Origin of the sequence: Erythrobacter mangrovi (assembly GCF_013260645.1) — a bacterium.
In the GTDB taxonomy this organism is placed as follows: domain Bacteria; phylum Pseudomonadota; class Alphaproteobacteria; order Sphingomonadales; family Sphingomonadaceae; genus Qipengyuania; species Qipengyuania mangrovi.
In genome coordinates, this window is the sequence record NZ_CP053921.1 from 2,084,709 (window position 1) to 2,281,280 (window position 196,572).

A 196,572-nucleotide genomic window follows, 5' to 3' on the forward strand; every position below is an offset into this window, starting at 1 on the left:
GATTACCAACGCTGCTACCTGTCCATGGCTAAGCAAGATTGGTTAGTTTTACCCTAACAGACAGGCTTACCTGTCGCGAAAAAATGCCTTCCTACATCCCCTGCCGCCCGTGACGGCGCGACGCGCTTGGATCGATTTCGACGAAGGCCTTACCCTTCCCGCCTGCCCTCAGTTCGGCCTTGAGCAATTCATAGGGATCTTCCGGCAGGCTCGCGAGCGGCCGTCCGGCAGCCTCTATCTGGTACGGAGAGACCCGATGGCGCGTGCACAGCCCGTCAGCGCCATCACTGATCAGCGGCGTCTCGAACTCGACACCCTGCATATAGCCCTCAGAACGACGGACCGTTGCCACGGCGAGTTGCCCACCTCCCAAGTTGAGCACCATCGTCGTTTCCAACGGCACATCGAGCAGGCCTTCAATCATGGCTCCCGTCTTTGACAGGTTCCTCAGCGTAACGTTGTAGCTGTGATCCGCATGGATAACGGAGATCTTGCGATACACTGCGCGGCGCTCGGCACGGTACTTATCCGGACCGCGCGGTTCGTAGCTAAGTTGCCCGCTGGCAAGCCGTTCAAGCAGTTCTTCCTGCGGTATCGCGGGCGAGAAGATATAACCCTGGACAAGGCTGGCGCCGCGTTCCGCCACGAGGTTGAGTTCATCCTTCGTCTCGACCCCCTCGGCGACGGTTTCCATATTGAGGGATTGAGCCAATGAAACGATCGCGCTCATGATCGCCGGATTGTTGTTGCCCTTCTCCGTGGCGCCACGAACGAACGACTGGTCGATCTTGATCTTATCGAACGGCGCGTGTTGCAGGTAGCTGAGCGAACTGTAGCCGGTCCCGAAATCGTCTAGCGCGAGGCGGACGCCGGTTTGCTTGAGTTCTTCGAACATTGCCTGAGTCCGGTCGGTATCTCCCAGGAAGACACTCTCGGTGATCTCCAGTTCCAGCCTGTGCGCTTCGAAACCTGTCTCCATGAGGATTGACTTGACGATTTCGGGCAGATCGTCCCGCGCGAATTGCACGGCCGATACATTGACGGCCACGCGTAGCTCCACGGGCCATTCCTTCGCCTGGCGGCACACCTCGCGGATCGCCCATTCGCCAAGCCCGTTGATGATCCCCAGATCCTCGGCGACCGGGATGAACTGGGACGGCGGGATGAAGCCGCGATCAGGGTGCTCCCAACGCATTAGCGCTTCGAGGGATTTGAGCATATGCGTCTTCGAATCGACGATCGGCTGGAAGAACATCTTCAGCTCGCCATGCTCCAGGGCATCGCGAAGATCCTCTTCGATCTGGCGTCGGTGCTTCGCGCTGTCGGTCAGGTCGATATGGAAGAAGCGATACTGGCCCCGGCCACCCCCCTTTGCCGCATAGAGGGCGAGGTCGGCGGCTTTGACGAGCTCATCGACATCAACCCCGTCATAGGGCGAAACAGCGATGCCCACCGAAGTACCGATCACCGCGCGAGAACCATTGAGCTGATAGGGTTGCGAGATCATCTGGATCAGCTTCTGACCGATTTCGCCCAGGTCGCCACGATCATCCATGTCGGGCAGGATGATCTGGAATTCATCGCCACCCAATCGGCCGATCTCACCCTTTTCACCGATGACCTTTTCGATCCGGCGGGCGACCTGTTTGAGCAGTTCGTCCCCGGCAGGATGCCCAAGTGTGTCATTGACGGCCTTGAAGCGATCAAGATCCATCATGAGCAGCGCACAGCTGCGCTTTGAATTGCGGAACGCCTGGAGGATCGACGTCAAGCGCTTGTTCATCCGGTGGCGGTTGGCCAATCCGGTGAGTGAGTCATATTGCGCCATTCGTTCGGCATCGCGCCGAGACTGGAACGTTGTCGTGATGTCCTTCGCGCTGCCACGGTAACCAACGAAGTCCTGCCTCTCATCAAACTGGGGCTTACCGGCGATCTCCCACCAACATTCGCCCTTCCCCATCGCCAGGCGAACGGGAAGTTGCGAAATCGAATTGCGTGCGCCGAGCAGGAAGTTGAGAGGTCGCTCGGTACTCTGGCCGCATTCTTCGTCGGTCTCCGGCACAAACAGGGCTGTCAGTTGCTTGCCAATGACCTCTTCGACCGGACATCCGAGTTTCTTTGCGGCATTGTCCGACAGGTAGATTACGCGTCCCTGCTTGTCCGTCGCCCAGAACCAGCCGAGTCCGGCATTCTCGAAACTGTCGAGGAGCTCGACACGACGTCGCGTGTCGGCTGCACCAATCGGACGGAGCTCCGATTCCGCGGCATCGCCGTCCAGTCGTGCCTTGGCGCGCGCCCCACGCGCAAAGAACCCTACCATTGGCAGCCTCTATACTCCGACCTGGAGGGAATCCCTCAACCCACTCTGCGTTTGTCCTTAAGCGGTTAGTGGGAAAAACTTTCCAAACGCATAACCATGCCTCTCAAGCCTTTCGATGCGGCTTCCAGCAGGTCGTGCGTGCTTGTGACGTCTTGCGTAGGAGCTATGCTGCTTTACAGCGTCTTGCGGGGAGAAGTGCTGGATGCGCCATATCGCGATCGTGGGCTCAGGCCCTGCGGGTTACTACACTGCCGAGGCAGCGGTTAAGAAATGGGGTGACGACGTCAGGGTTGATGTATTCGACCGCTTGCCTGTGCCATACGGGCTCATCCGCACGGGTGTCGCGCCCGATCATCAGTCCATCAAGGGCGTTTCTCGTCGATACGAAAAGGTCGCCCTATCGGACAATGTCCGCTTCGTCGGCAACGTCGCGGTCGGGAGCGATGTTACGGTCGACGAGCTCAAGGACCTCTACGATGCGGTTATCTTCGCCACCGGCGCACCGAATGATCGGGAACTGGGCCTTCCTGGCGACGAATTGGGCAACGTCTTCGGCAGCGCCGCCTTCGTCGGATGGTACAACGGCCACCCACAGTTCGCGAAGCTGGATCCCGACCTGTCAGGCAAGCATGCGGTGGTCATCGGAATGGGCAACGTCGCGCTCGACGTAGCCCGCATCCTGTCCAAGGAGCGCTGCGAATTCGACGGATCGGACATCGTGCATCATGCACTCGAAGCCTTGTGCGCATCGAAGATCCACACGGTGACTATCCTCGGTCGCCGCGGACCTCACCAGATCATGATGACGCCCAAGGAGCTGGGCGAACTGATGCACCTCAACAAGGCAAGTCCAAGGGTCGAGAGCGCAGACTTGCCTCCGCTCGACGATGACGCGATCCTCGAACCGGGCCTGCGCAAGTCGGTTACCCTGCTGCGGGATTTCGCCGCGATTCCCGAAAGCATCCATGGCGAAAAGCCGATCACGATAGAATTTGACTTCTTTGCCAGTCCCGCTGCCCTGCATGGCCGGGACGGCAAGGTTGTGGAGATCGAGGTCGAGCGCACGCGGGTCGAAGCGGGCCGCGCCATCGGTATGGGCGAAACCTACCGGATGCCTGCTGATCTGGTGGTGAGCTGCATCGGCTATCGCAGCTCGCCGATCGAAGGCGTTCCATTCGACGAGCGCGCCGGGCGCTTTGCCAATGACGAAGGCCGCATACTTCCTGGTCTCTATTGTGTAGGTTGGGCCAAACGCGGTCCATCGGGCACCATCGGGACAAACCGACCTGACGGGTACTCGGTGGTCGATCTGGTCGATGAGGATCTCGTTGGCGGTGCGCCAAAGCGCGGGCGTGCCGGATTTGACGAACTGGCCGCCGCGCGTGGGATCGATGTGGTGACCTTTCGCGACTGGCAGAAGATCGAAGAGGCCGAGGAGGCTGCTGCTCGCGCAGGTGCCCCGCGCGAAAAATTTACCGATGTTGCCAGTATGATAGCGGCGCGGAGGACGTAGCAAGCGGCTTGCATTCGGCACGACAGACTCGCATGAATTCCCGGCCGGTCCAGCTCCACATAGACACCCGAAGGATACCCAACCGATGACCAAGCTCGCAGACGAAGCCGCCCAGTCCACCAGTGCGCTCGGTCCGCTTGTCGGCCTGACGCGAGAGGATATCTTCGGTGCCGTCGCGGTCATGCTGCGCGAAACCGCCTCGGACCCGCAGCGCTTGATGAAACACGGGCAGGCGATGGGCGAGGACATGATCAAGATCATGACCGGGAAGAGCGAGTTGGCGCCAAACCCCAAGGACAAGCGCTTCCAGGACCCGGCGTGGCAATACAACCCCTTCATGCGTGCCGGGATGCAGTACTACCTCGCGGTACAGAAGGGCGCCGCTCGCTGGCTGGAGGATCTCGAACTCGACGAACTCGAGAAGGATCGGGCAAGGTTCATCTCGAACATCATCATCGACGGCATCGCGCCCACCAATACGCTGGTCGGCAATCCGGCGGCGCAGAAGATGGCCATCACCAGCGGCGGACTCAGCCTGATCAAAGGCCTCAAGAACGCCTATGACGACATGGTCCACAACAAGGGCATGGTTAGCCAGGTCGACAAGAAGCCCTTCAAGTTGGGCGAAAACGTCGCCACCTCCAAGGGCTCGGTCGTGCTGCGCACCGACATGATGGAGCTGATACACTATGCGCCGACCACCGACGAAGTGTATGAAATCCCGCAGCTGACCATCCCGCCGCAGATCAACAAGATGTACATCAACGACCTCAGCCCAGAGAAGTCGGTGGTGAAGTACCAGCTCGACAACGGCATCCAGACCTTCGTCATCAGCTGGAAGAACCCCAGCAAGGACCAGGGTCACTGGGACATGACCGACTACGTCAACTCCTGCCGCGAGGCGATGGAGGCGGTCAGCAAGATCACCGGCTCGAAGAAGGTCAACGTCTCGGCCGGATGTTCGGGCGGCCAGACGGCGACGATGCTGGCAAGCAAGCTGGCTGCGGACGGGGACGACCTGCTCGGTACGCTGACGCTGATGGTATGCGTGCTCCACCCCAAGCAGAACGATATCGAAGCCGGATCGCTGATTTCCGACAATGGCCTTGCGCTGGCGCGTCGGCGCGCGGCGAAGAAGGGCATCATCAAGGGCGATGACCTCGCGCGTGGCTTTGCCTGGCTGCGGCCCAATGACCTGATCTGGAACTACGTCATCAACAACTACCTGCTTGGCCAGGATCCGCCCGCCTTCGACGTGCTGTTCTGGAATGCCGATGCGACCAACCTTTCAGCCGCATTGATGGGCGACTTCCTGACGATCTTCGAAACTCTCGCCTTCACCAGGAAGGGCGAGGTGGAGATGGTCGACCACAAGATCGACCTCAGCAAGGTTACCAGCGACCTGTTCATCCTTGGCGGGGTGACCGATCATATCACGCCGTGGAAGGCGACCTACCGCTCGACGCGGCTGTTTGGGTCGAAGGACATTACCTATGTCCTCAGCCAGTCGGGTCATATGCAGGCGATCCTCAACCCGCCGGGGAACCCCAAGGCCAAGTACTACATCCAGTCCGACGCCAAGAAGAAGCTGCCCGAAACCGCCGACGAATGGCTCAAGGGCACCGAGGAAATGGCCGGCAGCTGGTGGCCATACTGGATGGAATGGGTCCAGGCCCGTTCAGGTGGGAAAAAGGCAGCGCCTGCGAAACTGGGGAACAAGGCCTATCCCCCGCTGGACCCAGCCCCGGGTCTCTACGTTATGGAGCCTTGCTGAGCATTTCCGGCCAAGGAGCCACCGCGTGAGTAAACGAGACCAGTCCGAACTGACCGCGACCATCCAGATGATGGAGGCAGGCGGACGCACATTGCGTGTCGCCACGTGGCGCCTGGACGAACAGTCGGACCATCCGCCAATCCTGTTCTTCAACGGTATCGGCGCTAATATCGAGGCGGTTGCCCCGCTGGCGGAGCAACTGCCGGAACGTGGCTTCGTCATGTTCGACATGCCCGGGACCGGCGAGAGCCCCGACCCGACGGTGCCCTATAACCCCTTTACAATGAGCTGGGCTGCCAAGCAGATACTCGAGCAGCTGGGCCTTGAGGACGTCGACGTCATGGGCGTGTCCTGGGGCGGTGCGATGGCCCAGCACTTCGCGCTCCAGTATCCCAAAGCCACCCGCCGGCTCGTGCTCGTGGCGACGACCGCCGGCATGCTGATGGTCCCGGGCAATCCGGCGGCGCTGACCAAGATGGCCAACCCGCGGCGCTACATCGATCCCAATTTTATGAACGAGCATTTCCAGACGCTCTATGGCGGGATTGATCGCGACGGTGCCGAGCACCAGAAGGACAGCCACATCGGCCGGCTTAAGCCACCCAGTCCACGCGGCTATTTCTACCAGATTCTGGCCATGCTGGGCTGGACCAGCCTGCCCGCCCTGCCGTTCCTCGGCAAGGAGACGCTGGTGATGATGGGCGATGAAGATCAGATCGTGCCGCTGATCAATGGCCGTATCCTGGCTTCCGCCATTCCCAATGCACAGCTCGAGGTCTTCCGCGGGGGCGGGCACCTATTCCTTTTGACCCATGCGGACGAAGCAATCGCATCGCTGAGGAAATTCCTCGATGCGCCGGCCACCGACGCGGAGCTGGCGCGAGCTGCCTGAGGGCAAGGCCTCGGGTCCATCTAGCAGGAACAGCAAGACCATGGACCCGAATATTCTCGCTGCCCCCCCTTCGCGACAAGCATATGGCGAAGGCGGCGCATTGAGCCGAACGGGCTTCGCCTGGGCGGTGTTCGAATGGGCGCGCAATCCGTACTACATCCTCATCGTCATCTATATTTTTGCGCCCTATTTCGCGCGGGATATCATTGGGGCCGATCTTCTTGCAGGCGGGACGCTCGATCATCTCGATCCGGAGAAGGCGCGTGCGACCGCCAATGCCCAAGGCCAGGCGACCATCGCTTCGGTTACCAAATGGGCGGGTTTTATCGCCGCGCTGACCGCCCCCTTCCTTGGCGCGGCACTCGACCGCGGCGGACGGCTCAAGCCGCTGCTGTTTATCACGCTGCTGTCGATCACCATTTGCTCCGCAATGCTGTGGTTCGCGATGCCGGGCGGCGAAGGCTTGCCGATCCCGATGGTCATGGCGCTGCTGGTGATTGCCTATGTCAGCTACACCTATTCCGAGGTGACCCATAATGCGATGCTGAGCGTGGCCGGAGCGCCGAACCGGCTCGCGATGATTTCAGGCCTGGGGCTTGGTCTGGGCAATTTGGCTGCAACGCTGATCTTCATCGGGCTAGTACTGCTTTTTGTCCTCCCTTCGATGGTCGGCTGGCCCTTCGCCACCCCGCGTTTCGGGTTCGACATCGCAAAATTCGAACACATGCGCATCGCCGGCCCGATCTGTGCGGTCTGGCTCGCGCTCTTCTCCATCCCCTTCTTCCTTAACGCAAAGGATCCCGGCGTTCCGGGCGCGAGCTGGCGCAAGGCAGTGGGCGATGGGGCTCGCAGCGTGCTCAAGACCCTGCGCGAGGCATCCCATTATCGCGAGCTGATGAAGTTCCTGCTCGCACGCATGTTCTATGCCGACGCCATGGCCGCGTTGCTGGCATTGGGCGCCGTCTATGTCGCGCTGTTCCTCAACTGGGGCTTCCTCGAAATGCTGTGCTACGCGATCTTCGCGAGCGCCTGCGCCTTCGGCGGCGGCATTTTCGGTGGCTGGCTGGAACACAAGGTCGGCGTAAAGCGTGCCTTGGCGATTGAGATCATCGCCATGGTCGCAACCCTCGTCGTCCAGCTCAGCATTACCCGTGAAAGCCTGTTCTTCGGCCTGGTCCTCAATTCGCAGGTGTGGGATGGACTGGTTTTCAAGACCCTCTCGGATCTGACCTACCTTGGCTTGATCAGCATCATCGCCATCACCGCCACCGCCAGCATTTCGTCGAGCCGCACCATGCTTGTCGCCTTGGCCCCACCAGGCCGCAGCGGCGAGTTCTTCGGGCTCTTCGCCATCGCCGGGACGATTACGGTGTGGATGGGTCCGTTGCTGGTAGAACGCTTCACTCTGTGGTTTACCAGCCAGCGCGTCGGCATGGCGTCTATCTCAATCCTCTTCACGATCGGCCTGGTGACGTTGCTGACAGTGCGCATGCCGAAAAGCGCAAGCAACCCACGCACTGCCTAAAGGGCACTGGACTCATCGGTCCTTATGTGAAACCTTCTTCTCAAGAGAGAGGAGACCCCGCACCATGCCCGCATTCGATCTGATAATCCGCAATGGCACCATCGTGGATGGCACCGGCGCCCCACGCTTCACCGGCGACGTCGCCATCCGTGATGGCCTGATCGTGCAGGTCGGCGAAGTTCGTGGCGACGCAGCGGAAGAGATCGATGCTGGCGGCAAGCTCGTCACCCCCGGTTTCGTGGACGTCCACACGCACTATGACGGCCAGGCGACCTGGGACCAGGAAATGGCCCCATCGAGCTGGCACGGCGTGACGACGGTGGTGATGGGCAACTGCGGTGTCGGCTTCGCGCCTGCCGCCAAGGACAAGCACGAATGGCTTATCGGGCTGATGGAAGGGGTCGAGGATATTCCCGGCACTGCCCTTGCCGAAGGCCTGTCGTGGAATTGGGAGACCTTCCCCGAATATCTCGACGAACTCGAACGCCTGCCGCGCAGCATCGACGTGGGCACCCATGTCCCGCACGGCGCGGTGCGCGCCTATGTGTTGGGTGATCGCGAGCAGCCCGGTGCCATCCCCACCGAAGAGGACATCGCCAAGATGTCCGACATCGTCGAGGAAGGCGTGCGCGCCGGCGCGCTTGGTTTCTCCACGTCACGCACTGTGCTCCACCGCGATATCGACGGTGAAGTCGTGCCCGGCACTACCGCGACGGCAGAAGAGCTTGTCGCCATCGGCCGCGCCATGGGCCGCGCCGGTCACGGCGTGTTCGAAATGGCCAGCGACATGATGCGCGACTGGGACGAGTTCGGCTGGATGGGCAAGATGAGCCGCGAAACCGGGCTGCCCGTCACCTTCGCCGCGCTCCAGTCGATCGCCAAGGAAATGCCGCTCGACGAGCAGATCGCCTGCATGCGCGCCGAGAATGACAATGGCGCCAACATTGTCGCCCAGATTGCCCTGCGCGGCAACGGCATCGTCATGGCATGGCAGGGTACCGTGCACCCCTTCCGCTTCCGCCCGAGCTGGCAGGCGATCGAAGGCCTGCCGTGGGAAGAGCAGCGCGCCAAGCTGCTCGATCCCGCGTTCAAGGCCCAGCTCCTGTCCGAGCAGAACGATCTCAGCGAGGTCAATCAGGACATTATCGGCCTGATCATGGTCGTCTGCGGCGGCTGGGGCATGCAGTTCGAAATGGACCCTGATTTCAACTATGAGCCGACCGCCGAGGAGAGCATCCTCGCGCGTGCGGCAAAAGCTGGCGTCTCGGGCGACGAATATGCCTATGACCTGCTCTGCCGTGATGAGGGCAAGGGCTTCATCTACCTGCCGATCCTCAATTACGCAGACGGCAACCTCGACTTCCTGATGGATCTCCAGCAGTCGGACGACACGGTCAATTCACTGTCCGATGGCGGCGCACATTGCGGCACCATCTGTGACGCCGCTTCACCGACCTTCATGCTCCAGCACTGGGTCCGTGATCGCCAGCGTGGCACCATCACGTTGGAGAATGCGATCAAGCGCCAATGTTCCGACACCGCGCGCCTTTACGGACTGGAAGATCGCGGCGTGCTGGCCCCCGGATACCTCGCCGATCTTAACATCATCGACATGGACCGCCTCAAGCTGGGCAAGCCGTGGCTGGCCTTCGACCTGCCTGCAGGCGGCAAGCGGTTGCTGCAGAAGGCCGAGGGTTACGTCGCCACGATCAAGAACGGCACGGTGACCTTCCGCGACGGGGAGTGGACCGGAGCCACGCCCGGCGGCCTAATCCGAGGGCCGCAGCGCGTCGAAATGGCGGAGGCCGCAGAATGAAGGCTATCCGCATCGGGGCTAGCCCCGCTTCGCTGGATGCCCTCGAATATGTCGACCTGGACGACCCGGCCGCACCCGGACCGGGACAGATCAAGGTTGCGCTCAAGGCGAGCTCGCTGAACTTCCACGACTATGCGGTGGTCAAGGGAATGATCCCGTCCGCACTTGGACGCATTCCCATGTCGGACGGCGCGGGCGAGGTGGTGGCGATCGGCCCCGATGTCACCGAATACGCAGTCGGTGACGGGGTGGTCAGCACCTTCTTTCCCGACTGGCTCGATGGCACACCGCCGCGGACTGCATTCACCCGCGTGCCGGGCGACGGGATTGATGGCTATGCACGTGAGACAATCACGGCACCGACCACGTGGTTCACCCGCGCGCCCAAGGGCTACAGCCATGCCGAGGCAGCGACCCTGACCTGCGCAGGCCTCACGGCATGGCGGGCACTGTTCGTCGACAATGCGATCAAGCCAGGCGACACCGTGCTGGTGCAGGGAACCGGTGGTGTCTCGATCTTTGCCCTACAGTTCGCCAAGGCTGCGGGTGCAACCGTCATCGCCACCAGCTCCAGCGGTGCCAAGCTGGAGCGCCTCCGGGACATGGGCGCCGATCACCTGATCAACTATAAGGAAGAAACCGCCTGGGGCGCAAAGGTCCTGGCATTGACCGCTGGCGTTGGGGTCGACTGCGTGGTCGAAATCGGCGGTGCGGGGACGCTCGACCAGTCAATGATGGCAACGCGCGTCGGCGGCCACATTGCCTTGATCGGGGTGCTGGCGGGCTTTGCCGGGCCGGTCCAGACTGCGCTGCTGATGGCCAAGAACCTGCGTGTCCAGGGCCTCACAGTGGGCAGCCGCAAGCAGCAGCTCGACATGATCGCGGGCATCGAAGCGAACGACATCCGGCCGGTGATTTCGGACACTTTCGGGCTGGAGCATCTGGCCGACGCCTTCCGCCATCAGGAGAGCGGCGGACACTTCGGCAAGATCGCCGTAGAAATCTGACAGGAAGGACCGGACATGGGTTTTGCCGAGTATGATCGGTTCGATGCGCTTGGCCTGGCCGGGCTCGTCGCCAAGGGCGAGGTTACCCCGCTTGAGCTCGTCGATACCGCAATCGAGCGGATAGAGGAGCTCAATCCGCGTCTGAATGCGGTAGTCTTCACCGATTACGAAGGTGCCCGCGAGCGTGCCCGCGGTCCCCTTCCCGATGGTCCGTTCAGGGGTGTGCCCTTCCTGCTCAAGGACATCCTTGGCGATCTGGAAGGATGGCCTACGCGCAACGGCTCGCACATCTCGCCACCCGTGCCGATGCCATTCACGGCCACATTGGTGCAACGCTTCCTCGCAGGCGGCCTGGTCCCGCTGGGCAAGACCAATGTTCCCGAATTCGGGCTGGTGGCGACGACCGAAAGCAAGCTCTACGGCCCCGCAGGCAATCCCTGGAACCCGAACCACTCGACGGGTGGGTCATCGGGCGGCTCGGGCGCGGCAGTCGCGAGCGGGATGGTGCCGGTTGCGCACGCCAATGACGGTGGTGGCTCGATCCGTATCCCGGCGAGCTGCAATGGCCTCGTCGGCCTCAAGCCGACGCGTGCGCGCAATCCGTTGGGACCGATGCTCGGCGACGTGATGGGCGGGCTTGTGGCGGAACATGTGGTGAGCCGCAGCGTGCGCGACACCGCAGCCATGCTCGATGTCACCGCCGGTGCGGAACCGGGAGATCCCTATTTCGCTCCCCCCGGACCCGCAAACTGGCAAAGCGCCGCTGCGGAACCCTGCCCCAAGCTGCGTATCGGCTTCGCCCGCACCCGGCCCGGTGGCGGCGCGGCGCTCGATCCGCAAGCCGTCGCGGCAGTCGAACACGCCGCGAAGCTATGTGCGGATCTGGGTCACCAGGTCGAGGAAGCCTCACCGCCGATCACCAACGAAGACATGTTCGAAGCCTTCATCGCGATCTGGGCCAGCGGCGTCGCAATGCAGATCGACGGGATCTGTGCGCTCACCGGACAGAAGCCCGGGCCGGACAATCTCGAAGGCCTGACCCGCGGCCTCTATGCCATCGGCCAGGCGACCTCCGCGCCGCAGCTATGGGGCGCGATCTTCCAGTTGCAGCAAATCGGGCGGGCCGTCGCAGGCTGGCATGCGGACTATGACGTCTGGCTGACCCCGACCCTCGGGACACCGCCTCCGGCGAACGGAACATTCGTGCTCGACAGCGAAGACGTGGAAGCGGGCTTCGGCGCGATGACCGACTATGTGCCCTTCACCGCCATCCAGAACGCCACCGGCCAGCCTGCGATCAACGTGCCGCTGTGGTGGACGCCGGAAGGATTGCCGATGGGGACGCAATTCGTCGGCCGGGTCGGCGAAGAAGCGCTCTTGCTTCAGCTCGCCACCCAGCTCGAGACGGCCCAGCCCTGGTTCGACCGCCGACCGGCGCTCTGACGGGCAGAATCAGGGTTCGATCACGATCCCACGGGCCGGGTCGATCGATCCGGCGACCATTTCGACGAAGATCGCACGCGCGGCATCGAGGCCCGCGTGGCGCTCGATCGCGACCGAGCTACCCGCATCTTCAAGGAAACCGCGCCAGCTTTCCGCCATCTGCTTGCCGGCTTCTTGCGGCCCGACTTCCTTGAAGAGCGCCACCGCGTGATCGGGTGCGAAGAACAGGGTTGGCGTGGGTCCGGGCAGGTCCCCCGCCCCCATGCCGCGCGCATCGACGTGCGTTGCACCGACCAGGCAAGAATATTTCAGCGCACCGCCCAAGCGTTCATGGATTTCGCGCAACAGGTTGGAATTGCCCGCGAAGTCGACCGATACGCTATCGGCCTGCGGCAGTTCACCAACCGCATCGTAGGACAACACTGTGTCGTAGAGCCCGCTCGCCTCGACGAAGGCGACATTGCCGGCTGAGGTCAGCCCGATCCTGCGCACGTCCGGTGAGCGGCGCTTGGCCACGCTGGCGAGACCCATGGCCGTCTTCGATGAGGCGCTGGTGATCACCAGCTGGCCCGCTCCGAACCAACCTTCCGAGCGCATGAAGTACTCAATCAGGAAGCCCGTCTTGAACAGCGGGCCGAAGATCATCCGCTCGCCTTCACGGGCGGGATCGTGCTCCGGATCTGCTGCCAATCGTGAATACTGGTTGTAGATCGGGCTCATCGGCTGGCGGTGCTCGGCCGTGTCGACGAAGCCGCCGGGTGAGATTTTGCCTGGGACGACGTCGAGATGGCTGGCCATCGGGAGGTAGCCATAGACGCGCTCGCCCACTGCCAGCTCCGGACAATTGCTTTCGACCACGCGCGCATGGCCCCACATCGGCACGATCCCCTTGCCCTCTGGCGCGGGGAAGAAGTTCCAGTAACCGAAGCCGTCGCCGACCACCGCATAGGTCACATTGTTGGCGGTGACCGAGAAGCTTTCGATGGCAAGCCTTGCCGCTCCGGCGGCAAGCGGTCCAGCATCGAGCTCTACCACCTGCGCTTCGGTGAGTTTCGCCTTGTCGACATGGACTTGCTGCATCTTGGTTCTCCTTTGCAACTGAGGTTAGCGATATCGATCATAGCTGGCGAGGAGTTTGCATGAATTCATTGGCGTTTGGCCAAGCGGACCCATAGGCTCATCGTATGGGGGAAGCCTTGATCTCATCGCCGTGGGCGCTGCTCGTCACCCTTCTCGCATCCGTGGCTTTGGCCGACTGGCTGGGGCGCAAGGGCATGGCCAGGAAAATGGGTGCGGCGAGCCTGGTAATCCTGCTTGGCGCCCTGCTCGCCAACATCAGCCTGATTCCGAAGGCGGCCAATGGCGGCCCGATCTACGACCAGATCTTCGCGATCGTCACGCCCGCGTCGATCTTCCTGGTCCTGCTCGACGTAAACCTGCCCGCGCTGCGCCGTGCCGGGGGCATGATGGTGGCGACCTTCCTGGTCGGGGCGGTCGGGGTCATGGTGGGCGTGGTGCTGGCCTTCCAGCTGCTCCCCATGCGCGATGTGCTCGGCCCGCTCGCGGCCCCCTTTGCCGGCATGTACACGGGAACCTACACGGGCGGCGGCGCGAACTTCAACGCGATCGCCTTGGCCTATGGCGTGTTCGGCCAGGGCACCGAGTTCGTGACCGCCTTAGTGGTCGACAACGTTATGACCAACATCTGGCTGATGCTCTTGCTGGCAATGCCGTTGCTGCTGTCGCGCTTCAGCAGGTTCGAAACGCGCGAATATGCCGCGACCGATGCAGACGGGGCGGTTAGCGAAGAGAAAGCCCGGATCGACTCGTTAGGTGTGGCACTGCCCCTCGCGCTGGCTGCAGTGGCGGTCTTCGTGTCGGATGCGTTGGCAGCTGAATTGGCGGAACTGGGCCTACCCCTGCCCTCGATCCTCATCCTGACCACCCTGGCACTGATTGCGGCCCATATCCCCGGCGTGGACCGGTTGCGGCTCGCTCAGCCGATCGGCGTATGGGGCATGCTGCTGTTCCTCGCCTGCGTCGGTGCGAGTGCAGATCTTGCCGCGCTGATGCGTGCCCAATCGCTGGGCATGCTACTGTTCACCTTTGTGGGCGTGGTGTTCCTCGTCCACATTGCCGTGCTGCTGGCATGGGGATGGTGGCGCAGGGCCGACCCGGTGCTCCTGGCCATGGCATCGGTTACCAATATCGGCGGGGCCACGACCGCCTTCGTCATCGCCGAAGTCAACCGGCGCGAGGACCTGCTGCTCCCGGGCATCCTGGTGGGTGCCCTGGGCAACGCGATAGGAACCTACCTCGGCTTCATGGTCGCTGGAATGCTCGCGGCCTGACAGGCAGGCCCCGAGAACCAACTACACCCGCATCGGCATCAGTACGTAGAGCGCGGGCGCATTCTCATCCTTGCGGATCAGGGTCGGCGCACCGGCATCGGCAAGGTGGATCTCGACCGTATCGCTATCGATCTGGTTGAGGATATCCTTGAGATAGCCGGCGTTGAAGCCGATCTCGAACCCTTCCGAGCGGTATTCCGCGGACAGTTCTTCCGAAGCCACGCCATTGTCGGGGGAGGTAACGGTCAGCGTCACCTTGTCGGTATCGAGGCCCATCTTCACCGCGCGGGTCTTCTCGGTCGCAATGGTCGCGACGCGGTCGACACCTTCGAAGAAGCTCTTCGGGTCGACCTTGAGCAGCTTGTCGTTGCCGGTCGGGATCACGCGCGAGTAGTCGGGGAAGGTACCGTCAATCAGCTTGCTGGTCAGCACCACCCCGCCTTCGCCGCCCAGCGTGAAGCGAATCTTGCTAGCCGAAAGGTCGATCTGGACATTGCCGTCCATCGCTTCCTCAAGCAGCTTGCGCAATTCGGCCACGGCTTTGCGCGGCACGATGACATCGGGCATGCCTTCTGCCCCGGCAGGGCGCGGCAGGGTGAAGCGAGCGAGACGGTGACCGTCGGTCGCCGCCGCCTTCAGCACCGGCTGATCCTCATCCGAAACGTGGAGGAAGATACCGTTGAGATAATACCGCGTTTCTTCGGTCGAGATCGCAAAGCGCGTGCGGTCGATCAGATCGGCCAAGGTTCGGGCGGGCACTTCGAAACTGGTCGGCAGGTCACCCTCCACGATCACCGGGAAGTCATCGCGAGGCAGCGTGGGCAAAGAGAAGCGGCTGCGCCCGGCCTTCACCGCCATGCGGTTGTCTGCAGTCTCGAGGCTGACCTGGCTCCCTTCGGGCAGCTTGCGGGCGATATCGAACAGCAGGTGTGCCGACACGGTGATCGAACCCGGGCTTTCGACATTGGCGTCCATATGCTCGACCACCTGCAGGTCGAGGTCGGTCGCCATGACCTTGAGCGAGCTGTCGCCATCAGCCTCGATCAGCACGTTCGACAGGATCGGGATGGTATTGCGGCGCTCGACCACCGACTGGACGTGGGAGAGACAGCGCAGCAGGTTTGCGCGTTCGATGGTGGCCTTCATGGTCCTTCTTTCGTCCCTAGTAGGCGCGGAAGGGGCCGGAATCGCCCCCTGAGCGCCGGAATACGGATATCCACCCTAGCGGGGCTGCCATCCCCTTCAAGGTTCAAGGCGCAGGGCGCGGGATTCCTTGGGGATAAATGGCGGCGAGGCAGACTTGGACACTGCGAGGATCGAATGAGGGCCCGCGTGCGCGATTTTGCGCTGAGAACCGGACTGTCGGCTCACGACCCGATAGCAGACTCGGCGAAGTTGTGGCATCTCCAGAGGATGGGATTGAGCAAAGTAATCTCGGCGCTTCTTGCTATCAACACGACGACCGGTTGTGCGACGCTAGCCGCTGAACAGCAGCCTTCAGTCTTCGCAGACCCGGCACGTTTTGTGGGGCAAGAGGTATACATTTGTGGCCGATTGAGCGGCACTTCAAACATTTATTCCTCATACAACAAATCTTGGGGGCTCAGCATCTTGGCGACCGAGGTGACCGCCCCGCTCATCCTCCAAAAATCGCTCAATCAGCGATCCGCTTGCTTTAGAGGAACCATCGAAGATGTTGGATGCGACACCAGCAAAGAGATCATCTGCACCGATTGGGCCTTCGATCACGCTATCAACGTAGCCGAGGTCGAATAGCAGCTTGCCACCCAATAGTGGCCGTTCAGAGCGCCAATAACTCTGGGCGTAAGCGGACAGTATAGCCGGAACCCCAAGCCTCCTACGAGATCATCGCCATGCCACCGTTCACGTGCAGCGTCTGGCCGGTGACATAGGCCGCCTCGTCGCTGGCGAGGTAGGCTACCGCAGCGCCAATCTCGTCGCCCTCGCCCATCCGGCCCATCGGAATGCGCGCGTTGATCGCCGCCTTCTGGTCGTCGGTCAGCGCTTCGGTCATCGCGGTACGGATGAAGCCCGGCGCCACGCAGTTGACCGTGATCCCGCGACTGGCGAGTTCCTGCGCCAGGCTCTTCGACATGCCGGTGAGGCCTGCCTTGGCGGCCGTGTAGTTCATCTGTCCCGGATTACCCGTCGCCCCGACCACGCTGGTGATCGAGATGATGCGCCCATGGCGCGCCTTCATCATCGGGCGGGCGGCTGCGCGCATCAGGCGAAAGCTCGCCTCCAGATTGATGCGAATCACCTGATCCCATTCCTCGTCCTTCATCCGCATGGCGAGGTTGTCGCGTGTGATGCCGGCATTGTTTACGAGGATGTCGATCTTGCCGAACGTGTCGACCGTAGCAGGGATCAGCTCTTCGACCTGGGTCGTGTTCGACAGGTCGCAGGTAATCTCGACATGATCATGCCCGAACTCATCGTTCAACTGCTCGCGGAATGAGCGCAGCTTCGCCGCGTTGGATCCCGACAAGGCAAGGCGCGCGCCCTGTTTCGCCAAGGCATAGGCGATCGACGAGCCGATTCCGCCGCTGGCGCCGGTAACGAGGGCGGTCTTTCCTTCGAGGCTGAACATCACCCGTTCTCCTTCGCGAAATTCTCGAGGTCTTCCATTGTGATCAGGCTGGTTGCCTGCGCGTCCTTGTCGATCCGGCCAACCATCGGGCCGAGCACCTTGCCACCCAGCTCGACGAAACGCTCGATGCCCGCAGCGCGCATGGCAAGCACGCTTTCGCGCCAGCGGACGCGGCCGGTCACCTGCTCGACCAGCAGGCGTTGTTCTTCCGCCGGGTCGGTCACGCGCGCGGCAGTGACGTTGGCGAACAGGGGAACAGTGAATGCGTGTGGCGGGGTCGCGGCAAGCGCTTCTTCCATGCGCCGCGCGGCCGGTTCCATCAGCGAGCAATGGAACGGGGCCGAAACGGGCAGCTTGATGCCGCGCTTGATGCCATGCTCCTTAGCCAGCTCGATCGCGCGGTCGATCGCCTCTGCATGGCCGGAGATAACGACCTGCGTGGGATCATTGTCATTGGCGACTTCGCAGACCTGGCCCTGTGCGGCGGCTTCGGCGAGCGCGGTAGCCTTCTCGATATCCGCGCCAAGGAGCGCAGCCATCGCGCCGACTCCGACTGGTACCGCGTCCTGCATCGCCATGCCGCGCAGCCGCAGCAGGCGGGCCGCATCGGCCAGCGAAAAGGCGCCCGCAGCGCATAGTGCGCTATATTCGCCCAGCGAGTGGCCCGCGACGCAATCCGCGGCGCTGGCAAGGACGATACCAAACTCCTTCTCGAGCACGCGCGCGGTCGCGACCGAATTGGCCATGATCGCGGGCTGCGCATTGGCAGTCATCGTCAGCTCGTCTTCCGGCCCATCCTTCATCAGGCCGGAAAGGCTCTGCTCCAGCGCCTCGTCGACTTCCTGGAACACCTCGCGTGCATGCGCGCTGGCGGCGGCAAGCTCGACACCCATGCCGACCTTCTGGCTGCCCTGACCGGGGAAGATGAATGCAGTCATGTGAATCTCCTCAAGGTGGCGCGCTTAGGAGCGGGGCGCGCGGGCCTCAAGCCCGAAGGGGACAATCCTGTTGGCAGCGTCATGCCCGATATCGGCGCGACCGAGATAGGGAATGCCGCTGCGTCGGCACCAATCCTGCGCAATGGCGATCTCGTCGGAGCCGAAGGGGCGATCGTTTTCAGGCACTTCGCTAATCCGTCCGAGCCGCAGACCGGCAATCCCGGCAAGGTGCTGGGTAATGTGGAAGAACAGGCGATCCATGGCATAGAGATGCTCTGCCACTTCCTCGACCATCACGACGTGCCCGGTGAGGTCGGGCGCAAGCTCGGTTCCCACCAGCATCGCCAGCGTGGTGAGGTTGAACGCGACTGCGGGCCGTTCGTCGAGGTGTGGTTCGAGGCCAATGTTGCTGCCGCCAAGCCAGTCGAGCGCACGGCCGATCGTTTCGGCACCGCCCTCTCGTCGGATATCGCCGGCAAGCGGTCCGTGGGCCACGCGCCCGATGCCGTGGCGATACAGCGCACCGAGCAGGAAACCGGTATCGGAATAGCCAAGGTAAGACTTGGCCCGCGCGACTGGGTTCATCGCAGCCACGGCCTGTGCGGCAATGCGGTTCGAACCATAGCCACCCATGGCGAACCACACCGCGTCGAAGCCGGGATCGTTGGCGCAGTCGAGCAAGGCTGCGAGCCGCGTCGCGTCATTCCCGGCAAAATGCCCCTCTTCGAGGAAGCACTGATCGTGGAACTGTACCTCGACATCGCTGCGCGCAGCCGCCAGCGCCTTGACGGCTTCGGCCCTTTCGCGCTTGAGCGGCTTTCCCGGGGCGCAGATCGCAATTCTGACCATGTGCCCTGCTAGCGCGCTTGTGTTGGCGGGCACAACTCAATAGCTGCTCCGGCATGACGGATATGCCCACCCCCGAAGAGCTTTTCACGCGCCCGTTCTTCTTCTGCGGTATCGGTGGTTCGGGAATGCTGCCCCTAGCCCAGATCGTGCTGGGCCGCGGGGCGAAAGTCGAAGGATCCGACCGTAGCCACGACCAGGGTCGCACCCCGGAAAAATTCGCCGCAATGGAAAGTCAGGGGTTCGTGCTGCACCCGCAAGATGGCAGTGGCATAATCTCGCCGGACCAGGTGTTGGTGGCGAGCGCGGCGATCGAAGACACCGTGCCCGAAATCCAGCGCGCCAATGCGCTCGATTGCCTGCGCCTCTCGCGCGCCGAGCTCAACTCGATCCTGTTCAACACCAGTGGCGCGGGCCTCGCCGTCGCAGGCACCAGCGGCAAGTCGACCGTCACCGGAATGCTCGGCTGGATTCTTCATGCCGTCGGCCGCGATCCCACGATCATGAACGGCGCGGTGATGAAGAATTTCGTCTCGCCCGAACGCCCCTACGCCAGCGCGGTGATCGGCGGACGGGCGATCTATGTCAGCGAAGTCGACGAAAGCGATGGCTCGATCGCGCTCTACCGCCCGGCGGTGGGTGTGCTGCTCAACGTCAGCCTCGACCACAAGAGCATGGAAGAATTGCGCCAGCTCTTCGCTGATTACCTGGCGCGCAGCCGCATCTCGGTGATCAATGCCGACGACCCCGAAGCATTGGCACTGTTGCCGCATGCGAAGGAGGTAATCACCTTCGGCATCGAGCAGGAGAAGGCGCAGATCGGAATCCTCCCCGGAACGATCGCCGAAGGGCCGGTACGGCAGGCGGCGATGGTGATCGACCGCCATGACGGATCGGAACACGCCCTGCGCCTCAACCTGCCCGGGCGCCACAACCTTTCGAACGCGCTCGCTGCGATTGCAGGTGCCGCGGCCGCGGGGATCCCGGTGGCGAGGGCGGTTGAGGCATTGGGAAGCTTCGCAGGGCTGGCACGTCGTTTCGATATCGTCGGGACGACATCGTCCGGCATCACGGTAATCGACGATTTCGGCCACAATCCGGAAAAATGCGCTGCGACCCTGCGCACGCTCAAATCCCATCCCGGGCGGGTCATCGCGTTCTTCCAGCCCCACGGATATGGGCCATTGCACCAGATGGGCGACGAGCTGGCGGAAACCTTCGCGCGCGAACTGGGCCCCGACGACCTCACGATCCTGTGCGATCCGGTCTATTTCGGCGGAACGGTCGATCGAAGCGTCGGTAGCGAGCGGATCGTCGGGCTGATCGAACAGGCAGGGGGGCGCGCCGAGTACATCCCGGCTCGCGATGATGTCGCCGCCTTTATCGCCGAGCGCGCGCAACCGGGAGACCGGATAGTGGTCATGGGCGCACGCGACGACACGCTCAGCGAATTCGCCAAGGGCCTGCTGCGGCGTCTTTCCTAGATCGCGGCCGGTCCTGCGGCCTCACGTTCCCACGCACGCCTGAACCCATCCCTCGCCCTCAGGCGCTCACGATAGGCCTTCAGGTTTTCGGGCACGCCTTCGTCGAGCCCGACGCTTTCGGCGAGCACTAGCGCGTAACCGCAGCAAATATCGGCCACGGTAAAGCGGTCGGCGCACAGGAACTCGCGGCTTTCCAAGCGCTGTTCAAGCTTCACCAACCGCTTCCAGAACCACTTGGCGTAGGCTTCACCCGCTTCCTGCAGCCCCTTGTCCTTCTCGAACAGGACGAAGCGCATATAGACCGTCTGCGGGAAGGTGATCGTCGCATCGGCGTGGTAGGTGAAATCGCAATAGGCCGCATAGTCCGCCTCGCCAGCCGCAATCGCCAGGTCGGTATAGCCGTCCTTCGTCGCGAGATAATGGGCGATCGCGCAACTCTCGGTCATGCGCACATCGCCTTCGATTAGCAGCGGCACGGTGCCGAGCGGATTGAGCTCGAGGTATTCGGGTGCAAGGAAACGCGGTGGGAACGGCAGCATCCTGAGATCGATGTCGACCCCGGCCTCCTCCGCCGCCCAGGTCGCCCGGAAACCCCGCGATCGGGCACAGGTGTAGAGGGTCGGCCGCTCCGCCATGTCAGTGACTCGCCCCAATCTTCAGCACCTTGTGCAGCAGCACCGCGATCGCGTAGCCCAGCACCAGCCCGACACCCGCTGAGAGCGCGGCATAGGTAAGCCATCCCAGCACACCGCTCAGGGCTCCGGTGGCAAGTTCGACCGCATGCTGGATGCCATGCGCGAGTTCGGCCGGGCCATGAAGGCCGAGCTCTTCCAAACCGTGCAGGATGATGCCGCCGCCGACCCACAACATCGCCACCGTTCCAACGGTCGAGAGCACCGTCAACACCTTGGGCATCGCATTGACCAGCCAGCGCCCGAAGCGCCTGGTCGATTCCCGCTCACGCTCGGCAAGGTGCAGGCCGATATCGTCCATCTTCACGATCAGCGCGACCGCGCCATAGATGCATACTGTAATCGCCACTCCGACCAGCGCCAGCACGCCGGCTCGGACAAGCAGCGTCTCGTCGGCCACGGTCGACAGCGTGATCGCCATGATTTCCGCTGAAAGGATCAGGTCGGTACGGATCGCACCGGAAACGCGCTGTTTCTCGAACAGCGCCATGTCCTCGATCGGGTCCTCGAGCGTTTCGCCATGCTCCTCGCCGGTCAGCCACTCCATAACCTTTTCGGCGCCCTCATAGCTGAGATAGGCGCCGCCGAGCATGAGCAGCGGGGTGATCGACCAGGGTAGGAATGCACTGAGGAGAAGCGCCGCGGGCAGTAGGATCACCAGCTTGTTGAACAAGCTCCCACGCGTGATCTTTGCAATGATGGGTAGCTCACGGTCAGGCGTGAACCCGGTAATATAATTCGGCGTCACCGCGGCGTCGTCGATCACAACCCCGGCGGCCTTTGACCCCGCCTTGCTCGCGGCCACGCCAACGTCGTCGACCGAGGCCGCCGCAGCACGCGCAATCACTGCCACATCGTCGAGCAGTGCAACCAACCCACCTGGCACACATGTCTCCTTTGCATGAAGGCCCCCTGCGCCCCTGCCCTGCCTAATGCCCGGCCGCAAGCCTTGCATTCTCCGTCAATCCCGTTATGTGCGCGCATCCCTCGCTTCCGGGCCCACCGGAATCTAGGGATTCGAAGAAAGCCGGAGGGGCCCCGCAATCCCGCGGATCAGCCAGCGATCGGCCCGAAGTGAAAGGACAAGCACATGGCTCTGTACGAGCACGTGTTCCTTGCGCGCCAGGATCTGAGTCAGGCTCAGGTCGACGCCTTGGCGGCGCAGGCTACTGAGATTGTCGAGGCGAATAACGGCAAGGTCACCAAGACCGAGACCTGGGGCCTCAAGAACCTCGCCTACAAGATCGACCGCAACCGCAAAGCGCACTTTGTGCTGCTCAACATCGAGGGCCCCGGCTCCGTCGTTGCCGAGCTCGAGCGCCAGACCCGCATCAACGAAGACGTGATCCGTTATATGACGATCGCCGTCGACGAACATGAAACCGGCCCGTCGGTCATGATGCGCAAGAACGAACGCGACAAGAAGCGTCGCGAAACCCGTGAGGAGCGCGACTGATGGCCCGCCCGTTTTTCCGCCGCCGCAAGTCCTGCCCGTTCTCGGGCAAGAACGCACCCGTGATCGACTACAAGGACGTTCGTCTGCTCCAGGGCTTCATGTCCGAGCGTGGCAAGATCGTTCCCAGCCGCATCACCGCCGTCAGCGCCAAGAAGCAGCGTGAGCTCGCCAAGGCGATCAAGCGCGCACGCCAGATCGGCCTGCTGCCCTACATCGTGAAGTAAGAGGAGAAGGCACATGGATATCATCCTCCTCGAACGTATCGAGAAGCTCGGCACCATCGGTGACGTCGTCACCGTCAAGGACGGCTACGCCCGCAACTTCCTGCTCCCGCAGAAGAAGGCCCTTCGCGCCAACGAAGCCAACAAGAAGGTCTTCGAAGCCAACCGCGATCGCCTGGAAAAGGAAAACGCCGAACGTCGCGTTGTCGCCGAGAAGGCTGGCGAGAAGGTCGACGGCGTCGAGATCGTCCTGATCCGCTCTTCCTCGAACGCTGGCCAGCTTTACGGCTCGGTCAATGTGCGCGACATCGCGATTGCGCTGGCCGAACAGGGCCACGACATCGACAAGAAGCAGGTCATCATGGGCCACCCGATCAAGACCCTGGGCATGCACGACGTTCGCGTCGACTTGCACCCGGAAGTCTCGGTCACGATCAAGGCCAACGTGGCGCGTTCGGACGATGAAGCCGAACTGCAGCGCCAGGGCGTCGACGTGATGGCTCAGATGTTCGAAGACGACAAGGCAGCCGAAGGCGGCTCGGGCTTCACCGAAGCCGTCGACCCGACGCTTGAGCCCGGCGAAATTCCCGCCGACATGCTCGAAGGCGGGGACGAAGCCTGAGGCTTCCGCCCACCTTGACGCCAACAAAAAGGGGCGCGATCCGAAAGGGTCGCGCCCCTTTTGTAATACACCCCTGCCATGTGGCATGGGACAAAACCGATAAACACAAGAGGCAGGAGTAAACGCCCATGGAATCTATCGACCGCATTCTCGACCGGCTCGAGAAAGTCTACGACGCGGCCGTCAAGCGGCTGCGTGAGGATGTCATTGCCTTCGGTCGCACGCGCGACCTTCCCGCGCCCGAACGGCGCGCCGACGGCAGCTACGCCTATCCTGAGCTGCGCCTGCGCTTTCGCGGCGGCGACCAGCCAGAGGATCGCAACCGCGCCTTCGGGCGACTCAATGCGCCGGGGCTGTACACCACCACAGTTACCCGCCCCGCGCTGTTTCGCGACTATCTCAAGGAGCAGCTCGAGCTGATCTCCTCGAACTACGAGGTTGAGGTCGAGGTCGGCTCTTCGCAGCAGGAAATCCCTTTCCCCTATGTGCTCGACGGGGAGGCCAGCGCTGTCCTGGTTGGGGTCGACCCCAATGCCATCGCGCGGCACTTCCCCTCAACGGAGCTGGCTGACATCGGCGACGAACTTGCCGACGGCATCATCCTGGGCGGCGTGGACGATCCGATCCCGCTGTCACTCTTCGACGGACTACGAACCGACTTCAGCCTGGCGCGTCTCGCCCACTACACCGGCACCGCGCCCGAGCACTTCCAACGCTTCATCCTGTTCACGAACTATCATCGCTATGTCGATGAATTCGTTGATTGGGCTGGCTCGCAACTCGGCTCAAACGGTTACACCGCCCTGGCCGGCGCGGGTGGACTGTTGCTGACCGAGAAAACCGAGAATGCGCGCGCGCAGCTCTCCGACACCGCATGGCGGCGGCACCAGATGCCGGCCTACCACCTCGTTGGCCCCGACCATGAGGGCATCACGCTGGTCAACATCGGCGTCGGCCCGTCCAACGCCAAGACCATCTGCGATCACCTCGCTGTCCTGCGGCCCGAGGCGTGGTTGATGATCGGACACTGCGGCGGTCTGCGCCCAAGCCAGAAGATCGGCGACTACGTGCTCGCCCATGCCTATCTGCGCGACGATCATGTGCTCGATCCGGTACTTCCGCCCGAAATCCCCCTTCCCGCCATCGCCGAGGTCCAGCAGGCGCTGGCGAAGGCGGCGGAGATGGTCTCAGGCGAGCATGGCGCCGACCTCAAGAGGCGGATGCGTACGGGCACTGTCGTCACCACCGACGATCGCAACTGGGAGCTTCGTTACACGCAGTCGGCCCATCGCATGTCGCTGAGCCGTGCGGTTGGCGTCGATATGGAAAGCGCCACCATTGCCGGCCAGGGTTATCGCTTCCGCGTCCCCTATGGCACACTGCTGTGCGTATCCGACAAGCCGCTCCATGGCGAAATCAAGCTGCCGGGCCAGGCGAACAAGTTCTACGAGGAGGCGATTGCCGCCCACCTCGAGATTGGTGTTACCGCCTGCCGTCTCTTGCGTGACGAAGGGCCCCGCTTGCACAGCCGCAAACTGCGCGCTTTCAACGAACCGCCGTTCCGGTGATAAGGCTCCCCTGAAGAAGGGGAAATTCATGAGCAAGGCAGATAACCGTTCGCGCTCGATTGCGGGCCGCGTGGCCATCGTCACCGGCGCGGCGAGCGGCATGGGCCGTGCGACCGCGAAGCTCTTCGCAGCCGAAGGCGCCAGGGTCGCCGTGACCGATCTCGACTTCGCGGCCTGCCAGGCTGTGGCTCGCGAATGCGGAACGAACGCGCTGCCCTATGCGCTCGACGTGGCCGATGCCGAAGCAATCGCCAGGGTCGTGATTCAGGTGGCGGAGGATTTCGGAGGCATCGACATCCTCGTCAACAATGCCGGTGTGTCCAGCTTCTGCCCGCTCGACCAGGGTGACGCCTACGATGAAATCTGGGCAAGAGCGCTGGCAGTAATGCTGACCGCGCACCAGCGCATGGTCCGCGCGGCGCTGCCCTATCTTCGCAAGAGCGATGCCGCGCGCATCGTGAACATCGCCTCTACCGAGGGCCTCGGCGCGACCCCTGGCGACACTCCCTATGTCGCGGCCAAGACCGGGGTGACCGGATTAACGCGCGGCCTCGCGGTCGATCTCGGCCCGGAGGGAATCACGGTGAACTGTATCTGCCCCGGCCCGATCAGCACGGCGATGACGCAAGGCGTGCCCGACGAACACAAGATCATCTTTGCCAAGCGACGCACCGCCTTGAAACGCTACGGCGACCCCGAGGAAGTGGCCCACATGACCCTGTCACTGGTGCTGCCAGCTGCCAGCTACATCACCGGCGCGGTAATTCCTGTCGATGGCGGCCTGATGGCACGGAATGCTTAGACTTCAGTCGCAGCTTCCTCGGCTGCATCGGCGGCAGCGTCTTCGGGAAAAACCACACCGCCGGCGAACTGCAGTTCAGAACAGCCGCCGTGCGTCGTCTCGTCGCATCCGTAAAACGCGATGTCCGCTTCCCAGCCACCCAGCTCGATGTGGATGATCGGGTCGTTACAGGAGTCCTAGTCGAGCGTCGGTTCATGAACCGCGATTTCAAGCAACGAGACGATGCCTTGAGGATCGCTGGCGGTCACCATGGGATCTGTCGCCACGGCCGGACCGGAAAGAACAAGTCCGCAGGCGGCAACCAGCATCGATACTCGGCGCATCATCCCTTCCCTTTCGTCTTCGTCTTGCCTTGTTGGGCGTGGTCTTCGATGAACTTGATGATCATGCCGGCAATATCTTTGCCGGTTGCCTGCTCAATACCCTCGAGTCCGGGTGAGGAATTCACTTCCATGATCACCGGGCCGTGATTGCTCCGCAGCATGTCGACACCGCAGACGTTCAGGCCCATCCGCTTTGCCGCGCGCACCGCGGTCGAGCGTTCCTCGGGCGTGATCTTGATTAGTTTCGCACTGCCGCCGCGATGGAGGTTCGAGCGGAATTCATCCGGCGCGCCGGTGCGTTGCATCGCGGCGACCACCTTGCCACCGATCACCAGCGCACGGATGTCGGTGCCGCCGGCTTCCTTGATGAACTCCTGCACCAGGATGTTGACGTTGGCCCCGCGAAACGCCTCGATCACCGATTTGGCGCTGCTCATGGTTTCGGCCAGAACCACGCCGATACCCTGGGTTCCCTCGAGCAGCTTGATTACCACCGGTGGGCCGTTGACCGCGCGAATGATTTCCTCGGTCTGCTTGGGATCGTGGGCAAACGCAGTCAGCGGTAGCCCGAGCCCGTGCTTGGCGAGGATCTGCATGCTGCGTAGCTTGTCGCGACTGCGACCGATCGCGACGCTTTCGTTCAATGACCACACCCCGGCCATCTCGAACTGGCGCAAGATCGCAAGGCCGTAATTCGTAATCGACGCGCCAATGCGCGGGATGACCACGTCGTAACCGTTCACCTTCTCGCCATTGTAGCTGACGGTGGGGCGGTGACTGGCGATATGGACCGTGCAGCGCAAGGTGTTGAGCACGTCCATGGAATGCCCACACGCCTCGGCCGCTTCGACCAGCCTCCTGTGCGAATACAGGTCCGGGTTGCGCGCCAACATGGCGATCTTCATGTCTTGTAGCCTTTTTCCACGTCCCGACCGGGCGTCTGAAGCCACGAATGGCCCGAGTCGACGACGAAGCGGCGCCTTAGCGCAGATCGGCCGATGAGCATTGGAAATTTCATGTCGGATCGGTCGGCAAGGCTGATCTCCACCCGGAACTCAAGGCTACCGATCCTTAGTGGCGTTTTTATGATCATCCGGCGTTGCGTCTCGCCGTTCGAACTGGTGATGCCGCGCCAATCGACATGCACGGCCTCACACACTTGCCGGACGTGCTGACGTTCGAAATCGACCGCAAAGCGGACATACTGCTCCCCATCGCGCTCGAACTTCTCGAGCACGGTCGCATGGAGCGACGACGTGCGTGCCCCGGTGTCGATCTTGGCGGGCAGTTCATGAAGGCCAAGTTCCGGCAAGTGCACGAGTTCGCGCCATCCAACGACCGGCATGAGCTTCATTTCGGGGTTCACTCGATGATCGCCAGCCCGTCTCCGCCATCCCCACCATCGAGGCGGCGCAGTACCTTGCCCGAAGCGAAATCCACTTCAGCGATCGTGTCGGTGCCGGTTTCCGCAACGTAGATCCGCTGTCCGTCCGGCGACCACAGTATGGTCACCTGCTGGCGCTGCTCGGCCTCTTGCGGACTCGATACCGCAATCGTGCGCGCCACTTCGCCGGTTTGCGCATCGATCACCGTCAATGCCCCTGCTGCAAGGTCCGAAGTGACCGCAAAATCGCCTTGCGGCCGTACGGCGATACGCAAAGGAAATGGACCGACCGAGACCGATTTGCGGACCGTCAGGTCTTCAGGGGAAATCATATAGGCTTCGTTCGAGCCACGCGCGGAAACCCACAGAGTCTCACCGTCGGGCGCGAGAGAAATGCCCTCCGGCTCTATCCCCACTTCGATCGATTGTGGCGCACGGCGCGTCAGCAAGTCGACCCTCGTCACCGTCTTGGAGCTCAAATCGGTCGTCCAGGCATGCCGCGCATTGGGCGCGACTACCAGCATGTGCGTGCCACGCTGGCCCGTCCCGTATTCGAAGGTTTCGGCCTTGCCGAGCGGATCGCGAACCCAGAAAATCGACTGACGTCCTTCGGCGGTGGCATAGAGGTCGCCATTGTCTTGCCAGACGATGCCGTGCGGGCGGGCATTGTCGCCCAGTTCAATGCTCGCGACCTTTTCAAGGCCATCCGTGCGGAAGATGTCGACGCTCGTCCCGCCATAGCAGGCGAGCGCGACATGGCGGTCATCGGGCGAGGTCGCCAGTTCGTGCGGGTTGGCACAACTCGCCACCAGCGCCGTGCGCGCACCGGTCGCCAGATCGACCTTGGCCAGCGTGTTGCCGAATTTTCCCGCGACGAACAGCGCCCCGCTGACACCTTCCGCGGCAGGAGTTTCAGTGACCTCCGCCAGCGGTGCACAGGCAACCGCCAGCGGGATCAGGACCAGTGGGAAGACGCGGCTCACCATCCCTTGGGCTTGCCCTTGTTCTGCTGCTCAAGCCACTTCATCAGCGGCTTGAAATACTCGAGCATCGGTTTGGCGCTCATCTCGCGGGTCCCGGCGAAAACTTCGAGCGCGTCGGGCCATGGCTTGCTGGCCCCCATCTCGAGCATGGCGTTCAGCTTCTCGCCGACTTCCTTGTTGCCATAGAACGAGCAGCGATGCAGCGGTCCCTTCCAACCAGCCTGGTCACAGGCGGCCTTGTAGAACTGGAACTGCAGGATCCGCGCGAGGAAGTACCGCGTATAGGGCGTGTTACCCGGGATGTGGTACTTGGCACCGGGATCAAAGGCATCAAGCGGGCGATCGACCGGCGGGGTAATGCCCTGGTAATCGCGCTTCAGCCCAACCCATGCCGCATTATAGGCCTCGGGCGGGACGGTGCCGTCGAATACGCCCCAGCGCCATTTGTCGACCAGCAGGCCGAAGGGCAGGAATGCGACCTTGTCCATCGCCTGGCGCAGCAGCAGGCCGATGTCCTTGTCCGCGCTGGGCACGTCGTTGCGATCCAGCAGGCCGATCTGCACCAGGTACTCCGGCGTGATCGAGAGCGCGACGAAATCGCCGATCGCCTCATGGAAGCCGTCATTGGCGCCGTTGAGGTGCAGGTAGCTCTGATCCTGATAGGCGCGCTGGTAATAATTGTGGCCGAGCTCGTGGTGAATGGTGACGAAGTCGTCGGCATTCACCTTGATGCACATCTTGATGCGGATATCGTCCTTGTTGTCGATATCCCAGGCGCTGGCATGGCACACGACTTCGCGGTCGGCTGGCTTCAGGAACATCGAGCGCTTCCAGAAGGTCTCGGGCAGCGGCTTCATGCCCAGCGAGGAGTAGAAACCCTCGCCGATCTTGACCATGTCGATCGGGCCCTTGTCCTGCGCGGCCAGCAATTCGCCGATGTCATAGCCGATGTCGCCAGCCCCGGCGGGAGCTACCAATGGGTAAATATTGCCCCATTCCTGGGCCCACATGTTGCCGAGCAGATCAGCACGGATCGGGCCGGTCTTTGCCTGCACCTCATCGCCGTACTTCTCACTAAGCTTGCTGCGCACATAAGCGTGCAGTGCGACGTAGAGCGGCTTGGTCTCTTCCCACAACCTTTCGGTCATGGCGGTGAACTCCTCGGGACTCATGTCATAGCCCGAACGCCACATTGCACCGACATCGTCGAAACCGAGTTCCTTTGCGCCTAGGTTGGCGATCTCGACCATGCGGACATAGTCGCCCTTCATCGGACCGCCGACATTGTCGTGCCAGCTGGACCACATCTCGGCCAGTTCTTCCGGAGTCCGTTCGGGATTGCCCATTTCGGCTTCGATATCGGAGCCACTGATCTCCTTGCCGTTCAACATCCCCTTGCCCTTGCCGTACTGGCTGTTGAGGCGCGTCGCGATCTCGTTGAGTTCGGTCGCTGCACCTGGCATGGTCGGAGCGGGCAGGACGATGTTGTTGCGCAGGATGTCGAGCTTGCGCTTCACCACCGGGTCGAGGTTGGCAATTTCAGCGTATTTCGCGGCTTCGAGCGCATATTTCACGCTCTTCTCGGTACCCACGGCGCCGATCTTGGCCGCCAGCGCATCGGTGTCTTCGGTGATGTAGGTGTTGTTGACCCAGTAGACCTGGCTCGCCTCTACCGAATAGTCGAAGAGATCCTGTTCGACCGAGGCGACCCAGTCTGCAGCGCCTTGTGGCGTCATCGGGAAGGCGGCATTCTCGGCCGGCGCGACCTCGTGGTGTTCAGCCAATGCGGGGCTGGCAAGCGAAATGGCGAGCGCGGACAGCGCGACGGATGCGAATTTCATGAATGTCCTCTCTCGGGAACTTACGACTGGTTACACATGCTACCGGATTGCACCTGCAGCCCAGCTTAATCAAGCCGTCCGGGAGGAATTCCGGTCGAGCAACAATGCAGCCAGGATGACGAAGAAACTGGCCAGCCAGGCGGCCATCTTGATCGGCCGCACAGTCGCCGCGAGACCGGCGAGACCGTCATCACCCGCCCGTTGGACCAGTTGCACGAATTGGCTGATCGTCTCGACATAATCCGCCACAAGAAAGATCGCGCCTGCGGCCAGCGTCGTGGTGCCCAGCAGCCTGACGCGCTGCTTCGGCGACTGCATGAACCATCGCCCGCCGAGGATGCAGCCGACGCCGTAAATGCCGATGAAGACGAGATCGCCGATCATCGCGATGCGCGCCTGCCCATAGAGTGCCGCCGCATCCCACGCCGCCTGGATTCGGTCTATTTCCGCCGCGGTTCCGGCGGACTGGTGATCGGAAATCCCGCCCGGAACCTCGGTCAGCATCAACGGCAGGCTCAGCATGATGACGATCGCAAAGGCCACGAGCCCCCCGATCCAGCTCCACAGGAAAGCGCGCTTGAGCGTCATCTTGTATCTCCCAACCAATCGGCGATCGCCTGTCCCATTTCAGGCTTGGTGCAGCTGCTCATGTGAGTGCCGGGTACTTCGACATAGGTCGCATTGGGCAGCAGTGCGGCGAGCTCGGGCGCCGAACCGTTATCGCGGTCCTCGTCACCGCAGACAACCAGCGCTGGCATGGTGACATTGTCGAGCAGGGCCAGATCGAGATCGGGCATGGTGTCGAGCAGCATGCGCGCGGCAGTTCGGTCGATTCCCTGTGACTTGAGGAACATCTTCGAGAAATAAGCCGGATCGCCCTGCTCGATGCTGTCGAATTCGTCGATCACGCGACGAAAGAACCCGGACCGCTTTCGCCATTCGCCAAGACCGGCCGTGCCCATCCCGCCGAGCACGACGCGCGCAGGCGCAAGCACTCTGGTAGCGACCGCGTGCAAGGTGGTGCGTGCGCCAAGCGAGAAGCCGCCGAGATCGTAGTCGTCCAGGCCAAGATGTTCGACCAGAGCAACGAGGTCGCGCACTAGAACCCTGCTTGGGTACGCGGCCGGATCCTGCGGCACCGCGCTTTCGCCATGGATGCGGAAATCGAGCATCAGGACTTCATATCCGCGCGCAGCGATCGTCTCGTGATGCCCCCACTTGATCCAGTTCATCTCCGCACTTGAGAACAAGCCGTGAAGCAGCACGAAGGGTCGCCCCTCCCCGTGCCGGTGAAGCGCCAGGTCGGTCCCGTCGAAGCTTGCGAAATGTTCGGTCTTCATTCGGGAACGTCCAGTCCTTCTTTCTTCCAGCGGGCTGTAATGCTTGGCGTTCCGTCACTGCGCTGCCGCGGCAATCCGCTCGTGTCGATCCACGCTTCGTGGAGGCTCTCGGCACCATAATGCCCCGACGGTACAAAGCCCGATGGGTCATCGAAACTCCCGATGGTCAGGTCATCGCGCCCCTTGTTGTCCTTGTAGTGGAAACCGAGGGGCGTGCCGCAATGCGAGCAGAACGGGCGATCAGCGATCGGGCTACTTTCGTACCTGTCGGGCTCGCTCTCCCAAGTCAGCGCTTCGCGAGGCACCTGGACGAAGGCGGCGGCGAAACCGCCGGTGGCCTTCTGGCACATCCGGCAGTGGCACAGGTAAGCCTCTGCATCCTCGACATCGACCCGATAACGGACCCGTCCGCACTGGCAGCCGCCTGTCTTGATCGTGCTCATCGGGCCGAAAGCCCCTTTTGCTCCATCCGCCATTTGGCCATTTCGATACGGTCCTGGCCGAAGAAGGGTTCACCTTCGAAGACTAGCGTCGGCACGCCCCAATGGCCGGCAGCTTCCAACGCATCCTGATTGGCGGCGATTTCGGCATCGAGTGCCTCGGGCTCGGCCGTGACCTCGGCTTCGATCTCGGCCGCATCCAGCCCGGCGCGTTCGAGTGCGGAAGCAAGGTGGTCGCCCTCGTGCCAGTTCTCCTGCCCACCCCAGATCATCTGACCCGCCTCATGGGCGAATACGAGGCCCTTGCCCCGACGCGCGGCAGCCTGCCCCATGCGCGTGACACGGCGGATATAGGGCTGCTCTTCCGCGATCTTGCGTGTGGCGACGTCCTGCACGATCGGATCCGGCCGCGGCGCACCGAAGGGAATGCCGTGGAACTGTGCCACGCGGATCATGTCGCGGAAGGTATAGGCCAGCCAGTTGGGATGGTTGCGCTCGAAGAAATCGGGCTGGCGGATCGCCAGCGGATAGACCGGGCGCAGGGTGATATCGAGGTCATACTCCTCCGCCATGGCACGATAACGGCCCACCGACAGGTAGCTGTAGGGCGAGCGGAAGCTGAAATAGAGGTCTGCGATCAGTGTCATGGCACGGGTTCTATCGCGCAGTTGCACGATGCGCCACTACGGTTTCAAAATTTGCACGTTGCAATAATAAGCCCTGTTATTATATGTGCCGCCATGGAAACCAACGTCGGATATCTCCTCTCGGATAGCGGCCGCCTGCTGCGCAAGACTTTCGACGAGCGGGTGCGCAGCCTTGGCCTCACCGCGGTGCAGGCCCGGCTACTGCTCAGCCTCGTCAAGTTCCCCGACAACAACCAGGCCTTCTATGCCGAACGGATCGAGGTCGAACCGATCACCCTCACCCGCATCGTCGACCGGCTCGAAGAATCGGGCTGGGTCGAGCGCGTGGCCGATCCCTCTGATCGACGCGCACGCCTGCTGCACCTGACCGACAAGAGCCGCGAGATCGTCGAACCGTTGCGCACGATCATCGACGGCCTCGTCGCCGACATGGTCGAAGGCCTGAGCCAGGAAGATCAGGATGGGCTGGCCGCCTTGCTTGCGAAAGTATCCGACAACCTTTCGGCAGATCGAACCATGAAGGACGTGGCAAATGGCTGAGGCTGATCCCCAGATCCCCGCCGAAGCCGGGGTCGTGATCAAGGAAACCGTCGCGCCGAAGAAGCGCAATTGGGGCCGGCTCGCGCTGATGCTCAGCGTGCCGCTGGCGCTGCTTATCGCGGGAGCGATCTATTGGCTGACGCTGCAAGGCAAGGTCTCGACCGACAATGCCTATGTCCAGCAGGACCAGGTCGCGGTGAGCGCACAGGTCGGCGGCGAGATCGTCGAGGCGCTGGTTGGCGATGGAGACACTGTAAAGGCCGGGGACGTATTGTTCCGCCTCGACCCCGAACCCTACCGCCTGCAGATCGCACAGGCCGACGCGGCTATTGCGACCGCGCAGGCGAATATCACCGCGCTGGCGAATGCGGCCGACCTGTCCGGCGCCGACATTTCTGCTGCGCGCGAGGATATCGCCTTTGCGGAGGCGAATTTCCGCCGCAAGGACGAGCTCTACAAGCGTGGCTTCCTGAACAAGGCAGAGCATGATGCAGCCGCGCATGCGGTCAGCCAGGCCCGCGAAGCGCTGCGCCAGGCCGAAGCCAAGCGGCAGGCTGCCAGCGCCAAGCTGGCCACCGGCCCCGCGGTTCCCGGCGAAAATCCGCAAGTGGCCACGGCAAAGGCGCAGCGCGCGGTTGCCGAGCTGCAGCTCAGCCGCACCGTGGTGCGCGCGCCCAGCGCCGGTCGTATCGCTCAGGCCGATCGGTTGCAGGTCGGCCAGCAAGTCGTCCAGGGCCTGCCGGTGCTGACGCTGGTGGCCGACGGCAGCAGCTACGTCGAAGCCAACTTCAAGGAAACCGATCTCGCAGACATGAAAGTCGGCCAGCCTGCCGAAATCCACTTCGATGCCTATCCCGACCTCGTGCTCAAGGGGCATGTCGAATCGATCGGGGCCGGCACGGGCAGCGAATTTTCGGTGATCCCCGCGCAGAATGCGACCGGTAACTGGGTAAAAGTGACGCAACGCGTGCCGGTCAACATCGCGATCGACCAAGAAAGCCCCCGCAGCCTGATCGCGGGCCTGTCGACCGAGGTCACCGTCTTTACCGACGGTCGCAAGCGCTAGGTCCATGGCCAGTCGCGCAGCCCCCGCTGCCGCTTCTGACGCGCCCTTCCCCGCGCGCGACGAGGCACTGCTCCCGGTCGAGAACCCCGGCCTGCTGGTCGTCGGGATCATGGGCGCATCGCTACTGCAGATTCTCGATACGACCATCGCCAACGTCGCAATCCCGCATATGCGCACCAGCCTTGGCGCGACGACCGAGACGATTACGTGGGTCCTGACCAGCTATATCGTTGCCAGCGCGGTCGCCCTGCCCATTACCGGCTGGCTGGCAGACCGCGTCGGCGGGCGGCGCCTGTTCATCTGGTCGGTGATCGCCTTCATCATTACCTCCATGTTGTGCGGCCTTGCGCAGACCCTGGAAGAAATGGTGCTTTTCCGGGCCCTGCAGGGGGTCTCTGGCGCTTTCATCGCGCCGCTGAGCCAATCCTTCATGCTCGATACCAACAAGCCCAGCCGCCAGGCGCAGATGATGGCGCTGTGGGGCATGGGCATCATGATCGGCCCGATCCTTGGCCCGGTTCTAGGCGGTTGGTTGACCGAACAGGCCAACTGGCGTTGGGTCTTCTATGTCAACCTGCCGATCGGCATCATCAGCCTTGCGATCCTGCTGGCACAATTGCCCCATCGCGAGATCAACCGCCGCCGTTTCGACCTGATCGGCTTCGCCCTCCTTGGCCTCGCACTAGCCAGCTTCCAGATGTTGCTCGACCGTGGCCAGACACTCGACTGGTTCGACAGCATGGAGATCTGGCTGTGGACATTCCTGTTCCTGTCGTCGACGTGGATGGCGGTGATCCACCTCGCCACGGCTCGAAACCCGCTGTTTGACAGGGCGCTCTTCGCCGACCGCAACTTCGCCATTGCGATGGGCTTCATGCTCGCGATCGGCGTAGTCATGTTCGCGACGATGGCGCTGCTTCCACCGATGCTGCAGCAGTTGATGGGCTACGACGTGATCGACACGGGGCTGGTGCTGATGCCGCGCGGCATCGGCGTGTTGTTCTCTATGCAGGTCGCCGGAATGCTGATGCGGCGCAACATCGATGCACGACCCGTGGTGGCGGCCGGCTTCCTTATCTGCGCCTTGTCGCTATGGGAGATGTCGCAATGGTCGCTCGGCGTCGACCGCTTCCACATTGTCAGTTCGGGCCTCATCCAGGGGCTCGGCATGGGGCTGGTGTTCATCCCCTTGAACGTCACGGCGTTCGGTACGCTGCCTCCTCACTTGCGAACGGACGGCTCAAGTTTGCTGAACCTGTTCCGTTCGCTGGGCGCATCGGCTGGGATATCGCTGACGACTGTGATGTTTGCCCGCAATCTCCAGACCAGCCATGAAGACATTGCGGGCCAGATTACCGGCGCGACCGTCTCCAGCGTCATCGATGTGAGCACGGTCGACCGATTCCAGAACCTTGGCGAAGTCGTGCTACGCCTGTTCGATGCAGAGGCAAACCGCCAGGCCGCGATGGTCGCCTATGTCGACGATTTCTGGATGATGATGTGGGTCACCCTCGCGGCGATCCCGTTGGCCTTCGTGATGCGCAAGCCCAAGGCGCCTTCAGGACGCATGCCGCCGCCGGGCGAATAGTCAGCCAAAGAAGCGGACCGCGCCAGGTCCATGCCTACACATCCCACTGGGATATGAAGAATCCCGGCGGTTAGGCGGCCCGCCAGCGGAGCGACATGCAAGACAGGCCGGCGTCGATCTTGCCGATCTCAGCGATCGGGAGCGTGCGGGTCGATACGCCACACGCTTCAACCAGGTCGCGCAGTTGAGGAAAACCCGTTCCCAAGAGCACAGTGTCGCGTACCCGCAGCAAATTCGCGCCAGCTGCTTCCTCCGCCGGGACGACGATGCGTCGCAGCGAACCAAAGATCGCGGCGTCATCGAGTTCGGCGACCACCGCAACAGTCTCTTCGTCGATCAGCCCGCAGCCGGTCTTGAAGTGGAGCACGTTTGCAGGCGTTACGACGATCCTGCCCTTGCGACCAAGCCTGTCCAGCACAGCGATGAGCGCTTCGGCTCCCGCCCGATCCGTCCGCGCAGAAAGACCGATCAGGACTTCTCCCGGCGTCACGAGTACGTCGCCGCCATCGACAAATCCCTCGGCCAGCCTGAGCACTTGCGGGAAGCGTTGCTCCAGCGCGGGCAAGATTGCGGCAGCCTCGCCCGCGCGTGTTGATGCGCCGGGATTGAGCAGGATCGCGCTTTCGCCGAATACTAGGGCCGGATCCTCGACGAAAATCGAGTCAGGAAAGGCCTCGAGCGGCTCGAGTATCTCAATCGTCAAGCCAAGCGCACGAAGCGCTTCGGCGTAGGCCGTATGTTCGGTCAGAACATCGTCATAGGCCGGGTCATCGTGGTCGCCGTCCCGCAAGCCCTGCGTTACGCTCCGTGCAGGAGCGCGCAGCAGGGCATGGGTGAAGTCATAGACGGCCAGCGGTTCAGCCCTTTTTGAGGCACTCGCGACCGAGCAGTTCGGCGATCTGCACCGCGTTGAGCGCCGCGCCCTTGCGCAAATTATCGGACACGCACCACAGGTTGAGGCCGTTCTCGACGGTCGGGTCCTCGCGCACGCGGCTAACGTAGGTCGCGCTGTCGCCCGCCGCCTCGATCGGGGTAACGTATCCGCCATCTTCGCGCTTATCGACGAGCATGATGCCCGGCGCCTCGCGCAGGATGTCCATCGCCTGCTCGGCCGACATCTCGTTCTCGAACTCGATGCTGACGGCTTCCGAGTGGCCGACGAACACCGGCACGCGGACGCAGGTGGCGGTAAGCTTGATCTTGGGATCGAGGATCTTCTTGGTCTCGACCACCATCTTCCACTCTTCCTTGGTCGACCCATCGTCGAGGAAGACATCGATGTGCGGAATGACGTTGAAGGCTATCTGCTTGGTGAACTTCACCGGTACGACCGGATCACCCACGAAGATGTTGCGGCTCTGCTCGAACAGCTCATCCATGCCCTGCTTGCCCGCGCCCGAAACCGACTGGTAGGTCGACACGACCACGCGCTTGATCGTCGCGGCATCATGCAGCGGCTTGAGCGCCACCACCAGCTGGGCAGTCGAGCAGTTGGGATTGGCGATGATGTTGCGCTTCGAATATTCATGGATCGCGTGCGGATTCACCTCGGGCACGATCAGCGGCACGTCCGGATCCATGCGGTAGAGCGAGCTGTTGTCGATCACCACGCAGCCGGCGGCCGCCGCCTTGGGCGCATATTCCTTCGCCGGGCCGCTGCCCGCCGCGAACAATGCAATGTCCCAGCCAGAAAAGTCAAAATGCTCGATGTTATGGCACTTGAGCATCTTGCCGGTGTCGCCGAACTCAACCTCGGTGCCGACCGAACGGCTCGAGGCGACGGCAGCCACTTCGTCGCAGGGGAACTCGCGCTCGGCGAGCACCATCATCATCTCGCGCCCGACATTCCCGGTCGCGCCGACTACGGCAACACGATAACCCAATTCATTTCTCCGAAATCAACGAGCCGCCGAGATAGCGATTGCGGGGGCCACCGCAAGCGCACATTCGATTGCGCGGGCTAAAGAGCTACTCCGGCGGCGTGACCCCGTGCGCCGCAAGGAAGCGGAAGACGGAGTTGAAGAAGTGTGGCGAGATCTTCTCGCCCGATACACGGTGCGTGTAGCCGGGATAGAGCATCATCTCAAACGGCACGTTGGCGCCCTGCAATTCCGCAATCAGCGCGGTCGAATTTTCGAACACCACATTGTCGTCAGCCATGCCGTGAACCAGCAGCAGCGGATCGCTGAGTTTTGTCGCATCGGGCAAGGCGGAGGAGGCATCGTAGGCCGGCCCATCCTTCTGCGGCGTACCCATGTAGCGTTCAGTGTAGAAGGTGTCGTAAAGCTCCCACTTCGTTACCGGCGCGCCCGCAATCCCCGCCGCGTAGTAGCCCGGATCGGCCTGTAGCTGCTTGAGGGTCATGTAGCCGCCATAGGACCAGCCCGAGATCGCGATCTTGCCCGGGTCAACGAACGGCAGTGATTTGAGGTATTCGGTCCCTGCTTTCTGGTCGCGCACCTCGACCCCGCCCATGGCGTGATAGATCGGCTGCTCGAATTTGACCCCGCGGTTCGCGCTGCCGCGATTGTCGATGGCGAACCAGATATAGCCCTTGTCGACAATGGCCTGCCGCAGCGCACCGTCCCAGCCCTTGCTGACCACCTGCGCGTGCGGCCCGCCATAGTGATAGAAATAGACCGGATAGCGCTTGCCCGGCTCAAGTTCGGGCGTGACCATTTCCCAATAGAGTGGCGTGCCATCTTCTGCGGCAATCGTACCGTATTGCGTCGGCCGGTGGCTTGCGACGAAGGGCGTATAGGGATGCGACGCGTCGAGCGCGTTCTCTTCGATCCAGGTAATGCGCACGCCGCCCTGGTCCGCAAGATAGCTTTGCGGTGGGGTGCTGTCGTTCGAACGCGTGACGAGCAACGTCTGGCCCTTCGCGTCCATGGTCGCCGCATTGGAATACTCGGGATCGGTCAGCCGTACCAGTTCGCCTCCGCTCAGGGGAAGCGCATAGACCTGCGGGGCAAGCACCGAATCTCTGGTGCCGCGAATGAATATCCGCCCCGCCTCCTGGTCGATCCCGACGAGATCAGTGACAACCCATTCGCCCTTGGTCAGTTGGGTCCACTGGCCACCGGCATAGCGATAGAGATGGCCGTAGCCATCGCGCTCCGACCACCAGACGAGCGAGCCGTCTTCGAGCCATTTGTAGTTGTTGGTGAGGTTGACCCAGTAATCCTCCACCACTGCATGTTCGGTGAACAACAGGCTGCTCGCGCCCGTAGCAGGGTCGACCTTGAGGACGTCGATGACGGTCTGGTCGCGGTTTACGCGCTGGACGTACAGCGCACTGGCATCGGGCGCCCAGTCAACCCGCGCCAGGTAGATGTCGGGATCGCTGCCCAGATCGACCCGAACCCGGTTCTGCCCATCCGGGTCCATAACGTAGAGATCGATCAGGACATTGGCGCTGCCAGCGACAGGGTAGCGTTGCTCATAAACCCTCGTTCCGGTCGCGCCGATTGCCGCACGGGTAACGATGCCAACCCCGCTTTCATCGAAGCGTTCGACCGCGATCCGCCTGTCGTCCGGGCTCCACCAGTAACCCGTTAGCCGGTCCATTTCCTCCTGTGCGACGAACTCGGCTTCGCCCCAGCGGATATCGGCGCCTTCCTTGGGCGTCACCGGTGCAGCTGATTGGCCGACCTCTCCGATCCACAGCTGCCGGTCGCGCACGAAACTGAGGTAGCGGCCAGTCTCGCTCAAGGCGGGGTTGAGCTCGCTCTCCTCGGTATCGGTCAGGCGCTGCACCTCGCCACCCGGGCGCGCGAGGTAGATGTCGCCGTCGATCGGCACCAGCAGCCCCGCACCATCCGCGGTCCACTGGTAGTCAATGATGCCCTTGAGGCTGCCGACGCGCGCCCGCTCGCGCTGCATCTTCTCGTCTTCGGACAGTTCGCGACCCGAACCCAGCTTCTTGCTGTCGACCAGCATCGACCATTCCCCGCTCTCGCGGTCGTATCCCCACAGGTCATAGCGGTTCTTGTCTTCCGCCCGGTTGCGCAGGAGCGTCAACCACCGTCCGTCGGGAGATAGTTTCGCCTTGCGCGGCGCCGGCCCGTCGAGCGAGGGCGAGGCGAAGACGCGTTCGAAGGTCAGCTCCATGGGGGCGGTTTCCTCAGTCGATGGGGCATTTGGGGGGGTATTCTGGGCAGCAAGCGGCGCGACAAGGCATGTGCCCAGCGCAAGCGCAGCAGCAAGGGTAATGAAGCGCAATCTGTCTCTCCCGGCAATCCGCCGGCGGTGATGGCGAGCGCTCGGGCACGAGGCAAGCCCGCAACCGTGAATTCATGCCTAATTTCGGCTTAATTGCGATTGCTTAAATCGCGTTAACGCGTGCTTGCCACAAGGGCGGAGACGTCACGGGGTCTATCCGGCTCACAAGCTCCGTGGCGGCACATCGAAGGGAGGCCACTTCCGTCCTCCCACGATACCCACGCGAAAAGGGCGGCTCCCGCAAGGGAGCCGCCCTTTATTTTCTCGCAGCTTCGCGAAGTGCGCTTACGCCTTGGGGGCGTTGTCGCGACGTTCGGCGATGCGGGCGCGCTTGCCGGTACGGCCGCGCAGGTAATAGAGCTTGGCGCGACGCACCACGCCGCGGCGAACCACGGTGATGCTGTCGACGATCGGCGAGTAGAGCGGGAACACGCGCTCAACGCCTTCACCGAAGCTGATCTTGCGAACGGTGAAATTGCTGTTGATCGAGCGGTTCGAGCGGGCGATCACGACGCCTTCGAACATCTGCACACGCTCGCGGTTACCTTCGATGACCTTCACGCCGACGCGCACGGTGTCACCGGCGCGGAATTCGGGGATGTCCTTGCCAGCCTTGGAGATTTCCTCGGCTTCGATCTGCTGGATCAGGTTCACTGGTCCAAGTCCTTCTTCTTTCGCCGCGCGCCAGAGGCAGGCTGGGCCCGAGCACCACTGTAGCGCTCCCAAAGGTCCGGCCTGCGTAACCGTGTGTCGTCTTCGCTCCTCGCCTTGCGCCAAGCAGCGATCTTCGCATGATCCCCCGATCGCAGCACTTCAGGGATCGTGCGCCCTTCCCATTCCTGAGGTCGGGTATATTGCGGGTACTCCAGCAAGCCGTCCTCGAACGACTCCTCGGTCCCGCTTGAAGGCGCGCCCATTACTCCGGGAAGCAGGCGAATGCAAGCGTCGAGAATAGCCAGGGCGGCAGGCTCCCCGCCCGAAAGGACGATGTCAGCCAGGCTAACCTGTTCGATCTGCGGGAAGGCTTCGAAAATACGCTCGTCGAAGCCCTCGAAGCGGCCGCACAGAATGGTGACTCCGGGGCCCACTGCAATCTCGCGAACACGGTCCTGCGTGATCGGCTTGCCGCGCGGCGTCATGGCCAGGATCGGCCGCCCATCGGCCACGCTGGCGAGCGCGGCACCGATGACGTCAGGCTTGAGCACCATGCCCGCCCCGCCGCCCGCTGGCGTATCGTCGACCGTGCGGTGCCTGTCGGTGGCGAAGTCACGAATCTGCACCGCCTCGCACGACCAATCGCCCCGCTCGAGCGCGCGCCCGGCGAGCGACACGCCCAGCGGCCCGGGAAACATCTCGGGGTAAAGCGTCAGGACAGTGGCGGCAAAACTCATTCAGGTCGTTCCCATATTTCCCGCAAAGGTCCGTTCCGTTCTGCCTCGAACTCGTGCTGCACCCATTCGCGGAAACGCTCGATCTTGCGCACGCCGACGCGGTTGGCCGGATGCACGACCCATTGCGATGCGTCCGGCAGGTAGAGCGTTTCGAACGGCTGCACCAGCCGTCCGCTTTCAAGGTCTGCTCGCCAATAGAGCGGAGACAGCAAGGCGATCCCATAGCCGGCCAACACGGCGTTGGCTTCCTGCAACTGGCCATCGAGCACGATTCCGCGGCGCGGCGGCGGCGGCTCGCCGATACCCGCCTTGGCAAACCAACCGGCCCACATCGGATCATTGGGTGTATGCCGTTCGACGCGCAGCAGGTCTTCCGGCTTCCTGATATCATTGGCTGCGATAAACTCGGGTGAGCAGATAGGGGTGAAGTGCTGGCGAAACAGGAAATCGCTGCGCATCCCGTCCCACTTGCCCAGGCCGACCCTGATCGTGACGTCGACCTTGCCCAGGCCGAATTCGACCAGGTCGTTCGATAGCGTCAGCTTTACCGCAAGGTCAGGATGACGCAGCTGGAATCGACCGATCCGCGCGCTCAGCCACGTTGCACCGGCCGCTACCGGTGCATCGATCGCCAACACATCTTGCTCGTCTTCGGCAAGCGCCGCGAAGGCGTCGGCAATCGCGGACAGGCCGCTCGATACGGCCGGCAGCAAGCGTCGACCCGTGTCGGAAAGCTGGACCCGACCCTTCGCGCGAACGAACAGGGGCGTACCCACGCGGTCCTCAAGTTGGCGGATCTGGTAGCTGACCGCAGCCTGGGTCATGCCCAGCTCCTCGGCTGCGCGGGAGAAATTCTCGTGCCTGCCCGCTGCTTCGAAGGCGCGAACGGCAGCAAGAGGCGGCATGCGATTCATGCCTCACTTCATAAGCCTACCTTATGGTATCTGCTAGTCGTTTTGTTGGAAAGAATGCGATCGCAGGAGCAAACAGGGCTTATCGAGAAACCCGGAGACCTACCATGTTCCTGGAAACCCTGACCCAGCAACGGGCCTATGCAGCACCAGCCGCGGAGGCCCGCAACAATGAAGCCCTGCTTGCCTATCTGAGGGAGCACCTGACCCCGCGCGAAGTCCACATGTTCGGCCTCGAACCCGCGGAAACCAGCGAAGAGACGCCACCGCTACCCGCCACGCGGCTACTCAGTGGCTTGGGCGCAAGCTTCGCAACGACCCTGCTTTTCGTCCTCGTCGGCTTCCTTGCGACGCTCGGACTCCCCGACGGCGGCCTAGTTACAGCCGCCGGAACCGCCGTGATTGCCTGACCCCCCGGCAATTCGGTCTCGAAGGGGGCGGAGCCATCCTGTCGGCGCCATAATGGGCCAGACGGAATGCGCTCCGCCCTCAAACCGTTTCCTAGTCTGAGACCCCGTTATGCCAGTTCACGCCAAGGTGGCTGCGTGTATCCACCGACAATTCGAACACATCAGGTCTTGAATAGTGGCCGTCGGTGTCGAGTGAAGCCAGCGCGGCACCGATCTCATCCAGATCTAGTTCGGCAACCAACGTCTCCTCGCCCTCCCCTGCTTGCGCGATGATGCGCGCGTCGGGTCCCGCGATGAGCGAGTTGCCACTATTGAGAACCTCAGGCTCGATCGTCTCGAGCAGCTCGCGTGCTGCCCCGTCGCCGCCGATGCGTTCCAGTCCGTCGAACAGGTCGTCGCGGTGCTGAACCAGACCCGCCGCCAAGACAAAGCAGCGACCCTCCATCGCGTAGTGACGGCTAGCAATGGCATAGCTTTCGCGCACCGTCGGCCAGGCGGCGACATGCACGCTCTCGCCCAGATTGTGCATTGCCGCGCGAGCCAGCGGCATCCAGTGTTCCCAGCAGATCAGCGAACCGACACGGCCCCATTCGGCCTGGTGCACGCCGAGCGTCGAGCCATCGCCGCGCGTCCACACCAACCGCTCGCCATGCGTGGGCACCAGCTTGCGATGGTCGAGTACTGGCTGGCCGGGGCGAAAGGTCATTTGGTTGTTGTAGAGGCTCTGGCGGACCCGCTCATGCGCGCCGATCGAAATCACCGCGCCGCTCCCGTCGGCCAGTTCCTGCAACGGCAGCAGTCGCTCGTCATCGGGTCCCACCGCCTGTTCGAGCAGAATACGATGCAGCGCGCGCGTGCCCGGATGGTCCCACAGTGCGGCGCCCGGCGCCTCGTCGAGCCACAGCGGATAGCCGCCGAGAAAGGTCTCGCCGAAGGCCACCACCCTGGCGCCGCCATCGATCGCCTCACGCGCTAGTCGCAACGCCTTGTCGATCCCGTCTGCAACTGCCAGCGGGACGGGCGCAGCCTGCACAATGGCAACGGAAAGCTTAGTCATGCGTGGCACTTACGCGCGCCGGTCAGCCGCCGCAACCACCGCCGCACTGCCACTTTTCTCAGGCAATGATCTTCCTATCATCGCTGCGCCTCACTCCGAGCATTCTTCCCCGTTGGCTCTCGAGCTTGTGACCAAAGCTCACTCATATTCGCTCCGATGAACTCTTGCGGATAGGAGGGGGCTACTTCTTCGACACCCTCTTCGCGCGCCACTTCACGCTTCACCACTTCAAAGGCCTCTGCCAGCGATGCGCCTTCGGCCAGTGGGCTTTCGATTACCGCTTTCCCGAATACCGTATACTCGCGACCGTCGCTGCAACCGAAGGAGGTGCGATCGGCGGCGGCGGCCGTCAGTACGATCGTATCGGCGCTACGCAAGGGAGCGATCCAGCTACCGGAGTAGCAGGCCGAAACGATGACGACCCGCCGAGATATACCGACATCATCAAGGAAGCGGCGGATCGAACGCGCCGAGACAGGTGCGATGGCCGTGTAATCGGGCGGCATGCTGGAAAGCTCTGCGTCGCGTGAGCCATGCGAGGTCAAATAGATGACAATGAGATCGCGCTGGGGGTCGACGAAGCTCTTCATCCCGGTTGCAAGAGCAGCAAAATTTGCCTGGATTGCCGCCGGGAAGCGGCCAACTGCGCTTGCCGCATTTGACATGACGACTAGCGGTGCTCCCGGGTCGAAGCGCCGTTGCAGGACCTTACCCGCCTCTACTGCTTCCCGTTCGAACAGGGCCTGCGTGCCGTCCGGAGCAATGGCGAGCACATAGGTGCGCGGCGATCCACCAGAGGATCGCAGGCGATCGAGCGTACGGTCGATCTCGGCAGGCTGGGAGGTCCAGAAACGCTCGGCATCGAAATCGAACGCGCCCTCATCCGCGAATTCATCCTGCCAGACATAGCGGATGCCGAGTGAGGTGACTATACTGTCGAGTGCACCAACGGCAGCGCCACCCAGCACGGCAACCACTGCGCAAAGCAGAATCGGCAAGCGGCGCAGCTCGGGTAGGTCATGCACATTTCCCGACAGGAAGCGGGCACCGGCGAGGATCGACCAGACCATCGGGAGGATGGTCAACAGCCCACCCTGTCGACTGTCTGGAAACACCAAGGTCAAGGCAAGGCTCGCTGCGGCATTCGCGACCGCCAGAAGAAGCAGCACTGTGGCGGTCGGGACCAGTGCCTCCCTGCGCCAGAGGGCGGCAACGATCAATGCACCGAGCAGTGGAGCTGTCGTGCCTGCGAGGACACTACCATATCCGCTCCATCCCTCGCCAAGACTAAGGAAAAAGTGGGCAAGCCCGACAAGGGCCATGACCAGCCAAAGAAACAGCGTCGGCCATGGGCTCGTGGGAACCTGCTCCAGCGAGACGCGCCGGAAGGCAAGCAAACGCCCCAAAAGGATCGCCAATTCTGGAATCGAGGCCGAAGTTCCCATTTCCCCACACTTAGCCGTGCCGGAACAAGGAAGGCAAAGAGTCCCGCCTAACTATCGACAAAGGCGGCTGTCACGACCAGCCGCTTCCCATCCCATTCGGGCACTGCCTGCTCTGTTAGCGGGACCATGAATTTCTTGCCGTCGGGCTTTTCGATCTCGATGATATCGGTCGCGCCGAAGTTCTCTACTGCGCAGACCCGGCCGATTGCCTCGCCGGAATCGGTGACCACGGGCAGGTCGAGGAGGTCGGAATGATAGAATTCACCCTCTTCCAATTCGGGCAGGGCCTCGCGCGGGACAGTTAAGGCGGTGCCCCGCAGCTGCTCGGCCGAGGTGCGATCCTTCACCTCGGCGAAGCGCGCGATGGCACCGCCCTTGTTGTCGCTGCGAATGGTGACGAGGGTCAGCACCCTCCCCGAGTTCGCGGCGTTGAAGCTCTTGTGCGGCTTCAGGGCATCGACCCCTTCGCCGAACAGCTTCAGGCGGACTTCGCCCGCCACGCCATGCGCGCCGGTGACGGCCGCGAGCGTGACGGACTGGTCCGACATCCGAGAGGCTTAGCCTTCAGCCTGCTCTTCGGTGGCTTCGGCAGCCGGAGCTTCCTCAGCGGCAGCTTCTTCGGCCGGAGCCTCTTCAGCCGCAGCTTCCTCGGCGGGAGCTTCTTCTGCAGCGGCTTCTTCAACCGGAGCTTCTTCAGCCGGAGCTTCGGCAGCGGCCTTGGCGGCTTCCTCAGCCTCGGCCAGCTTGGCGGCCTTTTCTTCAGCGCGTTCCTTGGCGGCGTCGCCCGGTTCGCCCTTCTTCGGGTTGTTGCGCGGTGCACGCTCGAGGATGCCCGCGGCATCAAAGAAGCGGTGGACGCGATCGGTGGGCTTGGCGCCAACCGACAACCAGTGGCGCGCACGGTCTTCGTCGAGCTTCACGCGCTCACCCGAATCCTTCGGCATCATCGGGTTGTAGGTGCCGATCTGCTCGAGATACTTGCCGTCACGCGGGCTGCGCGTGTCCGACACGACGATGCGGTAATACGGACGCTTCTTGGCGCCACCGCGCGAAAGACGGATTGCAACTGCCATTTTAACTTACCTTTCAAATGTAAACGTCTGAAATCTATTTCTTCTTCAAAAGCTCTTGCAGGTCAGGCGGGAGCGTGTTCGGATCCACGCCGGGTCCACCAAGGCCGGGCATTCCGCCCATTCCCTTGGGGCCGCCCAGCCCAGGCATAGCGGCGCCGAGGCCACCGCCGCCGAACAGCGCGCCGAGACCCTTAAGCCCGCCCATCTTCTTGATCTGCTTCATCGCGCGGGCCATCTCCTGGTGCATCTTGAGCACCTTGTTGACGTCCTGCACCTGAGTGCCCGAACCGGCAGCCACGCGCTTCTTGCGCTTGGCATTCATCAGTTCGGGACGCTTGCGTTCCTTGGGCGTCATCGAGCCGATGATCGCATCCATGTGCAACAGCACGCGATCGTCCATCCCGCTTGCCGCCATCGCCGCCTTGGCCTTCTTCATGCCAGGCATCATGCCCGCGAGCATGCCAAGGCCGCCCATCTGCTGCATCTGGCGCAGCTGCATGCGCAGGTCGTCGAGGTCGAACTTGCCCTGCGCCATCTTCTTGGCGAGCGCTTCGGCCTCGTCCTGCTTGATCGTCGCCGCGGCCTTTTCGACCAGCGAAACGACATCGCCCATGCCAAGAATGCGGCCGGCCACGCGGCCGGGATCGAAAGCCTCGATCGCATCGAGCTTTTCACCCGTGCCGGCGAACTTGATCGGCTTGCCGGTGACGTAACGCATCGACAACGCCGCACCGCCGCGGGCATCGCCGTCCATGCGGGTCAGCACCACACCGGTCAGCGGCACTTCGCCGGTAAAGCTCTGCGCCACGTTGACCGCGTCCTGACCGGTCAGGCTGTCGACCACCAACAGCACCTCGGTCGGCGCGGAGACGTTGGCGATTGCCTTCATTTCGGCCATCAGCGCTTCGTCGACATGCAGGCGGCCCGCAGTATCGAGCAGCAGAACGTCGGCGGCCTGCAGCTTGGCGCTTTCCATCGCGCGGCGAGCGATGTCGACCGGCTGTTGGCCTGGCACGATCGGCAGGGTCGCAACCTGCACCTGCTCGCCGAGCACCTTGAGCTGTTCCTGCGCAGCGGGGCGATTGACGTCGAGCGACGCCATGATCGCCTTCTTGCCGTGCTTTTCCTTGATCAGCTTGCCGAGCTTGGCAGTCGTGGTGGTCTTACCCGAACCCTGCAGGCCGACCATCATGATCACGACCGGCGGCTTGGCCGCAAAATTCAGTTCGGCCGGCTCGTCACCGCCCAGCATCTCGGTCAGTTCGTCGCTGACGATCTTGACCACTTGCTGGCCAGGGGTGACCGACTTGAGGACTTCGGAACCGATCGCCTTTTCGGTCACCGCATCGATGAAGCGGCGCACGACGGGCAGGGCCACATCGGCTTCGAGCAAGGCGATACGCACTTCGCGCATGGCATCGCGCACGTCCTGTTCGCTAAGCGATCCGCGCCCGCGCAGGCGATCGAACACAGTGCCGAGGCGATCGGACAGATTGTCGAACACGTGCCTACTCCAAACCCCGATTTCGCGAACGAAACCGGATAAACGCGAAAAACGCCGGCGGACGAAAACTCGTCGGCCAGCGTGGGGACAAGCCCCTGTAATCCCAAACTAATGCCCGGGTGTGGTGGAAGCAAGCCGCAGCCGTCGCCACGGCTCACTACCATCAAATCCGGGTGAAATGGTGGAGCCTAGCGGGATCGAACCGCTGACCTCTACAATGCCATTGTAGCGCTCTCCCAGCTGAGCTAAGGCCCCGAGCCATTTCCGAAAGACGCGTCCTGGGAGGCGCGTCACCCTTGCGGGAGGCGCCCAATATAAGGGCCCTCACCGCAATGCAACAGCAAATTTACGTGTCGTCGGAATCGTCGTCGTCGCCCTTGGAGACGGTCTCGACGCCAAGGTCGTCGTCGCCGCCCAGGTCGACTTCGTTGTCCGGCGAATCGTCATCTTCATCGATGTCGATGTCCAGATCGTCATCGTCGTCGCCACCCAGATCGGTGTCGGCTTCGATCTCTTTCTTCTTCTTCTCGTCCTCGAACGGAATCGGCTGCTTCGACTTGAGCACCGGCTCGGGGAACCATTCCTCGGCGCATTCGATGCACGTGACGGGCTCGTCCTTCGTCAGATCGTAGAAGCGGGTGCCGCATTTCGGGCAAGTCCGCTTCGTGCCCCATTCAGGTTTGACCATGTGTAATCCTTGGATTTGCTGCCCCGTCCGGTACGGTGCGGAGCGATGAATTCGTATTGTTCGTGATGGTTTCCCGATGCCCGGGAATCAACTGCGCGCGCGCCTTGCCAGAAGGTATTCGCGCTGTCAAAGCGCCGCACACATCACGACACTTCAGACGCGCGAGATTGTGTGACCGCCCACCGTTTTCAACCCTCCAAACCATTGACCGGCCGCATTCGCGTGCCGGGCGACAAGTCGATCAGTCATCGTTCGCTGATGTTCGGGGCATTGGCAGTCGGCCACAGTCGCATATCGGGTCTGCTGGAAGGTGAAGACGTGCTTGCAACCGCCGCCGCCTTGCGCGCGATGGGCGCATCGATCGCCAAGGACGGCGATGACTGGATCGTCGATGGCGTGGGTGTGGGTGGACTGCTGCAGCCCGGCCAGGCGCTCGACATGGGCAATTCGGGGACTTCGACCCGCCTGCTGATGGGCCTCGTCGCCAGTCATGGGATAACGGCCGCCTTCACCGGCGATGCCAGCCTGTCGAAGCGTCCTATGAACCGCGTGATCGATCCACTTTCGACTATGGGGGCGAGCTTCACGCCCTCCCCCGGTGGCACCTTGCCTCTGATGATGGAAGGAATGCAGCCAGCCGTCCCAATCACCTATCGCCTGCCTGTCGCATCCGCACAGGTGAAGAGCGCGGTGCTGCTCGCAGGGCTCAACACGCCCGGGATCACCACGGTGATCGAACCCGTGCCCACCCGCGATCATACCGAACGCATGCTGCGCGGCTTCGGTGCCGAGCTGACTGTCGAGGAAGACAACGGCGAGCGGATCATCCGCATCCATGGCCCTGCGGACCTGCACCCCTGCGACATTGTCGTTCCAGGCGATCCTTCCTCCGCCGCCTTCTTCGCGGTCGCGGCGAGCATCGTACCCGGCAGCGACCTGGTCATCGAAAACGTCGGCCTCAACCCCACCCGCGACGGCATCTTCCGCGTGCTGACACAGATGGGCGCCAGCATCGACAAGCTGGACGAACGTGAGGTCGGCGGAGAACCGGTTGCGGACCTGCGCGTGCGCCACGCTTCGCTCAAGGGCATCGAAATCGATCCGACTGTCGTCCCTAGCATGGTCGACGAGTTCCCGGTGCTGTTCGTCGCCGCCGCGATGGCAGAAGGCACGACCGTCACCCGCGGGCTCGAAGAACTGCGGGTCAAGGAAAGCGACCGGATCAGCGCCATGGCTGACGCGCTCACGGGTGCCGGCGTCGAACTCGAGGAAGCCGAAGACGGCCTGATCATCGAGGGTAGTGGCGGAGCCCCGCTGCGCGGAACCGCAAACAGCCGGACCAAGACGCACCTCGACCACCGCATTGCGATGAGCATGGCAATTGCCGGCCTCGCCAGCCGCGACGGTGTGGAAATCGACAGCATCGACCCGATTGCGACGAGCTTCCCGAACTTCATCGCCCTGCTGGAAGAGGCGGCAGCATGACGACCGACTGGGCAACCCTCATCGGCTTCGTCGGCATGGCCTGCATCATCGGTGCCTATGCCTATATGACCGCCAAGAGCGAACCGAACCCCTACGTGCTGCACGGCACCAACCTCGCAGGCGCCGCCTTCCTGACGGTTTCGCTGCTGGTGCACACCAACTGGCCAAGCCTCGTGCTCGAAGGCTTTTGGGCTGCGATTGCGTTATGGGGCCTGGGCAAAGCGCTGCGAGCGCGGAGTAGGTCCGTATGATCATCGCCGTCGACGGACCGACCGCCTCGGGCAAGGGTACAATCGCCAAGGCTCTTTCGGCACATTTCGGATTGCCGCACCTCGATACCGGCCTGCTCTACCGCGCCGTCGGGCGGCAGGTCTTTCTCGATGGCGGGGATCCCGACGATGCCGCGGATGCGGCGGCGGCAACGGGTTTTCCCGACAGCCTGCTCGACGATCCGGCGCTGCGCACCGAAGAGGCCGGAGGGCTGGCCAGCCGCGTTTCCGTCCATCCCGAGGTCCGCCGGGCGCTGTTCGATCGCCAGCGCGCCTTTGCCCTGCAGCCCGGCGGGGCGGTGCTCGACGGTCGCGATATCGGGACGGTCATTGCACCGGAGGCCGAAGCCAAGCTGTTCGTCACCGCCAGCGTCGCCGCCCGCGCCCAGCGGCGCTTTCGCGAGATGCACGAGCGCGGCGTACAGGTTACACTGCTCGAGATCGAGGACGACCTGCGCCGCCGAGACGAACGCGACAGCACCCGTGCGACAGCCCCTCTGGTTCCGGCCCCTGACGCGAAAATCATCGATACCAGCGCCCTGAGCCGCGAAGAGGCAATTGCAGCAGCCATCGCGGCGGTCACCGAAGCGGCGAGCTAGGCCGCGCAGCTCACAATCGACATTCGCGTCCCGGTTGTGGGCGCGGTGCCCTTGCATAGATCCATTTGCCTTTCTATAACGCGTTATATAACGTGGTATAGGATATGTGACATGGTCGACGTCGTCGCGCAGATGGGACCTGCTTTCCTGGGCAGTCGATTGAAACGGCTTGGCGAGCGGATGCAGGCAAGCGCCGCCACGGTTATCGCCGAGGCGGGGCTCCCGCTGCAGCCCGGGCATATGGCAATCATGGCTGCCCTGCGCACAGGTGCAAAATCCATCGGGCAGCTGGCCGAAGCGAGCGGCACCAGCCAGCCTGGCATTACTCGCACCGTAGGTCAGCTTCGAAAACTGGGCGTCGTCGCCGATACCGCCTGCGCCGACCAGCGGAGCCGGACGGTCGCATTGACGCCCACGGGCGAGCAAATGGCGCGGACTATCGCGTCGGAGGTCTGGCCCCGCGTCGGCATGGCGGCCGAGGAAATCCTCGCGCAGCTTGACGGCGACTTCCTGCGCCAGCTGGCCGTGATCGAAGCTGCCCTTGCCGAAGCCTCGATCGCCGAACGCGCCGCGCGTGCGACCCCCGGCAAGCTTTCGCTGCGTGAATTCGACGATGACCTCGCGGGGGAGTTCCACGACATCAATGCCGAGTGGATCGAGGCCATGTTCACGCTGGAAGATACCGATCGCGAAGTGCTCGAAAACCCGCGGGCGAAGATCGTCGATCCGGGCGGCGACGTCCTTTTCGTCGAAGCGGCCGGCCTCGGTGTCGTCGGCACCTGCGCGCTCCAGAAGACCGGGCCGGGCGCCTTTGAGCTGACCAAGATGGGCGTCCGCGAAAGCGCGAGGGGCCTGAAGGCGGGCGAGTTCCTGCTCGGAGGCATGATCGAGCGTGCCAGGCAGCTTGGTGCCGAAGAGCTGTACCTCCTCACCAACAGCAAATGCGCCCCGGCCATCCATCTCTACGAGAAGCTCGGCTTCGCGCATGATGCGGACATCATGGCCAAATACGGTGCCCGCTATGAACGCTGCAATGTGGCGATGCGCTACGTCGGTGACTGGCCCTTGCCCACCTGTCACAGCTGCGGATAAGCCCTGTGCCATCGGTCGCGATGACGGGGGTATGACGGCATGCAAGGCTATCGTTCGCGACTGATCGCGCTGACCGCAGTCTGGTTCGCGGCGTTCGTCGCGTCTGGCTGGGCGCCATATGACCGCGGAACCTGGCTGATGGAGGTGGCCCCGGCACTGATCGCGCTGCCGATCCTGTGGGTCAGTGCCAAGCGCTTCCCGCTGACTACGCTGGCGCTTGCGCTGATCGGCTTCCACGGACTCGTGCTGATGCTTGGTGGCGCCTATACCTATGCCCGCGTTCCGCTTGGCTTCGCGGTGCAGGATTGGCTCGATCTCGCCCGCAATCCCTATGATCGCTTCGGGCATTTCATCCAGGGCTTCGTCCCGGCCATTGTGCTGCGCGAATTGCTGGTGCGGTTCGGTGGGCTACGCCGTGGCCTTTTGCTTACCGTGCTGGTGCTCGCCTGCGCTCTCGCAGTAAGCGCCACTTACGAACTGATCGAATTCGGGGCGGCGATGGCGCTGGGTCAGGGCGCCGACGAATTCCTCGGCACACAAGGCGATCCCTGGGATACGCAGTGGGACATGCTGATGTGCGTAATTGGTGCCGCCATTGCCCTGTTGTTGCTCACAAAACTGCATGACCGGCAGCTCGACGCACAGGCCGCCTAGCAAACCGTTTTCCTACTTGCGTCCAACAGTGGCAGACCGGTCCGCATGGCGCATCCGGCAGGTCGAAACACAAGCAATTCCGCCATTCCTGCGGCTTGTGCCTGCCCAGCGAGATTGTCGTTCCGGACCCTGTTCCATGTGTTCCATCCTGTAGGGCTCGCACCCCGCAATTTGCTTGCCTTCCACCCTCGTTTCGCCTAGGCGCGCGCCCGTTCTCGCAATCTTTGGATTGGAAGGACCTTCGCGGCGGCATGCGGCCTCGCGGAGACAACGGCCCTCTTGCCCCGTTAGCCCCGCAATGGTGCGGGAGACGGAGAAAGACCCCGGACAAACCGGTGGCCGGTAGCAAAACGATCGAAGGACTATTCACATGGCAACCTCTGCCAACCCTACCCGCGATGATTTCGCGAAGATGCTCGACGAGCAGCTCGGTGGCGCCGATGACGGCGGCTTCGAGGGTCGCGTCGTCAAGGGCACCGTTACCGCCGTCGAGAACGGCTATGCAATGATCGACGTCGGCCTGAAGAGCGAAGGCCGCATCGACATCAAGGAATTCCTCCGTGGCGAAGGCGACGCGGCACCGGCAGTCGGTGACGAAGTCGAAGTCTTCGTCGACCGCGTCGAGAACGCCGACGGCGAAGCCATGCTGTCGCGCGACCGCGCCCGCCGCGAAGCCGCCTGGGACAAGCTTGAAAGCGAGTTCGGCGAAGGCAAGCGCGTCGACGGCCGCATCTTCGGCCGCGTCAAGGGCGGCTTCACCGTCGACCTCGATGGCGCCGTGGCCTTCCTGCCCGGTTCGCAGGTCGATATCCGTCCGGTGCGCGACGTCGCCCCGCTGATGGACATGACCCAGCCCTTCCAGATCCTCAAGATGGACCGTCGCCGCGGCAATATCGTCGTTTCGCGCCGCGCCGTGCTTGAAGAAACCCGCGCCGAACAGCGCAGCGAGCTGATCGACAAGCTGACCGAAGGCCAGGTGATCGACGGCGTCGTCAAGAACATCACCGATTACGGCGCCTTCGTCGACCTCGGCGGCATCGACGGCCTGCTGCATGTCACCGACATGAGCTACAAGCGCGTCAACCACCCGAGCGAGATGATCGAGATCGGCCAGTCGGTCACCGTCCAGATCATCCGCATCAACGAAGACACGCAGCGCATCAGCCTCGGCATGAAGCAGCTCGAGAGCGATCCGTGGGATGGCGTCGCCGCCAAGTATCCGGTCGGCCTGAAGATGTCGGGTACCGTCACCAACATCACCGAATACGGCGCCTTCGTCGAAATCGAGCCGGGCATCGAAGGCCTGGTCCACGTTTCGGAAATGAGCTGGACCAAGAAGAACGTCCACCCGGGCAAGATCGTTTCGACCTCGCAGGAAGTCGAAGTGATGGTGCTGGAAGTCGACAGCGACAAGCGCCGCATCTCGCTCGGCCTCAAGCAGGCCCAGCGCAACCCGTGGGAAGAGTTCGCCGAGAAGCACCCGGTTGGCTCGAAGGTCACCGGCGAAGTCAAGAACGCGACCGAGTTCGGCCTGTTCATCGGCCTCGATGGCGACGTCGACGGCATGGTCCACATGTCGGACATCGCCTGGGGCATCTCGGGCGAAGACGCGCTGGCCCTGCACCGCAAGGGTGAGCAGGTCGATGCCGTCGTTCTCGACGTCGATGTCGAGAAGGAACGCATCAGCCTCGGCATGAAGCAGCTCGAAAAGGGTGCTCCGACCGAAGCCGGCGCTGGCAGCAGCCTGCGCAAGAACGAGGTGGTCACTGTGACCGTGCTCGAAGTGCGCGACGGCGGCCTCGAAGTGCAGGTTGGCGAAGACGGTGCGACCGGCTTCATCAAGCGTTCGGACCTCGGCCGCGACCGCGACGAGCAGCGCCCTGACCGCTTCCAGCCCGGCCAGAAGGTCGACGCCATGGTCACCGGCTTCGACCGTTCCAAGAAGCCCAACTTCTCGATCAAGGCTCGCCAGATCCACGAAGAGAAGGAAGCCGTGGCACAGTTCGGCTCGTCCGATTCGGGTGCGTCGCTGGGCGACATCCTCGGCGAAGCGCTGAAGGCGAAGAAGGACTAAGCTCCTTCCGACCCATCCAGGGTAATCGGAAAGGCCCGCTTGCGAGACCCGCAGGCGGGCCTTTCCTACATGTAGGATCGCGCCTAGGCTGCCGCCCCCACGAAGCAACGCGATAGGGCAACACGACTGCCATGCTAGAGATCCACCAGTTCCCCTGCCTGTCCGACAATTACGGCTACCTCGTCCACGATCCCGCAAGCGGCGAAACCGCGGCGATCGACACGCCCGACGGAGCAGAATATCTGCGCCAGGCCGAAGCCAAGGGCTGGACGATCACCCAGATCTGGAACACCCACTGGCACCCCGACCATGCGGGCGGGAACCAGGCCATCGTCGATGCAACCGGCGCGACCGTGATCGCTCCGCAGGAAGTCGAGCGAATTTCCCCGATCGACCGTGTCGTCGGCAATGGAGACGCGGTCATGCTGGGGGACTGGCAGGCACGCGTGATCGACGTGTCGGGCCACACCAACGGCCACATCGCCTACCACATCGCCAAGGCCGACGTGGCTTTCGTGGGCGACAGCGTGTTTGCTCTGGGTTGCGGGCGCATGTTCGAAGGCCAGCCCGAACAATTCTGGCACAGCCTCGACCGCATCCGGCAGCTGCCTGACAACACGCTGCTCTATTGCGCACACGAATACACCGCGTCGAACGCAAGGTTCGCGGTTCATGCCGATCCCGATAATGCCGAGCTGCGGCTCTATGCCGCACAGGTGGAGGAAAAGCGCGCCAAGGGACTTCCGACCGTACCCACCGTGCTGTCGCGCGAACTGATCACCAATCCCTTCCTGCGCGCCGACAGCGCCGATCTGCGCGATCGCTGGGGCGGCACCAGCCCGGCGGAAACCTTTGCCGCCTTGCGCGCCGCCAAGGACAATTTTTGACCGTGCCGATCAAAGGATATCACGCGCACATCTACTTCGATCCCGCCGAGATCGAGGCCGCCCGCGCCTTCGCCAAGGCCGCGCAGAACGCATTTGGGATGCCAGTGGGGCATTTTCACACCTCACCGGTCGGCCCACATCCGCGCGGCTCATGCCAATTGTCGCTGCGGCCTGAGCAGTTCGCGCAGTTCGCCGTCTGGGCACCGGAGGCGCGTGGCGACCTGACGATCTTTGCGCATGGAGTGAGCGGAAACGATCTGGTCGACCACACGCGCTACGTCATCTGGTTCGGCCAGTCGGAAGCGCTCGATATGTCGGTGTTCGATTGATATGCGGGCACTGCAGGTAGGCCGTCTATCCCCCGACCTTTCGGGCGCGGAACTCGTCGAGATCGATATTCCGTCACCGAAGATCGGCGAAGTGCTCGTCCAGGTGCGAGCGGCGTCGCTCAACTATCCCGACCTGCTGATGACGCAGGGCAAGTATCAGTTCAAACCCGAGCTACCCTTCGTCTCGGGCCTGGAGATGGCCGGAGAAGTGGTCAAGGCGGGCCCAGAGACAGGGTTCGCCGTCGGTGACCGTGTCATGGGCGGCGCGAAGACCGGCGCCTTCGCCGAATACGTCGCATTACCCGCCGCATCGGTCCGGCCAATTCCCGCCGGACTCGATTTCACCGCCGCCGCTTCGATGGGGGCGGCCTATCACACCGCCTATGTCGCACTGGTCGAACTGGGGCAATTGCAGGCAGGCCAGACTGTGCTGGTGCATGGGGCCAGTGGCGGTGTTGGGCTTGCCGCCTGCGACCTGGCCAAGGCCCTGGGCGCCACGGTGATTGCCGCCACACGGCGTGGCGACAAGCTCTACCCATTGGCACGGACCGCAAAGTCCGACGCCGCGATCCTCAACACCGGTCGCTTCCGCGAACAGGTCGCCGAACTGACCGACGGGCGGCTGTGCGACCTCGTGTTTGACCCGGTGGGTGGCAACGTGTTCGACGAAAGCACGCGTTGTGTGACGTTTGGCGGCAAGCTGCTGGTGATCGGTTTCGTCGCCGGCAGGATTCCGGAGATCGCGGTCAATATTCCGCTGATTAAGGGCTTCTCTGTCGTCGGCGTACGCGCAGGTGAATATGCGCGGCGCTTCCCCGAACGCGGCAAGCGCATCGCGGAAGAGCTGGCTGTCCTGGTGAACGAAGGCCGCATCACCCCGCATGTCGACCGTGTCCTCCCCCTCGACCGCTGGCGCGAGGCTTTCGAGGCGATGCGCCAAGGCGAAGTCATCGGGAAAATCGTAATCGAGCCCTGATACGGACCGGAGAATCGAAAAGGGCGGCCCCGCAGGACCGCCCCCTCAAATGCTCTTTGACAAGCGACTTCAGATGTCGGCAATGACCTTGTCGGCCAGCGCCTTGTCGGCAGCGGCATCATGCTTGTCGGCAATCAGCTTGCGGCTCGCGGCGGTCGCGGCGCTAACGGCACGGTTGCGCACATCCTCGATGGCTTCGCGCTCGGCGGCGGCGATCTTGTCCTCGGCCATGCGCTTGCGGCGCTCGACCATCGCCTTGCTGTCGCTCTCTGCCTTGGCGAGGATTGCGTCAGCTTCGTGCTGCGCGTTGGCCAGCATCGCTTCGGCGTCCTTCTCGGCCCCGGCAATCTTCGCGGCGTATTCGTCACGCAGCGTCTCTGCCTCGGCGCGCAGCGCCTTGGCTTCGTCGAGCTGCTGCTTGATCGCCGCGATCTTGTTGTCGAGACCGCCGCCGATCGACTTGTGTACCTTCGCACCGAAGATCGCGATCAGCAGGAAGACTGCCATCGCCACCGACACGACCTGGAAGGGCGCGAGTCCCCACAGTTCCGGTTCGACGTGCTGCACTTCGGCACCATGCCCTTCCTGGACTAGGGCCTCGGCGCTTTCGGTGGCGAGGATTTCAGGGGCTTGCTCAGCCATTGCTCATCGCCTCCTTGACCGCCTTCGCAGCAGCGGGTTTCGTGACCTTCACGCCAGCCAGGCGCGACACGATGTCCTGAGCTGCCTCAACCGCCACCGATTCCACCTCGGTCAGCGCAGCAGCGCGCGCCTCGGCAATACGGGTTTCGGCATCAGCCAGCTTGGTGTCGAGACGCTTCTGCGCCGCAGCGATGGTCTTTTCAGACTTCGCCGCAGCATTGGCCTTGGCCTTGGCCACAAGTGCCTGAGCAGCGGCGCGGTTTTCGTTCTCGCGTACCCGCCAGGCTTCTTCCTGCGCGTCGGCGGCGTCGCGCGCAGCGCGGGCCGCGGCGAGGTCGCCTGCGATCTGCTCGTCGCGCTGGGCCACCGTCGCCATAACCTTGGGCACCATGCCCCGGCCAATGACGAAAAAGGTGAAGCCGAAGAACACGAACAACCAGAACAGTTGGCTGGACCAGGTTTCGGCAAGCTGTGCTATCTGTGGCATTGCAGCTCTCGAAAGGCGGATACGGGAAACTGGAAGGTCGGCCGGAGATAATCCCCGGCCGACCGCAAGTCGTGATCTGTCTTAGGCGACGAAGATCAGGATCATCGCAACGACGAACGCCAGCAGGCCGAGAAGTTCGGCAGCGGCGAAGCCGATGAACAGACGACCCTGCTGGCCATCAGCGGCACCCGGGTTGCGCAGCGCGCTCTCAAGGAACGAACCGAAGACGTTACCCACGCCGATAGCGGCCATGCCGGCACCGATCGCGGCGAGGCCCGCACCAACCAGCTTTGCAGCTTCTACTTCCATGACAAACTCCTTTGGGAAAACAGATGTATTGAGACGAAACTTAGTGAAGGTTCTCGGCGTCGTTGATGTACAGCGAGGTCAACAGCGCGAAGACATAGGCCTGGATGCCCGACACCAGCAGCTCAAGCGCGCAGATACCGATCATCAGGAGGAAACTGGGCAAGCCCACGACCCCGCCCCACAGCACGCCGGCGTTGGTACCGTCGATGACGAAGCTCGACAGCACTTCAAGCAGCACGTGACCGGCCATCATTGCGACGAACAGTCGCAGGCCGAGGCTGAAGGGACGGATCATAAACGAGATGAATTCGATCGCCGCGATGGCAGGGATCATCGGCAGCGGCGTGCCGTGGGGCACGAACAGGCTGAAGAAGTGCAAGCCGTGCTTCCAGAAACCGACGATCAGCACAATCGAGAAAGAAAGGATCGCCAGCGCACCGGTGATCGTGAAATGGCTGGTGAAGGTGAACGGATGGAGGCCGATCACGCCAAGCGGCAGCAGGCCCAGCAGGTTCGCGAACAGGATGAACATGAACAGGCTGAAGACGTAGGGCACGTACTTGCGCCCTTCCTTGCCAATATTGGCTTCCAGCATGGAGTCGATGAAACCGGTGAAGGTCTCCACTGTCATCTGCCAGCGCCCGGGAACGAGTTCGCGCTTCATCCCGCCAAGCACGAAGAGGAACAGCACCACGGTAGTGATGAGCATCCACAGCGCGCTGTTGGTGAAGGCGATATTGTAGCCCGCAATCTCCCAGTTCGCCGAACCCAGCATGGGCTCGATCGTAAACTGGTGCATCGGGTCGACTTTGGCCTGTTCGGCTGCCACGTCCGGTAAGTCCCTAATCCATGTAAACAGCGCCCCGCAAATCCCGGAAATCCGGTCTTATTCGTCGGGACGCTGATTTGCCGCGCGGATAATGTTCCTGAAAGCCACCCCGATCCCAAGGAACAGGCCGACTAACAGACCCCAGGGATTGGTGCCGGTAAAATAGCCAATGGCATACCCGATCACCGTTCCGCCGAGGAGCCCCCCTAGCAGGTCCGCCAGCACCTTGTTGCCACTGCGATAGTTCGCGTCTGGCCCCGATACCTGCGGGCGGTTGCGCTCCTCTTCACGCTGCTGTGCGGCCTTGAGCCGCGCCTCCAGCGCATCGATCCGCGCATCCTCCTGGATGGGCTCCCGTGCAGGTTTGTCGTCGCTCATGCCTTGCTCCTTTTGAGGGGGTTGCGCGGCACGGGCACGGACTTGCCCGCCGAGGGCGCCGCCCCCTTAGAAGGGGGGCATGGGCGAGTCAACACGCCAGACCCCCTTCTCGGTCGCTATTGTCCAAAAGCAAGGTCCTGCGGCCTCGCTGCCATGGCGGCGCTACTCGATCGGATCAAGGACAGCGCGAATCGCGCATCGGCGCGCCAGCACCGCGCGTAGCCCAGGTGCCATCAGGCGCCTGGTACTTTTCGCCCGGCACCGTCGCCAGGATTGCCTGGCAGCCAGCGGTGAGAGCATATTCCTCAAGCGTGGCGTTGGTGGCCTTGGCACGCTCCGAATAGACTGCGCGGCGCTTGATGTTGATGTCGTTGACGATCCGACGCAGCTCAGGGGTCTCTGCCCCGACGATGCCGAGGTAGCCGTCCATCTTCTCACCCACCTGGCCGGCGGAACGCGCGGCGGCGTAGGCAGGATCACGCTGGGCATAGGCCGGGACGGCGATGCCGCTCAGGGCGGTCGCAAGCAAGGTGCCGGTCAGCATCGCTTTGGTCAGTCGCTTGGTCATTCGATCACCCATCAGAAGATATCCGCATTTTCCTCGATCGTGTTCCCCGCATCCTCGGCGAGGCGGTAGATCACTTCCTGGCGGATGTTGACGTTGAGCTCGATCACAATCGGCTCTTCGGGGGCATTGATAGTTATGCACCCGGCAAGCGCGAACGGGATCAGGCCCGCAGCTCCCATCCATTTCGTACCGCGTCTGCTCCGGATCCCCTGCATGACAGGGAATGTCGCAGCGCCGACGCGGTCCGTCAATTCAAGCGGATTCATAAGCCTCACTCGCTTTCCTGCGGCTGAATGGGTGATTCATCCGGAATCAGGTCTTCCGGCTCGATTTTCGGGGTTGCATCCTCGCCAGACACCTCGCGGCGGATGAAGCGCTTGCCGTCATCGGACAGCAAGCCCAGTTCGCGTGGGTCGCGCACTGCGGCGGGATCGTAGAGCGACTTCAGGCTGGTGAGCAGCTGGTAGAATTGCGCCTTGATATTGACGCGGAACTGCAGCGGCAGCCCGGCCAGGCGCCTGGTAACGAAATTGGATTTGGCCCCTTCACCCTGGTTCACACCGTCGAAGCGCACGCGGGTCACAATTTCACCAATCAACGGACCTTCCATGATGACCCGCATCTGGCGATAGTCGAGGCTCCTCAACGCATCGAATGCGAAATTCGCGATCGGCGAAAGGTCTTCGTAGGTGAGTTCCCCGACATAGGAGAGGTTCCCTCCGGGCGGGCGTGAGATCAGCACACCGGTTTCGATCTGCCCATTTCCATTGGCGTCGAATACGATCGGTACCGTACCGTCGAACACACCGGTTGCAGAGATGTTCTCCAGCTCCATCTGCTGGACGAACTGAGCGGCTTCGAGCCCGACGATCTCAAAGATATAACGCCGCTCTTCGCTGACCCCAAAATTGAAATCGACGCTGCGCAGGATCAGACGCCCACCCATGAACGGCCAGCTCCCGCCAGCAACGGTCAACACCTTGCCGTCGCGCAGCTCGAAATCAACCTCGCCGTCCAGCACCTCGACGCCGGGATTGATCGACGCGACGTAGAGTTTCTGGCCCGGCTTGGTGGTCAGGCTGAGGAGATCGGTAAATTCAATCTGTCCGCTCGCGCCATTGACCGGACCGAAGGCCGCAGCGAAGTCCAGACCCTCACTGCCAAATGTGCCTGAGCTGGTAATTCCACCCTCGGCATCCCAGTCGATACGTCCCTTCCCGCTTACGATACCATCAGCATTGGCGATGACGCCAAGCGCAAGGTGAGACAACTCATCCGGCTGCAAACCTTCATCGAATTTGAGGTTCGGCACCAGCAAGTCGGCATGGCCCGCTGCACTTGCAAGATTGTGGCGGATATCCGCCACCCCAACCAGGCGATCGCTCGCCGGGTGACGCATTTCCGCATTGGCATCGATCACGTTATCTCGCAGTGCCAGCGTCGCACCGCGCGCTACCAGCGCTTCGAACCGCGCCGACCGCTGGCGATCGGTAAGTCGAAACGACGCGTCGAAAATCGACAGCTGGCCATCCGCGTAATCCCACGTCCCCGCGCCATCGCTGATATCGAGGGGGACAGCCGCGAGCTTCACTTCGGCCTCGCTGAAGGTTCCCGCGATTCCTTTATCCAGGAACGCATCGATGTTCGAAATGCGGAACCGGCTTGCGGTGTCGATCGGCCCGAGCGTTACATCGATTGCCCGCGCCGTCATCGCGCCAGGATAGGCAAAGCCGATCGGGCCCGAGGCCAGGCGGATCGGTGTTTCACCGAGGAACCCTTCGAGATCGATCGAGGGCAGGCCAGCGGCAATCCGCAGGCCCCCTGCACCACTGGAAAGGATCGGTTTGCCACGCGGTGGGCAGAGCTGGAGGCTGCGTCGCTCAAAACGCAGGTTGGCCATCTCGAGGCGGTCGAAGTCGACATCGGTGCAGGCGCTCCAGAGTGCCAGCGTCCCTCCCGGGGACCAACTGCCATCGACCGGGATCCTCAGGTTTGAAGCCGCCCCGCCCGGCAAGGGACCGCTCGCCACGACCTGCCCGGCGAAGCGCAAGGCACCGGCGGCAGACTGCCGCATGACCATTCGTGGTACGGCGAGCGACGCCTCACCGGCCGCATAACGCTCCATCGCCAGACTGAACTCAACGGCGCCACCGGGAGCACGCTCCATCCGTCCGGCAATGCGAGGAAGGTTCGCACCACCCATCGCGATATTGCCGGCGATCCGGGGAGGAGACTTGCCATCGCTGGCAATCTCGACGCGCGACAGGGATACGATCCGCCCACCGCTGCCACCGCGAAGTTCGGCACTGGGGATCAGCACAGCCAGCCGTTCAACACCCTTCCGCACGCGGATATCGGCGGCCAGGGCACTGCCCCTCGTCTCGGCCTGGAGGGCGCGGCCGATCTGGCTGGCGAGCGGTGCCAACAGTGTGCCCTCACCCGACGCGACCATGTCATTGATCACCCCAATCAGTTTTGGACCAAGCCGCAGGCCATTGCCTTCGACCTGGCTGTCGATCTCAAGCTTGCGCAAATCGGCGCTACCGCGCGCCTGACCCTCTGCGGTCAAAACCGCCGCCGCTACCTGCGGCGAAGACGCCCCACGCCCTGCCAGTGAGAACCGGCCCGATGCTGCACCTTCCCGCAGCTGCGCGTGGATCGATCCGGTCAATCCGCTGATGACATAGTCGGCATGGCGGGTCTCCCCACCGTCCAGCCGTGCATCCAGCGTTGGATTGGCCAGCTCCTTGTCCAGGCTCACTTCGAGCGCGGCAGCGTAGTTGGCGATCGTCAAACCACTCTCCACGCAGTCTAGCGAAGACAGCCGAAGAGGGCCCGAAAAGGATGGAGCGCCGGCGCTGGTGGTGACCTTGCCGAAAACAGTCGCGTTGCGCCCGGTGCATCCCGGCAAGGCCAAGCGGGGGGCCGTCGCGGCGAAGATTCCCGCGAAACCGCTTCTTAGCGTGCCCTGCCCCTCCGACTTGAACCCGATTGGCCCCCAATCGGTTTCGATCAGCCCGCGCCCGTCACGGATCGCAAGCGAGAAGTCAGGCAAGGTTGGCGGCTGATCGCTTTCAGCGAAGATTACCCTGTCGAGCGTACCGAAGGTCAGCCGGCCGTCGCGGAAACTGCCATAAATGCGCGGTTCGGCCAGCGTAACCGAGCCGACCGTGGGAAGCCCCATCCCGTATTTCAGCGTCACCACCACACGCTTCGCAGTGAAGTCCGGTGCCGCCGGATCACCGATCACGAGATTGGACAGCACCTGCCGCCTGCCGGCGATACTGTCGATCTTGTAGCTAGCCGGGAGATCGTAGGCTTCGAGCTGATCGGCAATGATGTTGTCGGCGATACGCTCGCGCGAAAGCCAGGCAACGGCCAGGCCGACAAACAGGACCGCAATGAGCATTCCGGGGATCGCCCAGCGCTTCTTGCGCCACGGCGAACGGGAATCGCGTCGCATTACCTCGTCATGGAGCTGATCGTCGCTCGCGCCGCTTTCCATCGATCCCACACTTGCGCGCAAGCCGCGCCAAAGGCAATGCAAGTCACTGAAACGCAGAGGCTGGGGGTTTGGTTGCCGGATAGTGCGAATAATTCCTCGGCTCATGATGGCAGTGGCCATCGCGAGCGCTTGCGACAGCGCCTGTTGCAGGGTGGCGCCGAGGCGCTGGCCGATTACGAGTTGCTAGAGTTCCTGCTTTTCGCCGCCTTCAAGCGGGGCGATACAAAGGCGCTGGCAAAGTCCCTGATCGCGCAATTCGGTTCGCTTTCTGCCGTGCTGAACGCAGCACCTGCGAACTTGGCCCAAGTGAAGGGCATGGGCGAAACGAGTGCCGCTTCACTTTATGCGGTGGCGCTCGCTGCACGGCGCATGGCCCGTGGCGAGGTGGAGAACAAGACGGTCCTGGGAAGTTGGCAAGCCTTGCTCGACTATCTCGCGATCGACATGGCCCATCTGACCGTTGAGCGTGTCCGCGTGCTCTATCTCAACGCCCAGAACCGCCTGATCCTCGACCACCATGTCGGCGACGGATCAATCGACGAAGCCGCCATCCACCCGCGCGAAGTGATCCGCAAGGCATTCGATATCGGCGCGACCGCGCTGATCCTGGTCCACAACCATCCTAGCGGAAACCCGGAACCCAGCCGCGCCGACATCCAGATCACCCAACGCATCGCCGAAGCCGGGCGGTTGCTGGGCGTGACTGTCCACGATCACATCATTGTCGGGCGCCATGGCCACGTCTCACTGCGCGGCAAGGGCCTGATCTGACCGCGCCTCAGCGTTTCGGCGCGGTAATGCCGTAGCGTCGATAGCGGGTGGCAATGTCAGGCGAGAGCCGCAGCGCGTGCTCGATGTCCTTCTTGCCGTCTGGTTCCCCACGCCCAAGCCTGATGATCCCACGCAGGTACAGGCTCGCGGCCTGCCCCGGAGCCTTCTTGAGCGCCGCTTCCAGGTCCTCCAGCGCATCGTCCTCGCGCCCCAGCCGATGAAACACCAGCGCACGACTATCGAGGACCGCAGCAGAATAGTTGCCTGCCTTGACTGCCTTGTCGCAAAGCTGTTCGCCATCGTCGATGCGAAAGTTCCAGGTTCCGACGAACCAACATTGCGAATTGAGCAGCAGTTCGTCGCCCGGCCGTTCCGCAAGCGCATCTTCCAGCTTCTTCCAGGCTTCCTCGTTCCGGTCCGTGGATCCTGCGATCTCGGCGAAAACCTGGGCAATCTCGGACAACTCGTCGCCACTCACGTCGATAGCGTCGAGCACCGCGAGGCCTTCCTCGTCTCGACCCGCCAGTGCCAGCGCCCCTGCATAAGATGCGGCGCTCGCCAGATCACCCTTGAGTTCGTAGGCCATTCGGGCCGCTTCCGCAGCCTCGTCGAGCCGCCCTGCCTGCCGCAGTACTTCGGCCCGCGAGTCATAGGCATCAGCATCGCCAGCAATGGCAATCGCCTTGTCGATATCGGCCAGGGCCGACTTGTAGTCCCGGCCCAGCGAGTAGAGCGCACTGCGGAACTGGTAGTAACCTGCCTCATCGGGCAAGAGCTTGACCAAGGTATCCGTCGGCTCAATCAGCCCTTTCATGCGCTGGGCCAGCTCTGCGTCATCCAGTTCCCAATAGCGCCGAGGGTCCGTGATGCGGATCGACGGATCGGCGCTCGAAAGCGTACGCATCGCCGCCTTGGCCGCAGGGATATCCGCCGCGGCGATCTCCGATGGCACATAGCTCGACCAATCTTTGACCATCACACTGCTACCGTCGAAGACGAGATCGCGCTTGAAGCGGGTGCCGGCGACGACCTGTTCTTCGAGATTGCCGGTGCCCGTCAGCCCCGCCCCCTTCCCGCCATCGGGAAGCATGAAGATCACTTCCTCGGCGGAGGTCATCGGGCCACCGGTGCGGTAGGGAATGTCGCGCCACGCCGCGCGTCCCCGGTCGGGGTCGAACACCCAATTTGTGGTCGCGGTGTAAATTGTATGCGTCGCGACATCGCGTTCGATCCCGAACGGTTCCACCAAAATGCCTTTTGCGTTCAGCTTAGCGATGCCGGTTTCGGGGTCGTAGCTGTAGGCTGCGTCGTAGACGACGCTCTCGAAGACATCCTCGAGGTACTTTTGGGCATGGCCCAGGATCGTCTTGCGATCAGTTTCGGTAGCGCGCGCCGCCATGCGCGCGGCCAACACACCGCGGGTCTCCACCTCGATGTCGTAGAGCGCCGGCAGATCAACCCCGCGCGAGAAGTCATAGACGATACGGTAGGTACGATCGGCAACCTTCGGCCAGCGCTGTTCCAGCTTGATCAACTGCGAACCGCTCTCGCGGATCGGCAAGGCATATGCGAAATTGGGTACTTCCCACATCGTCTCGATCCGCGTCCCGGCGCTGGTCCCGTCAAGCCAGTAATCGGTGCCGTCGATGGTGGCCTTCACGAGGACGTGATCGAACGCACCCGGCAGCGGCTGCCATACGGATACGGCATCGCCATCCTGCGAGTTGACCATCGCCGCTTCCGCCTCGATATCGAGCGCGCGAAGCATGGCGAGCAGCAACAGCGTCTTGGCCTTGCAGTCGCCGTAACGCAGGGTCCATGTCTCGACCGGCGATTGCGGGAGGTAATTGCCCCCATCCATGCCGTTCATGAGGTAGTTGATCTCGTCCTGCACAGAGCGCAGCGCCAGCGCCGCGCGTTCCAGCGGATCGTCGGTCGCGTCCCGAATGCGCTCGACCTCAGCGGCAAGCGGAGTTCCGGCGGGGATGCTGCCTTCCGTCACATAGTGGGGCGCCATGACCGAAGCGACGTCGGACCAGGTCGCAAAGGTACCGGTCATGACCGCAGGCCGCACCCGGAACCGCGCCGGAGCGTCCTCCGGCATCTCCTCGACCTTGTCGATCGGCAGGATCAATTCGACTGTGCGGTAGCCATTGCGGTCCACCACCGTCGGATCCGGTGCTTGGCCCAGCATGGCATAGTGCACACCTGAATCGCTGGGCCAGGACATGCGCAGGCGCCCGAAGCCAAGCCGCGTGGGCTTCGGAGTGAGTCCCTCGGTCGCCTGCATCGCCCCCGCCAGTGCCTGGTCGCGGCTGGTCGTGCTGCTGGAGAAGCGCAGTATGTCGCCCACCTTGATGCCGGGAACCTTGAACAAGGCCGTCAGCGCGCCATTCACCGTGCGTCGTTCAAGCTCGGTCTCGCGGCGGATGACCTCCGGTTGAACCCCTTCAGCGATCAGGTCGATCGCCTTACCGTCACGCACGATTTCAAGGCGATGAAGAATAAGATCGCCCTTGTCGGGCAACCAACCGAACTGGAGCGTGCCAAGCTTTGACAGGACATCGGCATTGCGGATGTCATAAGCCACATCGGTGTAGCGCTGGACCACGCCGTCTTCGAGACGCAGCTGTCGGTCGAAGATGACGATTTCTTCTTTCTTGGCGACTGCCGTGTCGAAATCGACCGGCACGACCCATTCCGGCGCCTTTTCGAACCGCACCGTTTCGCCTGCGATGGCGGGGCCGGCAATTACTATAGACGCGGCCGTCGCAAGAAAGAATCCAACCCTCACAGACATTTCTCCCCTTGTATTTTTTTCGGAGACTATACTTCGCCAATCGAATTGCAATCGGACTATCGCCGTCCAGGCACGTTTCGTCAGCGGGTGACGGTTGAACGATGGCACCGCCACCGACCCCGCAGGGTTGCGATTTCGTCGCTTCGCGCCTAGCGGCAGCGCCAAGTTTCCCGCCGACAGTCCAGCCGGAGTCCTTCTGCCCATGGTCCCTCGTTATGCCCGCCCCGAAATGACCGCGCTTTGGGAACCGGAAGCCAAGTATCGCATCTGGTTCGAGATCGAGGCGCATGCGACAGAAAAGCTGGGCGAACTGGGTGTGGTGCCGAAGAGCGCGGCCAAGGCGCTGTGGGACTGGTGGGCCACCAACCCGGTCATCGATGTCGACGCCATCGATGCGATCGAAGCCGTGACCAAGCACGATGTCATCGCCTTCCTCACCTGGGTGGCGGAGAATGTCGGCGACGAGGCCCGCTTCATGCATCAGGGCATGACCAGCAGCGACGTGCTCGATACGACACTGGCCGTACAACTGGCCCGCGCGTCGGACATCCTGCTGGCCGATCTCGACGCGCTGCTCGCCGCCATTCGGCGCCGCGCCGAAGAGCACAAATACACGTCGACCATCGGCCGCAGCCACGGCATCCATGCCGAGCCCGTGACCTTCGGCCTCAAACTGGCGCAGGCCTATGCCGAGTTCGATCGCTGCAAGACGCGGCTCCTTGCTGCCCGCGCCGAAATCGCGACCTGCGCGATCAGCGGCGCAGTCGGCACCTTCGCCAACATCGACCCATCGGTGGAAGAATACGTGGCCGAGAAGATGGGGCTGACGGTTGAGCCCGTTTCGACCCAGGTGATACCGCGCGACCGGCACGCCATGTATTTCTCCACCCTTGCGGTGATCGCTGGCTCGATCGAGCGGCTCGCGGTGGAGATCCGCCATCTGCAGCGCACCGAAGTGCTCGAAGCGGAGGAATATTTCTCGCCCGGCCAGAAGGGCTCGTCGGCGATGCCCCACAAGCGCAACCCGATCCTCACCGAGAACCTTACTGGCCAGGCGCGCATGATCCGCGCCTATGCCCTGCCCGCACTGGAGAACGTGGCGCTGTGGCACGAGCGAGACATCTCGCACTCGTCGGTTGAGCGCTTCATCGGTCCCGACGCCACGATCACCCTCGACTTTGCGCTCGCCCGCCTCACCGGAGTGGTCGACAAGCTGCTCGTCTATCCCGAGCGGATGCAGGCCAATATGGACCGCATGGGCGGCCTGATCCACTCGCAGCGCGTCCTGCTTGCCCTGACCCAGGCCGGGGTCAGCCGCGAAGACGCCTATCGCCTGGTGCAGCGCAACGCGATGAAGGTGTGGGAATCGGACGGCCGCCTGATGCTGCTCGACCTGCTCAAGCAGGATGGGGAAGTGACGGCTGCACTCTCAGCTCAGGAGCTCGAAGAGAAGTTCGACCTCGAATACCATTTCAAGCATGTCGACACGATCTTCGCGCGGGTGTTTGGCTAGACCTTTGTGTCTCCCCAGCCTAGCAAGGCTGCAAAGGCAAATTGGGGAGCTGATCGAATGCAGATAGTGCGCACTGTCGTCTGGACCCTGGTGCTGTTCGCGCTGCTTGCGTTCAGCTTCTTCAACTGGAGCCCGGTAGAGGTGCACCTGTGGTCCAACCTGGTGCTGGAAACCAAACTACCCGTGCTGGTCGTGGTATCGTTCCTGTTCGGGCTGCTGCCGATGTGGCTGATCCATCGCACCCAGAAATGGCGCATGAACCGCCGGGTGAGCGCGCTCGAGGCGGTCACCACCAAACTGGCAACCGCACAATCGCCCGCCAGCACGCCATCCGTGGCGAAGGCCGACCTGCCCCCCGAACCCACCAATCCTGTCGATCCGGAAAAATAAGCCCCACATGAGCAACCCGATCTACCTCGCACTTGACGTCCCCCGCCTGCGTGAGGGCATGGACCTTGCCCAGAAGGTCAAGGGTCACGTCGGTGGCATCAAGCTGGGGCTGGAATTCTTCTGCGCACATGGGGCGCACGGAGTTCACATGATCGGCCAGCTCGGCTTGCCGATCTTCCTCGACCTCAAGCTCCACGACATTCCCAACACAGTTGCCGGCGCGATGCAGGCAATCCACATGCTGGAACCTTCGATCGTCACCGTCCACGCCAGCGGCGGGCGGGCCATGCTGGAAGATGCCAAGGCCGCCGCCGGCGAACATACCCGCGTGGTCGGCGTGACCATGCTCACCAGCATGGACGAACGCGATCTCCAGCGAACCGGTATCGGCGGCACCGCGCATGACCACGTGATGCGCCTTGCCGAACTGGCACATGACGCGGGTCTCGACGGCATCGTCTGCTCGGGTCACGAGGTGAAGGCAGTCCACAACCAGTGGAAAGACGGCTTCTTCGTCGTCCCCGGCCTGCGCCCGGCGGGCGGCGCCGCGGGCGACCAGAAGCGGGTCGTCACTCCGCGTCAGGCTCGCGATGACGGGGCGAGCGTGTTGGTGATCGGTCGCCCGATCAGCCGCGCAGCCGATCCGGCACAAGCCGCGCGGGAGATCGAGGCGACACTTTGATCGCGATCGTCACGGCATCGCTCGAGGATGCCCCAGCCCTGAAAGAGCTTCTCGAAGCGGCGTACCGCGGGGACTCGGCGCGTCGCGGATGGAATCACGAGGCCGATATCCTCGACGACGAGCGGGTCGCACCCGGCGAAGTCGAACGATTGCTGGCCGATCCCGAAGTGACCATGCTGGTCGCGCGCGATGGCGACAAACTTGTCGGCTGCGTTGCAGTGACCCGGCGCGATCCGTCCTTGGCGTATCTCGGCATGTTGTGCGTGCTGCCCGACCTCCAATCTGCCGGCCTCGGGCGGCGATTGCTCGATGCGGCCGAAGACCATGCCCGCGCGAGCGGCATCCAGATCATGGAGATGACCGTAATCGACAGCCGCGACGTGCTGATCGCATGGTACGAGCGGCGCGGCTATGCCCGCACCGGCGAGACGCGTCCCTTCCCCGTGCCGCGCGATCCACCCATCACCTTCGTGGTGCTGGAAAAAACGCTCGCTGCAGCCTAGGTGCGCGCCATGGCGGGCTCCAGGATCAAGATCTGCGGCATTTCGACGCTCGAGACGCTCGAGGCTGCGATCTTGGCGCGAGCCGACTATGTCGGGCTCAACTTCTACCCGCCCAGCCCGCGCCACGTCCCTGCGGCACGGGCGGCGGAGCTGGCCGGGCAATCGCAGTCCAGGATCGCGCGCGTGGGGGTGTTCGTCGATGCCGACGATGCCCTGTTGGGCGAAGCGATTGAAGCGGGTCGCCTCGACGCCATCCAGCTGCATGGCAATGAATCCCCTCAACGTGCGGCACAGTTGCGCAACCGCTTTGGCCTGCCAGTGTGGAAGGTGCTGAGCGTAGCCAGTGCCGCCGATATCCAGCGCGCAGGGGACTATGCGGCGGCGGTCGACTTCATCCTGTTCGATGCCAAGACACCGAAGGGCGCCGCGCTGCCGGGAGGCATGGGCTTGCGCTTCGACTGGACCTTGTTGCAGGCCTATCGTGGGGCATTGCCATGGGGCCTGGCGGGCGGCCTGACCCCGGACAATGTCGGCGATGCCGTTCGCCTCACCAACGCGCCACTGGTCGATACCTCGAGTGGAGTCGAAAGTGCCCCCGGCCTCAAGGACGTGGACAAGATCGCCGCCTTCTGCAAAGCGGCTCGCCAGTCATGACCAACCAGCCCAACACCTTCCGCAACCAGCCCGACGAGCGCGGGCATTTCGGCGATTATGGCGGCCGCTATGTCGCCGAAACGCTGATGCCGCTGATCCTCGATCTCGAGCGTGAGTATCGCAAGGCGCAGGCCGATCCGGCGTTCCAGGAGCAGTTCGACGACCTGCTCGAACATTACGTCGGCCGCCCCAGCCCGCTCTATTACGCGGAGCGGCTGACCGAGGAACTGCGCAGGGACGCTCCAGCGGGCAACGGCGCGCAGGTCTGGTTCAAGCGCGACGAGCTCAACCACACGGGCGCGCACAAGATCAACAACTGCATCGGGCAGATCCTGCTGGCGATGCGCATGGGTAAGACCCGCATCATCGCAGAGACTGGCGCGGGTCAGCACGGCGTCGCCACGGCTACGGTCTGCGCGCGTTTCGGCCTGCCTTGCACCATCTTCATGGGCGCGACCGACGTCGCGCGGCAGGCGCCCAATGTGTTCCGCATGAAGCTGCTGGGCGCGGAGGTGGTGCCGGTGACCGCCGGAGCCGCAACGCTCAAGGACGCGATGAACGAGGCGCTGCGCTATTGGGTCGCGAACGTCCACGACACCTTCTACATCATCGGCACCGCGGCTGGCCCGCATCCCTATCCGGAGCTGGTGCGCGACTTCCAGTCGGTCATCGGCAAGGAAGCGCGCGCGCAGATGCTCAGCCGTATCGACCGCCTGCCCGACCTGCTGGTCGCGGCCATCGGCGGCGGCTCGAACGCGCTTGGCCTGTTTCACCCCTTCCTCGACGATCCCGATGTGAAGATGCTCGGCGTAGAAGCGGCAGGCTATGGCCTCGATGGCGACCAGCACGCGGCGAGCCTGCTTGGCGGCTTCCCCGGCATCCTCCACGGCAACAAGACCTACCTGCTGCAGGACGAGGACGGCCAGATCACCGAAGGTCATTCGATCAGCGCGGGTCTCGATTATCCTGGCATTGGTCCCGAACACGCCTGGCTCAAGGACATGGGACGCGTCGAATATACGGCGGTCACCGACGACGAGGCGCTGGACGCCTTCCAATTGCTGTGCCGCACCGAGGGCATCATCCCCGCGCTCGAACCCAGCCACGCCATCGCGGCAGTGGCCAAGGTCGCGCCGACCATGCCGAAGGACAGCATCATCCTCTGCAATCTCTGCGGGCGCGGCGACAAAGACATCTTCACCGTGGCCGACAAGCTGGGAGTGGAGATGTGAGACGTGGTTTTCTGAGTTCGCTCGTCTTTGGGGCGATCCTGAGCGCCATCGCCGTTGGTAGCATATGGTTGCTCAACACGATTTTGCGCGAGAACTCCTGGACGCTGAATGCGCCTCGGGTCGTCATCGATTTCGCGTTTGTAACCATCATTATGACACTTACGCGTTGGAAGTCTGACCTAGTTAAATGACCCGCTTCTCCGCTGCCTTTTCCAAGCCTCACCCCGCCCTCGTCTGCTTCATCACCGCAGGCGACGGAGATACCGCGGCCAATCTCGACGCATTGGTCGAGGGTGGTGCCGATGTGATCGAACTCGGCATACCTTTCACCGATCCCATGGCTGATGGCCCGGCGATCCAGGCAGCAAACCTACGTTCGCTCGGTGCCGGTACGAGGACCGCCGATGTATTCCGCCTCGCCACCGAGTTCCGCCAGCACCACCCCGACGTGCCGCTGGTGCTGATGGGCTATGCCAACCCCATGGTTCGGCGCGGGGCGGAGTGGTTCGCCGCCGCTGCCCGGAACGCAGGCGTCGATGGTGTGATCTGCGTCGATATCCCGCCCGAAGAGGACGAGGAACTCGGCCCGGCTTTGCGCGCGGCCGGCATTTCCCCAATCCGGCTTGCCACCCCGACCACCGATGCCAAGCGCCTGCCGCAGGTGCTCGAAGGGTCATCGGGCTTTCTCTACTATGTCTCGGTCGCCGGGATCACCGGCCTCCAGCAGGCCGCGCAGGCAAGCATCGAGGATGCGGTGGCCAAGCTGAAGGCGGCGACCGACCTGCCCGTAGCAGTCGGTTTCGGCGTGCGCACGCCCGAACAGGCTGGCGCAATCGCCAAGGTCGCGGACGGCGTCGTCGTCGGCAGTGCGCTGGTCGAACTGGTCGGCGAACACGGAACCGAGGCTCCAGAAAAGCTGCGCGAACTGACCTCCGCGCTCAAGCAAGCCATCGTGGACGCGCGCTGACGGGGCTTTCGTTACGGTTCGGAGACGACTAAGGCGCAGCCATGAACTGGTTCACCCGCGTCCGCAATTCGCTGAGCTTCGGCTCGAAGCGCAGCACCGACAAGGATCTCTGGGTCAAGTGCCCGGGATGCCAGCAGATGGTCTTCGCGCAGGAGTACGAAGAGAACGCCTTTGTCTGCCCGCGCTGCGACCATCACGGCCGCATCGGCGCCGACGAGCGGCTCAGCCAGCTGCTCGACGAAGGCTTCGATGTCCTGCCGATCCCGCAGGTCAAGGAAGACCCGCTCAAGTTCCGCGATTCGCAGAAATATACCGACCGTCTGAAGAAGGCACGCGCCAACAGCCCGCATGAGGATGCCTTCCTCGTGGGTTCGGGTGCCATCGAGGGCAAGCCGGCGGTGGTCGGCGTACAGGACTTCGGCTTCATGGGCGGCAGCATGGGTATGGCCGTGGGCACCGCCTTCTGCCAGGGCGCCGAACGCGCATTGACCCGCAAGTGCGCCTATATCGTGGTGACCGCTGCGGGCGGCGCGCGGATGCAGGAAGGCATCCTTTCGCTGATGCAGATGCCCAAGGCGACGGTGATGACCCGCCGCCTCAAGGAAGCTGGCCTGCCCTATATCGTGGTGCTGACCGACCCGACCACTGGCGGCGTGACCGCGAGCTACGCCATGCTGGGCGACGTCCACATTGCCGAGCCGGGCGCGCTGATCGGCTTCGCTGGCCAGCGGGTGATCCAGGATACGATCCGCGAACAACTGCCCGAAGGCTTCCAGCGCGCCGAATACCTGCGCAAGCATGGTATGGTTGACCTGGTCGTCCACCGGCACGAGCTCAAGGACATGCTGGCGACGCTGCTCGACTACCTGGCGCCCGCCAAGGCGGCCTGAGCCCCAAGATGCGGGATTTCGCCCGCTCAGACAGTGCGGCGGTGCAGGCGCAGCTCGACCGGCTGGACGCGCTCAGCGTGCCGCAGGGACGCCTGGGGCTGGATACGATCCGTGCCCTGCTTGCGCGACTGGGCGATCCGCACAAGCGCCTGCCGCCGGTGTTCCATGTCGCGGGGACCAATGGCAAGGGTTCGACTTGCGCCTTCCTGCGCGCCATGCTCGAGGCAGAGGGGTACAGGGTCCACGCCACCACCAGTCCCCATCTGGTGCGCTACAATGAACGGATCCGGATCGCCGGCGAGCTTATCTCGGACGCTCGGCTCGCGGAGCTACTGGCCGAGGTGCTTGACGCGGGCGAGGATCTCAACCCGAGCTTCTTCGAAGTCACCATCGCCGCCGCTTTCACCGAACTTGCGCGCGTCCCGGCGGATGCCTGCGTGGTCGAAGTCGGCCTCGGCGGGCGCTTCGATGCGACCAATGTGCTGGAACCCGGCGTTCTCGCGGCATGCGGCATTGCCACGCTGGGAATCGACCACGAACGCTTCCTCCTCGCACCCGAGGAAGGCGTGCCAACCGAGCCGATAGCGCGCATCGCCTTCGAAAAGGCGGGCATCGCCAAGCCCGGCATACCGCTGGTGACGATGGCCTACACGCCAGCCGCAGAGACCGAGATCAAGCACGTCTCGGACCGCGTCGGGGCACCGCTCTTCATAATGGGGCCCCAATGGTTCGCCGGGGTTGCGGACACCTGCCTACTCTACGGCGATGAGAAGGGGAGATTTGACCTCCCGCTTCCCCCGCTGCGGGGGCTTCACCAAGGTTGGAACGCGGCACTGGCGGTGGCGATGTTGCGGCATCAGAGTGCCATCGAGGTTTCCACCGCCTCCATGGCTCAGGGCATCCGCGCCACCCGCTGGCCAGCCCGCCTGCAAGTACTCGGACCCGGTCCGCTGTCCGCGCGGCTACCCGATTGCCGCTGGCTGCTGGACGGCGGGCACAATGCGCAGGCGGCGAATACACTGGCCAACCATTTCTCGAGCGCTGCGCCAATCCCTCGCCACGCGATCATCGGCATGCTCGAAGCGAAAGACTGGCGCACGCTGATCGACCGCATGGCGCCGCACCTCAGCACGCTGATCGCGATCCCGGTCCCCGGTCACGAATCCGCCCCGCCGGCGGAAATGGCAGCCTATGCCGAAACACGAGGCATCGCCGTCACCGGAACAGCCGGTTCGATCGAGGAAGCGATCGATTGGTTGGACCGATCACAGCGCGACGTCGAACCGCTCTACGGTGAAATCTTCATTGGCGGCTCGCTCTACCTCGCGGGCGAGGTCCTGCGCCTCAACGAGGAGTTGCCGGACTAGGTGGGATTGATCCCTGGGGCGCCCACAGGCGCCCGAAGGGCGTCTCAGTCTGGCTCCACCTCGCCTGCCGTCCCCATGGCTGCATCAACGAGCCCCGCCCGCATCATCCACCAGAACAGCACGATCCCCGGCACGGCGGCTACCGTAGTAAGCAGGTAGAAATTGACGTAGCCCATCGTCTCGATCAGCCCGCCCGCGGTGGTGCCGGTCAGGAAGCGTCCCACAATGCTCGCAGCCGCACTGATCAGGGCATATTGTGCCGCGGTAAAGCGCAGGTCGCACAATGCCGAGAAATAGGCCACAACCACCACGCCGCCATATCCGCTGGCGATATTCTCGAAGCCGATCGCACCAGCCATGCCCCAATTCGAGTGGCCGGCGGCCGCCAGCATGGCGAAGCTGAGGTTCGAAATGCACATCAGCACAAGTGCAATTAGGACAGAACGCTTGAGCCCCAGCCGGGCATAGATCACCCCGCCGATGAACACGCCGATGAGATAGGCCCAGAAGCCGACACCGACGTCGTAGATCGCGATCTCGTCATTGGTGAAGCCAAGGTCGTCGAACAGCAGGCGGAAGGTCAAATTGGCCAAGGTATCGCCGATCTTGTGGACCAGGATGAACAGCAGGACCAGCCATGCCCCGTGACGCTTGAAGAACTCGATGAAAGGCCCGGCGATCGACCGCCAGACTTCACCGACACCCTTGCGCGCAATCTCGATCTTGCGACGCGGCGGCTCCCCAAGGATCAGCGCGGTCAGCATGGCGGGCAGCACCAGGGCTGCACAGGCGAGATAGGCGACGCTCCAGCCAGAACGGGCGGCGATCACCAGCGCAAGCGCACCGGAACCCGCCGCGCCGATCCGCCAGCCATACTGGCTCATCCCCGAACCGACGCCCAACTGGTAGGGCTTGAGCGTTTCGATACGATAGGCGTCGATCACGACGTCGAAGGTCGCGCCGGCTGCGCCGACCAGCACCGCCGAGGTCGCCATCCACGCAATATCCGTCGGATCCGCCAGCGCCAGATTGATCACCGACGCAGCAACCAGCAGGCCGGTGACAACCATCCAGGAAACGCGCTGTCCCAAGCGACCGATGATCGGCAGCCGCACGCCATCGGGTATCCATGCCCAGAAGATCTTGAAGTTGTAGACCAGGAAGGCGAGCGTGAAGGCCGTCACGGTCGCCTTGTCGATATTGTCCTGCGCCAACCGTGTCGTCAGCGTCGCGCCGATCATCGCATAGGGAAAGCCCGATGAAATCCCGAGGAAGAAGGCGGCGAGCGACTCCTTCTCCAGATACGGTTTGATGGAAGCCCATATGGAACGCTGCGACTCGGGCGCGACGCCGACTGATTCATGCATTCCCTAGCGTCCTTCCGTTTTCGCCGGTTTTTTGCGACACTAGCTACGAGTGAGAGCGAGAGGAACAGCCCAGATGAGCGCTGTCGACACCAAACATTCCGCGCGCCGCCCCACCGAGGGCATGATCGCGCTGGCCCGCGATATTGCCGATGGGCACAAGCGCGACGCAACGGGCGCGACGAGTGTCCCGGCGCATGTCTATACCGACCCGTCCTATTGGGCGCGCGAGAAGGCGGCGATCTACGACCGGCTGCCGCAGATCCTGTGCCCGTCGGCCCTGCTGCCCGATCCCGGCATGGCGGTGCCGCACGACGCGACCGGCCGCCCGCTGCTGATCACCCGCGATGCCCAAGGCAAGGCGCATGTCTTCCTCAATGTCTGTCGCCACCGCGGTACGCGACTGGTCGAAGGCGGCGAGGTGCAATGCACCAAGAAGCTCGTCTGCCCCTATCACGCCTGGACCTATTCGGTTGACGGGCGACTACTCGCCCTGCCCCGGCCCGACACGTTCCCGGAACTCGACAAGGGCGATTATGGCCTCGTCGAGCTTCCGTCGAAGGAGACCGGCGGGCTGATCTGGTTCTGCCCGCAACTGGATACCGCAGACTTCAGCTTCGCAGACCGGCTTGGCGAGGATTTCGACGCCCTGGGCATGGGCGAACAGGTGCTGTTCCGCCGCAAGACGCACGAGGTGGCGGGCAATTGGAAGCTGATCATGGATGCCTTCCTCGAAAGCTACCATGTCACGCGCCTCCACGCGAAGACCATCGGGCCCTTCTTCAAGGACGGTGCCACCAGCGGCGACATGATCGGCCCGCACTCGCGCAGCGCGGTGGGTCGGCTGGAGGAGATGGAAGGCGTCGACCTGACCGACATGGCCGCCCTGCGCCGCGTGGTGACCTTCGCCTACCAAATGTTGCCCGGGGCGCTGGTCATTCCCAGTCCCGACTACATCAACCTGATGGTGATGATGCCGCAGTCGCACGATCGCACGCTGGTCGAGGACTTCATGCTGATCCCCGAGCACCCCGCGACCGACAAGGCGCGCGACCATTGGGAACGCAGCTGGGCCCTGCTCGATGGCGGGGTCTTCGCATCCGAGGATTTCCGCGCAGCAGAGCTTGGCCAGCAGGGACTGGCAACGGGCGCGGTACCCTTTCTGACGCTGGGAACGCTCGAAGGCGGCATCCACCGCTACCACGATACAGTCGAGGAAGCCTTGCGCGCAGCCAACTGAGCGCCTAACCGCGCAGCCATGTCCGACAATCGACTTCCCGAAGACGGCGACCGCATCGCCAAGCTGCTCGCGCGCGCGGGTGTCGCCAGCCGCCGTGAAATCGAGCGCATGATCGCCGACGGGCGCGTGGCGCTCGATGGCAAGGTGCTGAACACGCCTGCGGTGAAGCTTGCGAATTTGCGTGGCGTGGCGGTCGACGGCAAGCCGGTCGGCAACGCCGAGGACACGCGCCTGTTTGCCTTCCACAAGCCTGCGGGAATGCTCACCACCGAGTACGACCCCAAGGGGCGGACGACTATCTATGCCGCGCTCCGCAACACGCTGCCGAAGGATGTAGGGCGCGTGATGCCGGTGGGCAGGCTGGACTACAATACGGAAGGGCTGTTGCTGCTTACCAACGACGGAGAACTGAAGCGGGCGATGGAACTGCCGTCGAGCGGCGTACCGCGTACCTACCGCGCCCGGGCTTTCGGCGATGTGACGCAGGCGCAGCTTGACGATCTGATCGAGGGGATCGAAGTCGACGGGGTGCGCTACGGCCAGATCGAGGCGAACCTCGAGCGCGGCTCAGGTCGAAATCGCTGGATCGAGCTGACCCTGCGCGAAGGCAAGAACCGCGAGGTGCGCCGCGTACTCGAACATCTCGGGCTTGAAGTGAACCGGCTGCTTCGTATCGGCTATGGCCCCTTCCACATCGGCGACCTGCCCCGCGGACAAGCGACCGAGATCAAGCGCGGCGAGGTGGAGGCATTCAAGCGCGAACTCGCGCGCGGCGGGCGAAAGTGAGGATCGTCGCCGGCGAATGGCGCGGGCGCAAGCTGGCCGCGCCGCCGGGCGACCTGACTCGCCCGACCGCGGACCGCACGCGCGAGACGCTGTTCAACATGCTTACCAGCCGCCTCGGCAGTTTCGAAGACCTGCACGTGCTCGACCTGTTCGCAGGTTCCGGCGCACTGGGGCTGGAGGCTCTTTCGCGCGGAGCCGCCTCCTGCCTGTTCGTCGAACAGGATGCGACGGCGGTAAAGGCGATCAGGGCCAATATCGAAACGCTGGGCGCTCGCAGCCGGGCAACCGTGCAGCAGTCTTCGGTGCTGACGCTCGGGCCCGCCAAGGTGGCACAGGAACTGATCCTGCTCGACCCGCCCTATGATACCGGTGCGGGGCAAGTGGCACTCGACCGGATGCTGCGGCTCGGCTGGATAGACGGCTCAAGCTGGATCGCGCTGGAGACCGGCGCGAAGGAAGCGGTGGCAGTCAAGGGGCTTCGCATCGATGCGGAACGCAAGGTGGGCAAGGCAAAGCTCACCCTCCTGCGCCTCGACGCCTGACAGGAAAATGGGGCGAGACCGCCGCAGCAGCCCCGCCCCCTCCAAGCCTCGCGCCAGCCTCACAGTGGGGCGCGAGAGAAAGACGCCATGCCTATTCGTCGGGCCGGGTCGCAGGCAACGGCTCTTCGATCTCGCTCGCAGGGAGACCCGGCCAATATTCGAGCGGACGATTGCCGGTTCGGTTTTTCTCCCAGCCATTGATGCAATTGTCCTGCTGGTCCGGCTTGCAGATCGGCAGGTCGCCCGTCGCTGGAACGTCGGAAGCTCCGGTCGCCTGGACGACCGGCTTGCTGACGAAGCGCGGAGCCATTGTGCTGGCGGGTGCATTTGCCGGAGGCGCGGTTTCGGCGGGTTCGGTGGTGCCTGGTTGCTCAGCCACCTGCGCGAAGGTGGGAGCGACGGCAAAGGCAATCGCTGCCGCGCCTGCCAGGATAAGCTTGGTCATGTCGGCTCTCCAAAACTGTTGTCACCCGAACTACGCAGCACCAATGCCTGCGGTTCCGGGCACCATTCGGGGAGCAGCCTTGCCTTGATGCCATTCGTTCCCTAGCTGTTCCGGTGACCATGGCCGACCTTCCAGCTGACTCACAGAATGGCGAAAATGCCCGGATTCCCGCCTATGCGGCAGTCCTGAACGAACCGCAGCGACAGGCCGTCCTGACCACCGAAGGACCAGTACTGATGCTGGCAGGAGCGGGCACCGGCAAGACCGCAGCGCTTACCGCACGACTGGCACATCTCATCGCGACGCGGCGGGCGTGGCCCTCCGAAATCCTCTGCGTGACCTTCACCAACAAGGCGGCCCGCGAGATGCGCGAGCGTGTCGGGCGGCATATCGGGGACGCGGTCGAAGGCATGCCCTGGCTCGGCACCTTCCATTCGATTGGGGCGCGGATGTTGCGCCGGCATGCCGAGCTGGCCGGGTTGCAACCGAACTATACGATCATCGACACCGACGATCAGTTGCGCCTGCTCAAGCAGCTGATCCAGGAAAACGATCTTGATGAGAAACGCTGGCCCGCACGCCAGCTTGCCGGATTGATCGATCGCTGGAAGAACCGTGGGCTCAACCCGGACGATCTCGATGCGGTCGAGAACGAGGCTTATGCCAATGGGCGCGGGGCGCAGTTCTATCGGCTCTATCAGGACCGGCTGAAGGCGCTCAATGCGTGCGACTTCGGCGACTTGCTGCTCCATGTGGTCAACGTGCTGCGCAATCACCGCGATGTGCTGGAACATTACCAGCAGCGCTTCAAATACATCCTCGTCGACGAATACCAGGACACAAACCAGGTCCAGTACCTGTGGCTGCGGCTGCTGGCGCAGGCACGCAAGAACATCTGCGTGGTGGGTGACGACGACCAGTCGATCTATTCATGGCGTGGGGCAGAAGTCGCCAATATCTTGCGGTTTGAAAAGGACTTCCCTGGTGCAGCTGTGATCAAGCTGGAGCAGAACTATCGCTCCACCCCGCAAATCCTTGCGGCCGCCTCGGGCCTGATCGATGCCAACAGCGAAAGGCTTGGCAAGACGTTGTGGACCGAATTGCCGCAGGGTGAGAAAGTCCGCGTGATCGGCATCTGGGATGGACCCGAGGAAGCGCGACGGGTCGGTGAGGAGATCGAGCGGCTCGAGGCGGAGGGCGCTCCGCTCGATCAGGTCGCTATCCTCGTCCGCGCGCAATACCAGACCCGCGAGTTCGAAGATCGCTTCATACAGATTGGCCTCAATTACCGGATTGTCGGCGGGTTTCGTTTCTACGAGCGCGCCGAGATACGCGATGCGCTCGCCTACCTGCGCGTGATCGAACAGCCTGCCGACGACCTGGCCTTCGAGCGAATCTATAACCAGCCCAAGCGTGGCCTTGGCGCCAAGACCCTTGAGGCCATGCGCCGGCACGCCCGCCGCATCGAGGCCCCACTTGCCGCGGCAAGCCTCGACCTGGCCGACACCGACGAACTCCCTGCCCGCGCCCGCAACACGCTGGTGGGCCTGCTCGGCCAGTTCGTCCATTGGCGCGAACAGGCCGAGAAGACCACACCTGCCGAATTGCTGCGCATGGTGATCGCCGAGAGCGGCTACGAGGAAATGCTGCAGACGGACCGCAGCGCCGAGAGCGCTGGACGCCTTGAGAACCTGACCGAACTCGCCCGCGCGATGGAGGATTACGACACGCTGACCGACTTCCTCGAACACGTCAGCCTGATCATGGACAATGATGCGCGCGACGATGGCGAGAAGGTCACCATCATGACCATGCACGCCGCCAAGGGGCTGGAATTCGATCATGTGTTCCTGCCCGGCTGGGAGGAAGGCGTCTTCCCAAGCCAACGCGCGCTCGACGAAGGGGGGTTGGCGAGCCTCGAGGAAGAGCGCCGACTGGCCTATGTCGCGATAACCCGGGCGCGGCGGCGCTGCACCATCCTGCACGCGGCAAACCGGCGCATCTACGGCCAATGGACCAGCAGCATCCCCAGCCGCTTCATCGACGAACTACCCGAAGACACCGTCGCCCGCGAGACCACCTTGACCGGTGGGGCATCGCTATGGCGCGCCAATTGGACCGAGACCGAAGACCCCTTCGCCCATGTCTCCACCAGTCGTCCGGATCGCTCCACCGCGCGCGGCCCTGGCTGGCAGAGGGCCCTTACTACGGGTTACGACCCGGTCCCCAAACGCCTCGCAGAACCGGGACGCAGCGCGGCGAGTTTCGCCGCGAAACCGCGAAGCGATATCGCCATCGGGGCACGCGTGTTCCACGACAAGTTCGGATACGGCAATGTTACCGGCCAGGAAGGCAACAAGCTGACGATCGATTTCGAGAAAGCGGGTGAGAAGCGAGTGATCGACAGCTTCGTCAAGCTGGCCGACTAGGCTCCTCAGGCCTTCGCTTCGGCTTCTACCACATCTGTCCCGCCGTCACGATAACGCTTCTCCCACGGCCTTGCGAGTTCGCCCAGGAAACCGCGTGTACCTTCCTCGATGCCCGTCTCGCAGCCAAGATAAGGCTTGGGATTGAGATAGGTGCCGAAGAGCTTGTCCCACAACGTGATGGTATTGCCGTAATTGGTACCCATCAGCTTTTCGTCGCGAATGTGGTGCAGGCGGTGCGCGGCGGGCGACATCAGTACCTCGCCGAAGCCGCCGAGAGTCCAGTTGACGTCGGCGTGGATGAAGTAGCCCCACCAGCTGCGCAGGATGCCTGCCCCCGCAATGGCCCAGGCCGGAAAGCCAAGGGCAAGGACCAGCAGCGTGTCGAACAACAGGCTGATGATCTTGCCCACGGGATGCTTCCGCTGAACCGAAAGGAAATGGATGGCCGTGTCTGCGTGGTGTGTCGCATGGAAGCGCCAGATGCCTTGCATATGCTCCACCCGGTGGCGCCAATAGGCGACAAAGTCGATCAGGACCAAGGCAAGGAGCAAGGTCAGCCCTTCAGGCAGGCGCTGCCACAGCTGTGGGAACAGGCCGTAGTCCCCCAACGTCTCGCTGAGCACCAGGGCCGGAACGATGAAGATCGGTCCGATCAACAGCGTGTTGAACGCAAACAGCAGAACATTGGTAATCGCCTCGCGTCGACAGCGGCGTAGCGCATCGAGCAAGGCGGCGCGCTTCGTGACCAGTGCCAACAGGGAAAATACAGCTACGACCGGACCGAACTGAAAAAGGACGTCGTTGAGCGAGACAAAGTGATCTTCCATGCCCGACCACGTGCCAGATCAAGACTAACAAATGCTGAAAAACGCCCCTCTGGGCGATCGGATCAGAGCGCCGATACGTTAAGGAAGCCCGGCATTGGCCCATTCCATTCACCGGGCTTGATCGGGGCGTCGTCCTCGTCGCGTTCGCGACGCGAGGGGCGCGATTTCTCCGCCTTCTCATCCCTTTCGCGACGCGCGCGCGGGGCGCGTTCAGGTCGCTCGGCGCGATCCTTGCGAGCGCGCGCTGGGCGGCGTTCCTCGCGGACCTCGTCTTCCTGCTCCGCTTCGGGCTCAGGCTTCGGCTCGGGCGCTTTCAATTCGACCCGCACGTCCTTCTTGCCGAACACCGGGATCGCCGATCCGGTCAGCTTCTCGACATTGGCGATCGCTTCAGCGTCTTCCTCGGCGACGAAGGTGAAGGCTCGGCCCTTGGCGCCCGCTCGACCGGTGCGGCCGATGCGATGGACGTAATCGTCCGGATGCCAGGGAGTATCAAAATTGAAGACGTGGCTGACGCCCTTGATGTCGAGCCCGCGCGCCGCAACGTCGGATGCGACCAGGATGTTGACCTCACCCTTCTTGAAGCGATCGAGTTCCTTGATCCGGCTCGCCTGGTCCATATCGCCGTGGATCTCGCTTGAAGCGAAGCCGTGGTTTTGCAGGCTCTTGTTGATCTCGCGCACGGTGGTCTTGCGATTGGCGAATATGATCGCGGTTTCGACAAGGTCGTTGCGCAGGAACCAGCGCAGCGTGTCACGCTTTTCGCGGCTCTTCACCTTCACCTTGAAGGCGGTGATATCCGCGTTCGTCGAGGCGGCGCGACTCACTTCTATCCGTTTGGGGTTGCTAAGAAACTTCTTGGCCAGTTTCTCGATCGGCGGCGGCATGGTCGCCGAAAAGAGCATGGTTTGCCGCGTCTCGGGCAGCTTGTCGCAAATGAACTCGATGTCGGGAATGAAACCCATATCGAGCATGCGGTCGGCTTCGTCGATCACCAGCAACTCGCAGCCGTTGAGCAGGATCTTGCCACGCTCGAACAGATCCATGAGTCGCCCGGGCGTTGCGATCAGCACGTCGACGCCTTCGTTCAGTGCCTTGACCTGGTCGCCCATTTGCACACCGCCGATAAGCAGCGCCATCTTGAGATCGTGGTTCTTGCCGTACTTCTCGAAATTCTCGGCAACCTGCGCCGCAAGTTCACGGGTCGGTTCGAGGATCAGCGAACGCGGCATCAGAGCACGGCGCCGACCGTGATGCAGGATGTCGATCATCGGCAGCACGAAGCTGGCGGTCTTGCCGGTACCGGTCTGGGCGATGCCGATGATGTCCTTCATCATCAGCACCGGCGGTATCGCCTCGCGTTGGATCGCCGTCGGCTCGGTGTAGCCGGCTTCTTCGACTGCTTTAAGCAGGTCTGGTGAAAGGCCGAGATCGGCGAAAGTCATTAGCGTCGAAAGATTCCCTGGGACTTGTGCCGACACAAACCCGCGCGTCCGCAGGATCGGCTGGCCGCGCCCTTTGCCGTTTTGCGGCCAAAAGTCAAGGTTTGCGCCGGCGGCCCGTGCGCCGGGATATCAGCCGTCGTCCGATACTAGGACCAGCCGGTTCATCTCCGAAATCTGACACTTGGCGCCAGCGCGGCTCATCAATCGATCGCGCCCGCTGCACAACTGCCCGTCCTCGTTGCGCTCCATATAGAAGCCAAGGTAGAAATCGCGCGGACTGCATGCCTTTTCGAGTTTCGCCGATATCATGCTTCGATCGCGCATGTAGATGATCAGGCGGCTGCCCCGGTCGGACACGCCAACGATGCCATTGGCGGCAATGCAGCGGCCGAAGGGTCGCTCAACCAATCTCGGTGGCACCGCCTGGCGGGGAAGGTCAGCCAATAGTTCGTTGCGCACCGCGCTGGGTTGGGGACTGATGCGAACGATCACCCTTCCCTCGATTCGAACCTGGTTTGCCACCGGCACCGCGGCCCCATCCACGAAGGCAGTCCAATCAGGCGCACGACGCGACATCGGCCCTTCAGGGACCGTCCGTTCCTGCACTCGCGCCTGGCGTGCCACGTCATCATCTGCGCTATCATTGCCCGGAACAGCAAACGGCATCAGGAGGGTCAGGAGGGCGGTTATGAAGGACATTGACGCGGCTTGCTGCTCCCTTGTCGCATCGAATCTGCGTGGTACGGCCTACGATCCGGGGGGTCCTGCCCCCCTCCGCTTGAATATCGGCTTAATTGATCGCCGAGCGAAGGCAAGGTGTGGCGCTATCCTGCCTAGCTGTGGCAAGGAGACCAAATGTCTTCACCCACCGACTTTCTGGACGCAGCCCGCGCGCTTCTTGGTCCGCGCGGCTTTACAGACGACCCCGAGCTGATTGACCCTTGGCTGACCGATTGGAGGGGACGCTTTTCCGGACGCGCCTTGGGCTTGGCCTCCCCTGCCACCACTACTGAGGTAGCCGCGCTGGTCCGCTTGTGCGCAGAACATGGCGTGCCGATCGTCCCCCAGGGTGGCAATAGCGGCATGTCCGGTGGCGCGACGCCCGACCCCAGCGGAACCGCGATAATCCTTTCGCTGCGACGGATGGATATGATCCGTGAGATAGATCCGCTTGCCCGGCAGGTCACCTGTGAAGCGGGAGTGGTACTTCAACGCCTTCATGAGGAAGCCGAAAAGTATCGGTTACGATTCCCACTCACGTTGGGCGGCAAGGGCTCGGCGACAATCGGCGGGCTGATTTCCACCAATGCCGGCGGCACACAGGTACTGCGTCATGGGACCATGCGCGCTCAGGTACTTGGGCTCGAGGCGGTGCTGGCCGACGGTTCGGTGCTCGATTCACTCACACCGCTCAAGAAGGACAATCGCGGCTTCGACCTCAAGCAGCTCCTGATCGGGTCAGAAGGAACCTTGGGAATTGTCACCGCGGCGAATTTGAGATTGCTACCTGAAATTGGTGGGCGAGTCGTTGCCTGGGCTGGTTTGCCTTCGATTTCGGCCGCCCGCCAACTGCTGCTGCACTTCGAGAAAGTCGCGGGCGACAGCTTGGAAGGGTTCGAAGTCCTCCCCGCCCATTGCCTGGCCTCCGTACTTGCCCACTTGCCCGACGCCCGGCCCCCGCTGGCAGGCCAACATGCGTGGCATGCCTTGATCGAACTGGTTGCGCCTGCTGATGGCGCAGAGCAGCTTGCCACAAACGCCGAAACTATGCTGGCCACGGCCCTTGAACAGGAATTGCTTGAAGACGCGGTGATCGCGTCGAATGAGGGACAGGCTGAGGCCTTTTGGCAATTGCGCGATGCCATCGCCCCGGCGGAGCGGGCCATCGGCCCGGCCATGCAGCACGACATCTCCGTGCCGGTGGCCAAGATGGCCCGCTTCGTCGAGGAGGCTGCGCCCGACATTGAACAGAAGTTCCCCGGGACTACCGCCGTCGGGTTCGGGCATCTTGGCGACGGAAATATCCATTTCCATGTCCTCGCGCCCAAAGGCGCCGTGCGCGGCGAGTGGGAAGCCAGCGAGGGCAAGGTGATCAGCGCCTACGTTCACGATCTTGTCACGCAATTTGGCGGTTCGATCAGCGCAGAGCATGGAATTGGCCAGATGAAGCGCGACGAACTGGGCCGTTTAGGCGACCCCGTAGCGCTCGCGCTGATGCGCAGCATCAAGCAAGCGCTGGACCCGAATGGCCTGCTCAATCCGGGCAAGCTGGTGCCGCTTGCGCAAGAAGGCGCAAGTCCCTAAAGCGCCGGGCTTCACGCGCGCGTGCCTTGGGTGCGCCGTCCAATCCAATGTTCTCGGAGAGTTTCCATGGCCAGCGCGCCGCAGCCAAACCTGCCCCTGTTTTACAACGACCTGATGCCGCTCAACAGCAACGATCACGCGAACTATCGCACACGGTCGGTCGAAGTTGCTCCCTGGCTTTCGAAGCAGCATGCCGTTCCGGTGACGGTGGATGAATTCATCCAGGCGCAACGCCAGCTTCCGATTGTTTTCACTGCAGGTGAAAGCCCGCTGCCGATCGCACTCATGGCGCTCAACGAAGGCGTAAACACCTTTGTTGACGCGGAAGGCAAGGTATCCGAGCCTGTGTACCTACCGGCCTACATTCGGCGCTATCCGTTCATGCTCGCCCGCCTGCGTCCTGATGCCGACGAGCTTTCGCTGTGCTTCGATCCGACCGCTGAATCGATCGGCGAATTCGCGGAAGGCGATGCGCTTTTCGACGGCAAGGAGCCTTCGCAGGCAACCAAGAACATCCTCGAGTTCTGCGAAAGCTTTGAGCAGGCAGGCCAGCGTACGCAGGCGTTCATGGACGAGCTCAAGCAGCACGACCTTTTGATGGACGGCGAGGTCGCCATTCAGCTGCCTGGCGAAGCCAACCCGTACATCTATCGCGGCTTCCGCATGGTCAACATGGACAAGCTGAAGGAAATGCGGGGCGACCAACTGCGCAAGTGGAACGAGAACGGCCTGCTCCAGCTGATTTATGCCCACATCTTCTCGCTCGAGCAGATGCGGATCATATTCGGTCGCCAGGTCCAGCAGGGCACTGCGCCGCTCCAGAATTCGCCCGCCGCGGGTGTGCCGACCAACTAAGGAACGCAGCGAGGGCGTGCGCGAGATGAAGCCGCGCCCGCCCTCGTTCAAGTCTTCAACGCTGCTAAACCATGCACGGCCCGTGGGATGATCGGGCACAGCGAATACCAGGGCGCAGGCCTTGCGATCCCCTTCTCGGGCACGATTTCGATCGCTCGTGTACGATGGGCGAATGTGCGCTTGTGGAAGACCTCGCAACAGCGAGCGTCTCAGGGCACGGCGTCGTGCTCTTTGGGGTACCCAACCGAGCCTAAACCAAGCGGCCTACTTCCGGCTTGAAATTTTCCGGACCGATATCCACCTAGCGGTCATCGGGCGGCGCTCCCCTCATGGCCCGCTCGATGGATGCGCGCGAGCGCATCTACCTCCCTGAACCTTGGCCACCTCGTGTGTTTCACACGAGGTGGTTTTTTCCCTGGCGGCTCACTCGGCCGCGTTCGGCAGCATTCGCTCGCGCCCGAAGAAGGCGACCTCGTCGGCCAGGGCCCGCATGAGGCCGGCGAGAAGCTTTACGACGGACTGAAAACGCGCACTCGGCTCCTCGAGATTCGCGCACAGGTAGGTCGAACGGCACACTTCGACCTGCATCGCATGAATGCCTCGAGCGGGGAAACCGTGGCGGTCGAGCACGTAACCGCCAGAATATGGACGGTTGTGCGCGACGCCTCGTCCTCGCTCGCCCAGGTGACGCAGGGCGTTCGCAATGAGATGATGGCCGCAGGATGCGCCAAATCGGTCGCCTATTACGAACTCCGCGGGAACCTCGTCCGCAATCCTTTTGCGCAGCGGCGGCATCGAATGAAGGTCGACAAGCAGTGCCGCCCCCCAACGATCCCGCATCGCTTCGAGCGTAGCGGCGACATGGGCGTGATAGGGGCGGTGGACTGTCGCGATCCGCCTTTCCAGATCCTCAACCGCAACCGGACCGCGCCATATCTCCCCGCTTCCCGGCAGGCGGCGAGGGATGATTCCAAGCCCGCTTCGTGCCCTGCGATTGGACAGTGAATGGCGGGCCGACTTTGGCCGCGATCCCGAAATCATACCCCAATCGACATCATCCGGGGCACGATTCAGGTCGATAACAGCCCGAGGAACGCGCGCCACTATGACGGCGGCGCCGCATTGCTCGGCGACCGCCTCAGCGAGGAGATCGACATAGCGATCCTCAAGACGAAGCCGTGTACCGTCGGGATCACGCATTGCCGCAAGGACGTCAGGTCCGTAGTCGCGTCCGCCGTGCGGTGCCGCAATCACGATAGGGCTGGCACTGTCTTCAAGTCCCGACGCCTTGAAAGGCTGGAAGCCATGCTCGCGCGCTATCAGCACGCCGCTTCCATGACCTTCCGTATCGCGTTCAACCATCCGGGGATCGTGGCCCGCTAGGCTCACGGAGTCAAAGGCGTATGTGCCATTGCGCGACGATCTTGCCTTAGCCAAGGACTTGTTAAGCGAGCCATGCTAAGGAGATGCGCATGAGCCACTCCAATGCACCGCGGATTCTTCTCGCCGAGGACGACGAGGCCATGCGCACCTATATTGCCAGGGCGCTCGAGAATGCCGGCTATGACGTTGATTCCGTCGATCGCGGTACTGCTGCAATCCCGCTGCTCGAACAGACACGCTACGACCTCCTGCTTTCGGATATCGTCATGCCCGAAATGGACGGGATCGAGCTCGCGCAGCGATGCAACGAGCTGCAACCGACCACGAAGGTCATGTTTATAACGGGTTTTGCTGCCGTGACGCTCAAGGCGAACCGCGAGCAGCCGCACGCCAAGGTGCTGTCCAAGCCGTTCCATCTCCGTGACTTGGCGCTCGAAGTTGAGCGTGTTCTCGAAGATCGGGTTCCAGTCCGCCAGTAAGTGCCGGTGAGGCGGAAAATGCCTCTTGCACCATGGGATTCGGGCCGCTAGAGGGCCCGTCTGCCTAACGGGCTGTAATCGATAGTGTGGGCGTATAGCTCAGTGGTAGAGCACTGTGTTGACATCGCAGGGGTCCCAAGTTCGAACCTTGGTACGCCCACCATCGTTTCCTAGATCGATAGAATTACCCTAGTACGCGTCGGCGCGAAGCAAGACTCGTACCGTTGATAATAGGATTCTCAGGTCCTTCATCACCGACCAGCTGCGAATATACTCAAGATCCGCTTCTAGCCGCGCGATGAGATCGGCTTCAGTCTCGACTGCACCGCGATGTCCACGTACTTGCGCCAAACCGGTCAGACCCGGCTTTAGCGAATGACGTTGCCAGTAGGCGCCATCGACTTCCCAAAACAACTTGTCAGCCGCCTGAGAACCGAGTGCATGAGGGCGCGGTCCAACGAGGCTCATTTCGGAGCGAATGACGTTTATCAGCTGGGGCAATTCGTCGATCGAAGTCCTCCTTATGAACCTCCCAACTTTTGTGACGCGATCATCGTCTCGTGAGGTTGAAAGCTCGCCATCCGGGTCACATCGAAAAGGATCCATCGACCGAAACTTGAACATCTCAAACATGCGGTTGTGCTGCCCCACTCGTCGCTGGACAAAAAGCACTGGCCCGCCGTCTTCCAGCTTTATCGCTAACGCGACAACGAACAGCAATGGGCTCAGGAGAAGCAGCAGCGGTATTGAAATCGCCAAGTCTATCGCACGCTTGGCAATCAGCGCATGCGCAGCGAGTGGGCCGTTTACGACCGCCTGGAAAGCCTGATCCTCAGATCGTCCGACAAAGTAGTCGCCGGAGTCACCGTGCGGATCGCAAACGATTTCCCCCCGGACGCCAGCATTGCGAAGAAGTGGCACCCACAAACTTCGCCTTTCGGCCAAGCAGCTGACGACCACCCTGTCCATGCCACGCATCAATTTGCCCAAATGGTCCAGGCTGGCGGGACTGTTGAACACATTTCGCGGGCCGCAGTCGCTTGTATCGAAGACCCGCGCTCCAGGGATTTCGACGCTGGGGCCTCCATCCATCACAAGCAGGATTGGCCTGCTTTGGGACCCAGAAGGAATTTGCGACAGCTTGTTCATTTCCGCTCGGAACCAACCCGAATCGGATAGAACAAGTACCAGCGGCCCATAATTTTGCGGTACACCATTGGCTTCCAAAGAGCTTTGCAACGAGGTCGAGTGGCAGCTCTAACCAGCCGCGCCAATGCCCGGAAGGCAGACTCCCGACTGATTGTGGATATTGTCGGATTCGATGCTGATCGAGCAACTTTCCGATGATCGACACCCAACAGTGTCCGCGAAGGTCTCACCGAGTCGGCCCGCGTCTGTACTAGCCCCTCCCTTGCCCTCTCGCTTCCCTCTGCTAAAGCGCCCGCAACCTCATTCGAACTGACAGGAAAACGATGGCCAAGATCAAGGTTGCCAACCCGATCGTCGAACTCGACGGCGACGAAATGACCCGCATCATCTGGCAGTGGATCCGCGAGCAGCTGATCCTGCCCTATCTCGATGTCGATCTGAAGTACTACGACCTCTCGGTCGAGAAGCGCGACGAGACGGACGATCAGATCACCGTCGATGCCGCCAATGCCATCAAGCAGTACGGCGTTGGCGTGAAGTGCGCTACGATCACGCCTGACGAAGCGCGCGTTGAAGAGTTCAAGCTCAAGAAGATGTGGAAGTCGCCCAACGGCACGATCCGCAACATCCTGGGCGGCGTGGTGTTCCGCGAACCGATCGTGATCGACAACGTGCCGCGCCTGGTTCCGGGCTGGACCGACCCGATCGTCGTCGGCCGTCACGCTTTTGGCGACCAGTACCGCGCCACCGACACGCTGATCCCCGGACCCGGCAAGCTGCGCCTGGTGTTCGATGGAGAGGACGGCACCAAGATCGAACTCGACGTGTTCGATTTCCCCAGCGCGGGTGTCGCCATGGCGATGTACAATCTCGACGATTCGATCCGCGATTTCGCGCGCGCCAGCTTCAACTACGGGCTCAACCTCGGCTGGCCGGTTTACCTCAGCACCAAGAACACCATCCTGAAGGCCTATGACGGGCGCTTCAAGGACCTGTTCCAGGAAGTGTTCGACACCGAAGGCTTCGCCGAGAAGTTCAAGGCCGCCGGCATCACCTATGAGCACCGCCTGATCGACGACATGGTTGCCAGCGCGCTCAAGTGGTCAGGCAAGTTTGTCTGGGCCTGCAAGAACTATGACGGTGACGTGCAGTCGGACACCGTCGCACAGGGCTTCGGCTCGCTCGGCCTGATGACTTCGGTGCTGATGACTCCGGACGGCAAGACGGTCGAGGCGGAGGCCGCGCACGGCACCGTTACGCGCCACTATCGCCAGCACCAGCAGGGCAAGGCGACGTCGACCAACCCGATCGCATCGATCTTCGCCTGGACCCGCGGCCTGATGTATCGCGGCAAGTTCGACAATACGCCCGACGTCGTCCGCTTTGCCGAAACGCTTGAGAAGGTCTGCATCAAGACCGTCGAGAGCGGCAAGATGACGAAGGACCTGGCATTGCTGATTGGCCCTGAGCAGAGCTGGATGACCACCGAGCAGTTCTTCGAGGCGATCGTCGAGAACCTCGAGAAGGAAATGGCCAACTGGGCCTGAGCAACGGCTGCGCCGATTCGGTATCCACCGAGAAAGATTGAGGAATCCGGGATCGACCTAGCGTTGGTTCCGGATTTTTCATGTCCGGTCGATGGTTTTGCCGGGACGGCGAGTTGACCGAAGGATGCGAAGCTGCGGGCATTACGTCCGCCTAGTGGGTGACAGGCTAACTGGCGCTGACTAGACCACTTCCATGGCCTCTGCCGATTTTGCTTCTCCCGCCCTGTCCGATGCGCTGGTGATCCTCGGCGCGGCCGGGTTGGTCATCCCGGTCTTTACTCGCTTCCGCATCACGCCGGTTATCGGCTTCATCCTGATCGGGATAGCAGTCGGCCCCTACGGACTCGGTCGGCTCGTGTTCGAGCATCCCTGGCTCGAGTACATCACCATATCCGACCCAGACGCGCTCGATATCTTCGCAGAATTCGGGATCATCCTGCTGCTGTTCTCGATCGGGCTGGAACTCAGCTTCAACCGCCTGTGGCAGATGCGCCGGCTGGTCTTCGGCCTCGGCGCGCTCGAGTTGCTCGTCATCGGCAGTTGTGCGGCCATAGTGCTGGCGATGATGGGCCAGTACTGGACCGGGGCGCTCGCGCTCGGGTTCGCCCTCGCCTTTTCCTCGACCGCAATCGTTCTGCCAATCTCCGGCACCAGCTCGCCGGTCGGCCGGGCGGCGCTGTCGATGCTGCTGTTCGAAGACATCATGATCGTCCCGATCATCTTCATCCTCGGTGCCATGGCCCCCAATGCCGAGGCCGAAGGCTGGGAGGGCATGCTTACCACCCTGTGGCAGGGTGCGCTGGTCATCGCGGCGATGATGGTCCTGGGCAGGATCGCCCTGCCCCGACTTTTCGGACAGGCGGCGCGGACCAAGAGCCCGGAGCTGTTTCTCGCGGCGTCGTTGCTTGTGGTTATCGGATCGAGCCTCGCCACCGCAGCAGTCGGCCTATCGCCCATCGTCGGGGCCTTGATCGCGGGGCTGTTGATCGCCGAGACGGAATATCACGGCGAAATCGAAACGATCATGGAGCCGTTCAAGGGACTGGCTCTGGGCATCTTCCTGATCACGGTCGGCATGAGCATCGATATCGCCACCATCTGGGCCTATCTCGGCAGCATTGTGACGGCCGTGGTGGTCGTGCTGCTGTTCAAGGCCATGGTCACGGGCGTGCTGCTGCGAGTGATGGGGGCACGGCGCAGCACGGCTGCCGAAACCGGCATCCTGATGGCCAGCCCTTCGGAAACGACCCTGATCGTGCTCGCCGCAGCGAGCTCGGCATTGCTGATCCAGCCAGGCACGGCGCAATTCTGGCAGATCGTGACCGCTATTGGCCTTACCGTGACGCCGCTGCTTGCGCGGCTCGGTCGGGTGATCGCCCGGCGGGTTGAGCCGGTCCCCGAAATGCCTGACACGCAGGAGGACAAGGCGCGGGTGATTATCGTGGGTGCGGGGCGCGTAGGGCTGCTCGTCGCCGAGCTTCTCGACGCCCATGGCAAACCTTATGTCGCGCTAGATTCGGATCCCGACCTGATCGAACAGGCGAAGCGCAACGGCTTTCGCGCGACATTCGGCGATGCCGCGCGCGGCGACGCCATGTCGCGCCTCGGGATCGATCGGGCTGCAGCTGTCGTGCTGACCATGGATGAGCCCGTGCTGGTCCAGCGCCTGGTCGCCAAACTGCGCAAGGAACACCCAAACCTGCTTATCGTCTGCCGCGCGCGCGACGTGAAGCATGCGGCGGAGCTGTATCGGGTCGGCGCCAGCCACGCTGTTCCGGAAACGCTCGAAAGCTCCCTCCAGCTATCGGAAGCCGTGCTGGTCGACATTGGCGTGGCGATGGGCCCGGTGATCGCCTCGATCCACGAGAAGCGCGACGAATTCCGTGCCCAGATCGAGCAGGAAGGTGCGCTCAGCTACAAGCCGAAGCTGCGCACCAGCACAACCGAAGCAGGTTAGGCGAAGCGGGTAAGGTCAGGCCGAAACCTTCGCCAGCGCTTCACGAACCGCGGCGATCGCGTCGGCCGCCTTCGATCCGTCCGGCCCGCCACCCTGCGCCATGTCCGGACGGCCACCGCCGCCCTTCCCGCCGAGTGCTTCCACACCCAGTCGGACGAAGTCCACGGCGCTGAAGCGTCCAGTCAGATCATCCGTAACAGCGACCGCGAAGGCGCCCTTGCCGTCGTTGACTGCGCATACTGCGGCAACGCCGGAACCCATGCGCTTCTTGGCATCGTCGAGCAGCGGACGCAGTTCCTTGGGATCGAGCCCCTCGATCACCTGGCCCGAGAATGCCACGCCGCCGATGTCCTCGTCAGCTGGCCCCGCATCGCCGGCTCCACCGCCCAGCGCCAACGCGCGTTTGGCGTCAGCCAGCTCTTTTTCGAGCCGCTTGCGTTCCTCGACCAGCGAGGCGACCCGCGCCGGGGCTTCGTCGGGTGAGGTCTTGAGCGCATTTGCGATGGCGCGCACCGCTTCGTCGCGCGCGACCAGCCACTGGCGCGCGCCTTCGCCGGTGAGCGCCTCGATGCGGCGCACGCCCGAACTGACCGCGCTTTCGGAAACGATCTTGAAAAGCCCGATATCGCCCGTCGCGCGTACGTGGGTCCCACCGCACAGCTCGACCGAGTAGCAGCGGCCCTCACCGCCCTTGCGCCCCATGGAGAGCACGCGGACTTCGTCACCGTACTTCTCGCCGAACAGCGCCAGCGCGCCCGCGGCAACGGCATCGTCGGGTGTCATCAGCCGCGTGCCGACCGCTTCATTGGCGCGGATCTCGGCATTCACCTCGGCTTCGACCGCCGCAATGTCTTCCTCGGTCAGCGGCTTCGGGTGCGAGAAGTCGAAACGGAAGCGATCGTCGGCAACCAGCGAGCCCTTTTGCGTCACATGACCGCCAAGCCGGTTGCGCAGCGCCGCGTGGACCAGATGCGTGGCGGAGTGGTTGGCGCGAATGCGGTCGCGCCGATCGGCATCGATCACCAGGTGAACGGCGTCGCCAACCTTCACCGATCCCTTCGCCACCGTTCCGACATGCGCATGCAGGCGGCCCAGCGGCTTGTTTGTGGTCGTAACCGTGAACTCGAGGCCCTCGGGCGTCCAGATGCGACCCGCATCACCCGTCTGGCCACCGCTTTCGCCATAAAAAGGTGTTTGGTTGGTCAGGATGACGACTGCATCGCCTTCACCTGCGGATTGGACTTCGACACCGTCCTTGACGATGGCCACCACTGCTGCCTCGCCGGTGGTCGACGTATAGCCGGTGAATTCGGTCGACCCTTCGCGTTCGGCGATGTCGAACCAGATTTCCTCGCTTGCGGCCTCGCCCGAACCCTTCCAGGCGGCACGTGCGGCAGCCTTCTGCTGTGCCATGGCGGCATCGAAGCCGTCCTTGTCGACCCCGATCCCGCGGCTGCGCAAGGCATCTTCGGTTAGGTCGTAGGGAAAACCGTAGGTGTCATAGAGCTTGAACGCGGTTTCACCCGGAAGCGTGCCGCCTTCGCCCATGTCGCCGGTCGCTTCGTCGAGCAGCTTGAGGCCCTTGTCGAGGGTCCGCCGGAACTGCGCTTCCTCACGCTCAAGCACTTCCTGGATCAGCGCCTGCCCACGGACCAGCTCCGGATAGGCTTGACCCATCTCGGTCACCAGCGCGGGGACCAGTCGGTGCATCAGCGGTTCCGACGCGCCCAGCAGATGGGCATGGCGCATTGCCCGGCGCATGATGCGGCGCAGCACGTAGCCCCGACCCTCATTGCTTGGCAGCACGCCGTCGGCCAGCAGGAAGCTGGTTGAACGCAGGTGATCGGCGATCACGCGGTGGCTTGCCCGCTGGTCGCCCTCCGCCTTGACCCCGGTCAGGCTCACGCTCGCACCGATCAGCGCCTTGAACGTATCGGTGTCATAGTTGTCGTGAACGCCCTGCATCACCGCGGCGATGCGTTCGATCCCCATGCCGGTATCAATGCTTGGCTTGGGCAGGTCGGCGACGATCTCGTCGGCGGCCTGCTCGTATTGCATGAAGACGAGATTCCAGATTTCGACGAAGCGGTCGCCTTCTTCCTCGGGCGATCCCGGAGGGCCGCCCCAAATATGGTCGCCGTGATCGTAGAAGATCTCTGAGCACGGACCGCACGGACCATCCGAACCCATGGCCCAGAAATTGTCCTTGGTCGGAATGCGGATGATCTTCTCGTCAGCGAAGCCGGTGAGCTTCTTCCACAGATCGAAAGCCTCATCATCGGTATGATAGACGGTGACCGTCAGGCGCGCGGGATTGAGGCCCCATTCCTTCGTCAGCAGCGTCCAGGCATGGTGGATCGCCTGTTCCTTGAAATAGTCGCCGAAGGAGAAATTCCCCAGCATTTCGAAGAATGTGTGATGCCGCGCGGTGTAGCCGACATTGTCGAGATCGTTGTGCTTGCCTCCGGCGCGAACGCATTTCTGCGAGCTGGTCGCCCGCGGCGCCGGCGGGGTTTCGAGCCCGGTGAAGGCGTTCTTGAACGGAACCATGCCCGCGTTGACGAACATCAGTGTGGGATCGCTGAATGGCACCAGCGGCGCGCTCGCAATCTCGGCGTGCCCATTGGACGCGAAATAGTCGAGGAAACTGCGGCGAATGTCGTTGGTCGAGGTCATGGAGGCGCAGTTAGGCAATCGCCGCGCGGGCGACAAGCACGAAAGGTCGGTCAAACAGTTCGCAGGAAGCGATCAGGCGGGTGCCCGGGCAGTCACGATCCAGGCTGCAGAGGGCAAGGCGACGATGCCGTCCGCGTGATGGCGTTCGATCACGCCGCGCAACCGATCGATGGTTTGCTCCCTCTCGGCACCTTCGAGCATGGCTACAGCCCGCGCGGCGGGACCGATCCGCAGGAAGTAGGACAGGCCGTCCTCGACCGCCTGATCTCCAGCCCCGCCGACCATCGGATAATTGAATGCCTCGAAACCGATGTCGCGCCACCCGGCGGCATTAAGGATGCCCTCTACCCGTTCCCGGTTTCCAAACGCAAAGGGACCCGGTGCATTCGGATCGCCCGCGGGGGCCGCACCGGGCGGCAGTGCCGTGGCGAGTTCACGGACCCAACCGTTCTCTCCGACAGTGCGGAAGCAGGAGAACACCAATCGCGCCGCGGGCGCCGCCTGTGAAGCAATATGGCTGAATGCACCGACGGGATCATCGAAGAACATCACCCCGTGGCGCGAAACCAGCAAGTCGGGCGCCTCACCCTTCGGCGGGTTCCATCGGGCGGCATCCGCCTGTTCGATCCGGACGTTGGCAAGGCCACTGCAGCGCTCGCGCGCAACCGCCACAAGATCCTCGCTGATGTCCACGCCCGTCACTCGTGTCTTAGCACGGGCCTGTCCGAGCTGCAGGGTCAGTTCCCCCGCGCCGCAACCGATGTCGAGCGCTCGCGCGAAACTGCTGCTATCGGCAACGTCGAACAACCTCTGGGTCAGGGGTGCGAAACTGCGGTCGGTCCGTTCCCATTCATAGGCCCAACTCTTGCCGACCCTACTGATCCAGTCCGATGCATCGGTCATGGTCTAAACCTCGTAATAATCGCGATACCACTCGACAAAGCGCTGCACGCCCTGGCGAATATCGGTTTGCGGAACATAGCCGGTCAGCGAACGCAGCAGTTCGGCGTCGGCCCAGGTCGCGGGTACGTCGCCCGGCTGCATCGGCATGAGGTTGCGTTGCGCCGTCACCCCCAGCGCATCCTCGACCGCCGCGATCATGTCGCCCAGTTGCACAGGCTGCGAATTGCCAATGTTCACCACGCGCCACGGTGCGACCGGCGAAAGACTGTCGCCTTCCGCAATCGCTTCGGCACTATCGGGTCGCACTGGCGGCGTATCGACCAGGCGACGGATCGCTTCGACCAGATCATCGATATAGGTGAAGTCGCGCATCATCTCGCCGTGGTTGTACACGTCAATCGGCTCGCCGTTCAGCATCGCACGCGTGAACTTGAACAGTGCCATGTCTGGCCGCCCCCAGGGGCCATAGACGGTGAAGAAGCGGAACATCGTCACCGGAAGGTCGAACAGATGCGCGTAGGAATGCGCCATCGCCTCTGTCGCCTTCTTGGTCGCGGCGTAGAAGGACATCTGGTGGTCCGCCCTCATCGTCTCGCGATAGGGCATCTCGGTATTCGCGCCATAGGCCGAGGAGGTCGAAGCAAGTAACATATGCTGCGGAGGATGCGCTCGCGCGGCCTCGAGCAATTCGAAGGTCCCGACAAGATTGCTCTCGAGATAGCTGCGGGGATTGTCGATCGAATAGCGCACACCCGCCTGGGCCGCGAGATGGATTACTACATCCGGCTTGGAGCTCGCGAAGAGTTCGGCGAGCAGTCCAGGTGACTCAATCGGTTCGTTGACCGCGCGGAAACCGGGGCTCTGCAAAAGTCCGGCCTGCCGGCGCAGCTTCAGCTGCGGATCGTAGTAATCGGAGAGTGAGTCGACACCGATGACCGTGAAGCCGTCAGCCAGCAGGCGTCGGCAAGTAAAATAACCGATGAAGCCTGCCGAGCCGGTAACGAGTGCTGTCCGCGTTTCCCCCATTAGTCGGCGCCGAACAGATCGCGGGTGAAAACCTTGTCCGCCACGTCCTCAAGATCGGCATCGAGCCGGTTGGCGACGATCACATCGGCTTTCGCTTTGAAGTCGGCAAGGTCGCGCACCACGCGACTACCGAAGAACTCACCATCTTCCATCACCGGTTCGTAAACGATGACCTCGATGCCCTTCGCCTTGACCCGTTTCATAATCCCCTGAATCGATGATTGGCGGAAGTTGTCCGAACCTGCCTTCATCACCAGGCGGAAAATCCCGACCTTGCGTGGCTGCATCGCGATGATCCGGTCGGCGAGGTAGTCCTTGCGGGTTCGGTTGGCATCGACGATCGCGCGGATGAGGTTCTGCGGCACCTCGGAGTAATTGGCGAGCAACTGCTTGGTGTCTTTCGGCAGGCAGTAGCCGCCATATCCGAACGAGGGATTGTTGTAATGCGAGCCGATGCGCGGATCGAGTCCGACTCCCTCGATGATCTGGCGCGTATCGAGCCCGCGTGAGAGCGCGTAACTGTCGAGCTCGTTGAAGAAGGCTACGCGCATGGCGAGGTAGGTATTGGCGAAGAGCTTGATCGCCTCGGCCTCGTCCGCGTCTGTCAGGAGAACCGGCACATCCCCGTCAAGTGTCGGCTCGAGCAGCAGGTCCGCAAAGCGCTGGGCGCGTTCCGAGCGCTCGCCGACTATGATGCGCGACGGGTGCAAATTATCGTAGAGCGCCTTGCCCTCACGCAGGAATTCGGGGCTGAACAGGATGCGATCGCTCGCAAAGCGCTGACGGGCCTGCGTAACATAACCCACCGGTACCGTCGACTTGATCACGACCGTCGTCAGGTCGTTGCTGGCGAGGACCTGTCCGATCACGCTATCGACGGCGGACGTGTCGAAGAAATTGCTCTCGACATCGTAATTGGTCGGGACAGCGACTATCGCAAACTCGGCGCCTTCGATCGCGGTGGCGAAGTCGGTGGTGAACGTCAGGTCCAGATCGTCGCGGCGCAGGTACTCCTCGATCAGATCGTCCTTGATGGGCGAGACCCTGTCCGCCAGCAACGCAACCCGCGCCGACGAAACATCACAACCAACCACTGTGTTGTGCTGCGAAAGCATGATGGCGTTGGATAGGCCGACATAGCCCAGGCCGAAAACTGCAATCTTCATCAAACTTTCCGTATTGTTCGCCTTCTTGCCCTGGCGGGTCAAGGCGCGGCCTTGTGTCGACCTGTCCCCTTAAATGCAAGCCCGGTTTACCAGACAAAGTACGGTCCACCTCGTTCGCGAGCCCTCTGCCAGGCGGGGCGCGCGTGGATCGCTTCGACGAAGCCCACGGTCTTGGGGCAACGCTCGGCGAAGCCCTGCATCACCGCAATCTCAGCCGGGAAGCTCATCAGCACATCGGCGGCGGTCCAGCTGTCGCCAACGAAGTGGCCACCGTCGTTCAGGCCACCCTCCATGAATGCGACATGCGCGGCGAACTGTTCGTCGATCCGCGGCGTAATGGGTGCTGCTGCTTCACCGAGGCGTGCGGTCATGAGCTTGAGCATGACCGGCACGAAAAAGCTGCTCTCGCCGAACTGCATCCATTCAAGATGGCGCACATGATCTTCGCTGTCGGCGGCGGGAAGCCAGTCGCCTCCACCATGACGTTCGCAGAGATATTGGATGATCGCCCCGCTCTCGGCGACACGCAGGCCTGCATCCTCGATCAGGGGTGACTTGCCCAGCGGGTGGGGGCCTTTCAAGTCGGCTGGTGCAAGGTTGGTCTCAGCATCCCGCTGGTAGTGGACGATCTCATAATCGGCACCGAGCTCCTCAAGCAGCCATAGGATGCGCTGCGATCGGCTGTTGTTGAGGTGGTGCACGGTGATCGTCATAGATTCTCTCCTGCGTCCGGAACGAATGGCCGGACGATTCGGGAAAGAGACTTAGGCGAGAGGCCCGGCCGCGGCCAGCGCCAGCACAAACGGAAAAGCCGGTGCGTTCCATTCGGAGCGCACCGGCTTTCCGTTCGTTCGGGAGCGCCGGGGGACAGTTCCGGCCATGTCGCCGTCCGGGGGGTGGTCGGCGCGCTCCCGCTTGAGGGGAATCAGTCCTCGTCCGCGTCCGGACCGGCCATCATCTCCTCGGCCACCTCGTCGGTGCGGCCGCGGATTGCGGCTTCCAACTTGGCGCACATCTCGGGATTTTCCTTGAGGAAGGTCTTGGCGTTCTCGCGTCCCTGGCCAATCCGGACACTGTCATAGCTGAACCAGCTTCCCGACTTCTCGACCACGCCGGCCTTCACGCCAAGGTCGAGGATTTCGCCGATCTTCGAAATGCCTTCACCATACATGATGTCGAATTCGACCTGCTTGAATGGCGGGGCGACCTTGTTCTTGACCACTTTCACGCGGGTAGTGTTGCCGATGATGTCGTCGCGGTCCTTGATCTGCCCGGTGCGGCGAATGTCGAGGCGCACCGAGGCGTAAAACTTGAGCGCGTTGCCGCCGGTGGTGGTTTCCGGATTACCGTACATCACACCAATCTTCATGCGCAGCTGGTTGATGAAGATCACCATGCACTTGCTGCGATTAATCGAGCCGGTCAGCTTGCGCAGCGACTGCGACATCAGGCGCGCCTGCAGGCCGACGTGGCTGTCGCCCATCTCGCCTTCGATCTCGGCGCGCGGCACCAGTGCGGCAACCGAGTCGACCACCAGCACGTCGATCGCGTTCGAACGGACCAGTGTGTCGGTGATTTCCAGCGCCTGCTCGCCCGTATCGGGCTGCGAAACGATCAGTTCATCGATGTCGACACCGAGCTTCTTGGCATAGACAGGATCGAGCGCATGCTCGGCATCGACGAATGCCGCCGTACCACCGTTCTTCTGGGCTTCGGCAATCACATGCAACGCCAGGGTGGTCTTGCCCGAACTTTCGGGGCCATAGACCTCGATCACGCGACCCTTGGGAAGGCCACCCACGCCCAGCGCAATATCGAGCCCGAGCGAGCCGGTCGAAATCGTTTCGACCTGCATCGTTTGCTTCTGGCCCAGCTTCATCGCCGAACCCTTGCCGAATGCACGGTCGATCTGCGCGAGTGCGGCGTCGAGCGCCTTCTGACGGTCTGCGTCCACTTGTTTTCCTTCTACGAGCTTCAGACTGGCCGCCATGGCACCACCTCCTGCACTTGCAAAGAGCCCCCTTTGACTCTTCAACTGTAGATGTGTGTATCGGCTTTGTTCCACGAGAACAAGAGCGGAACGAAATTTTTTTCCCGTTTTGTTCCAGTCACTATTGATATGCGAACGAGAGACGCCGTCAGCCGCGCTGTTCAGCAAGCACTTCGGCAACCTTCGCGTTGATCTGTTGTACGCTGAACGGCTTCGGGATGAAGTGCATGTTCTCGATATCGATTTCATTGCGAAGCTGTTCTTCGGCATAGCCCGACATGAACAGGATAGGCAGCTTGGGCTTCACCTTGCGGATAGCCCTGACCATGGCAGGGCCATCCATTGCCGGCATCACGACGTCCGAGACAATCAGGTCGAACTCGGTCTTGCCATTGGCGATTGCGGCAAGCCCTTCCTCGCCATCGCACGCCGTGGTCACCGAATAACCTGCTCGGACGAGTGCCCGTTCGGCCACCGCACGCACCGTATCCTCGTCTTCGACCAGCAGCAACTTGCCGCCAGCCGACCAGTCGCTTGCCTTCTGCTCTTCCGGTTCTTCGGGTCGCACCGCGATCGGCATCTCGCCCTTGTGCACGGGCAGGTAGACGGTGAAGCGGGCCCCCGCCGGCGCGCCGTCCGGACCGCGGACGTTGTCGGCGAAGATGAAGCCGTTCGATTGCTTGACGATACCATAGACCGTCGACAGCCCCAGCCCGGTCCCCTTGCCCTGCTCCTTGGTGGTAAAGAAGGGCTCGAAGATCTTGTTGAGGTTCTCTTCGGGGATGCCGCCGCCGGTATCCTGGATGATGAGTACCGTGTAGTCGTCGGCAGGCATGATATCGATGCCCATCTTGCGCACGTCGCGCGCCGAGACGCGGCGCGTCGCGAGCATCAGGCGGCCCTTCCAGTCCTGCTTCCCAGTCTTCGCCGCGTGGGCCTGCATCGCATCGCGCGCATTCACGGCCAGATTGATGATCACCTGTTCGAGCTGCTGCGGATCCGCCCGGACTGGCCCCAGCTCGCGGTCGTGACGGACCGAGAACTCGATCTTGTCGCCCATCAGTCGCTTAAGCAGCTGGCTGACTTCGCTGACCACGTCGGGCAGCTGCAGCACAACCGGGCGCAGGGTCTGCTGGCGGCTGAAGGCCAGCAGTTGCCGTGTCAGCGATGCCGCGCGGTTCGAGTTCGCCCTGATTTGCTGGATGTCGTCGTAATCGCTGTCGCCCGGCGTGTGGCGCAGCAGCATGAGATCGCAATAGCCGATGATCGCGGTCAGCACGTTGTTGAAGTCGTGCGCGACACCGCCCGCAAGCTGGCCGACCGCCTGCATCTTGGTGGCTTGCGCAACCTGGCGGCGCAGGCGCTTCTCCTCGGTCGAGTCCGAGATCGAGAGCAGGACGGCCGCATCGCCCAGGCCGCGAATCCCGGCGAGCCCGATCGAGACAGGTTCCTCCTTGTCGCCGGCCAGGCGGACCGCCATATCGCCGCTGGAGGTTGCGCCCTTGGCAAAGCGCCGCACGGTATCCGCCATCGCCGCCTTGTCTTCGCGCACGACAAGGTCGGACGGAAACTGCGGCAGCCCTGCCCCTTCGCGCTCCACCGCACGCAGGAACGCCTTGTTGGCGAAGAGAAAACGGCCGTCGCGATCGGTTAGCGCCAGCCCCAGCGGTAGTGCCGAAAGCAGGGCCTCGAGCTGTGGAATTGCCGCCTTTCCGCCGCTGTCGCGCCCCCCGCCGATACCCACCGTGCTGTCGATCAGCATCATCAGCGATGGCGCTTCGTCGGCATCCCTGGTGCGCGGAACACCCGGCTGGTCCAGCGGCACATGGACCAGTGTTTGCGGAGAGCCATGCTGCCCCTCCCGGGCGAAGAAGATGCGATCGCGATCGTCGGTCCGCAGCAGCTGGACGAACTCCATCCCGGTGAGCGAGTTCTCCTTGCTCCCGGTGGCCCGTTCCGAAAGGCCCGGACTACCGGCCTGCACAATCCCGTCGGGCGCAACCAGCGCCAACTCGATCCCGGCGCGCGACATGACCTCACCCAGCGAGCCGGCGATGCGCTCTGCCAGACCGTCATAGCTGCGCTGATGGACGATCTCGGAAAAACGCCAGACGAGGTAGTCTTCGCCCCGCCCCGCCCGATCGACCGTCAGACTGAAGTTCCGATCACCCTCCTCTGTGGACAGCATCGCAACCTCGGCGGCACCGTCGCGCCAGGCCTCGCGCGCCGAGGTGGCCATCAGTTCGCGCGACGCAGTGTCGAACGGCAGTTCGAGCGGCGGACGCGCACCGTGGAACCAATCTTCGTAACTTGTATTGGCGCAGGCCAGCCGATTGGCGCGATCGGTAACGGCAATCGCGCGACGTCGATTCTCGATCGCCGCAGCGGTGACCGTCCAGTCGGGCTGGGCCAGTTCGGCTTCCTCTGGTGCTGCACGCAAGCGAGCCATCAGCAGCAGCATCAGCAAGACCGCGATCAGCGCCCCGCCATAGGCCAACGCAACAACGGTTTCCTGCCCGACTAGCCAGACGATCCCGATCGATGCGAGGCAGGCGATGGCAATCCCGAGGACCAGCGGCAACGGCGGCAACCGCCCGACCGGATTATCCTCATGCGCGTTCATTCCATCTCCCCGGCGAGGCGCGCATCCAGGCGCCGCTCCATCGCCTTGAGGCGCCTGCGCCGCTTCGCCGCGACGAGAAAGCGCCAGATGACGCCCGAAAGCAAGTAGCCCAGGGCCGCCCCGATGATGGCAAGTACGATAAACCCGAAGACGGTCACCAACAGCGTGATGCCAACGCCTTCGAACATGCCGACGAACCAGGCCCAGCGACCGCTGGCGATCTCATTTTGCGCCGCGCCCCCAGTCATTCCCATATCGACCTTGAGAATGAACGCGCCGACGCGGTTCGCCACATAGGCCCAGAATGGCAGGGTGAAGGGGTTCGTGATAAAGGTCACCAACGCCGCCAAGGGCACGTTTGCACGCGCCGGCAAGGCCATGAAGGCGGCCAGGAAAATCTGCCCCACCGGAATGATGAAGCCAGCGAACACGCCGAGTGCCACCCCGCGAGGTACGGAACGGCGCGTGAAGCGCCACAGTTCCGGAGTGAGGAATCGGTGCGCGATCGGTCGCAAATAGCGATTTTCAGCCATTTCTTCGCGCGTCGGCATGCGCACGCGGAACCAGTCCGCAAGAAAGGTCTTGGATCTGCGCTTGCTCATTGCCACAACCTTGAAATGCGCCGCCTCCTTGGCGAGTGCAAGGGGCGCGCGATAGGCCTGTGCGACGAATTCACCATAGCTGTCGACCGGATCCGCGTTGAATGTCAGCCGCGTTCGCGCATCAGACGCGCCTTGTCGCGCTGCCAGTCGCGATCCTTGATCGTCTGGCGCTTGTCCTGCGCCTGCTTGCCCTTGGCCAGGCCGAGCTCAACCTTGGCTCGACCGGTCGCGTTGAAATAGATCGACAGCGGGATCAGCGTCATGCCCTTGCGCTCGACGGCGCCGAACAGCTTCTCGATCTCGCGCGCATGGAGCAACAGTTTGCGCGGCCGGCGCGGTTCGTGGTTGAGCCGGTTTCCGTGCGTATACTCCGGTATGTTGGCGTTGATCAGCCAGACTTCGCCATTGCGCACTTCGGCGTAGCTTTCGGCAATGCTCGCCTCGCCCGCACGCAGTGCCTTTACCTCGGTGCCTTGCAAGGCAAGGCCGGCCTCGAACTTGTCTTCGATGAAATAATCGTACCGCGCGCGCCGATTCTCGGCGACGGTCTTCTGCTTGTCGAAAGTGGCGGGTTTCGGACGGGCCATAAGGTGGGCGCATGTAGGCGTTGGCGAATGGGATTGAAAGCCGCCCACGCAAATTCGCTTGCCATTCTCCCTACGGCGCGCAGATAGGCCGGGAAGCCGAGGGACCGAGGCCATGGACGAAGGCCGATCGAACGCGGAAGCGTTTGCGATTCAGGACATAGTGATCGCACCCGGCACCACGGCCGACCTTGCGATCCCGGTCAGCCAGCAGGTCGGGGGCTTTTCGGCGAAGCTTTCGTTGCGCGTCCTGCACGGCAAGGAGCCCGGACCGGCCATCTTCGTTTCCGCCGCAGTACATGGCGACGAGATCGTCGGTACGGCGATCATCCAGCAGCTGGCGCAAACGATCGACCCGCTTCGCCTGGCGGGCACCGTCATCCTCGCCCCGGCGGTGAACATCTTCGGTTTCCTGGCCCATACGCGCTACCTGCCCGACCGGCGCGACCTCAATCGCAGCTTCCCGGGCAGCAAGCGCGGTTCGCTTGCCGCGCAGCTTGCCAATTGTTTCCTCGAGAACGTGATCGAACGATGCTCGCTCGGCATCGATATCCACTCGGCAGCAGTTCATCGCTACAACCTGCCGCAAGTCCGCATCGCTTCTGGCGACCCCTATCTGGTCGAACTGGCCATGGCCTTCGGGGCGCCGGTCATCATCGAGAGCCCCTTGCGCGACGGTTCGATGCGCGAACTGGCGGCCGAACGCGACACGCCGATCCTGCTGCTGGAGGCTGGCGAAGCGCTGCGGTTCGATCGCCTGTCGATCGACATCGGAGTCAGCGGGGTCACCCGCGTACTAGCCCATATCGGGATGATCGAGGCAGACGATGGCCTGACCAGCGTCGGCATTCCTGCGCGCGCCAACAAGTCGAGCTGGGTGCGTGCCCCACGCGGCGGGGTGACGCATCGCCACCGCAAGTCGGGCGACGTGGTCCACAAGGGCGATCTGCTCGGTACGGTTGGCGGGTTATTTGGCGAAGAGGCGATGGACATGGTCAGCCCAATCGACGGGATCGTGATCGGCCACGCAACCCTGCCGGTGGTGAACCAGGGCGACGCGCTGTTTCACATCGCCGAAGTTGCCAACCTCGAACACGCCGGCGATCGGATCGGCACGATCACCGAAGCGATCCTCGCCAGCCAGCCCAAGGGCCCGGCCCAGCCGCTGCTCGACGAGGATGAGGTGATCTAGAGCAGGCCCGCGCTCGCCTGCGCCTCGTCCACAGCCTTGCGGGCCTTGTCCGAGGCTTTCACGATCGGTAGGCGAACCTCGTCGGTCATCCAGTCATGCACCCGGCTCAGCGCATATTTGACCGGCGCCGGGCTGGCGTCGGAGAACATCGCGTAATGCAGCGGGAACAGCCGGTCGTTGAGCTGGCGCGCTTTCTGCAGCTCGTTCGCGGCGATAGCTTCGTGGAACTCGGCACACAGCGCCGGGGCGACATTGGCGGTGACCGAGATGCAGCCCCGCCCGCCGGCCGCGGCATGCGGCAACCACAGCTCGTCATTGCCCGACAGCTGGCAGAAATCGCGCCCGATGCCCATGCGGTGGTCGGCAACGCGCGAAAGGTCGCCGCTGGCATCCTTGATTGCGACGATTCGGTCGGGGTACTTGCGCACCAGCGCCACCACGGTTTCGTCCTCGATGTCGGTCACGGTCCGCGCGGGGACGTTATAGAGCACGATCGGCAGGTCGCTGTTTTCGGCAAGGAAGCTGAAATGCGCGATCAACCCGGCCTGGCTGGGCCGGTTGTAATAAGGCGCGACGCACAGGCCCGCAGCCGCGCCCGCCTTCTTGGAAAAGGTCATGTGCAAGAGCGCGTTGCGCGTGTCGTTCGATCCGCAACCGGCGATCACCGGCACCCGTCCGGCCGCCTGTTCGATGCAGATCTCGATCACGCGATGATGCTCGGCATTGGACAGGGTCGAAGCTTCGCCCGTGGTCCCGCAAGCGACCAGCGCAGAGCTGCCGTTGTCGATCTGCCAGTCGATCAGGCGCCTAAAAGCGGCCTCGTCAATCGATCCGTCGCGAAAAGGAGTCACCAGAGCCGGAATCGAGCCTGAGAACATTTGCACATTGCCTCATGTTGGTTGCATGAAGTTCCGCGTGAATTCGCGGATCGAAAACACTCATTCATCACCTGATAAGGAGCCGGGGGGCAATATGTCCATCATGGGCAAGAGGACAGCATTTTCTTTCGCGTTCGCCCTTGGCGGAACCATTCTCGGGGCATCCCCTGCGCTCGCCCAGGACGGCGCAGCGTGGGACAAGGCCCGCAACGACCTGGTGGCGCAATCACCCGGCCCGATGGCGCAGGCAATATCGCGCTGGGAATACCTCACATCCCGCGACGGGCTGCCGTTCTCCGAATATGCCGGGTTCATCATCACCTATCCGGGTTTCCCGAAACAGGCGCTGCTGCAGTCGCGGGCGGAGGACGCTCTCGACAGTGACGCGGTCTCACCCGAATCATTGGTCTCGTTCTTCGATCGCTATCCGCCGATCTCGAACGCCGCCCGCGCGCGCTATGCGCTGGCCCTGGCCACGCTCCAGCGCCCCGAAGCATTCGCGGTAGCGCGGCAGGCCTGGCGCGGCGGCAAGATGAGCGGCCCGGCCGAAGCCTATATGCAGGGCCTGTTCGGGGCGCGGCTCACTGCCGATGACCACGCCGCGCGAATGGATGCGTTGCTGTGGCAAGGCGACAAGGAAGCTGCAGCCCGTCACGTGGTAAATCTTGGCACCAGTGAGCGCGCGACGGCCATGGCGCGGCTCGCCCTGCTGCAGGGCAGCACCCCCCAGCAGGCCGGCCTTGAAGTTCCCGCCAATGCCCAGGGCGATGCTGGCTACGTCTACAATCTGGCCCGCTATTACCGCACCAGCGGCCAGCTGCCGCTCGCGGTGAACACGCTCGCCAACCGCGCGCCCTTTGCCAAGCCGGCCTTCGACCCCGAGGATTTCATCGGCGAGGCGCTGCGCATCGCCAAGTCAGCGGGTTCAGACCCGGCCGCCCGCATCGCATCGCGGGTGGACGACCTCTTCGTTCCCGGTGCCGACGTCAGCAAGATGGCCTACCGCCTGCGCGACGATTACACCACGCTGATGTGGCTCGGCGGGACGAGCGCGCTGTGGAACCTGGGTGACGGCAACCGCGCCGCGCCGCTGTTCTACCGTTATGGCGCCGCGGCCCAGACACCGCAGACACGATCCAAGGGCTTCTATTGGGCCGGCTATGCCAGCAAGCGCGCCGGCAATACCGCCGAAGCCAGCCGCTATTTCGAAATGGCGGCGCAGTACCCTGAACGTTTCTACGGCCAGCTGGCGCTGCGCGAGCTTGGGCGTTCCTTCCCGCCGCTCGCCAATGCCGCCCTCGTGAACCCGACGACGGACCAGCGCGCGGCCTTCAACCGCCAGCCGCTGACCGCTGCCGTGCGCGAAGTGGCGCGCGACGCGCCATGGCGCACGGGCATCCAGTTCTACAAGGCGATTGCCGAGCAGGCCGAAACGCCCGAGGAACACGCCCTGGTCGCGGAACTGGCGCGCGAGATCGGCCGCCGCGACCTCGCCGTGATCCTGTCCGATGCGGCGGGCGCCGATGGTCATCACGAGTTCGTGGTCCAGGGCTTCCCAACCATGCCCGTCCCTCCGGGATCGAACTGGACCATGGTCCACGCGATCACCCGCCAGGAAAGCCAGTTCGCCCAGAATGCGATCAGCCACGCCGGTGCGCGCGGGTTGATGCAACTGATGCCGGGCACAGCGCGCGAACAGGCGGGCAAGCTCGGCATGAATTACATGTCGGCCGACCTGATCGAATCGCCGAGCTATAATATCCAGCTCGGCAACGGCTATTTCGCGCGAATGATGGACTACTACGGCGGGGCGTACCCCCTCGCCATCGCGGCCTATAATGCCGGTCCGGGCAATGTGAACAAATGGCTCGCGGCCAACGGCGATCCGCGCAAAGGCAGTGTCCCTTGGATCGAATGGATCGAGCGTATCCCGATCTATGAGACCAAGAACTACGTCCAGCGCGTGATCGAGAATGCAGCAGTCTACGAACAGCTCCACCCGGACAAGGTTCTCTACGGCAAACCGAAGCTGGTGAGTGACTTCCTGCGCTGATGTCGACTAACGGTGGTGCGATGTCCGCACCCAGCAATCCCATCACCCCGGCCGGCTACGTCGCGCTGAAGGCACGCTACGATCATCTGCTGGGAACCGAGCGTCCCGCGATCGTCGAGATCGTCAGCTGGGCAGCAGGCAATGGCGACCGCAGCGAGAACGGCGATTACCTCTATGGTCGCAAGCGCATGCGCGAGATCGATCGTGAACTGGCGCATCTGGCACGCAGGATGAAGGCCGCCAGGGTCATCGACCCCGGTGAGCAGCCGGACAAATCGCGCGCCTTCTTCGGGGCGACCGTGACCCTGGCCGACGAAGACGACAACGAGATGATCGTGACGTTGGTCGGCGACGATGAGCAGGATGCGAGCGCTGGCAGGATCGGCTGGTCGAGCCCGATCGCCCGTGCGATCAAGGGTGCGGCAATCGGGGATTTGCGCAGCGTGAGGCTTCCCGGGGGCGTCAAGGAATGGGAAGTTGTCGCCATTGCCTATGCGTAAACTTATCGCCCTGACAGTACTCGCGCTTGCCGCGCCGCTGGCCGCGAAGGACGATCTGGGCGTATTCTCGGATTGGGGCGCGTTCCGCGATCCTTCGGTGCCGCGCTGCTATGCGATCGCCGTTCCTGAAGCGAGCAGGCTGAGCCGCGACTTCAGCCCGTTCGCAACCATCGCCACCTGGCCACGCCGCAACCTGCGTGGGCAGGTTCATTTCCGCCTCTCGCGCCGACTGGCAACCAATGGTGCGATCACGCTTCAAATCGGGAATCGTAGCTTTCGCCTGACCGGCGGTGGTGGCGATGCCTGGGCGCGGGATCGCACGATGGACGCGACCATCGTCGCCGCCATGCGCTCGGCGTCACGCATGACAATTCGGGCCAGCGACACACGCGGTCGACGCTTCTCGAACACCTATTCGCTAAGCGGGGCAGCGACCGCGATGGACGCAGCCACGCTCGCTTGCGCAAGGTTGGGACGATGAGCAAGCGCGCGCGAATCCTCGATTTCAACTTTGTCCTCGCGGTGCCCGATGCCATGGCGACCGCACGTTGGTGGGTCGATGAAATGGGTTTCGGCGGTCTCCAGGACCTTGACGGATGGGTCTTCGTTGCACGCGAACGCTTTATGATCATGCTTGGCAGTTGCCCTGATGCGATCCCGGTCTCCAACCTCGGCGACCACCAGTATTTCGGCTACATCAGGCTCGATGATCTCGACGCCTACTTCGCAGAGATTTCCGGAAATGCGGTCGACTTCATCAAGCACCCAATCGATGAACCTTGGGGCATGCGCGAATTCGCGGTCCGCACCCCAGATGGCCACCGGGTGATGTTCGGTCAGGAGATCGCGACCGACTAGCTTTCGCGGCAAGGCGCGACTATATGCGCGCCTCCCATGGCCGATACGCAACTCATGAGCATCCCCGGGCAGATCGACCCGGTTCCCGTCGCGCGTGACATCACGCCGCGTGCCGACGGCCGCATCGACCTGATCGGCCTACCCAAGGATCGCATCCGCGAACTGTTCGAAGAGGCCGGGCTCGAGCCGAAGCAGGCCAAGTTGCGCGCCAAGCAGGTGTTCCACTGGCTCTACCATCGCGGCGTGACCGATTTCGAGGCGATGACCGACATCGCCAAGACCATGCGCCCCTGGCTGGCCGAACGTTTCGTCATCGAGCGTCCCGATGTGGTCGAAGCCCAGCATTCGGTCGATGGTACGCGCAAGTGGTTGCTGCGCACCGCGGACGGCCACGAATTCGAGATGGTGTTCATCCCGGACGCTGATCGCGGAACCTTGTGCGTCTCATCACAGGTCGGTTGCACGCTCAACTGCCGCTTCTGCCATACCGGGACGATGAAGCTGGTGCGCAACCTGACGCCCGGCGAAATCGTCGGCCAGGTCATGCTGGCGCGCGATGCGCTGGGTGAATGGCCCAAGGGCAGCATGGCGGGTCTCGACGAGGAAGAGGACAGCGCGCACTACACTTCCGACGGGCGCCTGCTGACCAACATCGTGATGATGGGCATGGGCGAGCCGCTCTATAACTTCGACAACGTCAAGGGGGCGCTCAAGCTGGTGATGGACGGCGACGGGCTGGCCCTGTCGAAGCGCCGCATCACCCTCTCCACCAGCGGCGTGGTGCCGATGATGGATCGCTGCGGCGAAGAGATCGGGGTCAACCTTGCGGTTTCGCTCCACGCGGTGACCAAGGAAATTCGCGACGAGATCGTTCCGCTCAACAAGAAATACGGTATCGAGGAACTGCTCGAAGCCTGCGCCGCCTATCCCGGCGCGTCGAATGCGCGGCGGATCACCTTCGAATACGTCATGCTCAAGGACAAGAACGACAGCGACGAGCATGCGCTCGAACTGGTCCGGCTGATCAAGCACTACAAGCTGCCCGCCAAGGTGAACCTGATCCCGTTCAACCCCTGGCCCGGTGCGCCCTATGAGTGCTCGACGCCCGAGCGGGTGAGGCGTTTCTCCGAAATCGTCTTCGAACACGGCATCAGTGCCCCGGTGCGCACCCCGCGCGGGCGCGACATCGATGCAGCTTGCGGCCAGCTCAAGACCGCTGCCGAAAAGAAGAGCCGCGCGCAACGCGACCGTGAGGCCGCCGAAGCCGCTCAGGCGTGAATTTTGGGCTGGCGAAGACCGCTAACGCGCGCCCCTTTCCTACAAATTGGCCCTGTGCTGAATAGCGTGCATGACTAACGCCAATCAGGTTGAAACCACGCAATTGCACCGCCTTCCGCGGGGTTGTTCCTTAAACTTCAGGACAGTGTTCCATGTGTTCCATCCTGTAGGAACCGGAGTGTTCAAATGAAGGTGGTGGTGGACGCTCTCTGCATCGGTCAGCCCAAGCCATTCAACGGTGTCGAGCTTAGCGCAATCGACAAGCAGCCCGTGGCGGGGCCAGTTGCGATCCGCAGTTTCGGGATCGAAGGCGACATGGTCGCCGATACCAAGCACCATGGTGGCCCGGACATGGCCGTGCACCACTATCCGCGGGACCATTATGCCGCATGGGGCGAATGGCTCGGTGGCCATGACCTGCTGGCCCGTCCCGCTGCCTTCGGCGAGAACGTCCATGCCGCCGGGATCACCGAGGCCGATGTCCACATCGGGGACCACTTCCGGCTGGGAACGGTACTGCTCGAAGTCAGCCAGCCGCGCCAACCGTGCTGGAAGATCGAACATCGCTTCGGCGCCAAGGGCATGGTCAAACGGATCATCAAGCAGCACAATTGCGGCTGGTATTATCGCGTCATCGAAGAAGGCATGGCCAGCGCGGGAGATCGGCTGGAGCAAGTCGAGACCGGCCACGACGAGTGGAGCGTCGCGCGGCTATTCGCCAAGCTCTATGACCCGGCTCACAAGGCAAGTCGCGAGGAACTGGAGGAAATTGCCGGGCTCGAGAGGTTGTGCGAACTGTGGCGATCCAAAGTTCGGACGACGCTCGACACGTAACGTACCGACCGCTCAATTCCCTCATTTCATCGCTAAATTCGAGTTAACGTCACTTGTTCATGGACGGTTCTGGACCCTGTGGCGATGAACTGCGTTGAGACGAGATAGCAGTCGCAATGAGGAACCTTAGATGAAGAAGCTCGCCCTTGCATTTGCAGCCGGCACCATGACCCTGGCCGGCCTTGCCATGTCCGCTCCGGCCGCCGCCGATCCGCCACCATGGGCGCCCGCGCACGGCAAGCGCGCCAAGGATCGCGCGATCTATGACAGCCGCGGTTACTACCTCGAACCGCGCCGGATCACGCGCGACAGCTATATGTGGCGTGGCAGCGATGGCCGGTACTATTGCCGCCGCGACAATGGCACGACGGGCCTGGTGATCGGTGCCGGTGTCGGTGCGCTGGCCGGCCATGAACTCGCGGGGCGCGGCGACAAGACGCTCGGTGCGATCCTCGGCGGCGCGATTGGCGCGATCCTTGGTCGCGAGATCGATCGCGGTAGCCTGCAGTGCCGCTGATCGCCTGAGGATATCGAGCAATGGGGCGCCCGCAGCGACGGGCGCCCTTTTTGCCTATGGCAGGCCGAGGCGCGCCTGACTCGCGATGGTGTAGCAGCGTCCGCCGATCCAGGTGCTGCCGTCCACCTCGCGTGTGCAGTCGACCAGGCCGTCGGCGCCGGTCATGCGGCCTTGTGCAGCCCGGTAATGGCCGCTTGCCAGTCCGGTATCGAACAGGTGCTGGGCAACCCCGGCGTTGAAACTGCCGGTCACCGGGTCTTCGCGAAACCGGCCTTGATGATCGCCGAAAAATGCTCGCAACTCCCAATCGGCGGCAGCACCCGGCTCACAAGGCCCAGCGAGGCCGATATCAGTCCCTGTCGGCGCCGTCGGCATTGGCTTCGCGGCAAGCACATCGGCCGCGCTGCGCAGGCGCAACACCTGCCATCCAGGGCCGTTCTGCGCATGCACGGCCTCAACCACCGCTTCCGGATCGACACCGGTCTTGGCAATCGCCGCAAGACGCTCTTCCTCGCTCAACGGGCCGCTGCGGGTCAGCGGCGGTGCCCGGAAGGCGTAGGCCCCGTCCTTCACGCGGATCTCGATCAGCCCCGCACCGCATTCCTGCACCACGACCCCATCGCGCTTCGGCTTGCCTCCGGCAGCAAGCCATGCATGGCAACTTCCCAGCGTTGGATGGCCGGCAAAGGGCAGTTCGCCGCCGGGATAGAAGATGCGCAGGCGATAGTCCGCGGCAGGATCGGTCGGCGGACACAGGAATGTGGCTTCCGAAAAACCAAGCCAGCAGGTCAGCCGGTGCATGGTTTCCGTGTCCAACCCTTCCCCATCGTGTACGACCCCCAGCGGATTGCCAGACAGCGGCGCGGACGCGAACACATCGACCAAATCAAGCATCATATCCATGACTCCTTCGCATGGCCTGTGCCCTAGCCAATACCGGCATGATATGCTGAATTGCTACGCATGCTGAAAGCGTCTCTCCATGAGTGATTTTACACGCCCTTCCGTGCTGGTAACCGGTGGTGCCAAGCGCCTTGGCGGCTTCATATCGCGAGCATTTGGCAAGGCGGGATGGCACGTGGTCATCCACTATCACACATCGGAGAATGCGGCCGAGCAATTGGCCCTGTCGCTCCCCAGCGCAGAGACCGTCAGGTGCGACCTGTGCGACGACACGGCCGCGGTCGCAATGATCGGGGAACTAGCCGCGCAACTGCCCGATTTCCGCGCACTGGTGAACTGCGCATCGCTGTTCGAATTCGATAGTGTAACCGCACTCGACCGCGAGGCGAACCGACGGGCTATGACGGTCAACGCGCGCACCCCTGCCTGCATGGCACAGGCCTACCTTGCGCAGGCCAAAGCGCGTGAGGGCCGCCGCGTGATCCAGGTCACTGACCAGAAGATCGCCAATCCAAATCCCGACTTCTTCAGCTACACGATGAGCAAGCACGCGCTTGCAGCGACCGTACCCATGCTCGCAATGGGATCGCAGCACGCCAATGACCGCGTGTATGGGCTTGCCCCCGGTGCCATTCTTGCAAGCCACGACCAGGATGAGGCGGAGACCGAAGTGTCACACCGCCTGAACCTGCTCGGCCGCAAGACTGCACCCGAAGAAGTGGCCGAGGCCGCCCTGTTCCTTGCCAGCGGCACGCTTGCCAGCGGGCAGACCCTGTTTGTCGATAGCGGCCAGCACCTGCTGAATCAGCCGCGCGACGTCATCTATCTTGCCCGTGAGGGAACCACCGCATGACCAAACACGCCCTGTCCACGCGCCTGTGGCACTGGCTCAACGTGATCTGCGTCGTCACCCTGTTCATGTCAGGCCTGACGATCTCCAACGCTCACCGCTATCTTTACTGGGGTGACTGGGGCTTCTCACCCAGCATGGCATGGTACGCCGTTCCGCGCTTCCCCAACTGGATGACCATTCCGGGCCGCTACAATCTGGCTGTAGCGCGCGACTGGCATATTCTGATGGCCTGGCCGTTCGCGGTCGGCCTGCTGTTCATGTGGGTGGCCATGCTGGCCAACCGACATTTCCAGCGTGACATCACCACTACCCGCGACGAATGGCGACCGAAGGCGATCTGGAAGGACATCGTCGAGCACCTCAAGCTCAACTTCGAGCACGCGGGCGGTAAGTACAATTTTCTCCAGAAGCTTGCCTATGGCACCGTGCTCGGCGTGTTCCTACCGATGATGATCTTCACCGGCATCTCTATCAGTCCCGGTATGGAACCAAGCTTCGGATGGCTGGTCGACCTGCTCGGCGGGCGTCAATCGGCGCGCAGCCTGCACTTCATCTTCGCCTGGCTGCTCTTCGCCTTTTTCGTCGTCCATCTCGTACTCGTTCTGCTGTCGGGACCGATCGGGCAGATCCGCAGCATGATCACCGGAGGCAAGACTCATGAAGCGTAGGGGTTTCATCGCCGGACTCGGCGCCCTGTGGGTCGCCGGCTGCAACAAGGTCGCCGATAGCGAGACCGGCTCGAAGCTGCTGTCGGCGGCGCAGGACTGGCACCAGGGCGCGCACCGGCTGCTCAACAACCGCGAGGCGCTGGCACCGGAGTACCCGCGCAGTGCGATCTCGCCTACGTTCCGCGGCAACGGCTCGACCGATCCGCAGAATGGCGATTACCCGCGACATGCCGCCGAAGGCTTCGCCAACTGGCAACTCGAAGTGCGCGGGTTGGTCGAAACGCCGATGACCTACTCGCTCGAGAATATCCGCAAGCTTCCGCAGCGCACCCAGGTCACACGCCACGATTGCGTCGAGGGCTGGAGCGCGATCGGCGAATGGACCGGACCGCAACTCTCCTTGCTGCTCGATGCGGCCAAGCTGAAGCCCGAAGCGAAGTTCATCGTGTTCCGCTGCGCGGACGACTACAAGGGACTTCGGTACTACGAGAGCATCGACCTCATCGACGCGTATCATCCGCAGACCATCCTCGCGCACCAGTTGAACGGCGAACCCCTCCCGATCAAGAACGGGGCGCCCTATCGCATGCGCATCGAACGCCAACTCGGCTACAAGCATGCCAAATACGTCACGGCGATCGAGGCTGTCGCTAGCCTTGAAGGCATCGGCGATGGCAAGGGCGGCTATTGGGAGGACCGCTCAGGCTACCAATGGTACGGCGGCATCTGAGGTTTAGCTCACAGCATCACCACCTTCCCCCAAGCCGTTGCGATTGACTCCCGGCGCGCTGCTGTCACATTGATTTCATCGGCTTACTTGGGAAAGGAGGCCGCGAATGTGGCTGCTCGACAGGTTTCTCGCACGTGCGATCACGCACGGTCACATGATCGTGACCGACTATGACGGTAAGACCTACGAATACGGTATAGCAGGTGACGGGCAGCCGCCGCTGTGCATTCGGCTAACCAACAAGAAGGCCGCCAATCATATCGCCCGCTATCCGCAAGTCGGCGCCGGCGAGGCTTTCATGTGGGGCTGGCTCGAGATCGAGGAGCCGCATGATATCCGCGACTTGATCCTGTTCGTCACCGCGAACACCAAGCGGATCGGCGACAGCGCAATCAATGCACAGAGCCCACTGCGCAAGGCGGTGCAGAAGCTGGCGGCGAAGGCCGACGGCATCAACCTGCGCGGCAAGGCACGCCGCAATGCCGAGCACACCTACAACCTCACCCGCCGCCTCTACGAGCTGTTCCTCGACGAGGACCGGCAATATACCATGGCCTATTATCGCGACGCCGACCCCGCGCAGACCAGCCTCGAGCAGGCGCAACGCGACAAGAAGGCGCATCTCGCGGCGAAGATGTTCATCCAGCCGGGCCAGCGTATCCTCGATATCGGCTGCGGCTGGGGCGGCCTCGCGCTCTATTTCGCACGGCACTACGACGTCGAGGTGCTCGGCGTGGCGCTTGCCCCCGACCAGATCGAGTTCTGCCGCGAGCGCGCCGAAGAGGCGGGTGTCGCCGACAAGGTCAAGTTCGAGCTGATGGACTATCGCGACGTCACCGGCAGCTTCGACCGGATCAGCTCCGTTGGCCTGCTCGAACACGTCGGAACGCCGCACTACCCGCAGTTCTACGAGCACACGGCGCGGCTCTTGACGCCCAAGGGAGTGATGCTGAGTCACTGTTGCGGACGTGCCGGCCCGCCGGGGCACACCGACGCCTGGACGCGCAAGTACATCTTTCCTGGCGGCTATATCCCGGCACTCTCCGAACTGGTCACGCAGAGCGAGAAGTTCGGTTGGCAGGTCATGGACGTCGAGGCGATGCGCTTCCATTACAGCTACACGCTGGAGGAGTGGTACAAACGCACGGTCATGCACCGCGAGGAAATCGAGCGGCTCTACGATCCGCAGTTCTACCGCATGTGGCTCTACTACCTCGCCGGTGCCGAGCAGAGCTTCCGCCATGGCGGAATGGTCAACTGGCAGTTGCTTTATGTGAAGGACCGCGAGGCGATCCCCATGACCCGCGAATACATGGAGGCCGAAGAAGCCCGCCTGCGTGCCGCGGAAGACCCGCCGGTGTGGCATCTAGATCCGGCAATCCGCGAGGCGGCCGAGTAACGGTTTGTTAGACCGTTGGAGGAATTGCCTCCGCGTAGCCCGTCAGGATGGAACACATGGAACAGGGTCTTTAAAGAAAGGCCGCACCTGACACCAAAGCAAGCCAGCTAACGCAGGACATGCACAATGCTCTGCCGTTACGTGAAATTACTAAGTGAAAGAACATCCACGCCCCTAACCAATTCCTTTGGCGTAGGAAAATTCTGCTGAGGTACAGATTCTCCTGAGTCCATCAAAGGATCGATCTCTGTTGAGATTGATCTTTGGTAAATAAAGGGCGGGAATTTCCAATACACAAAATCCGGTTTCTCTATGGTGCCCGCCACTCAATTCGAACTCATTCAGATGAGTGGAAAAATCGGGAAACGTGTCGCGCCACTCTAAATGATGGAGGGAGTCGACATGTTCGAAGCAAACCGGCGTTCCGTACTGGCGGGGGGCACTTCGCTTATTTTCCTTGCAACCTTGGGCGGCTGCGAAGATCTCAAGAAGAAGATTGCCAACAGGCCGGTCCGCAAGGACATCGCCAATTTGGCGATCAACGACCCCATCCTCAATACCTATCGGGACGCGATAGCCCAAATGCAGGCATTGCCGCAGAGCGACCCGCGCAACTGGACCCGACAGGCCCAAATCCACCTCAACACCTGCCCGCACGGCAATTGGTTCTTCCTGCCCTGGCATCGCGCCTACCTGATGGCTCTCGACGACATTGTTCGCAAGCTAACGGGCAACAAGGACTTCTCGATGCCCTATTGGAACTGGACCTGCCAGCGCGCGATACCTGCGCCGTTCTGGCAGGCCGGAAGCGTGCTCAACTACAGCCCGCGAAGCGCGACCTCTTCGAGCATGGCGAACGAGTCGATCGTCGGCGTGTCCGCCATGAATACCATTCTTGCCCAGACCGATTTCCAGCTGTTTGGCAGCGGCAAGGCAACCGCACTGCGCGGTGCGGGTGGCTTCCAAGGGCAGCTCGAACAGGGACCGCACAACTACATCCACGGTTTCGTTGGCGGAACGATGGGCTCCTATATGTCCCCTCTCGATCCGATCTTCTGGCTCCACCACTGCAATATCGATCGGGTGTGGTTCGACTGGAACAGCTCAGGCAAGGCCAATACGAACGATCCTGTCTACACGAATTTCAGGCTCGACATGTTCGTCGACGGCAACCAGCAACCGATGGACTTCCTGGTCGGGGTGATGGGCTTGGCGCCCTTGCTGACCTATCGCTACGAAGATCCGAAAGGGTGCGGGATCAACATCCGGCGGCTCGACGAAGCATCGTTGAAGGCGGTGCTCGAGCGAGGATCCGCGCAGCAACTGAAGATAAGCGAGCAGTTCCAGCCCCTAGGTCGCAACGTAACTATCTCCGGGCGTGCGCCAGAACGCGCCCGCCTCACGCTTCCGCCCGATACGCTGGGGCCGGCAATGGAGAGATCGACCGAGAACGACCGGCTGGTGTTACGCCTCGAGGACGTCCGGCTGGACACGGATCAGGAGAACTTCTTCGTGCGGGTCTACGTCAACAAGCCGGACAATGAAACGCCCTCGCCCGACTCTCCATCTTACGCCGGGGCATTTGCCTTCTTCGTCGACAACGAACACAATCACGGTCCGCTGAACTATGTTGTCGACCTTTCCGGCGCGGTGAACCGGATGAGGAACGAAAGGCAGTCGGACATGGCCAATGGCGCGCAAATCTCCTTCGAGCTCGTTCCCATTCGGGATGATGAGCAAGCGCTGGCGGCAGCCCAGCGTTCCGCCGTCAACATCGGTGCCGTGGTTCCCCAACTGGTCTCCACCATCGAAGCAGAGGGCACCAAGCCTGCCGATGGCGAGCGGTGACGCTGTCGGTGGCCTGCGGCCTTGCGACGGCATTGACCATCGGCATGGCCACAGGCTGTTCGGCACCCGCACCACCGGAGAACCATACCGAGCTGACCGAGATCGAAAGTTCGGGGGGCGGCAGCGTGCAGATTGAACTTGGTGAGCACATGTCAGGCGAAATCACTGCCGACATTGGGGTCGCCGCCCGGTTCGCGACAGGTTCGATTACCATCCGAATCTATGCCGATAGCAGCGATACGCCCTTCGCCGCGCCCACGCTATTCCCGGTGGGCGCGACCGGAACCTTTGCGCTGTCCGTTCCGCATGGTGCGCGCAGCTTAACCTTCGTGGCGGTTGATACAGAGACCGGGAAGCCGCTACCGCAAAACGAAGCCCAGCTATCCGTGGTCCTGCGCGAACGGCAGCAACGGTAGCGGGCCGCCACCGACGCGCCATTCCCTGTCAGAGGGGTGCACCCCTATTTCGCCAGCCAGCGATGGACCGGGCCGAACTCGACCAGCGCCGCGCCGACGAAGGGCAAGGCCACAACCCAAATGCGTACCCCCGTCACGCTCAACGGGCTGGCGATGCTGATCGCGGCGGTCATGGCCAGGCCCAGGCAGATCAACAGCACGCCGACGACCAGCCGCAAGCGCGGTATGGGTCGTTCGCGGGCGCCGGCACCCATGCCGCGCTCATGGCGCGCGAACACGGCGATCAGCGGCAACAGGGCCGCGACGTAGAGCGCGAACCAGATCGGGCGGGAGGCCCACCAGGTGCCGGTCCCTGGAAAGACATGCAAGCCGATGCCACCCGCAAGCCACGCGGCGACCATGACCAATACATAAGCGGTCAGGTGCCACAAATAGACGGTCATGATCATGCCGTTCATCAGCACTGTGGCAGTCCACAGCGTCAGATTGTCAAGCAACCTGCGGCCCCAGGGTTCAAGCGCCAGCACCAGCCCCGCCTGCATCGTGCCGAGCGCCAGCAGCGCCAGCGTGGGCGGCATGGAATTGGTGATTTCCGCACCGGGCACCCCGATCATCGCAATCGGGTAGCGACCATAGACGGTCAGCCCCAGCAGCGCGGCCGCCCCAGCAAGGAACAGGGCTAGTGCCTTCATCCCACCCAACCGCCCCTGCTGCCAGGCGAATCCCAGCTGGTGGATGGCCAGCCAGACGAACAGGAAGTTGGTGAAGTTGAGATAGGGGACGGCACGATCGAAGGTCAGCCAATCGACCAGCACCGCGCCCGCGATCAGCGCGGCGATGCTGCCAAAGCCGAACCGCTCCCACGCCTTCCATGTCAGCGGCGCGAGCGCGGTCACAAGCAGGTAGACCGCGAGGAACCACACCGGGATGAGCGCCAGCGACACGGCCATTTTCACCGTCTCGCGCGCCATCCCCAACTGCGTTGCCGCGAAGGCGAATGCGGCCCAGACCAACAACACTGGAAAGACGGGGTTGACCAACCGCTCGATCCGGCTGGCGAACCAGTCCGAATAATGGCCTTCCTTCGCGCGGGTCGAGGCCCAGCTCACGCCGTTCGAATAGCCGCCGACGAGGAAGAAGATGGGCATCACCTGGAACAACCAGGTGAGCCACTGGGTCCATGGCACAATGCCGAGAAGGTGCCCTCCGACAACCTCACCATCCGCGCCGATGTAGGGTGCGGCAACCAACCAGTGGCCAACCACCACGGCCATGATCGACAGGGCGCGCAGGAAGTCGACATAGCGATTGCGCTCGGGTGGCGCCTTCTCGGCAAGCGATCGTGCCTTGTCCCACAAACCCATTCTGCCCCCTACCCCGCCAGCGAATCATCGCCTCGCGGCTCTATAGTGTTTTAGAAACCGTGGCTTATCACAGTCCTAGTCCCTAAAGCGGCATATTTTCATCAGCCCGAAGCACCGGGCCTGAATTCGGATTGACGCGAGACCTTGCATCTCGTGTATCACCATCGAACTGCGCACGAAGTGAGTAACATGAGCAAAGCCTTACTGACCAAATTCCTTGAACGCGGCGTGACCCGCGGGCGGCTCGAAGTCATCTTCGCGGACGGCAACCGCAAGGCCTTTGGCACGCCGTCGCCGGGATTCCCGGAGATCGTGCTGCGCCTGGCCGATGATCGCGTGTCGCGCGATATCCTGCTCGATCCACGCTTGGGCGCGGCCGAAACATTCATGGACGGAAGGCTGGTCATCGAGGAAGGCGACATCCTCGGGCTCGTCACCCTGCTGCGCGCCAACAACGCATGGGACAAGGGTGGCGATATTGGCCGGCCGCGACCCTGGCGTCGATTGCTCAACCGCATTTCGGCCGCCGCCGAGAAGGTCAACAATGCCGTTCGCTCAAAGCGCAACGTCGCGCATCACTACGACATCGGGAACGACTTCTACGCACTGATGCTCGACAATGAGCACTGGCAGTACAGCTGTGCCTACTGGCCCTCCGACGACATCACGCTGGCGGAAGCGCAGACCGCCAAGCTCGCGCATATTGCAGCCAAGCTCGCGCTGCGGCCCGGCGATACCGTGCTCGACATCGGCTGCGGGTGGGGTGGCATGGCGATCTACCTCGCGCAGCACTACGATGTACGGGTCGTGGGCATTACGCTCTCCGAAGAGCAGGTTGCGCTCGCGCGGCAGAGGGTGGTTGAAGCAGGGGTTGCCGACAAGGTCTCCATCGAGCTCGTCGACTATCGCGACTTCGCCGCCGCTGGGCGCAAGTTCAACCGGATCGTATCGGTCGGCATGTTCGAGCACGTCGGCCAGCCGCAGTTCGAGGACTTCTTCCACGCCTGTGCCAACCTGCTGACCGACGATGGCACCATGCTGCTGCATACCATCGGCCGGATGGGATCGCCTGGCGCGACCGACGCCTTCACCCGCAAGTACATCTTCCCGGGCGGCTATATCCCGGCGCTATCGGAGACTGTCCGCGCATCGGAGAAGTTCCGGTTGATTGCCACCGACGTCGAGACGCTGCGGGTCCACTACGGCAAGACCATCCGCAAATGGTACGCCAACTGCATCGACAACCGCGAGGCGATCGTCGCACTTTATGACGAGCGATTTTTCCGGATGTGGATGTTCTACCTCGCCGGTGCGGCCACGGTCTTCGAGTATGGCGGTATGTGCAACTATCAGATCCAGTTCGCGCGAAGCCGCTATGCCCTGCCCCTTACGCGCGGCTATATCGAAGCGGAAGAGCTGCGCCTGCTGGCCGGTTAGGCCTCGGTGCGCTCCATCCGTTCGAATACATCTAGCGCGGTTTCACTGGGGAGAGGCGCTGCACCCGCCAGTTGAGGATTTCACCGACCAGGATATCGCCATCGTCGGTGAAGTCGAAGCCATGAGGGAAACCGAAGTCGCCGATTTCCTTGCCCCATTGCCCGAAGCGACCGAGGATCTTCCCGTTGCGATCGAGGTGGATGATTGAGCCCGCGCGAGCATCGGTCAGCCAGAAGGTCCCGTCCTTGCGACGCTGGATTTCGTATGGATTTCCGAAACCAGTCCATTCGGTGATGTAGCGGCCTTCGGGCGTGAAGATCTGGACGCGCCCGTTCTCGCGGTCAGTGACGTAGATTCGGTCTTCTTCATCGACCGCAATTGAGTGCGGAAAATTGAACTCGCCCGGTGCCGTGCCTTCCTTGCCCCATGTCGCCAGCCGCTCACCATTCCTGTCGTATTTGACGATCCGGAAATTGCCTCCGTCGGCAACGTAGATATTGCCTTGGCTGTCCAATGCGACGTCGCTGGGGGCGTTGAGGTGGGCGACGGTATATCCACGGTCGTACCAGCCAGTGTCCGCCACGTTTCGTCGGCCAAGGATCAGTGTGATCCGCCCCTCGCGATTGAAGCGCAGGACCTGATGCGTGTCCTGGTCGGTCGTCCAGATGTTGCCGGCGTCGTCTACCCGCAAACCATGGGGAGTCTTGAACAGCCCACGCCCAATCTCACGGATGAACTCTCCTTGCGCGCTGAATTCTAACAGGGAATGCTCGCCGCGGTTGAACACGTAAACGTGACCTCGATCGTCAACCTCAAGTCCGGCAACTTCGCCAAGATGCCAGTCGGCGGGCACGGACAGCTCCATGGGCGATGCGACCAACGGAAGCTGCGGGTCAGCAGGTCCTGCTAAGGCGGGTGCAGCGAGCACGGCCTGCGCGGCCAAGGTCATGGCGAAGATCGATTTACGCATGAGTTTGTTGCTCTCTCCAGTCTGATGGCCAGGGAGCTATTAATTTCCACTCGGGACTTCTAGGTACCAATTTTGAACAACTAAGGTTCCTTGCAGGAAACAATTATGTTTAGGTCCGATCTCTTCCATCTCCTTCGCACCTTCCGTGCGGTGGTCGAAAATAGATCGTTCTCGGGGGCTGCTCAGTCCTTGGGAATCCAACCGCCCGCAGTGAGCAAGGCAATCGCCAAGCTGGAAGCGGACCTCGGGGTGCAGCTACTGGTTCGATCGACCCGCGCGGTTAGCCTGACCGACAGTGGCGAGTTGTTCCATCGCGAGGTCGAAAGGATCCTGAGCGATCTTGAAGATGCACGTAGCGTGATTCAAACATTTGCAGGAGAGCCTGTCGGAGCCTTGCGAGTTTCCGCGACTGTCGCCTTTGGGCAGCGGATTCTATCCCCACTGCTGCCCCGGTTCATGAACAAGTACCCCGGGATCACAATCGACTTGCGGCTGACAAACGATATCCTCAGCCTGCACGGTGACGATGTCGACCTGGTCTTAAGAAGCACGCCCGAACTGGAAGATTCCTCAAACTACACCCGGCTGATCTCCACCCAGGATCGAATGATCGTGGTGGCGCCCGACTATCTTCGAAAGCATGGTCCGATTGGGCACCCGGAGAAACTTGCTGGCCACCGATGCCTTGCTTTCCGGGCCAACCGGCTGTTCGACCGTTGGACCTTTTCGAAGGACGGTGTGTCCTGGACTGTCCGGGTGAAGCCGATCCTGGTCTCGAATGACTACCAGACTTTGCTTGATGCCGCCGTTCAGGGAGCGGGTATCGCGCAGCTGTTCCGTTACCAAGCGCAAGGCAGCGTTGAGCGCGGGGAACTAGTGCACCTGCTGGATTCGTTCGAACTCCCGAAGCAGAACATCTACGCCATCTATCGACAGAAGCGTCGGCATGCGACGAAGGTCGACGCCTTCGTCGGGTTCCTTGAAGAGGCTCTTGAGCAACTTCCTACGGCGAATGCAGAGGAATCAGAAGACCTTGCACGTAGTTGACGGGCTGCCTGACGAACGGCACGAAACCCGTACCACCCTGCACTTTGGCGGTCCCAAGCGTGGATTGGTTGCGCTGTCCTTCACCCGCTGCTAGCCGCGCGCCGCTAGGAACGAAGGTACCCTCATGTCCGATAACAAGCGCCCCGAGATCAAAAGGGTTGTCCTCGCCTATTCCGGCGGCCTCGATACGTCCGTCATCGCCAAGTGGCTTGAGGTCGAGCGCGGATGCGAGGTGGTTACCTTCACCGCCGATCTTGGACAGGGCGAGGAGATCGAGCCTGCCCGCGCCAAGGCCCGGGCCATGGGCATCCCTGACAAGCACATCTTCATCGAGGATGTGCGCGAGGAGTTCGTCCGCGACTTCGTCTTCCCGATGATGCGCGCCAATGCCCGTTATGAAGGCGACTACCTGCTCGGCACTTCGATCGCTCGCCCGCTGATCTCCAAGCGCTTGGTCGAGATCGCGCATGAGACCGGCGCCGATGCCATCGCCCACGGCGCAACTGGCAAGGGCAACGACCAGGTGCGCTTCGAGCTGTCCGCTTATGCGCTCGATCCCGACATCAAGGTCATCGCCCCCTGGCGCGAATGGGATCTCACCAGCCGCACCGCGCTGATCGCCTGGGCCGAAGCGCACCAGATCGCGGTGCCCAAGGACAAGCGCGGCGAAAGCCCTTTCTCGACCGACGCCAACCTCCTGCACACCTCTTCGGAGGGCAAGGTGCTCGAGGACCCGTGGGAGGAAACCCCGGACTACGTCTATTCGCGGACCGAGCACCCGGAAAACGCGCCCGATGCACCCGAATACATCACCATCGACTTCGAGCAGGGTGACGGAGTTGCGCTCAATGGCGAGGCGATGAGCCCCGCCACGCTGCTCGCCGCGCTCAACGATCTCGGCCGCAGGCACGGGATTGGTCGCCTCGACCTCGTCGAGAACCGCTTTGTCGGCATGAAGAGCCGCGGCATGTACGAGACACCTGGTGGCGAGATCTATGCCCGTGCCCATCGCGGCATCGAACAGATCACGCTCGACCGCGGTGCGGCGCACCTCAAGGACGAGCTGATGCCGCGCTATGCGGAGTTGATCTACAACGGTCTCTGGTTCAGCCCCGAGCGCGAGATGCTGCAGGCTGCGATCGACCTCAGCCAGCAGAAGGTCAGCGGCACAGTGCGGCTCAAGCTCTACAAGGGGCTCACCAGCGTGGTCGGCCGCAAGTCGCCTAACTCGCTCTATTCCGAAGCGCATGTGACGTTCGAGGATGACGCGGGAGCCTACGACCAGAAGGACGCCGAAGGCTTCATCAAGCTCAACGCGCTGCGCCTGAGGCTGCTGGCCAAACGCGATCGTTAGTTGCGCCGCAGCATCGTATTGCGGCGCAATATTGCGCCTGCGAGACGTTAAGAATTACATTTTTGCGACGAACCGTTGAGTTATCCACCCCCATCCACAGAGAAAGGCGGGGAAAGTGGAAAACTCTGCTCTTGCGCGCTTGAAGAATCGGTCAGTGAGGCGCAGCTTCAACTCATCGGAACGGCGCGGAAACGAGCTGAACTGGACGGCCCAAAAGCCTGAAAGAACAGGGAAATTCCAAACCGGAAAGACGTGGCGGAACCTGTCCGCGCGGATCAAGAGACCCTCGGGCGAAAGACTTCGGTCTGAAGCAAGGCGGGTCGATGACGGAACCGCGAAGTCGTTCCTTCACGAGCCGGGTCATCCCGGTCGGAAGCCGAGGAGGCATTGAGCAAAGGTCCGAGGACCGGAGGGAGATGCAACCGCTTGAGGCAGCTGGCCAATATGGGGGATCAGGCTGCGGAGCCGCCCGTTGAAGGTCGGCCTGGGGAAGAAGCGAGGGTTTTCGGACCTGGCGCACTCGACCGGGTGGATTGGAGGGTGGAGCCGGATGCCGGTGCGAGCGCCGGTGAGTGTACCGGAGGACCGCTTTCGAGTGGCCCAAAGGGAAGGCATCGGATGCCAAGTTCCTGTCTCTTCGGAGACAAGACCACGCATCGGTGAGAGTGGGGTCGGCAGCAATGCCGGCCCCATTTGCTTTGACCTCCATAGACACCAGTCCGGGGCCGCGAAAATCTCCACAGATCCGGACATTTCAAAGAGCTGAGCCACACCGAACGGTTGCGAACGAGCCGCTTCTAGGGCCTGGTTTGCGTAGTAGGACAGGGTCTTATCCCGTCATTCCGCGATGAATCGTGGCAAGAATGGGGCAGGAACCCGTCATGTTCAGGACTCGCGCGGCGCCCGTCGGTATAGCGGGCGGCACCGAACGGGAGGTCCGAACCATGGCCAAACGCGCGTATAGAACCCTGCTTTTCCTTGCCGCCGTGGCGCTTCCGGGCACCGCGGGCCATTCGGAAGAGGGGGTCGACAAGATCGATGTCGATACAAGTTTCGACGCCACATTCGAGAGTTTCGAGGTCCTGCCCCCAGCCCCGCAGCCGGGCGCGCAGGCGGTCGACCTGACCAATATCGAGCCCGCCACCACAGCAGCCATAATGCCGATCGAAGGCGGCGTGGCGTCCTATTACGGGCGGCGCTTCAACGGGCGGCGGACCGCCAGCGGCGAGATCTTCGACATGCATGCGATGACCGCCGCGCATCGCACCCTGCCCTTCGGCACGCTGGTCCAGGTGACGAATCCCGACAACGGCCGCAGCGTGGTGGTCCGCATCAACGACCGCGGACCCTTCCACGGCAATCGCGTGATCGACGTGAGCCGCGCCGCGGCGACCGAGCTCGGCCTGATCGGCCCAGGCCACGGCCAAGTCGAGCTGGCGCTGGTCGAGGGCTGAGCGCCAGCCTGACTTGCGCGCCCCTCAGCCTCCCGGCGGCATCGCAGGATCTGCGGGAGGCGATGGCGACGGAACGGACGCATCAGCCGCCGCCACCCCCTCATCCTTGCGCATGGCCCCGGCGAGCTTCCACAAGCCGAGCACCAGGCCGCCGGTTACCAGGATCTGCGCCAGCACCAGCAGCACGATAATCCTGACCGTGGCGCCGGTATTCTCGCTTTCGACGAGCTGGCGGATGCGGTCGCGCCGCACGTGCAACTGCATCGCCTCGACGTAATCGCCGCCATAGGGCCGCACGAGCGCCTGCAGCTCGTCCGAGGGGGCATCGGGGATCACGATCCGCTCGCTATCCTCCTCGTCCATCGCGGGGATCACCACGATATGGTCGCCGGCATAGTCGAAATAGGCCACCGCCGTGCCCGCGCCGACGATCACCGCGAGCAGCGCGCCGAGCCCGACCCAGCGGTTGCGCGTGGCATCGATCCAGCGCGTGGCCAGCAACACCACGACCACCACCACCAGCCCCACGGCGGCACTGATGAAGGTGATCAGATCATCGACGTCGGGTGGAATATTGACCACGCCCTTGAGCAGCGCGAAGGCGGGGAGCAGCGCCAGCAGCGCGGCGATCGCCTTTATCAGTCCTTCGACCGATTTCATCCGTTCGATTATTCCGGGCATGACAAGGCCACCTCCACCGCACCCTCATCGGGAATGTACTGGAAAGTGCGGGCCTCCCAGCGCGGGGCGCCGTCGCACAGCGGGAAGAAGTAGTAGCTGTAGCCCGGCTTGGCGCGCACCATCGCCCCTTCGGGGTGCGGGCCGAAGGCGCCCGCGGCGCTCATCGCCTCGACCTTCTCGGCGAAGGTCTCGCCGTCGAGGCCGAGGAAATTGTCCTGCCGCAGGTAGAGGAACCCCGACGATCCCGCCCCGTGCACCGCCACCGCGCGATAGGCCGCCGGCCGCCAGGAATAGAGCATTGCGCCAGAGCGCAGATTGTTCTCCCACGAGGCGCGGCGCATTTCATAGGCACCGAAATCGCGCTGCCAGTCGGTCAAATCGCCGGTCGGCTGCGAGGCGGAGACTTCCTCGCCCGCATCGGCATCGGCGGCTTCCACCGCATATTCGCTGACCTCTTCGCTGCCCGCCCAGTCGGGGACCACGCCGCGCGTGTCCTCCTCCATCGCCGGCTCGGGCGCATCGTGCGACTCTGCGAACTGCGCCAGTGCAGGCGGCGCGATCGACGCCAGCACCAGCGCAGCGCCCCCCGCCGCAAGCCGTGCAAGTCCCTGAATTGTTGAGCTGTACATGCCGCCCTCCCTCGGCGCGAGGCGGGCACGGTGGCATCAGACGCAGGCCGCCACCCGCGGTCCCGCAGGGTCCGTCATGCACCTCGCCGGGGGGCCTGTATTGGAATTATCGGCCATCGCCCTCCGCATCGTCGCCCGCCGGACCATCGCCAACAAGCGCGCCCTCCCCCGCAAGCTCCTCACCTTCATATTCGTCCTCGCCCTCTTCCTCGTAGTTGTGGAGGATCGACGCCATCATCTCCTCCTCGGTGGTGACCAGCCACCACTCGTGGCCGTCGGCTTCGAAAGCCTCGAGCTGGAGCTTATCGATCTCGCCAAAGCGATCGCCATCGGGGGTCAGCTCGTACGTTTCCTTGGCCCCCTTCGGCCGCGCCGCCTCCATGCGGTCGTACCGGTCGAGCAGCCACCGGCAATCCTCCGGCCCCAGCTCGGCGCCGGGCGTTTCGCATTGCCCCCCGCAATACCTACAGGATGGAACAGGTGGAACAGGGTTCTGCCAAGGATTTGCCGGCGGCACATTGTCCGAGATCGGAGTACCTTCGAACAGCCCCTCGATCTGCTCGTCGAGCAGGCCCAGCGCGGCGTGGAGCTCGGGCCGTTCGGCCAGCTTGTCGAGCCGCGCCAGGTGCGCGAGCAGCAGGCGGCTGTCATAGCGGCGGCGGCGCGCAACCTCCTCGCCGTGATAGAACACCGCCTCCTCCACCCCGTTGAGCGCGCGATCGGCGAGCACCTGTTCGGCATGGTCGCGCGCCGCCAGCAGCGCCACATCCCACGCCCGCGCAAAGCCCGGCGAGCGCCGCCGCGCGCGATAGGCGGTCTGCGCCGAAACCCGCGCCGCGCGGCAGGCGAGCCGGACATTGCCGTTGAACTGGAGCGATTTGAGGAACTCCCCCTGCGCGCGCGGGGTGAAGATGGAGAAGCGGTCCTGATCTTCGGCCCCCTCAGCGGAAGCGGGAACCGGCTCCGCGCCCAGAGGGGGCGACACAGGGAAATCGGACTGGATGAAGTCGGGGTGCGGGGTGATGGCGTTCATGGTTCGCTCCTGAGGAGTGGGAGGGAACCGGATCACCTATGCCCTAACGAGCGTGTAGGACAGTACCGGCATGCACATTCAATCCGCGATAAAATGTCGGTAATTTCCAATCACCTCGTATGCCCGGCGCCTAGCTTTCAAGCCGAAAGGTGGGTAGGCCATGATCACGCAATGGTATGACGTCCCGGCCGAGACGACCGAGTGGGAAATCCGTCTTTCCGACGCACATAACCAGGGCAATGGCTACGACGTCGATTGCCACTTCATGGTCTTCGTGGACGATCCTCTGGCGGCCGAAGCCAGGGAGTACGACGAGTTCGAGCTTCTCGCCGGCCAGCAGTTCGATGGCGATGCGGTTGAGTGGCTGGAGTCCGCTGCGGTGAGTGGCGAACAGGCGTGGCGCGCGCGCTATGCCGGCGGGGCAATGCATCCAGAGGCGACCGGGATCGTGGCCCGCATCCGCAAGCGGGCGGGACGTCCGTTGCGCATATTCCTCGGCGTGGTCTCCCGCGTTCTGCCAAGGGATCCCTGCGGTCGCTGCCGATCGCTGGTCAAACTGGCAATCCGCGCCGCACGGGTGGTGACGGGGACGCTGGGGCCAGACGACTTCATCGACATGGCCGAAGACGCAGGCTTTGAGGTTCCGCAGGGAATCTCCGACTTCCTCGACCACGCCTTTGGCGAGGGCGGCATATGGGACCGGATCAAGCAGATCACCCGCAGGCTAGGCAAGGCGTTCCGCTGGCTGGATACACTTGCACGCAAGATTTGCGAGGAACTGGGTCACTGCCCCCGCGCCAGCGCCAGCGGACCTTGATCGGCTGAGCTAGCGCGGAATCGCAGGCTATCGCCTACGACTGGCGGTCTGCGCCGCAACATGCGCCGCGCGGCAGGCGAGTCGGACATTGCCGTTGAACTGGAGGCTTTTGAGAAACGCCCCCCTGCGCGCGCGGGGTGAAGATGGTGTGGCGTTCTGATGGTGCGAAGTCGCGGTGTGGGGTGATGGCGTTCATGGCTCCCTTCTGCAGGAGAGGGAGGGAACCGATCTATCTATACTTCAGACCACGAGTTGGACGGGTGTAATATACAACACTTTGTCCACAGACCTGTCCGCCACAAACTAGAAGCATCTTAGATTAACTGCTACAATAGTTAACTTAGATATCACGCATTCTTCTACTTCTACGTGATTATCACTATAATATACTGAAAGGTCAATGAAAAATGGAATACGCGATTGAGATCGACGCGTCTAGAGGTCTTGTGAAGGCTACAGGAGATAGGGCCTTCGTTGAGTCAGTGATCGAGAAGTATGAAACGCTGATGGCTGTCAAGGCCCCAGCCGCCCCTCCCGGCCCCAACTTGTCAGCACCGATGGCTACGGAGGAGATGCAGCAACACGCGCCTAATGGTTCCAGCGCGTCTGAGGGTAACCTACAGAATTATGGGAGTGTTTTCGACGTAACAGATGGAAAGGTCTCCATAATTGCCGATATTCCCGGAAACACCCAAGCAGCCAAAGCGAAAAATATTTGCCTACTATATCTCTTTGCCAAGATGAAGTTGGGCGAAGAGATAGTAGCAAACGAAGAAATCCGGGAAGCATGTAAAGCTCATGCGGTTTACGATCAAACCAACTTTGCAACACAAATGAAAGGTCAAAAGAAGCTCGTGATCGCTTCAGGACCGAAGGGAAGTCCCAGTTTTACGTTGAAGCTTACCGTACCCGGGAAAAAAGCAGCCGAAGAGTTGGCAAAGGAGTTGGAGGCTAGCTCGTGACCTTCAACGCCAGCAGCCTGCTTTCAGGCTTGCCCGACACTCTGCGGCGAGAATTGCTTGATGAGTACAGGCAGATCGTTTCTAACTTCTACGAGGGCCGTTGGGGACCTTCGGAACTTTCTGCGGGCCGATTTTGCGAAGTCGCGTACACTATTATCCGAGGTCGGGCTGACGGCAGCTATCCTGCACACGGGGCGAAGCCGCACCCCTTCGATGGCAAGTGCCGTGCTCTTGAGAGTGAGACTTCGTTAGAGCGTGGATTGCGATTGTTGGCAGCTCGTATTTTACCTGCTCTCTATGAGATCCGTAACAATCGGAATGTTGGTCACATTGGTGGCGAGGTCAGTTCAAACGAGATGGACGCAACTTACGCTCTTGCGGCCTCTAGCTGGGTACTTGCCGAGCTTATCAGGGTTTTTCATGTCACCACGGCTGAAGAAGCCGAGCACGCCGTTAGACAGATCTCGGAACTGCGGACCCCTGTAATCTGGTCGAGTGGTGAAGTCCGAAGAGTTTTGAAGGACGGTATCAAGCTAGAAGATGAATTGCTTCTGCTTATCGCTTCTGCAGGAAACTGCTCCACAGAAGAGCTGATCAAGTGGACAGAGACCAGCAACCCCACATATCTGCGCAAGCGGCTAAGAGAACTTCACAAGAATCGAATGATTGAAGCCTCCAACATGAACGCAATCCATACGACGCCCAAGGCGGCTGCAAGGGTTAGGAATCTTTTGGAGAGTTAATAGAGTCAATACTGCTTATACTAGCCCAGTTGTTTCGCTACTCACGGATTGGTACTAAAATCTCTCACTCATCCACAAGAGCATCGGCGCAATGTACCGCCCGCCAAAGCTACGCGGCTCCCTCGCTACCCCTTCCGCCCCGGCGGCCCGTCATCGAGCAGCTCGCTCAGCCCCAGCCGTGACCTGAATGCCAGGCTCGCCAGCGAGAACATCACCGCCGCGCCGAGCAGCAGGGGCCAGTGGCCGGCGATATCGCCGCTGCCCAACGCGCTCGCCAGCATGGCGAGGCCGATCAGCGCGAAGAGCGTGCCGCCGATGCGGCTCCACGCCCTGCCGAGCTTGCGGTCGATCCGGTCGATCGCCCTCTCATTGTCCTGATCGTTCACGGGATCGGATACTCCCCTGCCAGCGTGACAGCTTAGCGCCCTAGCGTGATAGAAGCTGGATCCCGGATCAAGTCCGGGATGACGCAGGAAAGGCTACTCCGCCGCTTCGGTCAACTTGGTATCCGCCCGGTAAAGCTGCACGGCCCCGGTGTGGTGCCGGGACCGTGCGGGTTGGCGCTATTGCTTGACGAATTTGAGCAGCATGCGGTTGGATTCGCCGATTGCCGTGTACTTGGCGCGATCCTTGTCGCCATTGGTGAAGGTGGGCGGCAGCGCCCAGACGCCGCCTTCATGGTCGCGGTGGTCCCTGGGATTGGCCAGGATATCACTGCGCGAGACCAGCTTGAACCCGGCCTTTTGCATGAGATCGATCATCACGCTTTCCTTCACATAGCCAAGGTTTCCCGATTCCTCCGGCGTGCGCGGGCTCGCCTCGTCCTCGCTGTGGTCGATCACCCCCAGCACGCCGCCCGGCTTCAGCACGCGGTGGAATTCCGACAGGATCAGGTCGGTCCGTTCCGGCCCCGCACCGATCAGATTGTGGATGCTGCGAATGTCGAGCACCATGTCGACGCTCTCACTCGGCAAATAGGCCGGGTGGTCGGGCGCCACGCCATAGAGGAAGGCGCCCGTCCGCGGCCCGGTGAGCTGCGCATTGGTGGTGGTAAAATCGCGCTGCCAACCCAGGACGAAGTCGAGAAAGCGCTGGCGATTCTCTTCGGGCACGGTGTCGAGGAACAGTTCCGGATCGGCCTGGGCGGCGAGGAAGGTACCCTCATCGCGCAGCAGCGGGCCGAGTATCCGCGTGTACCAGCCGGCACCGGGCTGGTTCTCGACCACGGTCATCCCGGGCGCGACGCCGAGGAAGGCGAGCACTTCGGCCGGGTGCCGGGCATCGTCACGCGCGCGATCCGCATCGGTGCGGGCCGGATTGGCGACCGCGCGGGCGATGGCCGTGGTTTGCGACGCGGCTTGGGTGGTGCCTTCGGGGCTTTGCTCTGCGTGGAGCGGCCCGCTTGCGAGCAGTGCGAGGCTGGCAGCGACGATGCTGGTCTTTAGGTGCATTCCATATTCCTCTTTTTTTAGTATTGGCGACGGCCGGGCCCTGCGGTCGTCGCCCATATGGAACGAGCATTTTTCGCCAAACGAACGTCTGCGCACGACCAGCGGCCACAAGCAGGCGCAACCTACCCGTTGAATTCCTTGCCTATTGTTGGGTTCGCGCCGCGCTGCGAGCCGGTGTGCGAAGCGAGGATTACTCCGCCGCTTCGCTCACCCGCTGGTCGCCCTTGGCCAGCATGGGCGCGAGGTACTGACCCGTGAACGAGCGCGGCTCTTTCGCCACCTGCTCGGGCGTGCCTTCGGCCACCACCTCGCCGCCGCGCACGCCGCCTTCGGGCCCCAGGTCGAGGATCCAGTCGGCGGTCTTGATGACGTCGAGGTTGTGTTCGATCACCACCACCGAATTGCCCTGGTCGACCAGTCGCTGGAGCACTTCGAGCAGCTTGCGGACATCCTCGAAATGGAGGCCCGTGGTCGGCTCGTCGAGGATGTAGAGCGTCTGCCCGGTGCTGCGCTTGCTGAGTTCCTTGGCGAGCTTCACCCGCTGCGCCTCGCCGCCCGACAGCGTGGTCGCCTGCTGGCCGACCTTGACGTAGCCCAGCCCGACTTCGTTGAGCATGTGCATCTTGTCGCGGATCGGGGGGACGGCCTTGAAGAACTCCTCCGCATCCTCGATCGTCATGTCGAGCACGTCGGCGATGCTGAGGCCCTTGAACTTCACCTCCAGCGTTTCGCGGTTGTAGCGCTTGCCGTGGCATTCCTCGCAGGTGACGTAGACGTCGGGCAGGAAGTGCATCTCGATCTTGATCAGCCCGTCGCCCTGGCACGCCTCGCAGCGGCCGCCCTTGACGTTGAAGCTGAAACGCCCGGGCTTGTAGCCGCGCGCCTGGCTTTCGGGGAGGCCCGCGAACCAGTCACGGATCTGGGTGAAGGCGCCGGTGTAGGTGGCGGGGTTGCTGCGCGGGGTGCGACCGATCGGCGACTGGTCGATCTCGATCACCTTGTCGCAATATTCGAGCCCGCTGACCTTGTCGTGCGCGCCCGCGACCACGCGCGCGCCGTTGAGGTGGCGCGCGGCGGAGGCATAGAGCGTGTCGATGGTGAAGGACGACTTGCCGCTGCCCGATACGCCGGTGATGCAGGTGAAGGTGCCCAGCGGGATAGAGGCGGTGACGTCGCGGAGGTTGTTGGCGCGCGCGCCGTGGACGGTGAGCTTGTGCCCGTTGCCCTTGCGCCGCTTGGCCGGCACCTCGATTGCGCGCGTGCCGTTGAGATAGGCGGCGGTGAGCGAAGCCTTGGACTTGAGCACCTGCTTGAGCGTGCCTTCGGCGACCACCTCGCCCCCGTGCACGCCCGCGCCCGGGCCAAGGTCGACCACATGGTCCGCCGCGCGGATCGCGTCCTCGTCATGCTCGACCACGATCACCGTATTGCCGAGATCGCGCAGCCGCTTGAGCGTTTCAAGCAGCCGGTCGTTATCGCGCTGGTGCAGGCCGATGCTCGGCTCGTCGAGCACGTAGAGCACGCCGCTGAGGCCGCTGCCGATCTGGCTGGCGAGGCGGATGCGCTGGCTCTCCCCACCCGACAGCGTGCCGCTGGTGCGATCGAGGTTGAGGTAGTCGAGCCCGACATTGTCGAGGAAGCCGAGCCGCTCGTTGATCTCTTTCAGGATCGCGCGGGCGATCTGCTGCTGCGTATCGGTGAGCTGGTCGGGCAGCGCGAGGAACCACGCCTTGGCGTCGGCCACGCTCATCTTGGTGGGGGTGGCGATATCGGTCGCCCCCTTGCCCTGGCCGACCTTCACCGCCAGCGCCTTTTCATTGAGGCGCTTGCCGTTGCAGGCCTCGCACGGCTGCGCGGTCTGGAACTTGGCCAGTTCCTCGCGCATCCACGCGCTCTCGGTCTGCAGCATGCGGCGGTTGAGGTTGCCGATCACGCCCTCGAACGGCTTGTTGACCGTGTATTCCTTGCGCCCGTCCTTGAAGGTCAACGGGATTGCGCGACCCTTGGTGCCGAACAGGATGAGGTCGCGGATCTCGCGGTCGAAATCCTCCCACGGGGTTTCCAGGCTGAACTCATATTCCTTCGCCAGGCTGGCGAGCACCTGCATGTAATAGGGCGACGGCGGGTTGGACTTGGCCCAGGGCACCACCGCGCCCTTCTTGAGGCTGAGCGCTTCGTTGGGGACGACCAGCTGCGGGTCGAACAGCAGCTTCTCGCCGATCCCGTCGCAGGTGGCGCAGGCGCCCTGCGGCGCGTTGAACGAAAACAGCCGCGGCTCGATCTCTTCGATGGTGAAGCCGCTGACCGGGCAGGAAAAGCGCTCGGAGAATACGATGCGGTTGGCGGGGATGCCCGCGCCCTTCATCGCCCCGCCCGCTTCGCCCTCGCCCTCGCGCCCCGGCACCACGCCGTCGGCCAGGTCGACATAGGCCAACCCCTCGGCCAGCTTGAGCGCCTGTTCGAAGCTGTCGGCAAGGCGGGTCTCGATCCCTTCCTTCACCGCGATACGATCGACCACCACCTCGATGTCGTGCTTGAACTTCTTGTCGAGCGCGGGGGCATCCTCGATCGCGTAGAACTCGCCGTCGATCCGCACGCGGGTGAACCCGGCCTTCTGCCATTCGGCCAGCTCCTTGCGGTATTCGCCCTTGCGCCCGCGCACCACCGGCGCGAGCAGGTAGAGCCGCGTGCCTTCAGGCAGCGCCATCACCCGGTCGACCATGTTGGAAACGGTCTGCGCCTCGATCGGCAGGCCGGTGGTGGGCGAATAGGGCACGCCCACCCGCGCCCACAACAGGCGCATGTAATCGTAGATCTCGGTCACCGTCGCCACGGTCGAGCGCGGGTTGCGGCTGGTGGTCTTCTGCTCGATCGAGATCGCGGGGCTGAGCCCGTCGATATGCTCGACATCGGGCTTCTGCATCATCTCGAGGAATTGGCGCGCATAGGCGCTCAGGCTCTCGACATAACGCCGCTGTCCTTCGGCATAGATGGTATCGAAGGCGAGCGACGACTTGCCCGAGCCGCTAAGGCCGGTGATCACGATCAACGCATCGCGCGGCAGGTCGATATCGATACCCTTGAGGTTATGCTCGCGGGCGCCGCGTACTGAAATCTGGGTGAGTGCCATGAGGCGCGTTGTTCCGGTAATGTTCGCATTCGTCAAGGGGCCTGGACGCGGCATCCCCGTCGCCGCTGCGATGTGGGGTGCACCGTACGGATTGCAACGCGCCAATTGCCCCCGTGAAGTCTGCGGATGCAGCGCGGAGAGCCCGCGCTGCATCCGCCTTCGTGACTGCACCGTTTACCGCAATGGGCTGGAGTTTGTTAGCGATGCCGGCACCAAGCTGCGCAAATGCATGGGAAGGGTCGCGGTATCATGAGGAAACATCTATTCGTCGGCGCGGTCGCGCTGACCGTCACCTGCCTGCCGGGCACTGCCCTGGCGGATGACCCCAGGGATCCGAAAATGCGCTCGGCCGAGGCGCGAGCCCGCGATGCTGTGGAGATCCGCAGGCTCAACCAGGAGCAATTGCGCCATGTCCAGCGCCGCGATGCGCGATTGGCGAAAGGCTGGCAGGAGTATCGTGATTACCCTGCGGCACAGGCCGACTACGAACGCAAGATGGCCGAATGGCGTCGTGCAGTGGAATTATGTGAAAGCGGCAGCCACGAATACTGCGCGCGCTGACGGTTAATTTACAATTTACTTTATTTGAATCGAGGCGCACACTGCCCCGATGATCTGCCTGTGCCAGGCAGATCATCGGGGGAAGGCACAGCACGGTCCGAACCGCATCAGCGGCGACCGGATGCATTCGCTACCCAGACCCTCCGGACTTCGGGTTTCGCAATCGATAGGCGCGCGATGCCGGGTGGTCCCTTGCCCCAGCGTGCGCCCGTGCAGGCAGGGGACGGGAGACCCACGATGGAACAGAAAACAGCCGAACTGGTGCAAGGAACCGATCTCAAGGATCGCAAGCTCAAGCTTACCGTCACGCCGACACTGGTGTGGAATGGCACCAATCCTCCCGACATCACTGCGACTATCGAATTCTCGCAGGATAATGACGATACCGATCCCCCCATGCCGGGCGTGGTCGATCCGACCACCGGCAAGATCGACATCTCAGACATGCCCGTCAACGACAAGTACACGGACAATATCGACATCACGATCAAGCTGGATGCCAGCAAGATGAAGAATGCCGACGGGACGAAGCTTACCGGTAAAGCCCGCTGGGCGGAGGCCGACGAAGGGCCATATCAATGGAATGGCACCAGCGGCGACCTCGGCTTCGGCTGGTTCTGCCAGATGAACGCCAGCCCGCCGCCGCTCTACAATCCAATTCCGCCGGCGACGATCCCCAACATGACACTCACACGCAAGGACGACACCACACTGGAGATCGACGACAACACGCCCGACAATTCGCCAGAATATGCGTTTTGCGTCGCCTTCGTGCTCGAAGGATACAACAACTACTACATTAGCATCGATCCGATCCTCACCACGAAAAACACCGGAAGCAACAGCTTCATGCTGAAGAATTGAGTTAGCGCTCGCTCAGATAGGCGGGGTGCCGATAGCCCCGCCTGTCCAGCCTTGCGGCATACTCGGCCGCTTTCTGCTTGTTGCCGAGACGCCGCCAAAGAAAGAACTTTTCTGGATCGGCAACGATCGAATCCGGGACTTGTGCAAGAGCCAATTCCCACAATGCACGAGCTTCCTTAACCTGCCCCAATTCGCGCTTCAGATCTCCAGCAAGGCGATAGAGTCGTGTGCGCTGCAGCGGCTCAAGCGCCGACCCACGTGCATCGATCCACATCAAGGTGCTTGGAAGTGAGCGGCTGGAACTGCGTAGGTTGCCACCAGCCATTGCCAAGAACATGTGGGCCTGCATCGAACGGGCTCGAAAATTATTTGTCCAAACGGTATTGGATGCGTCCGTTGCGATCATCGCCGCAAGCAACCTGTCGGCCTGATCAAGCATTTGGCGTGCTTCAGCCGGTCGGCCGGTAAGGATCAAATTCTGCGCCTGGTTGAATCTTCCCCCAACCTCGGTCTGTTGCCATTCGGTGTTGTCCGGCTCAAGTAGTCGCAATTCGCCATTTAGCTCCAGCGATTGCCCGGTGGACTCAATGGCTCCTGCTAGATTGCCCGCAAATAGCTGGTTCTCTCCTAAAAACTGCAGCGCGACTGACAGCCGATTCTTTGCCAGGGCATTTGAAGGATCGCGTAGCAACAAGTCCCGATAGATGGCGATCTCGCGTCGAAAGAGTTTCAGGGCCTCTTCGTACTTGCCCAGTTCGCCCTTCACCTTGCCCAACCAATTGACGGTGGCGCCGATCTCGACTTGCCGATCGGCACTGAACGGCTCACTCGCCGCAACCGCATCGATTTGTACCAAAGCCGACGTAAAGGCTCGCTCCGCTTCCGCATCACGGCCGAGTTCATCGTACATGACGCCGAGATTGGTTTCAGCGTAGCTACTTTCCATACGCCATTCGGGCTTGTCTGGATTGAGTTCGTTGAGCCGATCGGCCAGCCGCTTGTACTCGCGAAATTGCGTTTCAGCGTTCTCCGTCTCGCCACGCCCGTAGGCGATCGCTCCGACCCAGAACACGCTCTGCGCATGGTCGAAGATGCGCTGTTCGTTATCCGGATCGCGAGCGAGTTGTTCCTTGGTCGTCGCGGCAGCTTGCGTGAACGCTTTCAGCGCCTCCTCGCTGTCCCCGCGCAGATTTGAAATCTCGCCCACCAGCAACAACGCCCGCGCACGGCGCCCGAGCGCATCGGCGTCGAGGCTGGCAAGCTTCTGTCGCGCATAATAGTCGAGTGCGCGCGTGCCCACCACGTCGAGCGCATCGAGCCTCCCGACCGGTTCGAGTTTTTCGCGCAGGTCGGTAAGCATGAATTCAATCAGTCCGTCCGCCTCGGCCCTCTGGCGCTCGGCTTCGTTGCGGGCCTGCACCGCGACCAGCGTCAAACCGCTCATCACCAGTGCCAGCGCCAGCGAGGCACCCGCGATGATGCGGGTGCGCACAAGGCGGCGGCGCTCTTCGCGGTTGACGAGCTCGTCGAGCCCCACACCCAGCATCGCAGCGGCAAGCTTGAGCTTGGCCCTGCGCTTGCCATCGCCAGTGTCGCGCGCATCGGCGGCCAGCGGCATGTCGGCGAAGCGGTCGGTGACTGACAGGTTGCCGTCGACCTCGTGGGTCAGCGCCTTGGGAAAGCATTCGGCCTCGTCGCTGCCGGGCTCGCCATCGACGATCAGCGCCAGCACCTTGCGGGGATCGCGATGTGTCTTGAACCAGGCGATTTCGCGATTGACCCATTCCGACTTGGCCGAATTGGGCGAGCAGATGACGATCAGGAATTCCGAATTGGCCAGCGCAGTTTCGACCGCCGTCCCGATGCTCGCGCCGGCGGCCTCCTCCTCACGATCCTTGAACAACGGATGAAGCCGCGCGGGCACCGGCCCCGCAGAGACCTCCTTGCCCACAAGTGCCGTCGGAGTACGATAGGTTTCGATCGCATGGTGGAGCCAGTTGCCCCACTTCGCGTCGGCCCAGCTATAACTGATAAATGCCTTGTAGCGAAATTGACTCACTGCCGGCCCCCTCCGGAGTTTGTGCAAGCGAACCCTAGCATGGGCAGAGCGAGAGATGAAACGATCCGCAATTGAGAGTGGGTCACGCGGGTCGGTCGGGGAAAATTGTCTAAATCCCGTTCGGCCATTTGCAGGCTTGGTACGAAGCGCTAGGTGCAGGCTGGATTAAGGAGCGTCGGCGCACTGCAGTGCCCGAATCGCCATTGCAGACAAAGAAGGACGATTTTCATGAGGGTGTCCCACGTAGCGGTCGCAGGCCTGGCCGCCACTTTCCTTGCCTCTTGCGGTGGGGGCAGCTCGAATGGGGGTGGCGGTGGCAACAACCTGCCGGTGCTGACTGTCACACTCTCGGAAGCCGAGCAAACCGTGACGGTACCCGACGGCGGTTCGACCACCTTCGGCTTCGGCGCCAGCTATACCGGCACCTCAAGCGAACCGATTATCGCCGATGTGGTCATCAACGCAGAGCGCTACCGCCTCGTCGGCACGCCGACGGGATCGGGGACCAGCTTCACCGTAAACCTCGAGACTATCCCCTTCTCGCCCGGCGGGCTGACTACCAGCAGTATCTTCTTCCGCCTGTGCGCCGATGAGGACTGCGAACGGATCTACCCTGGCTCGTCCGCAGCCTACACACTCAATCTCGATATCCAGGTCGCGGATTGGGAGACCGCGCAGCGGCTGGCCGATCACCGCGGCTACGTCAACGTGAACTACAAGCGAGAAGATATCGTACGCCGGTGGCAGTATACCGCTGCCGACGGTTCCAGCTTTGGCGCTGCAGCAGCGGGGCGGGGTCGCACCTTCCTCACCGAACTTGCGGCGGACGGCAAGTATTACGCGGTATCGCTCAATACCTCGTCGGGCACGCGCAATTGGCGGATCGACATGGGCACCGACGTGTTGAGCGACCCGGCTTATCGCGACGGCAAGGTTTATTACACCAGCACCGCTGCCAGCGGGACCAAGACCCCGATGGTGGTCGATGCCGTGGATGGCACCGCAACGACCCTGCCTGCGTACAATGCGCCGGCAGGAGAGATGAACCAGCCGGTTCCCTACATGGATGCGCTGTTCCTGATCGCCGGCGCCAACGGCATGGTCGCGCACGCCTACGACCTCGTAAACGGTACGCTCGCCTGGCAACGAGACTTCGGTGGTGCGATCATGCAGAGTGCCGCCGTCGCGGTCGACAGCTCGTCGGTCTATGCCTTTGCCGGGCCGACGATCGAGATCCTTTCGCGAACGACCGGCAACCCAACCGGCTCGCTCGCTAACCCCGAGTTTGCGGGCGGCGCGCAGTATGCCGCAGCACCGGTCCTCGGACCTGACTCGCGGCTCTTCGCCTTTGCCCTCAGCAAGTCCTATACCGACGCCTCCCCCATTTCCGCCTGGTCACTGACCAGCGGGAACAAGTTGTGGACCAGCGCCGCGAGCTACTCGGCCTATCCGGTTTATGGGCAGACCCTGCTGTTCGCGATCAACCCCGCCGAGCGTCGGGTCGACGCATTGCAACCCGATACCGGCGCGGTAGCCTACTCGATCGCCATCCCTGGCACCGGCGCACTGACTGGCAGCGTAGTCAGCACCCGGTCGCATCTGTTCGTTTCGACCGCGAGCGACAGCTACGCTTTTGACCTCAACTCAGCCACGCGCGCCCAGGACTGGACAGCGGCAGTCGGCGGAAGGCTGGCGATCACGCCCGACAACCAGCTCATCATTTCCTCAGGCACGCGAGTGACGTCCTACCGCCTGTGGTAAGTCAAAGTGCCGCCGGTCGGCGATCTGGGCAGAAATAGCCCTTCGCCGACCGGTGGGCGTAGTTTGCCGAAAAACCTGCCCTTGACCGCATAACTATGTATGACGCCCCGGTGCCAAAGAAGACACAGGGGTAGACTTGATGCGCCGTACTATTAGTTCCAGCCGCGCCGCCGTTTCGGCGCTCGCACTTTCACTGACATTCCTTGCCGCGCCCTCCTTCGCCGATGAGCAGGGCAACAGCGCTGCCGGCGACGAGCATACGATCGTCGTGACCGGCCAGGCCAAAATCGGCGAATACGGGCTCGACCTGACGGCCGGCGATCCTTCCGCGGATCCGGGCGACGACTTCGAGCGCTTTGCATCCGGCGCATGGATCGACCGCACCGAAATCCCCGGCGACCGTCCCTCGGTCGGTTCCTTCAACAATTTGCGCGAAGACGTGACCGAACAGGTCAATGGACTGATCACCGAAGCTCCGACAACCGCCCAGTACGGTGCACTGTACAAGACCTTCATGGACGAAAAGGCGATCGAAAAGGCGGGCCTCGCGCCGCTCAAGCGCGATCTCGCCAAGGTCGATGCGATCCAGGACAAGGTCGCATTCGCCCGCTTCATGGGTTCGACCTATGACAAGTTCGGCGCGACGCTGTTCGGAACCGGGCCCTATGCGGATCCCGACGATCCGACGGTGAATTCGCTGTGGATGTTCTCGACCGGCCTCGGTCTTCCCGAGAAGGACTATTATTTCAGCGACAAGTTCTCGGCCCAGCGCGGCGCCTATCTGGACTATCTCGAGCGCACCTTCCGCGCAATCGGCGTGGCCAATCCGCGCGAAGCCGCGAGCCGCGTCTTCACCTTCGAGACCTACATTGCCGAGCTCAACTGGGACGTAGAACAGAAACGCGATATCGCCGCCATCAACAACCCGATGTCGAGCGAGGAACTCGCCGCCTATGCCCCGGGGATCGACTGGGATGCCTTCTTCGAAGGCAACAACGTTCCCCCGCAGAAGCGCATCATCGTAACCGATAATACCGCAGTGAAGGCGATCGCGGCACTCTATGGCAGCACCGATCTCGAAACACTCAAGCTGTGGCAAAAGGCGCAGGTCGCGCACCAGGCTTCACCCTATCTCAACAAGAAGATGGTCGACAGCCGGTTCGAGTTCACCAGCAAGCTTTCAGGCGTCAGCGAACAGCGCGCCCGCTGGAAGCGTGCGGTCGACCTGATCAACGGCCAGCTCGGCGAGCTGGTCGGCGAAGCCTACGTCGGCGAATACTTCCCGCGGATCGCCAAGACCCGGATGGACGAGCTGGTCGGCAACCTCAAGCTGGCCATGGCCGACCGTATTCGCGGCAACGATTGGATGAGCGAAGCGACCAAGACCGCCGCTCTCGAGAAGCTCGAGAAGATGGAGGTTATGGTCGGTTACCCCAAGGAGTTCCGCGACTATTCGGAGCTCCCGGTTAGCGAAACCAGCCTCTACGACAACATGGTCGCCGCGACCAAGTTCAACGCCGACTATGCGATGAGCGACCTCGGCGAGCCGGTAGATCGCAGCAAGTGGGGCATGAACCCGCAGACCGTGAACGCCTACAACGGCGGCCTCGAGAACAAGATGGTCTTCCCGGCCGGCATCCTCCAGCCGCCCTTCTTCGACCCTTGGGCCGACCCGGCGGTGAACTATGGCGCGATCGGCGTGGTTATCGGCCACGAAATCAGCCATGGCTTCGACGATCAGGGCCGCAAGATCGACGCCAACGGCGCGATCAAGGACTGGTGGACCGCTGAGGACAACGAGCGGTTCAAGGCCGAGTCCAAGAAGTTCGGCGACCAATACGCCAAGTTCGAGGTCGTCCCCGGCGCCTTCATCAACCCCGAGCTGACCATGGGCGAGAATATCGCGGACCTGGCCGGCGTGCTGGTGGCCTTTGACGCCTACCACAAGTCGCTGAACGGGCAGGAAGCTCCGGTGATCGACGGGCTGACCGGCGACCAGCGCTTCTTCCTCGCCTATGCGCAGGTATGGCGGGCCAAGGCGCGGGAAGACGCGCTGCGCAACCAGGTCACCACCGACCCGCACAGCCCGGCGCGCTACCGCACCATCGCCCCGCTGCGCAACGTCGACGCCTGGTACGAAGCTTTCGGCATCACTCCAGATGACGACATGTACATCGCGCCCGAGGACCGCGCACGGATTTGGTAATCCTGTAGTTGCACAAGTAGCGAGCGGTGCCTGGAGCACTCGCTCGCTACTTTACGCTCGAGAAAATTGTTAACGAATCCCACCTAACGTAGAATAAAGCCCTTTAATTCAGGGGATTTATTTCGCTGCACGTGGAAACTTCCAGTCGCCTAAAACCCCGAGCATGCTCCGAACTTGCCTCAGCGGGCGAGGTCGATCCCCATGAAGTGCGCCGCGAGGCAGTACTGTCCATGCTTGAGAGGGAGCGGCACGCGTTGAGCGCAAGCCTGCTGGGCATAGCAATACTGACGGTCAGTATTGTCTCCATCCCGGCGCGGGGAATTCTCGGGTGGTTCCTCGCTGCCCGCGTTGCATCCTTCCTGTTCACCCGCTGGTCGGCCACGCGGCTCGAAGCCAAGCTGGACGCGCGTCGGCCGCTCGATCGTGCGGAGCAGGTTCTGTTCACATCCATGGCCGTCGCGGGTGCGACACTGGGGCTGCTGTTGTGGCCTGCCCCGCCCGGTGCACCGCTTGCAGCGATCGCGACGATCCATGTCGCCGTAATGTTGGTGATCACGCTGATCGCCGTCACGCTGGCGGCCTTCCCTGGACCACGCGACGCCATGCTCGCCAGTTTCTGGATCGTCACCTGCACCATCGTGCTTGCGCATCCGGCCAGGTTCGACCCGGTATTCGTGCTCGTCTCCACGGTATTCGTAGTGGGCGTGCGGGTCTATGCAGCCAATACCGGCGTCCATATCGTCTGCGCGGCGCGGACGCTGGTCGAGAATCGCAAGCTAGCGGAAGAGCTGGCTGAGGCCCTGGCCCATGCAGAGTTCCTCAGCTGGCGCGACCCGCTGACAGGCCTGTTCAACCGGCGCAGGCTGTTCGAGGAACGCCAGGCACGAACCAATGACGCGCCGCGCCACTTGCTTGCCGTCGATCTCGACCGCTTCAAATCCATCAACGACCAGTTCGGCCATGCGGTCGGCGACCACGTGCTGATCGCTGCCGCCGATGCCGTTCGTGAAGTCCTGGCTCGGCGGGCCGAGACGGGCGAGCATCAGGCCTACCGCCTCGGTGGCGAGGAATTCCTCGTGATCGTCGAGGGCGTCGATACAAGGATCGCGGAAGCCATGGCCGAGGAATTGCGCCACGCGATAGCCGCCATCGGTGGGCACCTAGAGACGCAGCAGCCCCTGTCGGTCACGGCTTCGATCGGCCTGACACAATGGTGCATGGACGAAGAGCTCGACGACGCGCTGCTTCGTTCGGACATGGCTTGCTATGATGCCAAACGCCAGGGCCGCAACCTTGTCCGCTGCACCGCCTGACAGCCTGCCATGCGGCGTCCGTGGAAGACCACAGCCACAAGGTTCAGGCCACACTCAAAGCGATGAAAAGCGGCAGAATCCGCCAAGACCAAGCCTGTTCCGTCTGGTGATACGATAGCGATTGCCCTATTTGAGTAGCCGTGGGGTTACCGTTATGACCTTGCATGGGCTGTGGGGGTCGTAGCGCATGGATGCGCAGGATTGGTTCGGTTTCCCGGAACGGGACGAGGATTGGCAACGCGAAGCCTGGCGTGAGACCGTGCGCGCCGTTGTTGTTACCGAACAGCGCGCCTTCATCGCCAATGTCCTGGCCTGGTTGGGCATGTGCGTCGCGGCATGGTTCATGTCCAATCCTGCGGCATTCATTCTACCGCTGACCATGCGGCTGCTGGCGCTCTCAGGCTCTCGCCTGTCCTGGAACCACATTCGCCGCCGGCTCGATCGTGGCCAACCGCTCGAACCGGCCATGAAGATTCTGACGGTGATGCTGTTCTTCGGTGGGATGAGCTGGGCATTCCTGCTGATCCCCCTGATCGACGAGCCGGCAGCCCATCCCGCACGCATGGTGATCGGCGGGGGAACCCTGATTGCGGTCGCCATGATTACCAGCATGATCGCGCCGCTGAGAACTGCGACAATTGCCTACGCCGGGGGTTTCGCCTTGACGATAGGCGCGGGGCTGCTCCTTGCCCCGGCAGACCTGGCCCTGCCGGCCGCCGCAGGCTTGTCGATGCTGTTCACGGCCATCCTGATCTATGCCTTCGCCAATGCCCGCCAGCGCCAGTTCGCTGCCGACATGCTGGTGGAGAACCGCCGTCTCAGCGAAAGACTGACCGAGGCCCTCGCGCATTCGGAATTCATGGCGGTACACGACCCGCTGACGGGCCTGTTCAATCGCCGCGCCCTGTTCGAGCGCGGACTGGTCGATCGCGCCACCAACGATCGCGCGCACCTGCTCGTCGTCGACCTCGATCATTTCAAACAGCTCAACGACTCCTATGGCCACGACATGGGCGACAAGGCGCTGATCGCCGCAGCGGCGCTGATGCGCGACGCACTGCGCGCCCATTCCCCGGGTGAACATTTCGCGGTCCGTCTGGGCGGCGAGGAATTCGGCGTCTTCCTCGACGAAGCGGATGAGGAGCGCACACTGCAATTTGCCGAAGATTTGCGCGAGGGGCTCGCCCGGCTCCATGACGAATTGGGGCTGCCCCAGGGTGCGACCAGCGCCTCCATCGGTGTGGCGCAGCACCTGCGCGGGGAAGCGGTCGCAACCAGCCTGCTCAGGGCCGACGCAGCGATGTATGACGCCAAGGCCGAGGGTCGCAATCGCGTTCGCCGCGAAGATCGCTGACCTGTCGCCATGCAACACCGGCTTTTCGTAGGATTGCGCCCACCACCAGCGATCCGTGCGGCCCTGATCGGCGAAATGTATGGCGTCGACGGCGCACGGTGGCAGGACGATGCCCAGTTGCACCTGACCCTGCGCTATATCGGCGAAGTCGATGGCCGCACTGCCGAAGACCTCGCGCGGGAACTGGGCCGGATCACCGCCCCTGCATTCACGCTGCAGTTGCGTGGGACCGGTGCCTTCACGAAGAAGGATCAGCCGCACACACTATGGGCGGGAACCGGGGCCTGCGACGCGCTCGATCGCCTGCAGCACAAGGTCGAACGCGCCAGCCAGGCGGCCGGGATCGCGCAGGAACCGCGCAAGTTCGTCCCACATGTAACGCTTGCCCGGCTGAACTCGCGGAGCGGATCGCCGATCGCCTTCCTCCAGCGAACCGCAGGTCTGCAACTGGACGAATGGGCGGTCGAGGAGTTCACCCTGTTCGAAAGCCACCTGCGGCCCGAGGGATCGCTGTACGAACCCGTCATACGCTACGCGCTGGACGCCGCAGGGTAGGTTACCAGGGGTTGGCTTCGACGAACCGCCGACTCTCCCCGACCGAAAGCATTACCGGGCTTGCACATGCGCCCGTGATCCTTTCCATACCTCGCCGTTTCATTGTGTGGGCGCAGACTGCGCCCCTCTAAACGGATGGAGAGATCATGAAGGCCCATATCCTGGCCACCGCCGCATGCCTGGCGCTCGCGCCCTTTGCCGCAGCTCCGGCGATGGCGCAATCGACCGACCGGGCGGCGCTCGAATGGGACGCACTCTATTTCGCCAACGATAGCACCCTGCCATTCCACGCGCCCGATTTCACCAAAATCACGCCCGAAGTGATGGAAGTGGCGTTCGAGAAGGCGATGGCGATCCACAATGGCGAGATCGCAGCTATCAAGAACAATCCCGAAGCACCCAGCTTCGACAACACCATCGTAGCGCTCGAGACCTCGGGTCGCATGCTCAACCGCGTGGCAAGGGTGTTCTTCGCGCTGACCGGTGCGAACACCAACGACGCGCTCGACGATATCCAGACGAGGATCAGCCCCAAGCTGACCACGCACGGCGATGCGATCACGCTCGACCCAGTGCTCTTCGCCCGCGTGAAGGCGGTCTATGACAATCGCGCGGCGATGACCATGACTCCCGAGGATGCTGCGCTGCTCGAGGATACCTATGAGGGGATGGTCCATGCCGGCGCGCTGCTGACCGCGGCGCAGCGCGAGCAGGTCAAGCAGCTCAACACCGAGCTTTCGAAGACCACCACCCAATTCGCCCAGACCGCGCGCTCGGCGATGTCGGACCAGCCGCTGATCGTCGACACGCGCGAAGAGCTGGCGGGCCTCTCGGACGCCGATATCAAGGCCGCCGCCGACCTTGCCGCGAGCAAGGGCCACCCCGGCAAGTTCGCGATCGCGCTGCAGAACACCACCCAGCAGCCGCTGCTGCCCAGCCTGACCAACCGCGCCACGCGCGAGAAGCTGTTCCAGCTTTCCTTCCACCGCGCCGATGGCCAGCGGGCCGTGGACACGCGCATGCTCGCGGCCAAGATCGCCAAGCTGCGCGCGGAGAAGGCGGCGCTGTTCGGCGCGCCCGACTGGGCGACCTACGCGATGTGGGACCGCATGGCGGAAAAGCCCAAGACCGCGCTCGACTTCATGCAGCAGATGGTTCCCGCCCTCGCCGCCACGCAACGGCGCGAAGCTGCCATGCTCAACGAAGCGATCAAGGCCGATGGCGGCGACTATGAAGTCAAGCCGTGGGACTGGTATCGCTACGCCAACCGCATCAAGGCCGAACGCTACGATCTCGACCAGGACAAGGTCATGGAATATTTCCAGATCGACCGCGTGCTGGAAGACGGCGTGTTCTACGCCGCGAACAAGCTCTACGGCCTGAGCTTCAAGAAGCGCTCCGACCTGCCCGTCTACCACCCGGATGTGAGCGTCTACACGGTCTATGACCGCGACGGTTCGGAACTGGGCCTGTTCTATTTCGATCCCTACCAGCGCCCGTCCAAGCGCGGCGGTGCGTGGATGTCGAACTTCGTCGAGCAGAGCCACCTGTGGAACACCAAGCCGGTGATCTACAACGTGCTCAACATCTCCAAGGCAGCCGAAGGTGAAGTGCAACTGGTCAGCTTCGACAATGTCGAAACCATGTTCCACGAATTCGGCCACGCACTGCACGGCTTCTTCGCCGACCAGCGCTATGAAAGCCTTTCGGGCACCGCCGTGGCGCGCGACTTCGTCGAATATCCAAGCCAGGTCAACGAGATCTGGGCGACCTGGCCCGAAGTGCTGGCCAACTATGCCAAGCACTACAAGACGGGCGAGCGGATCCCGGCCGAGATGATCGAGAAGATCGAGGCTGCGGGCAAGTTCAACCAGGGCTACGATTTCGGCGAAACCGTGACCGCGGCATTGCTCGACATGAAGTGGGCCGCGCTGTCGAAGGAAGAGGCAGCAGCTATCGACACGCCCGAGAAGGTCGATGCCTTCGAACGCAAGGCACTGGGCGAACTCGGGCTGGAGATCGACCTGGTCCCGCCGCGTTACCGCACCACCTACTTCAACCACATCTTCTCCAGCCCGGCCGGTTATTCGGCAGGCTACTACAGCTATCTGTGGACGCAGATGCTCGACCAGGACAGCCGCAAGTGGTTCCGCGACAATGGCGGGCTGACGCGCGCCAACGGCGACCACTATCGCGCCACCGTGCTGAGCCGCGGCGGGACGATGGATTACTTCGAGATGTTCCGCAATTTCGCGGGCCGTAACCCCGACGTCACCCCGATGCTCGAGGCCCGCGGGCTGACTGGTGGCGAGGGCGCCGAGTAATCAGCGAGTAATCAACGCCCGGTGGTGCGGTTCGCCGACCCACCAGGCCGCGACCTTCCAGACGCGCTCGATCACCTGTGGGTCGAGCGCGTTTTCGCATACCCCGTCGGCGGCAATGCCCCCGCGGTCGAGGACGACCACACGGTCGGCATGGTTCATCGCATGGGCCAGGTCGTGCAGGACGAGGACCACCCCTGCCCCCGCATCGGCTGCCGCACGCAGGTGGCGCAGCAGCGCCAACTGGTGCGCCAGGTCGAGCGCAGCGAGCGGCTCATCAGCCAGGATCCAGCACGGCTCCCCGGCAAGCACGCGGGCCAGCAGCACCCGCGCGGTTTCGCCGCCTGACAGCGATTGCGCACGGCGATCCGCCAGGCCCGCAATGTCGAGCGCCGCCAGCGCTACATCGACCGGTTCGGTGCGATTGTCGCCATGTGGCATGCGCCCCAGTGCAACGATGCTGCGCACGGGCACGTCCCACACGATCTCGTGGGCCTGCGGCAGGTAGCCCATCGCTTTCGCGCGCTCGCGCGGCAGCATTTCGGCCAAATTGGCCTCGCCGAGCATGACGTGCCCTCTGTCGGGCTCCAGCAATCCCGCCAAGGCTTCGAGCAGCGTCGACTTGCCCGCACCATTCGGCCCGCAGATGGCGGTGATGGTGCCGGGCTCGAGCTCGAGTGAGACCTCGCGGAGCCGCTCGGAGACGGCCAGGTCGTGCGCCGACAGGATCATGCGAGCCCCCTGCGCATCCGCAACAAGAGCCACAGGAAGAAGGGCGCGCCGAGCAGGCTGAGCGCAATGCCCAGTCGCAACTCGGTCACGAGCGGCAGCACACGCACAACACTGTCGGCGACGAGCACCAGCAAGGCGCCGGCCAGCGCGCTTGGAATGAGTAATTGTGAGGGACGCCGATCGGTCAGCGGGCGCACCAGATGCGGGACGATCAATCCGACGAAACCGATGATCCCAGCCACAGCTACACTGGCCCCCACGGTCAGCCCGATCCCGGCGATCAGCAACCACAAGAGCCGATGTGGATCGACACCGAGCGAGCGGGCCACCGGCTCGCCCAAGGTCAGCGCGTCGAGCGCCTTCCCACTGCGCCACAGCAGTGCCACACCCACCGCCACGAGCGGTGCGGCAAGCCATACTTCACGCCAGCTGCGATCGGTCAGCGCGCCGTTGAGCCATGTCACGATCTCGCTCATGGCAAAGGCGTTGGGAGCCATGCTGATTGCGAGCGCCGTGAGCGCCCCGGCAAGGCTCGCGACCATCAGCCCCGCAAGCGTGAACAGCGCGATACCGCCGGTGCGGCCCGCGATCGCGGCCAGCAATGCCATCGCTCCGCCCGCCCCGACCAGCGCGAATAGCGGGAGCAGGTAGGGCGAGGCCGCATAGCCGAACCACAGTGCGACCACCGCCCCCAGCGCCGCGCCCGGGGCGATACCGAAGAGGCCGGGATCGGCCAACGGATTGCGCAGATAGCCCTGCATCGCCGCCCCACTGGCGCCCAGCCCCGCCCCAACCACGATCGCCAGCACGGCACGCGGCAAGCGCAGTTCGGCAAGGATCAGCGCAGCATTGGGTGTGGTTGCCGGATCGAGCCAGACCCGGCCCGCCAGCAGTGAAAGCGGGATCGCCAGCGCCAGCAACAGCGCGAAGATCAGCGTGGCGCGGTTCATGAAACCGACCGCCGGATTTCCGCCAGCCGCTCTGCTGCGCGGATGATCGTTGGGCCGCCGCAATAGATCAGGCGCGTGTCGAAGGCTGCGCGACGCATTTCCGGCAATTGATCGAGTACGGGGTGGCGCTGGCCCACCTCGCTACCAGCCACCAGCAGGAGCTGCGGCGGATCCGCCACCACCTGCTCGAGTGAAAGGTAGTCGGCCTGCGCCATGCCGCGCGCTTTGCCGTAGCTGGAATAGCCGGTGCGACGCAGCAGGTCACTCACCAGCGAGGTCTCGCCCGGGACGATCCCCCCGGGTTGCCACAGGGCCGCCTCGACCGACACATCCTGTGGCCGCGCGGCTGCGAGCGCTGCCTCGATACGCTCGATCAGCGCTTCACCTGCAGCCGGATTGCCCACCAGCCCAGCCAGTTCACGCACCTGTGCTTCGCTTTCCGCAACGGTGCCGGCACTGCCGTAGGACGCGACCCTAAGACCGAGCCGCTCGAGCCCCGCACGCGTCGCCGGATCGAGGAAGCTCGATGCCACGACAAGATCGGGGTCGAGCGCGAGAATCTCCTCCACCGTTCCCCCGGTCGCAGCGAAACGTGCTGCGGCGGCCGGCTCCATTGAGCTCGCCTTCGGATCCTTGCTGTAATGCGAAATCGCCAGCAACTGCCCCGGCGCAGCAACCTCTGCCAGTATCGCGTCGGTGCAGGGATTGAGACTGACCACGGTCGGCTGCCGCGTATCGGGCGCCCGCGCCGGCCCCTGGCCCGCACATCCGGCGAGCATCAGGACCAGCGCGGGCAGCAGTCGGATCACATCCGTACCCTTACCCCGGCGAACACGCCGCGTCCGGGGGACGCATAACCGCTCGCGGTCTGGTAATCGTCGTCGAACAGGTTCTCGACCCGCCCGTAGATTTCGACACCATCCGAAACCGGCATGGATGCGCGCAGGTCGAAGACTTCATAGCCATCCAGGCGGGTGAAGTTGCCTGCATCGTCATAGCTTCTTCCGACGAGGCGCAGATCCGCACCGAGCTTGAGCCCGAACGGCGCTTCATAGTCGGCAAATAGCGTCGCAAAATGGCGCGGGCGACGGGCTAGGTCATTGCCCGTCGTGCGATCTTCTGCATCGACGAAGCTGTAGACGCCCGACAGGCGCAATCCCTCGGCAACGTCGAAACCGGCCTCTGCCTCGATACCCTGCGCGCGGGCACGTGCGGTGTTGTCATAGAAACCGAATGGGCGGGCATCGCTGAAGGCGAAGCTGATCAGGTCTTCGCTGTCCCGACGGAAGGCGGTCACCGCAAAATGCGTGTCGCGCCCACGCTCGCCGTGCTCCACACCGAAATCCACGCTGGTGCTGACTTCAGGCCGGAGCTCCGCGTTGCCGAAGAAGGAATAGAGCTGGAACAGTGTGGGCGCCTTGAAGCCCTCGCCCACGCTCGCCCGAACTCGCCAGTCGCCGCCGATGCGGTAGGAAATATCCCCGCCGAAGCTGGCATGCGATCCGAAGAGCTCGTGATCGTCGACCCGCCCGCCGGCGTGGACGGCAAGACCTCCGAGCACCCAGCCGAGCTGGATGTAGCCACCGGTAATATCAACCGAAGCCTGGGTGTCGAAGGTGGTGACGTAGTCGGACCATTCGTGCTCACCGCCAAACGCCACGGTCAGCCCGCCGATCGCGCGATATTCGCCGCGCAGCTGGATGCGTTCGGAATGCCCGTCGCTGGCAAAGCTCACCGCACCATCATCGTCGAGGTTATCGCGCTCGGTATCGGAGAGGCTGTAGGCCGCGCGCAGCGTCCAGTCGTTACCGTAATAGCTTATTCCGACATCGCCCCAATGGCGGCGGGTTTCCTGCGTTTCGAAGGTGTCGGCCAGCACGAAATCGGGAGCCGGGAAACCATCGATATCGAGATCGCCCTCGCTCCAGTTCGCATGGGCAAACAGCTCAAGCTGCGGAGTGATGTCGACGAAAGCCGATCCGCCCAGCACGACCTGTTCGAAGCCGTCCGGCTCCGAGCCCGAAGCCGCGGCCGAAAAGCCGTCTGTGCGGTACCATGAGCCGGTCAGGCCGACAAAATAACCATCGCTCTTCAACCCGCCTGCCGCGCTGGTGAACAGCGAATCGCGCGAACCGTATTCGACATTACCGCTGATCCCCGCTTCGCCGCGGGTCGAGACATCGACCACGCCGCCGATCGCATCGGAGCCCCAGATCGTGCTGTTCGAGCCGCGCAGGATATCGAACTTGCCCGCCGTCCCCAGCAACAGATTGCCGAAGTCGAATCCGCCTCCGGGCGCCGCCGGATCGGAAACTCGGACCCCGTCCACCAGCACCAAGAGCTGTTCGGACGACGCGCCCCGCACGTTGACGCCAGCAAAGCTGCCGACACCGCCATTGCGGGCGAGCGAGACGCCCGGCGTACGCCGCAGCACGCGCTCGACGTCGGCTCCCTGGACGCTTTCGATCTCGCCACGATCGATGATCGTCACGGCCTGCCCGGTGTTGCCGATATCGGTACCCAGACCGTTGGCGGTGACGGTTATGCTCGATGCCGGGTCGTCGGCTTGGGGCGCAAACGCCTCATCCTCAGACTCTTGGGCCAAGACGGGCGTCGAAAGAAGCAAAGCAGTCAGAAAGAACAGATATTTGGACACAAAACCTCCTGTCAAAAGCGAACGTCGCTCATGACGGGAAGGAGCGGAATTGCTCGCATCCACGTTTGCCATCGGTACACCCCGCCCGCGGCCGAACGACGCGCATAGGCAGGTCTCCTGGCTCCCGGATCATCACTCTTGCACCGCCTTCCCGGGCACCGGCCCAGTGGCATGTGGCACAATCGCTCCCCGGTCACAGTTGCGGGGGCAGCGAGGGCATCCAACCCTCTTCCCTCTTCGGGCCTGCGCGAACAGGCCAACCCATGACGCGCGGGCGCTCTAACCAAGGATCGGGCCCGGCACAAGCACGGGGTTCCTTACGCATTGCGCGTTAAGCCGCGGGCGAAGCGGCGTCCCGTACCGGGACCGCGGGCGCGATCGACTCCCGCATACCATTTGCCCGGGCTAGGGGTTGGCAGGACTGGAAGAGTGCAGTTGGACCAGGTGGACGGCAGCTTAGGAAGGCAAGCAACGGCCCAACGCCGGGGCGCGGGATCGCGCGCGCGGCGCAGCGCCCAGCGCCGCAAGGGTCGCCGCCAGCTGGCAAGTCGGCTTGCCATTCTCGCGTCCGCAATCGCCGTTCCCACGGTCGCCGCGCAGGGCGAATGGAGCGTGCTGAGCCAGGCGATCGGGCTGGGCGACGAACGCGCTCAGCTCATCCCCATGCCCTTCGAAACCGCCGGGGAGAGCTTTCCTGGCTCGGCATTCTATTATCTTGAAGACGCCCCGCGCCTGACCACCGATCTTGCGGCGCTGCGCGAGGATAACGATACGCTGGAAACCGTGCAGTTCGCCGAAAGCCACGGCGCAGGCGCGACGGCGCAGGCCTTCCGCGCAGCAGGGAGCGGGCTCGACAAGGCACGGGCGCTGCAATGCCTGTCGATGGCGGTCTATTATGAAGCGGCCAGCGAGAGCTACGCGGGCCAGCAGGCGGTGGCGCAGGTCGTGCTCAACCGCGTCGCGCACCCAGCCTACCCGGCCAGTGTCTGCGGCGTGGTATTCCAGGGCTCGGAGCGCAAGACCGGCTGCCAGTTCACCTTCTCCTGCGATGGTTCGCTTCGGCGGACCCCATCCCGGCAAGGTTGGTCCCGCGCACAATCGGTAGCCCTGGGCGCACTGGCGGGCGAGGTCTACCGCCCGATCGGCCGGGCGACGCATTACCACACCAATTACGTGAACCCCTATTGGGCGGCGAGCCTCGATTACATCACCAGCATCGGCGCGCATCGCTTCTATCGCTGGAAGGGTGGTGCGGGCAGCGCTGGAGCCTTCAGCCAGGGTTACGCCGGATATGAACCGGCCGCCGCAGCACCTTCCGTCCGTCGCGCCGAAACCGAGACTCCCGGTCCTGTACGAGCCGTTCCTCCGCCGCCCAATTCGGCGCTGGGGATCGGCGGGCATCCCGACATGCCGGTCGGCGCACCCGCTCCGGCCGCAGTCCCGGCAAGCCAGCGCAGTGGCCTGCTGCCGCAATCGGGCCGCGTGAGAGACGAATACGCGAACAGCGGGCGATGGATCCGCGAGCCAGGCAAGAGCGACTGACGCAGGCCCAGCACTATCAGTGCTTTACCACTTTACAACCATGCTACGGAACCGAAGCTTAGGTGCCCCGGACTATCAGGTGCATTGTGCCTTCGAGGCGCAACGGGATCACCAGAGGAGTCGCCCTTGTCCGTCCATTTCGCCGCTGCCCGCTCAACTTCCCATTCGCCGATTGCGCGTGCACTGGCGAAGAAGGCCTGCGCTCGTGCCGCGAATGACAATGGAGATGCCGCACGCATGGCGGCGGAGGCTTCGTCCTTCGATCACATGATGCGCGCGGCCCTCAAGCATTTCGCCGAACACGGCATGGGCGCGGCGGAAGCAGCCCGGCGGCAGGCCGAACAGGCCCATTTCACCGGAGACGTGGCTGGGTACGAGTGGTGGCTTGGCGTGTGTCGCACGCTCGATCGGAGGTTGGCAGATAGAGTCCAGCGGCGTCTCGCCACCCGGGACATGCTGATTTACTGAAGTTTGCATAACAAGTCATTGCAAACGGGTGCGAACCCTTATGCGGCGTTAATAGAAAACTGAGGGTTTTCCCTTAGTGTGCCGCGCAATGAAGAAGCATGAGATCTTCTTCGGGTTGCACCGCTCTTCAAAACTGGAGGGTGTTGAGGATCGCCTGACGGAAAGGGCGCGGGGCGCTCTCGTCAAGTCGGTGTACGCCCGGCCTACGACCCTGATTCTCGGGGCCCTGAATGGCGTGCTCTCCAGTACGGTCGTTGCCTTTCACACCGAAGACAAGCTGTTCTTCGCCCTGACGTTCCTGCTGAGCTCGATTGCGCTCCTGCGTGTCGTCACGGCGATGCACCTGCGCCAGAACATGCTCGGCACCTCGCCTCGCAAGGTCGACGTCGCTTATATCTTCGGGGCCCTGGCCTACAGCCTTGTCTTGGGATTGATCGCCGCGGCCACCATCGCCTTTGAGCTGCCGCCCATGGCGCAGGTCCTGATGATCGCCAATGCACTGGGTTATGGGATCGGAAACTGCGCCCACAACGGCGGGCGTCCTGCCATGGCCCTGGGCCAGCTGGTATTCGTCTCGACGCCCGTCTTCCTGATGTCTCTGACAAGCGGATCCGCGCTCGGCATCTTCCTGGCCATCAACATCGCGGTGCTCATGCCCGCAATGATCGTCGTCACGCTCTCCCTCTTCAGGGTATTGCGCGAATCCATCGAGGCAGCCGAACAGAGTGCACGCCTCGCTACCAAGATGGAACTGGTCGCGCTGACCGACCCAATCACCGGACTCGCCAACCGGGCAGGACTGGATCGCCGCCTTCCCGAGATCCTCGAGGCTGCGCGTGAGAAGACACAGGTCGCGGTGTTCTGGATCGATCTCGACCGCTTCAAGGACGTCAACGACTACCGAGGCCACCAGGCAGGCGACCATGTCCTGCGCGAGATCGGCAGCCGTCTGCGGGGACTGATCGATGGCCGCGGCATTGCGGCACGCTTCGCCGGGGACGAGTTCGTCGTGGCCAGTCCCGTCAACAATCACCGGTCGGCATCGGCTCTGGCCAATGCGATCCTTTCGGCGATAACCCGACCGATACGCATCGACGGCGACAGGATCGACATGGAAGGTTCGATCGGGATCGCGCTGCTTCCCGATGATGGACTGACCGCATCGACCCTGCTGAAACGGGCCGACCTGGCACTGTTCGAGGCGAAGGCGGACGGACGAAAGCAGATCCGCTTTTTCGACTCATCGATGACCCGCGACCTTGCCCGTCGGCGCGAGATCGAAGTCGAACTGCGCAAGGCCCTGCGCGATGACCAATTGTCGGTCTATTTCCAGCCGATCATCGATCTGCAAACCGGGCGGATCCGCTGCTTCGAAGCCCTGGCCCGCTGGTTTCACCCGATGCGCGGCGAAATCCGTCCCGACGAGTTCATTCCCATCGCGGAAGATTCGGGCGCGATCGTAACTCTCGGCAATTGGCTGACCGCCAAGGCCGCCCGCGCGGCGGCCACTTGGCCCGAAGACGTTCGCATTGCCGTCAACCTCTCGCCGCTGCAGATCAAAGTGCCGGGTGCCGCCGTCGGCATCCTCAGCGCCATCCGCGAGGCCGGACTGGCACCCGAACGCCTCGAGCTGGAAGTGACTGAAAACCTGTTCCTCGAGGACAGTATGAATATCGCCCTGTTCATAGAAGAACTCTCCGAGGCTGGCGTTCGCTTCGTCCTCGACGACTTCGGAACCGGATATTCCTCGCTCGGCTACATCAACCAATGGCCCTTCTCGAAGATCAAGGTTGACCGCAGCTTCGTGTCGGGTGGCCAGGCGGGGACCAAGAGCGATGCGATCATCCGCGCCGTGTCCCAGATGGGCCGATCGCTGGGAATGGAGATCGTCGCCGAAGGGCTGGAAACCATCGACCAGGTTCGCGCCGTGCGCGAAGCGGGGTGCACGCATGGCCAGGGGTATCACTTCAGTCGCGCCATCCCCGATTACCAGGCCGCGCTGCTGCTCGCTGAGGAGCACGACACGCTCCCCGAGGAACTACACCAGCGTCTCGCGGGTTGAGATTTCAGTATACTGCTGCATCGTGAATAGCTGGGCGAAACGACACACCCAGAAACCACTATTGCAATTGCGAACCATTTGCAGAAATACTTGGAACCTCCGGCCAATTGCCGGTTGCATTCACCTGCCCGCAGGCCTAGGGCGCTCTTCGATGTGACCGGGTGCCGTGCCGCCTTGCGGGACAATTGGCGCGGCCCGAATTTCGGTCAGGGTTTCAACGCGGTCCCGCGGCAGGAAAAGGACCCTCCCCCTGATGGCACGCAAGAAGATCGCCCTCATCGGTTCCGGCATGATCGGCGGAACCCTCGCTCACCTCGCGGCGAAGAAGGAAATGGGCGACATCGTCCTGTTCGACATCGCTGAGGGCATTCCGCAGGGCAAGGCGCTGGACCTGTCGCAGTGCGGCCCGGTCGAGGGCTTCGACGCGAAGATCACCGGCACCAATGACTATGCCGACATCGCCGGTGCCGACGTGGTGATCGTCACCGCGGGCGTGCCGCGCAAGCCGGGCATGAGCCGTGACGACCTGCTGGGCATCAACCTCTCGGTCATGAAGGCGGTCGGCGAAGGCATCAAGAACAACTGCCCCGACGCTTTCGTGATCTGCATCACCAACCCGCTCGACGCGATGGTCTGGGCGCTGCGCGAATTCAGCGGCCTGCCGCACAACAAGGTCGTCGGCATGGCCGGCGTTCTCGACAGCGCGCGCTTTGCCACCTTCCTCGCTTGGGAGTTCGGCGTTTCGGTGAAGGACGTAAACGCCTTTGTGCTCGGCGGCCACGGCGACACCATGGTTCCTGTCACCAGCTACACCACGATCAATGGCATCCCGGTCAAGGATTACGCCAAGATCAAGGGCATCAGCGAAGACCGCATCGATGCGATCGTCCAGCGCACCCGCTCGGGCGGCGGCGAGATCGTCGGCCTGCTCAAGACCGGTTCGGCCTATTACGCCCCGGCCACCAGCGCGATCGCCATGGCCGAAGCCTATCTCGGCGACCAGAAGCGCATCCTTCCCGTCGCGGCCTTTGTCGAGGGCAAGTATGGCCTCGACGGTCTCTATGTCGGTGTCCCCGCCGTGATCGGCGCGAACGGCATCGAGGACGTGGTCGAAATCGCCCTGTCGGACGAAGAAAAGGCCAACCTCAAGGTCTCGACCGACGCGGTCGAGGAACTGCTGGTGGCCTGCAAGGCCCTCGACAATTCGCTCGCCTGAGCAACCCTTCATACATTGATTTTCAAGGAGAGGCTTACGTGAGCATCCTCGTCGACAAGAATACCAAGGTCATCACCCAGGGGATGACCGGCGATACCGGCACCTTCCACACGCAGCAGGCGCTGGCCTATGGCACGCAGATGGTTGCGGGCGTCACCCCGGGCAAGGGCGGCAGCGAGCATATCGGCCTGCCGGTGTACAACACCGTCGCCGAAGCCAAGGCTGCGACCGGCGCGACCGCATCGTGCATCTACGTCCCGCCGCCATTCGCCGCGGACTCGATCCTCGAGGCGATCGATGCCGAGGTCGAACTGATCGTCTGCATTACCGAGGGCATTCCAGTGCTCGACATGGTGCGCGTGAAGCGCGCGCTCGACGGTTCGAAGTCGCGCCTGATCGGCCCCAACTGCCCCGGCGTGCTGACCCCCGGCGAATGCAAGATCGGCATCATGCCGGGCTCGATCTTCCAGAAGGGCTCGGTCGGCGTCGTTTCACGCTCGGGCACGCTGACCTATGAAGCCGTGCACCAGACCACCATGGTCGGCCTGGGCCAGACCACCGCGGTCGGCATCGGCGGCGACCCGGTCAATGGCACCAACTTCATCGACGTGCTCGATCTCTTCCTCAAGGATGACGAGACCAAGTCGATCATCATGATCGGCGAAATCGGCGGCAGCGCCGAAGAAGAAGCCGCCGAATTCATCGCCCACAAGGCGAAGCAGGGCATCAAGAAGCCGATGGTCGGTTTCATCGCTGGGCGCACCGCCCCTCCGGGCCGTCGTATGGGCCATGCCGGTGCGATCGTTTCGGGTGGCCAGGGCGGCGCCGAAGACAAGATCGCCGCGATGGAAGCCGCGGGCATCCGCGTGTCTCCTTCGCCCAGCGAACTCGGCACCACGCTCGACGCGCTGCTGAAGGAACTCGTCTGAACGACAATTGCGGACAGGACACCTCCTCCCCGGGAGCCTTCCGCGTCGTTCGAGCATTGGTTTAACGAGCCGACAGTGGGTCGGCGCAGAAGGTGACCCTGATGGGTAACGAGAGCCACGATTTCCTTCCCGAACTGGGCAACCAGGACGGCCCGCAACCCGGCCCCAGCTGGGCCAACCCGCGGTGGCTGGCCGACGTCGTCGATAGCGACGCGGACCTGACGGCGGCGCTGGACCCGACGCAGATGCGGCTTGCGGTTGCGCAGGCAGCCAAGCAGGCTGGCAAGGCGCTCGACCCCAAGGCGATCGAGCAGGCGGCGGATGACAGCATCCGCGCCATGCTGCTGATCCGGCTGTTCCGCGTGCGCGGACACCTGGCGGCTAATCTCGATCCGCTGGGGTTGTCGCATCGCGAATGCCCGGCCGAACTGACGCTGGAAGGCAATGGCTTCGGCGGCCAGCCGGACAAGGAAGTCTATGTCGGCGGCGCCTTCGGTTACGAATGGGTCAAGGTCGGCGAACTGCTCCAGGCGCTGAAGGAAACCTACTGTGGCCACGTCGGCCTCGAATACATGCATATCGCCGACACCGAAGAACGGCGCTTCCTGCAGGAACGGTTCGAGCTACCCGACGAGGTGATCCAGTTTACCCCCGAAGGTAAGCGCGCGATCTTGGCCGCCGTGATCCGCGGCGAACAGTACGAAAAGTTCCTCGGCAAGAAGTACGTCGGCACCAAGCGGTTCGGCCTCGATGGTGGTGAATCGATGATCCCGGCGCTCGAGGCCGTGATCAAGCACGGCGGCAGCGCGGGCGTGCGTGAGATCATCTACGGCATGGCGCACCGTGGCCGCCTCAACGTCCTCGCGAACGTGATGGGCAAGCCGTACAAGGTCATCTTCCACGAATTCTCAGGCGGTTCGGCCAACCCCGACGATGTCGGCGGTTCGGGCGACGTGAAGTACCACCTCGGCACCAGCACCGACCGTGAGTTCGACGGGATTTCGGTGCACATGAGCCTGGTCCCCAACCCTTCGCACCTCGAGGCCGTGAACCCGGTCGTGCTGGGCAAGACCCGCGCGCAGCAGGCGATCCGCGACGACCTGAAGAAGCACGAGCAGGTCCTGCCGGTCCTGCTGCACGGCGACGCCGCCTTTGCGGGCCAGGGCATCGTATGGGAGTGCCTCGGCTTCTCCGGTGTGCGCGGCTACAACACCGGCGGCTGCCTGCACTTCGTGATTAATAACCAAATTGGTTTCACGACCAGCCCACAATTTGCCAGATCGTCACCCTACCCCTCCGACGTTGCGAAGGGTGTCCAGGCGCCGATCCTGCACGTCAACGGTGACGATCCCGAAGCGGTGACCTTCGCCTGCAAGCTGGCGATCGAGTACCGCCAGCGCTTCGGTCGCGACATCGTTATCGACATGTGGTGTTATCGCCGCTTCGGCCACAACGAAGGCGACGAACCGAGCTTCACCCAGCCGCTGATGTACGATCAGATCCGCAGCCACCCCAAGGTGAGCGAGATCTACGCCGCCCGCCTGGTCGAAGAAGGCGTCATCGATGACGGCTATGCCGACCAGCTGATCGCCGATTTCATCGATCACCTGGAACAGGAATTCGCGGCGGCAAAGGACTACGAGCCCGACCAGGCCGACTGGTTCGGTGGCCGCTGGGCCGGCATGAACAAGCCTGCCGATCCGGAAACCGCACGACGCAACGTCGATACCGCGATCGAGCGCAAGCTGTTCGACAGCCTTGGTCGCACGCTTACCACGGTCCCCGATGATTTGGTGATCCACAAGACGCTGGGCCGCGTGATCGACGCCAAGCGGCAGATGTTCGAAAGCGGCGAAGGGTTCGACTGGGCAACAGGCGAAGCGCTCGCTTTCGGCAGCCTCGTCACTGAAGGGTTCGGCGTGCGCCTGTCGGGCCAAGATTCGGGTCGCGGCACCTTCAGCCAGCGGCACGCGGTGTGGACCGACCAGAAGACCGAACGCAAGTTCGTTCCGCTGGGCACGCTGCCGCACGGCAAGTTCGAGGTCTACGACAGCCCGCTGTCAGAATATGGCGTGCTCGGATTCGAATACGGCTTCGCCATGGCCGACCCCAAGACACTGGTGCTGTGGGAAGCGCAGTTTGGCGACTTCGCCAACGGTGCGCAGATCATGATCGACCAGTTCATCGCTGCGGGCGAAGCCAAGTGGCTGCGCGCCAACGGACTCGTGTTGCTGCTGCCGCACGGCTACGAAGGCCAAGGTCCAGAACACAGCTCGGCTCGCCTCGAGCGCTTCCTGCAGCTTTGCGCCAACGACAACATCTGCGTCTGCAACATCACCACGCCGGCGAACTACTTCCATGTGCTCCGCCGTCAGATGCTGCGCAGCTTCCGCAAGCCGTTGGTGATCATGACCCCCAAGAGCTTGCTGCGCCATCCGTTGGCGAAGTCGGATGCGGAGGAATTCCTCGGCGAACACCACTTCATGCGGATCAAGTCGGACCTCAAGACGATCGACGACAAGAAGGTCCGGCGCCTTGTGCTGTGCAGCGGCAAGGTCGCCTACGATCTCATGCAGGCACGCGACGAGGCCGGTCTAGAGGATGTTTCGGTGGTTCGGATCGAGCAGCTCTATCCCTTCCCCGGCGAACCGCTGGCCGTGCGTCTTAAGCGCATGACCAACCTCAAGGAGATCGTCTGGTGCCAGGAAGAGTCCAAGAACAACGGCGCCTGGTTCTTTGTCGACCGCCTGATTGAAGAGGCCGCGCAGGCCGCCGGCAAGCCGGACCTACGCCCAAGCTATGCCGGGCGCGATGTGTCTGCCTCGCCCGCAACGGGCTATGCCACCCGCCACCAGCAACAACAGGAGGCGCTGGTCGCCAGCGCTCTCGGTCTTACCTAGTCCACTACGGCCAAGCCCTCCCCCGAATGAGATGGGGAGGCCTGAGGAAACTCTATGCCTACTGAAGTCAAAGTCCCCACGCTGGGTGAATCGGTCACCGAAGCGACCATCGGCGAACTGCTCAAGAAGGTCGGCGACACGGTCAAGATCGATGAGCCGATTGCCAGCCTCGAGACCGACAAGGTCGCGGTCGAAGCGCCTTCGCCTGTCGCCGGGACGATTACCGAATTCCGCGTAGCCGTAGGCGATACGGTCGAGGTCGGCGCAATCATCGCAGTTGTGGGCGAGAGTGGCGCAGCCGCTACCGCGGCAGCGAGCGAGGCACCTGCCGCCGCCCCGGCGCCTGCACCAGCACCCGCCCAGGCCAAGGCGGAGAGCATCGACGCCGCGCAGACCCTCAGCCCCGCTGTACGCCGCGCCGTGCTTGAACACGGGGTCGATCCCTCGACCATCAAGGGCACCGGCAAGGACGGCCGCCTGACCAAGGAAGATGTGATCGCCGCCGCCGAGGCGAAGAAGACGGACGTTGCCACCCCGGCATCTGCCCCCGCCCCCGCCGCCGCGCCGCTTGCTACCGGCGAGCGCCGCGAGGAACGGGTCAAGATGACCCGCATGCGCCAGACCATCGCCAAGCGTCTCAAGAGCGCGCAGGATACGGCCGCGCTGCTGACGACCTTCAACGATGTCGACATGTCTGCGGTGATGGAAGCACGCGACAAGTACAAGGACCTGTTCGCGAAGAAGCACGATGTACGGCTTGGCTTCATGGGCTTCTTCGCCAAGGCCGCCTGCCTGGCGCTGAAGGATGTTCCGGCCGTCAATGCCTACATCGAAGGCGACGAGATCATTTATCACGACTACGTCGACATTTCAGTAGCCGTCTCGGCGCCCAACGGACTTGTGGTTCCGGTGGTCCGCGACTGCCAGGCCAAGGGCTTTGCGCAGATCGAGAAGGATATCGCCGACTTCGGCAAGCGCGCCAAGGACGGCACGCTGACGATGGAAGACATGAAGGGCGGCACCTTCACCATTTCCAACGGCGGTGTCTTCGGATCGCTGATGTCGACCCCGATCATCAACCCGCCGCAGAGCGCCGTTCTCGGCCTGCACCGTATCGAGGACCGCCCGGTGGTCCGCAATGGCGAGATCGTGATCCGCCCGATGATGTACATCGCGCTATCCTATGACCACCGCCTGATCGACGGCCGCGAAGCGGTGACCGCGCTGAAGATCATCAAGGAAGCGATCGAAGATCCCACGCGGATGCTGATCGACCTGTAAAGCCGACGCCGTACGCACCCTCCAAGGGGTTGGGGTGAAGCGGGGTTGGGTAAATGTGCAAAGGGCCGTTCGCCTCAACCTTGTTGATGAGCGTGCGTCACGGAGTTGGAAATGGCTGAATACGACTACGATCTCCTCGTCATCGGTGCTGGCCCGGGTGGCTACGTTGCCGCGATCCGGGCAGCGCAGCTGGGGCTGAAGACCGCTTGTGCGGAAAGCCGCGAAACGCTGGGCGGGACCTGCCTCAACGTCGGTTGTATCCCGTCCAAGGCGATGCTGCATGCGAGCGAGTATTTCGACGCGGCGAAGAACGGCACCATGGCGAACATGGGCATCGAGGTGACTCCCAAGCTCAACCTCGATGTCATGCACGGCCAGCGCCGCGACGCAGTCAAGCAGCTCACCGGCGGCATCGAATTCCTGTTCAAGAAGAACAAGGTCGACTGGAAGAAGGGTTTCGCCACCTTCCAGGATGCGCATACGGTCAAGGTCGGCGACGAAACGGTTACCGCAAAGAACGTGATCATCGCCACCGGTTCTTCGGTCACCCCGCTCCCGGGCGTCGAGATCGACAACGACAAGCAGGTGGTGGTCGATTCAACCGGCGCGCTGGAACTCAAGGCCGTGCCGAAGAAGATGGTCGTCATCGGCGGCGGCGTGATCGGGCTTGAACTCGGCTCGGTCTGGCGGCGCCTGGGCGCCGAGGTGATCGTGGTAGAATTCCTCGACCAGCTGCTGCCCGGCATGGACGGAGATGTGCGCAAGGAAGCGGCCAAGATCTTCAAGAAGCAGGGCATGGAACTGCGCCTGTCGACCAAGGTCACCGGCTGCACGGTCAAGGGCAAGAAGGCCACGCTGACGCTTGAGCCCGCCGCTGGCGGCGAGAGCGAGACGCTGGAGGCCGATTGCGTGCTCGTGTCGATTGGCCGGCGCCCGAACACGACGGGCCTGGGCCTCGAGAATATCGGGCTCGAGCTCAACCAGCGTGGCCAGATCGAGACCGATCATGAGTTCCGCACCAAGGTCGATGGCGTCTGGGCCGTCGGCGACGTGATCCCCGGCCCGATGCTGGCGCACAAGGCGGAAGACGAAGGCATCGCCTGTGCCGAAAACGTCGCGGGGCAGACCGGCATCGTGAACCACGATGTAATTCCCGGCGTCGTCTACACCTGGCCCGAATTCGCCGGCGTCGGCCTGACGCAGGAAGAAGCGATCGCAAAGGCCGGTGGTGACAAGACCAAGGTCAAGGTCGGCAAGTTCCCTATGATGGCGAACAGTCGCGCCAAGACCAATCACGAGCCCGATGGCTTCGTAAAGGTCATCGCCGACGCCGAATCCGACCGCGTACTGGGCGTCTGGGCAATTGCCAGCGTTGCCGGGACGATGATCGCGCAGGCCGCACAAGCGATGGAGTTCGGTGCCACCAGCGAGGATATCGCCTACACCTGCCACGCCCACCCGACGCATTCTGAGGCAATCAAGGAAGCGGCCATGGGCGTACAGGGCAAGCCGATCCACATCTGAAGGCATGGCGCGGGCAATCGCCATCTCGGGATCACGCTGAATGCGAGCACGGACAATCGCCCTGCTCGCCCTGGCAATCCCCGTTCTCGCGGGCCTGCTCTATCTTTGTCGCTTCGGCGCACCGACATCGTATCTGGCCATCAACGCCGGTGCATTGGCCATCGGAACCTTGCCGATCTTGTGGAGCCCGGCGCTCGGCATCCGGCTGCGTCGCGGGATGACGCTAGTATTCCTCGCGGCGCTGTTCGTGCCGCTGGCGACTGGGCCCGAGATCCTCGGTATAGCTCGCTGGCTCCCGCTGGGCCCGGTCCAGCTTCACGTGGGGACGCTCGTAGTCCCTGCGCTGGCTGTGCTTGCCGCACGGGACGAAGACTATGCGCCATCGATCCTTGCGACTGCGCTCTTGGCAGCTTCGCTCCAGCCGGACATGGCCACCGGCCTTGCGTTGATGCTGGCCGGGGTTGGCTTCTACGAGGCCGATCGCGACTGGAAATACGGTGTCTTCATTATCGTCGCTTTCTTCGCCAGCATGGTGATGGCCATACATGGCGAGCTTGCGGCCCTGCCTTTCGTCGAGCGCGTGCTCCACTCGCTCCTCTTTGAAGCCCCGCTCACGGCACTTGGATTGCTCGTCACGCTGCTGGCATGTTTCTTCCTCATCCTCCACGCCTTGCCGGCCGATCCCCTCACCCGGCGTGCGCTCGCGGGCACACTCTTCGGCTTTTCCCTCGCCGCGATCCTCTCGAACTATCCGAGTATCCTGATCGGTCACGGCGCCGCTCCGATCATTGGGTTCGGTCTCGCGCTGGGTTTGGGTTGTGCGCGCGGTGATGAGAAATTCGGGCCTGCTACCAGTCACTAAGAGTATTTGCTCCGACCCGCCCTCGACCTTAGGATGCCGAGCGAGAGGGGAGTTTGCATGGCCTATCCAAGATTGACGAAGAAGCCCGGCGCGCTGGAAACCGCGGCAATGATCCGCCGGGGTGACCTGTCGCCTCACGAAGCGGTCGAAGCTGCGATCGCGCGTATCGAGCACCACGATGCGCACATCAATGCGGTCGTCGTGACTGACTTCGAGCGTGCGCTGGAGACCGCCAAGACGATGGACGCGCGTAAGGCGAACGACGACCAGCCGCTGTTCGGCGTGCCGATGACGGTCAAGGAAAGCTTCAATATCACGGGCCTGCCGACAACCTTCGGCCACCTCCAGTTCGCCGACCATATTGCGCGCGAAGATGCGGTGGTGGTCAAGCGGCTCAAGGCGGCCGGGGCGATCATTCTGGGCAAGACCAATGTCCCGCCCGACCTCGCCGATCTGCAGAGCGACAATCCGGTCTATGGCCGGACCAACAATCCACACGATCACAACCTCGTTGCCGGTGGCTCCTCAGGCGGCGGCGCGGCGGCCGTGGCCAGCGGCATGGTGCCCTGCGAATACGGCAGCGACATTGGCAGCTCGATCCGCAATCCCGCCCATTTCAACGGAATCTACGGACACAAGACCAGCTTTGGCCTGGTCAGTCGCCGCGGTCACACGCATCCAATGGCAGGGCACCACGACGTCCATGATGGTCCCCTGTCGGTGGTGGGCCCCATGGCCCGTTCGGCCGAAGACCTCGACATCTTGCTCGATGTGACGACCAGTTTCCCCTTGATCCGCAGCCACAAGCCGCTGGCCGATTGCCGCTTCCTCGCGGTCCTCGATCATCCGATCAGCGAGATCGACGCGGCGGTGCGCGGACCGATCGAAGCCGCGCTCGACGAAATGGAACGCGCGGGCATCACGGTCGATCGTTCGTCTAAGCTGTTGCCCAACCTGACCGAGCAGCATGCCAATTATCTCCGCTTGCTCAACACGGCGATGGCCCGCGGCCGGCCCGGCCCCGATGGGCAGGTGATGGCGCTCGCCGACTACTACCAGTTGCTCGATGTACAGGCGCGCAACGAATACGCCTGGGGCGACGTCTTTGCGGAGTACGACTTCGTCCTCGCCCCGCCGTTGGCAGTGCTCGCCTATCCGCACGACCAGACGCCGATCCGTGATCGCCGGATCACCATCAACGGCAAGGACAGCGCATTCGCCGACATGCTCGCCTGGGCGGGCCTGGCGACCTTCCCCAACCTTCCGTCAACCGTCGTGCCGGTGGGGGGGACGGACAACCTTCCCTGCGGCATGCAGGTGATGGGACCGCGCTGGGGCGACTTCGATTGCATCGCGGCAGCCGGTGCGATCGGACGGCTGTTGCACGATTAGCCAAGCTCCGGCATGGCTCGCGGCCGATTGATAGCAATGGTCGCGGGAGAAGGGTTTTGGCGCAGCAGCGCATGATGCGAAAATTCGCCAAGTGGCATATCTGGCTTGGCTGGTTGGTCGGCGTGCCGGTGCTCATGTGGACCGTTTCCGGCTTGGTCATGGTCGCAAGGCCGATCGAGACGGTACGCGGGACGGACCTGCGCAAGGAACTGCCAGAGCAGGCCTTGCCGGCAGACACCAATATTGCGGTTTCCCTGCCATCGGGAACCACCAGGCCGGTGCGCGCGGTCACCACCCAGGTGGAGCGCGGCGAAACGGTGACCCGGATTGCCTATATGGACGGCACGGCCGAGCGGTTTCGCGCGGACGGCAGCAAGATGGGTCCGCTGACCGATGTCGAAGCACGGCTGATTGTGGCGGAGGCGATTTCCGGCGGCGACAAGGTGGCCGACGTGAAGCGCTTCCCCGCCGATGCGGTTCCTTTCGACTTCCGTCGTGAAATGCCGGTGTGGCAGGTGATGCTGGCCGATGGCACCAACGTCTACGTTGGTATCGAAAGTGGGCAGATCGAAGCCGTGCGCACACGCTGGTGGCGCTTCTACGATTTCATGTGGGGGCTTCACATCATGGACCTCCAGACCCGCGAGGACACCCATCATCCGATCCTGATAGCCTTCGCTGCGCTCTCGATGTTCGGTGCACTGCTCGGCTGCATCCTGATGTTCCGTCGACGCAAGGCACGGGTTAAAGTGCCCACATGAACCCTGAAGTGCTCACCCCGTTGCTCGACTGGCTCGATCTCGCGGGTGTGGCAATCTTCGCCATGACCGGCGCGTTGGTCGCTGCGCGCCAGAAGCAGACCCTGGTTACTCTATCGTTCTTCGCGCTCGTCACCGGGGTCGGTGGCGGCACGATCCGCGACTTGCTGATCGGTGCGCCGGTGTTCTGGATTCACGACGCCTGGGTCGCGGCGATCTGCCTCGGCATGGCGTTGTTTGCCTGGTTCACGCCCACACGCTGGTGGGAAGGCAGCGTGCTGCAGGTTGCCGACGGTCTCGGCCTGGCCGCCTATGCCGTGCTGGGCACCGCCAAGGCGCTGGAATATGGGCTACCGCCGGTTCCCGCAGGACTGATGGGGATCATCACCGGCTGTGCGGGCGGGATCATTCGCGACGTCATTGCCGGACGCCCATCGATCCTGATGAAACCCGAACTTTACGTCACCGCTGCCGCCCTCGCCGCCGCCGTCACCGTGATTGGCGACGCCAGCGGCCTGCCCCGAGTTTGGGCCTGGGTTATTGCCACCAGCGCCGGGTTCGGCCTGCGCCTTGCCGCAATCCGGTGGAAACTCGCCCTCCCCGCTTACGAACGGGATTAGGTCCGGCTCAGGTCACCGTCGATCGGCTCCTCGCCGGGCAGTGGGCCACCGGGGTAGGCCGGTTGTGCGCCGTCCTGTCCATCGACCCGCGCACGTGCCTGTGCGTAGGTGTCGTCGTCGTACTGTGCGTCTTCCTGCTGGTCGTAGCTGTAGTCGCCCTGGCCGGCATCTCCGCCGCGATAGGGGGTATCGGCGCCACTGCCATAGCTGATCGCCTCGATCCGCCCGTTGTTGCCGATGGAACAGCTAAATCCGTCACCGTTGTACAGCGCGCCGCTGACCTGCCAGCCCTGCGCCGTGCGGTTTACGGAATCGATCGAATCGATGCGGACGTTGCGCTCAATCTCATTGCTGCAGATCGAAACGGCCCGATCAATCCCACGGGTGTCGCTGTCATTGTAACGCGAACTGTCGCGACGAGGCTCAGGATAGCGGTAGCGGTAATCGTCGCGCGAACGACGGTCGGCATTCGACGCGGCACTGGCGATAGCGGCAATCCCGCCGACGATCAGTATCCCGGCGAGGACGTCACCGGCATCGACTCCACGGTGCCGACGATAGCGATACCAGCGATGGTTATGCGCGGTGTCATCGCCTGGCGCCCAGGCAGGCCCGGTCGCGAGAGCGACGTGGCTAGTCGCCACGGGTAACTCAGCTGCCGAAGTCGGCGTCGCGGTGAGTGAAAGAGCGGCAGCAAGTGCCGGAATGGCAGAGAATGAGAACTTGGTCGGCATAGGCCCGAAACCCCACAAGGCGCACCTCCACCTGGCACGCACGGCGATACGACAAGCTGAAATTAGGCGGTCCAGGCTGCACGAAGCCTGAACCGCTTGATGGTGATCATGGACTGTCTGCGGTCACCGCAGGCCGCGGATGCCCTTGAAGTCTACGTCGGTCACCCGACCACGTTCGACATAACAGGTGAAGCTGCCGCTATCGCGATCGTTCCAGCGATCATACCGATCATGCCGGTCACGGTGGCCCCAGCGGTCGTAGCGGCCGCCGCCATAGTTGCCGTCGACGACCATCCTGCCCTTGACCCTCCAGCCATAGCGGGTGTCATCCACATCGCGAATATCGGTTACCTGGGCGTAGCGGTAGCCATAGCGCCTTGCATCCTGGCGCGCGGCGTTGACGCAGCGTTCCACCGCACGGCGCGGATTGCCGCGGTGCGCGTAGGCGTTGTCGCGGTAGGCATTGCCGTCACGATAGTAACGACCGTCGCGGTAGTAACGACCGTCGCGATAGTAATCGCGATCCCTGCTTGCTGCGCTGGCGATAGCGGCGATGCCGCCGATGACGACTGCGCCGGCGATTACGTCGCCGACCGAAATACCATCGTGGTCGCGGTCACGGGCCTGGGCTGGGGTTGCTCCCGCAAGCGCCATGGCGCCGACGGCAGCCGTTGCGATCCCACCCTTCGCAATGGACTTGAGGTTCTTGGTCATGTGAGGCTCTCCTCAGAAGTACCGCGGCGGGATTGCCTCGGTTGAGCCTCTTCTATGTGATTCGCAGTGAGGTGACGCTGAACTCCCGCGACAGCCATTGTTCATATTTAAACCGCTTTTTATGAATGTTAATTCACGCTCTCTATCAGATATTTAGGCCCGGAGCGCTGCCAATCATGAGCCCGGGACTCTCATTTACGCGACCCAATTGGAACGCCAGTTATTCAGCTAAAAACCGCTTTTTCTTAACCACCTCAAGTGCCGCGTAGGCATGCTCAGCAAAACGAAAAGGGCCGGACAGTTTCCTGTCCGGCCCTCCGTGTTTCGTATCGAGTGTCGCCTCAGGCGTCTTCGAATTCTTCTTCGCTTACCACCGGGCCAGAGTCCTGGCCCTTGGCGTCGACGTCGCGGTCGACCAGTTCGATCACTGCCATGGGGGCAGCGTCGCCAGCGCGGAAGCCCGCCTTGATGATGCGGGTGTAGCCGCCGTCACGGTCGGAATAGCGCTCGGCCAGCACGTCGAACAGCTTCTTCAGCTGGGTCTCGTCTCCAAGGCGGCTCATGGCCAGGCGGCGGTTCGACAGGCCGCCACGCTTCGCCAGCGTAATCAGCTTTTCGACATAGGGACGCAGTTCCTTCGCCTTGGGGGCGGTGGTCATGATCTGCTCGTGCTTCACCAGCGCGGCAGCCATGTTGCGGAACATCGCGTTGCGGTGGCCGGTCTTGCGCTGCAGCTTGCGGCCGGAAAGTTTGTGACGCATTTCTCTACTTCCTTCGTTCGTAAGGGGCCCGTTCTAGGTAGCCCGGTACGGGCCGGAATTGCGGGTCCGGCCCATGCCCGTTGCGAGGTATTAGCCCAGCAGCTCCTGTTCGAGCTTCTTGGCCATTTCCTCGATGTTTTCAGGCGGCCAGCCCGGGATGTCCATGCCGAGGCGCAGACCCATCGAGCTCAGGACTTCCTTGATCTCGTTGAGCGACTTGCGACCGAAGTTCGGCGTGCGGAGCATCTCGGCCTCGGTCTTCTGGACCAGGTCGCCGATGTAGATGATGTTGTCGTTCTTGAGGCAGTTGGCCGAACGCACCGACAGCTCGAGCTCGTCGACCTTCTTGAGCAGGTAACGGTTGAGCTGGTTGGTGTCGCTTTCCTGCGGCTCGGCGGCGACGCCGATCATGGCGCTCGACGGCTGCGGGATGCCATCCTCGAAGTGGACGAACAGCGTCAGCTGGTCCTGGAGAATGCGCGCGGCATAGGCCACGGCGTCTTCCGGAGTGACGGTGCCATCGGTTTCGACGTTCAACGAGAGCTTGTCGTAGTCGAGTTCCTGGCCAACGCGGGCGTTCTCGACCTTGTAGCTCACCTGGCGAACCGGCGAATAGAGCGAGTCGACCGGGATCAGGCCGATCGGCGCATCGACCGGACGGTTCATGACAGCCGGGCGATAGCCCTTACCGGTGTCGGCGGTGAGCTCCATGTTGAGCGTCGCGCCTTCGTCGAGGTGGCAGATCACGAGATCCTTGTTCATCACCTCGATGTCGCCGGTCACGGCGATATCGCCGGCCTTAACTTCGGCGGGGCCTGTGGCGGAGAGCTGCAGGCGCTTGAGGCCTTCGCCTTCCATCTTGAGCGCGATCTGCTTCACGTTCAGGACGATGTCGGTCACGTCCTCGCGCACACCGGCGAGCGAGGAGAATTCGTGCAGCACACCTTCGATCTTGATCGAGGTGATCGCAGCGCCCTGGAGCGAGCTGAGCAGCACGCGACGCAGCGCGTTGCCGAGCGTCAGGCCAAAGCCACGCTCTAGCGGTTCGGCAACGAAAGTCGCCTTGCGGCTCTTGTCGCCGCCATCCTTGATTTCAAGGCTGTTGGGTTTCTTGAGTTCCTGCCAGTTCTTGATGTTGACGGACATGGATATCCCCTGGTTCGGATGCGGGCAGGACCGGAGCTCTTTCTCAAGAGCGCCCGGTCCGTGGAGAGTGTCGGCGTCCTGTTATCAGGACGCCGGGCAGGTACGGATCAGACGCGACGACGCTTGGACGGGCGAACCCCGTTGTGCGGGATCGGCGTCACGTCGCGGATCGAAGTAATGGTGAAGCCCACAGCCGCAAGACCGCGCAGTGCGCTCTCGCGACCCGAGCCCGGGCCCTTCACTTCGACCTCAAGGGTGCGCACGCCGTGCTCTGCGGCCTTGCGGCCCGCATCGTCGGCGGCGACCTGGGCGGCATAGGGCGTCGACTTGCGGCTGCCCTTGAAGCCCATCATGCCGGCGCTGGACCAACTGATGGCATTGCCCTGCGCGTCGGTGATGGTGATCATGGTGTTGTTGAAGCTGGCGTTGATGTGCGCAACGCCGGAAGAAATGTTCTTCTTGTCGCGGCGCCTGATACGGCCGGGTTCGCGTGCCATGGTGTGTGTTCCTCTATTCTCTCAAGAAGGGAAAAGCGCTGGGAGACCCAGGCTTACTTCTTCTTGCCGGCGATCGGCTTGGCCTTACCCTTGCGGGTACGGGCATTGGTGTGGGTACGCTGGCCGCGAACGGGCAGGCCGGCACGATGACGAAGGCCGCGGAAGGACTTGAGATCCATCAGGCGCTTGATGTTCATCGCGGTGTTGCGACGAAGGTCGCCTTCAACCGTGTAGTCGGCGTCGATGGCCTCGCGGATGCGCAGCACTTCCTCGTCAGAGAGGTCCTGCACGCGACGCGCGTGATCGATACCAAGCTTGTTCGCGATCTCAACGGCCGTGGTGCGGCCGATACCGTGAATGTAGGTGAGCGCGATGATAACGCGCTTGTTGGTGGGGATATTGACCCCGGCAATACGAGCCACTTACTTCTCCATGCTCCACAGGGAACTGCCGGAACGCGCCGGCACCCCTATCTCATCGCTCAATTCACCGACCGCATGCGGACGCAGATAACGCAAAAAGCCCGGATGGCGCGCTCATAGGCTGTCGCCTGCCGGACTCACCGCAAGTGTCGAATGAACCGCGCGCTTAGGCGGATTCGCCCGAGGCGTCAACCGCCTTGCACGCGCAAGGCAACAGGGCCGCAAAAAAGGGCGGTCCGTCACCTCATCCACGCGCTCTACACCAGCAAATCCGGCAGGTCAAAACCTCTCACATGACCCCGAATGCGAGCATGGCGTCGGCAACCTTCTTGAAGCCCGCAATATTGGCCCCGCGGACGTAGTCGACATAGCCGCCTTCGCTCGTGCCATATTCGACGCACTTCTCGTGGATGCCTTCCATCAGTTCGGTCAGCATCTGGCCTAACCGTTCGTGGTTCCAGCTGATCCGCTCCGAGTTCTGGCTCATCTCGAGGCCCGAGACCGCGACCCCACCGGCATTCGCCGCCTTGCCCGGTGCATAGAGCGTGTGCGCATCGTGGAACACCTTCACCCCGTCGAGCGTGGTTGGCATGTTCGCACCTTCACTCACCGCGATGACGCCGTTGGCGACTAGTTCCCTGGCTTCCTCTTCATTGAGTTCGTTCTGCGTTGCACAGGGCAATGCCAGTTCGCATGGCACATCCCACGGGCGCTTGTCGGCATGGAAGCTTGAACCGGTGAAGTGGTCGGCATACTCGCTGATCCGGCCGCGCTTCACGTTCTTGAGATGCTTGATCCAGTCGATCTTCTCCTGGTTCAAGCCTTCCGGATCATGGATAAACCCGCCACTGTCGGACAGGGTCAGTACCTTGGCGCCGAGCTGGGTGAGCTTCTCCGCCGCATGGGTCGCCACGTTGCCGGAGCCGGAAACGATGGCCGTCTTCCCAGCAACGTCATTACCGGCGTGCTTGAGCATGTTCTGCATGAAGTAGACCGCGCCATAGCCGGTTGCTTCAGGCCGCATCTTCGACCCGCCGTATTCGGTGCCCTTGCCCGTCAGTACGCCTTCCCAGCGATTGGTGATGCGCTTGTACTGGCCGAACATGTAGCCGATCTCGCGCGCACCGACGCCGATATCGCCCGCCGGCACGTCAGTGTCGGGGCCGATGTGACGATAGAGCTCGGTCATGAAGGCCTGGCAGAAGCGCATGACCTCCGCGTCGGACTTGCCCTTGGGATTGAAGTTCGCACCGCCCTTGCCGCCGCCCATCGGCAAGCCGGTGAGCGAATTCTTGAAAGTCTGTTCGAAGGCGAGGAACTTGAGCGTCCCTTCGGTCACACTGGGATGGAAGCGGATCCCGCCCTTGTAGGGGCCGATGGCATTGTTGCACTGGACGCGCCACCCGCGCTGGACGCGGACGTTGTGGTTGTCGTCCTCCCAGCAGACCCGGAAGGAAACGATCCGGTCTGGTTCCGCAATCCGGCGCAGGATCTGGGCAGCGTGGTATTCTTCCTTGTCCTCGATGAAACTGAAGATGTCCTGCGCCACTTCCTGGACCGCCTGGACGAATTCGGGCTGCCCCGGGTTGCGGCGCTTCACGCCTTCCATGAATGTCGGGAAATCGACGTGCCGATCGTATATCGAAGCCATAGGTCACACCTCTGCTGCTGCCCCTGCCGGGGCCTGGAAGATTCTCGTGCGACCTGCGCGCCCGTTGCCCGGACGATCTCTAGGCGGTTATTCTCTCTCCAACGCGTCAATCTGCGTTTCGAGGCTGAGTTCTTCGTCTGTTGCGTTCGCATTCTCGACCGGCACCTCCGGGTCGTCGATCCCACCAAGATGATCGCGAAGACGCACCAGTTGCTGGCTCAATACACCATCGACGGCCTTTGCCAGTTCGGCAGGCTTGTAGCGCATCGACCCGCCCACATTGTACTCCCAAAGGACCCGGGTCCCACCCTCGATTTCCTTGAGAGTCATCGTCAGCACACCGTCCGCCGGCTCGCTTTGCAAGGGACCCAACCCGCCGCGCAACCGCAAAACCTTGAGCGGGTAAGCCTGGATTACCATCGCATGCGACACGCTCCCATCGAGCGAAAAGCCGTCCTTGCCGTCTTGGCCCGGGATGCGCTCGCAGAAGCAACCGCCAGCCTGCGGCGTGAGTGTCATGTTAGACGCATCGCCCGACCAGGTGTGCTCATCGCTCCACCACTCACCAGGCTTGGTGAGTGCCAGCCAGGTCTGCCGCGGGTTGGCCGCCACGCTTACCGCGTCGCGGACCACAAAACCGTCTGCACGAGTCTCCACCACCTCTGCCGCCACAGGAGTAGCGACAAGAACGGCAAGCATGGCAACGGCGCAGCGAAACATCCTCAACTCCCTTTGGAGATGAGGTCTTAGGCCAAGCGGAGAGGGTTGGAAAGGTGGTGCGAAATCAGCGCGAAAGGATCGCGTCGATCGCCGACGCGACATCTTCGATCGCAGCCATGCCATCGACCCGGCTGACAACCCCGCGCGCCTCGTAACCCGGCAGGATCGGCGCGGTCTTGGCGCGGTATTCCTTCATCCGGGTGCGGACGGTTTCTTCATTGTCGTCAGGGCGACGCTTGAACTCGGTCGAACCACACTTGTCGCAGACGCCTTCAACCGCCGGGCGCTTGAATACGTCGTGATAGCCTTCGCCGCAATTGGCGCAGGTGAAGCGCCCGGTGATACGCTCGACAAGGGCATCTTCGTTCACCTCGAGTTCGATCACGTGATCGAGGTTGCGGTCATGCTTGGCAAGGATCGCATCGAGGCTTTCGGCCTGTGCCGCAGTCCGCGGGTACCCGTCGAAGATCGCGCCGGTTTCGGGGCCCATCGCCGCCAGTTCGGCATCGATCAGCTCGGACACGATCTCGTCCGAGACCAGCTCGCCGCGGTCCATGACAGCCTTGGCCTTGAGACCGACCGGTGTAGCGGCCTTCACCGCCGCACGGAGCATATCGCCGGTTGATAGTTGGCGCATGCCATAGCGCTCGACGAGCCGATGCGCCTGGGTGCCCTTGCCTGCGCCCGGAGGGCCCAGAAGGATGATGTCCATGAGAGTCGTGTCCCCCTTCGCCTGCGCAGGATGCCCTAACGCAGACGGCCCTTCAACTTGGCCTTCTTGATGAGATCGCCATACTGGTGCGCCAGCAGGTGCGACTGGATCTGGCTGATGGTGTCGACGGTCACGTTGACCACGATCAGCAGGCTGGTTCCGCCCAGGAAAAGCGGTACGCCGGTCTGCGCGATACCCCATTCGGGAATGACGCAGACGATCGTCAGGTAGATCGCGCCAACCACGGTGATACGGGTCAGGACGTAGTCGAGATATTCCTCGGTCCGCTTGCCTGGCCGAATACCGGGAATGAAGCCGCCATTCCTCTTGAGGTTCTCGGCAGTCTCTTCCGGATTGAAGACGATCGCAGTGTAGAAGAAGCTGAAGAAGATGATCCCCGCCGCATAGAGCGCCATGTAGATCGGCTGCCCATGCTGGAGGTATTGCAGGACCGTCTGCAGGATCGAACCGAATGTCGTATCGGTGCTGACCGAATTGCCGGCAAACTGGGTGATCGTGAGCGGCAGCAACAACAGCGAGCTGGCGAAGATCGGCGGAATAACGCCGGCAGTATTGAGCTTGAGCGGCAGGTGCGAGCGGTCGGCCTGCATCATGCCGCGCTGGGTGGCCCGCTTGGGATACTGGATCAGCAGGCGGCGCTGGGCGCGCTCCATGAAACAGATGAACAGGATCACCGCGATCCCGCCCACGAGGAGACCGATGATCGTGCCGGTCGCGATCGAGCCTTCCGAATAGCCCTTGCCCATGTTGGAGACGAAGGTCGGGAACTGCGCGACGATACCGGCCATGATGATCAGCGAGACGCCATTGCCAATCCCGCGACTGGTAATCTGTTCACCCAGCCACAGGAGGAACATCGTGCCGCCCACCAGGCTGATGACCGCAACGATACGGAACATGATGCCCGGCTCGACCACGGCCTGGAGTCCGCTCTGCGCGCCAAAGCTTTCAAGCCCCGCAGCAAGGAACCAGCCCTGGATGGCGCAGAGGAAAACCGTACCGTAGCGGGTGTACTGGTTGAGCTTCTGTCGCCCGGCCCCGCCTTCCTTCTTGAGCGCGGCGAGGCTCGGATGCAGCGCCGCTGCAAGCTGCACGACGATCGACGAGGTAATATAGGGCATAACGCCGAGCGCGATCAGACTCATGCGCTCAAGGCTGCCGCCCGAGAAAGTGTTGAACAGGTCGAGGATCCCGCCTCGAGTCTGATCATAAAGACTGCTCAGGATCAGCGGGTTGACGCCCGGCAGGGGCACGAAGCTGAGGAAACGGAAAACGACCAGGGCGCCGATGGTGAACCAGATGCGGTTCTTCAGCTCGGTGGCTTTCGAGAAATTGGCGAGACTGAGATTGCTCGCAATATTGTCGGCGCGTGATGCCATTGGTCGTGTTCGATCCTAGCTGGTCGCCGGCCCGTCCCGGCGCTGACCGGACAGATAGGGAGCGGGGAGCGGAATGTCGAACCCCGCCCCCCGATTTTCCCGATTACTTGGCCTTCTTGGCCTTGTTGGCTTCGGCGCGCGCAGCCTTCTTCTCGTGCTCAGGCTGGCCCTTCTCGATGATTTCCACCGAGCCGCCGGCCTTCTCGACCGCTGCAACCGCGCCCTTCGACGCGCCAGCGACCTTGAAAGTGACCTTGGCGGTCAGTTCGCCCTTGCCGAGCAGGCGGACGCCGTCCTTGCCACCACGTGCCAGGCCAGCAGCCTGCAGCGCTTCGTGGTCGACGGTCTTCTTAACGTCGAGCTTCTTCGCGTCGATGAACTTCTGGATCATGCCCAGGTTCACTTCCGCAAAGTCCTTGGCGAAGGGGTTGTTGAAGCCGCGCTTCGGCAGGCGCATGTGCAGCGGCATCTGGCCGCCTTCAAAGCCCTTGATGGCGACGCCCGAGCGGCTCTTCTGGCCCTTCTGGCCACGGCCCGAGGTCTTGCCCTTGCCCGAACCGATGCCACGGCCCACGCGGATGCGGGACTTACGGGCGCCGGGATTGTCGCGAATATCGTTCAGTTTCATGTCGTATGCACTCGCTTTCGCTTGGCCCGCCAATAAGGCGGCGGGGGTTTCGCACGTTTTTGTGGAGCGGGGCCGATAGCGGGCGATAGGGCGCTTGTCACCCCATTTGTGCGATTGCGGAAATTTGCCCAACTGCGGTAGGGACCCGCGCAATTCGGGGGACGTTTCGGTGTCGCAGGACCAGGTAGCAGTTTTTCACCCCGGGACCCAGCACAGCTGGCAGACCGCGAGAGCTTTGCAGGACCTTGGCCAGCTCGCATTCTACGCCACTTCGATCTGCTATGACCCGGGCAAGTGGCCGTACAAGGCGGTACGATTTCCTGGGCCGATAGGCGCCGCCCTGCACCGTGAGTTCAGCCGGTTCGACATTCCAGGGATCGATCCGGGCAGGATCCGGACCCATGGCTGGCAGGAATGGGGAGAGCGCATGGCCGCGCGAGCAGGCCTACCTGCTGTCGCACGACTGCTGGATACGGCAGGAAATCGCAGTTTCGCACAGTTTGCGTCCAAAGAGGCGATCAGAGCGGACGCATCGGCCATCTGGGGCTACGACAATTGCGCACTGGAGGCATTCGCCAAGCTAAACGGAGGGTCGATCAAGCGGATCCTCGACGTAACGATCGCCCCACGTCGGGTGCTCAATCGAATCATGGCTCAGCTGCATGACGAGTGGCCACAGTTTTTCGTCTCGACCCGGCGCGAAATCCCACCACTCATCCTGAAGCGCACCGAGCAGGAACTTGCCCTTGCGGATACCATCGTTGTCGGGAGCCCGTTCGTCCGCGATACGATCATCAGCGAGACGCCCGACCCCGAAATTGCGCAGCGGATCAGGGTGTTGCCCTATTGCTTCGACGAAGCGTTGTTTGCTGCTTCGCCACTCCCGCAAGCTCGCAAGCAAGGCGAACCGGTCAAGTTCCTGTTCGTCGGCAGCGTCGGTCCCCGCAAAGGGGCGCATCTACTGCTCGAGGCGTTCCTCAGGATCCCCGAGGCAGAAGCCCAACTCACTTTGCTCGGCTCGCTCGACATGCCGTCGGCAACTTTCACACGCTATTCCGACCGCGTAACGCATATCAACCAGGTCCCGCGCAGCCAGGTGCCCGCGATCATGGCCCAGCACGATGCGCTCGTATTACCGAGCTTCTTTGAAGGTTCGGCGATAACCCTCCTCGAAGCGCTTGCCAGCGGGCTTGCCCTGATCCAGTCCCAAAATGCCGGACTGGGTGGTACAGCCGAAACCGGGTTTGTGCTCGACCAGCTGACCATCGATGCGTTGGAGGAAGCGATCCTCACCACCTTGTCCGATCGCGAACGACTGCTGGACTGGCGCCACAATGCCCGGCAACGCGCCCGGGATTTTACCTACGCGCGATACCGACAGCACATCGCCAGCCTGCTCGCGGAACTCGGCACCTAGATGCGACAAAGCCCGGATGCCGACTTACGGCACCCGGGCTCTATCAATTTGCCTGCCGGACTTGTCGTCAGTCGACGATCTGGACCAGATGCGGGATCTTGGCGATCGCACCGCGCACCTCGGGGGTGTCCTGGCGCTCAACGACCTTGTGCATCTTGTTCAACCCAAGACCGATCAGGATCTTGCGCTGGCTTTCCGGACGGCGGATCGGCGAACCGACCTGCTTGATCTTGATGGTGTTAGTCTTGGCCATCGATCTTACTCCGCGATAGCGGCGGCGTCGGCTTCCGCCTCAGCCTCCGACGCACCACCGCGACCAAGAAGGTCGGCGACCTTCTTGCCGCGACGCTGGGCGACCGACTTCGGCGAAGTCTGGCTGCTGAGCGCGTCGAAGGTGGCGCGGATCATGTTGTAGGGGTTCGAGGTGCCGACCGACTTGGTCACCACGTCGGCAACGCCGAGGCTCTCGAACACGGCGCGCATCGGACCACCGGCGATGATGCCGGTACCCGGAGGCGCCGTGCGAACGGTTACCTTGCCAGCGCCGAAATGACCCTTGCCGTCGTGATGGAGGGTGCGGCCCTCCTTCAGCGGGACGCGGATCATCTTCTTGCGGGCAGCAGCGGTCGCCTTCGAAATGGCTTCCGGCACTTCGCGCGCCTTGCCATGGCCGAAGCCGACACGGCCCGAGCCGTCGCCCACCACGACCAGCGCAGCAAAGCCGAAGCGCTTACCGCCCTTCACCGTCTTGCTGACGCGGTTGATGTGGACGAGCTTCTCGATGATGCCGTCGTCTTCTTCCTCGCGCTGACGGCGATCGTCGCGGCGGCCACGGCCACGGCCACGGCCTTCGCCACGCTCGCCACCCCGGCCACGGCCACGACGGCCCTCGCCTTCGGCGCCTTCAGGCGCGGCCGCTTCCGCAGCCGGCTGTTCGGTGGCCGCCACGGCGTCCACTACGGTTTCTTCAGTGTTGGTTTCGTCAGCCATCATCAGAACTCCAGCCCGCCTTCGCGAGCGGCGTCGGCCAGCGCCTTGACGCGACCGTGGAACAGGAAGCCGCCGCGGTCGAACACGACGGTGGTCACGCCGGCCTTCTTGGCAGCAGCGGCGATGTCGCTACCGACCTTCTTGGCAGCATCGACATTGGCACCCGAAGCCTTCACGCCGAGCGTCGAAGCAGCGGCAAGGGTCTTGCCAGCGGCATCGTCGATGATCTGCGCGTAGATGTGCTTGCCAGTGCGGTGCACCGACAGGCGCGGCTTACCGCCAGCGTGAGCCTTGAGGGCCGTGCGCACGCGGCGACGGCGGCGTTCGAAAAGGGAAAGCTTGGCCATCTTACTTCTTCTTCCCTTCCTTGCGGAAGATGTATTCGCCGCGGTAGGCGATACCCTTGCCCTTGTACGGTTCGGGCTTGCGCCAGCGGCGGACTTCGGCCGCGAACTGGCCGACCTTCTGCTTGTCGATGCCCGAGATTTCGACCGTGGTCTGATCCGGGGTCTTCACCTCAAGGCCTTCCGGCACAGCGAGATCGACGTCATGCGAGTAGCCGAGTTGCAGCTTGAGCGTCTTGCCCTGGGCATTGGCACGGTAACCGACACCCTTGATCTCGAGAACCTTGGTAAAACCCTCGGTTACGCCTTCAACCAGGTTCGACACCAGCGTGCGCTGCATGCCCCAGTGGCTGCGAGCCGCCTTGGTATCATTGGCCGGAACGACCGCGATCGCGCCGTCGTCAAGCTTGTACTCAACCAGGTCCGACAGGCCCATCGAAAGGGTACCCTTGGGGCCCTTCACGCTGAGCGTGCCGTTATCGATGTTGGCGGTGACGCCGCTAGGGATCGCCACCGGCTTCTTGCCAATGCGGCTCATCAGAACACCTCCGCCAGCACTTCGCCGCCGACGTTCTGCGAACGGGCTTCCGCATCGGAAAGCACGCCCTTCGGCGTCGAGACGATGGTGATGCCGAGGCCGTTGCGGATCACCGGAAGTTCCTTGGAACCCGAATAGACGCGGCGGCCAGGCTTGGAGACGCGAGCGACATGCTTGATCGCAGGTTCGCCCTCGAAATACTTCAGTTCAATCCGCAGCGCGGGGTGCTTGCCCGAAGAGTCTTCGCTGAAGCCACGGATGTAGCCTTCGCGCTGGAGCACTTCGAGGACGTTCGCACGCAGCTTGCTGGCGGGCGAAAGGACACTGTCCTTCTTCGCACGCTGGCCGTTGCGGATACGGGTGAGCATATCACCCAGGGGATCGGTCATAGCCATCTGTCTTTACCTCACCAGCTCGACTTGGTCAGGCCTGGGATCAGGCCCTTGTTGCCGAGGTCACGCAGTTCGATGCGGCAAAGCCCGAACTTGCGATAGTAGCCGCGCGGGCGGCCGGTGGTGTTGCAGCGGTTGCGTACGCGGGTCGGGTTCGCATTGCGCGGCAGTTCAGCCATCTTGAGCCGTGCCATCAGGCGATCGGTCTCATCGGCATTCTTGTCGTCCGCGATAGCCTTCAGCTTCGCGTACTTGTCCGCATACTGCTTGACGAGCTTCTTGCGACGCTCGTTCTTGTTGATCGAACTCAGTTTCGCCATTGGACTTAAGTTCCTCTATTAGCGGCTCACGCCGCCTCCTTCTCTTCCGACGCTTCGGCCGGGAACGGGAAACCGAACAGACGGAGCAGTTCGCGCGCCTCTTCGTCGGTCTTCGCCGTGGTGGTTACGATGATGTCCATACCCCGGACCTTCTCGATCTTGTCGTACGAGATTTCGGGGAAGACGATCTGTTCCTTCAGGCCCATGGCATAGTTGCCACGGCCGTCGAACGACTTGGGGTTCAGGCCACGGAAGTCGCGGATGCGAGGCATAGCGACGGTGACCAGGCGGTCGAGGAATTCGTACATACGTTCGCGGCGCAGGGTGACCTTGCAACCGATCGGCATGCCCTCACGCAGCTTGAACTGCGCGATCGACTTCTTGGCCTTGGTGATCACGGGCTTCTGGCCGGCGATCAGCGCCATTTCCTCGGCAGCCGTCTGGACCTTCTTCTTGTCCTGGCTCGCTTCGCCCACACCCATGTTGAGCGTGATCTTTTCGAGCTTCGGCACTTCCAGCGCGTTCTTGTAACCGAACTTTTCGGTCATCGCCTTGACGATCTCGTCGTCGTAGCGCTTGCGCATGCGGGGGCTGTAATCAGCCATCGATGGTCTCCCCGGACTTGACGGCAACGCGCACCTTCTTCCCGTCCTTCGTTTCGAAACGGACGCGGGTGGGCTTGCCCGACTTGGGATCGGCCAGCGCAACCTTGCTGATGGCCATCGGCGCTTCGAAGCGGTCGATGCCACCCTGCGGGTTGAGCTGGGTCGGCTTGCGGTGACGGGCGGCGATATTCACGCCTTCGACGACGATCTTGCCGTCCTTCGGCATGACCTTCGCGACGGTGCCGGTCTTGCCCTTGTCCTTGCCGGACAGGACGACGACGCTGTCACCCTTCTTGATCTTGGCGGCGGCCATTACAGCACCTCCGGAGCGAGCGAGATGATCTTCATGAAGCCGCGACCGCGCAGTTCACGCACGACGGGGCCGAAGATACGGGTACCGATTGGCTCTTCGTTCTTGTTGACGAGAACCGCGGCGTTGCTGTCGAAACGGATCACGCTGCCGTCGGGACGGCGCACGTCCTTCTTGGTACGCACGATCACGGCGCGATGGACGTCGCCCTTCTTCACCTTGGTGCGCGGCTGGGCTTCCTTAACGGAAACCACGATCACGTCGCCCACGGAAGCAGTCCGGCGCTTCGAGCCGCCCAGTACCTTGATGCACTGGACACGCTTGGCGCCGCTGTTGTCCGCGACGTCGAGATTGGATTGCATCTGGATCATCGATCCGGTTCCTTCTCAATGGCTTGCCGGAACCAGTCCGGCAGTTCCTAACGTCTAACTGCTCAGTTACCTGCGGCTGCAACGTCGAGGTCAGCCTCGACAGCCTGCGTGCCGCCAGCGGTAACGCGATCGATCACCTGCCAGGTCTTGGTCTTGGAGATCGGCTTGGTTTCTTCGATCCGCACGACGTCGCCGAGGGTGAACTCGTTGTTCTCGTCGTGGGCGTGATACTTCTTCGAGCGGCGAATGATCTTCCCATAAAGGGGGTGCTTCACCTTGCGCTCGACGAGCACAGTCACGGTCTTGTCGGTCTTGTCGGAGGTGACGGTCCCGATCAGGATACGCTTGGGCATGGTCTACTCCTTAAGCCTTGGCTGCGGCGCTGGCGCGCTCGGTCTGCAGCGTCTTGATCTTGGCGATCGAGCGGCGGACTTCGCGGATGCGGGCCGGAGCCTCAAGCTGGTTGGTCGCCGCCTGGAAGCGGAGGTTGAACTGTTCGCGCTTGAGCGAGGTCAGCTCTTCGTCCAGCTGGTCGTCGGTTTTCTGGCGCAGGTCTTCAATCTTGGCCATCATTCGCCTCCCAGGTGCGAGGTGTCGCCGAGGCGGGCAACGACCTTGGTCTTGATCGGCAGCTTCATCGCTGCGCGTTCGAACGCCTCAGCGGCCAGCGGGCCGGCAACGCCGTCGAGTTCGAACAGGATACGGCCCGGCTTCACGCGAGCGGCCCAGTATTCGATCGAACCCTTGCCCTTACCCTGACGGACTTCGGCAGGCTTCTTCGACACCGGAACATCGGGGAAGACGCGGATCCACAGGCGACCCTGACGCTTGATGTGACGGGTGATCGCACGACGCGCAGCTTCGATCTGGCGCGCGGTAACCCGTTCGGGCTCCAGCGCCTTCAGGCCATAGGACCCGAAGTTCAGCGTGGTCCCACCCTTGGCGTTGCCATGGATCTTGCCCTTGAACGCCTTGCGGTACTTGGTTTTCTTCGGTTGCAGCATGGTTCTTTCCTAATCCTGCAATCAGCGAGCCGGACGGACGCCGGAAGTCTGGGCTTCCATCATCAGGCGGTCCTGTGCGGTCGGATCGTGGGCGAGGATCTCGCCCTTGAAGATCCAGCACTTGATGCCGATGATGCCATAGGCAGTCAGCGCTTCGGCGGTGGCGTAATCAACGTTACCGCGCAGCGTGTGCAGCGGCACGCGACCTTCGCGGTACCATTCCACACGGGCGATTTCCGCGCCGCCGAGACGGCCGCCACAGGTGATCTTGATGCCTTCCGCACCAAGGCGGAGAGCCGACTGCACCGCACGCTTCATGGCGCGACGGAAGGCGACACGGCGGACCAGCTGGTCGGCGATGCCCTGGGCGACGAGCTTGGCGTCGATTTCCGGCTTGCGGATTTCGACAATGTTCAGCTTCACTTCGCTGTCGGTCATCTTCGCCAGCTGCGACCGCAGCTTCTCGATGTCCGCACCCTTCTTGCCGATGATCACACCGGGGCGGGCAGCATAGATCGACACGCGGCACAGCTTGGCCGGGCGTTCGATCACCACCTTCGAAATCGCGGCCTGCGGCAGCGTGTCGACGATGAACTTGCGGATCTCGATGTCTTCCTTGAGCAGCTTGGCATAGTCGCGCCCTTCGGCGTACCAGCGGCTGTCCCAGGTGCGGTTGATCTGCAGGCGCAGACCGATCGGATTGCTCTTGTGGCCCATCTTACGCCTCTTCCTGCTCGCGAACCACGATGCGCAGCCGGCTGAACGGCTTGAGGATGCGCGTGGACTTGCCACGGCCGCGCGTGTGGAAACGCTTCATGGTGATCGACTTGCCGACCGAAGCTTCCGCCACGACAAGCGCATCGACGTCGAGGTTGTGGTTGTTCTCCGCATTGGCGATCGCCGAAGCGAGCACCTTGCTGGCGTCACGCGCCATCGCCTTCTTCGAGAAGGCGAGGATGTTCATGGCCTCTTCGGCCTTCTTGCCACGGATCAGGCCGGCAACGAGGTTGAGCTTCTGCGCCGAGCCACGGATCGTGGTCCCGACGGCGAGCGCCTCATTGTCCGCAACGCGGCGGGGGGCTTTCTGCTTGCTCATCAGCGCTTACCCTTCTTGTCGGCAGCGTGACCCGGGAAAGTGCGCGTAGGAGCGAACTCGCCGAGCTTGTGGCCAACCATCTCTTCCGAGACGGATACGGGGATGAACTTGTGGCCGTTGTAGACGTTGAACGTCAGACCAACGAACTGCGGCAGGATCGTCGAACGACGCGACCAGGTCTTGATCGGTGCACGACCACCCTTCTCCTGTGCGTCCTCCGCCTTCTTGAGAAGGCTGAGCTCGACGAACGGACCTTTCCAGACGGAACGAGCCATGTCGGATTACCTCTTCTTCTTGGCGTGGCGCGAACGGATGATCATCTTGTCCGTCTGCTTGTTGTTGCGAGTGCGGGCACCCTTGGTCGGCTTGCCCCACGGGGTAACCGGATGGCGGCCACCGCTGGTGCGGCCTTCACCACCACCATGCGGGTGGTCGACCGGGTTCTTGGCAACACCGCGGGTAAGCGGCTTGATGCCCATCCAGCGACGACGACCGGCCTTGCCCAGGTTCTGGTTCTGGTTGTCGGGGTTCGACACCGCCCCAACCGTACCCATGCAATCGGCCCGCAGGTAACGCTGCTCGCCGCTGTTGAGGCGAACGATGACCATGCCGCGGTCACGACCGACCAGCTGGACATACGAGCCTGCGGCGCGGGCGATCTGGCCGCCCTTGCCCGGCTTCATCTCCACGTTGTGGCAGATGGTGCCGATCGGCATCTGGCCGAGCAACATGGCGTTGCCAGGCTTGGTATCGGTCTTTTCCGCCGCGATGACCTTGTCGCCAACGGCCAGGCGCTGCGGCGCCAGGATGTAGGCGAGCTCGCCGTCGTCATACTTGACGAGCGCGATGAAAGCCGTGCGGTTCGGATCGTATTCGAGCCGTTCCACGGTGCCTTCGACGTCCCACTTGCGACGCTTGAAGTCGACGTAGCGGTACTTCTGCTTGTGGCCACCAGCCATGCCGCGCGAGGTGACATGGCCCTTGTTGTTGCGTCCACCGGTCTTGCGCTTGCCTTCGACGAGCGCCTTGACCGGCTTGCCCTTGTAGAGCGCCGACTTGTCGACGAGGATCAGGCCGCGACGGCCCGGGCTGGTCGGTTTGTAGTTCTTCAGTGCCATGGGATCAGCTCACACCTTCGGTGATGTCGATCATCGAACCCTCTGCAAGGGTGACGATCGCCTTCTTCACGTCGCTGCGCTTGTAGGCCTTGCCCTTCCAGCGCTTGGTCTTGCCCTTCACCACGATCGTGTTCACCGAAAGCACCTTGGCTTTCTGCGAAGCGTAGATCGCCTCGACCGCTTCCTTGATCTGCGGCTTGGTGGCGCTGCCGGCGACCTTGAAGACGACGGCATTGTTCTCGGAAGCCAGGGTCGACTTCTCGGTGATGTGGGGCGCGAGGATCACGTCATAGTGACGCGCATCGATGTCCTGCTTCTTAGCCATTGAAACGGGCCTCCAGCTTCGCGACCGCGTCCTTGGTAAGGACCAGCGTGTCGTGCTTCAGGATGTCGTAAACGTTGGCACCGACTGCCGGCAGCACGTTGACGCCGGGAAGATTGCGCGCAGCCTTGGCGAAACCGTCGTTGACGCTCTCACCGTCGATCACGAGGACCTTGCCGTTCCAGCCGTTCTTGCCGAACGTCGCAGCCAGGGCCTTGGTCTTGGCGTCCTTGAGCTCGAGGCTGTCGACGACCACCAGGCCGTCCTTCGCCTTGCTCGACAGAGCCATCTTAAGGCCGAGGGCACGGATCTTCTTGTTCAGCGACTGGTTGAAGTCGCGCAGCTTGGCACCGTGGGCCTTACCACCGCCAATGAAGATCGGCGCAGCGCGGTCACCATGGCGAGCCGTGCCGCCGCCCTTCTGGCGACCCCACTTCTTGCCGGTGCGGGCAACGTCCGAACGCTCACGCGTCGGGCGGGCGGTGCCGCGGCGGTTTTCGAGCTGCCACGTCACGACGCGGTGCAGGATGTCGGCACGCGGCTCAACGCCGAACACGGCATCGTTGAGCTCGACGTCGCCAGCAGCCTTGCCGTCGATTTTCTGGACCTTCACCTTCACGGATCAGCCCTCCTTGTTCTCGTCCGAGCCGACGTCGGCTGCGGGCGTTTCGGTGGTGTTCACGGCGTCATCGATCGCCTCGACCGGGGTGGTCGGGGTCTCGTCCTGCACGGGGGCTGCACCCTTCTTCTCGACGACCGCGCCGGGGAACGGCACGCCTTCGGGAAGCGGCAGCTTGACCGCGTCGCGGACCAGCAGCCAGCCGTTCTTCGAGCCCGGGACCGAACCCTTGACGAAGAGCAGGCCACGATCGGCGTCGGTGCGGACGATTTCGAGATTCTGCTGCGTGCGGCGACGGTCACCCATGTGGCCGGCCATCTTCTTGCCCTTGAACACGCGGCCCGGATCCTGGCGGTTACCAGTCGAACCATGTGCACGGTGGCTGATCGAAACACCGTGGGTGGCGCGCATACCGCCGAAGCCCCAGCGCTTCATGGCGCCAGCAAAGCCCTTACCCTGGGTGTGGCCGGTGATGTCGACCTTCTGACCAGCGACGAAGTGCTCGGCAGAGATCGTCGCACCAACGGGAAGAAGACCCTCCTCATTGTCGACGCGGAACTCCGCGACCTTCATCTTCAGCGGAACCTCAGCCTTGGCAAAGGCTTCACGCTGCGGCTTGTTTACATTCTTTTGCTTCGCTTCGCCCGAACCGACCTGCAGGGCAAAATAGCCGTCGCGGTCAGCGGTACGATGAGCGGTGACCTGGCAGTCTTCCAGCGCGAGAACGGTGACCGGCACGTGCCGACCGTCCTCCTGGAAGAGGCGGGTCATCCCGACTTTCTTTGCGATAACGCCAGTGCGCATCGTCAACTCCTAAACAGAGGCACCACGGCCCATCCGAGGTGCTTGCCAGCCCATTGAGTGATGCGTCGCCCCGTCCGGGCTGAGTGCTTCCGCAGCCCTGAGGCCTTGGGAGCGAGACGGGGGACGCAGACCCGGATCAGATCCGGCGGTATCCCGATGTCTTGCCTGGTCTTGCGACCGGGCGGGGCCATCGAGGGCCCCTGAAAGCCTCGACCGGTTTAAGGTCCGGGTCGTGGACCGAGGCGTCAGATCAAGCGAGCTTGATTTCGACGTTCACGCCCGCGGCGAGGTCCAGCTTCATCAGCGCATCGACCGTCTGGGCGTTGGGCTGCACGATGTCGAGCAGCCGCTTGTAGGTGCGCACCTCGAACTGCTCGCGCGACTTCTTGTCGATGTGCGGACCGCGGTTCACGGTGAACTTCTCAATACGCGTCGGCATGGGAATGGGGCCGCGAATAAGAGCGCCAGTACGACGTGCGGTTTCCGCGATTTCACCAGTAGCCTGGTCGAGAACGCGATGGTCGAACGCCTTGAGGCGAATGCGAATATTCTGAGCTTCCATTTCCTACACCGATGCGAAAGAGCCAAGCGGTCTGTTTCCAAACCGCAAAAAAGAAAGGCCCGCCCTGCTTGGCCCGGTTTCCCGGAGTGGGCGACCTTCCCTGAATTCCTTTTGATGGGGACGAATCCCCGTCTGTGGGCGCGCCTATACGGGTGAGACCCGATTCATGCAACCCCCGATTTCCACCCAATTTCACCCAGGTGGGAAAAGGCATGGCAAGCGGCCGATTGGAGCCTGCACAATGCCGGGAAAAGCAGGGGCCCGTCCCCACGAAGGGACGGGCCCCAAACTTATCAAGCAGTCTTCGAAGCGAAGCTTACTTGGTGATCGAAGCAACCACGCCCGAGCCGACGGTGCGGCCGCCTTCGCGGATTGCGAAGCGCAGGCCTTCGTCCATGGCGATCGGCGCGATCAGCTTGACCGAGATGGTCACGTTGTCGCCCGGCATCACCATTTCGGTGCCTTCGGGAAGGATGACTTCGCCGGTGACGTCGGTGGTGCGGAAGTAGAACTGCGGACGATAGTTCGCGAAGAACGGCGTGTGACGGCCGCCTTCGTCCTTCGAGAGGACGTAAACTTCGGCGCTGAACTCGGTGTGCGGGTTGACCGAACCGGGCTTCGCGAGGACCTGGCCACGCTCAACGGCTTCACGGCCGATACCGCGGATAAGGGCACCGATGTTGTCGCCAGCTTCGCCGCGATCGAGCAGCTTGCGGAACATTTCGACGCCGGTGACGGTCGTCTTCTGGGTGTCCTTGATGCCGACGATTTCGACTTCATCACCCACGTTGACCACACCGGTTTCGACGCGGCCGGTCACCACAGTGCCGCGACCCGAGATCGAGAACACGTCTTCGATCGGCATCAGGAACGGCTTATCGACCGGACGATCAGGCTGCGGGATGTGCTCGTCAACGGCATTCATGAGCTCGATGATCGAGTTCTTGCCGATTTCGTCGTCACGTCCTTCGAGCGCGGCGAGAGCCGAACCCTTTACGATCGCGATGTTGTCGCCATCGAAGTCATAGCTCGAAAGCAGTTCGCGGACCTCCAGTTCGACGAGCTCGAGGATTTCCTCGTCGTCAACCTGGTCGACCTTGTTCATGTACACGACCAGAGCCGGCACGCCGACCTGACGAGCAAGTAGGATGTGCTCGCGGGTCTGCGGCATCGGACCGTCAGCGGCGTTCACCACCAGGATTGCACCGTCCATCTGGGCGGCACCGGTGATCATGTTCTTCACATAGTCGGCGTGGCCCGGGCAGTCGACGTGCGCGTAGTGACGGGCAGCAGTCTCGTACTCAACGTGCGCGGTCGAGATAGTGATGCCGCGCTCGCGCTCTTCGGGAGCTTTGTCGATGTTAGCGAAATCAACCGCCGCACCGCCATGCTCTTCCGCCATCACCTTGGTGATCGCCGCGGTCAGCGTGGTCTTGCCATGGTCGACGTGCCCGATGGTGCCAATGTTGCAGTGCGGCTTGTTCCGCTGGAATTTTTCCTTCGCCATTTCTCGTATTACCTCTGTCTGAAGAGTTGAATTTCCGTGATGCGGACGGAGCCTGACGGAATCAGGCGCCGCCCCTAGACCTTGAAACTGCCTTAGGCAAGCTTCTCCTTGACCTCGGCCGCGACGTTCGCCGGGACCTCGTCGTAGTGGCTGAACTGCATCGAGTACTGAGCACGTCCCTGGGTAAAGGAACGCAGCTCGTTCACGTATCCGAACATGTTAGCCAGCGGCACGTTGGCTTCGACTGCCTGGGCATTGCCGCGGCTGTCGGTGCCCTGGATCTGGCCGCGACGGCTGTTGAGGTCGCCGATGACGTCACCGAGGTAATCCTCGGGGGTCACGACCTCGACCTTCATGATCGGTTCAAGCAGCTTAATACCGGCCTTCTGCGCGACTTCGCGCATTGCACCGCGACCAGCGATTTCGAACGCGATCGCGCTCGAGTCGACGTCGTGGTACGCACCATCATAGAGGGTGACGGTGAAGTCGATGATCGGGAAGCCAACGAGGTAGCCGCTTTCGGCCTGTTCGCGGAAACCCTTCTCGATCGCCGGAATGTATTCCTTCGGAATGTTGCCGCCCTTGATTTCGTCCTGGAAGACGAAGCCCTGGCCGCGTTCACCCGGCTCGACCTTGACCTTGACGCGGCCGAACTGGCCCGAGCCACCCGACTGCTTCTTGTGCGTGTAGTCGACGTCGGTCGGTTTCGCGAGGTATTCACGATAGGCCACCTGCGGCGCACCCACATTGGCTTCGACCTTGAATTCGCGCTTCATGCGATCGACGAGAATGTCGAGGTGAAGCTCGCCCATACCCTTGATGATCGTCTGGCCTGATTCATGGTCGGTCGAAACGCGGAAGCTCGGATCCTCGGCAGCGAGGCGATTGAGCGCGACGCCCATCTTTTCCTGGTCGGCCTTGGTCTTGGGTTCCACCGACAGTTCGATGACCGGCTCGGGGAATTCCATGCGCTCGAGCACGATCGGCTTGGCCGGATCGCACAGCGTATCGCCAGTGGTGGTCTCCTTGAGACCGGCCAGCGCGACGATGTCGCCAGCGAACGCTTCGTCGATGTCCTCACGGTTGTTCGAGTGCATCAGCAGCATGCGGCCGATCTTTTCCTTCTTGTCCTTGACCGAGTTCAGGTACGAACCCTTGGACAGCTTGCCCGAGTAGATACGGGTGAAGGTGAGCGAACCGACGAACGGGTCGTTCATGATCTTGAACGCCAGCGCAGCGAAAGGCGCATCGTCCGACGACGGACGGGTGTCTTCCTGGTCGCTGTCGGGCAGCACGCCCTTGATCGCGGGAACGTCGAGCGGGCTCGGCAGGTAGTCGACCACGGCGTCGAGCAGGGGCTGCACGCCCTTGTTCTTGAACGCCGAGCCGCAAACCACCGGCACGAATGCACGGTCGATGGTGCCCTTGCGGATTAGTCGCTTAAGCGTCGCCGCGTCAGGCTCGTTGCCTTCGAGGTACTGCTCCATGACATCGTCGTCCTGTTCGACGGCGGTCTCGATCAGCTTCTCGCGATATTCGGCAGCCTTGTCGGCGAGGTCCGCGGGGATCTCGACATATTCGAACTCGGCACCCAGGCTCTCGTCCTTCCAGACGATGCCGCGGTTGTTGACGAGGTCGACGACGCCCTTGAGGTCGCTTTCCGCACCGATCGGGAGATACAGCACCAGCGGGGTCGCGCCGAGACGGTCGATGATCGACTGGACGCAGTAGTAGAAGTCGGCGCCGGTGCGGTCGAGCTTGTTGATGAAGCACATCCGGGGGACGCCGTACTTGTCTGCCTGGCGCCACACGGTTTCGGATTGGGGTTCAACACCGGCGACTCCATCAAACACCGCCACCGCGCCGTCGAGGACGCGCAGCGAGCGTTCGACTTCGATGGTGAAGTCGACGTGCCCGGGGGTGTCGATGATGTTGATCCGGTGCTTTTCACCCTTGCCGTCTTCGGCCGCCCAGAAGGTGGTCGTCGCAGCCGAGGTGATGGTGATGCCGCGTTCCTGCTCCTGCTCCATCCAGTCCATGGTGGCGGCGCCGTCGTGGACTTCGCCGATCTTGTAGGACTTGCCGGTGTAGTAGAGGATACGCTCGGTCGTGGTGGTCTTGCCGGCATCGATGTGGGCCATGATGCCGATATTGCGGTAACGCTCCAGCGGATACTCGCGGGCCATGTGGAATTCCTCGGGTTCGGGGGTGGGTGGTGCCCGGCCCCCATGTAGGGATTAATGCGACAGTTTCGAGACCGGGGTTCGCATCGCGTCGCCCCCCGGCCCCAATCCCGTCTCGCCTTACCAGCGGTAGTGCGAGAAGGCGCGGTTCGCGTCCGCCATGCGGTGCGTATCTTCGCGCTTCTTGACGGCGTTGCCGCGGTTGTTGGCGGCATCCATCAGCTCACCCGACAGGCGTGCGGCCATGGTGGTTTCCGGACGACCGCGCGCGGCGGTGATCAGCCAGCGGATGGCCAGTGCCTGGGCACGCTCGGGGCGAACCTCGACCGGCACCTGGTAGGTCGCACCACCAACGCGGCGGCTGCGCACTTCGACCTGCGGCTTGACGTTGTCGAGAGCGGTATGGAACAGCTCGACCGGGTTCGCCTTGGCCTTGGCTTCGACGGTGTCGAGCGCGGTGTAGACGATACCTTCGGCAACGGCCTTCTTACCGTCATACATCAGGTTGTTCATGAACTTCGACAGGACCTGATCACCGAACTTCGGATCAGGCAGGATTTCCCGCTTCTCGGGACGACGACGACGTGACATTGCTTATCTCCAGTCCCTAATCTTACTTCGGACGCTTCGCGCCGTACTTCGAACGGCTCTGCTTGCGGTCCTTGACGCCCTGCGTGTCGAGCACGCCGCGCAGCACGTGGTAACGCACGCCGGGAAGGTCGCGCACACGGCCGCCGCGGATCAGCACGACGCTGTGTTCCTGCAGGTTGTGGCCTTCGCCGGGGATGTAGGAGATGACCTCGCGCTGGTTGGTCAGGCGGATCTTGGCCACCTTGCGCAGCGCCGAGTTCGGCTTCTTCGGGGTCGTCGTATAGACGCGGGTGCAAACGCCGCGCTTCTGCGGGTTCTGCTCCATCGCAGGGACCTTGCTCTTGGCCTTCTGCGGAACGCGGCCCTTGCGGACCAGCTGGTTGATCGTCGGCATTGAGTTCTCTCTTCACCGTTGCATGGCGGCGACTAGAGGAATGCGGATGGAAGGTTAGGATCGGCGGCCTTGCGAAAATCCCGCTCGTCCTGAGCCTGTCGAAGGACAGGCACCACGAGGGCGCACACCGCACGAGCCTGAAACGCTCCACCCAATCAGCCCTCACGGCCACCGGGTTACTTTGACGGCTGCCCCGAACGAGACGAGTCTCGCTGCAATAGAAAAGAGCCTCGGCGCTTCAGCACCAGGCCCCCGGGACATAACCGGCAATGTTCAGCTCTATCTGACCTCAGCGGGACGAATCCCCCTTCGGATGGGCGCGCACATAGTGGGATGGGGGTGCCGGGTCAAGCGCAACCGGGGCGCGCGCCGCCGGGCGACGCCGTGCCCGGGTCCGTGGCAGCCCTGCCGCCCTGCGCCTGCTAGGCCGCGACGGGCAGTGCCTCCTGCCGTGCATGCTCGGCCAGCGCCAGCCCCAGGTCTTCGTAGGAATAGGCGCCGACGTAATAGCGGTTGAAGGTCTTCATCGTCACGCCGGCGGGCAAGGGATCCTGGGGCGACGGGATTGCGGGAGGATCGAGCGCCCCGCCCTCGTCTTCCCAGGAATCGACCGGCCCGGCCACTGCCGGGGGTCGGGTCTCGCCGGCATAGGTGCCGTAGATGATGCGTTCGGGCGTTTCCGCCCCGTTCCTGGTGGTCGACATCTGGTGCAACTCCCTTAGCTGGCGCACGCGCTCGGCGTATTCGGATACCTTGGCGAAATGATCGTCGCGTCCGCTCCGGTCGCCGGCGGCGCTGGCCTTCATCACCGCGACCTGGTGCGCGTGGAGCAGTTCGTTCAGGTCCATGGGTCTTACCTTTGCTGGTGCGAGGGGGAGCGGTCCGGATCGCCCGGGCGCATCGTT

193 protein-coding genes, 2 tRNA genes and 1 riboswitch are annotated in these 196,572 nt (G+C 62.8%); of the genes, 90 read left to right on the plus strand and 105 right to left on the minus strand.

Annotated features, from left to right (window positions below):
• Window positions 1-91: 91 nt before the first annotated feature.
• Complete coding sequence (locus HQR01_RS10595) at window positions 92-2,320, minus strand: EAL domain-containing protein (RefSeq protein WP_173214840.1); 2,229 nt, start codon at window positions 2,318-2,320, stop codon at window positions 92-94.
• 202 nt (window positions 2,321-2,522) lie between these two features.
• On the opposite strand from HQR01_RS10595, the gene HQR01_RS10600 reads away from it, so the two are divergent.
• The 7 genes from HQR01_RS10600 to HQR01_RS10630 all read left to right on the plus strand — a co-directional run bounded on the left by HQR01_RS10600 (window position 2,523) and on the right by HQR01_RS10630 (window position 12,290).
• Entirely contained in the window at window positions 2,523-3,833 is a 1,311-nt protein-coding gene (locus tag HQR01_RS10600) for an FAD-dependent oxidoreductase (RefSeq protein ID WP_173214841.1), read from the plus strand.
• An 85-nt stretch (window positions 3,834-3,918) separates the two neighbouring features.
• On the plus strand, window positions 3,919-5,607 hold the full coding sequence (locus HQR01_RS10605; protein ID WP_173214842.1) for a PHA/PHB synthase family protein: 1,689 nt from the start codon (window positions 3,919-3,921) through the stop codon (window positions 5,605-5,607).
• Between the two features lie 67 nt (window positions 5,608-5,674).
• A complete protein-coding gene (locus tag HQR01_RS10610) occupies window positions 5,675-6,499 on the plus strand; it encodes an alpha/beta fold hydrolase (protein WP_173216335.1) in 825 nt (274 codons plus the stop codon).
• A gap of 100 nt (window positions 6,500-6,599) precedes the next feature.
• The gene (locus HQR01_RS10615; RefSeq protein ID WP_234030136.1) at window positions 6,600-8,024 is read left to right on the plus strand and encodes an MFS transporter; all 1,425 of its coding nucleotides are present in this window, start codon (window positions 6,600-6,602) and stop codon (window positions 8,022-8,024) included.
• 64 nt (window positions 8,025-8,088) lie between these two features.
• The gene (locus HQR01_RS10620) at window positions 8,089-9,840 is read left to right on the plus strand and encodes an N-acyl-D-amino-acid deacylase family protein (RefSeq protein WP_173214843.1); all 1,752 of its coding nucleotides are present in this window, start codon (window positions 8,089-8,091) and stop codon (window positions 9,838-9,840) included.
• The gene (locus HQR01_RS10625) at window positions 9,837-10,847 is read left to right on the plus strand and encodes a zinc-dependent alcohol dehydrogenase family protein (protein WP_173214844.1); all 1,011 of its coding nucleotides are present in this window, start codon (window positions 9,837-9,839) and stop codon (window positions 10,845-10,847) included. Before HQR01_RS10620 ends, HQR01_RS10625 begins: the two co-directional genes overlap by 4 nt.
• A gap of 15 nt (window positions 10,848-10,862) precedes the next feature.
• On the plus strand, window positions 10,863-12,290 hold the full coding sequence (locus tag HQR01_RS10630; RefSeq protein ID WP_173214845.1) for an amidase: 1,428 nt from the start codon (window positions 10,863-10,865) through the stop codon (window positions 12,288-12,290).
• A gap of 9 nt (window positions 12,291-12,299) precedes the next feature.
• Here the strand turns inward: HQR01_RS10630 and HQR01_RS10635 are convergent, their stop codons facing one another.
• Window positions 12,300-13,370, minus strand: a complete 1,071-nt coding sequence (locus tag HQR01_RS10635) for a DUF2855 family protein (protein WP_173214846.1) — start codon at window positions 13,368-13,370, stop codon at window positions 12,300-12,302.
• A gap of 116 nt (window positions 13,371-13,486) precedes the next feature.
• Between HQR01_RS10635 and HQR01_RS10640 the strand changes: the two genes are divergently transcribed.
• Window positions 13,487-14,641 (plus strand): DUF819 family protein, encoded by a 1,155-nt coding sequence (locus HQR01_RS10640; protein WP_173214847.1) that lies wholly within the window; start codon window positions 13,487-13,489, stop codon window positions 14,639-14,641.
• Window positions 14,642-14,662: 21 nt separating this feature from the next.
• Here HQR01_RS10640 and dnaN read toward each other — a convergent pair whose 3' ends face one another.
• Window positions 14,663-15,787 carry a DNA polymerase III subunit beta gene (dnaN, locus tag HQR01_RS10645; RefSeq protein WP_173214848.1) on the minus strand — a complete coding sequence of 375 codons (1,125 nt, stop codon included), beginning with the start codon at window positions 15,785-15,787 and terminating at the stop codon, window positions 14,663-14,665.
• Window positions 15,788-16,060: 273 nt separating this feature from the next.
• On the opposite strand from dnaN, the gene HQR01_RS10650 reads away from it, so the two are divergent.
• Complete coding sequence (locus tag HQR01_RS10650; protein ID WP_173214849.1) at window positions 16,061-16,417, plus strand: hypothetical protein; 357 nt, start codon at window positions 16,061-16,063, stop codon at window positions 16,415-16,417.
• A gap of 82 nt (window positions 16,418-16,499) precedes the next feature.
• Here HQR01_RS10650 and fabG read toward each other — a convergent pair whose 3' ends face one another.
• Genes fabG through HQR01_RS10665 form a run of 3 tightly spaced genes read right to left on the minus strand, consistent with a single transcriptional unit; the run spans window position 16,500 to window position 19,039 of the window.
• The gene (gene fabG / locus HQR01_RS10655; RefSeq protein ID WP_173214850.1) at window positions 16,500-17,252 is read right to left on the minus strand and encodes a 3-oxoacyl-ACP reductase FabG; all 753 of its coding nucleotides are present in this window, start codon (window positions 17,250-17,252) and stop codon (window positions 16,500-16,502) included.
• On the minus strand, window positions 17,252-18,190 hold the full coding sequence (gene fabD / locus HQR01_RS10660) for an ACP S-malonyltransferase (protein WP_173214851.1): 939 nt from the start codon (window positions 18,188-18,190) through the stop codon (window positions 17,252-17,254). The genes fabG and fabD overlap by 1 nt, the downstream gene beginning before the upstream one ends.
• Before the next feature lie 24 nt (window positions 18,191-18,214).
• Complete coding sequence (locus HQR01_RS10665) at window positions 18,215-19,039, minus strand: LD-carboxypeptidase (protein WP_173214852.1); 825 nt, start codon at window positions 19,037-19,039, stop codon at window positions 18,215-18,217.
• 53 nt (window positions 19,040-19,092) lie between these two features.
• Here HQR01_RS10665 and HQR01_RS10670 point away from each other — a divergent pair, with 53 nt between their 5' ends.
• Window positions 19,093-20,520, plus strand: coding sequence for a glutamate ligase domain-containing protein (locus HQR01_RS10670; RefSeq protein WP_173214853.1), 1,428 nt, complete (start codon window positions 19,093-19,095; stop codon window positions 20,518-20,520).
• On the opposite strand, the gene HQR01_RS10675 is transcribed toward HQR01_RS10670, so the two are convergent.
• A complete protein-coding gene (locus HQR01_RS10675) occupies window positions 20,517-21,173 on the minus strand; it encodes a glutathione S-transferase family protein (RefSeq protein WP_325064500.1) in 657 nt (218 codons plus the stop codon). The two genes, HQR01_RS10670 and HQR01_RS10675, sit on opposite strands and share 4 nt — an antisense overlap.
• Window positions 21,157-22,098, minus strand: coding sequence for a DUF808 domain-containing protein (locus HQR01_RS10680; RefSeq protein WP_173214854.1), 942 nt, complete (start codon window positions 22,096-22,098; stop codon window positions 21,157-21,159). The genes HQR01_RS10675 and HQR01_RS10680 overlap by 17 nt, the downstream gene beginning before the upstream one ends.
• A 204-nt stretch (window positions 22,099-22,302) precedes the next feature.
• Here HQR01_RS10680 and rpsF point away from each other — a divergent pair, with 204 nt between their 5' ends.
• From rpsF to HQR01_RS10705, 5 genes are all read left to right on the plus strand, one after another.
• Window positions 22,303-22,668: a 30S ribosomal protein S6 gene (rpsF, locus tag HQR01_RS10685; protein ID WP_173214855.1), complete on the plus strand. Its 366-nt coding sequence runs from the start codon at window positions 22,303-22,305 to the stop codon at window positions 22,666-22,668.
• Window positions 22,668-22,892 carry a 30S ribosomal protein S18 gene (gene rpsR / locus HQR01_RS10690; protein WP_173214856.1) on the plus strand — a complete coding sequence of 75 codons (225 nt, stop codon included), beginning with the start codon at window positions 22,668-22,670 and terminating at the stop codon, window positions 22,890-22,892. Before rpsF ends, rpsR begins: the two co-directional genes overlap by 1 nt.
• 13 nt (window positions 22,893-22,905) lie before the next feature.
• Entirely contained in the window at window positions 22,906-23,511 is a 606-nt protein-coding gene (gene rplI, locus HQR01_RS10695) for a 50S ribosomal protein L9 (protein ID WP_173214857.1), read from the plus strand.
• Between the two features lie 128 nt (window positions 23,512-23,639).
• The gene (locus tag HQR01_RS10700; RefSeq protein WP_173214858.1) at window positions 23,640-25,079 is read left to right on the plus strand and encodes an AMP nucleosidase; all 1,440 of its coding nucleotides are present in this window, start codon (window positions 23,640-23,642) and stop codon (window positions 25,077-25,079) included.
• A gap of 28 nt (window positions 25,080-25,107) precedes the next feature.
• Complete coding sequence (locus tag HQR01_RS10705) at window positions 25,108-25,881, plus strand: SDR family NAD(P)-dependent oxidoreductase (RefSeq protein ID WP_173214859.1); 774 nt, start codon at window positions 25,108-25,110, stop codon at window positions 25,879-25,881.
• A gap of 322 nt (window positions 25,882-26,203) precedes the next feature.
• On the opposite strand, the gene rimK is transcribed toward HQR01_RS10705, so the two are convergent.
• From rimK to HQR01_RS10745, 8 genes are all read right to left on the minus strand, one after another.
• Complete coding sequence (rimK, locus tag HQR01_RS10710) at window positions 26,204-27,109, minus strand: 30S ribosomal protein S6--L-glutamate ligase (RefSeq protein WP_173214860.1); 906 nt, start codon at window positions 27,107-27,109, stop codon at window positions 26,204-26,206.
• Window positions 27,106-27,558: a putative ATP-dependent zinc protease gene (locus tag HQR01_RS10715; RefSeq protein WP_234030137.1), complete on the minus strand. Its 453-nt coding sequence runs from the start codon at window positions 27,556-27,558 to the stop codon at window positions 27,106-27,108. Before HQR01_RS10715 ends, rimK begins: the two co-directional genes overlap by 4 nt.
• 8 nt (window positions 27,559-27,566) lie before the next feature.
• The gene (locus HQR01_RS10720; RefSeq protein ID WP_234030138.1) at window positions 27,567-28,571 is read right to left on the minus strand and encodes a YncE family protein; all 1,005 of its coding nucleotides are present in this window, start codon (window positions 28,569-28,571) and stop codon (window positions 27,567-27,569) included.
• A complete protein-coding gene (locus HQR01_RS10725) occupies window positions 28,568-30,412 on the minus strand; it encodes a M2 family metallopeptidase (protein WP_173214862.1) in 1,845 nt (614 codons plus the stop codon). Before HQR01_RS10725 ends, HQR01_RS10720 begins: the two co-directional genes overlap by 4 nt.
• Before the next feature lie 69 nt (window positions 30,413-30,481).
• Window positions 30,482-31,000 (minus strand): hypothetical protein, encoded by a 519-nt coding sequence (locus tag HQR01_RS10730; protein ID WP_173214863.1) that lies wholly within the window; start codon window positions 30,998-31,000, stop codon window positions 30,482-30,484.
• A complete protein-coding gene (locus HQR01_RS10735) occupies window positions 30,997-31,752 on the minus strand; it encodes an alpha/beta fold hydrolase (protein ID WP_173214864.1) in 756 nt (251 codons plus the stop codon). Before HQR01_RS10735 ends, HQR01_RS10730 begins: the two co-directional genes overlap by 4 nt.
• Window positions 31,749-32,195 carry a GFA family protein gene (locus HQR01_RS10740; RefSeq protein ID WP_173214865.1) on the minus strand — a complete coding sequence of 149 codons (447 nt, stop codon included), beginning with the start codon at window positions 32,193-32,195 and terminating at the stop codon, window positions 31,749-31,751. Before HQR01_RS10740 ends, HQR01_RS10735 begins: the two co-directional genes overlap by 4 nt.
• Window positions 32,192-32,839, minus strand: coding sequence for a 2-hydroxychromene-2-carboxylate isomerase (locus HQR01_RS10745; RefSeq protein WP_173214866.1), 648 nt, complete (start codon window positions 32,837-32,839; stop codon window positions 32,192-32,194). The genes HQR01_RS10740 and HQR01_RS10745 overlap by 4 nt, the downstream gene beginning before the upstream one ends.
• Before the next feature lie 93 nt (window positions 32,840-32,932).
• On the opposite strand from HQR01_RS10745, the gene HQR01_RS10750 reads away from it, so the two are divergent.
• The 3 genes from HQR01_RS10750 to HQR01_RS10760 are packed head-to-tail and all read left to right on the plus strand — an operon-like array spanning window position 32,933 to window position 36,033.
• Window positions 32,933-33,379, plus strand: a complete 447-nt coding sequence (locus HQR01_RS10750) for a MarR family winged helix-turn-helix transcriptional regulator (RefSeq protein ID WP_173214867.1) — start codon at window positions 32,933-32,935, stop codon at window positions 33,377-33,379.
• The gene (locus tag HQR01_RS10755) at window positions 33,372-34,445 is read left to right on the plus strand and encodes an HlyD family secretion protein (RefSeq protein ID WP_173214868.1); all 1,074 of its coding nucleotides are present in this window, start codon (window positions 33,372-33,374) and stop codon (window positions 34,443-34,445) included. The genes HQR01_RS10750 and HQR01_RS10755 overlap by 8 nt, the downstream gene beginning before the upstream one ends.
• A gap of 4 nt (window positions 34,446-34,449) precedes the next feature.
• Window positions 34,450-36,033: a DHA2 family efflux MFS transporter permease subunit gene (locus HQR01_RS10760; RefSeq protein ID WP_173214869.1), complete on the plus strand. Its 1,584-nt coding sequence runs from the start codon at window positions 34,450-34,452 to the stop codon at window positions 36,031-36,033.
• Between the two features lie 70 nt (window positions 36,034-36,103).
• Here the strand turns inward: HQR01_RS10760 and HQR01_RS10765 are convergent, their stop codons facing one another.
• From HQR01_RS10765 to HQR01_RS10790, 6 genes are all read right to left on the minus strand, one after another.
• Window positions 36,104-36,823 carry a dimethylarginine dimethylaminohydrolase family protein gene (locus HQR01_RS10765; RefSeq protein WP_234030139.1) on the minus strand — a complete coding sequence of 240 codons (720 nt, stop codon included), beginning with the start codon at window positions 36,821-36,823 and terminating at the stop codon, window positions 36,104-36,106.
• A 67-nt stretch (window positions 36,824-36,890) separates the two neighbouring features.
• Window positions 36,891-37,916 carry an aspartate-semialdehyde dehydrogenase gene (locus HQR01_RS10770; RefSeq protein ID WP_173214870.1) on the minus strand — a complete coding sequence of 342 codons (1,026 nt, stop codon included), beginning with the start codon at window positions 37,914-37,916 and terminating at the stop codon, window positions 36,891-36,893.
• An 85-nt stretch (window positions 37,917-38,001) separates the two neighbouring features.
• Window positions 38,002-40,146: a S9 family peptidase gene (locus HQR01_RS10775; RefSeq protein ID WP_173214871.1), complete on the minus strand. Its 2,145-nt coding sequence runs from the start codon at window positions 40,144-40,146 to the stop codon at window positions 38,002-38,004.
• 396 nt (window positions 40,147-40,542) lie between these two features.
• Window positions 40,543-40,911, minus strand: coding sequence for a 50S ribosomal protein L19 (gene rplS, locus HQR01_RS10780; protein ID WP_325064502.1), 369 nt, complete (start codon window positions 40,909-40,911; stop codon window positions 40,543-40,545).
• Complete coding sequence (trmD, locus tag HQR01_RS10785) at window positions 40,908-41,648, minus strand: tRNA (guanosine(37)-N1)-methyltransferase TrmD (RefSeq protein ID WP_173214872.1); 741 nt, start codon at window positions 41,646-41,648, stop codon at window positions 40,908-40,910. The genes rplS and trmD overlap by 4 nt, the downstream gene beginning before the upstream one ends.
• Complete coding sequence (locus HQR01_RS10790; protein ID WP_173214873.1) at window positions 41,645-42,562, minus strand: LysR substrate-binding domain-containing protein; 918 nt, start codon at window positions 42,560-42,562, stop codon at window positions 41,645-41,647. The genes trmD and HQR01_RS10790 overlap by 4 nt, the downstream gene beginning before the upstream one ends.
• 104 nt (window positions 42,563-42,666) lie before the next feature.
• On the opposite strand from HQR01_RS10790, the gene HQR01_RS10795 reads away from it, so the two are divergent.
• On the plus strand, window positions 42,667-42,969 hold the full coding sequence (locus HQR01_RS10795; protein ID WP_173214874.1) for a hypothetical protein: 303 nt from the start codon (window positions 42,667-42,669) through the stop codon (window positions 42,967-42,969).
• Between the two features lie 91 nt (window positions 42,970-43,060).
• On the opposite strand, the gene HQR01_RS10800 is transcribed toward HQR01_RS10795, so the two are convergent.
• From HQR01_RS10800 to HQR01_RS10830, 7 genes are all read right to left on the minus strand, one after another.
• A complete protein-coding gene (locus HQR01_RS10800; protein ID WP_173214875.1) occupies window positions 43,061-44,026 on the minus strand; it encodes a carbon-nitrogen hydrolase family protein in 966 nt (321 codons plus the stop codon).
• Between the two features lie 77 nt (window positions 44,027-44,103).
• Window positions 44,104-45,471 (minus strand): C13 family peptidase, encoded by a 1,368-nt coding sequence (locus HQR01_RS10805; RefSeq protein ID WP_173214876.1) that lies wholly within the window; start codon window positions 45,469-45,471, stop codon window positions 44,104-44,106.
• Window positions 45,472-45,518: 47 nt separating this feature from the next.
• A complete protein-coding gene (gene rimM / locus HQR01_RS10810) occupies window positions 45,519-46,019 on the minus strand; it encodes a ribosome maturation factor RimM (protein ID WP_173214877.1) in 501 nt (166 codons plus the stop codon).
• 9 nt (window positions 46,020-46,028) lie between these two features.
• A complete protein-coding gene (rpsP, locus tag HQR01_RS10815; RefSeq protein ID WP_173214878.1) occupies window positions 46,029-46,544 on the minus strand; it encodes a 30S ribosomal protein S16 in 516 nt (171 codons plus the stop codon).
• A gap of 34 nt (window positions 46,545-46,578) precedes the next feature.
• On the minus strand, window positions 46,579-48,048 hold the full coding sequence (gene ffh / locus HQR01_RS10820) for a signal recognition particle protein (protein WP_173214879.1): 1,470 nt from the start codon (window positions 48,046-48,048) through the stop codon (window positions 46,579-46,581).
• A gap of 179 nt (window positions 48,049-48,227) precedes the next feature.
• Window positions 48,228-48,303: transfer RNA gene (locus tag HQR01_RS10825), tRNA-Ala, on the minus strand.
• Between the two features lie 91 nt (window positions 48,304-48,394).
• A complete protein-coding gene (locus tag HQR01_RS10830) occupies window positions 48,395-48,736 on the minus strand; it encodes an FYDLN acid domain-containing protein (RefSeq protein ID WP_173214880.1) in 342 nt (113 codons plus the stop codon).
• Window positions 48,737-48,907: 171 nt separating this feature from the next.
• Here HQR01_RS10830 and aroA point away from each other — a divergent pair, with 171 nt between their 5' ends.
• The 9 genes from aroA (at window position 48,908) to HQR01_RS10875 (ending at window position 57,101) form a co-directional block, all read left to right on the plus strand.
• Window positions 48,908-50,221: a 3-phosphoshikimate 1-carboxyvinyltransferase gene (gene aroA / locus HQR01_RS10835; protein ID WP_173214881.1), complete on the plus strand. Its 1,314-nt coding sequence runs from the start codon at window positions 48,908-48,910 to the stop codon at window positions 50,219-50,221.
• Window positions 50,218-50,472, plus strand: coding sequence for a CBU_0592 family membrane protein (locus HQR01_RS10840; protein ID WP_173214882.1), 255 nt, complete (start codon window positions 50,218-50,220; stop codon window positions 50,470-50,472). The genes aroA and HQR01_RS10840 overlap by 4 nt, the downstream gene beginning before the upstream one ends.
• The gene (locus tag HQR01_RS10845) at window positions 50,469-51,089 is read left to right on the plus strand and encodes a (d)CMP kinase (RefSeq protein WP_173214883.1); all 621 of its coding nucleotides are present in this window, start codon (window positions 50,469-50,471) and stop codon (window positions 51,087-51,089) included. Before HQR01_RS10840 ends, HQR01_RS10845 begins: the two co-directional genes overlap by 4 nt.
• Before the next feature lie 111 nt (window positions 51,090-51,200).
• Window positions 51,201-52,181, plus strand: coding sequence for a bifunctional helix-turn-helix transcriptional regulator/GNAT family N-acetyltransferase (locus HQR01_RS10850; protein ID WP_173214884.1), 981 nt, complete (start codon window positions 51,201-51,203; stop codon window positions 52,179-52,181).
• Between the two features lie 39 nt (window positions 52,182-52,220).
• Window positions 52,221-52,835, plus strand: coding sequence for a DUF2238 domain-containing protein (locus HQR01_RS10855; RefSeq protein ID WP_173214885.1), 615 nt, complete (start codon window positions 52,221-52,223; stop codon window positions 52,833-52,835).
• Window positions 52,836-53,205: 370 nt separating this feature from the next.
• The gene (gene rpsA, locus HQR01_RS10860; RefSeq protein WP_173214886.1) at window positions 53,206-54,909 is read left to right on the plus strand and encodes a 30S ribosomal protein S1; all 1,704 of its coding nucleotides are present in this window, start codon (window positions 53,206-53,208) and stop codon (window positions 54,907-54,909) included.
• Window positions 54,910-55,040: 131 nt separating this feature from the next.
• Window positions 55,041-55,796 carry a hydroxyacylglutathione hydrolase gene (gene gloB / locus HQR01_RS10865; RefSeq protein ID WP_173214887.1) on the plus strand — a complete coding sequence of 252 codons (756 nt, stop codon included), beginning with the start codon at window positions 55,041-55,043 and terminating at the stop codon, window positions 55,794-55,796.
• 2 nt (window positions 55,797-55,798) lie between these two features.
• Entirely contained in the window at window positions 55,799-56,125 is a 327-nt protein-coding gene (locus HQR01_RS10870; protein WP_173214888.1) for a DOPA 4,5-dioxygenase family protein, read from the plus strand.
• A gap of 1 nt (window position 56,126) precedes the next feature.
• Entirely contained in the window at window positions 56,127-57,101 is a 975-nt protein-coding gene (locus HQR01_RS10875; protein ID WP_173214889.1) for an NADPH:quinone oxidoreductase family protein, read from the plus strand.
• Window positions 57,102-57,170: 69 nt separating this feature from the next.
• Here the strand turns inward: HQR01_RS10875 and HQR01_RS10880 are convergent, their stop codons facing one another.
• The 8 genes from HQR01_RS10880 to HQR01_RS10915 all read right to left on the minus strand — a co-directional run bounded on the left by HQR01_RS10880 (window position 57,171) and on the right by HQR01_RS10915 (window position 63,819).
• On the minus strand, window positions 57,171-57,743 hold the full coding sequence (locus HQR01_RS10880; RefSeq protein WP_173214890.1) for a F0F1 ATP synthase subunit B family protein: 573 nt from the start codon (window positions 57,741-57,743) through the stop codon (window positions 57,171-57,173).
• Window positions 57,736-58,230: a F0F1 ATP synthase subunit B family protein gene (locus HQR01_RS10885; protein ID WP_173214891.1), complete on the minus strand. Its 495-nt coding sequence runs from the start codon at window positions 58,228-58,230 to the stop codon at window positions 57,736-57,738. Before HQR01_RS10885 ends, HQR01_RS10880 begins: the two co-directional genes overlap by 8 nt.
• A gap of 81 nt (window positions 58,231-58,311) precedes the next feature.
• Window positions 58,312-58,539 carry a F0F1 ATP synthase subunit C gene (locus tag HQR01_RS10890; RefSeq protein WP_040964046.1) on the minus strand — a complete coding sequence of 76 codons (228 nt, stop codon included), beginning with the start codon at window positions 58,537-58,539 and terminating at the stop codon, window positions 58,312-58,314.
• 40 nt (window positions 58,540-58,579) lie between these two features.
• Window positions 58,580-59,368 carry a F0F1 ATP synthase subunit A gene (locus HQR01_RS10895; protein ID WP_267905490.1) on the minus strand — a complete coding sequence of 263 codons (789 nt, stop codon included), beginning with the start codon at window positions 59,366-59,368 and terminating at the stop codon, window positions 58,580-58,582.
• Between the two features lie 57 nt (window positions 59,369-59,425).
• The gene (locus tag HQR01_RS10900; protein ID WP_173214892.1) at window positions 59,426-59,746 is read right to left on the minus strand and encodes an AtpZ/AtpI family protein; all 321 of its coding nucleotides are present in this window, start codon (window positions 59,744-59,746) and stop codon (window positions 59,426-59,428) included.
• 175 nt (window positions 59,747-59,921) lie between these two features.
• Window positions 59,922-60,314 carry a YdbL family protein gene (locus HQR01_RS10905; protein WP_407644591.1) on the minus strand — a complete coding sequence of 131 codons (393 nt, stop codon included), beginning with the start codon at window positions 60,312-60,314 and terminating at the stop codon, window positions 59,922-59,924.
• A gap of 11 nt (window positions 60,315-60,325) precedes the next feature.
• Entirely contained in the window at window positions 60,326-60,493 is a 168-nt protein-coding gene (locus HQR01_RS10910; RefSeq protein ID WP_234030141.1) for a YnbE family lipoprotein, read from the minus strand.
• 92 nt (window positions 60,494-60,585) lie between these two features.
• The gene (locus HQR01_RS10915; RefSeq protein ID WP_234030142.1) at window positions 60,586-63,819 is read right to left on the minus strand and encodes an intermembrane phospholipid transport protein YdbH family protein; all 3,234 of its coding nucleotides are present in this window, start codon (window positions 63,817-63,819) and stop codon (window positions 60,586-60,588) included.
• A 36-nt stretch (window positions 63,820-63,855) separates the two neighbouring features.
• On the opposite strand from HQR01_RS10915, the gene radC reads away from it, so the two are divergent.
• Window positions 63,856-64,590: a RadC family protein gene (gene radC / locus HQR01_RS10920; protein ID WP_173214894.1), complete on the plus strand. Its 735-nt coding sequence runs from the start codon at window positions 63,856-63,858 to the stop codon at window positions 64,588-64,590.
• 7 nt (window positions 64,591-64,597) lie between these two features.
• On the opposite strand, the gene HQR01_RS10925 is transcribed toward radC, so the two are convergent.
• Window positions 64,598-67,384, minus strand: a complete 2,787-nt coding sequence (locus tag HQR01_RS10925; RefSeq protein WP_173214895.1) for a DUF3857 domain-containing protein — start codon at window positions 67,382-67,384, stop codon at window positions 64,598-64,600.
• 208 nt (window positions 67,385-67,592) lie between these two features.
• Between HQR01_RS10925 and purB the strand changes: the two genes are divergently transcribed.
• The 9 genes from purB (at window position 67,593) to HQR01_RS10970 (ending at window position 75,588) form a co-directional block, all read left to right on the plus strand.
• Window positions 67,593-68,903 carry an adenylosuccinate lyase gene (purB, locus tag HQR01_RS10930; RefSeq protein WP_173214896.1) on the plus strand — a complete coding sequence of 437 codons (1,311 nt, stop codon included), beginning with the start codon at window positions 67,593-67,595 and terminating at the stop codon, window positions 68,901-68,903.
• A gap of 57 nt (window positions 68,904-68,960) precedes the next feature.
• Complete coding sequence (locus HQR01_RS10935) at window positions 68,961-69,293, plus strand: LapA family protein (protein WP_173214897.1); 333 nt, start codon at window positions 68,961-68,963, stop codon at window positions 69,291-69,293.
• A gap of 7 nt (window positions 69,294-69,300) precedes the next feature.
• A complete protein-coding gene (gene pyrF, locus HQR01_RS10940; protein WP_173214898.1) occupies window positions 69,301-69,975 on the plus strand; it encodes an orotidine-5'-phosphate decarboxylase in 675 nt (224 codons plus the stop codon).
• Window positions 69,972-70,478 (plus strand): GNAT family N-acetyltransferase, encoded by a 507-nt coding sequence (locus HQR01_RS10945; RefSeq protein ID WP_325064504.1) that lies wholly within the window; start codon window positions 69,972-69,974, stop codon window positions 70,476-70,478. Before pyrF ends, HQR01_RS10945 begins: the two co-directional genes overlap by 4 nt.
• A 9-nt stretch (window positions 70,479-70,487) precedes the next feature.
• Window positions 70,488-71,132, plus strand: a complete 645-nt coding sequence (locus tag HQR01_RS10950) for a phosphoribosylanthranilate isomerase (protein WP_173214899.1) — start codon at window positions 70,488-70,490, stop codon at window positions 71,130-71,132.
• Entirely contained in the window at window positions 71,129-72,364 is a 1,236-nt protein-coding gene (gene trpB / locus HQR01_RS10955) for a tryptophan synthase subunit beta (protein WP_173214900.1), read from the plus strand. Before HQR01_RS10950 ends, trpB begins: the two co-directional genes overlap by 4 nt.
• Window positions 72,365-72,551: 187 nt before the next feature.
• On the plus strand, window positions 72,552-73,331 hold the full coding sequence (trpA, locus tag HQR01_RS10960; RefSeq protein ID WP_173214901.1) for a tryptophan synthase subunit alpha: 780 nt from the start codon (window positions 72,552-72,554) through the stop codon (window positions 73,329-73,331).
• Between the two features lie 41 nt (window positions 73,332-73,372).
• Entirely contained in the window at window positions 73,373-74,221 is an 849-nt protein-coding gene (accD, locus tag HQR01_RS10965; protein ID WP_173214902.1) for an acetyl-CoA carboxylase, carboxyltransferase subunit beta, read from the plus strand.
• A gap of 8 nt (window positions 74,222-74,229) precedes the next feature.
• Window positions 74,230-75,588, plus strand: a complete 1,359-nt coding sequence (locus HQR01_RS10970; protein WP_173214903.1) for a bifunctional folylpolyglutamate synthase/dihydrofolate synthase — start codon at window positions 74,230-74,232, stop codon at window positions 75,586-75,588.
• A gap of 44 nt (window positions 75,589-75,632) precedes the next feature.
• Here the strand turns inward: HQR01_RS10970 and HQR01_RS10975 are convergent, their stop codons facing one another.
• Window positions 75,633-76,955: an AmpG family muropeptide MFS transporter gene (locus tag HQR01_RS10975; protein WP_173214904.1), complete on the minus strand. Its 1,323-nt coding sequence runs from the start codon at window positions 76,953-76,955 to the stop codon at window positions 75,633-75,635.
• A 73-nt stretch (window positions 76,956-77,028) separates the two neighbouring features.
• On the opposite strand from HQR01_RS10975, the gene HQR01_RS10980 reads away from it, so the two are divergent.
• Genes HQR01_RS10980 through rsmD form a run of 3 tightly spaced genes read left to right on the plus strand, consistent with a single transcriptional unit; the run spans window position 77,029 to window position 79,520 of the window.
• Window positions 77,029-78,192, plus strand: a complete 1,164-nt coding sequence (locus HQR01_RS10980) for an aromatic ring-hydroxylating oxygenase subunit alpha (RefSeq protein ID WP_173214905.1) — start codon at window positions 77,029-77,031, stop codon at window positions 78,190-78,192.
• A gap of 18 nt (window positions 78,193-78,210) precedes the next feature.
• On the plus strand, window positions 78,211-78,978 hold the full coding sequence (locus tag HQR01_RS10985; RefSeq protein WP_173214906.1) for a pseudouridine synthase: 768 nt from the start codon (window positions 78,211-78,213) through the stop codon (window positions 78,976-78,978).
• A complete protein-coding gene (gene rsmD, locus HQR01_RS10990) occupies window positions 78,975-79,520 on the plus strand; it encodes a 16S rRNA (guanine(966)-N(2))-methyltransferase RsmD (protein WP_173214907.1) in 546 nt (181 codons plus the stop codon). Before HQR01_RS10985 ends, rsmD begins: the two co-directional genes overlap by 4 nt.
• Before the next feature lie 91 nt (window positions 79,521-79,611).
• Here the strand turns inward: rsmD and HQR01_RS10995 are convergent, their stop codons facing one another.
• Complete coding sequence (locus HQR01_RS10995; protein ID WP_173211768.1) at window positions 79,612-79,965, minus strand: hypothetical protein; 354 nt, start codon at window positions 79,963-79,965, stop codon at window positions 79,612-79,614.
• Window positions 79,966-80,084: 119 nt separating this feature from the next.
• Between HQR01_RS10995 and HQR01_RS11000 the strand changes: the two genes are divergently transcribed.
• A complete protein-coding gene (locus HQR01_RS11000; RefSeq protein WP_173214908.1) occupies window positions 80,085-82,394 on the plus strand; it encodes an ATP-dependent helicase in 2,310 nt (769 codons plus the stop codon).
• A gap of 5 nt (window positions 82,395-82,399) precedes the next feature.
• Here the strand turns inward: HQR01_RS11000 and HQR01_RS11005 are convergent, their stop codons facing one another.
• The 3 genes from HQR01_RS11005 to HQR01_RS11015 all read right to left on the minus strand — a co-directional run bounded on the left by HQR01_RS11005 (window position 82,400) and on the right by HQR01_RS11015 (window position 85,365).
• The gene (locus HQR01_RS11005; protein WP_173214909.1) at window positions 82,400-83,221 is read right to left on the minus strand and encodes a sterol desaturase family protein; all 822 of its coding nucleotides are present in this window, start codon (window positions 83,219-83,221) and stop codon (window positions 82,400-82,402) included.
• A 62-nt stretch (window positions 83,222-83,283) separates the two neighbouring features.
• Entirely contained in the window at window positions 83,284-84,666 is a 1,383-nt protein-coding gene (locus tag HQR01_RS11010) for a DEAD/DEAH box helicase (RefSeq protein WP_173214910.1), read from the minus strand.
• Between the two features lie 129 nt (window positions 84,667-84,795).
• Window positions 84,796-85,365: a hypothetical protein gene (locus HQR01_RS11015; protein ID WP_173214911.1), complete on the minus strand. Its 570-nt coding sequence runs from the start codon at window positions 85,363-85,365 to the stop codon at window positions 84,796-84,798.
• Window positions 85,366-85,521: 156 nt separating this feature from the next.
• Here HQR01_RS11015 and HQR01_RS11020 point away from each other — a divergent pair, with 156 nt between their 5' ends.
• Window positions 85,522-86,970: an FAD-binding oxidoreductase gene (locus HQR01_RS11020; RefSeq protein ID WP_173214912.1), complete on the plus strand. Its 1,449-nt coding sequence runs from the start codon at window positions 85,522-85,524 to the stop codon at window positions 86,968-86,970.
• A gap of 66 nt (window positions 86,971-87,036) precedes the next feature.
• Window positions 87,037-87,825, plus strand: a complete 789-nt coding sequence (locus HQR01_RS11025) for a SapC family protein (protein WP_173214913.1) — start codon at window positions 87,037-87,039, stop codon at window positions 87,823-87,825.
• A 423-nt stretch (window positions 87,826-88,248) separates the two neighbouring features.
• Here HQR01_RS11025 and HQR01_RS11030 read toward each other — a convergent pair whose 3' ends face one another.
• Window positions 88,249-89,187, minus strand: a complete 939-nt coding sequence (locus HQR01_RS11030) for an N-formylglutamate amidohydrolase (protein ID WP_173214914.1) — start codon at window positions 89,185-89,187, stop codon at window positions 88,249-88,251.
• A 110-nt stretch (window positions 89,188-89,297) separates the two neighbouring features.
• Here HQR01_RS11030 and cpdR point away from each other — a divergent pair, with 110 nt between their 5' ends.
• Window positions 89,298-89,687 (plus strand): cell cycle two-component system response regulator CpdR, encoded by a 390-nt coding sequence (cpdR, locus tag HQR01_RS11035; protein WP_173214915.1) that lies wholly within the window; start codon window positions 89,298-89,300, stop codon window positions 89,685-89,687.
• A gap of 88 nt (window positions 89,688-89,775) precedes the next feature.
• Window positions 89,776-89,850: transfer RNA gene (locus tag HQR01_RS11040), tRNA-Val, on the plus strand.
• Window positions 89,851-89,876: 26 nt separating this feature from the next.
• Here HQR01_RS11040 and HQR01_RS15265 read toward each other — a convergent pair.
• Window positions 89,877-90,836 carry a sugar transferase gene (locus tag HQR01_RS15265; RefSeq protein WP_234030143.1) on the minus strand — a complete coding sequence of 320 codons (960 nt, stop codon included), beginning with the start codon at window positions 90,834-90,836 and terminating at the stop codon, window positions 89,877-89,879.
• A 323-nt stretch (window positions 90,837-91,159) separates the two neighbouring features.
• Between HQR01_RS15265 and HQR01_RS11050 the strand changes: the two genes are divergently transcribed.
• Together HQR01_RS11050 and HQR01_RS11055 are read left to right on the plus strand one after the other, a co-directional pair.
• Entirely contained in the window at window positions 91,160-92,383 is a 1,224-nt protein-coding gene (locus tag HQR01_RS11050) for an NADP-dependent isocitrate dehydrogenase (protein ID WP_173214916.1), read from the plus strand.
• Between the two features lie 193 nt (window positions 92,384-92,576).
• Window positions 92,577-94,340, plus strand: coding sequence for a cation:proton antiporter domain-containing protein (locus tag HQR01_RS11055; RefSeq protein ID WP_173214917.1), 1,764 nt, complete (start codon window positions 92,577-92,579; stop codon window positions 94,338-94,340).
• A 15-nt stretch (window positions 94,341-94,355) separates the two neighbouring features.
• On the opposite strand, the gene alaS is transcribed toward HQR01_RS11055, so the two are convergent.
• From alaS to smpB, 9 genes are all read right to left on the minus strand, one after another.
• Window positions 94,356-97,016 carry an alanine--tRNA ligase gene (gene alaS, locus HQR01_RS11060; RefSeq protein ID WP_173214918.1) on the minus strand — a complete coding sequence of 887 codons (2,661 nt, stop codon included), beginning with the start codon at window positions 97,014-97,016 and terminating at the stop codon, window positions 94,356-94,358.
• Between the two features lie 72 nt (window positions 97,017-97,088).
• Complete coding sequence (locus HQR01_RS11065) at window positions 97,089-97,919, minus strand: class I SAM-dependent methyltransferase (RefSeq protein WP_173214919.1); 831 nt, start codon at window positions 97,917-97,919, stop codon at window positions 97,089-97,091.
• Between the two features lie 3 nt (window positions 97,920-97,922).
• Window positions 97,923-98,945, minus strand: coding sequence for an NAD-dependent epimerase/dehydratase family protein (locus tag HQR01_RS11070; RefSeq protein ID WP_173214920.1), 1,023 nt, complete (start codon window positions 98,943-98,945; stop codon window positions 97,923-97,925).
• The gene (locus HQR01_RS11075) at window positions 98,945-100,111 is read right to left on the minus strand and encodes a nucleotide sugar dehydrogenase (protein WP_173214921.1); all 1,167 of its coding nucleotides are present in this window, start codon (window positions 100,109-100,111) and stop codon (window positions 98,945-98,947) included. The genes HQR01_RS11070 and HQR01_RS11075 overlap by 1 nt, the downstream gene beginning before the upstream one ends.
• An 86-nt stretch (window positions 100,112-100,197) precedes the next feature.
• Window positions 100,198-100,824, minus strand: coding sequence for a glutathione S-transferase family protein (locus tag HQR01_RS11080; RefSeq protein ID WP_173214922.1), 627 nt, complete (start codon window positions 100,822-100,824; stop codon window positions 100,198-100,200).
• A 212-nt stretch (window positions 100,825-101,036) separates the two neighbouring features.
• Entirely contained in the window at window positions 101,037-102,101 is a 1,065-nt protein-coding gene (gene recA / locus HQR01_RS11085; protein WP_173214923.1) for a recombinase RecA, read from the minus strand.
• Between the two features lie 148 nt (window positions 102,102-102,249).
• On the minus strand, window positions 102,250-104,724 hold the full coding sequence (locus HQR01_RS11090) for a hybrid sensor histidine kinase/response regulator (RefSeq protein WP_173214924.1): 2,475 nt from the start codon (window positions 104,722-104,724) through the stop codon (window positions 102,250-102,252).
• Window positions 104,721-105,326 carry a DUF2062 domain-containing protein gene (locus HQR01_RS11095; protein ID WP_234030144.1) on the minus strand — a complete coding sequence of 202 codons (606 nt, stop codon included), beginning with the start codon at window positions 105,324-105,326 and terminating at the stop codon, window positions 104,721-104,723. Before HQR01_RS11095 ends, HQR01_RS11090 begins: the two co-directional genes overlap by 4 nt.
• A 104-nt stretch (window positions 105,327-105,430) precedes the next feature.
• Window positions 105,431-105,913: an SsrA-binding protein SmpB gene (gene smpB, locus HQR01_RS11100; protein WP_173214925.1), complete on the minus strand. Its 483-nt coding sequence runs from the start codon at window positions 105,911-105,913 to the stop codon at window positions 105,431-105,433.
• A gap of 112 nt (window positions 105,914-106,025) precedes the next feature.
• Here smpB and HQR01_RS11105 point away from each other — a divergent pair, with 112 nt between their 5' ends.
• Window positions 106,026-107,102, plus strand: coding sequence for a succinylglutamate desuccinylase/aspartoacylase family protein (locus HQR01_RS11105; protein ID WP_173214926.1), 1,077 nt, complete (start codon window positions 106,026-106,028; stop codon window positions 107,100-107,102).
• On the opposite strand, the gene dapA is transcribed toward HQR01_RS11105, so the two are convergent.
• Entirely contained in the window at window positions 107,099-107,980 is an 882-nt protein-coding gene (gene dapA / locus HQR01_RS11110; RefSeq protein WP_173216359.1) for a 4-hydroxy-tetrahydrodipicolinate synthase, read from the minus strand. The genes HQR01_RS11105 and dapA overlap by 4 nt on opposite strands.
• A 103-nt stretch (window positions 107,981-108,083) precedes the next feature.
• Here dapA and HQR01_RS11115 point away from each other — a divergent pair, with 103 nt between their 5' ends.
• From HQR01_RS11115 to HQR01_RS11145, 7 genes are all read left to right on the plus strand, one after another.
• Window positions 108,084-110,033: a lytic transglycosylase domain-containing protein gene (locus HQR01_RS11115; RefSeq protein ID WP_456071362.1), complete on the plus strand. Its 1,950-nt coding sequence runs from the start codon at window positions 108,084-108,086 to the stop codon at window positions 110,031-110,033.
• 20 nt (window positions 110,034-110,053) lie between these two features.
• A complete protein-coding gene (locus HQR01_RS11120) occupies window positions 110,054-110,533 on the plus strand; it encodes a GreA/GreB family elongation factor (protein WP_173214927.1) in 480 nt (159 codons plus the stop codon).
• The gene (locus tag HQR01_RS11125) at window positions 110,526-111,014 is read left to right on the plus strand and encodes an invasion associated locus B family protein (protein WP_173214928.1); all 489 of its coding nucleotides are present in this window, start codon (window positions 110,526-110,528) and stop codon (window positions 111,012-111,014) included. Before HQR01_RS11120 ends, HQR01_RS11125 begins: the two co-directional genes overlap by 8 nt.
• Window positions 111,011-111,391 carry a VOC family protein gene (locus HQR01_RS11130; RefSeq protein WP_173214929.1) on the plus strand — a complete coding sequence of 127 codons (381 nt, stop codon included), beginning with the start codon at window positions 111,011-111,013 and terminating at the stop codon, window positions 111,389-111,391. The genes HQR01_RS11125 and HQR01_RS11130 overlap by 4 nt, the downstream gene beginning before the upstream one ends.
• 36 nt (window positions 111,392-111,427) lie before the next feature.
• Window positions 111,428-112,669, plus strand: a complete 1,242-nt coding sequence (gene rlmN / locus HQR01_RS11135; protein ID WP_173214930.1) for a 23S rRNA (adenine(2503)-C(2))-methyltransferase RlmN — start codon at window positions 111,428-111,430, stop codon at window positions 112,667-112,669.
• A 186-nt stretch (window positions 112,670-112,855) separates the two neighbouring features.
• Window positions 112,856-113,503 (plus strand): MOSC domain-containing protein, encoded by a 648-nt coding sequence (locus tag HQR01_RS11140; RefSeq protein WP_173214931.1) that lies wholly within the window; start codon window positions 112,856-112,858, stop codon window positions 113,501-113,503.
• A gap of 130 nt (window positions 113,504-113,633) precedes the next feature.
• The gene (locus HQR01_RS11145) at window positions 113,634-114,020 is read left to right on the plus strand and encodes a glycine zipper 2TM domain-containing protein (RefSeq protein WP_173214932.1); all 387 of its coding nucleotides are present in this window, start codon (window positions 113,634-113,636) and stop codon (window positions 114,018-114,020) included.
• Window positions 114,021-114,074: 54 nt separating this feature from the next.
• Here HQR01_RS11145 and HQR01_RS11150 read toward each other — a convergent pair whose 3' ends face one another.
• Window positions 114,075-114,917 carry a PhzF family phenazine biosynthesis protein gene (locus HQR01_RS11150; RefSeq protein ID WP_173214933.1) on the minus strand — a complete coding sequence of 281 codons (843 nt, stop codon included), beginning with the start codon at window positions 114,915-114,917 and terminating at the stop codon, window positions 114,075-114,077.
• Window positions 114,918-115,002: 85 nt separating this feature from the next.
• Between HQR01_RS11150 and HQR01_RS11155 the strand changes: the two genes are divergently transcribed.
• The 6 genes from HQR01_RS11155 to HQR01_RS11180 all read left to right on the plus strand — a co-directional run bounded on the left by HQR01_RS11155 (window position 115,003) and on the right by HQR01_RS11180 (window position 120,837).
• Complete coding sequence (locus tag HQR01_RS11155) at window positions 115,003-115,776, plus strand: SDR family oxidoreductase (protein ID WP_173214934.1); 774 nt, start codon at window positions 115,003-115,005, stop codon at window positions 115,774-115,776.
• On the plus strand, window positions 115,773-116,444 hold the full coding sequence (locus tag HQR01_RS11160; RefSeq protein WP_173214935.1) for a cytochrome b/b6 domain-containing protein: 672 nt from the start codon (window positions 115,773-115,775) through the stop codon (window positions 116,442-116,444). The genes HQR01_RS11155 and HQR01_RS11160 overlap by 4 nt, the downstream gene beginning before the upstream one ends.
• Window positions 116,434-117,174, plus strand: coding sequence for a molybdopterin-binding protein (locus HQR01_RS11165; protein WP_173214936.1), 741 nt, complete (start codon window positions 116,434-116,436; stop codon window positions 117,172-117,174). Before HQR01_RS11160 ends, HQR01_RS11165 begins: the two co-directional genes overlap by 11 nt.
• A gap of 106 nt (window positions 117,175-117,280) precedes the next feature.
• Entirely contained in the window at window positions 117,281-118,573 is a 1,293-nt protein-coding gene (locus tag HQR01_RS11170) for an SAM-dependent methyltransferase (RefSeq protein ID WP_173214937.1), read from the plus strand.
• 402 nt (window positions 118,574-118,975) lie between these two features.
• Window positions 118,976-120,421, plus strand: coding sequence for a tyrosinase family protein (locus HQR01_RS11175; protein ID WP_173214938.1), 1,446 nt, complete (start codon window positions 118,976-118,978; stop codon window positions 120,419-120,421).
• Window positions 120,418-120,837, plus strand: a complete 420-nt coding sequence (locus HQR01_RS11180) for a hypothetical protein (RefSeq protein WP_173214939.1) — start codon at window positions 120,418-120,420, stop codon at window positions 120,835-120,837. The genes HQR01_RS11175 and HQR01_RS11180 overlap by 4 nt, the downstream gene beginning before the upstream one ends.
• Before the next feature lie 44 nt (window positions 120,838-120,881).
• On the opposite strand, the gene HQR01_RS11185 is transcribed toward HQR01_RS11180, so the two are convergent.
• Window positions 120,882-122,201 carry an acyltransferase family protein gene (locus HQR01_RS11185; protein WP_173214940.1) on the minus strand — a complete coding sequence of 440 codons (1,320 nt, stop codon included), beginning with the start codon at window positions 122,199-122,201 and terminating at the stop codon, window positions 120,882-120,884.
• 189 nt (window positions 122,202-122,390) lie between these two features.
• On the opposite strand from HQR01_RS11185, the gene HQR01_RS11190 reads away from it, so the two are divergent.
• Window positions 122,391-123,638 (plus strand): SAM-dependent methyltransferase, encoded by a 1,248-nt coding sequence (locus HQR01_RS11190; RefSeq protein WP_173214941.1) that lies wholly within the window; start codon window positions 122,391-122,393, stop codon window positions 123,636-123,638.
• Window positions 123,639-123,669: 31 nt separating this feature from the next.
• Here the strand turns inward: HQR01_RS11190 and HQR01_RS11195 are convergent, their stop codons facing one another.
• Window positions 123,670-124,608 carry a peptidyl-alpha-hydroxyglycine alpha-amidating lyase family protein gene (locus HQR01_RS11195; RefSeq protein WP_173214942.1) on the minus strand — a complete coding sequence of 313 codons (939 nt, stop codon included), beginning with the start codon at window positions 124,606-124,608 and terminating at the stop codon, window positions 123,670-123,672.
• 90 nt (window positions 124,609-124,698) lie between these two features.
• On the opposite strand from HQR01_RS11195, the gene HQR01_RS11200 reads away from it, so the two are divergent.
• The 3 genes from HQR01_RS11200 (at window position 124,699) to HQR01_RS11210 (ending at window position 128,463) form a co-directional block, all read left to right on the plus strand.
• Window positions 124,699-125,655, plus strand: coding sequence for a LysR family transcriptional regulator (locus HQR01_RS11200; RefSeq protein WP_173214943.1), 957 nt, complete (start codon window positions 124,699-124,701; stop codon window positions 125,653-125,655).
• Window positions 125,656-125,779: 124 nt separating this feature from the next.
• Window positions 125,780-127,009, plus strand: a complete 1,230-nt coding sequence (locus HQR01_RS11205) for an argininosuccinate synthase (protein WP_173214944.1) — start codon at window positions 125,780-125,782, stop codon at window positions 127,007-127,009.
• A gap of 944 nt (window positions 127,010-127,953) precedes the next feature.
• Window positions 127,954-128,463 (plus strand): septal ring lytic transglycosylase RlpA family protein, encoded by a 510-nt coding sequence (locus HQR01_RS11210; protein ID WP_173214945.1) that lies wholly within the window; start codon window positions 127,954-127,956, stop codon window positions 128,461-128,463.
• Between the two features lie 24 nt (window positions 128,464-128,487).
• Here the strand turns inward: HQR01_RS11210 and HQR01_RS11215 are convergent, their stop codons facing one another.
• From HQR01_RS11215 to HQR01_RS11225, 3 genes are all read right to left on the minus strand, one after another.
• Window positions 128,488-129,144, minus strand: coding sequence for a hypothetical protein (locus tag HQR01_RS11215; protein ID WP_173214946.1), 657 nt, complete (start codon window positions 129,142-129,144; stop codon window positions 128,488-128,490).
• A complete protein-coding gene (locus HQR01_RS11220) occupies window positions 129,132-129,773 on the minus strand; it encodes a hypothetical protein (protein WP_173214947.1) in 642 nt (213 codons plus the stop codon). Before HQR01_RS11220 ends, HQR01_RS11215 begins: the two co-directional genes overlap by 13 nt.
• Before the next feature lie 106 nt (window positions 129,774-129,879).
• Complete coding sequence (locus HQR01_RS11225; protein WP_173214948.1) at window positions 129,880-130,806, minus strand: hypothetical protein; 927 nt, start codon at window positions 130,804-130,806, stop codon at window positions 129,880-129,882.
• A gap of 160 nt (window positions 130,807-130,966) precedes the next feature.
• Here HQR01_RS11225 and HQR01_RS11230 point away from each other — a divergent pair, with 160 nt between their 5' ends.
• From HQR01_RS11230 to HQR01_RS11240, 3 genes are all read left to right on the plus strand, one after another.
• Complete coding sequence (locus tag HQR01_RS11230; protein WP_173214949.1) at window positions 130,967-131,623, plus strand: hypothetical protein; 657 nt, start codon at window positions 130,967-130,969, stop codon at window positions 131,621-131,623.
• A gap of 407 nt (window positions 131,624-132,030) precedes the next feature.
• Window positions 132,031-132,585, plus strand: a complete 555-nt coding sequence (locus HQR01_RS11235) for a hypothetical protein (RefSeq protein ID WP_173214950.1) — start codon at window positions 132,031-132,033, stop codon at window positions 132,583-132,585.
• Window positions 132,582-133,328: a hypothetical protein gene (locus HQR01_RS11240; RefSeq protein ID WP_173214951.1), complete on the plus strand. Its 747-nt coding sequence runs from the start codon at window positions 132,582-132,584 to the stop codon at window positions 133,326-133,328. Before HQR01_RS11235 ends, HQR01_RS11240 begins: the two co-directional genes overlap by 4 nt.
• Window positions 133,329-133,453: 125 nt before the next feature.
• Here the strand turns inward: HQR01_RS11240 and HQR01_RS11245 are convergent, their stop codons facing one another.
• The 3 genes from HQR01_RS11245 to uvrA all read right to left on the minus strand — a co-directional run bounded on the left by HQR01_RS11245 (window position 133,454) and on the right by uvrA (window position 137,909).
• Window positions 133,454-133,714: a hypothetical protein gene (locus tag HQR01_RS11245; RefSeq protein WP_173214952.1), complete on the minus strand. Its 261-nt coding sequence runs from the start codon at window positions 133,712-133,714 to the stop codon at window positions 133,454-133,456.
• A gap of 177 nt (window positions 133,715-133,891) precedes the next feature.
• On the minus strand, window positions 133,892-134,779 hold the full coding sequence (locus HQR01_RS11250) for a class I SAM-dependent methyltransferase (RefSeq protein WP_173214953.1): 888 nt from the start codon (window positions 134,777-134,779) through the stop codon (window positions 133,892-133,894).
• 190 nt (window positions 134,780-134,969) lie between these two features.
• Window positions 134,970-137,909, minus strand: coding sequence for an excinuclease ABC subunit UvrA (gene uvrA, locus HQR01_RS11255; RefSeq protein ID WP_173214954.1), 2,940 nt, complete (start codon window positions 137,907-137,909; stop codon window positions 134,970-134,972).
• Between the two features lie 249 nt (window positions 137,910-138,158).
• On the opposite strand from uvrA, the gene HQR01_RS11260 reads away from it, so the two are divergent.
• Together HQR01_RS11260 and HQR01_RS11265 are read left to right on the plus strand one after the other, a co-directional pair.
• Window positions 138,159-138,470, plus strand: a complete 312-nt coding sequence (locus HQR01_RS11260; protein ID WP_173214955.1) for a hypothetical protein — start codon at window positions 138,159-138,161, stop codon at window positions 138,468-138,470.
• A gap of 237 nt (window positions 138,471-138,707) precedes the next feature.
• Complete coding sequence (locus HQR01_RS11265; RefSeq protein ID WP_173214956.1) at window positions 138,708-139,334, plus strand: hypothetical protein; 627 nt, start codon at window positions 138,708-138,710, stop codon at window positions 139,332-139,334.
• A gap of 1 nt (window position 139,335) precedes the next feature.
• Here the strand turns inward: HQR01_RS11265 and HQR01_RS11270 are convergent, their stop codons facing one another.
• Window positions 139,336-141,393 carry a toll/interleukin-1 receptor domain-containing protein gene (locus HQR01_RS11270; RefSeq protein ID WP_173214957.1) on the minus strand — a complete coding sequence of 686 codons (2,058 nt, stop codon included), beginning with the start codon at window positions 141,391-141,393 and terminating at the stop codon, window positions 139,336-139,338.
• Window positions 141,394-141,621: 228 nt separating this feature from the next.
• On the opposite strand from HQR01_RS11270, the gene HQR01_RS11275 reads away from it, so the two are divergent.
• The 6 genes from HQR01_RS11275 (at window position 141,622) to HQR01_RS11300 (ending at window position 150,906) form a co-directional block, all read left to right on the plus strand.
• Entirely contained in the window at window positions 141,622-143,154 is a 1,533-nt protein-coding gene (locus HQR01_RS11275) for an outer membrane protein assembly factor BamB family protein (protein WP_173214958.1), read from the plus strand.
• 139 nt (window positions 143,155-143,293) lie between these two features.
• Window positions 143,294-145,360, plus strand: coding sequence for a M13 family metallopeptidase (locus tag HQR01_RS11280; protein WP_173214959.1), 2,067 nt, complete (start codon window positions 143,294-143,296; stop codon window positions 145,358-145,360).
• 254 nt (window positions 145,361-145,614) lie between these two features.
• On the plus strand, window positions 145,615-146,673 hold the full coding sequence (locus tag HQR01_RS11285) for a GGDEF domain-containing protein (RefSeq protein WP_173214960.1): 1,059 nt from the start codon (window positions 145,615-145,617) through the stop codon (window positions 146,671-146,673).
• Window positions 146,674-146,860: 187 nt separating this feature from the next.
• Window positions 146,861-148,027, plus strand: a complete 1,167-nt coding sequence (locus tag HQR01_RS11290; RefSeq protein WP_173214961.1) for a GGDEF domain-containing protein — start codon at window positions 146,861-146,863, stop codon at window positions 148,025-148,027.
• A 9-nt stretch (window positions 148,028-148,036) separates the two neighbouring features.
• Window positions 148,037-148,582, plus strand: coding sequence for an RNA 2',3'-cyclic phosphodiesterase (gene thpR, locus HQR01_RS11295; RefSeq protein WP_173214962.1), 546 nt, complete (start codon window positions 148,037-148,039; stop codon window positions 148,580-148,582).
• 146 nt (window positions 148,583-148,728) lie between these two features.
• Window positions 148,729-150,906 carry a M3 family metallopeptidase gene (locus HQR01_RS11300; protein ID WP_173214963.1) on the plus strand — a complete coding sequence of 726 codons (2,178 nt, stop codon included), beginning with the start codon at window positions 148,729-148,731 and terminating at the stop codon, window positions 150,904-150,906.
• Here HQR01_RS11300 and HQR01_RS11305 read toward each other — a convergent pair whose 3' ends face one another.
• The 4 genes from HQR01_RS11305 to HQR01_RS11320 are packed head-to-tail and all read right to left on the minus strand — an operon-like array spanning window position 150,907 to window position 155,190.
• Window positions 150,907-151,635: an ABC transporter ATP-binding protein gene (locus tag HQR01_RS11305; protein WP_173214964.1), complete on the minus strand. Its 729-nt coding sequence runs from the start codon at window positions 151,633-151,635 to the stop codon at window positions 150,907-150,909.
• On the minus strand, window positions 151,632-152,585 hold the full coding sequence (locus HQR01_RS11310; RefSeq protein ID WP_173214965.1) for a FecCD family ABC transporter permease: 954 nt from the start codon (window positions 152,583-152,585) through the stop codon (window positions 151,632-151,634). Before HQR01_RS11310 ends, HQR01_RS11305 begins: the two co-directional genes overlap by 4 nt.
• Window positions 152,582-153,394: an ABC transporter substrate-binding protein gene (locus HQR01_RS11315; protein WP_173214966.1), complete on the minus strand. Its 813-nt coding sequence runs from the start codon at window positions 153,392-153,394 to the stop codon at window positions 152,582-152,584. Before HQR01_RS11315 ends, HQR01_RS11310 begins: the two co-directional genes overlap by 4 nt.
• Complete coding sequence (locus HQR01_RS11320) at window positions 153,391-155,190, minus strand: TonB-dependent receptor plug domain-containing protein (RefSeq protein ID WP_234030146.1); 1,800 nt, start codon at window positions 155,188-155,190, stop codon at window positions 153,391-153,393. Before HQR01_RS11320 ends, HQR01_RS11315 begins: the two co-directional genes overlap by 4 nt.
• Before the next feature lie 141 nt (window positions 155,191-155,331).
• A riboswitch (cobalamin riboswitch) is annotated at window positions 155,332-155,521 on the minus strand.
• A gap of 149 nt (window positions 155,522-155,670) precedes the next feature.
• Here HQR01_RS11320 and HQR01_RS11325 point away from each other — a divergent pair.
• From HQR01_RS11325 to HQR01_RS11380, 12 genes are all read left to right on the plus strand, one after another.
• Complete coding sequence (locus tag HQR01_RS11325) at window positions 155,671-156,783, plus strand: cell wall hydrolase (protein WP_234030147.1); 1,113 nt, start codon at window positions 155,671-155,673, stop codon at window positions 156,781-156,783.
• Between the two features lie 126 nt (window positions 156,784-156,909).
• Window positions 156,910-157,251, plus strand: a complete 342-nt coding sequence (locus HQR01_RS11330; protein ID WP_173214968.1) for a hypothetical protein — start codon at window positions 156,910-156,912, stop codon at window positions 157,249-157,251.
• 88 nt (window positions 157,252-157,339) lie between these two features.
• Entirely contained in the window at window positions 157,340-159,313 is a 1,974-nt protein-coding gene (locus HQR01_RS11335) for a putative bifunctional diguanylate cyclase/phosphodiesterase (RefSeq protein ID WP_173214969.1), read from the plus strand.
• A 253-nt stretch (window positions 159,314-159,566) separates the two neighbouring features.
• Complete coding sequence (mdh, locus tag HQR01_RS11340; protein ID WP_173214970.1) at window positions 159,567-160,529, plus strand: malate dehydrogenase; 963 nt, start codon at window positions 159,567-159,569, stop codon at window positions 160,527-160,529.
• 38 nt (window positions 160,530-160,567) lie between these two features.
• A complete protein-coding gene (gene sucD / locus HQR01_RS11345; RefSeq protein ID WP_173214971.1) occupies window positions 160,568-161,458 on the plus strand; it encodes a succinate--CoA ligase subunit alpha in 891 nt (296 codons plus the stop codon).
• A 101-nt stretch (window positions 161,459-161,559) separates the two neighbouring features.
• Entirely contained in the window at window positions 161,560-164,358 is a 2,799-nt protein-coding gene (locus HQR01_RS11350) for a 2-oxoglutarate dehydrogenase E1 component (protein ID WP_173214972.1), read from the plus strand.
• A gap of 54 nt (window positions 164,359-164,412) precedes the next feature.
• Window positions 164,413-165,639, plus strand: a complete 1,227-nt coding sequence (odhB, locus tag HQR01_RS11355) for a 2-oxoglutarate dehydrogenase complex dihydrolipoyllysine-residue succinyltransferase (protein WP_173214973.1) — start codon at window positions 164,413-164,415, stop codon at window positions 165,637-165,639.
• A gap of 111 nt (window positions 165,640-165,750) precedes the next feature.
• The gene (gene lpdA / locus HQR01_RS11360) at window positions 165,751-167,163 is read left to right on the plus strand and encodes a dihydrolipoyl dehydrogenase (RefSeq protein WP_173214974.1); all 1,413 of its coding nucleotides are present in this window, start codon (window positions 165,751-165,753) and stop codon (window positions 167,161-167,163) included.
• 40 nt (window positions 167,164-167,203) lie between these two features.
• Entirely contained in the window at window positions 167,204-168,025 is an 822-nt protein-coding gene (locus HQR01_RS11365; RefSeq protein WP_173214975.1) for a hypothetical protein, read from the plus strand.
• Between the two features lie 57 nt (window positions 168,026-168,082).
• A complete protein-coding gene (locus HQR01_RS11370; RefSeq protein ID WP_173214976.1) occupies window positions 168,083-169,417 on the plus strand; it encodes an amidase family protein in 1,335 nt (444 codons plus the stop codon).
• Window positions 169,418-169,488: 71 nt separating this feature from the next.
• A complete protein-coding gene (locus HQR01_RS11375) occupies window positions 169,489-170,178 on the plus strand; it encodes a PepSY domain-containing protein (RefSeq protein ID WP_234030148.1) in 690 nt (229 codons plus the stop codon).
• The gene (locus tag HQR01_RS11380; RefSeq protein WP_173214978.1) at window positions 170,175-170,795 is read left to right on the plus strand and encodes a trimeric intracellular cation channel family protein; all 621 of its coding nucleotides are present in this window, start codon (window positions 170,175-170,177) and stop codon (window positions 170,793-170,795) included. Before HQR01_RS11375 ends, HQR01_RS11380 begins: the two co-directional genes overlap by 4 nt.
• Here the strand turns inward: HQR01_RS11380 and HQR01_RS11385 are convergent.
• From HQR01_RS11385 to rplO, 11 genes are all read right to left on the minus strand, one after another.
• A complete protein-coding gene (locus HQR01_RS11385) occupies window positions 170,792-171,529 on the minus strand; it encodes a hypothetical protein (RefSeq protein WP_173214979.1) in 738 nt (245 codons plus the stop codon). The genes HQR01_RS11380 and HQR01_RS11385 overlap by 4 nt on opposite strands.
• Before the next feature lie 123 nt (window positions 171,530-171,652).
• On the minus strand, window positions 171,653-172,243 hold the full coding sequence (locus HQR01_RS11390; protein WP_173214980.1) for a hypothetical protein: 591 nt from the start codon (window positions 172,241-172,243) through the stop codon (window positions 171,653-171,655).
• Window positions 172,244-172,584: 341 nt separating this feature from the next.
• Entirely contained in the window at window positions 172,585-173,004 is a 420-nt protein-coding gene (gene rplQ / locus HQR01_RS11395; RefSeq protein WP_173214981.1) for a 50S ribosomal protein L17, read from the minus strand.
• A 90-nt stretch (window positions 173,005-173,094) separates the two neighbouring features.
• The gene (locus HQR01_RS11400; protein WP_173214982.1) at window positions 173,095-174,150 is read right to left on the minus strand and encodes a DNA-directed RNA polymerase subunit alpha; all 1,056 of its coding nucleotides are present in this window, start codon (window positions 174,148-174,150) and stop codon (window positions 173,095-173,097) included.
• Between the two features lie 107 nt (window positions 174,151-174,257).
• Window positions 174,258-174,647, minus strand: a complete 390-nt coding sequence (gene rpsK, locus HQR01_RS11405) for a 30S ribosomal protein S11 (RefSeq protein ID WP_160607305.1) — start codon at window positions 174,645-174,647, stop codon at window positions 174,258-174,260.
• A 53-nt stretch (window positions 174,648-174,700) separates the two neighbouring features.
• Complete coding sequence (gene rpsM / locus HQR01_RS11410; RefSeq protein WP_173214983.1) at window positions 174,701-175,069, minus strand: 30S ribosomal protein S13; 369 nt, start codon at window positions 175,067-175,069, stop codon at window positions 174,701-174,703.
• Between the two features lie 289 nt (window positions 175,070-175,358).
• The gene (gene gdhA / locus HQR01_RS11415) at window positions 175,359-176,720 is read right to left on the minus strand and encodes an NADP-specific glutamate dehydrogenase (RefSeq protein WP_173214984.1); all 1,362 of its coding nucleotides are present in this window, start codon (window positions 176,718-176,720) and stop codon (window positions 175,359-175,361) included.
• A gap of 87 nt (window positions 176,721-176,807) precedes the next feature.
• Window positions 176,808-177,440 carry an SRPBCC family protein gene (locus tag HQR01_RS11420; RefSeq protein WP_188115101.1) on the minus strand — a complete coding sequence of 211 codons (633 nt, stop codon included), beginning with the start codon at window positions 177,438-177,440 and terminating at the stop codon, window positions 176,808-176,810.
• A gap of 64 nt (window positions 177,441-177,504) precedes the next feature.
• Entirely contained in the window at window positions 177,505-178,152 is a 648-nt protein-coding gene (locus HQR01_RS11425) for an adenylate kinase (protein WP_173214985.1), read from the minus strand.
• Window positions 178,153-178,187: 35 nt separating this feature from the next.
• The gene (gene secY / locus HQR01_RS11430; protein WP_173214986.1) at window positions 178,188-179,552 is read right to left on the minus strand and encodes a preprotein translocase subunit SecY; all 1,365 of its coding nucleotides are present in this window, start codon (window positions 179,550-179,552) and stop codon (window positions 178,188-178,190) included.
• 103 nt (window positions 179,553-179,655) lie between these two features.
• A complete protein-coding gene (rplO, locus tag HQR01_RS11435) occupies window positions 179,656-180,180 on the minus strand; it encodes a 50S ribosomal protein L15 (protein ID WP_173214987.1) in 525 nt (174 codons plus the stop codon).
• A gap of 169 nt (window positions 180,181-180,349) precedes the next feature.
• On the opposite strand from rplO, the gene HQR01_RS11440 reads away from it, so the two are divergent.
• A complete protein-coding gene (locus tag HQR01_RS11440) occupies window positions 180,350-181,597 on the plus strand; it encodes a glycosyltransferase family 4 protein (RefSeq protein ID WP_173214988.1) in 1,248 nt (415 codons plus the stop codon).
• Window positions 181,598-181,664: 67 nt separating this feature from the next.
• On the opposite strand, the gene rpmD is transcribed toward HQR01_RS11440, so the two are convergent.
• The 25 genes from rpmD to HQR01_RS11565 all read right to left on the minus strand — a co-directional run bounded on the left by rpmD (window position 181,665) and on the right by HQR01_RS11565 (window position 196,515).
• A complete protein-coding gene (rpmD, locus tag HQR01_RS11445; protein WP_173214989.1) occupies window positions 181,665-181,850 on the minus strand; it encodes a 50S ribosomal protein L30 in 186 nt (61 codons plus the stop codon).
• A gap of 5 nt (window positions 181,851-181,855) precedes the next feature.
• Complete coding sequence (gene rpsE / locus HQR01_RS11450) at window positions 181,856-182,587, minus strand: 30S ribosomal protein S5 (protein ID WP_234030317.1); 732 nt, start codon at window positions 182,585-182,587, stop codon at window positions 181,856-181,858.
• A 2-nt stretch (window positions 182,588-182,589) separates the two neighbouring features.
• Window positions 182,590-182,934, minus strand: coding sequence for a 50S ribosomal protein L18 (gene rplR, locus HQR01_RS11455; protein WP_173214990.1), 345 nt, complete (start codon window positions 182,932-182,934; stop codon window positions 182,590-182,592).
• Between the two features lies 1 nt (window position 182,935).
• On the minus strand, window positions 182,936-183,469 hold the full coding sequence (gene rplF, locus HQR01_RS11460; RefSeq protein WP_173214991.1) for a 50S ribosomal protein L6: 534 nt from the start codon (window positions 183,467-183,469) through the stop codon (window positions 182,936-182,938).
• Window positions 183,469-183,864, minus strand: coding sequence for a 30S ribosomal protein S8 (rpsH, locus tag HQR01_RS11465; RefSeq protein WP_173214992.1), 396 nt, complete (start codon window positions 183,862-183,864; stop codon window positions 183,469-183,471). Before rpsH ends, rplF begins: the two co-directional genes overlap by 1 nt.
• 11 nt (window positions 183,865-183,875) lie before the next feature.
• A complete protein-coding gene (gene rpsN, locus HQR01_RS11470) occupies window positions 183,876-184,181 on the minus strand; it encodes a 30S ribosomal protein S14 (RefSeq protein ID WP_173214993.1) in 306 nt (101 codons plus the stop codon).
• 26 nt (window positions 184,182-184,207) lie between these two features.
• Complete coding sequence (gene rplE, locus HQR01_RS11475; RefSeq protein ID WP_173214994.1) at window positions 184,208-184,786, minus strand: 50S ribosomal protein L5; 579 nt, start codon at window positions 184,784-184,786, stop codon at window positions 184,208-184,210.
• Window positions 184,779-185,099 carry a 50S ribosomal protein L24 gene (gene rplX / locus HQR01_RS11480; protein ID WP_173214995.1) on the minus strand — a complete coding sequence of 107 codons (321 nt, stop codon included), beginning with the start codon at window positions 185,097-185,099 and terminating at the stop codon, window positions 184,779-184,781. The genes rplE and rplX overlap by 8 nt, the downstream gene beginning before the upstream one ends.
• Window positions 185,099-185,467 (minus strand): 50S ribosomal protein L14, encoded by a 369-nt coding sequence (gene rplN, locus HQR01_RS11485; protein ID WP_006831888.1) that lies wholly within the window; start codon window positions 185,465-185,467, stop codon window positions 185,099-185,101. The genes rplX and rplN overlap by 1 nt, the downstream gene beginning before the upstream one ends.
• A 62-nt stretch (window positions 185,468-185,529) precedes the next feature.
• Window positions 185,530-185,820, minus strand: coding sequence for a 30S ribosomal protein S17 (rpsQ, locus tag HQR01_RS11490; protein WP_173214996.1), 291 nt, complete (start codon window positions 185,818-185,820; stop codon window positions 185,530-185,532).
• Window positions 185,821-185,830: 10 nt separating this feature from the next.
• Entirely contained in the window at window positions 185,831-186,037 is a 207-nt protein-coding gene (rpmC, locus tag HQR01_RS11495; protein WP_173214997.1) for a 50S ribosomal protein L29, read from the minus strand.
• Entirely contained in the window at window positions 186,037-186,471 is a 435-nt protein-coding gene (rplP, locus tag HQR01_RS11500) for a 50S ribosomal protein L16 (protein ID WP_173214998.1), read from the minus strand. Before rplP ends, rpmC begins: the two co-directional genes overlap by 1 nt.
• Window positions 186,472-186,492: 21 nt before the next feature.
• On the minus strand, window positions 186,493-187,188 hold the full coding sequence (gene rpsC / locus HQR01_RS11505) for a 30S ribosomal protein S3 (protein WP_173214999.1): 696 nt from the start codon (window positions 187,186-187,188) through the stop codon (window positions 186,493-186,495).
• A gap of 1 nt (window position 187,189) precedes the next feature.
• Window positions 187,190-187,567, minus strand: a complete 378-nt coding sequence (gene rplV / locus HQR01_RS11510) for a 50S ribosomal protein L22 (protein WP_173215000.1) — start codon at window positions 187,565-187,567, stop codon at window positions 187,190-187,192.
• Window positions 187,567-187,842 (minus strand): 30S ribosomal protein S19, encoded by a 276-nt coding sequence (gene rpsS / locus HQR01_RS11515; protein ID WP_173215001.1) that lies wholly within the window; start codon window positions 187,840-187,842, stop codon window positions 187,567-187,569. The genes rplV and rpsS overlap by 1 nt, the downstream gene beginning before the upstream one ends.
• 6 nt (window positions 187,843-187,848) lie before the next feature.
• The gene (gene rplB / locus HQR01_RS11520) at window positions 187,849-188,685 is read right to left on the minus strand and encodes a 50S ribosomal protein L2 (RefSeq protein WP_173215002.1); all 837 of its coding nucleotides are present in this window, start codon (window positions 188,683-188,685) and stop codon (window positions 187,849-187,851) included.
• A gap of 4 nt (window positions 188,686-188,689) precedes the next feature.
• Window positions 188,690-189,010 (minus strand): 50S ribosomal protein L23, encoded by a 321-nt coding sequence (locus HQR01_RS11525; RefSeq protein WP_173215003.1) that lies wholly within the window; start codon window positions 189,008-189,010, stop codon window positions 188,690-188,692.
• Window positions 189,003-189,626 (minus strand): 50S ribosomal protein L4, encoded by a 624-nt coding sequence (gene rplD, locus HQR01_RS11530; protein ID WP_173215004.1) that lies wholly within the window; start codon window positions 189,624-189,626, stop codon window positions 189,003-189,005. The genes HQR01_RS11525 and rplD overlap by 8 nt, the downstream gene beginning before the upstream one ends.
• 3 nt (window positions 189,627-189,629) lie before the next feature.
• Window positions 189,630-190,430: a 50S ribosomal protein L3 gene (gene rplC, locus HQR01_RS11535; RefSeq protein WP_173215005.1), complete on the minus strand. Its 801-nt coding sequence runs from the start codon at window positions 190,428-190,430 to the stop codon at window positions 189,630-189,632.
• A gap of 250 nt (window positions 190,431-190,680) precedes the next feature.
• Entirely contained in the window at window positions 190,681-190,992 is a 312-nt protein-coding gene (rpsJ, locus tag HQR01_RS11540) for a 30S ribosomal protein S10 (RefSeq protein ID WP_061924928.1), read from the minus strand.
• A 316-nt stretch (window positions 190,993-191,308) separates the two neighbouring features.
• Window positions 191,309-192,499: an elongation factor Tu gene (tuf, locus tag HQR01_RS11545; protein WP_173215006.1), complete on the minus strand. Its 1,191-nt coding sequence runs from the start codon at window positions 192,497-192,499 to the stop codon at window positions 191,309-191,311.
• Between the two features lie 92 nt (window positions 192,500-192,591).
• The gene (gene fusA / locus HQR01_RS11550) at window positions 192,592-194,685 is read right to left on the minus strand and encodes an elongation factor G (RefSeq protein WP_173215007.1); all 2,094 of its coding nucleotides are present in this window, start codon (window positions 194,683-194,685) and stop codon (window positions 192,592-192,594) included.
• Window positions 194,686-194,802: 117 nt separating this feature from the next.
• On the minus strand, window positions 194,803-195,273 hold the full coding sequence (rpsG, locus tag HQR01_RS11555) for a 30S ribosomal protein S7 (protein ID WP_173215008.1): 471 nt from the start codon (window positions 195,271-195,273) through the stop codon (window positions 194,803-194,805).
• Between the two features lie 22 nt (window positions 195,274-195,295).
• On the minus strand, window positions 195,296-195,667 hold the full coding sequence (gene rpsL, locus HQR01_RS11560) for a 30S ribosomal protein S12 (protein ID WP_160729495.1): 372 nt from the start codon (window positions 195,665-195,667) through the stop codon (window positions 195,296-195,298).
• Window positions 195,668-196,089: 422 nt separating this feature from the next.
• Window positions 196,090-196,515, minus strand: a complete 426-nt coding sequence (locus HQR01_RS11565) for a hypothetical protein (RefSeq protein ID WP_173215009.1) — start codon at window positions 196,513-196,515, stop codon at window positions 196,090-196,092.
• Between the last annotated feature and the right edge of the window lie 57 nt (window positions 196,516-196,572).

Bases quoted from the DNA above. Each gene is read 5' to 3' on its own strand.
- rplB (WP_173215002.1), bottom strand. From the start codon at position 188,685: ATGGCACTGAAGAACTACAAACCGACCAGCCCGGGCCGTCGCGGCCTG.
- HQR01_RS11290 (WP_173214961.1), top strand. From the start codon at position 146,861: ATGGATGCGCAGGATTGGTTCGGTTTCCCGGAACGGGACGAGGATTGG.
- HQR01_RS11195 (WP_173214942.1), bottom strand. From the start codon at position 124,608: ATGCGTAAATCGATCTTCGCCATGACCTTGGCCGCGCAGGCCGTGCTC.
- HQR01_RS11030 (WP_173214914.1), bottom strand. From the start codon at position 89,187: ATGGTTGAACGCGATACGGAAGGTCATGGAAGCGGCGTGCTGATAGCG.
- HQR01_RS10600 (WP_173214841.1), top strand. From the start codon at position 2,523: ATGCGCCATATCGCGATCGTGGGCTCAGGCCCTGCGGGTTACTACACT.
- HQR01_RS10800 (WP_173214875.1), bottom strand. From the start codon at position 44,026: ATGACTAAGCTTTCCGTTGCCATTGTGCAGGCTGCGCCCGTCCCGCTG.
- HQR01_RS10935 (WP_173214897.1), top strand. From the start codon at position 68,961: ATGCAGATAGTGCGCACTGTCGTCTGGACCCTGGTGCTGTTCGCGCTG.
- HQR01_RS10665 (WP_173214852.1), bottom strand. From the start codon at position 19,039: ATGGTCAGAATTGCGATCTGCGCCCCGGGAAAGCCGCTCAAGCGCGAA.
- rpsR (WP_173214856.1), top strand. From the start codon at position 22,668: ATGGCCCGCCCGTTTTTCCGCCGCCGCAAGTCCTGCCCGTTCTCGGGC.
- rpsL (WP_160729495.1), bottom strand. From the start codon at position 195,667: ATGCCGACGATCAACCAGCTGGTCCGCAAGGGCCGCGTTCCGCAGAAG.
- HQR01_RS10670 (WP_173214853.1), top strand. From the start codon at position 19,093: ATGACGGATATGCCCACCCCCGAAGAGCTTTTCACGCGCCCGTTCTTC.
- HQR01_RS10970 (WP_173214903.1), top strand. From the start codon at position 74,230: ATGCGGGATTTCGCCCGCTCAGACAGTGCGGCGGTGCAGGCGCAGCTC.
- HQR01_RS11120 (WP_173214927.1), top strand. From the start codon at position 110,054: ATGTCCGCACCCAGCAATCCCATCACCCCGGCCGGCTACGTCGCGCTG.
- rplI (WP_173214857.1), top strand. From the start codon at position 22,906: ATGGATATCATCCTCCTCGAACGTATCGAGAAGCTCGGCACCATCGGT.
- HQR01_RS10995 (WP_173211768.1), bottom strand. From the start codon at position 79,965: ATGACCAAGCTTATCCTGGCAGGCGCGGCAGCGATTGCCTTTGCCGTC.
- HQR01_RS10795 (WP_173214874.1), top strand. From the start codon at position 42,667: ATGTTCCTGGAAACCCTGACCCAGCAACGGGCCTATGCAGCACCAGCC.
- rpsA (WP_173214886.1), top strand. From the start codon at position 53,206: ATGGCAACCTCTGCCAACCCTACCCGCGATGATTTCGCGAAGATGCTC.
- mdh (WP_173214970.1), top strand. From the start codon at position 159,567: ATGGCACGCAAGAAGATCGCCCTCATCGGTTCCGGCATGATCGGCGGA.
- HQR01_RS10610 (WP_173216335.1), top strand. From the start codon at position 5,675: ATGATGGAGGCAGGCGGACGCACATTGCGTGTCGCCACGTGGCGCCTG.
- gdhA (WP_173214984.1), bottom strand. From the start codon at position 176,720: ATGGCTTCGATATACGATCGGCACGTCGATTTCCCGACATTCATGGAA.
- HQR01_RS11175 (WP_173214938.1), top strand. From the start codon at position 118,976: ATGTTCGAAGCAAACCGGCGTTCCGTACTGGCGGGGGGCACTTCGCTT.
- HQR01_RS11385 (WP_173214979.1), bottom strand. From the start codon at position 171,529: ATGCCGACCAAGTTCTCATTCTCTGCCATTCCGGCACTTGCTGCCGCT.
- dnaN (WP_173214848.1), bottom strand. From the start codon at position 15,787: ATGAAGGCCACCATCGAACGCGCAAACCTGCTGCGCTGTCTCTCCCAC.
- HQR01_RS10850 (WP_173214884.1), top strand. From the start codon at position 51,201: ATGGTCGACGTCGTCGCGCAGATGGGACCTGCTTTCCTGGGCAGTCGA.
- HQR01_RS10790 (WP_173214873.1), bottom strand. From the start codon at position 42,562: ATGAATCGCATGCCGCCTCTTGCTGCCGTTCGCGCCTTCGAAGCAGCG.
- HQR01_RS10885 (WP_173214891.1), bottom strand. From the start codon at position 58,230: ATGCCACAGATAGCACAGCTTGCCGAAACCTGGTCCAGCCAACTGTTC.
- rpsS (WP_173215001.1), bottom strand. From the start codon at position 187,842: ATGGCTCGTTCCGTCTGGAAAGGTCCGTTCGTCGAGCTCAGCCTTCTC.
- HQR01_RS10705 (WP_173214859.1), top strand. From the start codon at position 25,108: ATGAGCAAGGCAGATAACCGTTCGCGCTCGATTGCGGGCCGCGTGGCC.
- HQR01_RS11280 (WP_173214959.1), top strand. From the start codon at position 143,294: ATGCGCCGTACTATTAGTTCCAGCCGCGCCGCCGTTTCGGCGCTCGCA.
- HQR01_RS11365 (WP_173214975.1), top strand. From the start codon at position 167,204: ATGCGAGCACGGACAATCGCCCTGCTCGCCCTGGCAATCCCCGTTCTC.
- HQR01_RS11370 (WP_173214976.1), top strand. From the start codon at position 168,083: ATGGCCTATCCAAGATTGACGAAGAAGCCCGGCGCGCTGGAAACCGCG.
- HQR01_RS11075 (WP_173214921.1), bottom strand. From the start codon at position 100,111: ATGAAGATTGCAGTTTTCGGCCTGGGCTATGTCGGCCTATCCAACGCC.
- HQR01_RS10735 (WP_173214864.1), bottom strand. From the start codon at position 31,752: ATGAAGACCGAACATTTCGCAAGCTTCGACGGGACCGACCTGGCGCTT.
- fabD (WP_173214851.1), bottom strand. From the start codon at position 18,190: ATGACTGCATTCATCTTCCCCGGTCAGGGCAGCCAGAAGGTCGGCATG.
- rimK (WP_173214860.1), bottom strand. From the start codon at position 27,109: ATGAAGATCGCCATGTTGGCGCGCAACCCGGACCTGTATTCGCACAGG.
- HQR01_RS11565 (WP_173215009.1), bottom strand. From the start codon at position 196,515: ATGGACCTGAACGAACTGCTCCACGCGCACCAGGTCGCGGTGATGAAG.
- rlmN (WP_173214930.1), top strand. From the start codon at position 111,428: ATGGCCGATACGCAACTCATGAGCATCCCCGGGCAGATCGACCCGGTT.
- HQR01_RS11005 (WP_173214909.1), bottom strand. From the start codon at position 83,221: ATGGAAGATCACTTTGTCTCGCTCAACGACGTCCTTTTTCAGTTCGGT.
- trmD (WP_173214872.1), bottom strand. From the start codon at position 41,648: ATGAGTTTTGCCGCCACTGTCCTGACGCTTTACCCCGAGATGTTTCCC.
- HQR01_RS11070 (WP_173214920.1), bottom strand. From the start codon at position 98,945: ATGGGGGAAACGCGGACAGCACTCGTTACCGGCTCGGCAGGCTTCATC.
- HQR01_RS10890 (WP_040964046.1), bottom strand. From the start codon at position 58,539: ATGGAAGTAGAAGCTGCAAAGCTGGTTGGTGCGGGCCTCGCCGCGATC.
- thpR (WP_173214962.1), top strand. From the start codon at position 148,037: ATGCAACACCGGCTTTTCGTAGGATTGCGCCCACCACCAGCGATCCGT.
- HQR01_RS10745 (WP_173214866.1), bottom strand. From the start codon at position 32,839: ATGACACTGATCGCAGACCTCTATTTCAGCTTCCGCTCGCCCTACAGC.
- rpmD (WP_173214989.1), bottom strand. From the start codon at position 181,850: ATGGCCAAGACTAACACCATCAAGATCAAGCAGGTCGGTTCGCCGATC.
- secY (WP_173214986.1), bottom strand. From the start codon at position 179,552: ATGGCATCACGCGCCGACAATATTGCGAGCAATCTCAGTCTCGCCAAT.
- HQR01_RS10625 (WP_173214844.1), top strand. From the start codon at position 9,837: ATGAAGGCTATCCGCATCGGGGCTAGCCCCGCTTCGCTGGATGCCCTC.
- HQR01_RS10775 (WP_173214871.1), bottom strand. From the start codon at position 40,146: ATGGAGCTGACCTTCGAACGCGTCTTCGCCTCGCCCTCGCTCGACGGG.
- HQR01_RS11010 (WP_173214910.1), bottom strand. From the start codon at position 84,666: ATGACTTTCGCCGATCTCGGCCTTTCACCAGACCTGCTTAAAGCAGTC.
- HQR01_RS10630 (WP_173214845.1), top strand. From the start codon at position 10,863: ATGGGTTTTGCCGAGTATGATCGGTTCGATGCGCTTGGCCTGGCCGGG.
- accD (WP_173214902.1), top strand. From the start codon at position 73,373: ATGAACTGGTTCACCCGCGTCCGCAATTCGCTGAGCTTCGGCTCGAAG.
- HQR01_RS11055 (WP_173214917.1), top strand. From the start codon at position 92,577: ATGGCCTCTGCCGATTTTGCTTCTCCCGCCCTGTCCGATGCGCTGGTG.
- HQR01_RS11350 (WP_173214972.1), top strand. From the start codon at position 161,560: ATGGGTAACGAGAGCCACGATTTCCTTCCCGAACTGGGCAACCAGGAC.
- cpdR (WP_173214915.1), top strand. From the start codon at position 89,298: ATGAGCCACTCCAATGCACCGCGGATTCTTCTCGCCGAGGACGACGAG.
- HQR01_RS11260 (WP_173214955.1), top strand. From the start codon at position 138,159: ATGAGGAAACATCTATTCGTCGGCGCGGTCGCGCTGACCGTCACCTGC.
- HQR01_RS11265 (WP_173214956.1), top strand. From the start codon at position 138,708: ATGGAACAGAAAACAGCCGAACTGGTGCAAGGAACCGATCTCAAGGAT.
- HQR01_RS11095 (WP_234030144.1), bottom strand. From the start codon at position 105,326: ATGAGCAAGCGCAGATCCAAGACCTTTCTTGCGGACTGGTTCCGCGTG.
- rpsH (WP_173214992.1), bottom strand. From the start codon at position 183,864: ATGGCTATGACCGATCCCCTGGGTGATATGCTCACCCGTATCCGCAAC.
- HQR01_RS11025 (WP_173214913.1), top strand. From the start codon at position 87,037: ATGGCCAGCGCGCCGCAGCCAAACCTGCCCCTGTTTTACAACGACCTG.
- HQR01_RS11275 (WP_173214958.1), top strand. From the start codon at position 141,622: ATGAGGGTGTCCCACGTAGCGGTCGCAGGCCTGGCCGCCACTTTCCTT.
- HQR01_RS10700 (WP_173214858.1), top strand. From the start codon at position 23,640: ATGGAATCTATCGACCGCATTCTCGACCGGCTCGAGAAAGTCTACGAC.
- rpsC (WP_173214999.1), bottom strand. From the start codon at position 187,188: ATGGGCCACAAGAGCAATCCGATCGGTCTGCGCCTGCAGATCAACCGC.
- HQR01_RS10840 (WP_173214882.1), top strand. From the start codon at position 50,218: ATGACGACCGACTGGGCAACCCTCATCGGCTTCGTCGGCATGGCCTGC.
- rplV (WP_173215000.1), bottom strand. From the start codon at position 187,567: ATGAGCAAGCAGAAAGCCCCCCGCCGCGTTGCGGACAATGAGGCGCTC.
- rimM (WP_173214877.1), bottom strand. From the start codon at position 46,019: ATGTCGGACCAGTCCGTCACGCTCGCGGCCGTCACCGGCGCGCATGGC.
- HQR01_RS10635 (WP_173214846.1), bottom strand. From the start codon at position 13,370: ATGCAGCAAGTCCATGTCGACAAGGCGAAACTCACCGAAGCGCAGGTG.
- HQR01_RS11145 (WP_173214932.1), top strand. From the start codon at position 113,634: ATGAAGAAGCTCGCCCTTGCATTTGCAGCCGGCACCATGACCCTGGCC.
- HQR01_RS11140 (WP_173214931.1), top strand. From the start codon at position 112,856: ATGAAGGTGGTGGTGGACGCTCTCTGCATCGGTCAGCCCAAGCCATTC.
- HQR01_RS10725 (WP_173214862.1), bottom strand. From the start codon at position 30,412: ATGAAATTCGCATCCGTCGCGCTGTCCGCGCTCGCCATTTCGCTTGCC.
- HQR01_RS11130 (WP_173214929.1), top strand. From the start codon at position 111,011: ATGAGCAAGCGCGCGCGAATCCTCGATTTCAACTTTGTCCTCGCGGTG.
- HQR01_RS15265 (WP_234030143.1), bottom strand. From the start codon at position 90,836: ATGAACAAGCTGTCGCAAATTCCTTCTGGGTCCCAAAGCAGGCCAATC.
- rpsP (WP_173214878.1), bottom strand. From the start codon at position 46,544: ATGGCAGTTGCAATCCGTCTTTCGCGCGGTGGCGCCAAGAAGCGTCCG.
- rplO (WP_173214987.1), bottom strand. From the start codon at position 180,180: ATGAAACTGAACGATATTCGCGACAATCCCGGCGCCCGTAAGTCCCGC.
- HQR01_RS11420 (WP_188115101.1), bottom strand. From the start codon at position 177,440: ATGTTTCGCTGCGCCGTTGCCATGCTTGCCGTTCTTGTCGCTACTCCT.
- HQR01_RS11225 (WP_173214948.1), bottom strand. From the start codon at position 130,806: ATGAACGCCATCACCCCGCACCCCGACTTCATCCAGTCCGATTTCCCT.
- HQR01_RS11250 (WP_173214953.1), bottom strand. From the start codon at position 134,779: ATGCACCTAAAGACCAGCATCGTCGCTGCCAGCCTCGCACTGCTCGCA.
- rpsE (WP_234030317.1), bottom strand. From the start codon at position 182,587: ATGGCTGACGAAACCAACACTGAAGAAACCGTAGTGGACGCCGTGGCG.
- tuf (WP_173215006.1), bottom strand. From the start codon at position 192,499: ATGGCGAAGGAAAAATTCCAGCGGAACAAGCCGCACTGCAACATTGGC.
- HQR01_RS10730 (WP_173214863.1), bottom strand. From the start codon at position 31,000: ATGACGCTCAAGCGCGCTTTCCTGTGGAGCTGGATCGGGGGGCTCGTG.
- rpmC (WP_173214997.1), bottom strand. From the start codon at position 186,037: ATGGCCAAGATTGAAGACCTGCGCCAGAAAACCGACGACCAGCTGGAC.
- fabG (WP_173214850.1), bottom strand. From the start codon at position 17,252: ATGTTCAGCCTCGAAGGAAAGACCGCCCTCGTTACCGGCGCCAGCGGC.
- HQR01_RS10830 (WP_173214880.1), bottom strand. From the start codon at position 48,736: ATGGTCAAACCTGAATGGGGCACGAAGCGGACTTGCCCGAAATGCGGC.
- rplQ (WP_173214981.1), bottom strand. From the start codon at position 173,004: ATGCGTCACAAACTTTCCGGCCGCAAGCTGCAGCGCAAGACCGGCCAC.
- HQR01_RS11105 (WP_173214926.1), top strand. From the start codon at position 106,026: ATGGACGAAGGCCGATCGAACGCGGAAGCGTTTGCGATTCAGGACATA.
- HQR01_RS11050 (WP_173214916.1), top strand. From the start codon at position 91,160: ATGGCCAAGATCAAGGTTGCCAACCCGATCGTCGAACTCGACGGCGAC.
- HQR01_RS11220 (WP_173214947.1), bottom strand. From the start codon at position 129,773: ATGTACAGCTCAACAATTCAGGGACTTGCACGGCTTGCGGCGGGGGGC.
- HQR01_RS11335 (WP_173214969.1), top strand. From the start codon at position 157,340: ATGAAGAAGCATGAGATCTTCTTCGGGTTGCACCGCTCTTCAAAACTG.
- HQR01_RS11235 (WP_173214950.1), top strand. From the start codon at position 132,031: ATGGAATACGCGATTGAGATCGACGCGTCTAGAGGTCTTGTGAAGGCT.
- radC (WP_173214894.1), top strand. From the start codon at position 63,856: ATGCAAGTCACTGAAACGCAGAGGCTGGGGGTTTGGTTGCCGGATAGT.
- HQR01_RS11125 (WP_173214928.1), top strand. From the start codon at position 110,526: ATGCGTAAACTTATCGCCCTGACAGTACTCGCGCTTGCCGCGCCGCTG.
- HQR01_RS11115 (WP_456071362.1), top strand. From the start codon at position 108,084: ATGGGCAAGAGGACAGCATTTTCTTTCGCGTTCGCCCTTGGCGGAACC.
- HQR01_RS11150 (WP_173214933.1), bottom strand. From the start codon at position 114,917: ATGATGCTTGATTTGGTCGATGTGTTCGCGTCCGCGCCGCTGTCTGGC.
- HQR01_RS11425 (WP_173214985.1), bottom strand. From the start codon at position 178,152: ATGGACATCATCCTTCTGGGCCCTCCGGGCGCAGGCAAGGGCACCCAG.
- rpsF (WP_173214855.1), top strand. From the start codon at position 22,303: ATGGCTCTGTACGAGCACGTGTTCCTTGCGCGCCAGGATCTGAGTCAG.
- HQR01_RS11000 (WP_173214908.1), top strand. From the start codon at position 80,085: ATGGCCGACCTTCCAGCTGACTCACAGAATGGCGAAAATGCCCGGATT.
- HQR01_RS11090 (WP_173214924.1), bottom strand. From the start codon at position 104,724: ATGAACGCGCATGAGGATAATCCGGTCGGGCGGTTGCCGCCGTTGCCG.
- rplC (WP_173215005.1), bottom strand. From the start codon at position 190,430: ATGCGCACTGGCGTTATCGCAAAGAAAGTCGGGATGACCCGCCTCTTC.
- rpsK (WP_160607305.1), bottom strand. From the start codon at position 174,647: ATGGCACGCGAACCCGGCCGTATCAGGCGCCGCGACAAGAAGAACATT.
- HQR01_RS11155 (WP_173214934.1), top strand. From the start codon at position 115,003: ATGAGTGATTTTACACGCCCTTCCGTGCTGGTAACCGGTGGTGCCAAG.
- HQR01_RS11300 (WP_173214963.1), top strand. From the start codon at position 148,729: ATGAAGGCCCATATCCTGGCCACCGCCGCATGCCTGGCGCTCGCGCCC.
- rplE (WP_173214994.1), bottom strand. From the start codon at position 184,786: ATGGCTGATTACAGCCCCCGCATGCGCAAGCGCTACGACGACGAGATC.
- rpsG (WP_173215008.1), bottom strand. From the start codon at position 195,273: ATGTCACGTCGTCGTCGTCCCGAGAAGCGGGAAATCCTGCCTGATCCG.
- rplX (WP_173214995.1), bottom strand. From the start codon at position 185,099: ATGGCCGCCGCCAAGATCAAGAAGGGTGACAGCGTCGTCGTCCTGTCC.
- recA (WP_173214923.1), bottom strand. From the start codon at position 102,101: ATGGCGGCCAGTCTGAAGCTCGTAGAAGGAAAACAAGTGGACGCAGAC.
- HQR01_RS10905 (WP_407644591.1), bottom strand. From the start codon at position 60,314: ATGACCAAGCGACTGACCAAAGCGATGCTGACCGGCACCTTGCTTGCG.
- HQR01_RS11215 (WP_173214946.1), bottom strand. From the start codon at position 129,144: ATGCCCGGAATAATCGAACGGATGAAATCGGTCGAAGGACTGATAAAG.
- purB (WP_173214896.1), top strand. From the start codon at position 67,593: ATGGTCCCTCGTTATGCCCGCCCCGAAATGACCGCGCTTTGGGAACCG.
- HQR01_RS10740 (WP_173214865.1), bottom strand. From the start codon at position 32,195: ATGAGCACGATCAAGACAGGCGGCTGCCAGTGCGGACGGGTCCGTTAT.
- uvrA (WP_173214954.1), bottom strand. From the start codon at position 137,909: ATGGCACTCACCCAGATTTCAGTACGCGGCGCCCGCGAGCATAACCTC.
- HQR01_RS10760 (WP_173214869.1), top strand. From the start codon at position 34,450: ATGGCCAGTCGCGCAGCCCCCGCTGCCGCTTCTGACGCGCCCTTCCCC.
- HQR01_RS11205 (WP_173214944.1), top strand. From the start codon at position 125,780: ATGTCCGATAACAAGCGCCCCGAGATCAAAAGGGTTGTCCTCGCCTAT.
- HQR01_RS11020 (WP_173214912.1), top strand. From the start codon at position 85,522: ATGTCTTCACCCACCGACTTTCTGGACGCAGCCCGCGCGCTTCTTGGT.
- HQR01_RS10900 (WP_173214892.1), bottom strand. From the start codon at position 59,746: ATGAGCGACGACAAACCTGCACGGGAGCCCATCCAGGAGGATGCGCGG.
- HQR01_RS10985 (WP_173214906.1), top strand. From the start codon at position 78,211: ATGTCCGACAATCGACTTCCCGAAGACGGCGACCGCATCGCCAAGCTG.
- HQR01_RS11170 (WP_173214937.1), top strand. From the start codon at position 117,281: ATGTGGCTGCTCGACAGGTTTCTCGCACGTGCGATCACGCACGGTCAC.
- alaS (WP_173214918.1), bottom strand. From the start codon at position 97,016: ATGACCTCGACCAACGACATTCGCCGCAGTTTCCTCGACTATTTCGCG.
- HQR01_RS11230 (WP_173214949.1), top strand. From the start codon at position 130,967: ATGATCACGCAATGGTATGACGTCCCGGCCGAGACGACCGAGTGGGAA.
- HQR01_RS11525 (WP_173215003.1), bottom strand. From the start codon at position 189,010: ATGGCTAAGAAGCAGGACATCGATGCGCGTCACTATGACGTGATCCTC.
- HQR01_RS10880 (WP_173214890.1), bottom strand. From the start codon at position 57,743: ATGGCTGAGCAAGCCCCTGAAATCCTCGCCACCGAAAGCGCCGAGGCC.
- rplF (WP_173214991.1), bottom strand. From the start codon at position 183,469: ATGAGCCGCATTGGCAAGAAGCCGGTGGCGATCCCTAGCGGCGTCACC.
- HQR01_RS11390 (WP_173214980.1), bottom strand. From the start codon at position 172,243: ATGACCAAGAACCTCAAGTCCATTGCGAAGGGTGGGATCGCAACGGCT.
- HQR01_RS10910 (WP_234030141.1), bottom strand. From the start codon at position 60,493: ATGGGAGCTGCGGGCCTGATCCCGTTCGCGCTTGCCGGGTGCATAACT.
- HQR01_RS11160 (WP_173214935.1), top strand. From the start codon at position 115,773: ATGACCAAACACGCCCTGTCCACGCGCCTGTGGCACTGGCTCAACGTG.
- rpsN (WP_173214993.1), bottom strand. From the start codon at position 184,181: ATGGCGAAACTGAGTTCGATCAACAAGAACGAGCGTCGCAAGAAGCTC.
- HQR01_RS11190 (WP_173214941.1), top strand. From the start codon at position 122,391: ATGAGCAAAGCCTTACTGACCAAATTCCTTGAACGCGGCGTGACCCGC.
- HQR01_RS11305 (WP_173214964.1), bottom strand. From the start codon at position 151,635: ATGATCCTGTCGGCGCACGACCTGGCCGTCTCCGAGCGGCTCCGCGAG.
- trpB (WP_173214900.1), top strand. From the start codon at position 71,129: ATGACCAACCAGCCCAACACCTTCCGCAACCAGCCCGACGAGCGCGGG.
- HQR01_RS10715 (WP_234030137.1), bottom strand. From the start codon at position 27,558: ATGAAGCTCATGCCGGTCGTTGGATGGCGCGAACTCGTGCACTTGCCG.
- lpdA (WP_173214974.1), top strand. From the start codon at position 165,751: ATGGCTGAATACGACTACGATCTCCTCGTCATCGGTGCTGGCCCGGGT.
- HQR01_RS10750 (WP_173214867.1), top strand. From the start codon at position 32,933: ATGGAAACCAACGTCGGATATCTCCTCTCGGATAGCGGCCGCCTGCTG.
- trpA (WP_173214901.1), top strand. From the start codon at position 72,552: ATGACCCGCTTCTCCGCTGCCTTTTCCAAGCCTCACCCCGCCCTCGTC.
- HQR01_RS10980 (WP_173214905.1), top strand. From the start codon at position 77,029: ATGAGCGCTGTCGACACCAAACATTCCGCGCGCCGCCCCACCGAGGGC.
- rplR (WP_173214990.1), bottom strand. From the start codon at position 182,934: ATGGCCAAGCTTTCCCTTTTCGAACGCCGCCGTCGCCGCGTGCGCACG.
- HQR01_RS10915 (WP_234030142.1), bottom strand. From the start codon at position 63,819: ATGGAAAGCGGCGCGAGCGACGATCAGCTCCATGACGAGGTAATGCGA.
- HQR01_RS10975 (WP_173214904.1), bottom strand. From the start codon at position 76,955: ATGCATGAATCAGTCGGCGTCGCGCCCGAGTCGCAGCGTTCCATATGG.
- HQR01_RS10620 (WP_173214843.1), top strand. From the start codon at position 8,089: ATGCCCGCATTCGATCTGATAATCCGCAATGGCACCATCGTGGATGGC.
- pyrF (WP_173214898.1), top strand. From the start codon at position 69,301: ATGAGCAACCCGATCTACCTCGCACTTGACGTCCCCCGCCTGCGTGAG.
- HQR01_RS10950 (WP_173214899.1), top strand. From the start codon at position 70,488: ATGGCGGGCTCCAGGATCAAGATCTGCGGCATTTCGACGCTCGAGACG.
- rplP (WP_173214998.1), bottom strand. From the start codon at position 186,471: ATGCTGCAACCGAAGAAAACCAAGTACCGCAAGGCGTTCAAGGGCAAG.
- HQR01_RS11375 (WP_234030148.1), top strand. From the start codon at position 169,489: ATGATGCGAAAATTCGCCAAGTGGCATATCTGGCTTGGCTGGTTGGTC.
- HQR01_RS10875 (WP_173214889.1), top strand. From the start codon at position 56,127: ATGCGGGCACTGCAGGTAGGCCGTCTATCCCCCGACCTTTCGGGCGCG.
- HQR01_RS10595 (WP_173214840.1), bottom strand. From the start codon at position 2,320: ATGGTAGGGTTCTTTGCGCGTGGGGCGCGCGCCAAGGCACGACTGGAC.
- odhB (WP_173214973.1), top strand. From the start codon at position 164,413: ATGCCTACTGAAGTCAAAGTCCCCACGCTGGGTGAATCGGTCACCGAA.
- HQR01_RS11065 (WP_173214919.1), bottom strand. From the start codon at position 97,919: ATGACCGATGCATCGGACTGGATCAGTAGGGTCGGCAAGAGTTGGGCC.
- HQR01_RS10605 (WP_173214842.1), top strand. From the start codon at position 3,919: ATGACCAAGCTCGCAGACGAAGCCGCCCAGTCCACCAGTGCGCTCGGT.
- HQR01_RS11165 (WP_173214936.1), top strand. From the start codon at position 116,434: ATGAAGCGTAGGGGTTTCATCGCCGGACTCGGCGCCCTGTGGGTCGCC.
- HQR01_RS11210 (WP_173214945.1), top strand. From the start codon at position 127,954: ATGGCCAAACGCGCGTATAGAACCCTGCTTTTCCTTGCCGCCGTGGCG.
- rpsQ (WP_173214996.1), bottom strand. From the start codon at position 185,820: ATGCCCAAGCGTATCCTGATCGGGACCGTCACCTCCGACAAGACCGAC.
- HQR01_RS10845 (WP_173214883.1), top strand. From the start codon at position 50,469: ATGATCATCGCCGTCGACGGACCGACCGCCTCGGGCAAGGGTACAATC.
- dapA (WP_173216359.1), bottom strand. From the start codon at position 107,980: ATGTTCTCAGGCTCGATTCCGGCTCTGGTGACTCCTTTTCGCGACGGA.
- HQR01_RS11185 (WP_173214940.1), bottom strand. From the start codon at position 122,201: ATGGGTTTGTGGGACAAGGCACGATCGCTTGCCGAGAAGGCGCCACCC.
- HQR01_RS11015 (WP_173214911.1), bottom strand. From the start codon at position 85,365: ATGTCCTTCATAACCGCCCTCCTGACCCTCCTGATGCCGTTTGCTGTT.
- HQR01_RS11310 (WP_173214965.1), bottom strand. From the start codon at position 152,585: ATGAACCGCGCCACGCTGATCTTCGCGCTGTTGCTGGCGCTGGCGATC.
- rplN (WP_006831888.1), bottom strand. From the start codon at position 185,467: ATGATCCAGATGCAATCCAATCTCGACGTCGCGGACAACAGCGGCGCC.
- smpB (WP_173214925.1), bottom strand. From the start codon at position 105,913: ATGGCCCGTCCGAAACCCGCCACTTTCGACAAGCAGAAGACCGTCGCC.
- HQR01_RS10855 (WP_173214885.1), top strand. From the start codon at position 52,221: ATGCAAGGCTATCGTTCGCGACTGATCGCGCTGACCGCAGTCTGGTTC.
- HQR01_RS11080 (WP_173214922.1), bottom strand. From the start codon at position 100,824: ATGACGATCACCGTGCACCACCTCAACAACAGCCGATCGCAGCGCATC.
- HQR01_RS10805 (WP_173214876.1), bottom strand. From the start codon at position 45,471: ATGGGAACTTCGGCCTCGATTCCAGAATTGGCGATCCTTTTGGGGCGT.
- HQR01_RS11380 (WP_173214978.1), top strand. From the start codon at position 170,175: ATGAACCCTGAAGTGCTCACCCCGTTGCTCGACTGGCTCGATCTCGCG.
- gloB (WP_173214887.1), top strand. From the start codon at position 55,041: ATGCTAGAGATCCACCAGTTCCCCTGCCTGTCCGACAATTACGGCTAC.
- fusA (WP_173215007.1), bottom strand. From the start codon at position 194,685: ATGGCCCGCGAGTATCCGCTGGAGCGTTACCGCAATATCGGCATCATG.
- HQR01_RS10755 (WP_173214868.1), top strand. From the start codon at position 33,372: ATGGCTGAGGCTGATCCCCAGATCCCCGCCGAAGCCGGGGTCGTGATC.
- HQR01_RS11400 (WP_173214982.1), bottom strand. From the start codon at position 174,150: ATGTCCGTCAACATCAAGAACTGGCAGGAACTCAAGAAACCCAACAGC.
- rpsJ (WP_061924928.1), bottom strand. From the start codon at position 190,992: ATGGAAGCTCAGAATATTCGCATTCGCCTCAAGGCGTTCGACCATCGC.